Source organism: Pseudonocardia benzenivorans CB1190 (genome assembly GCF_000196675.2).
Lineage (GTDB): Bacteria > Actinomycetota > Actinomycetes > Mycobacteriales > Pseudonocardiaceae > Pseudonocardia > Pseudonocardia benzenivorans.
Genome location: NC_015312.1, coordinates 5782760 through 6013445, shown reverse-complemented (window position 1 = coordinate 6013445; position 230686 = coordinate 5782760). Strand labels below are relative to the sequence as shown.

Genomic DNA, 230686 nt, shown 5'->3' with positions numbered 1-230686 from the left:
TGGCGGTCCCTGCTCGCGACGGTCTCGCTGCTGGAGTCCGCGCTCGACCGGCAGCTGCAGCGCGACGCCGGCATGCCGCACGCCTACTACCAGATCCTGGCGATGCTCTCGGAGACGCCGGGTCGGGCGCTGCGCATGAGCGACCTCGCGGACATCACGCAGAGCTCGCAGAGCCGGCTCTCGCACGCGGTGTCGCGGCTCGAGGCCCGCGGCTGGGTCCGTCGCCGGCCCTGTCCCGACGACCGTCGGTCCACGTTCGCCGAGCTCACCGCGGCGGGCCAGGAGGTACTGGTGGCGGCGGCGCCCGGGCACGTCGAGTGCGTCCGGCAGAACCTGTTCGACCAGCTCACCCGCGACCAGGTGCGCGCGTTGACCGAGGTCTGCACGGCTGCGCTGGGTCGGCTGGCCGCGGCGCCGGGTGCCGGCCCCCTGCGCGGAGCCCTCCAGAGGGCGCAGGGCGTGCCCGACGTCTCGCGTGACGCCGCCCTCGGCCGCTAGGACCATCACGACGGGCTGGCAAGCTGTCCGGCATGGGAACCCTGGTGCTGCTCCGTCACGGGCAGAGCGTGTGGAACGCCGAGAACCTGTTCACCGGCTGGGTCGACGTCCCGCTGTCCCCCCTGGGTGAGGACGAGGCCCGCCGCGGCGGCGAGCTGCTGGCCGAGGCGGGACTGCTCCCGGACGTGCTGCACACGTCGCTGCTGCGACGGGCCATCTCCACGGCCAACCTCGCGCTCGACACCTCGGGCCGCTACTGGATCCCGGTGCGACGCAGCTGGCGGCTCAACGAGCGCCACTACGGCGCCCTTCAGGGCAAGGACAAGAAGGCCACCCTCGCCGAGTTCGGCGAGGCGCAGTTCATGCAGTGGCGCCGCTCCTACGACGTCCCGCCGCCGCCGATCCCGGAGGGCGACGAGTTCGGCCAGGACGGCGACGTCCGCTACGCCGACCTGGGTGCGGACATGCCGCGCACCGAGTGCCTGGCCGACGTCGTCGCGCGCTTCCTGCCGTACTGGGAGGAGGCGATCGTCCCCGATCTGCGCGCGGGGAAGGTCGTGCTGGTCACCGCGCACGGCAACTCGTTGCGCGCGCTCGTCAAGCACCTCGACGGGATCTCCGACGACGACATCGTCGGGCTCAACATCCCGACGGGCATCCCGCTGCGCTACGACCTCGACGACGACCTGCGCCCGACCAACCCCGGCGGTACCTACCTCGACGCCGCCGCGGCCGAGGACGCGATCGCGGCCGTCGCCAACCAGGGGCGCTGAGCCCGGCGGGCGTCACCCGGACGTTCGACCCTCGGAAGGGTGAACGGCCGGTGAACGGCGGCGGAAATGTCGCGCCGTGGAGGGTCGGGAGGGTCACGACGGGCCCTTCGGGCTGGCCCTGAGAGTGTTCTTCCTGCATACGATGCGGCCGTGACTGCGCTGGCGTACGCGCTGCCGGCTGCCGCGGCCCTCCTGCTCGGTGTGGCCGGCGGCTTCTGGTGGGGCCGCCGGTCCGTCGCCCCCGCGCCGGCTCCGCAGCCGGATGCGGGGCCGACGTTGGCCGAGCTGCTCCGCCGCGCCTTCACGTCGAGCGGGACGGGGCTCGCGGTGCTGTCCCGGCACGGCGACGTCGTGATGTCGAACGCCCAGGCCGTGACGTTGGGCGTCGTCGCCGAGGGCCGGGTCGATCCCCGGGCGTGGGTGGTCTGCGAGCGGGTGCTGCGTGACGGGACGGTCCAGGCCGTCGACCTCTCCCCGCTCGATCACCGCGGCCGCCGCCCGGAGGCCGTGCTCGCGACGGTCCGGCCGCTCGCCGACGGGTTCACCCTGGTCGAGGCCGCCGACACCTCGGAGGCCGTCCGTCTGGAGAGCACCCGGCGAGACTTCGTCGCCAACGTCAGCCACGAGCTGAAGACGCCCGTCGGCGCCGTCGCGCTGCTGGCCGAGGCCGTGCTCGACGCGGCGGACGACCCCGTCGAGGTCCGCCGGTTCAGCACCAAGATCCTCAACGAGTCCACCCGGCTCGGGAACCTCGTCACCGAGCTGATCGCGCTGTCGCGGCTCACCGGGGCCGAGCGACTGCCCGAGCTCGCCGAGGTCGACGTCGACGACGTCGTGCGCGAGGCGCTGGCTCGCTGTCGGCTGTCGGCGGAGTCGTCGGACATCGAGATCGTCGTCGACGACGACTCGGGTCTGCAGGTCGACGGCGACCGGACGCTGCTCGTCACGGCCCTGTCCAACCTGGTCGAGAACGCGATCGCCTACTCGCCGCCGCACGCGTCGGTCTCGGTGTCGCGCCGGCTCGCCGGTGGCGTCGTCGAGATCGCGGTGACCGACCGCGGCATCGGTATCGCCCCCGAACACCAGCAGCGCGTCTTCGAGCGGTTCTTCCGGGTCGACCCGGCCCGCTCGCGTGCGACGGGCGGCACCGGCCTCGGCCTGGCGATCGTCAAGCACGTGCTGGCCAACCACGGCGGCGGGGTCTCGCTGTGGTCGAGGCCCGGCACGGGTTCCACCTTCACCATGCGGCTGCCCGCACCCGCGGGCTCGAGCGGCTCCCCGCGGGACAGCGCCGGACCGACGGCAGTCCCGACCGCCGCGACCACCGACCTGCCCGACCCGGCGGAACTCGCCGGGAGAGCTGGAGGATGACATGACCAGGGTGCTCATCGTGGAGGACGAGGAGTCCTTCGCCGACCCGCTGGCCTTCCTGCTCCGCAAGGAGGGGTTCACCGCCGCCGTCGCGACGACGGGGCAGTCCGCGCTCGAGGAGTTCGACCGCAACGGCGCCGACATCGTCCTGCTCGACCTGATGCTGCCCGGCATGAGCGGCACCGACGTCTGCCGCTCGCTGCGTTCCCGTTCCGCCGTGCCCGTGATCATGGTGACCGCGCGCGACAGCGAGATCGACAAGGTCGTCGGCCTGGAGCTGGGCGCCGACGACTACGTCACGAAGCCGTACTCGGCCCGTGAGCTCATCGCCCGGATCCGCGCGGTGCTGCGCCGCGGCGGCGAGGGCGGCGCCGAGGCCGAGGGCGGCGGCGGTGTCCTGGAGGCCGGGCCGGTCCGGATGGACGTCGACCGGCACGTCGTCAGCGTCGGCGGGGCGGACGTCCCGCTCCCGCTCAAGGAGTTCGACCTGCTCGAGTACCTGCTGCGCAACGTCGGCCGGGTGCTGACGCGCGGCCAGCTGATCGACCGGGTGTGGGGCGCGGACTACGTCGGCGACACCAAGACCCTCGACGTCCACGTGAAGCGGCTGCGGTCGAAGGTGGAGGTCGATCCGTCGGTGCCGCGGCACCTCATCACCGTCCGCGGCCTCGGGTACAAGTTCGATGCCTGATTCGTCCCGGTCGGTCCACTGTCGGGTGACCTCACACGGGAGACCGGTCACGATCCGGTTCCCGGCGGGTCTCGAGCCTTAGCCTGCTCGCGTGCGACTGGGAGTGCTCGACGTCGGTTCCAACACCGTCCATCTGCTCGTGGTCGACGCGCACCGCGGCGGCCACCCGACGCCGATGACGTCGGAGAAGAACGCGCTCCGCCTCGCCGAGCACCTGGAGCCGGACGGCTCGCTGGGCGGGCCGGGTGCCGACGCGCTCGTCCGCGTCGTCGAGCAGGCCCGCGCCGCGGCCACCGACGCGAGCTGCGACGACCTGCTCGCGTTCGCGACGTCGGCACTGCGCGACGCCACGAACTCGGCGGCGGTGCTCGCGCGGGTCCGTGAGCAGACGGGCGTCGCGCTCGAGGTGCTCCCCGGCGAGGACGAGGCCCGCTACACGTTCCTCGCGGTCCGGCGGTGGTTCGGCTGGTCGGCGGGGCGGCTGACCGTGCTCGACATCGGTGGCGGGTCGCTGGAGCTCGCGTCGGGTCGCGACGAGCACCCGTCGACGGCGGCGTCGCTGCCGTTGGGTGCGGGGCGGCTCACGCGCGACTTCTTCGAGGCCGACCCGCCCACCCGCGCGGAGATCGCCGTCCTGCGGGAGAAGATCGACGCCGATCTCGCGGCCGTCGCCGACCGCTTCCTCGGCGCCGGTGCGCCGGACCTCGCCGTCGGCACGTCGAAGACGTTCCGCTCGCTCGCGCGGCTCACCGGTGCCGTGCCCTACTCGGCGGGGCCCCGCGCCCACCGGGAGCTGACGCACGCGGCGCTGCGTCAGCTCGTCTCGTTCGTCAGCCGGATGTCGAGCGAGGACATCGCGGAGCTGGAGGGCGTGAGCCCCGGCCGGTCGCGTCAGCTGGCGGCGGGGGCGATCGTCGCCGAGGCCGCGATGCGGGCGCTGAAGATCGACACCCTCCAGATATGTCCGTGGGCGCTGCGTGAGGGGGTCATCCTGCGGAGGCTCGACACGCTCGATGGATCGGCTCAGACAGACCGTTCGGCGCACGACTCGCCACGAGAGCTTGGAGGCTTGACGCCGTTCGGGGCACGGTGTACCGGATGAGCTCAGACACCGATCACCCGCGTCAGCGCACGGTCGCGGAGCTGCTCGCGGAGAACGCAGGCTCCACGACCGGCAGGCGACGCCGTCGTCGCGAGGCGGACGACCCGGGTGACGGCGCCGCTCCCGACGAGCGCGGCGCCCCGCGCACCCCTGCCGCCGAGCGCTACCCGACCGACACCGTCGCACCGCCGGCCGGCCGGTCCGGCGCCCCGCCGTCGCCCGGCGCCGCGCGGCTCGCCGGCTACCGGGGAGCGCAGGGCATCGACCGTCCCGCCCCGGCGGCCGAGCGTGCCGCTCCCGAGCGGCCACCGGTGCGTCGGCCGCCGATCGCGGGCGCCGCGACCGTCCCCGAGGTCCGGCCCGCGTCGCTCACCCCGCCGGCTCCCCCGACCGTCCCCGAGGTCCGGCCCGCCTCGCTCGCCCCGCCTGCCGCCCCGGCGCCTCCCCCGACCGCTCCCGAGGCATGGGGCCCCGAGCCCGGCCGCGCTCCCCAGAGCGGCCCCGCCGGTGCGCCGCCCGCCCGCCCGACCCCGCCGCCCCGCACGGCCGGGGTGGACGCCTACGCCCCCGCCGCGCGCCGTCCCGACGAGCAGCGCACGCCCTGGGTCCCCGACCGTGCGACGCAGCAGATGCCGCGCGTGGACCGCCCGGACCGCCGTGACCCGGACCGCCGTGACCCGGACCGCCGTGACCCGGACCGCCGTGACCCGGACCGCCGCGACCCGGACCGCCGTGACCCCGACCGCCGCCGGCCCGGCCGCCGCGACGAGGACACCGGCCCCATCGACGCCCCCCGCACGGGACCCGGTACCCCCGCCCGCCGCGGCGCGGACGACGGCGGACCGCCGACGGTGCTGGGCGCCCCGCCGATCGACGACACCCGCGCCGACGGGGGTCCGCCGACCCAGGCCGCCGCGTTCGACCCCGACGACCTCGACGACAGCGACCACGACAGCGACCACGACGACGGGCTCGACGGCCTGACGACGGCGCTCCCGGCCGGTGGCCGCCGCGCGGCCGTCGACGCGTCCGCCGACGAGGACGACCCGCCGCAGGCCACGACGGCCCTGCGGGCGCCCGAGCAGCCCACCTCGGCCATGCGGACGCCGCGGCGGCCGGGGCGGGACCGGCCCGCGGGCCTGGACGCCGGCGACGCCGAGGACGAGGAGCTCGACGACGAACCCGTCGAGGCCGCCCCGCAGACCTGGGCGGCGGTCATCGCCCAGTGGATCGGCGGCGCGGTCGTCGGCGCCGGCCTCTGGGTCGGGTTCGCGTTCCTGTGGATGCACCTGCCCGTCGTGGCGCTGGCCGCGGCGGTCCTGGTCACCGTCGGCCTCGTGCTGGCCGTGCGCGCCATGCTGCGCGACGACGACCTGAAGACGACGATCTTCGCGGTCCTCGTCGGCCTGCTGCTGACCGTGTCCCCGGCGATCCTCGTGCTGGCCCGGCAACAGGTGTGATCGAGGTGCAGGGTCCGCCGGTCGCGCTCTCGTCGGCGTCGGTCTACCCGGAGCCCGCCGCGGCGGCCTTCGAGATCGCGGCGACGCTGGGTTACGACGGTATCGAGCTCATGGTGTGGTCCGACCGGGTCAGCCAGGACGTCACGGCCGTGCGGCGGCTCGTCGACCGGCACGGTGTGGGCGTGACCGCGGTGCACGCCCCCTGCCTCGCCGTCAGCCAGCGGGTCTGGGACGCCGACCCGTTCGTCCGGCTCCGCCGCTCCGTTGCCGCGGCGCAGGAGCTGGGGGCGCGCACCGTCGTCGTGCACCCGCCGTTCCGGTGGCAGCGCCGCTACGCCGAGCAGTTCGCCGACGAGGTCGCCCGCGCGGGCGAGACCAGCGGGGTGCGGCTGGCCGTCGAGAACATGTACCCGGTGGTGCGCGGGGGCCTGCGCACCGTGCCGTACGCCCCCGGGTTCGACCCGACCGTCACCGGCCACGCCCACTACACGCTCGACCTCTCGCACACGGCCGCGGCGGGCGCCGACGCGCTCGCGCTGCTCGACCGGATGGGCGCAGGCCTGGTCCACCTGCACCTCGCCGACGGCAGCGGCGCGGCCCGCGACGAGCACCTCGTGCCCGGCCGCGGCGGGCAGCCCTGCGCCGAGGTGTGCGAACGGCTCATGACGGGCGGGTTCGCCGAGGCGGGCGGGACGGTCGTCGTCGAGGTGAGCACCCGGCGCTGCCGCACCCGGCACGACCGCGTCGCGATGCTCGCGGAGTCCCTGCTCTTCGCCCGGCTGCACCTGCAGCCGACGGCACGACGTCCGGACCGGGCCGCCGCCCGGCCGGCCCCCACGGGCGGCTGACACCCGCCCGGCGCTGCGGCACGCCGTCGGGCACCGGGCCTACGGTGACGGCGTGAACCCGTTGCGCTCGGCGATCCTCGCCGCCGCCCGCAGCGATCGGCTGCGTTCGACGATCGCCGCGGCGCCCCCCACCCGCGCCGTCGTCGACCGGTTCGTCGCCGGCGAGACGACGGCCGACGCGCTGCGCGTCGCGCGGGCCCTCGTCGACGCCGGCTGCGCCGTCAGCCTCGACCACCTCGGTGAGGACGTCACCGACGCGGCGGAGGCGGGCCGCGCCGTCGATGCCTACCGCGAGGTCCTCGAGGCCGTCGCCGCCGCCGGGCTGGCCGACCGGGTCGAGGTCAGCGTCAAGCTCAGCGCGCTGGGGCAGGGGCTGGGCGCCGGTGGGGAGGCCGTCGCGTACGAGCACGCCGCCGCGATCTGCGCGGTCGCGGCCGACGCCGGGACCACCGTCACGGTCGACGCCGAGGACCACACGACGACCGACTCGACACTGCGCGTCGTCGCGAAGCTGCGGGAGACGTGGCCGTGGGTCGGCGCGGTCCTGCAGGCCCAGCTGCGGCGGACCGAGGCCGACTGCGGGACCCTCGCCGGCCCGGGGTCGCGGGTGCGGCTGTGCAAGGGCGCCTACGCCGAGCCCGAGTCGGTCGCCTACCGGACCGCGGACTCGGTGCGGGCGAGCTTCGCCCGGTGCGCCGGCACCCTGCTCGACGGCGCCGGCTACCCCATGTTCGCGACGCACGACCCCGTGCTGGTCCGCGTCCTGACCGACCGGCTGCGCGCGACCGGCCGCGACCCCGCGACGGCCGAGTTGCAGCTGCTGTACGGCGTGCGGCCCGACGAGCAGCGCCGCCTGGTGGACGAAGGTCACACCGTGCGCGTGTACGTGCCGTACGGGACGCAGTGGTACGGCTATCTCATGCGACGACTCGCGGAGCGGCCCGCCAACGTGGCCTTCTTCCTGCGCGCACTGGCGGGCAGGCGATGACCGCGGCTGCCGAGACCGGGACGCGACCGTTCTCCGACGCGCTCGTGGTCGAGCCCGCCGGCCGGGACCTCTACCGGGCCGTGCTGGGAACGCTGTGGAACGCGGCGGGCGGCAAGGTGCACGGCGGGCTCATGCTGGCCCTGCTGACGCGGACCGTCCTGCACCGGGTCGACGAGGCCCGTGCCGAGGGCGGTGCCGACGGCCCGCCCGCCGAGCCGCTCGTCGTCGCCGCGGACTTCCTGCGGGCCCCGGACCCGGGGCCCGTCGAGATCCACACCGACGTCGTCAAACTCGGCCGGACCGCCTCGGTGTGCCACGCCCGGCTGCTGCAGGACGGCCGCCCGATGCTGACGGCGTCGGTGACGACGGGCCGGCTCCCCGACGACCCGCCGCGTTGGACCGCGGGCCTGCCCGACATGCCCGCGCTGCCGACCGCCACGGCCGCCGACCCGAGCCGCGACCACCGCGGTCCCGGCCGGACGCTGGCCAAGGCGTGCGAGATGCGCTTCGACCCCGCCGACATGCCCTTCGCCAAGGGCGAGACCGGCGACGCCACGATGCGCGGCTGGGTGCGGCCCCGCGGCGAGGAACCCGACGTCCTGTTCGCCCTGCTCGCCGGGGACATCCTGCCGCCGACCGTGTTCAACCTCGGCGGCACCGTCGGCTGGGCGCCGACCGTGCAGCTCACGGCGTTGCTGCGCGGCCGGCCGTCGCCGGGATGGCTGCGGTGCGCGTCGACGTCGCACACCGTCGCGGGCACCTGGTTCGACGAGGACGCCTCCGTCGTCGACGAGTCCGGCCGGCTGATCTGCCAGGCCCGCCAGCTCGCCCTGGCCCCGCTCCCACGCTGACCCGGGGCCGGCCGCGCCTGTCCGCGGTGTGGTGCCGGCGGCGGCCCGGGGGGAGTGCATTTGCGCCCGACGAGCCCGGGCGCAACCTGAGCGTCGCGTCGCGGGCGCGGGGGAGCGGTGAGGTTGCGGCCGACGGACGGCGCGCAGTCCCGAGGGCCGTGCCATGGGCGTGCGGAGCGCTGAGGGTGCGGCCGACGAACCGGGCGCAACCTGACGGTCGTCGCGGCGGCCCGGGAGAGCGGTGAGGTTGCGCGCGAAGAGCCGGGCGCAGCCTGAGCGTCGCGTCGCGGGCGCGGCGGAGCAGTGAGGTTGCGCTCGGGTGGGGCGGCGGGCTCGGGTGGGCGGCGGTACGGGAATCCGGCGGCGGGCCCGGGCGGGGCCCGGCTACCGTTCCGGCCATGACACGGATCGCTGTGCTCGGGGCCGGGAAGATCGGCGAGGCGTTGCTCTCCGGACTGCTGGCGAGCGGCCGACCGGCGTCGGAGCTGGTGTTCACCGAGCGCCACGCCGAGCGCGCCGCCGAGCTGACGGAGCGGCTGGGCATCGCGTCTGCCGACGTGGCAGGGGCCGCGGCGGCGGCCGACGTCGTCGTCGTGGCGGTGAAGCCACAGGACATCGCGCCGGTCCTCGGTGAGCTCAAGGGTGCCATCCGGCCGGGGACGCTCGTGGTCTCGCTGTGCGCCGGTCTGCCGACGGCCCTGTTCGAGGGCGGTCTGCCCGACGGGACACCGGTCGTGCGCGTCATGCCCAACACCCCGATGCTGGTCGGCGAGGCGATGAGCGCGGTGTCGCCCGGCGCGCACGCGACCGCCGAGCACGTCGGGACCGTCGTCGACATGCTGGCCGCGGTGGGCCGCGTCGTGCAGGTGCCCGAGTCGCAGCAGGACGCCGTCACGGCGCTGTCGGGATCGGGGCCCGCCTACTTCTTCTTCCTGGTCGAGGCGATGATCGACGCCGGCATCCTGCTCGGGCTGCCGCGTGCGGTCGCGGCGGATCTCATCGTGCAGTCCGCCTACGGGGCGGCGTCGATGATGCGTGAGTCCGACGACCACCCGGTGCTGCTGCGCGAGGCCGTGACCTCGCCCGCGGGGACGACGATCGCCGCGATCCGCGAGCTCGAACGCCACGGTGTGCGGGCCGCGCTCATCGCCGCGATCGAGGCCGCCCGCGACCGTTCGGTGGAGCTGGGACGCTCGGTGCAGGCACGTTGACCCGATCGGCGGACGGGGGGTCACCCTGACGTGCCGCCGCGGGCCCACGCCCGGGTGGCATCCCTGTCGGGCCAGTCACAACGGCACCGCTATCCTCACGGGTGAACATCGTCCCCTCCACGGACGGTGCGAGAGCGGAAGGCGGTGTTCGGATGCCGTCCGAGCAGCCCGAGCAGCTCAACCTGGCCCAGGTGCAGTTCCTGACCGTCGCCGAGGTCGCTGCCATGATGCGCGTGTCGAAGATGACCGTGTACCGGCTCGTGCACGGCGGGGAGCTCCCGGCCGCACGGGTGGGCAGGTCGTTCCGCGTGCCCAAGAGGGCCGTCGAGGAGTACCTGCGCAGCGCGTACTTCGACGCGGGCTGAGTCCCGGGGCCGCGCCCGGGCAGGGGGCGGCCCGTGGGCGGCAGGTAGCATGGCGGATCAGCGTCGTCGGGCCCGGTTTCGTCCGGACCGTCACGATGTCGGCGTGCTCCGGTACGCCGCGCCTCGCGGACCCGCGCCGCGCTGTGCACCCCGCACGTCACATCATGGAAGGAACCCGTATGGGCTCGGTCATCAAGAAGCGCCGCAAGCGTATGTCGAAGAAGAAGCACCGCAAGCTGCTGCGCAAGACCCGCGTCCAGCGTCGCAAGCTCGGCAAGTGACCGCCGGCCGGTCGCCCGCACCCGGGCGACCGGCCGCCGGTCCGCCGCACGACCGTCCGCACCCGGCCACGACCACGGCGCGCCGCCGCGCCGATCCTGCGGCCCCGGACGTCACACAGCCTTTTCCTGCACCGGCCCCCGAGCTCGGCCGGGAGGGCTAGCATCGGGGCTCTCCGACGCCCTTCTGTGAGGCCCCGTGGCTCCTTCCGTCGTCCTGGTCACCGGTGTGAGCGGGTTCCTGGGTGGGCATCTGGCCGCCCGGCTCGCCGCCGACTCCTCGATCGACCGCGTGCTGGGCGTGGACACCGTCCCGCCGCCCCGGGATCTGTTGCGCCGCATGGGCCGCGCCGAGTTCGTCCGCGCGGACATCCGCAACCCGTTGATCGCCAAGGTCATCTCCAACGCCTCTGTCGACACCGTCGTGCACGCGTCGGTCTCGGCCGGTCCGGCCCGGTCCGGCGGCCGGACGGCGATGAAGGAGATGAACGTCATCGGGACGATGCAGCTGCTCGCGGCGTGCCAGAAGGCGGCGTCGGTGACCCGTGTCGTCCTCAAGTCGACGACGGCCGTCTACGGCTCCAGCTCCCGCGACCCCGCGTTGTTCGACGAGGCCATGACGCCCAAGGAGATGTCCTCGGGCGGCTACGGCAAGGACGCCGCCGAGATCGAGGGCTACCTGCGCGGGTTCGCCCGCCGCCGTCCCGACGTCGGCGTCACGGTCCTGCGGTTCGCGAACTTCATCGGCCCGCGGATCGACACCGTCCTGACCCGGTACTTCGCCCTGCCGGTCATCCCGACCGTCCTGGGGTACGACGCGCGCGTCCAGCTCCTCCACGAGGAGGACGCGCTGACCGTCCTGCAGCGAGCCGCCACGGAGCAGCTGCCGGGCGTGTTCAACGTCGCCGCCGACGGGGTGCTGCTGCTCTCGCAGGCCATCCGGCGTGCGGGTCGGCTGCCGCTGCCGGTGCCGTCGCCCGCGGTGGGACCGGTGGGCAAGCTGTTCCGGTCGGCGCGCATCGTCGACTTCTCCCCGGAGCAGATGCGCTTCCTGAACTTCGGGCGAGTCGTGGACACCAGCAGGATGCGGACGGAGTTCGGGTTCACCCCACGCTGGACGACCGCACAGGCCTTCGACGACTACGTCCGCGGCCGCGCACTGCACCCGATCGTCGGCGACGGATGGGTCGACACGGTCGAACGCGGCGCGCTGGCCGCAGCACGGGTGCTGCGATGAGCGACGACGACCTCTCCGCCCGGTCCCGCGACGCCCTCGGTGTCGACCGGGGCCGGCCCGCCCCGCCGCCGCGAGCGGGACGCGTCGAGGGACGCCCGCGTGCCGGCGACGCGACGGCGGTCCGCGGGCCCGGCGCCCCCCGGTCGGCGACGGGCCGCGACGACGGTCCCGGCGGTCGCAACGGCCGCCGCCCCGACACCGCGGCGCCGGTGACGTCCGGCACGGGCAGACATCGCACGCGGGCCGGGGACGGCGGTGAGCGGAACGGTTCGGCCCGGAGCCCGTGCACGCCCGCACGGGGCGGAGCCGGGTCGACGCCGGACACCACCGGGTCGGGGGCCGGCGACGCGGACCGGACGAAGGGCACGACGACGGGCACGACTGCGGGGGCGGGTGGCGTGGCGAAGAGCGGCGAGCGCGAGACGGCGACGACCCGCCGCGGGACGCGGCGTCCCGAGGACGGGGACCCCGTGGAGACCTCCGAGCTGCCGCCGGACGGGTCGGGCGCCCGGGTCATCCCGCTGCGCGCCGAGAGCGCCAGGCGGACACGGGGAGAGCGTTCCGAGGCGGGGCCCGCGTCGCCCGAGGCTCCCGGCCCGGAGGCCGCCGAGCCGACCGGACCGAGCGTCCTCGAGGAGTCGATCGAACGGCTCGCCGCCTTCGTGCGCAGGCGTGTCGACGGCGACTACCAGGTCGACGAGTTCGGCTTCGATCCCGACCTCACCGACAACGTGATCATCCCGGCGTTGCGACCGCTGTACCGGTCGTGGTTCCGCGTCGAGACGATCGGGATGCACCACGTGCCCGACGTGGGCGGCGCGCTCGTCGTCGCCAACCACTCGGGCACGTTGCCGCTCGACGCGCTGATGACGGCGGTCGCGCTGCACGACGAGCACCCCGCGCGCCGGCACCTGCGGATGCTGGGCGCCGACCTGGTGTTCCGGCTGCCCGTCCTCGGTGCGCTGACCCGCAAGCAGGGCGCGACCTTGGCGTGCAACCCCGACGCGGAGCGGCTGATGTCCTCCGGTGAGCTCGTCGGCGTGTGGCCGGAGGGCTTCAAGGGCATCGGCAAGCCGTTCAAGGACCGCTACAAACTGCAGCGTTTCGGTCGCGGCGGGTTCGTCTCGGCCGCGTTGCGCACCGGTGTCCCGATCATCCCGTGCTCGATCGTCGGGGCCGAGGAGATCTATCCGAAGATCGGCGACATCAAGCCGCTCGCGCGGCTGTTCGGCGCGCCGTACTTCCCGGTGACGCCGACGTTCCCGCTGCTCGGACCGCTGGGCGCCGTGCCGCTGCCGTCGAAGTGGTACATCGAGTTCGGCGAGCCGATCCGCACCGACGCCCACGAGCCGGCCGACGCCGACGACCCGATGCTCGTGTTCAACCTGACCGACCAGGTCCGGGAGAGCATCCAGCACACCCTGTACCGGCTGCTGTCGCAGCGACGCAACGCCTTCCTCGGCTGACGGCGCGGCCACGCCGACCCCGCCGCGGCCGGAGCGGTCGACGTCCCGCGGGGACGCTCAGCGTCGGCGGTGCGCCACGCCCGCCGCGATCGCGCCCGCGACGACACCCGCGCCCAGCACCGACGGCACGCCGATCTTCGCCGCCTTGCGTCCGGTCCGGAAGTCGCGGATCTGCCAGCCGCGTTCCTTGGCGGTGTCGCGCAGCTCGGAGTCGGGGTTGACGGCGACCGCGGTGCCCACGGCGGACAGCATCGGTACGTCGTTGACCGAGTCGCTGTACGCGCTGCATCGGCGCAGGTCCAACCCCTCGGCGACGGCGAGCGCGCGGATCGCGTGCGCCTTGGCCGTGCCGTGCAGGATCTCGCCGACGAGGCGACCCGTGTAGTGGCCGTCGACGCTCTCCGCGACGGTGCCGAGCGCACCGGTGAGGCCCAGCCTGCGGGCGATGATCAGCGCCAGCTCGACGGGCGTCGCCGTGACGAGCCAGACGCGCTGGCCGGCGTCGAGGTGCATCTGGGCGAGCGCACGCGTGCCCGCCCAGATGCGGTCGGCCATGAGCTCGTCGTAGATCTCCTCGCCGAGCGCGACGACCTCGGCCACGGGACGGCCGGCGACGAACGACAGGGCGGTGTCACGGTGGCCGCTGACGTCGGTCTCCCGGCCCCCGACCCGGAACTTCACCTGCTGCCAGGCGAACCCGAGCAGGTCCGACGTCGTGAAGAACTTGCGGGCGGCGAGGCCGCGGGCGAAGTGGAAGATCGACGCGCCGACCATCATCGTGTTGTCGACGTCGAAGAACGCCGCCGCGGTGAGGTCGGTGGCGGGAGCCTCCGCGGTGGCGTCGGTGCCTGCCGCGACGGCAGCGGCTGCCGACGCCTCGCCCGCCCGCCGGGCCGGGTCGAGCGCGGTGACGCGATCGAGCACGTCGTCCGACTCGGCGATGCCGGCCACCTCGGGACGACCGTCGCCGGGTTCGGCGTCAGGCTGTCCAACCACTCGGGCGCCTCCGGATCGCGTGTGACGGGCAGGCTTCAGCGTAGCGTCGTCGACCGGTCGCGACGGGTGGCCGTTGCCGGGAACGCCGCGAGGCCGTCGCGGTGACGCGACGGCCTCGGCGGCGCGAGGGAGCGGCGTGCGGTGGAGGCTCAGCCGCCCAGGGTGATGCCGGACTGGCCCGGCAGCAGCGGGGGCAGCGTGATGGGCGGCAGGAGCCCCTTCTGCGACGGCGCCGACGTCGTGGTCGTCGGCGGGCTGCTGTCGCCCGCCCCGGAGCCCGTGCCCGTCGCCGGGTTGGGCAGCGGGAGACCGTCGGTGCCGAGGCCGGGCAGGACACCGCCGTTGGTCGTCGTCGCGGACTCGGGGGTGGCGCTCGCGGTGGCTTCCTCGGAGCCGTTGTCCGGCTGGGTCGACGCCCCGGCCCTTGCGGACTGGGACGTCCCCCTGTCGCCCGCGGTCGGCCCGCTCGACGGCCCGGTGCTGCGCGGGGCGCACGCGCCGGTCGCCGGGATGGGCCCGAGGTCGTCGGAGCCGTCGGAGACCTCGGAGCAGTTCATCCGGCTCTGCAGCGCGGCCGAGCGGTCGGCGATGCGGTGCAGCAGCGTGATCGACCTGTCGGCGTCGGCCGGGTCGGGCAGTGACGAGCGCAGCGCGCTCCACCGCGTCGACGCCTGGCCCGCCCAGGTGGACAGGTCGCTCATCCCGGCGCCGCCGGAGCCCTCGGCCCCGTCGAGGACGAGCCTGCTGCCCTCGGTGGTCGCGCTGTCGAAGTCGTCGATCGCGGAGGCGAGGACGACGGGGTCGCCGCCGCCGCGCGCCGCGAGCTGCTCGATCTCGCTGAGCCGGGCCGAGGCCAGCTCGAGCTGACGGCGGGCCTTGGCGTCGGACCCGAAGGTGAACACCGAGCCGAACGACTCCGCGGCGCGCTTGACGCCGTAGAGCGAGTCGCCGGGGAGCGCGTCGCGGCTGGCGAGCATGCCGCCGCCGGTGAGCGCGATCATGACGAGCAGCGCGGCCGCGGCCACGACGGTGATGCGGCGCCTGCCGGACGGGCGCTCGGGACGTCGGGACCCGGGGACATCGTCCGGACGGTCGCGGTAGCCGCGGGGCAGCACGTGGCGGGCCTTGCGGGAGCGGGCGACACCGGGAGCGTGGGCCGCTCCGCCGGAGCGGACGGCGTCGGCGCGAGCGACGACCGTCTCGGCGCCATCGGTCCCGGCAGTGGCGGTCCCAGCAGTGGCGGTCCCGGCAGCGGCGGCCCCGGTGGCGGGACCGGCAGCGGCCGGCTCCCCGTGGGCGGGGACGTCGGCGGTGTGGGCGGGCCCGTCGGCGCTGGGGTCCGCCGACCCGGCCGCCGGCTGTGCGGCCGCGGCGCGCGCCGTGGGCGCGGCCACGGCGCGGACCGGCTCGATCCGCATCGTGCGTTCGGTGTCGCGCTCCGGGAACGCCGTCCCGGGGACGGAGGTCTCCGCGAACAGCGCCTCGGGGAACGCACCGGCCCGCGGGCCGGCGGGGCCCCCTACGGCGAGGCCGGCGAGCATCGCCTCCATGCGGGCGTGCATCCGTGCCGACTCGTCGGCGCTGGGCGACAGCGAGCTCAGGTTGCGGTCGAGCGCGGCGGCCAGTGCCATCTCGTGCTCGAGCTCGTCCTCCGCGGGCGGGCCGAGGGGTGACCCCGGCTCCTCCCACGCGGCGTACCGCTTGGGGTCCTTGCCCTGTCCGGCGGGCATGTTGGCCGTCCTCACTGCATCCCTGCGCTGTCGCACATCGCTGCGCTCTCCCGACGTTGTAGAGCCCAACGACGGAAAGGGCAGGTGGTTACGTCGTCCAGACCGTTCACCGCATCGGGGATGTCACTCGCCGCTCGCGTAACAACTCGCGGCGCCGGGGCGATATGGCCCCGCCCCGCGTTCCGGGGGCTCACGTGGGGCCGTCCGGCTTGAAGCCGTCGGGCATGAGCTGCGCGAGCCGCTTGACGGCCCGGTGCTGCAGTGCCTTGACCGCGCCCTCGTTGCGGTCCATCTTCTCGGCCGTCTCCGCCACCGAGAGGCAGTGCAGGAACCGCAGCGTGATGCATTCCTTCTGATCCGGGTTCAGCATGTCGATGCATCGCAGCAGCGCATCGCGCTGCGCGCTCTCCAGGACCTGTGACTCCGGGCCGCTCGTGGTCGGCGGCGCGAGCTCGACGATGTTGTCCGTCGTCGACTCGAGGCGGTAGCGGCTCGACTTGACCTGGTCGAGCACCAGGTTGCGGGCGATCGTGACGAACCAGGCCCCGATGTCGCGGCCCTGGTAGGTGACGGTGCCGATGCGGCGCAAGGCCCGGACGAACGTCTCGTGCGTGAGGTCCTCGGCGGTGCCACGGTCGCCCATCCGATAGACGATGTATCGGAAGACGACGTCCTGGTACCGCTGGTACAGCCGACCGAACGCGGCCATGTCACCCGCCTGGGCGGCCTTGACGAGTGCCCAGGAACCCTCGCCGTCCTCCTCGGGCTCCGGCACGGGGAGCTCGGCGGCTGCCGTCACGTTCGGTTCCTCCCGCTGCGTGGCCGGGTGGGGTGCCGGCACGGGAGGCCGGGCTGATGCGGGTGGGGCGCCGGCGGCGGGGCGTCCCGGGTCGGCCCCCTGCGGCGCGGGCCCCGCTCCGGGCCGCTGCACCGGCATCGGGGCCGGGCCGCCGGAGGGCCGGGTGTCGGGGCACCCGGCCGGAGCCGGCTCCGTCGGCCGCGGCCGGGGTGTCACGGGGCCCGGGTCCGCCTCGCGGCGGGCGGGGTCCTCGCGGACGAGCCGCGGCGGTCGTATCGAGCGGGTCATGGCTCGCGGCGTGCCTCACCGGCCGCGGCGGCCCCCCAGGCAGAGCACGGCGGCGACGCCGGCGGTGCGCTGGTGACAGGCTGCATGCCACTCCCTCGGGTGAGTTCTCGCGTCGAACCGTCCGGTCCGCCGTTGGGTCGTTTGTAGCGGCGGAGCATACGACCGATCGAGGGGCCCCCAAGGGCGCACCGCCGGTCGTCCTCGGCGGTATCCGGTGAGTGGACGACTACTTACGGTGAACGGTTCTGGCGCCGTCGAGTGGTCGTCGTCACTCTGGGTGGCGCCGGTTGGGCCGTTCCGGGCGAGCCTCCTCGCCGGCTTCTGCCACACTCGCCAGGGCTTGTTCCGACCGTCGCGCGACCGAGGGAGAACCGCCGTGCAGAGCCGACCGGACGAGGCGCCCGGCACGGTCGGGGCCGACGTCCCGACCCATCTCGCCGATCTCGTCCGGCGCGCGGCGCAGCGGGCACCCGACGCCCCTGCGATCGTCGACGTCTCGGCCGCGCTCACGCTGACCTGGGCCGAGTTCGACGCCGCCGTCGACGACGAGGCGGCGCGGCTGCGGGCGGCCGGCGTCGCGCCCGGGGACCGGGTGATCGTCGGCCTCGACAACGGCGCCGCCCTGTGCGTGGCCTTGTTCGGGGCGCTGCGGGCGGACGCGGTCGCGGTGCCCGTCGCGCCCCGTTCGGTCCCGCGAGAGCTCGGCGCCGTGGTGTCGAGCTGTTCACCCAGAGTGGTCGTCGGCGACCCGGACGGCCGCATCCCCGAGTCGATCAACGGCGGCTCGGTGGCGACGTTCCTCGCGCCGCCCGACGTGTCGTCGACGGGAGGTGCGCGCAGCGGTCGCGAACGATCGGTGAGCGGCAGCGGTCCTGAGCGTGTCGCGGACGGCGTGGGCGCGGGTGTCGGCGAGGCGCGCGGCGGCGAGGCGATCGCGTTGCTCGTCTACACCTCCGGGACCACCGGGACGCCGCGCGGCGTGCGGCTCTCGCACCGCGCGCTGCTGGCCAACCGGGCCCAGCAGGCGGCCCTGCGGCCGGCGCCGGTCACGGCCGTCGACCGGGTGCTGCTCTCCCTGCCGCTGTTCCACGTGTTCGGGCTGGCGGCCGGGCTGCTGCAGGTGTGCTGGGCCGGCGCGACCGTCGTGCTGACCGACCGGTTCGACCCGGAGCGGTCGGCGCAGCTGATCCCGGAGCACCGGGTCAGCGTCGTCGCCGGGGTGCCCTCGATGTACCGGGCGCTGCTCGACCTGCCCGCCGAGACGCTGCGCGCCGCGTTCGCCGGCGTGCGGTTGTGCACGTCGGGCGGGGCGCCGCTGCCACGTGAATGGCTCGCCGCCTTCCGGGACGCCACCGGCCTCGACCTCTTCGAGGGCTACGGGCTCAGCGAGTGCGGCCCCGTCCTGACCAGCACCCTCGTCGGCGGCGTGGCCAAGCCGGGCTCGGTCGGGCGGCCGCTGCCCGGCGTCGAGATCCGGCTGGTCGACGCGCAGGGGGTCCCCGTCGACGCCCGCCCGGCCGATGCCGACGAGGACGTGGAGCTGGAGGACGGGAGCGACGACGGCGACACCGGCCTCGTCGCGACCCGCGGCCCGCACCTGTTCTCCGGGTACTGGCCCGACGGCGAGGGCGGCCCCGACGCCGAGGGCTGGTTCCGCACCGCCGACGTCGGCTACCTCGACGCCGACGGCGACCTGCACCTGGTGGACCGGTCGTCGGACCTGGTGATCGTCAACGGCTTCAACGTCTACCCGCGCGAGGTCGAGCGGGTGCTCGCCGAGCTCGACGGCGTCGTGGAGGCCGCGGTCGTCGGTGTGCCCGACGACCGGACGGGCGAGGCCGTCAAGGCGGTCGTCGTCGCGGCGGAGGGGGCGGAGCTCACCGTCGACGCCGTCCGCGACCACTGCCGCGCCCGACTGGCCCGGTTCAAGGTGCCGGCGGTCGTCGAGTTCGTGGCCGCCCTGCCCCGGACGCCGACCGGCAAGGTCGCCAGGCGCACACTCTGAGCCGGACGTGAGTCCGTTCCGTAGTGAGACGTGTGTACGAGAGGTGCAGTGATGACGGACGCCCGGGTGACGGTGCTGACGCGGGTCAACTGCTCGGCGTGCGAGCGGGCCGAGGCGGAGGTCGCGCGGGTCTGCGGCGACCTGGGTGTCAGCTGGTCGGCGGTCGACGTCGACTCCGACCCGGAGCTGCGCGCGGAGTACGGCGACCGGATCCCGGTCGTGCTGGTCGACGGTGCCGAGCACGGCACGTGGAAGGTCGACGAGCAGGAGCTGCGCGCGGCACTCGCACGCTGACCGGGAGCCGCGCGGGCCTGCTCCGGATCGGGCCGTTCCGAACCGCGGGCGGCCCCCGTCCGAAGGATCTCCCATGACGACCACGGCAGCGCGACGCCCGTCCGGCAGCACGGCGACGCCTCCGACGATCCCCGGCGCACTCGCCGCCGGCATCGGCGTGCTGTCCGTCGCGGCGGCCGTCGGCGCGGGTCACCTGGTGGCGGGGTTCGTCTCGCCGGGTTCCTCCCCTTATGTCGCCGTCGGCGACGAGGTCATCCGGCTCTCGCCGCAGCCACTGGTCGAGTTCGCCAAGTCGGCGTTCGGCACGCACGACAAGACGGTCCTGCTCGTGGGGATCGCCGTCGTGATGCTGGTCGTGTCCGCGCTGGCCGGGTTCGCCTCGCGGCGGGTCCCGCGCCCGGGTGTGGTGACCATCAGCGTGCTCGGGCTGCTCGGCCTGGCCGCCGTCGCGGTGGCGCCGACGTTCGCACCGCTCGACGTCATCGCCCCAGCGGCCTCGATCGCCGTCGGCGTGCCGGTGTTCCGGCGGCTGCACCGGCTGGCGCTGGAGGTCGCCGCCGAGCGGGCCGCCACCGAGAGGTCTGCCACGGGCAGGGCCGCGACGGACAGGGCCGCGACGGACCGGACCGCCTCGGAGACGACCGGCACGGACAAGGCAGGCGCCGCGGCGGCCGAGACGAGTGGCACCCGGGAGGACGGCCGCCGGCACGGCGGCGCGGCGGAGGGCAGTTCCGGCGACGGCCGCCTCGGGACGCCGGCCACCGGCACGCCGGGGACCCGGCCGTCCGGCACGGGGAAGGGCGGCGGTCCGGCCGTCTCCCGGCGCGGGATGCTCGTGGGCACCTCGGCGGCCGTCGGGATCGGCGCGCTCCTGGCCGGTGCCGGCGGCGTCGCGCTCGGGCGCGGCGTCGGGCAGTCCAGGGCGGACGTGACGGCCCGGCTGGCCGGGCTGGACGTCGTGCGGCGCGCCCCGGCGATCCCGCCGGGCGCCGACTTCGCGGCCGAGCTGGGCACGACCCCGTTCGTCACGGCGAACAGCGACTTCTACCGGATCGACACGGCGCTGCGGGTGCCTGCGCTGCAGGCGTCGGACTGGAGCCTGCGGATCCACGGCATGGTCGGGACGGAGCGCACGCTGAGCTTCGACGACCTGATGTCGCGGCCGATGATCGAGAAGACCGTCACGATGACGTGCGTGTCCAACGAGGTCGGTGGCTCGCTGATCTCGACGGCGACGTTCGTCGGGACGCCGCTGCGTGACCTGCTGACCGAGCTCGGCGTGCAGGCCGGCGCCGACCAGCTCTTCTGCACCAGCAGCGACGGCTGGACCTGCGGCACCCCGACCGACGTCGTGATGGAGCCCGACCGTGACGCGATGCTCGTCGTCGGCATGAACGGTGAGGCGCTGCCGCCCGAGCACGGCTTCCCGGTGCGGATGGTCGTGCCGGGTCTCTACGGGTACGTGTCGGCCACCAAGTGGATCACCGACATGGAACTGACGACGTTCGCCGCGCAGCAGGGCTACTGGGTCGACAACGGCTGGGCCCAGGAGGCGCCGATCAAGACGGAGGCGCGCATCGACCTCCCCGGCGGCTTCGCGACGGTGCCCGCGGGGCAGGTGACGGTCGCCGGCATCGCGTGGTCGCAGCCGCGCGGGGTGTCGAAGGTCGAGGTGCGCGTGGACGGCGGGCCCTGGCAGCAGGCGGCGCTCGCGGCCGACGTCTCGGGCGCGACATGGCGGATGTGGCGGACGACGTTCGACCTGGGCCCCGGCAGCCACACGGTGCAGTGCAGGGCCACCGACGGGGAGGGGCAGACCCAGGTCGAGCAGCGGGCGGACCCGGTCCCCGACGGTGCGACGGGCTGGCCCGCGACGATCTTCACGGTGCGGTGAGCCGGGCACCCCGTCGACGTTACCAATTCGTTACCAACCAGAATGAACCACCTTTGACGCGAAATCGAACGCCATGACACGAGGCCGGACGGCCCGGCCCCGCTCGAGGAGGAACCCGTGCGCACGCTCTCCAGGATCGCCGCGGTCGGTGTCATGGCAGCCCTGACCGTCGCCGTCGCCGCCTGCTCCAACAACGAGGCCCCGTCCACCCAGGCCGCATCGTCGTCGGCCGTGGCCCCCGCGGCGCCCAGCGCCCCGGCGACCACGCCGGACGACGGCGTCACCACTCAGGCCGACGTCTTCGGTCCGGCCTGCTCGCAGCTGCCGCAGGGCGACGCCCCCGGCTCGCTCAGCGACATGGGCGCGCAGCCCGTCGCGACCGCGGCGTCGAGCAACCCGCTGCTCACCACGCTGACCAAGGCCATCGGCGCGGTGCCGGGCCTCGCGGACACGCTCAACGCCCAGCAGGGCGTCACCGTCTTCGCCCCGGCCGACCCCGCGTTCCAGGCCGTGCAGCAGCAGCTCGGGGACACCGCGTTCAACGCGCTGCTGGCCGACCCCAACAAGCTGGGCGCGCTGCTGCAGTACCACGTCGTCGGCACGCGCTACGACGCCGAGTCGCTCGTCGCCGCCGGCCGGACCACCCAGCTCGCCGGCGGCACCCTCAAGATCGGCGGCACGCCGACCGCGCCGACGATCACCGACGGCAAGGGCGACACGGCCACCGTCCTCTGCGGCAACATCCCGACGAAGAACGCCACCGTCTTCGTCATCGACAAGGTCCTGATGCCGGCGAGCTGACGTTCGCGCACTGCCCTCCGGCTCCCGCCGGCCGCCCTCGCGGCCGGCGGGAGTCGCGCGTGAGCGGGGTGCGAGGCCCGTCACGCCCGGCGTGGAGCACCGCTGTCACACGGCGGTGAGCGGCACGTTCGGCACGCCCACCGGTCGCGGGCGCGCCGCGCGTGGAGGAGCACGTCGCGGACCAAGATCGCAACTTTGTGCGGGCCTTCACAAGCGGCTACCGTGTCGGCATCGCCGCCCGCAGGCCCCGGTTCCCCGGGCGTCCTCCTGCAGGGTGCGGCGAGCCGGAACCGGTCGCGGAAGCATGCGGCCGGGCGAACTCGAGGAGACGCCAGCGTGACGTTGCCGCCGCACGCCGGTCGCCCCGGGACCGGCGCGAACGGCACGGGCAGCATCGACGGCAGGGCCGGTCGGACCGGCACTGCCGCCCCGGTCACGCGCGCGATCCCCGAAGCCACCGTCGCCCGGCTCGCGGTGTACCTGCGCATGCTCGGCGAGCTCGCCGAGCAGGGCGCGGACACCGTCTCGAGCGAGGAACTGGCCACCGTCAGCGGGGTCAACTCCGCGAAGCTGCGCAAGGACCTGTCCTACATCGGGTCGTACGGCATCCGCGGCGTCGGCTACGAGGTGCGCTCGCTGCACCACCAGATCGAGCGCACCCTCGGTCTCGACGAGCAGCAGGCCGTCGCGGTCGTCGGGATCGGCAACCTCGGGCACGCGCTGGCGGGCTACGGCGGCTTCGGCGGCCGCGGGTTCCCCGTCACCGCCCTCTTCGACATCGATCCCGATCTCGTGGGTATCCACATCAACGGAATCCTGGTGGAGCACGTCCGCGACATCCCGCGGGTGTGCGGGGAGCGGGGGGTGACGATCGGTCTGGTCGCCACGCCCGGCCCCGCCGCACAGTCGGTGTGCGACCAGCTGGTCGCGGCCGGTGTGCGGTGCATCCTGAACTTCGCCCCGGTGGTCCTGCAGGTCCCGCCGCAGGTCGAGGTGCGCAAGGTCGACCTGGCCGTCGAGCTGCAGGTCCTGGCCTTCCACGTCGCCCGGCGCCGCGAGGCCGAGGCCGCGGGGGTGCTCGAGGGCTCGGCCGCGCCCGTCGCCGCCCTGCCCACCAACGGCAGCGGGCCCACCGGGGGTCACGAGGCCGTCAACGGAACGGCGGTGTCGTAGCGGTGAGTGTGCTGGTCGTGGGTATGTCCCACCGGACCGCGCCCGTCGCGCTCCTCGAGCGGGCGACGGTCGGGGCCGACGACGTACCCAAGCTGCTCGACGAGATGCTGCGTGCCGAGCACGTCAGCGAGGTCGTGCTGCTCGCCACGTGCAACCGGATCGAGGCCTACGCGGTCGTCGACGCGTTCCACGGCGGGCTGACCGACGTCTCCGGCGTGCTGGCCCGGCACTCGGGCCTCCCGCTCGCCGAGCTGACCGACCATCTCTACGTCCACTACGCGGCGTCGGCGGTACAGCACCTGTTCGCGGTGTCGTCGGGCCTCGACTCGATGGTCGTGGGCGAGTCGCAGATCCTGGGCCAGCTCCGCTCCGCCTACGCGGTGGCCGACGAGGCCGGCACCGTCGGGCGCGTGCTGCACGAGCTCTCGCAGCAGGCGCTGCGCGTCGGCAAGCGGGTGCACGCGAGCACCGGGATCGACGACGCCGGCGCGTCCGTCGTCTCCGAGGCGCTGGCCGACGCCGCCCGCGACCTGGACCGCGAGCCCGGCGACCTGCTCGGGGTCAAGGCGGTCGTCGTCGGTGCCGGCGCGATGGGTGCGCTGGCCGCCGCCCACCTGCGCCGCGCGGGCGCCGCCGAGATCGTCGTGCTCAACCGGTCGCCGGAACGCGCCGAGCGGCTGGCCGGGAAGACCCTGGAGGCGGGCACCCCCGCGAGGGCCGGCGCGCTCGAGGCGCTGCGTGCCGAGCTCGCCGACGCCGACGTGCTCGTCACGTGCACCGGCTCCATCGGGACCGTCGTCGGGGCGGCCGACGTCGCCGCGGCCCGGGCGGGCGCCGACCGCCCGCTCGTCGTGTGCGACCTGGGTCTGCCGCGCGACGTCGACCCGGCGGTCGCCGGTGTCCCCGGGGTCGCCGTCGTCGATCTGGAGACGTTGCAGCGCAGGCTCACCGACCGGATCGACGTCACCGGCGTCGACGCCGTCGCCGCGGCCCGCTCGATCGTCTCCGACGAGGCGCAGGCCTACCTCGCCGCGCAGCGGTCCGCGGAGGTCACGCCGACCGTGACGGCGCTGCGCCGCCGCGCGTCCGAGGTCGTCGACGCCGAGCTGCTGCGGCTGGACTCGCGGCTGCCGCACGTGGAGCCCGCCGTGCGCGCGGAGTTCGCGCGGACTGTGCGCCGCGTCGTCGACAAACTGCTGCACACCCCGACGGTGCAGGTCAAACGTCTCGCCGAGGGCCCCGACGGCGACACCTACGCCCAGGCGCTGCGGATGCTTTTCGAGCTCGACCCGCAGACCACCGCGGCCGTCGCGACCCCCGGCCTGTCCGGGACCACCGCCCGCCCCGGCGACGACGTCGCCGCCGCGCTGGGCGTCGAGTTCCGCGACGCGGGCGACGGGGAGGCGGCCACATGACCCCCGTGCTGCGCATCGGCACCCGGCCGAGCGCGCTCGCGATGGCGCAGTCCGGGCAGATCGCCGACCGGCTGCGGGCGGCGGGCCACACCGTCGAGCTCGTCCCGGTCTCGACGGTGGGCGACCGCTCCGGCGCGCCCGTCGCCGAGCTGGGCGTCGGCGTCTTCGTCTCCGCGGTACGCGATGCCGTCGCCTCCGGTGAGGTCGACGTCGCCATCCACTCGTACAAGGACCTGCCGACCGCGCCCGACCCCCGGCTCACGCTCGTGGCCGTCCCCGGCCGGGAGGACCCGCGCGACGCGCTCGTGGCGCGCGACGGGAAGGTCCTCGGCGAGCTGCCGGCGGGATCGCGCGTCGGCACCGGCTCGGCGCGGCGCACCGCGCAGCTGCAGGCACTCGGCCTGGGGCTGGAGGTCGTGCCCATCCGCGGCAACGTCGACACCCGGATCGGCAAGGTCACCTCGGGCGAGCTCGACGGCGTGATCGTCGCCGCGGCCGGGCTGCGCCGTCTCGGGCGCATCGGCGAGGCCACCGAGCTGCTCGAACCCGTGCAGATGCTGCCCGCGCCCGCCCAGGGCGCGCTGGCCGTGGAGTGCCGGGCCGGTGTGCCCGGCAGCACCGAGCACGGGCTCGCGCTCGCGCTCACCGCGCTGCTCGACGATCCGGCGGCCCGCGCGGCCGTCACCGCCGAGCGCGCCGTCCTCGCATCCCTGGAGGCTGGCTGCACCGCGCCGATCGGCGCGCTCGCCGACGTCGTGTCCGACCTCGACGACGCGGGACGGGTGGTGGACCGGCTGTCGCTGCGCGCGGTGGTCGGCACCGCGGACGGAGCGCTGCTGCGCGCCTCCGTCACAGGAGACATCGACGACGCCGAGAAGCTCGGCGCGGCACTGGCCGCGGAGCTTCTCGACATGGGCGCCGACACGTTGCCGGGAACGGCCGGGCGCCAGGAGAACCGCTGGATCGGGAGTTCCGAATGAACAAGGCAACACCAACGCCCGGCCGGATCGCCTTCGTGGGCAGTGGCCCGGGCGACCCCGGGCTGCTCACCGTGCGCGCGCGTGCCGCGCTCGCCGCGGCGCCGCTGGTCGTCATGGACCCCGACGTGGCGGAGGAGATCACCGCGCTCGTGGCCGAGGGCGCCGAGCTGCGCCCCGCCGTCGGGCAGCCTGCCGACGTCGCGGCCGAGCTGGTCGCCGAGGCCACCGCGGGCCGCGCGGTCACGCGCCTGGTGAGCGGCGACCCGCTGACCACCGACGCCGTCATCGCGGAGGCGCAGGCCGTCGCCAAGGCGGGCGTGCCGTTCGACGTCGTCCCCGGGGTGCCCGCGGGCACCGCGGTCCCCGCGTACGCCGGCGTACCGCTCGGCTCGGGCCACGTCGAGGCCGACGTCCGCGCGGGCGTCGACTGGGCGCGCATCGCGTCGGTGCCCGGCACCCTCGTGCTGCACGCGACCGCCGCGCACCTGGGCGAGGTCGCCGTCGCGCTGACCGACCAGGGCGTCGCCGCCGAGACCCCGGTCGCGATCACGGCGGGCGGCACCCGCAACACGCAGAAGACCGTCGACTCGACCCTCGCCGGGCTGGCCGCCGACGGCGCCGACCTCGAGGGCCCGCTCGTGCTCTCGGTCGGGCGCGACGTCGCCCAGCGCGCCGAGCTGTCCTGGTGGGAGTCGCGCGCGCTCTACGGCTGGCGCGTGCTCGTCCCGCGCACCAAGGACCAGGCGGGCGCGATGAGCGACCGGCTGCGCGTGCACGGCGCGATCCCGGAGGAGGTGCCCACCATCGCGGTGGAGCCGCCCCGGTCGCCCACGCAGATGGAACGCGCGGTCAAGGGCCTGGTCGACGGCCGCTACCAGTGGGTCGTCTTCACCTCGACCAACGCGGTGCGTGCGGTCTGGGAGAAGTTCGCCGAGTTCGGCCTCGACGCCCGCGCGTTCTCCGGCGTGAAGATCGCCTGCGTCGGCGCCGCGACGGCGGAGAAGGTGCGCGCCTTCGGCATCGTCCCGGAGATCGTGCCGGACATCGACGAGGCGCAGCAGTCCACCTCCGAGGGCCTGCTGGAGATCTTCCCGCCCTACGACGACATCCTCGACCCGGTCGACCGGGTGCTGCTCCCGCGGGCCGACATCGCCACCGAGACCCTCGCCGCCGGTCTGCGCGACCGCGGCTGGGAGATCGACGACGTGACCGCCTACCGGACCGTCCGGGCCGCCCCGCCGCCCGCGCCGATCCGCGAGGCCATCAAGACCGGCGGCTTCGACGCGGTGTGCTTCACCTCGTCGTCGACCGTCCGCAACCTGGTGGGCATCGCGGGCAAGCCGCACGCCCGCACGATCGTCGCCTGCATCGGCCCGGCCACCGCCGAGACCGCGCGCGAGTTCGGGCTGCGTGTCGACGTGCAGCCCGAGGAGGCCCGGGTGCCGACGCTCGTCGACGCCCTGGCCGCGCACGCCGCCAAGCTGCGCGCCGAGGGCGCCCTGCCGCCGCCGAAGAAGGCCAAGGCGCGCAGGCGCTGACCCGCGTACGTCCTCGACGGGCGGCGGCTCCCTCGCGGGGTCGCCGCCCGTCGGCGTCCCGGCCCTCCCGACGTTCCTGCTCCTGCGGGAGTCGCTGCTCCCTGCCGGTGCTCCCGCTCCTGCCCGAGTCGCTGCTCCGTGCCGGCGCTCCTGCGGGCCCGCCCACACATCCGCGCGCAACCACAGCGCTGCTCCGCGCGCATTCTGCAGCAGTGAGGTTGCGCGCGGATCTCGTCCGCGCGGGAGCGGGTCGCGGCATTCGGGGGGCGTCGGCGGGCGTCGGCGGGGTGGGTTCCCCACGGTCGTAGGCTCGGGCCATGGCCTTCCCCGCGCAGCGCCCCCGCCGGCTCCGCACCACCCCCGCGATGCGCCGGCTCGTCGCCGAGACCGACCTCGCCCCGCGCCACATGGTGCTGCCGATGTTCGTCCGGGAGGGCGCCACCGAGCCGATCCCGATCAGCTCGATGCCCGGCGTCGTCCAGCACACGCGGGAGTCGCTGCGCAAGGCGGCCGTCGAGGCGGTGGAGGCGGGGATCGGGGGCCTGATGCTCTTCGGCGTCCCGGAGGTCCGCGACGCGCGCGGCACCGGCGGCGTCGACCCGAACGGCGTGCTCAACGTGGCGCTGCGCGACGTCAAGGCCGAGATCGGCGACGCCACCGTGCTGATCGCCGACACCTGTCTCGACGAGTTCACCGACCACGGCCACTGCGGGGTCCTCGACGAGCGCGGGCGGGTCGACAACGACGCGACGCTCGCCGTCTACGCGGAGATGGGTGTCGCCCAGGCGGCAGCGGGCGCCGACCTGCTCGGGCCCAGCGGGATGATGGACGGCCAGGTCGGGGTGCTGCGCGAGGCGCTCGACGGTGCCGGCCACGAGGACACCGGAATCCTCGCCTACACCGCGAAGTACGCCTCGGCGTTCTACGGGCCGTTCCGCGACGCGGTCGAGTCCCAGCTGCAGGGCGATCGGAAGACCTACCAACAGGACAACGCCAACCTCCGCGAGGCGCTGCGTGAGCTCGCGCTCGACCTCGAGGAGGGCGCCGACATGGTGATGGTCAAGCCCGCCATGGCCTACCTCGACGTGCTGCGGTCGGTCGCCGACGTCGCCGACGTGCCCGTCGCCGCCTACCAGGTGTCGGGCGAGTACGCGATGATCGAGGCGGCCGCGGCCAACGGCTGGATCGACCGGGAGCGGGCCGTCGTCGAGACGGTCACCGGGATCCGGCGAGCGGGCGCCGACGTCGTCGTGACGTACTGGGCCGTCGAAATCGCCGCTCGACTGGGTGAACGTTAACGCTCGACGTCACGGTTCGTGCAGGCATCTGGACACGCATCGGACGCCTGCATACCTTTCGGCGCATGACGTCACCCTCCGACCCTCAGTGGCAGGGTCAGCCCGCGCCGGGCTACGGTCCGCCCCCTGGTCAGGGGGCTCCCCAGCAGGGTGGCTATCCGCCGCCGCCCGGCTACGGGCAGCAGCAGCCCGGCTACCCGCCGCCCGGTTACCAGCAGCAGCCCTACCAGCAACAGGGCTACCCGCAGCAGCCCTACGGCCAGCCGGGTTACGGCCAGCAGCCGTACGGACAGCCCGGTTACGGGCAGCAGCCGTACGGCCAACCGGGTTACGGCGTGGCGCCCAAGCCCGTCCCGCCGGGCGCACCGGGTCCGATCCCGGAGTGGTGGGAGCGCTGGGTCGGCCGGATCATCGACGGCGTCCTCTACATGGTCATCTACTGGATTCTGAGCTTCATCCTGGCGGCGATCTTCGTCTCGAGTGTCTCGTTCGACATCGCCAGCGGCACGTACACCAGTGGCAGCGGCTTCATCATCGCCGCCGTGCTGACCTGGGTCATCGGTGGCCTGCTGTACGCCGCCTACGACTTCCTGATGCACTCCCGCAATGGCCAGACCGTCGGGAAGATGGTCATGAAGATGCGGGTGGTCGCGCCGGACGGCAGTAAGCCGGACACCGCGACGCTGCTCAAGCGTTCGCTGATCTATCCGGGTGTGTTCGGGATCGTCGGCCTGCTGGCCTTCGTCAGCGTCTTCGGGTTCGGCCTCATCGGCTTGATCGTCGGCATCTTCAGCCTGATCGACGGCATCTTCGTGATCACCGACCAGCCGCTGCGCCGCGCGCTGCACGACCAGTGGGCCAAGACGATCGTCATCAAGTCCGGCTGATCCCCGGCACGCTCCGCCCGCCGCCCCGGCACCTCTCGACGGTGCCGGGGCGGTCTCGTCGGCGAGGGCGGCGAGCACGCGCCACGACACGATCAGGGTGCAGAACGAGACCGCCGTCACGATTTCCCGGCATGATTCGCCCCGACCGGCACCCTCCGCGATGGGAGCGAGATGAGCCAGGACCCAGGATCGTCCGAGAACCAGGGCGGGCAGCAGCAGCCCGGGGGCGGCTGGCAGGACCAGCCCACCGAGTACAACGCCGGCTGGCAGGCCCAGCAGCCTCCACCCGGCTACGGCCCGCCCGCCGGCGCCCCCGCCGGTCCGCCGCCCGGGTACGGCGCTCCGCCGCCCGGATACGGCGGGCCCGGCGGCGTCGGGGGTGGCCCGAGCGGCCAGATGCCCCCGGGCAAGAACTTCCTCGGCGCGCTGTTCGACGTCGAGTTCAACTACTTCGCGACGCCCGTCGTGGTGAAGGTGCTCTACATCATCGGCATCGTCGTGATCGCGCTCGGCTGGCTGGCGGCGATCGTCAGCGGGTTCCTCAACAGCGCTGTCGCCGGCATCGTGGCGATCGTCGTCGGCGCTGTGGTCGCGCTGTTCTACCTCATCCTCTTCAGGGTGACGCTGGAGTTCTTCTATGCGGTCGTACGCATGTCGGAGGACATCCATCACCGCCGCTGACGTGCGGAGACGTCGATCCTGCCGGATCGACGCCCATGGTCCGCGACGCCCGGGCGACGTCCCGGGCGTCCGGTTCGTGGACAGCCGTTCGCAGGCCGCCCTACGGTGGGCGCCGTGAGCACACCGTCGGGTCCCTCGGACCGCGGGGAGGACAAGCCGACGGGCTACCTCCCGGGCAGCTACCAGCGTCAGCGCGAGCAGCCGGACGGCGGCGGGGACACCGGCGCTCCGGCGTCGGACCAGGGTGCGCACGAGGCGGGGAGCACCCCGCAGTGGCAGCCCCCGGCGGCCGCGGCGAACCCGTACGAGGGCAGCGCGTACCCGCAGCCGCAGCAGGAGCAGCCCCCGCAGCAGCAGTACGGGGGCCAGCAGTACGGAGCCCAGCAGTACGGAGCCCAGCAGTACGGGGCGCAGCAGTACGGGCAGCAGGGGTACGGACAGCAGGGGTACGAGCAGCAGGGCGGTCGGCACGGGCGTGCCGACGACGACCGTCCCGCGCCGGGCCCGACCTACGGCGGCGAGCAGTACGGCGCCCCTTCCGGCCAGCCCCAGTACGGCCAGCCCCAGTACGGCCAGCCTCAGTACGGCCAGCCCCAGTACGGCCAGCCCCAGTACGGCCAGCAGTACGAACAGCCGCAGTACGGGCAGCAGCCCGACCCCTACGGGGCCAACCAGTACGGGGCCAACCAGTACGGGGGCGCGCCCGCCTACAACGTCTACAACCCCTACGCCGACGGTGGCAGCGGACCGAGCGGGGGTGCGGCGGCGCCCGTCGCCCGCCCGGCCGGTGTGTGGGTCGGCATGATCCTGCTGGTCATCAGCGCCCTGCCCTACCTCGCGTACGGGGTCGTCATCGCGCTCGCCAGCAACCAGCTCACGTCCCGGATCTCGACCGACGACCTCGCCAAACTGCAGCAGGCCAACATCAACCTCACCCAGATCGCCCTGATCGCGGGCGTCGTCCTGATCGCGTTCGCCGTCCTGCACATCGCGCTGTCGATCGCGGCGTTCATGGGCCGCAACGGCGGCCGGGTCACGGTGACGGTGTTCGTCGTGCTCTACACGCTGCTGATCGCGGGGGGCGTCGCCGCTCCCTTCATCTTGGCCGGCCAGCGGGACGTCACCCTCGACCTGACCGTCGACCCGCTCGGTCTCGCGATCGGGGTGGGCCCCCTCGTGCTCGCGATCGTCGGCGTCATCCTGCTGTACGCGGGCGGGGCCTCGACCTGGTTCCGCTCCAGGCGGCGCTGAACCGGCGTTCCGTCCGTCCCGGCCGACGCGGGCGGCGCTGAGCGCCACGTCACCACCGGACCCCACCGTCACCTCACCAGGGCGGCTGCCAGACTGGAGGCCGTGAGCTCGCCGTCGACGCGCGTCGTGTCCAAGGTCCCGCAGGTCTCGTCCCGGCTGTTCGAGCGGGCGGGAGCGGCCATCCCCGGTGGGGTCAACTCGCCGGTGCGCGCGTTCAGCGCGGTGGGCGGCACGCCGCGGTTCATGGTCTCCGCGCAGGGGCCGTGGCTGACCGACGCCGACGGCGCCCGCTACGTCGACCTCGTCTGCTCGTGGGGCCCGATGGTCCTGGGGCACGCGCACCCGGCGGTCGTCGAGGCCGTGCAGGCCGCCGCCACGCACGGGCTGTCGTTCGGCGCGCCGACGCCGGGCGAGGTCGAGCTCGCCGAGGAGATCCTGGGCCGCGTCGCGCCCGTCGAGCAGGTCCGGCTGGTCAACTCCGGCACCGAGGCCACGATGAGCGCAATCCGGCTGGCCCGCGGGATCACCGGGCGCAGCGTCGTCGTGAAGTTCGCGGGGTGCTACCACGGCCACGTCGACGCGCTGCTCGCCGAGGCGGGCTCGGGTGTCGCGACGTTCGGCCTGCCGACCAGCCCCGGCGTCACGGGGGCGTCGGCGGCCGACACGATCGTCCTGCCCTACAACGACATCGAGGCCGTCCGGGCGGTGTTCGCCGCCCGCGGGCCCGAGATCGCGTGCGTCATCACCGAGGCCGCGGCGGGCAACATGGGTGCGGTCGCGCCGGTTCCGGGCTTCAACGCCGGGCTGCGCGAGATCACCCGCGAGCACGGCGCCCTGCTCGTCATGGACGAGGTCATGACGGGCTTCCGGGTCAGCGCCGCGGGCTGGTACGGCCTCGACGGTGTCGCGGGCGACCTCTACACGTTCGGCAAGGTGATGTCGGGCGGGCTGCCGGCGGCGGCGTTCGGGGGCTCGCGCGAGCACATGTCGTACCTGGCGCCGGCCGGGCCGGTCTACCAGGCGGGGACGCTGTCGGGGAACCCCGTGGCCGTCGCCGCGGGTCTGGCGACGCTGCGGGCGGCCGACGCCTCGGTGTACGCGGCGCTGGACGCGAACTCGCGCAGGCTCGGTGGGCTGATCGGCGACGCCCTCACCACCGCCGGCGTCGCACATCGCGTGCAGTACGCGGGCAACCTGCTGTCGGTGTTCTTCACCGCCGACGAGGTCGTCGACTACGCGGGCGCGCGCGCCGCCGAGACGTTCCGCTTCCCGGCGTTCTTCCACGCGCTGCTCGACCGCGGTGTCTACGCGCCACCGAGCGCGTTCGAGGCCTGGTTCGTCTCCGCGGCCCTGGACGACGACGCGTTCTCCGTGGTGGCCGACGCCCTGCCCGCGGCCGCCGCGGCCGCCGCGGCGGCGACCCCCGCCTCGTGAGCACCCGGACGCTCGTGCACCTGCTGCGCCACGGCGAGGTGCACAACCCCGACGGCATCCTCTACGGCAGGCTGCCCGGCTTCCACCTCTCCGAGCGCGGTAGGGCGCAGGCCGAGACCGTCGCGAAGTCGTTGGTGGACAACGACGTCGTGGCCGTCGTGGCGTCGCCGCTGCAGCGGGCGCAGGAGACGGCGACGCCGATCGCCGCCGCGCACGGGGTCGACATCGTCACCGAGGACCGGCTCATCGAGGCGGACAACAGGTTCGAAGGCACCCGCTTCGGGGTCGGCGACGGTGCGCTCAGGCGGCCCGCGAACTGGCCGTTGATGCGCGACCCGTTCACGCCGTCGTGGGGTGAGCCGTACCTGCGGATCGCCCATCGGATGCTGGCCGCCGCGCACCGCGCCCGCGAGCTCGCCGCGGGCCACGAGGCCGTGTGCGTGTCCCACCAGCTGCCCATCTGGACGCTGCGCCGCTACCTGCTCGGGCAGCGGCTCTGGCACGACCCGCGGCGCCGCCAGTGCGCCCTCGCCTCGTTGACGACGCTGGAGTTCACCGACCAGGAGCTCACCGGCCTGCGCTACCGCGAACCCGCGGGCGCCGGCGACCCGAGGGTGACCGGGGCATGAGACGGCTGCTCCCGGCGCTCGCCGCGCTCGCCGCGGTGCTGCTGGTCGCCGCCTGCGCGACGACGGGCAAGGACGCCGTCGAGACCGGGCAGGAGTTCCAGTTCGTCGCCCCCGGGGGGAAGACGACGATCCTCTACGACCCGCCGTCCTCACGCGCGAAGCTGCCGGCGCTGACGGGGGACAGCCTGCTGCGGCCCGGCACCGACGTCGGCACGGAGGACTACGCGGGCAAGGTGCTCGTCGTCAACATCTGGGGTTCGTGGTGCGGCCCGTGCCGGGCGGAGGCGTCCGACCTGGAGTTCGTGCTCGACCAGACGCAGGCGCAGGGTGTCGCGCTGCTCGGCATCGACGTGCGCGACGACCGCGCGGCGGCCACGGACTTCGTCAAGGACCGCGGCCTGACGTACGAGTCGATCTTCGACCCGCCGGGCCGGGTGCTCGCCGCGCTGTCGGGCTACCCGCGCAACACGGTGCCGTCGACGATCGTGCTCGACCGCCAGCACCGCGTCGCCGCGGTCTACCTGACGACGATCCGGCCCAGCGACCTGATCTCCCAGGTCCAGCGCGTCGCGGAGGAACCGGCGCCGTGAGCGACGAGCTCGGTGCGCGACGCACTACACGCTGTAGAACCCGGTGCGGGGCCGCCGCACCCGCAGACCTACCCTGATCGGTGATGGACGCGTCGACCACCCTCGCGATATCGGGACCGCTGCTGGTCGCAGCGGTGGTCGCCGTGCTCGCGGGCGCGGTCAGCTTCGCCTCGCCGTGCGTCGTCCCGCTGGTCCCGGGCTATCTCGCGTATCTCGCCGGGCTGGTCGGCGCGGACACCCCCGCGGTCACCGTGGCCGACGCGGGCGCCCGGCGCGGCCGGTTCCGCGTCGCCGGGGCCGCGGCGCTGTTCGTCGCCGGCTTCACCGTGGTGTTCGGGGCGATCCTCGTCGGTGTCGTCTGGCTGTCCGACGCGCTCGTGCGCAACATGGACGTGCTGCAGCGCATCGGCGGGATCGTGCTGATCGTGATGGGGCTGGCGTTCGTCGGCCTGGTGCCGTTCCTGCAGCGCGAGCGCCGCGTGCACTGGGTGCCGCGCGCCGGCATCTGGGGTGCGCCGCTGCTCGGGGCGGTCTTCGGCCTCGGCTGGGTGCCGTGCATCGGCCCGACGCTGGCCGGGGTGGTCGCCGTCGCGGCCGGGACGGGCGGGGGCTCGCTGCGCGGCGTCGTGCTGACGCTGGCCTACTGCGCCGGGCTCGGCCTGCCGTTCGTGCTGATCGCCCTCGGGGCGTCGCGGGCGGTGCGGGCGCTGGGCTGGTTGCGCGCGCACACCCGGCACATCCAGATCGCGGGCGGCGTGCTGCTCGTCGTCGTGGGTGCCCTGTTGCTGAGCGGGGTGTGGAACGGGCTGCTCGTCGGCCTGCAGACCGCCGTCGCCGGATTCACCCCGGCGTTGTGACATGACCTCCCCGCCCACCGCTCCGCCGAAGAGCCCCGTCGTCGCCGAGGGTGCCCCACCGCCGCCCGGGCAGTCGCCGATCCGCCGGGTGCTCGCGTTCCTGCGCAACACCTGGCGCGGCCTCACCAGCATGCGGACGGCGCTGATCCTGCTGTTCCTGCTGGCGCTGGCCGCGCTGCCCGGTGCCCTGCTGCCGCAGAACTCGCTCAACCAGCAGCTCGTCGAGCAGTACAAGACCGACTACCCGGCGATCGCGCCGACGCTCGACCGGCTCGGCTTCTTCGACGTCTTCTCGACGCCGTGGTTCGCGGCCATCTACCTGCTGCTGATGATCTCGCTCGTCGGCTGCCTGCTGCCGCGCAACCTCGACTTCCTGCGGACGCTGCGGGCGGCTCCCGTCGCCACCCCGCGCAACCTCGGCCGGCTGCCGCACCACGCCGCGGTGACCGTCGACGAGGACACCGACGCGGTCCTCGCCCGCGTCCGGACCCTGCTCGGGGGCAACCGGCTCACGGCCTGGCGCACCGTCGAACGCGACGAGACCGGCGGCGTGCGCACCGTCTCGGCCGAGAAGGGGCACCTGCGGGAGGCCGGCAACCTGGTCTTCCACCTCAGCCTCGTCGGACTGCTCGTCGGCATCGCGCTCGGCAAGCTCTTCGGCTACGAGGGCCAGGTCATCGTCCTGACGGGCGGGAACCAGTTCTGCAACTCCTCGATCCTGGGCTACGACTCGTTCCGCGCGGGGCTGCGCGTCGACGGGACGGAGCTCGCGCCGTTCTGCGTGCAGGTGAACGACTTCACCGCCGACTACCTGCCCAACGGCCAGCCCGACACCTACCGCGCGCAGATCGGCTACCAGACCGCCGAGGACGTCGAGGCGGGCGACACGTCGAACTGGAAGCCCTACGAGCTGCAGGTCAACCACCCGCTGCGGCTCGACGGCGCGCGTGTCTACCTGCTCGGCCACGGCTACGCGCCGCAGTTCACCGTCACCTGGCCCGACGGCCAGCAGCGGACGGGCGTCATCCAGTGGCGGCCCGTCGACCAGACGACGTTCCTGTCCGAGGGCGCGACCAAGTTCGAGCGCCCGGGCGTGACCGACCCGGCGCAGCGGCAGGACAGCGGACTGGCGGTCACCGGCCTGTTCGCGCCGACCAGCTCGGGCGGCGACGTCGTCACCTCGATCTACCCCGACCTGCGCAACCCCGAGGTCGCGATCGACGTCATGCGCGGCGACCTCGGGCTCGACGACGGCCGCGGCCAGTCGATCTTCACCGTCGACCAGTCGAAGGTGGACTCCGGCGCGCTCAAGCAGGTCGCACGGGCCAACCTCACCCCCGGCCAGTCGGTCACGCTCGACGACGGCACGCAGGTCCGGTTCGACAGTGTCACCTCCTGGGTGTCGCTGCAGGTCAGCCACGACCCCGGCCAGGAGTCGGTGCTGATCTTCGCCATCCTGCTGCTGCTCGGCCTCGGGACCTCGCTCGCGGTGAAGCGGCGCCGGTTCTGGGTGCGGCTGGTGCCTGCCGGCGACGGGCGCACCGAGGTCAGGCTCGGCGGGCTGGCCCGCACCGACCAGGCGGGCTACGGCGAGGAGTTCGAGCGGCTGCGCGCCGAGCTGCTCGGCACCGCGCCGGACTCAGGCGGGCCGGACTCAGGCGGGCCGGACTCGAGCGGGCCGGACTCGGGCGGGCCCGATTCCGACGCGCCCGACCCCGACGCTCCGGTCACCGATGCCACCGGCCCGGCCGCTCGCGACGCGGCCGTCCCCGACCCGGACGGCCCCGCCCCGGGACCCCCTGAGCCGGACGCTGCCGACCCGGACGCTCCCGACCCCGCCGCCGGCACGGTCCCGCCCGACCGCCGGCCCACGGACACCTCCGACTCCACCGACAGGGGAGAGACCTGATGCCCATCGATCCGGTTCTGGCGGCCTACAGCGACCGCTTCTACCTCGGTGCGGTCGCCGTCTACGTGCTGGCGATGTTCCTCCACGCGTTCGAGTACGTCGGATCGACGCGGCCGGTACGCGCGAAGGCGCTGGTCGGGGCAGGGGCCGAGGCCTCCGCCGTCGACGCGGTCGAGGACACCGACAACGACCCTGCGGGCGCCGACGGTCCGTCGACGCCGAAGCGCCGCAGCCGCGGCGACACGTGCGGCCGGATGGCTGTCGCGGTCACGATCGTCGGGCTGCTCGTGCACCTCGGGGCGATCGTCCTGCGTGGGCTGGCCACCGAGCGCTGGCCGCTGGGCAACATGTACGAGTTCGTCTCGGCGATCTGCTTCGCGGCCGTCGTCTGCTGGCTCGTCGTGCTGAAGAAGTCGCCGTCGCTGCGGCCCGTCGGCGCCTTCGTGCTGCCGCCCGTCTTCATCCTGATGTTCCTCGGCGGGACGGTCCTCTACGCCCAGGCGGCGCCCGTCGTGCCGGCGTTGCAGTCGTACTGGCTGGCCATCCACGTGACCACCGTCACCATCGCCTCGGGGCTGCTCATGGTCGCCGGCGTCGCGAGCATCCTCTACCTCCTCGTGAAGTTCGGGAGGGCGGGGAAGCTCGCCGCCAAGCTCCCCCCGATCGACGCGCTCGACCGACTGGCCTACCGCGTCACCGTCGTCGGGTTCCCGATCTACACGTTCGCGGTCATCGCGGGCGCCATCTGGGCCGAGTCGGCCTGGGGCCGGTTCTGGGGCTGGGACCCCAAGGAGACCGTGGCGTTCGTCGCGTGGGTCGTCTACGCGGCGTACCTGCACGCCCGCGCGACGTCGGGCTGGCGCACGACCGGCGCACCGTGGATCAACGTCCTCGGGTTCGCCACGATCGTGTTCAACCTCTTCTTCATCAACATGGTCGTCGCGGGGCTGCACTCGTACGCCGGGCTCGGCTGACGGTGAGCACGGCGTAGCCGGCGGGTCGCGACGCCGACCGGTGGTGGCGCCGCCCTCGCGGAGTTCACCTCGACCAGCGACGCACGCGCGACTACCGTGGGTGCACGTGAGTAAGGCAGCGTCGGAGTACCCGGACGGTTCCGTGGGCCGCTACGTCCAGGAACGCTGGGGGAAGTCGACCGGTGACGCCGGTCGGCCGTCGCCGCCTGCCGACGAGGACGAACCGGCCGACGATCGTCAGGCACCGCCTGCCGCCGAGGCATCGCGCATGCCGACGAGGTCCGTGCCGGAGACGACGTCCGCGCGGGAGACGACCGCCACGGCACAGACGCCGCCGGCGGTGGAGCCGGCAGAGCTCCGACCCGGCGTCACCGCGCCCGCGCCGACCGAGGCCGAACCGCTGTACCGCCGCCGGGACGCGGCCCGCCCGCCCGCGCGGGAGACCGCAGCGGCGGCGCCCGTCGAGCAGCCCGAGCGCCCCGCCGCACGGGCCGTCGAGCACGAGGAGCCCGTCCGCGGCGCCGGAGCGGTCTGGGGGGCCTCGATCCCCGACCTGCCCGCCGAGGACCTCGAGTCCGAGATCGATCCCATGACCCCCGGCCACGGGATACCGGCCGTCGACGGTCCGGCCGACACGGCGTCCCGCACCCCGGCCGCCCCGCGGCGACCCGACGCGGGCGAGTTCTACCCGTCCCCGCCTCGGACGTCGGCGCCGGGCACGTCCGAACCGGCGGCCGACGCCGACCTCGGTACCGCGCCGACCACGGGCCCCGGTGGCCAGGCGACCGGTGGCCGGACGCCCGGTGACCAGGGGACGGGTGGCGACCGCTCGGTGCCGCACCTGCGCGCCGCGCCGACACACGGCGGCACCGACCGCGACGCCGCCGCCGCCCGCGTCACCGCGGCCCGCCGCGCGGCCGAGGCGGCCCGGGCCGCCGCAACCCGGCGCCCGCCCGCGTCGATGCGCCCGCCGGCGGCGTCCTCGGGCTGGTCGGCCGGTGTCGGCACCGACGCCCGCCGGGGCGACGGCGCCGAGGCCCGCCGTGAGGCAGGAGCAGACCGCGTCGAGGCGGCCGCCCGCGCCGCCCAGGTCGCCCGCCGCGAGGCCGACGAACGCGCCGCGGCCCTCGACGGCGCGCGTGACGGTGCCACTCGTCCGGGCGATGGCCGATCCGGCACCGCGCCCGACACGGGCGGACCGCCCACCCCGCCGACGATCGCGGCGGCGCAGGACGGCGTCGCGCCCGGCTCCGACCGGCCCGGTCGCGAGGCCGGCCGCCGCGGCCCGGACGCGCCCACCGACGCCACCGCCCGTCCCGGGCGAACCGCGACGCCGTCCTCGGCGGCGGTCCGGGCAGCCGCCGCGTGGGCCACCGACGCACCCACGCGATCCGCCGACGGCGGCGGCACCCGACCCGGGCCGGCCGCGGCTGCGGCGTCGCAGGGCGCCCCGACGCCGCCGAACGGCAGCACCATCCGCACGGATGCCGCCGGTGCCCGGCCGAGCTCCACGGCGACACCGCCCCGTGGAGGTGCGCGCGTTCCGGACGCCGGCCCCACTCCCGACGGGGCACCGAACGGTGCCCCGACACCACCGCCTGCCACCCGTGACGTGGCCGGCGCCGCGGCCCCCGACGCGGCGGTCGCCGCGGCCGGGACCGGAGCCCCGACGACGCCTGCCCGGGGGAGTGCTCCCGCGCGGGGCCCCGCGACGCCGGCGCGCGGGACCGGCTCGGTGCCGCCGCCCCGGGAGAACACCCCGGTCACCCCGTCGCGCGGCGGACCGCCCGTGCGCGACGACATGCCCGACGGACCTGCCCGTCGGCACCTGCTCACACCACCCCGTGGCGGCGCGGTCGCCCGGTCGGCGACCGAGGCGGGCGTGCCCGCGCCGCAGGGTCCGGACCCGCAGGCCCCGGCCCGTCCGGCCGTGGACCCGGAGGCCGTGCCGCCGGCGCCGGACCGGCCGGCCCCCGGCCGCTCCGGCGCGGACCGCGCGGCGGCGTACGGCCCGGCCGCGGACCCGCGAGCGGCGGACCCCCGCACGCCGGACCGGGCGGCGGCCGAGCATCCGGCCCCGGCTCCTCGGACGTCCGGGCCGGGCCCCGACGGCGCGGCCACGGAGCCGCCCGGACGGGACGGGCAGGGCGCGGCCGACCAGCCCGGTGGCTCGCGCGTCGAGCAGTCGTGGCCGCCGCCCCCGCCGCCGCCGTCGTGGCCACGGCCACCCAAGCAGGCGCCGCGCCGCCCCGCGGGCTGGACCGATCCCGCTGCCGTGGCCGCGCAGGAGGCCCAGCGCGCGCGGATCGGGCAGGTCGACGTGGGTGGGAGCGCCGACCTGACCTCGGCACGGCTGCTGCGCCCGAGCAAGCGGCCCCCGCAGTCCGGCTGGCGGCGCGCCGTCTACGTGCTGTCCGGCAAGCTGATCAACCCCGGCGAGAGCCCGACCGACATCCGCAGGCGTGAGCTGACCGTGCGGGTCAACCAGCCGCTGCTGGGCTGCTACAAGATCGCGATGCTGAGCCTGAAGGGCGGCGTCGGCAAGACGACGGTGACCGCGACGCTCGGCGCGACGTTCGCCTCGCTGCGAGGTGACCGGGTCGTGGCCGTCGACGCCAACCCCGACCGCGGAACGCTGAGTCAGAAGATCCCGCTGGAGACGACGGCGACCGTCCGCCACCTGCTGCGCGACGCCCAGCGCGTGCGCCGCTACACCGACGTCCGGGCCTACACCTCACAGGGCCCGTCGCGGCTCGAGGTGCTCGCCAGCGAGCAGGACCCGGCCGTGTCGGAGGCGTTCAGCGAGGACGACTACCGGCGCACGGTCAACCTGCTCGAGCACTTCTACAACATCGTCCTGACCGACTGCGGCACCGGACTGATGCACTCCGCGATGTACGGCGTGCTGGGGATGGCCGACCAGCTGATCATCGTGTCGTCGGGTTCGATCGACGGCGCGCGCTCCGCGTCGGCGACGATGGACTGGCTCGACGCGCACGGCCACACCGACCTGGTGTCCAACGCGGTGGCCGTCATCAACTGCGTGCACCGCTCGTCGGGTGGGGTGGATCTGGACCGGGTGGCCGAGCACTTCGCGCTGCGCTGCCGGGCCGTCGTGCGGATCCCGTTCGACGGGCACCTCGAGGAGGGTGCCGAGATCGACCTGGACCGGCTCGAACCGCACACGCGGATGGCGCTGCTGGAGCTCGCGGCGTCGGTCGCGGACGGGTTCCCGTCGTAGGGGGCGTCTGGGTGACTCCCGGTCCCCGGGGATCCGGGGGAGGGCTCAGGCCTGCTGGTCGGTCGGCGGGTCCTCGCGCCGCTTGACGGCCTCGTCGAGCTTGCGCAGGAAGTCGGGATCGTCGTCGGGGCCGGTGGCCCGTCGACCGCTGGGCCGCACGGGTGCGGACCGCGACGGACCCGGCACCCCGGTGCGCTGGGAGGTCCGCTCGGTGTTCATCGCCCGCCACATCAGCAGCGCGATCACAGCGGCGCCGAGGAACGCGACGAGAAAGACCACCACCACTACCACCTCCGCTCACGAGACTAGCGGAGCGCGGGCGAAGCGTCGGTGAAACCGAGGACCGCGCACCGGGTCCCTGGCGGGAGCCCGAAACCGGCGACCGGCCGTGCGAGGCGACGCCGCGTGGGCATCGCCTCGCACGGCCGGTCGGACGGCCTCAGTGCTGGTGCGGAACGGTCGCCTCGCTCGTGAGGTCGGCGAGCATGCCGCGGACCTCGGACTCGCGAAAGCGGCGGTGGCCACCGGGGGTGCGGATCGAGCCGATGCGACCGGCGGACGCCCACCGGGTCACGGTCTTCGGGTCGACGCGGAACAGGGTGGCGACCTCACCGGGGGTGAGGAGCCGCTCGCTCTGGTTCTGGGTCGGGGTGGACATTCGGGCCTCCCACATTCGTCGATTACCGGGCCATCGTGACACCTGGGATACCGGGTACTCGAACGGTTGTCGGAAGGTAAAGGGCTCTTAAAGGACGAATCGGACGGAAAACTCCGGCCGAGTCAAGCCGGCCGCTTGGCCAACGTGCGACTGCCCCGCAAAGTTCCCCAACCGCGTCGTCGCAGGTAGGCGTGGGTGTGCACGGCTGGGGACGGGCCGACGTACGCTCGCGTCATGTCCACGCCAGGGCCCACGCCTCCCGACACCGACCCCACGGGTGACGGTCCGGGCCTCGCCACCACGATCGCCCTTTACGCTGTGGCGAGAATCGCTGTCGTGGCCGTCGTGGCCGCGCTCCTCGTGGCCGCCGGCGTGCCCCTGCTCCTGTCCGTTCTCCTCGGGATCATCGTCGCCCTGCCGCTGTCGATGTTCCTGTTCCGGGGTCTGCGGGCGCGGCTCGACCGCGCGGTCGAGGCGTCGCGGTCGCGGCGGGCGCAGGTCCGTGCCCGGCTGCGCGGCGACGACGGACCCGCGCAGGTGCCCGACCCGTCAGAACCACCCGCTGAGGGCGAGCCCGACCGCCGTCAGGAATGACCAGGTCAGCAGGGCCAGACTGGTCTCCTGCAGCACCTTGATGAGCTTGCGGCCGTCGGCTCCCCGCAGCACACGGCGCACCGGCGCGATCGCCACCGGGGCGGCCAGCAGGGCCAGCAGCAGCGGCCAGCTGCGGGTCCCGGCCCCGATCGTCAGCACGAACGGCACGAGCATCAGGCCGGCGTAGAGCTTGCGGGTGTCGGCGTCGCCGAGCGCGACGGCGAGGGTGCGCTTGCCGGTCATCGCGTCCGTCGGGATGTCGCGCAGGTTGTTGGCGACGAGCACCGCGCACGTGAGAAGCCCCACACCGACGGTGGCGACGATCGCGATCGGGCTCGGCGCCCCGCTCTGGGTGACGACGGTGCCCAGCACGGCGACCGGACCGAAGAACACGAACACCGCGACCTCGCCGAGCCCGGCGTACCCGTAGGGCCGCTTGCCGCCGGTGTAGAACCAGGCTCCCGCGATGCAGACGGCCCCGACGGCGATGAGCCACCACTGACCGCTGAGCGCGACGAGCGCGAGGCCGGCGACCGCTGCGACGCCGAAGCCGATGAACGCGGCCCGTTTGACCTGGGCGGGAGCTGCCGCCCTCGACCCGACGAGCCGCAGCGGGCCGACGCGGTCGTCGTCGGTGCCGCGGATGCCGTCGGAGTAGTCGTTGGCGAAGTTCACCGCGATGACCAGGCTGACGGCGACGACGAGCGCGAGCAGGGCTCGCCCCGGCGCCACGACGCCCGCGCCGATGGCGGCTCCGGTTCCGACGAGGACGGGGGAGATCGCGGTGGGGAGGGTGCGCGGACGGGCTCCCTCGAGCCATTGCGCCGGTGTGGCCACGCAGAAAACCTAACTGGTCGCGGAATCCGGACCCGTACCCCCGCAGGCGCCCACGACGCCGGCTCCCGGGATCGCCGACGCGGGCAGGAACTGGGCGTCGCCGATCTGCAGCCAGCCGTCGGCCGCGGTGCACACCACGGGCACGGCCGCGCCGTTCGCGGCGCCGCCGACGACGGGCGCGTCGGTGCTGGGCGCCGAGCGGATCTGCACCGACCCGGCCTTCGCCTCGACGGCGCCCGCGGCGGCCTCGGTGTCGATCTTGGACGTGCGCACCGACCCGGTCCACAGGTAGGTGACGGTGACGGTCGCGTTGTCCTTGAGCCCCAGGTCGTCCCAGAAGACGCCGTCGGCGAGGTCGATGCCCGCGGGGTTGGAGACCTTGCGGCCGAACTGGTCGTTGCCGCCGTTGTAGCCCGTGCGGTAGGCCGCCTGCGCCTCGGGCGTGCCCTGCGGCAGGTCGCCCCAGTTCTGCCGGACGTTGCCGGGGTTCCAGTAGTCGTCGCGGGTGTTCCACGGGCCGACGTCCCACACCGGCGCGAAGGCGCACCGGCCGTTGGCGGCGCAGACCTTGACGGAGTAGTCGGAGGTGTCGCGGGCCGAGAGCGCCCGGCGCGACGGCAGCGCGACGAAGTGGTCCCGGTCGGTGATGACGTGGCCGTTGGACGTGGTGCCGCCGACGAGACCCTCGCGGGTGGCGAAGACGGAGTAGGTGAGCGGGTCGCTCTCGGTCCGGGCCTGGTCGGGCACGCCCTCGGTCGCGGCGACGGGCCGGGCGTCCTGCTGCAGCCCGGTGACGACGGGCTCCGCGCCGGGTCCGCCCGTGAGAACGAGCCGGCTCTGCACGACGGTCGTCGTCTCGGGGAGCTGCGCGGTGCTGCCGGTCGCCGACGTGGGCGTGCTCGGGATCCACTCGGTCCAGCCGCCGTCGGCACGCCTGCCGCGGACGTCGACGACGACCGAGCTCCCCGCGGGCGTCGTGCCCGCGACGGTGGAGTCGACCTGGTCGGTGGGCCGGGCGAGCGTCCTCGGGTCGAGCGTCAGGTAGCCGGTGGGGGCGAGGTCGGGGCCGCCCTCGGCGCCGCGCGGGGTGGCGGCGTCGCGCGGGGCGGGATGGGCGTCGGCGTTGTCGAGGGTCACCGCGCCGGACGCGGTCCGCACGCCGCTGCCGTCCCCGGCCGCGAGGTCGGCCGACCAGGACCGGTTCGCGGGTACCGCGGCCGCGGCAGCAGGGGTCACCGTGGCCGCGGCGAGCGCCGCCACCACGGAGGCCATGAGCGCGGCGCGTAGTCCCGTTCGCATGCGGCGTCCCCCCGACGGTCGTGCCTGTTCGTGTCAGCCCTGTGACTGCTGTGACGGCCGGTGTGGATGTGCCGCCTGACGCGAAGCAGACCGGATGATGCGGAGCGGGTCAACCGACGGAGAGTGACGATCACCGAACGTGTGGCCCCGATCGTCACCGGATCGGGGGTGTGTGCTCCGAGCTGTTCGTCGCGCTGAGCAGTCGTGCGACGGCGGAACGGTCCGGTTTTCCGATGCCGCGCAACGGGACCGCGTCGACCGCGAGCCACCGTCGGGGCACGGCCGCACGACCGAGTGCGGTGCGCACGGCCGCGCGCAGGGATGCGCGCAGGTCGTCGAGATTCCCGTCGGGCGCGAGCACGACGGCGGCGGCCACCACCGCGCCCCAGTGCTCGTCGGGCACCCCCACGACGCAGGCGTCGGCGATCCCGGGCTGGGCGGCCAGCACCCGCTCGACCGCCGCCGGGGCGACCTTCTCGCCGCCGGTGACCACGACGTCGTCGGCGCGGCCCAGCACGGTCAGCCTGCCGTCGTCGAGCCGCCCGAGGTCGCCGGTCCGGAACCGGCCGCCGCCGAAGGCCGCCGCCGTCGCGGCCGCGTCGCCGAGATAGCCGGCCGCGACCGTCGGCCCGCCCAGCACGATGCGCCCGTCGTCCTCGAGGGTGACGCTCACCCCGTCGAGCGGCAGGCCGTCGTAGACGCAGCCACCCGCGGTCTCGCTCATCCCGTAGGTCGTGACGACGTGCACACCCGCGTCGAGGGCCCTGGCGCGCAGGGCCGGATCGAGCGCGGCGCCGCCGACCAGTACCGCCGCGTACCCGCGCAGCGCCGCCAGCGGCGCGCCCCCGGCGTCGAGGAGGCGCAGCAGCTGGGTCGGGACCAGGCTCGTGTAGCGCCGGTCGCCGTGCGGCAGCCGCTCGGTCGCCCGGGCGAAGCCGTCGGGCCGGAACCCCTCGCGCACGTCCTGCACCTGCGGCGGGGCGCCCGCGAGCAGCGCCCGCACCACGACCTGGATGCCGGCGACGTGCTCGGCGGGCAGGGCGAGCAGCCACCGGCCGGGCCCGCCCAGCCGGTCCTCCGTCGCGCGCGCCGATGCCGTGAGCGCCGCGGCGGTGAGCACGACGTGCTTGGGCTCGCCGGTGGAGCCCGACGTCGAGACGACGACGGCCGCGCCCTCCGGGAGCTCCCCGGCGGGGTCGGGGCCGGGCACGGCGACCGGCCGTACCGCGGGGCCGGTCCCGTCGAGTGCGGCGGCCAGCGCGGCGGCGAGCCCGGCGACGGACCCGGGGGAGCCGTCGACGACAACGGAGCGCAGCATCGTTCCCTTTCCGGTCGAGCAGGGGCCGGACCAGCGTGTCATGCGGCCGGACCCGCCCTGTGGGCCCCGCCCGCTCCGGCAGGGGAGACTCCCCGGTGATGCGCCTGCCCGACCTCCCCGACCTGCCCGTGCGCGGGCACCTCGACGACGTCGTGGCGACGCTCGCCGCGCACGGCACCGCGGTCCTCGTCGCACCCCCGGGCACCGGCAAGACGACGCTCGTCCCGCTCGCGCTGGCCGCCGCCGAACCGGGCCGCGTCCTCGTCGCCGAACCCCGCCGGCTCGCGGCCCGCGCCGCCGCGGCCCGGATGGCGTCACTGCTGGGCGAGCGGGTCGGCGGGACCGTCGGGTACGCGGTGCGCGGCGACCGCAAGGTGTCGGCGGGGACCCGCGTCGAGATGGTGACGTCGGGGCTCCTGCTGCGGCGCCTCGCCGCCGACCCGGAGCTCGCCGGGGTGACGACGGTCGTCCTCGACGAGTGCCACGAGCGGCATCTCGACGCCGACCTGCTGCTCGCGCTGCTGCTCGACGCCCGTGCCGGCCTGCGACCCGACCTGCGGCTGCTCGCGACGTCGGCGACCGTTGCCGCGACCCGGCTCGCCGACGTGCTGGGCGGCGCTCCCGTGCGGGCGATCGAGGCGCGCACGTTCCCGGTCGAGGTCTCCTACGCGCCGCCCGCGCGTGGGGAGAGGATCGAGGCCTGCGTGGCCCGTGCCGTCCGCGCGGTGCTGGACCGGGGTGACGTGCTGGCCTTCCTGCCCGGCGTGGCGGAGATCCGGCGCACCGCCGCCGCGCTCGACGGTGTCGACGCCGACGTCGTGCCCCTGCACGGGCGCCTGCCCGTCGCCGAGCAGGACCGCGCGCTCACCCCCGGGCCACGGCGTCGCGTCGTGCTCGCGACGGCCGTCGCCGAGTCGAGCCTGACCGTCCCGGGGGTGCGGGCCGTCGTCGACGCCGGGCTCGCCCGCGTCCCGCGCGTCGACCACCGCCGCGGCCTCGCGGGGCTGGTCACCACGAGGGTGTCGGCGGCCGTGGCCGAGCAGCGGGCAGGCCGAGCCGGTCGCGAGGCGCCCGGCCGGGCCGTGCGCTGCTGGGCCGCGGGAGAGGTGCTCGCGCGCTTCCCGGAGCCGGAGATCCGCACGGCCGACCTGACCCGGCTCGCGCTCGACCTCGCCGAGTGGGGTACCCCCGACGGGACCGGGCTGACCTGGTGGGACCCGCCGCCCGACGGTCCGCTCGCCGCGGGCCGCGAGGTCCTGCGCTCGCTCGGTGCCGTCGACGCCGGCGGCTCGATCACCCCGCGCGGGCGCGACATGGCCGGCCTCGGCCTGCATCCGCGGCTCGCCCGGGCCCTGCTCGACGGCGCCGCGGCCGTCGGGACGCGGGCCGCGGCCGAGGTCGTCGCGCTGCTCGACGACGACACCCTCGCCACCGGCACCGACGTCGACGACGTGCTGCGCGGGCTGCGGACGGGCTCGGCCCCCGGCGCCGGCCGCTGGCGGGCCGAGGCGCGACGGCTCGAACGGCTGGTGGACCGAGAGGCGGCCGGGCGTTCCGGAGCGCGTTCCGGGGCGGCCGAGGTCGTCGCGCTCGCGCATCCCGAGCGGCTCGCGTGTCGTCGTGCGGGTGGTGGCCCGGTGTTCCTGATGGCCGGCGGGACGGCCGTCGAGGTGCCGCCGGGCCCGCTCGCCGACCACGAGTGGCTCGCCGTCGCCACCGCCGACCGGACGCCCGGCGCCCAGCACGGCCGGGTCCGGCTCGCCGCGGCCGCCGACCGCGAGCTCGCCGAGCGCGTCGCGGCCACGCTGCTCGCCGACACCGACGAGGTCGCGTGGGTCGACGGCGACGTCCGCGCCCGCCGGGTCCGGAGGCTCGGCGCGATCGTCCTGGACGAACGCCCGCTGCCCGCCCCGGACCGGTCGGCGGTCCGCGCGGCGCTGCTCGACGGCCTGCGCACCGAGGGGCTCGGCCTCCTGCACTGGAGCGCGTCCGCCCGAGCGCTGCGCGACCGCGTCGCGACCCTGCACCGGGTGCTCGGCGACCCGTGGCCCGACGTGTCCGACGAGGCCCTGCTCGCCGACCCCGACCGCTGGTGGACCGGCCCGCTCGACCGCGCCCGCCGCCGCGCCGACCTCGGGAAGGTCGAGGCCGGGCAGATCGTCCGGATGCTGCTGGACCCGGCCGTCGCCCACCGGCTCGACGAGCTCGCCCCCGAACGCCTCGAGGTGCCGACGGGCTCGCGCATCGCCCTGGACTGGTCGGGCGACCAGCCCGTCCTCGCCGTGCGGCTGCAGGAGGTGCTGGGCTGGACGGCGACGCCGACCGTCGCGGGCGGGCGGCTCCCCGTGCTGCTGCACCTGCTCTCGCCCGCGGGCCGGCCCGCGGCGGTGACCGCGGATCTCGCCTCGTTCTGGACGGGCGGGTACCCGCAGGTCCGCGCCGAGCTGCGCGGCCGGTACCCCAAGCACGACTGGCCCGTCGACCCGCTGACGGCCACTCCCGGCAGGGGGCCGCGGCGTCGGACCTGATCGTGCGACCCGGGCCGCGCGGCCGTGCTCAGGGACGCGTCGTATCGTCCGGGGTGATCGGGCGGTCGGGGGCGCCGTCCCACCCAGGCATTCCAGGGAGTCCGCACGTGTCAGGTGTCCGGTGAGCGCCACCCCCGCCCCGCCCACGCCCCGGGTTCGCCGTCCCGGTCCGAGCACCGTGCGGCTGCTGCTCGCCGTCGCCGGCCTGCTGGCGGTCTGCGTGCTCGGTGCGACGGTCCCGGTGCCGATCGTCGCCCTCGGCCCCGGCCCGACGTTCAACACCCTCGACACACAGGACGGCAAGCCCGTCGTCGACATCTCCGGGCTGCCCACCTACCCGACGTCCGGGCACCTGAACATGACGACGGTGTCGGTCACCGACGGGCTCACGATGTTCCAGGTCCTCGGGGCCTGGGCGAACCCCGACCAGCAGGTGGTCCCGCGCAGCGCGGTCTTCCCGCCGGGCCAGACCCAGCAGGAGGTCGACGCCAAGAACGACGCCGACTTCGACAGCTCGGAGACCGACGCCGTCTCGGCCGCGCTGACCTTCCTCAACCTGCCCGCGCAGGTGATCGTCGGCCCCGACATCCCCGGGATCCCGGTCAACCCCGTGCTGCGGCCCGGCGACCGGATCGTCTCTGTGCAGGGCAAGCCGATCACGAAGATCGCCGACATCCGCGCCGCGCTCACCGGGACGGCGCCGGGTCAGCAGGTCCCCGTCGACATCGTCCGCGGCGAGGGCGCCCAGCAGACCGTCACCGTCACGTTGATCCAGCTCAGCGGCAGCACCCAGGGCGGGCTGGGCATCGCCCCCGTAGCCCGGCCCGCGGCGCCCGACGACTCGATCACCATCTCGCTCACCGGTGTGGGCGGACCGTCGGCGGGGCTCATGTTCTCCCTCGCCGTCGTCGACCGGCTCACCCCGGGCGAGCTGACCGGCGGGAAGTTCATCGCGGGCACCGGCGAGATCACCGCGACCGGCGACGTCGGCGCGATCGCGGGCATCCCGCTCAAGCTGATCGCGGCCGAGGACGCCGGGGCGCAGGTGTTCCTCGTGCCGTCGGCCAACTGTGCGGAGGCCAAGGCCGCGGCGCCCGCGGGGATGACGTTGGTCAAGGTCGACCGGCTCGACGAGGCCGTCGCCGACCTCGACACGATCCGCGCCGGCGGGACGGCCCCCGCCTGCTGACCCGCTCCGCCGCCTGCGCTGACCCGCCCCGCCCCGAGCGCAACCTGAGCGTCCTGTCGAGCGGCTCCGACGACGATGAGGTTGCGCCCGGGCGTGGGCGTGACGGCGCTCAGTAGTGCCAGGGATAGGGCGCCCAGTCGGGCTCGCGCTTCTCCAGGAACGCGTCGCGCCCCTCGACGGCCTCGTCGGTCATGTACGCCATCCGCGTCGCCTCACCGGCGAACAGCTGCTGGCCGACGAGCCCGTCGTCGGCCAGGTTGAACGCGTACTTCAGCATCCGCTGGGCCTGCGGTGACTTGCCGTTGATGAGCGTGGCCCACTCCAGCGCGACCTTCTCCAGGTCGGCGTGCGGGACGACCCGGTTCACCGCGCCCATCGCGTGCATCTCCTCGGCGGTGTAGGCCTGCCCGAGGAAGAAGATCTCGCGGGCGAACTTCTGTCCGACCTGCCGGGCCAGGTACGCCGAGCCGTAGCCGCCGTCGAAGGAGCCGACGTCGGCGTCGGTCTGCTTGAACCGGGCGTGCTCCGCGCTGGCCAGCGTCAGGTCGGCCACCGCGTGCAGCGAGTGCCCGCCGCCCGCCGCCCAGCCGTTGACGACGGCGATGACGACCTTGGGCATGAACCGGATGAGCCGCTGGCACTCCAGGATGTGCAGTCGGCCGGCCCGGCCGGGCTCGACGGTGTCGGCCGTCTCGCCCGAGGCGTACTGGTAGCCGCTGCGGCCGCGGATCCGCTGGTCGCCGCCCGAGCAGAACGCCCGGCCGCCGTCGCGCGGGGACGGGCCGTTGCCGGTCAGCAGCACGCAGCCGACGTCGGAGCTCTGCCGGGCGTGGTCGAGCGCGGTGTACAGCTCGTCGACCGTGCCCGGACGGAACGCGTTGCGCACCTCCGGGCGGTCGAACGCGATCCGCACCGCGCCCGTGGACACGGCCCGGTGGTAGGTGATGTCGGTGAAGTCGAAGCCCGGGACGGCCGTCCAGGCCTCGGGATCGAACAGCTCGGAGACGGCGTCGCTCACGCAGCGGACCCTACGTCGCGCCCGGGTGCGGGCCCGCGACCGGTCGACGCCGCCGGTGTCCGCACTGTCCGGTGGCACCTGGGGCTAGGGAGCGAAGGCCTGCACAGCGGCGGTGGTGCGGGCTCGGTCACCCGTGGCGAGGAGGTCGAGGAGCGCGCCACGCAAGAGCGCCAGTGCGGCGGTCGCGGCGGGTTCGGTGAGGGTCCGGCGCAGGACGGCGAGCCAGTCCGCCACCGTCGCCTCGGCGAAGCCGGCCCACGGCCCGTCGGGCTCGACGAGCGAGCGGGCGTAGCCCTCGACCCACAACCGCAGGAGACCGCGGTGCTCCGGGGCGGCGAGCCACTCCCAGACGGCCGCCACGGGGACCTCACCCGGCGGGAGCCCGTCGAGCTCGGCCTCGCGAGCCCGCGCGAGCAGGGCCCTGACCAGGCCGTCCTTCGAGCCGAACAGATACAGGAGCACGCGCGGACTGGTCTCGATCGCCTCGGCGAGCGGGCGCAGCGACATGCCGGCGAGGCCGTGCTGCAGGACGTAGGCGTACGCCTTCTCCAGCAGCTCGGCCCGGCGGGCCGACCCTTGCGCATCCCGGGGCACGCGGTCCACCCTACTGAAACGAGTGTTTCAGTGAAAGGGGGAGGTCATGGAGATCCGAGAACTCGGCAGGCCGGGTGACCTCGGCTGGGTCGTCGCCGCGCACGGCGAGCAGTACGCGCGGGAGTTCGGCTGGGACGCGTCGTTCGAGGCGCTCGTCGCACGGATCGTCGCCGACTTCGGCGCCGGCGCGGCGGGGTCCCGTGCGTGGATCGCCGAGCTGGAGGGCCGCCGCGTCGGCTGCGTCTTCTGCGTCCCCGGACGGGACTCGACCGCAGTCCTTCGCCTTCTGCTCGTCGACCCCGCCGCACGCGGCCACGGGCTCGGCACCCGGCTCGTCGCCACCTGCGTCGACTTCGCCCGCACCGAGGGCTACGAGCGCCTCCGGCTCTGGACCAACGACGTGCTCGCCGCCGCCCGGCGGATCTACCTCGACGCCGGCTTCCGACTCGTCGCCGAGAGGCCGCATCACAGCTTCGGAGCCGACCTCGTCGGCCAGGACTACGAACTCGACCTGACCAACCGCGCGTCCCGGGCCGTGCGGCTCGGTGACCGACCGCCGGGGTCGGGGTAGACCGGCAGGAGCGGGTCCGGTGAAGCGGGGCCGCAGTCGAGCGTCCCCCGCCGTCCCAGCCGACACACGTCGTTCCGGACGGTCGTCGGTGTCAGCGGCTCCTGACCGGTCCTGCCCGGCGGGCGCGGACGCCGCGCCGCGGTGCCGGCACCTCGCGCCGGCGCTGCCGGTTCAGTGCCAGGCCTGCCCGTCCCGGTCGCGGCGGCTCGCGGTGTCGCCGTCGCGCCGGGTCGTTCCGAGCTCACTCGAGAGGGCGCGGGCGATGTCGCGGGGCAGCGGGGTTCCCGCGGGGAGCGCACCGACGATCTCGACCGCGACGTCGCGCAGCTTGCGGTTGACCGCCTGCGAGAGCGTGATCAGCAGCCGGAACGCGTCGTCCTCCGAGCATCCCTTCAGCTGCATCAGCATGCCCTTGGCCTGCTCGATCACCGGGCGGCTGCGCAACGCCGTCTCCAACTGGTCGGCGCGTCCGAGCAGCTCGTCGCGCTCGGTGCCCAGGTCGACGACGGTCCCCACGGCCGCGACCACCTCCGCCCCGTCGAGGTCGGGCTCGACGAGGACCAGCAGACTGCGCGCGGGCCCCGAGCCGTCGGCGACCCGGAACATCCCGCAGACGGGCGCGCCCTTCGTGACGGCCTCGGCGATCGTGGCCGCGCCGTCCGCCGTCGACAGGGAGAGCACGTCGCGGGGGTCGAGGTGACGTGCGGGGCCGGCCGGGAGCACCGGCCATGTCCACGCGCCCGTGGCGAGGTCCAGCCTGAACCGGCCGACGTGGTCGGCGGTCGCGGGTCGGCTGAGGGCCTCGATCGTCGGGGACGGATCGAGGTCGTCGTGCATGGGCACCTGTCCAGCGGGCTCGGTCTCGGCGTTCTGACCGCGGGCCACGCTGCTGGACCTGCGCCGGGCGACGTTACCAAGTGCGGGCGACGGGTGGAGCGGCTGCTCCCGCTCGGCGAAGCACCGGGACGGGCTGCGCGGGCGGGAGCCGGCCGGTCGCGCGCCCGCTGTGGCCGCCGGCGGCAGGAGCGGCTCGGCGCACCGCCGCGGTCGGGGTCGGGGCGGCCCGGTGGGCGCGGCACGGCGTCGGGAGCAGAGACTGGGGGACGTGCGCACCGACGGGACCGCCGACCTCGCTGCCGACCTCGCCGCCGACCTCGCTGCCGACCTTGCCGCAGCCGTGTCCGGAGGCGTCCGGTTCGATGCCGCGCACCGCGCGATGTGGTCGGCGGACGCGTCGAACTACCGGCGGGTGCCGATCGGCGTGGTCGCCCCCCGCGACGCCGCAGACGTCGAGGCCGCGCTCGAGGTCTGCCGCCGCCACGACGTCCCGGTCCTGCCGGTGGGGGCGCGCACGTCGATCGCCGGGCAGGCGGTGAACACCGCCGTCGTGCTCGACTTCCGCGCGCACATGAACCGTGTCCTCGACATCGACCCCGAGGCCGGGACCGCCCGCGTCCAGCCAGGGGTCGTGCTCGACACGTTGCGCGACGCCGCCCGACCGCACGGTCTGACCTTCGGCCCGGACCCGTCGACGCACTCGCGCTGCACGCTCGGCGGCATGATCGGGAACAACGCCTGCGGGTCGCACTCGGTCGCGTGGGGCAAGACCGTCGACAACACGGTGTCGCTCGACGTCCTGACCTACCGCGGCGAGCGGCTCACCGCCGGCCCCGCCTCGACCGGCGACATCCCGGACCGGCTGCGCGCCCTGGGGTCCCGGCTGGCGGGTGAGATCCGGTCGTCGGTCCCGGAGCTCACGCGCCGGGTCTCGGGGTACAACCTCGACAGCCTCGTGCCCGGTGCCTTCGACCTGGCGAAGGCGCTCGTCGGGACGGAGGGCACCTGCGCGGTCGTCACCGAGGCCACGGTGCGCCTCGTCGAGTCCCCGCCGGCCCGCGCACTGGCCGTCCTCGGCTTCCCCGACGCCTACGTCGCCGCCGACCACGTCATGGTCGTCCGCGAGCACGCCCCGTTGACGATCGAGGGGATGGACGCCGGGCTGGTCGCCGCCCTGCGTGCGCACGACCCCCTCGAGCGGGCCACCGAGGCCCTGCCGGAGGGCGGTGGCTGGCTCTACGTCGAGACGGGTGGGGCGACGCGGCGGGAGGCCGAGGCCGCCGCGGCAGCCGTGGCGGCGGCGATGCGGTCCTACGGGGCGACGAGCGTCGTCGTCGGCGACCCGGCGGCGCAGAAGGCGTTGTGGCGCATCAGGGAGGACGGCGCGGGCATCCTCACCCGCAGCCCCGACGGCGGCGAGGCGTGGCCCGGCTGGGAGGACGCGGCGGTCCCGCCGGAGAGGTTCGGCGCCTACCTGCGCGAGTTCGACCGGGTGCTGGCCGACCACGGCCGTCGCGGCGTCTACTACGGGCACTTCGGCGACGGCTGTCTGCACGTGCGCATCGACTTCGACCTGCTCTCGCGCAGCGGGATCGCCAACTTCCGGGATTTCATGGAGGCCGCGGCCGACCTCGTCGTCGCGCACGGCGGGTCGCTCTCCGGCGAGCACGGCGACGGCACCGCCCGTGCAGAGCTGCTGCCGCGCATGTACCCGCCGTCGATCATCGAGGGGTTCGAGGAGTTCAAGGCAGTCTGGGATCCCGACGACCGGATGAACCCCGGCTGCCTCGTGCGCCCCGCCAAGCTCGACGACGACCTGCGCGTCTTCGTCGGGATGCCGTCCATCGCCGACACACCGCAGCTCGCGTTCGCGGACGACCGCGGCAGCTTCACCCGCGCCACGCGGCGCTGCCTCGGCGTCGGGCGCTGCGTCACCGGATCCGGCGGGGTCATGTGCCCCAGCTACCGCGCGACCGGCGAGGAGATGCACTCCACCCGCGGCCGGGCGCGACTGCTGTTCGAGATGGCCAACGGGCAGGTCGTCGGTGGTGGGTGGGACTCGCCCGACGTCGCCGAGGCGCTCGATCTCTGCCTGTCCTGCAAGGGCTGCAAGCGCGACTGCCCGGTCGGCGTCGACATGGCCGCGTACAAGGCGGAGTTCCTCGCCCAGCACTGGGCCGGACGCCGCCGACCCGCCTCGCACTACTCGATGGGCGCGCTGCCGCGGTGGCTGGGGATCGTCGGCAGGCTGCCGGCGCGGCTGGTGGACGCCCTCAACGCGGCGGCGCGCGGGCCGCTGGCGGCGCCGGCGAAGCGCCTCGCCGGGATCGACCCCCGACGCGGCATCCCGCCGATCGCCCGGACCTCGTTCGCCCGCAGCGCCGCCCGCCGCCCGTTGCGTGCCGTCCGTCCCGCACGAGCCCGGCGTGGGCGGCTGCTGCTCTGGCCGGACACGTTCACCGACCACTTCGACCCGGCGATCGCGACCGACGCGGTCGCGGTGCTGGAAGCCCTGGGCTACGCCGTCGAGCTCCCGCCGCGGGCGGTGTGCTGCGGGCTGACCTGGAAGTCCACCGGACAGCTGGACACCGCGCGGAAGGTGGTGGCGCGCAGCCTGCGCACGATCCGTCCGTGGCTCACCGCGGGTGTGCCGGTGGTCGGGCTGGAGCCGTCGTGCACGGCCGCGCTGCGCGCCGACGCGGCCGAGCTGCTGCCCGACGACCCCGACGTCGCGCTGCTCGCCGACGGGGTGCGGACGTTCGCCGAGGTCCTTGCCCGGCACGCCGACGAGCTCCCCGGACTGGTCACCGCGCCCGGCGGCCGCGCGCTCGTGCAGGTGCACTGCCACCAGCACGCCGAGCTGGGCGTCGACGCCGACCGGACGGTCATGCGCGCGTTGGGGATCGACGCCGAGGTGCTGGACTCGGGCTGCTGCGGGCTCGCCGGCGACTTCGGGTTCGAGGACGGCCACTACGACGTCTCGATGGCGTGCGCCGAACGCGTCCTGCTGCCGGCCGTCCGGGCGGCCGACGCCGATGTCGCGGTGCTGGCCGACGGCTTCAGCTGCCGGACCCAGCTGCGTCAGGCCGGGACCCGCGAACCCGTCCACCTCGCCCAGCTCGCGGCCCGCGCCCTCGGCCTCCACCGGGGGAGCTCGGGGCCGGTCTCCGATCGTTGACTTCTCAACGGGCGGGCGACGAGGGGAGCCGTGTGCCCAGGGACACCGTGTCGCGGGGGTTGGCCGCGGTCGGCGGGCTCGGCGTCGCGCTGGCGATCGTGCTGGTCGGGGCGCTGCACGTCGTCTCCGCCGGTCGCGTCGACCCCGTCCGCCGCACGATCAGCGAGTACGCGCTCGGCCCCGACGCCTGGCTTTTCGACGTCGGCGTGATCGCGCTCGCCGTCGGGTCGCTGGCCGTGCTGGTGGCGCTGGCGCGCACCCGGGTCCTGGGGCCGCTCTCCGGGGCGACGGTCATGCTCGCGGTGTGGGTCCTCGGCATGGTCACCGTGGTCGTGTTCGAGAAGACGAACTGGGCGGTCGGACCGAGCGTCGGCGGCTACATCCACCGCTACGCGAGCCTCGTCGCCTTCCTCGCGCTGCCGATCGGGGGGCTGCTCGTCGCGCGCGGGCAGCGCGGCAGGTCGGAGTCGTTCGCCGCCCGGGTCTGGACGCGGGTGCTGGCCCTGGCGTCGCTGGGGTGGTTCCTGCCGATCCTGTGGGGCTTCGCGCTCCGCCCGATCACCGGCCGCTCGTGGTGGAACACCATCCCGCTGGGCCTGGTCGAGCGGGGGCTGGCGCTGACCGAGGTGTTGCTCGTCGCGACGCTGGCGGTGTGGGCGGCCCGGGCGGCGGGGTTGCCGGCGAAGGCCGTCGGGCCGGGTGGGACGGTCGTCGAGCCGGCCCGCGCGTGAGGTGTCCCGACGGGCCGTGGCCCCCGTGGTGATCGTCGAGCGAGGGACATGGGCGCATCCTGGTGCGTGCATGTCCCGAGGACGGCGATCAACCGGGGATGTCGCGGACGTCCCGCGGGCGGCGATCGCCAAGTGCGGTCACCCCGACTGCGATCACGCCGGGCGCGGCCGCACCCGGCGAACCAGGAGTGGTCAGCCCGGCGCGCCGGGCACCCCGGTCGCGGCGGTCCAGGGCCACAGAGGGCCCGCGCGCATCGTCGGACGATCGTGCGCAGGCGACAGGGTGTGGCGGCGCCGCATCGGGTAGACCGGTCGTATGAGCTCTGTCCCCAACCTGACGTTGAACAACGGCGTCGCGATACCGCAGTTCGGTTTCGGCGTCTTCCAGGTCGGTCCCGGCGAGACGGTCGAGGCGGTCCGCCAGGCGCTCGACGCCGGCTACCGGCACATCGACACCGCCCAGGCCTACGGTAACGAGGCCGAGGTGGGCCGCGCCCTGGCCGAGTCGGGACTCGCGCGCGACGAGGTCTTCGTCACCACCAAGCTGGCCAACGACCGGCAGGGCCGCGACTCCGCGGTCGCGGCGCTGGGCGAGAGCCTGGAGAAGCTGGGCCTCGACCACGTCGACCTCTACCTGATCCACTGGCCCCGCCCGCAGGCCGACGTCTACGTCGAGACCTGGGAGGGCCTGGAGCGGTGCGCGAAGGACGGCCTCGCCCGCGCGATCGGCGTCTCCAACTTCCAGGTTGCGCACCTCGAGCGCCTCGCCGCCGAGACCGGCACCGTCCCCGCGGTCAACCAGATCGAGCTGCACCCGCTGCTCACCCAGGCCGACCTGCGCGAATACCACGCGGCGCACGGGATCCTCACCGAGGCGTGGGCGCCGATCGCCAAGGGCGGCGAGCTGCTGTCCGACGAGCGGCTGGTCGCGATCGGGCAGGCGCACGGCAAGTCGGCGGCCCAGGTCGTGCTGCGCTGGCACGTCCAGCTGGGCAACATCGTGTTCCCCAAGTCGGTGACGCCGTCGCGGATCCGGGAGAACATCGACGTCTTCGACTTCGCGCTCTCCGACGAGGAGATGGCGACGGTGAGCTCGCTCGACGCGGGCACCCGACTGGGTCCGGACCCCGACCGGTTCGGCTGAATCGACGTGACCGGCGGCTCGGCGGGCGTGCGAGCGGCCGGACACGTGCCTAGTGTGGGGTGAATGTTGGCAATCACCGAGACCGCGGCAGAGGCCATCAAGTCATTGACGGCCGACGCAGAACTCCCCGACGGAGGGGGTCTGCGCATCGCCTCCACCGAGCCCGACCAGGGCCTGGAGCTGTCGCTCGCGGCCCAGCCGGTCGAGAGCGACACGGTGCTCACCGGCGACGGGGTGACCGTGTTCCTGGAGCCCGCGGCCGCGGAGGTCCTCGACGACAAGGTGCTGGACGTGCAGCCGGTCGAGACCTCCGAAGGCCAGGAGCTCCGCTTCGCGATCGGCCCGCAGGCCGAACCCACGCCCGAGTCCTGACCACCCTCGTGAGTGGCAATCGTCGCCATGGCGACGATTGCCACTCACTGTGCTTCGTCGACCTTCCCCGCGTCGACGTGCCAGCGCCGCGTCGCGCGGACGGTGTCGAGCATCCGGCGGTCGTGGGTCACCAGCAGCACGGTCCCGGGGAAGTTCTCGACGGCCTGTTCGAGCTGCTCGATCGCGGGCAGGTCGAGGTGGTTGGTGGGCTCGTCGAGCACCAGGAGGTTGACCTCGCGGGCCTGCAGCAGCGCCAGCGCCGCGCGGGTCCGCTCGCCGGGTGACAGCGACGACGCCGGGCGCGGCACGTGCTCGCGGGTCAGCCCGAACTTCGCGAGCAGCGTGCGGACGTCGGAGTCGTTCCAGTCCGGGACCGCCTCGCCGAACGCGCGGGCCAGCGACGCGTCGCCCATGAACAGCCCGCGCGCCTGGTCGACCTCCCCGACCCGGACCCCGGACCCGAGCCCGGCGGCTCCCGAGTCGACCGGGATGCGGCCCAGCAGGGCGGCGAGCAGCGTCGTCTTGCCCGAGCCGTTGGCCCCGGTGACGACGACCCGGTCCGCCCAGTCGACCTGGACGCTCACGGGGCCGAGGGTGAACGACCCGCGCGTCACGACGGCCGCGTCGGCGTACGCCGCGACGGTTCCCGAGCGCGGGGCCGCGGCGATCGTCATGCGCAGCTCCCACTCCTTGCGGGGCTCCTCGACGACGTCGAGCCGCTCGATCATCCGCTGCGTCTGCCGGGCCTTGGCGGCCTGCTTCTCGCTGGTCTCGGCGCGCTTGTTGCGGCCGATCTTGTCGTTGTCGGTCGACTTGCGACGTGCGTTGCGCACGCCCTGCGCCATCCAGTTGCGCTGCATCTGGGCGCGGTCCTTGAGTCCGCCGAGGGTGTCGGCGTAGTCCTCGTAGGCCTCGCGGGCGTGCCGGCGGGCCACCTCGCGCTCGGCGAGGTAGCTGTCGTAGCCGCCGTCGTACACACCGACCTGCTGCTGGGCGAGGTCGAGCTCGACGACGCGGGTCACCGTGCGCGCCAGGAACTCCCGGTCGTGGGAGACGATCACGGCGGGCGAGCGCAGGCCCGTCACGAAGCGTTCGAGGCGCTCCAGCCCGTCGAGGTCGAGGTCGTTGGTGGGCTCGTCGAGCAGCAGCACGTCGTAGCGCGAGAGCAGCAGCGCGGCGAGCCCCGCCCGCGCGGCCTGCCCGCCGGAGAGCGCCGTCATCGGGGTGTCGAGGTCGACGCCCAGGCCCACCTCGGCGCTCACCGCGCCGGCGCGTTCGTCGAGATCGGCGCCGCCGAGGGAGAGCCAGCGGTCGAGCGCGGTGGCGTACAGGTCGTCGGCGCCCGCGGCACCGTCGGACAGCGCGGCCGCGGCGGCGTCCATCAGCTCCTGCGCGGCAGTGACCCCGGTGCGCCGGGACAGGAACGCGGCGACGGTCTCGCCGGGACGGCGGTCGGGCTCCTGCGGCAGGTGCCCGACGGTCGCGTCGGGCGGGCTGAGGGCGACCGAGCCCTCCTCGGGCCGGTCCTCGCCGGCCAGCAGCCGCAGCAACGTCGACTTGCCGGCGCCGTTGGCGCCGACGAGTCCGACCACGTCGCCGGGCGCGACGACGAGATCGAGCCCGGAGAACAGGACGCGGGCGCCGTGGCCGGCGGCGAGATCGGTGGCCTGCAGGGTCGCGCTCATGACGACCCGAAACTACGTCACCCCGTGGCGACGTTCGTCAGAGCCCGGTCGAGGATGTCCAGCCCGAGGTCGACCTCGGAGTCGGCGACGGTCAGCGGCGGCGCGATGCGGAACACCCCGCCCATGCCCGGCAGCTGCACGACGTTCATGTGCAGCCCGAGCGCCAGGCACTCGGCGGTGACGGCGCGGCCCAGCTTGTCGGCGGGCTCCCTCGTCGTGCGGTCGGTGACGAGCTCGATGCCCTGCAGCAGCCCGCGGCCACGGACGTCGCCGATGCAGTCGTGCCGGGCGGCCAGCTCGCGCAGCCCGGCCCGCAGCCGGGTGCCCAGCTCGGCGGCCCGCGCGACCAGCCCGTCGCGGCGGACCACGTCGAGCACGGTCAGCCCGACGGCGGCGGGCAGCGGGTCGGAGACGTGAGTGGTGAAGAAGAGGAAGCCGCGTTCGTGGCAGCGCTCCTCGATCTCGGCGGACGTGATCGTCGCGGCGAGCGGGAGCCCGGCGCCGAGCGTCTTCGACAACGTCAGGATGTCGGGGACGACGCCGTCGCGCTCGAAGGCGTACATGGTGCCGGTGCGGGCGACACCGGTCTGCGCCTCGTCGAGGACGAGCAGCATCCCGCGTTCGTCGCACTTGCGCCGCAACGCCTCCAGGTATCCGGGCGGCAGCTCGACGACCCCGCCCGACGACAGGATCGGCTCCACCAGGCACGCCGCGAGCGCGCCCGCCGACTGCCGGTCGACCAGGTCCCAGGCGACGTCGAGCTCGGTGCGCCAGTCGTCGCCGAACACGCTGCGGTAGGCGTAGGGCGCCGGGATCGCGAGGTTGCCGGGGATCGGCGGGCCGTAGCCGCGCCTGCCCGCGCTGTAGGTCGCCGACGCGGCGCCGCCGGTCATGCCGTGCCACGACTGCGCGAAGCTCACGACCTCCCAGCCGCCGGTGTAGAGCTTCGCCATCTTGAGCGCCGCCTCGTTCGACTCCGCGCCCGTCGTCAGCAGCAGCGTGCGCTCCAGCGGGTCGGGCAGCGTCGCGGCGAGCTCGCGGGCCAGGTCGACGACCGGGCGCGACAGCATGCCGCTGAAGAGGTGGTCCAGCGTCGCGACCGACTCGCGGACCGTGGCGACGACGTCCGGGTGCGAGTGCCCGAGCACCGCGCTCATCTGGCCCGACGTGAAGTCGAGGATGGCCCGGCCCGTGGAGTCTCGGACGAACGAGCCCGCCGCGCTCTCGATCACGGCCGGGGTGAACGGCCCCCCGTAGCGGACCAGGTGCCGCTCGACGTCGTCCCAGAAACCGTCCTCGCCCATGCACGCCTCCGTCGGGGTGATCCAGCCGACGATATGCGCCGCGCCGCCGTCCGCGGTTCGTCCGTTCGTAGACTCGCGCGGGTGAACCCCTCGACGGCCCAGGCCAGGGTCATCGTCGACGAGCTGGTGCGATGCGGCGTCGGCGACGTCGTGCTCTGCCCGGGGTCGCGCAACGCCCCGTTCGCGATCGCGCTGCACGACGCCGACGCCGCCGGCAGGCTGCGGCTCCACGTCCGAATCGACGAACGCACGGCCGCGTTCCTCGCGCTCGGGCTCGCGCTGCGCTCCGGCCGTCCCGTCCCCGTCTGCACGACCTCGGGCACCGCGGTGGCCAACCTGCACCCGGCCGTGCTGGAGGCGTCGTACGCCGGGGTGCCGCTCGTCGCGCTCACCGCCGACCGGCCGCCCGAGCTGGTCGGCACCGGCGCCAGCCAGACCGTCGTGCAGCCGGGGATCTTCGGCGACGCCGTGCGGCACGCCGCGGTGCTGGCCGTCGCGCGCTCGGAGGCGGGGCAGCAGGGCCGCTGGCGCGCCGCGGTCGACCGGGCGCTGGCCGCCGCCCTCAGGGAACCGGGCCCGGTGCACCTCGACGTCCCGTTCGCCGAGCCCCTCGTGCCCGACGACGACACGTCCTGGCCCGACCCCCTGGACGGCCGTGCCGGCGGCCGCCCGTGGACCGCTGTCGCCCCGGGGATGCCGGCCGCCTCCGAGCCGTTGCCGCTCGACCCGGCCGCGCCGACGGTCGTCGTCGTCGGGCCGGGAGCGCCCGCCGGGCTCGACCTCGCGGGCCTACCGGTCGTCGCCGAGCCGTCGTCGGGGTACTGGGGCGCGGGGTTGCGCGCGGGGCCCTGGCTGCTGGGCGATCCGTCGTTGCGGCCGGCCCAGGTCGTCGTCGCCGGTCGGCCGACGCTGCACCGCCCCGTGCAACGGCTGCTCGCCGACCCCGCCGTCGCCGTCCACGCGATCGGCGACGGCGCCCCCTGGACCGACGTCGCCGCAACCGTCCGCGCCGTCGGGTCGCTGCCGGCGATGCGGCCCGACGCGGGCTGGCTCGCCCGCTGGCAGGCGGCCGACCGGGCCGCGTCCGTCGCCCTCGACGCCGCGCTCGCCGACGACGCGCCCACCGGGCTGCGGCTCGCGCACGCCCTCGCCGCGGCGCTGCCCGACGGTGCCGCGCTGGTCCTGGGCTCGTCGAACCCCGTGCGGGACATGGCGTTGGCCGGGGCGCCGCGGGCCGGGCTGACCGTCGTGTCCAACCGCGGCGTCGCGGGTATCGACGGGACCGTCTCCACCGCCACCGGTGTGGCACTCGCCCACGACGGACCGACCTTCGCCCTCCTCGGCGACCTGACGTTGCTGCACGACACCACCGGGCTCGTGCTCGGCCCCGACGAGCCCGCCCCCGACCTGACGTTCGTGGTGCTCAACGACCGCGGGGGTGGCATCTTCAGCCTGCTCGAACAGGGCGCTCCCGCACACGCGGCGTCCTTCGAGCGGGTCTTCGGGACCCCGCACACCGTCGACGTCGCGGCGCTGTGCGCGGCGGTCGGTGTCGCCCACACGGCCGTCGACGATCCCGCGAAGCTCGCCGAGGTGCTGGGGGTCCCCGCGGGGCGGACGCTCGTCGAGGTCCGCGCCGAGCGTGGCGACCTGCGCGACGGCCACGCCCGGCTGCGCGCCCGGATCGACGCGGCTTTGTCAGGGCTCTGACTCGTCGATGATCGCGGTGCCCGGCGTGCGCCGGCCTGCTGCACCTGTATCGCGGACAATCAGGTGAGATCGTGGAACTGCGCCTCGCCGTTCCCGAACGACCAGTTCTCCGCGGCGGTCTCGACGACCGAAATGAGGACATCCTCGGCGCGGACGCCCGGATTCCTCCCCAGTCGGTCGACGATCTCGCGGTACATCGCCAATTTGGCGTCGGTGGCCTTGCCAGGTGCCCAGAACACCTGGATCTGCACGAGATCGTCGGAGCGGTCGATACCCAGCAAGTCGCCGTAGGAGAATTCCCCGTCACCGTGCTCCGTGAGCGCCGTGAAACGGTCGCCCGGCTCGATCTGCACACTCGTGAGCATCGCTTCGTAGATTTCGTCGAGCAGCGCCTTTTTGTACTCGACGGACTTCCCGCTTCGTATCGCGATTCGCGTGACGGGCATGGGTTTCCTTCCAATAGCAGGCTTGAAGAGGGGCCGACAACCGTCGCCGGGGACGGCAGGGTGCGCAGCTTCGTGGAGGCGGCACGGCTCGGGCCGCGCGCTGCTGGTCAGCGAGGACCTTCTGCGTGCCCGCGCTCCTGCAACACCCAGACGTTGCCGTCGGGATCAACCAGTTCGGCGGTGCTCGCATAGTCCCGATGTTCGGGGTCGACGCCCACGTCCCAGCCTCCTGCCCAGCGGTCGACCGGCGCCTTGTGGCGGACCTCGCCGACCGCGACGCCGCGGTCGAGTAGCTCTCGCCGCGCCTTCTCGACGTCCGGGACGACGAGGTAATGGGTTCGTTCCGCAATGGCCGTCCTGGGGGACGAGAGTTGCAGCTGGACCGAACAGGACGATCCGGGCGGGGTCAACTGCAGGACGCGGAAGTCGTCGGTGGGTCGGTAGTCGACGTCGAGGTCGAAGCCGACCTGCTCGGTGTAGAACGCGAGCGAGCGGTCGACGTCCGCCACGGGGAGGACGACGACCTCGAGTTGGTACTGCACGGTGTGTTCCTCTCGGGTGGTCACATGTCGAGCACGATCTCGCTGCGCGGACGCGCGCAACAGACGAGCACCGTGCCGGGGGGCGGGTCGGTGAGCGGGCTGGGCGCGTAGTCGACCTCGCCGGTGAGGACCGGGGTCTGACAGGTCTGGCAGACCCCGGTGCGGCACTGCCATCGCGTGGGGATGTGGCAGGCTTCGGCGAACTCGAGGATGTTGGCTCTGGACTCGTCGAACGGTGCGCTGATGCCACTCCGCGCGAAGGAGACGGTGGGCCCCGTGCCCGGCGGCCCCGGCGGCACCCGGGGGACGAGGTCAGGTCGTCGCACGACACCGGGGTTGATCGCGGTGAGTGCGCCGAAGGTCTCGGTGTGGATCTTGCGCGGGTCGAGGCCGGTGGCGACCAGCCCCGCCGTCACGTCGGTCATGAACCCCGTGGGCCCGCAGACGTAGGCGACGGCGTCCCGTGGCAGGTCCAGGTCGGCGAGGTGGGTCGCGGTGAGCCGCCCTGGCGTGGCGTCCACGGCGGGGCACGTTCCGTCGGCGGCGCTGTAGTACGTGCGGGTGCGGACGTGGGGAAGCTCGCTGAGCAGGGCCTCGGTCTCCGCTGCGAATGCCTGCTCCTCCGGCTGTCGTGCCGCATGCAGCCACCACACACACCGTGGGCTGTGCTCGGCGGCCAGCCGGTGCAGCATTGCCAGCACCGGGGTGATGCCGATCCCGGCCGAGGCCAGCACGACGGGTGCGGTGCCGTCGTCGAGGACGAATTCCCCGCGCGGGGCGGCGACCTCCAGGGTCGTTCCCGGGTGGACGGTGTCGTGGAGGTAGCCACTGCCGAGACCGCCGGGCTCGCGCTTCACGCTGATCCGGTATGTGCCGTCCGGCCGTGCGGCCGAGAGCGAGTAGCTGCGCACCAGGTCGCCGCACTCGCCCGGCAGGCGGAGCGTGACGTACTGCCCCGGGCCTGCCTCGGGAAGTCGGGCGCCCTCGGGCGAAGCCAGGACGAACGACGAGACGTGGGACGTCTCCCGGACGACGTCGGTCACCTGCAGGTCCCGGAACCCGGTCCAGCCCGCGTCGGGTGCCGGGCCGTGAGCCGCGTCGGGGTGGTCGGCCTCGTCGAGCAGCTGGCGAAGGGAGCCCTGCCAGCCGGGGCTGAGCGCGGGTATCCGGAGGGCGCGGCGGAGCGTGTCGACGTCCGGGTCGGGCAGGTACAGCAGCGCGTCGACAGCGGCGACGGTGACCTGCTCGTGCCCCGTCGCGACCCGGACGACCTCGTCCCCGGCCCGGATCTCGCCTTCCGTGATCACGCGCATGTAGAAGCCCGGACGGTGGTGGGCCACGAGCAGGGCCGCCAGCTCGGGTTCGCCGATCCGGAGGCCGGCCCGGAAGCAGGTGACCCGTGGTTGGCTGACCTCGAACTCGGCCTCCCCGATTCGGTAGCGGTCGCCGATGCACACCTCGGAGTCCCCGAGCCCTTCGACGGTGAGGTTCTCGGCGAAGCAGCCGGGGCGGAGGTCGTCGCGACCGAAATGCCGGCGCCAGTACTCGTACGACTCCACCTGGTAGACCAGGACGGCGCGGTTGGGGCCCCCGTGCCCGTAGGTGTCGCCCTGGCCGTCGCCGTCCAGGCCGAGCCGCCGCACGAGGCGGGGCCCGTCGACCGGGTCCTTCCAGGCACCGGTGTGGATGGTGACGCCGTTCCACGCGATGTCCCGGGGCATGCCTGCGTTGACCGAGACCAGGTTGGGCACGGATGTCCTCTCGCTCGCGGTGCCCTCAGAGAGTGTTGTAGAACCTCGGTGGTCAGTCTTTGAGGTCTTCTGCTAGTCGGCGGGCGGCTTCCTTCTCGATGTCGCTGCGGGGAGCGGGGAGTTCCTCACCGGCGAGGCGGGCGGCCATCAGCCGGATCATCGCGAACTTGATCATCGCCTCGGCGTGGGCGGTCTTGCGTTCGTAGTCCCGGGCCAACCGTCTACACCTCGTCAACCAGCCGAAGGTTCTCTCGACCACCCACCGGCGGGGCAGCACCTGGAACCCTTTCACGTCGGCGTTACGCGGCACCGCAACCACCTCCAGCCCCTCACTGCGCCGGGCCCAACCGACCAGGCCCGCGTCCACCGAGTTGACATAGCCGCCGTCGACCCACACCAACCCGAGCAGCGGGAACCGGGCCCGGGCACCGGTGAGCATCAACCGGGCCCCGGCCCGGTCCTGCACCGACGCCGAGTGCACCACCACGTGCAGCACCAGGCCCAGGGTGTCGACCAGCAGGTGGCGCTTGCGGCCCCGGACGCGTTTACCGGCGTCGTAGCCGATCTGTTCACCGCCCTCGCTGGACCTCGCCGACTGGGAGTCCAGCACCGCCGCCGAGGGCTGCGGGTCACGCCCGTCGGCGATGCGGACCCGCTCACGCAGCACCTCGTGGACCCGGTCCCAGGTGCCGTCGCGGGTCCAGGCCCGAAACCACTGGTAGGCGATGCTCCACGGGGCCAGATCGTGCGGGACCAGCCGCCAAGCGCACCCGCTGACCAGCACATAAGAGATCGTGTCGATGATCAACCGGCGGGAGTGCACGTACGGGCGCCCGCCCAACACCGCCGCCGGGCGGGGCAGCAACGGCTCGATCAACACCCACTGGGCGTCGGTCACCGAGGAGTCATACGCCGGTTTGCAGGTACAGACACACACCCGACCGGATGATCAACAGGTCCGGGCGACTACTACGGCCGCCACGCCGAGTGATCACCAGGTTTCACAACACTCTCTCAGGCGACCGGGTCGGTGACGATCTCGTCGGTGGTCAGTCCGCGGTCCACGCCGTGGGGGGGTGACCTGTTGTCCGGGTTCGAGCCGGAGTGGCGCGCCGTCGAGGGTGACCGCGACCTTGTCCGGCTCGAACGAGACATGGTCACGCACCCGGGCGACCTCGGGCCAGGCGTCCACGTAGGACCAGGCCCCCCGGGCGACGCCGGCGACGTCGTAATAGCTCGCGAGACCCTTGTAGGGGCAGAACGTCTGGCCCTCGACCAGGGTGAGGGCCGCGCCGTCGACGTCGGCTCGGGGCACGTACCAGCGCGGCGCGAAGCCGAACTCGTAGAGGGCCAGGGGGTTCGTGGTGTCGGCGACGACCCGGTCCCCGACGCGGACGACAAGATGGCGCGAGGTGCTGCGGATGTCGTTGCGGTGGTAGGCGTCCGCGGCGTGGCCGACGATGCGCTCGTCCTCCTCGTAGAAGGCGTCCATCGCACGCCAGGCGAACGCGACCCGTCCCTCCAGCTCGCTGGCGTACGGCGGGAGCGAGGTGTGCTGCCAGGCGGCGCGCCGGGTGGCGTGCCCCCCGGCGTGGACGGCGAACCACGCGGTCTTGCCGAGATCGCGGTGGTCGGTCACCGTGTTGAGCGGCTGCAGCGCCCCGGGCACCACCGCGGCGAGCGGGAAGTAGGCGACGGGGTAGCGGCCGGGCTCGTGGAGGAGGACGACGTCGTCGCTGTCGGCGATCCACTCGCCGCCGAACCGCACCCGCATCCGGCGCCGTGACGGCTCTGCGAACAGCAGGCGCTCCGGGAGCGGGTCGGGCACCAGGAAGCGTCCGACCGGTGCCGCGCCGAGTGGACCCTGTTGCCAGGACAGGCCCATGACTGCGTCCTTTCGTGGGGTGTGGTGCCGAGTTGGCGGAGCGTGCCGGACTAACTCGGAATCGGTTCTATGACGGTTAGTATTGAGTCCATGCCCGATCTGGCGACACGTGAGGACGAGGTTCTGCTTCTGGACCTGCTGAACAGCACCCCCGTCCTGAATGGCGTGCCCCAGGACCTCTTGGTCGTCGACGGGGGGCCGGCGCCCTGGGTGCAGGAGCAGGGCGGCCCCGGATCGGCGGCCGAGGTCGCGCACTTGCGGCTGCTTCGCGACACGCTGCAGGCCGTCGTCCGTGGCGACGAACGGCCCGAGGCGTTGCGCCCGTTCCTCACCGGCGTGCACCTGCTTCCCACGATCCACTCGGGTGGCCTCGGCTGGCGCCTCGCCGTGGACGACGACCGACGCCTGGCAGCTCGTGCGCTCGTGGCTTGGGGCCGGGTCCAGGAGACGATGCCTGGCCGGCTCCGGCCCTGTGCCAACGAAGAGTGCCGCCTGTTCCTGCTCGACCGCAGCAAGCCGAACACGGCACGGTGGTGCTCGATGAAGGTCTGCGGCAACCGAATGAAAGCCCGTCGCCATTACGAGCGCGCTCGCCGGATCGACTGAACCGCGGGTGGTCGGCCGCGCCTGGTAGCGGTTCAGGCGATCGCCGTCGCGTAGCCGGCGGCGTCGAGTAGGCCGGCCGTCGACCTCTCGGAGGGGTCGGCGACCCGTAGCTCGAGCAGCCAACCGGCTCCGTAGGGGTCGGAGTTCACCAGCTCGGGGCGTTCCCCGAGCTCGGTGTTCACCCTGACCACCTCACCGCTCAGCGGGGCGACGAGGTCCGAGGTCGACTTGGTCGACTCGACCTCGCCGAACTCTCTGCCGGCTGACACAGGGCTCCCGATCTCGGGGAGCTCGACGAAGACGATGTCGCCCAGTTGGTTCTGCGCGTAGTCGGTGATTCCGACCCGCGCGATGTCGGGAGCCACCATCCGGATCCACTCGTGTTGGTCGGTGTACTGCAGATCGTCGGGGATCATTGCCACCTCTCGGCGCGCGATGACTCCGTGGGAGTCGTCGCGCGTAGTCGCGTCACGAGGCCTCGGAGCCGGGCGACGACGTGACCCGGCGCCGGCGACCCGATGCGCCTCGCGACCTGGACGGATGGAAGCGGCCCGACGGCCGGCGTGACGAGGTCGTCATGCGTCGGTGCCGTCGAACGGGTCTTCGCCGGAACGTTCGCGGTTCGGCCGAGGGCTGCCCGCACGGGTCGAGGTCCGGTGCCGGGACGGGGAGGCCGCGGCATGGTCATCGCAGCGTCACCTCGTCCCCGACCCGCGACACGCCGGGTCGCACGACCTCGACGTAGCACCCGGCGCACGGCACGGCGCCGAACCCGGGAACGTCGACCCGGTTGGACGCGATCAGGGTCCGGACGGCGTGCACGGCACGCGGGAGAGCGCCGTGTTCCAGAGTCGGCACTGCGCAACGCGGTGTCGGCAAGGTGACCCGCAGGACCGGGCCCGCCTGCCCGTCGCCGACGTACAGCTCGCGACCGACCCAGTCGTTCTCCACGTAGGCGGGCGTACCGGACGGGGTTCGCAGCACCAGGTTCGGCCGGTAGCGGAGGTGCTCGGTCCCTACCTCCTCGACCGTCGCGGTGGTGATCAGGTGCACAGGCGCGTAGTCGACGAACGTCGTGCCGGGCGAGCCCTGCCCGATCCGCACGGTCGCTGCAGGCACCCTGGCATCGACTCCCTCAGCGAGTACGTCCTCGGGTGCCGGGCGCTCGACGGAGGCGCCGTCGGGACGTTCCGAGCAGATCCGAACCACGCGCCCAAGTGCCTTCGAGAGCCGCGCGTCGACGTCTCGGGCCGGCGCGTCCAGCGTCCACCCGGAAGGTGAGGTGATCCGTACATGGTCGCCGTCGGATCGCGCCGAGTACGTCAACAGGTCCCGCCAGAGGCGAGGGTGCTTGGCCGTGGCGACCATGCCGGTCGCACTGTCCACCACGGCGAGCGCCCGGTCGCGGGCGAGCCCCTCCGGGGCGACGTGCACCTCGTCGACCTGCTCTCCGAGCATGGACTTCACGGGGTAACGCCACATCGTCGTGATCTGCAACTCGGCTCGTCTCCGGGGCCAGGTCGGCGGCGCCAACCGGATTGGGTGCGTTTGATGGTTAGAGTCAGGCAGGGACGCGTATAACTGGTCAAGCATCGATAAGTGGTTAAACGCGTCACGGCAGGCCGCGGCGCGCGCGGAATCGAGCGTCCACCAGGTCCGACACTGCTCGAATCCCCCGGCGGCTAGGGGCGCTGGGTAGCCGCGTGCCGGCGGATACTGTGACGCGGTGCAGCTGCCCGACCGCGCGGCCACATCGCGGCGTGCCCCGGACCTGGCCGGCCGCCGAATCGAGTGTCAGACGCTCGACCGGCTGGTCCGGATGGTCCGGGCCGGCGGAAGCCGGGCGCTGGTGCTGCACGGTGACGCGGGCGTGGGCAAGACGGCGCTGCTCGAGTACCTGGCCGGGAACGCGGCGGGCTGCCGGGTGGCGCGCGCCGCCGGCGTCGAGTCGGAGATGGAGCTGGCGTTCGCCGGGTTGCATCAGCTGTGCGCGCCGATGCTGGAGCGGTTGGAGGTGTTGCCGGCGCCGCAAGGTGATGCCCTGCGCGCTGCGCTCGGCATGACCGTCGGGTCGACGCCCGACCGGTTCCTGGTCGGTCTGGCCGTGCTGAGCATGCTGTCGGACGTGGCGGAGGAGCAGCCGCTGGTCTGCCTCGTCGACGACCAGCAGTGGCTCGATCAGGCCTCAGCGCAGGTCCTCGGGTTCGTCGCCCGCCGGCTGGGGGCGGAAGCGGTCGGCCTGGTCTTCGCGGCCCGGGTTCGGGGCACGCACCTCGAAGGACTGCCCGAGCTCATGGTCCGGGGCCTGCCGCGGGCCGAAGCCCGCGCCCTGCTGGACTCGGTGCTGACCGGGCCGATCGACGACAGGGTCCGCGACCAGATCGTGGCCGAGACCCGCGGCAACCTGTTGGCTCTACTGGAACTGCCCCGAGGGTTCACCGTGGCGGAGCTGGCGGGCGGGTTCGGACTCCCGGTCACGTCACCGCTCGCCGGAAGCATCGAGGAGAGCTTCCGGCGTCGGGTCGGTGCGCTCCCGCACGAGACACGCCGGCTGCTCTTGCTCGCGGCGGCCGACCCGACCGGCGACCCGGCGCTGGTATGGCGGGCATCGGGACGCCTCGGGATCGGCGCCGACGCGGCGGCGGCCGCAGCCGACGCAGACCTCGCCGACTTCGGCACCCGGGTGCGATTCCGGCACCCGCTGGCCCGCGCGGCGGCCTACTGGTCGGCGCCGGCCCACGACAGACACGAGGCGCACCGGGCCCTGGCCGAGGCCACCGACGCGCAGCTCGATCCCGACCGACGGGCCTGGCACCGCGCCCATGCCGCCCCCGGGCCCGACGAGGACGTCGCCGCCGAGCTGGAGCGTTCGGCCGGCCGGGCGCAGGCGCGTGGCGGCCTCGGCGCGGCCGCGGCGTTCCTGAAGTACGCGGCGACCCTGACCCTCGACCCGGCGCGCCGGGCCGAACGGGCGCTGGCCGCCGCACACGCGAAGATTCAGGCGGGCGCGTTCGACGCGGCCGTCGACCTGCTGGCCATCGCCGAAGCCGGACCGCTCAGCGACCTCGATCACGCGCGCGCCGACATGCTGCGCGCCCAGGTCGCCTACGTCGGCAACCGGGGCAGCGACGCCGCACCACTGCTGGTCAAGGCGGCCGAGCGGCTCGCACTCATCGACGCAGACCTCTCCCGCGCCGCCCACCTCGACGCGCTCGCCGCCGCGATCTTCGCCGGCCGCCTGGCCGGCCCCGGGGGTGACGTCACGACCGTGGCGCGGGCCGCCGCGTCGGCGCCCCCGCCGCAGCGAGCAGCGCGGGCCCCCGATCTGCTGCTCGACGGCCTCGCGGCCGACTACAACCAGGGATACGCGGCGGAGCTGCCGCTGCTCCGCACCGCCCTCGCCACGTTCGGCGCGGACATGTCAACCGAGGAGGAGCTGCACTGGCTGTCCTGGGCCTCGGTCACCGCGATGCGGACGTGGGACGACGAGCACTGGGACGCACTCTCCGCCCGCCACGTCCGGCTCGCCCGCACGACGGGCACGCTCAGCGAGCTTCCTCTCGCCCTGACCCTGCGCACGTACCTGCTCCTCTTCGTGGGCGACCTGGCCGCGGCGTCCTCCCTGGTCGACGAGGCCCACACGGTGAAGGACGTGACCGGGAGCAACCTTGCGCCCTACGGCGCGCTCGGCCTGGCGGCGTTCCACGGCGACGAGGCCCGGGCAGCCGCCCTGCTCGACGCCACGATGCAGGACGTGAACCGCCGCGGGGAGGGCCTCGGCATCACCCTGGCCGAGTGGTCGAACACCGTTCTGCACAACGGGCTCGGTCGGTACGATGCGGCGCTCGCCGCTGCCCGGCGGGCAACGGCGTACGAGCCCGACCTCGGTTCGATGGCCTGGCCTGCGGTCGAGATCGTCGAGGCTGCCGTGCGCGCCGGAGCCGTCGACACGGCGACCGGCGCCTGTCGCCGGCTCTCCGAGATGACCGGCGCCAGCGGCACCCAGTGGGCGCTCGGACTGCACGCACGGTCCCGGGCGTTGCTGAGCGAAGGCGACGAGGCCGAGCGCCACTATCGGGAGGCGATCGCCCGCCTCGGCCGCACCCGGGTCCGCACCGATCTTGCCCGCGCCCACCTGCTGTACGGGGAGTGGCTGCGTCGTGAGCGTCGTCGCGGCGACGCCCGCGAGCAGCTGCGCACTGCTCACACCATGCTGGAGGCGATGGGCCTCGCGGCATTCGCCGAGCGGGCCGGCCGCGAACTACGGGCCACCGGTGCGACCGCGCGCAAGCGCACCCTTACCGACAGCCCCGGGGAGCTGACGGCGCAAGAGGCCCAGATCGCCCGGCTGGCCCGCGACGGACTGTCGAACCCTGAGATCGGCACCCGGCTGTTCCTCAGCGCACACACCGTCCAGTACCACCTGCGCAAGGTGTTCACCAAGCTCGGAATCACCTCACGGGGCGATCTCGATCGCGTCCTGGCCACCGACGCGGCGACGACGGCGAAGCCCGAGCAGAGCTAGGCACCCGGCACCAGCGGGGCAGCAGGAGGATGCGAGTGTTCGCGGCTTCGGGGCGCTCGTCCGACGGCACGCTGTCGCACTGCCGACGACCGGACAAGGGAGACGGCGGCCGGCCGCGGAAACGGCCCGGGCCAGCAGAAGGGTGCCCCGGCCTCGCTGCGTCGAGCGCAACCTGAGCGTCGTGTGCCGGCCTCGGGAGAGCCGTGGGGTTGCGCTCGGCTGTCGGGGCGCAACCTCGCCGTCGCGCCCAGGCCGGTCGACGGCACTGAGGTTGCCGCGGCGCGGCGGGTGCCGGGCTCAGCCTCCGACGAGCGTGCCCTCCAGGGCCTCGCGGACGGCGACGAGCTTCGCCGCGGCCTCGCGGACCTCGGAGTCGGGGTCGGAGTCGGCGACGATGCCGCAACCGGCGAACAGCCGGGCGGTGTTGCCGTCGAGCTGCGCGCACCGCAGCGCGATGCCGAGCTCCCCGTCACCCGCGGCGTCGATCCACCCGACGGGACCGGCGTAGCGGCCGCGGTCCATCCGCTCCAGCTCGGCGATGACCTGCAGCGCCTCGGTCCGCGGGGTGCCGCCGACCGCGGCGGTGGGGTGCACGTCGGCGACGAGGGTCAGCAGGGACGCGCCGTCGCGCAACACGCCGCGCACGTCGGAGGAGAGATGCGAGACGTTGTGCAACGCCAGGATCGACGGCTCGGACGGGACGTCGAGCGTGCGGCAGTGCGGACGCAGCGTCGCGGCGAGGGAGTCGACCGCGAACGCGTGCTCGCGCTGGTCCTTGGCCGACGCGAGAAGGGCGGCGCCGATGTCGGTGCCGGCGCCGGCGGGGTCGTCGCCCGGCCAGATCGTCCCGGCCAGCACCCTCGAGGAGACGACCTCACCCTCGCGGCGCAGCAGCAGCTCGGGCGTGGCGCCGACGAGACCGTCCACGGAGTAGGCCCAACACGTCGGGTAGTGGTGGGCGAGCCCGGCGAGCAGGAACCGCGCGTCGAGCGGCTGGTCGGCGACGGCCAGCAGGTCGTGGGCCAGCACGGCCTTCTGCGGCTGGCCGGCGCGCATCCGGCGGACCGCCTCGGCGACGGCGCCGCGGTAGTCGGCGACGGTCATGTCGCCGTCGTCGTAGCGCAGGGCGCCGCCCACCCGCACCGGCACGGCCTGGCGCATCGCGGTACGCACGCCGTCGCCCGCGAACTCGGTGATCCAGGTGCGTCCGTCACGGCGCCCGACGACGACCCGCGGCACGACCAGCACCGATCCGGGGGACCGATCGGCGAAGGTGAAGCTCGCGAAGGCGACCGCCCCGGTGCCGGGCACGCCGACCTCGTCGCGCACGTCGAGCCGGGCGGTGAACGAGCGCCACCACGCGTCGGCCTCGGCGAACCGGCCGGAACCCGTCCCGGTGAACCGCGCGACCTCGCCCCAGCCGACGAGCCCCTCGCCCTCGCGGACCCAGGACAGGGGACGGTCGTCGGGCAGCAGGTCGAGCAGGCGGCCCGGGTCGTCCACCGTGCGGGTCCGCACGCGAAGCGGAGACGGTGATGGAGCGACGGTCACGTCCACCGAGGGTAGGCCGCTCGGGGCGACCGTGCGCGCCCGCCCCGGAAGGTGCGGGCCACGACACAACGGTTGCGGTGCCTACACTCGGTCGGGTGTCGGGCAGCGGCAGCGAGCTGATCGAGGCGATCGGGACCTCGGGCCGCGCCGCTGTCTCCTGGTTGCGCGGGCGCAAACCGGAGCTGGTCGTGGGGCTCGCGGTGCTGGTCACCGTGCTGGCGGCGCTGGCGTTCGTCGGTGCGATGCTCGACGACCGGGCCATCGCGGCGCACCGCGCCTTCACCACCGCCACCGTGCTCGACGGGTCGAGCTTCAGCCGCACCCTGGTCCGGTTCACCCTTGCGGACGGGCAGGCCGTCGTCCCGGAGCGCGGCGTCATGTACCCGCGTGGCCTGCAGTCGGGCACGACGATCGTCGTCGAGTACGCGACCGACCACCCGTCGCTGGTCCGGGTCGCGGGCCGCACCGCGCTCGACCGGCTGCCGATCCTGCTGGGGGCGGTCGCCGGGACGTGGGCGGTCCTCGGCTCGTGGGCGTGGTGGCTGCGCCGTCGCCGGCAGGCGCGTCAGGCGGCGGAGAGCCGTCCGGTCGAGGTCGCGCGCGTCTGAGAACGCGCGGCCAGCGCCACCCCGACGACGGTCACGGCCATCCCGGCGACGGCGACCCAGCCGGGGCGCTCGCCGAACATGACGAACGCCAGCACGGCGGTGATCGCGGGCACGAGGTAGAAGTACGTCGTCACCTGGGTCGCGGCGCCGCGGCGCAGCATCACGAACAGTAGCGAGATGCCGCCGCCGGTGAGCACGAGCACCGACCACAGCAGCGCCCCGATCACCTCGGGGGTCCAGTCGATCCGCATCGGCTCGAACGCCAGCGCGAACGGCGCGGTCACGACGAGCGCGGCGACGAACTGCACGACCTGCCCGGTGCGCAGGTCGAACTCGGGGCAGAAGCGCTTCTGGTACAGGGTGCCCGCGGTGATCGCGAGCAGCGCGCCACCGGAGAGCAGGAGCGTGAGCGTCGTGACGCCCGACGTCGTGAGCTTCTCGGACACGACGAGCGCCACCCCGACGAACCCCAGGACCAGCCCCGTCGCCCGGCGCGGGCCCATCCGCTCGCCCGCGACCCAGCCGACCAGCGCGGTGAGGACCGGCTGCAGGTTCACCACCAGCGCCGTGACCGACGCCGGCATGCCCTCGGCGACCGCGACCCAGACCCCGCCGAGGTAGCCGGCCTGGATGCCGATGCCCGCGACGGCGATGTGCCCGGCCTGCCGCCACGACGGCCACGGGGCCCGGGCCACCGCCGCCAGCGCCAGCATCAGCACGACGACGCCCGCGTATCGGACCAGCAGGAACGTGAGCGGCTCGGCGTGCGGCGCGGCCAGTCGGGCGACGACGAACCCCGACGACCAGATCAGGACGAACAGGAACGGCGTCGCCCGGACGGCGAGAAAGGCCCCGGACGGTGAGGTCCTGGGCGGCGAGGCTCCGGACGCGGAGGACGAGGTTCCCGACGACGAGGATGCGGAGGAGGTGGCGATGGACCGACACTAGGTCAGCCCCGCCACCAGCCCAGTACCTGGCCGACGACGCCGGGCGCCGCGACGACCATCCCGTCGGCGGGCATGGGGTCCGGCCTGCCGTCGACGTCGACGACGACCGCGCCTGCCGCCAGCGCCAGGGCGAGCGCCCCCGCGACGTCCCACTCCTGGTAGCCCTGGAGCACGGCGGCCACGGCCTGTCCGCCGGCGACCTGCGTGATCGCCAGGGCCGACGAGCCGAGCACCCGGACCCCCGCGTGCCCCGCGCGGGCGGCGCGCAGCAGGGTGTCGGTCGGGGGCTCGGCGCACACCAGGCCGCCCGCGGCGTCGTCGCGGTCGCAGACGCGGACGGCGACGCCGTTGGCGCGCACCCCGCGGCCGCGCGCGGCGGCGTAGAGCCGGGACCGGCCCGGATCGGCGACGACACCGACGACCGGGCCGTCGTGGTCGACCAGCGCCAGGCTGTAGGCGCACCAGGGGAACCCGGCGACGAAGTTGGCCGTGCCGTCGACGGGATCGACGACCCAGCGCAGGGCGGCGTCCGCGGCACCTGCGTCGCGCCCGTACTCCTCGCCGACGACGGGCACGCCCGGGAACTCGGCGGCCAGCACGCGCCGGGTGTGGCGCTCGAGGGTGCGGTCGGTGTCGGTGACCCAGTCGAACGGGTCGGCCTTGCTCGTCGCGCCGGGTGGCAGGCCGCCCGCCACCGACCGGCCGGCCGTCGCGGCGATCACCTCGGCGGCGTCGTTGGCGAGCCGTCCGGCGACCTCCAGCGCGCGGGACAGCAGACCGGGCTCGACCGGTGCGGGCACGGGCATCCGGTGCGCGGCGGCGTCGGGGCGGGGCAGGACCGTCATGGCTGTGAAGGCTCGGCGACCAGGGTGTCCCGGGTGCGACGCGCGGATGACGTGACACGGAGCACTCGACCAACCCCGTCCGCGCGGCCGTGGAGGTCCCCGCGCGGCCAGGACGGTGCGCGCGCGGTTTGGCCGGTCCGCGCGCGGCCGGGAAACCCCTGCGCGACCGGAAAACCCGCGCGCCGCGGGGGATCCCCTGCGTGGCCGGATACCCCTACGCGGCCGGGAAGGGCGCAGCTCGCAGGTGCCGCTCTCACGGGGCGCCCAGGACGGGCACCCGCTGTTGGGCGGGTGTTCCGCGACGTGTCGCGCGGGCGTCGGCCCGCGGGGACCGGGCCGGTGCAGGGTCGGGGCGTGCGTGTCGCGATCGTCTCCGAGAGTTTCCTGCCCGTCGTCAACGGCGTCACGAACTCGGTGCTGCGGGTGCTGGAGCACCTCGGCGAGACCGGGCACGAAGCGCTCGTCGTCGCACCCGGGACCGGTGAGCCCGATCGCTGGGGCGACGTGCCGGTCGTACGGGTGCCGGCCGTGGAGCTGCCCGTCGTCAACTCGATGCCGGTCGGGGTGCCGAGCAGGCGCATCCTCACCGCGCTGCGGGCCTTCGCCCCCGACGTCGTGCACCTGGCGGCGCCGTTCGTCGTCGGCGCGCGCGGGCTGGCCGCCGCCCGCCGCCTCGGCATCCCGACGGTCGCGGTCTACCAGACCGACGTCGCCGGGTTCGCGTCGTCCTACGGGCTCGGGCTGACCGCGCGCGCCGCGTGGCGCTGGACGTGCCGGCTGCACTCGCAGGCCGACCGCACGCTCGCACCGTCGAGCTGGGCGGCCGAGGTGCTGCGCCGGCGCGGCGTGCCGCGGGTGCACCGATGGGCACGCGGGGTCGACACCCGGCGGTTCACCCCGTCGCGGCGTTCGCCGGCCCGGCGCGCGGAGCTGGCACCCGACGCGGAGGTCCTCGTCGGCTACGTCGGCAGGCTCGCGCCGGAGAAGCAGGTCGAACGGCTCGCCGCGCTCGCGGGACTGCCGGGGGTGCGGCTGGTCGTCGTCGGGGCCGGGCCGAGCGAGGAGCGGCTGCGCGCGACCCTGCCGGGCGCCGCGTTCCTCGGCTTCCGCGACGGCGACGACCTCGCCGCGATCTACGCCTCGCTGGACGTCTTCGTGCACACCGGCCCGTCCGAGACGTTCTGCCAGGCCGTGCAGGAGGCGCTGGCGTCGGGGCTGCCCGTCGTCGCCCCTGACGCGGGCGGGCCGCGCGACCTGGTCCTCCCCGGCCGGACGGGCCTGCTCGTCCCACCCCGGCCCGCCGGCACCGACGCGGGCGATCCCGCCGCGGACGCGGCCGACGCGCAGCTGCGGGCGGCCGTCGCGAGCCTGTGCGACCCGCAGCGGCGTGCCGCGTTCGGCGCCGCGGCACGCCGGTCGGTGCTGCGCCGGACGTGGTCGTCGGTGTGCGACGAGCTGCTGGCCCACTACGCCGAGGTCGTCGCCGCACAGGTCGTGAGCGGGAATGGTCGCCATGGCGACCACTCCCGCTCACAGCGGGCCGCGTGAGCCCGTGCGCATCGTCCAGCTCGCCAATTTCTACGGGCCGCGGTCCGGCGGCCTGCGCACCGCACTGACCCACCTCGGCGCGGGCTACGTCGCGCACGGCCACGACGTCGTCCTCGTCGTGCCCGGCCACCGGCGGACCGACGAGCGGCTCGGGTCGGGCGTGCGCCGGATCACGGTCCCGGCGCCCCGGCTGCCGGGGACCGGCGGCTACCGGGCGGTCGACCCGTGGCGGGTCCGGGGGTTGCTCGACCTCCTCGCGCCGGACGCGATCGAGGTCTCCGACCGGCTGACGCTGCGCGGGCTGGGGGAGTGGGCGTCGCGGCGGGGGGTGCCGGGCGTCGTCATCTCCCACGAGCGGCTCGACCGGCTGCTCGCCCAGTTCCTGCTGCCCGCCCGCGCGGCCGTCGTGGTCGCCGACGCGGCCAACGCGCGAATGGCGGCCGCGTACGACACCGTCGTGTGCACGACGGGGTTCGCCCGGGCGGAGTTCGACCGCATCGGCGCGGCGAACGTCGCGCAGGTCCCGCTCGGTGTCGACCTCGCGACGTTCAGCCCCCGCCGCCGCGACGGCGCCCTGCGCCGCGACCTGGCCGGCGGCGCCGAGGCCCTGCTCGTGCACTGCGGCAGGCTCTCCCCGGAGAAGCACCCCGAGCGCAGCGTCGACACCCTGGCCGCGCTGCGCCGCGACGGCGTCGACGCCCGGCTCGTCGTCGTCGGCGATGGCCCGCGACGGGCGGCGATGGCCCGGCGCGCCGCGGGGCTGCCGGTGACGTTCACGGGGTTCGTACCCGACCGGGCCCGGCTCGCGACGCTGCTGGCGTCGGCCGACGTGTCGCTCGCGCCCGGCCCGCACGAGACGTTCGGGCTCTCCGCCCTGGAGGCGCTCGCCAGCGGGACGCGCGTCGTGGTGTCGGCGTCCTCGGCACTGCCGGAGATCGTCGAGGGCCGGGCGGGGGCGGCCGCGCCCGACGACGCGGCCGCGTTCGCGTCGGCGGTGGCCGGCCTGCTCGTCGCCGATCCGGAGGCGGGCCGCGCGGCCGCCCGCACCAGGGCCGAGCAGTTCGGCTGGCCGACCTCGGTCGCCGCGATGCTCGCGGCCCTGGGGAGCCCGCCGGGCACGGCCGCGTAGCGTTCGGTGGGTGACCCGCGCGGACCTGGACAAGCGACCCGACGACGTCGCGGCGATGTTCGACGGGGTCGCGCGCCGCTACGACCTGACCAACACCGTCCTCACCGCCGGCCAGGACCGGCGCTGGCGCTCGCTGACCCGCGCGGCGCTGGATCCGCGCCCGGGGGAGAAGGTCCTCGACCTCGCCGCGGGCACCGCGGTCTCGACGGTGTCGCTGGCCCGTTCCGGCGCCTGGTGCGTCGCGGCGGACTTCTCGCTGGGGATGCTGCGTGCGGGCGCGCGCCGCGACGTGCCGAAGGTGGCCGCCGACGGGCTGCACCTCCCGTTCGCCGACGCCTCGTTCGACGCGGTGACGATCTCCTTCGGGCTGCGCAACATCGTCGACACCCGCGCGGCGCTGCGGGAGATGGCGCGTGTCACGCGGCCCGGCGGGCGGCTGGTCGTCTGCGAGTTCGGCACGCCGACGTTCGCCCCGTTCCGCGTCGCCTACCACGACGTGATGCTCGCGACAGTGCTGCCCGCCGTCGCGCGACGCGTCTCGTCGAACCCCGACGCCTACACCTATCTGGCGGAGTCGATCCGCGACTGGCCGGCGCAGGCCGACCTGGCACGGATCATCGGCGAGGCCGGCTGGACGGGCGTCGCCTGGCGCGACCTGGCACTCGGCGCCGTCGCGCTGCACCGCGCGCGCCGTCCCTGACCCGCGTCGGGCGGGGTCCGCGGCCCGTCCCGTGATGACCTTCCGCGCCCCCTCTCCGGGGGAGGCCGGCGGGGTCGGGAGCAGGCAGTCTTGCCGAACCCCGGGGTCCGCCGACGAAATCACAGACCATCCGCGTCCAGGGCTGGACGTGGAGCCTAGACTGCTGCGGACTTCGTGAAACTGTTCACAAGGAGCCTGATGCGCGCGCCCACCACCACCGGCGCTGCCGCACACCGCGGCAGGCCCGACGCCGATGCGGACGTCATCGTCGTCGGTGCCGGGCCGGCGGGATCGACGGCGGCGACGCATCTCGCCCGCGCCGGGCTCGACGTCCTGCTGCTGGAGAAGGCGACGTTCCCGCGGGAGAAGGTCTGCGGCGACGGGCTCACCCCGCGTGGGATGAAGCAGCTCATCGACCTGGGCGTCGACTGCTCGCGCGCCGCGGGGTGGGTGCACAACCGCGGGCTGCGCGTGGTCGGCGGCGGGGTCGGCGTCGAGCTCGACTGGCCGACCTCCGCGGTGTTCCCCGACTTCGGCGCCGTCCGGCCACGGGCCGACCTCGACGACCTGCTGGCCCGGACCGCCCAGCGCGCGGGCGCGCGGCTGCGCGAGAACACCACCGTCACCGGGGCCGTCACCGACGAGCGGACGGGTCGTGTCGTCGGTGTCGCGGGCCACGAGCGCGCCGGGACCGACCGGCGGCCGGTGTCCTTCCGCGCGCCGCTCACCCTGTCCTGCGACGGTGTCTCCGCCAGGGTCGCGCAGAGCGTCGGCATCACCCGCCGCGACGACCGGCCGATGGGCGTGGCCGTGCGTCGCTACTTCACCAGCCCGCGCAGCGACGACGCGTACCTCGAGACGCACCTCGAGCTGTGGGACCGCGCCGATCCCGCGCACCCCGCCCTGCTCCCCGGCTACGGCTGGGTCTTCGGGATGGGCGACGGGACCGCCAACGTCGGCCTCGGCGTGCTGTCCACCACACGCGCCGCCGGCGGTCGCACCGACTACCGGGGGCTGTTGGCGTCGTGGGTCGCCGGCCTGCCCGGCGAGTGGGGCCTGTCCGAGCAGACCGCGACGGGCCCGGCCGCGGGCGCGGGGCTCCCGATGGGCCTCAACAGGACACCGCAGTACCGGCCCGGCATGTTGCTGGTGGGCGACGCGGCAGGCACGGTCAACCCGCTGAACGGCGAGGGCATCGCCTACGCGATGGAGTCGGCGGTGCTCGCGGCGGGCTGCGCGATCCAGGGGATGGCCCGCGAGGGCGCGTCCCGGGAGGCGGCGCTCGCGTCGTACCCCGTGCGGCTGGCCGAGGCGCTGGGCCGGTACTACCGGCTCGGCACCGCCGTCGCCCGCCTCGTCGGCAACCCGTCGGTGATGCGGGTGGCGCGCCGGCACGGACTGCCGCGCCGGACCGTGATGGCCGTGCTGCTCAAGCTGATGGCCAACCTCTACGACCCGAGTGAAGGAGGGCTGTCGGACCGGGTCCTCGCCACGATGACCCGGTTGTCACCGAGCTTGAACTAAGGCTGTCCTGACTGCCGTGGTGCGGTCGACCAGACATATGGTCCCCCACCAGGCGGTATCGATCCCGAAGACGCTGATCACAAGTCACCGCACGAAGAAACGGCGAGGGTTGCCCCGATGCTCGATCCCTATCTCCCGCTGGTGCTGATGGCCGTGCTGGCCGGTGCGTTCGCCATCGGATCCGTCGCCGCCGCGCCGCTCGTCGGACCGCGCCGCTACAACCGCGCGAAGCTCGACGCGTACGAGTGCGGTATCGAGCCCTCGCCGCAGCCCGTCGTGGGCGGCGGCCGGATGCCGGTCGCCTACTACCTGACGGCGATGCTGTTCATCCTCTTCGACATCGAGATGGTCTTCCTCTACCCGTTCGCGATCAGTGCCGACCTGCTCGGCCTGTTCGGGCTGGTGGAGATCGTGCTGTTCATCGTCACGGTCGGCTTCGCGTACGTGTACGTGTGGCGTCGCGGCGGCCTGGACTGGAACTGAGGCGGAGTAATGGGTCTCGAGGAGAAGCTGCCCAGCGGCGTCCTGCTCACCAACGTCGAGAAGTTGGTGAACTGGACGCGCAAGTCGTCGCTGTGGCCCGCCACCTTCGGGTTGGCGTGCTGCGCGATCGAGATGATGACCACCGGGGCCCCGCGCTACGACCTCGCGCGGTTCGGCATGGAGGTCTTCCGGGCGTCCCCGCGGCAGGCCGACCTGATGATCGTCGCGGGCCGGGTCAGCAACAAGATGGCGCCGGTCCTGCGCCAGATCTACGACCAGATGCCCGAGCCGCGGTGGGTGCTGGCGATGGGTGTCTGCGCGTCCTCGGGCGGGATGTTCAACAACTACGCGATCGTGCAGGGCGTCGACCACGTCGTGCCCGTCGACATGTACCTGCCGGGCTGCCCCCCGCGGCCGGAGATGCTGATCGACGCGATCCTCAAGATCCACGCGAAGATCATGGACGAGCCGCTCGGGCCCAAGCGCGCGGCCGAGCTGGCGGCGAGCGGGCACAAGACCGAGCTCGTCCCGTCGTCGATCAAGTTCGCGAAGAAGAAGTGAGCCTGCGATGACGGAACGCACGGGTCCCGGCGGCACCGCCGGCACCTCCAAGGACAGCGAGGGCGGCGCGGAGCCGACCGGCGGCGAGCAGTCGTCCGCCCAGCGTGGCGGCGCCGCCGACGAGCAGCACGCCGCGAGCGGCGGCACCGCGCCCGAGCCGAGCGAGGTCGAGCTCGCGGGGCTCGGCGACCAGGCGGTCGAGGGCGGTACCCGTCCCGCGCCCGCGGGCCGCGAGCGGCGGGGCATGTTCGGCGTCCACGGCACCGGCGACACGTCGGGCTTCGGCGGCCTCCGGCTGCCCGCCCACGCGCCGGCCCCGGCCGAGCGCCCCTTCGGCGGCTGGTTCGACGAGGTCGCCGACGACCTCGTCGCCGCGCTCGACGAGCGCGGCACCCGCGGCGCGATCCAGCAGGTCACGATCGACCGCGGCGAGATCACCTTCTACATCGCGGCCGAGCGCATCCTCGAGGTCTGCCGGACGCTGCGCGACGACCCGTCGCTGCGCTACGAGCTGTGCTCGGCGGTGTCGGCGGTCGACTACGGCGTCGACGTGCCGCAACGGCTGCACGTCGTCTACCACCTGCTGTCGATGACCTACCGGCGCCGCATCCGGCTGGAGGTCGCCCTCGACTGGGCGGGCGGGGCGGAGAACCCGCACCTGCCCAGCGTCGTCGAGGTGTACCCGACGGCCGACTGGCACGAGCGCGAGACCTGGGACATGTTCGGGATCGTCTTCGACGGCCACCCGGCGCTGACCCGGATCCTCATGCCCGACGACTGGGACGGCCACCCGCAACGCAAGGACTACCCCCTCGGGGGGATCCCCGTGGAGTACAAGGGCGCGGAGATCCCTCCGCCCGATGAGAGGCGGGCCTACTCGTGAGCACCCCTCCCGAGACCGACGCCTACGCCCCGGAACGCGAGACCACCGAGGGCACGGTCTACACCGTCACCGGTGGTGACTGGGACACGATCACCGACGGCGAGCACGACGAGCGCATCGTCATCAACATGGGCCCGCAGCACCCGTCGACGCACGGCGTGCTCCGGCTCGTGCTCGAGCTCGAGGGCGAGACGGTGACGCAGGCCCGCTCGGTGATCGGCTACCTGCACACCGGCATCGAGAAGAACTGCGAGTACCGGACGTGGACGCAGGGCGTCACGTTCGTCACGCGGGCCGACTACCTGGCGCCGCTGTTCAACGAGGCCGCGTACGTCAAGGGCGTCGAGAAGCTGCTCGGCGTCGAGGTCCCGGAGCGGGCGCAGATCATCCGCGTGATGCTCATGGAGGTCAACCGGATCGGCTCGCACCTGGTGTGCCTGGCCACCGGGGGCATGGAGCTCGGCGCGCTCACCGGCATGACGGCCGGTTTCCGTGAGCGCGAGGAGGTGCTCCACCTCCTGGAGTACCTGACCGGGCTGCGGATGAACCACGCGTACTTCCGGCCCGGCGGGCTCGCGCAGGACCTGCCGGTCGACTGGAAGGAGAAGATCGACGAGTTCCTCGCCGTCTTCCACTCCCGGCTGGGCGACTACGACCGCCTGCTGACGGGCCAGCCGATCTGGAAGCAGCGCCTGCAGGGAGTCGGCTACCTCCCGATCGACGGCTGCCTCGCCCTCGGCGCGACCGGGCCGATCCTGCGCTCCGCGGGCCTGGCCTGGGACCAGCGCAAGGTCGAGCCGTACTGGGGCTACGACCAGTACGACTTCGAGGTGCCCACCGAGACGGGCGCGGACTGCTACTCCCGTTACCTGGTCCGGCTGCACGAGATCCACGAGTCGCTGAAGATCATCAAGCAGGCCGCGGAGCGGCTGGAGCCCGGGCCGGTCATGGTCGAGGACCGCAAGATCGCCTGGCCCGCGCAGCTGTCGATCGGCTCGGACGGGATGGGCAACACCCTCGAGCACGTCCGCAAGATCATGGGTCAGTCGATGGAGTCGCTGATCCACCACTTCAAGCTGGTCACCGAGGGCTTCCACGTCCCTGCCGGGCAGGTCTACACGTGCGTCGAGTCGCCCCGCGGCGAGCTCGGCGTGCACCTGGTCTCCGACGGCGGCACCCGCCCGGTGCGCGTGCACATGCGTGAGCCCAGCTTCGTCAACCTGCAGACCATGCCCGCCATGAGCGAGGGCGGCATGGTCGCCGACGTCATCGCCGCGGTCGCGTCGATCGACCCGGTGATGGGAGGTGTGGACCGGTGACACCGGCCACCGAACGCAGCGGAGTGCCGCGATGACACTGCCCGAGGGCAACCCCGAGATGAACAGCCGCGAGGTGACCGGGCCCGTCGAGGTGACGTGGACGCCCGTGGCCGCCGACGGCCCGATCGTCTCCCCGAGTTACGACGAGGTGACCCGGCAGCGCGCGAAGGAGATCATCGCGCGCTACCCGCAGTCACGCTCGGCGCTGCTGCCGATGCTGCACCTGGTGCAGTCGGTCGAGGGCCACGTCAGCCAGGAGGGCATCCGGTTCTGCGCGGAGCTCCTCGACCTGACGACGGCCGAGGTCTCCGCGGTCGCGACGTTCTACACGATGTACAAGCGCACCCCGTGCGGCGAGCACCTCGTGAGCGTCTGCACCAACACCCTCTGCGCCGCACTGGGTGGCGACGACATCTACGCCCGGCTGCAGGCCCGCCTCGGCACCGAGGACCGGCCGCTGGGCCACGAGGAGACCGCGGGCGAGCCCGGCACGCCCGGGTCGATCACCCTCGAGCACGCCGAGTGCCTCGCGGCCTGCGACCTCGCGCCGGTCATCCAGGTCAACTACGAGTACTTCGACAACCAGACGGTCGAGTCGGCCGAGGAGCTGGTCGACGCGCTGCGTCGCGGCGAGAAGCCGCACCCCACGCGCGGCGCGCCGCTCACCGACCTGCGGACCGTCGAGCTCGAGCTGGCCGGTTTCCACCCCGACCTGGCCGCCGTCGCGGAGGGCCCGTCGATCGCGCCGGAGACCGTCCGCGGCGCCGCACTCGCCGACGAGCGCGGCTGGCAGGCCCCGGCCCGGCCCGCCGAGCACCCGGCACTGCCGCCGCTCCCGGAGAAGAAGTCATGACCGAGAACACGGACACCACCGGGACCGAGTCCCGCCCCGACCCGCTCACCCCGGTGCTGACCCGCCGGTGGCAGCTGGACCGCTCGTGGTCGATCGACACCTACGAGCGGACCGACGGGTACACGGCACTGCGCACCGCGCTGGCCGCGCACCCGGACCAGCTGATCAACCTGGTCAAGGACTCGGGGCTGCGCGGACGCGGCGGCGCCGGCTTCCCGACGGGCATGAAGTGGTCGTTCATCCCGCAGGGCCCGACGGGCGCCGGCGCGAAGCCCAAGTACCTCGTCATCAACGCCGACGAGGGCGAGCCGGGCACGTGCAAGGACATCCCGACGATGATGGCCGACCCGCACTCGCTCATCGAGGGCTGCGTCATCACCAGCTACGCGATCCGCGCGAACTTCTGCGCGATCTACGTGCGGGGCGAGGCACTGCACTGCATCCGCAGGCTGCGCCGTGCCGTCGAGGAGGCCTACGCCAAGGGCTACCTGGGCCGCGACATCCTGGGCAGCGGGTTCGACCTGGACATCGTCGTGCACGCGGGGGCCGGCGCCTACATCTGCGGTGAGGAGACGGCGCTCCTCGACTCGCTGGAGGGCAGGCGTGGCCAGCCGCGGCTCAAGCCGCCGTTCCCGGCCACGTCGGGCCTGTACGCGTCTCCCACAGTGGTGAACAACGTCGAGACGATCGCGTCGGTTCCCGACATCGTCGCGGGCGGCAGCGCGTGGTTCCGGACGATGGGCACCGAGCGCAGCCCCGGCCCCAAGATCTACTCGCTGTCCGGGCACGTCGAGCGGCCCGGCCAGTACGAGGCGCCGCTGGGCACGACGTTGCGCGAGCTGCTGGAGCTGGCGGGCGGCATGAAGGACGGCATCCCGCTCAAGTTCTGGACGCCGGGCGGGTCGTCGACCCCGCTGTTCACGGCCGAGCACCTCGACGTCCCCCTGGACTTCGAGGGCGCGGCCGCGGCCGGGTCGATGCTCGGCACGACGGCCGTCCAGATCTTCAACGAGACCGTCTCGGTCCCGTGGGCGGTCATGAAGTGGACCGAGTTCTACAAGCACGAGAGTTGCGGCAAGTGCACCCCGTGCCGCGAGGGCACCTACTGGCTGGTCCAGATCCTCGAACGGATGGTGCACGGCGAGGGCACGCCCGAGGACGTCGACACGATGCTCGACATCTGCGACAACATCCTCGGCCGCTCCTTCTGCGCTCTCGGTGACGGCGCGACGAGCCCGATCACCAGCGCCATCAAGTACTTCCGCCAGGAGTTCCTCGACCTGATCGCCGCGCAGCCGGCGGTGGCCCGTCCGGAGCAGCTGGCCGACCTGACTGGAGCGAGCGCGTGACTCTCTCTCCCGAGAAGAGCGAGACCAGGCCCGTTCCCGAGGGCCACGTCCGGCTGACGATCGACGGGATCGAGGTCGACGCCCCGCAGGGCGAGCTGCTGATCCGCACGTGCGAGCGCCTCGGCATCATCGTCCCGCGGTTCTGCGACCATCCGCTGCTCGAGCCGGCCGGTGCCTGCCGGCAGTGCCTGGTCGAGGTGGAGATGGGCGGCAGGCCGATGCCCAAGCCGCAGGCCAGCTGCACCATGACGGTGGCCGACGGCATGGTGGTGAAGACCCAGCACACGTCGCCGGTGGCCGACAAGGCCCAGCAGGGCGTCATGGAGCTGCTGCTGATCAACCACCCGCTCGACTGCCCGATCTGCGACAAGGGCGGCGAGTGCCCCCTGCAGAACCAGGCGATGTCGACGGGCCGGACCGACTCGCGGTTCGTCGAGACCAAGCGGACGTTCCCCAAGCCGCTGCCGATCTCGACGCAGGTGCTGCTCGACCGCGAGCGCTGCGTCCTGTGCCAGCGCTGCACCCGGTTCTCCGAGCAGATCGCGGGCGACCCGTTCATCGAGCTGCTCGAGCGCGGCGCGCAGCAGCAGATCGGGGTGGCCGCGGACAAGCCGTTCCAGTCCTACTTCTCCGGCAACACCATCCAGATCTGCCCGGTCGGCGCGCTCACCAGCGCCGCGTACCGGTTCCGCTCCCGCCCGTTCGACCTGGTGTCGACGCCGGGGGTGACCGAGCACGACTCCAGCGGCGCGGCGATCCGCACCGACTCCCGGCGGGGCACCGTCATGCGCCGGCTCGCGGGCAACGACCCCGAGGTCAACGAGGAGTGGATCGACGACAAGACCCGCTTCGCGTTCCGCTACCTCACCTCGCCCGCGCGGATCACCCGGCCGCTGGTCCGCGGGGCCGACGGGGTGCTGGCCGAGGCGTCGTGGACCGAGGCGCTGCGCGTCGCGGCCGAGGGCCTGCTGGCCGCGCGGGCCGAGGGCGGGATCGGGGTGCTCCCCGGTGGCCGGCTGACCGTCGAGGACGCCTACGCCTACGCCAAGTTCGCCCGCGCCGCCGCGCACACCAACGACGTCGACTTCCGCGCCCGCCCGCACAGCGCGGAGGAGCTGGAGTTCCTGGCGGCCACCGTCGTCGGGACGACGCCGGAGACCGGCGTGACCTTCTCGGCCCTGGAGGCGGCTCCGGCCGTGCTCACCGTCGGGCTCGACCCGGAGGAGGAGGCGGCGGTCGTCTTCCTCCGGCTGCGCAAGGCCGTCCGCAAGCACGGCCAGCGCGTGTTCCAGCTGGGCCAGTGGAGCACCCCGGGCGTCGAGAAGACCGAGGCGACGCTGATCCCGGCAGTGCCGGGCGGCGAGGCCGCGGTGCTGCGCGAGCTGGCCGCGGGCGGCGGTGAGCTCGTCGACGCGCTGAGCGCGACCGGCGCGGTCGTGCTCGTCGGCGAGCGGGCGGCCGAGGTCTCGGGCCTCTACTCCGCGGTCGCGGAGCTCGCGACGCGCACCGGCGCGAAGATCGCGTGGGTGCCGCGCCGGGCCGGCGACCGCGGCGCGCTCGAGGCCGGCGCCGTGCCGACGCTGCTGCCCGGCGGCCGCGCGGTCACCGACGCGGCCGCGCGCGCCGAGGTCGAGCAGGCCTGGGGCCTGGCGGCCGGGACGATCCCGGCCGAGCCCGGTCGCGACGCCGACGAGATCCTCGCCGCCGCGGCCGACGGCGTGCTGTCGGCCCTGGTCGTCGGCGGGGTCGACCCGCACGACCTGGCCGACCCGGCGGCGGCGCTGGAGGCCGTCGCGGCGGTCGGTTTCGTCGTCAGCCTGGAGATCCAGCGGTCGGCGGTGACCGAGCTCGCCGACGTCGTGCTCCCGGTGGCGCCCGACGTGCAGCGCGCCGGCAGCTACGTCAACTGGGAGGGCCGCCGCCGCGAGTTCGGCGTCACCCTCGACGCGACGGGCGTGCTGCCCGACTGCCGGGTGCTCGACACCCTGGCCGTCGAGATGGACGTCGACCTGTTCACCCAGACCTCGGCCGCCGCGGGCGGCGACATGGCCCGGCTCGGGTCGGTCGCCGCGTCCGGCGCGGTGCCGACGGTCGGTGCGGCCGACGCGGCCGCCCCCGGCTACGGCCAGGCGGTCCTCGCGACGTGGCGCCAGCTCGTCGGCAGCGGCTCGTTGTCGATCGACGAGCCGCACCTGGCCGGCACGGCCCGGCCCGCGGTGGTGCGGGTCAACGGCGCGACGGCCGAGCGGCTCGGCCTCGCCGAGGGTGCGCCCGCCACGGTGCGCACCGCCCGCGGGGCGGTGACCCTGCCCGTCGCCTTCGCGGACCTGCCCGACGGCGTGGTGTGGCTCCCGGCGAACCCGGTGGACGCTCCCGGCGTCCGCTCGGTCCTCGGCGCGGGCCACGGCGACCTGGTCGGCGTCACCGGCGCCGGCAACCTTGACGGAGGTGCGGCGTGACCCCCACCCAGCAGCTGCTGGCCGACGACCCGATCTGGATCATCATCATCAAGGTCGTCGGGCTCTTCGCGCTCGGCGTCGTGCTGACGCTCTTCATGATCAACTGGGAGCGCAAGGTCGTCGGCCGGATGCAGCAGCGTCCCGGTCCGAACCGGGTCGGGCCCGGTGGCTGGCTCCAGTCCCTCGCGGACGGCCTGAAGCTGGCCTTCAAGGAAGACATCATGCCGACGCTCGCCGACAAGCGGGTGTACTTCATCGCCCCGGCGATCTCGTGCATCCCGGCGTTCATCGCCTTCTCGGTGATCCCGTTCGGCGGTGAGGTCTCGATCTTCGGCGAGCGCACGGTGCTGCAGCTGGTCGACCTCCCTGTCGGCGTGCTCGTCGTGCTGGCGTGCTCGTCGATCGGCGTCTACGGCATCGTGCTCGGCGGCTGGGCCTCCGGCTCGCCGTACTCCCTGCTGGGAGCGCTCCGCTCGGCCGCGCAGGTCATCTCCTACGAGATCGCGCTCGGCCTGTCGATCGTCGCCGTCATCCTCTACAGCGGCTCGATGTCGACCGCCGACATCGTCGCCTCGCAGAGCGGCGGCTGGTACGTGTGGCTGCTCATCCCGAGCTTCGTCGTCTTCGTGATCTCGATGGTCGGCGAGACCAACCGGGCGCCGTTCGACCTCCCCGAGGCCGAGTCCGAGCTGGTCGGCGGCTTCCACACCGAGTACACGTCGCTGAAGTTCGCGCTGTTCTTCCTGGCCGAGTACGTCAACATGGTGACCGTCTCGGCGATGGCCACGACGCTGTTCCTCGGCGGCGGCCAGATCCCGTGGCTCGGCCACCTCTGGTCGGGCTTCGACAACGGCTGGTTCCAGTTCCTCGCCTTCATCGTGAAGACGCTGGCGTTCCTGTTCGTCTTCATCTGGCTGCGCGGGACGCTGCCCCGGATGCGCTACGACCAGTTCATGCGCCTGGGCTGGAAGTGCCTGGTGCCGCTGAGCCTGCTGTGGATCCTGCTGATCTTCGCGGTCCGGGCGTGGCGGCAGAGCCCGGCGGGCGACGTCCCGACCCTGCTGGTCGCGGGCGGGATCGTGCTGGCCGTCGTGCTGGTCGTCGCCTTCCTGGTGCCCGACCGCAAGAGCTCCGACCCGGAGCCGATCGAGCTCGGCTCCGACTACCCGGTGCCACCACTGGACCTCTCGGTCCCGACGCCACCACGTGCGCGCACCCGGCCCGTCGCCCCCGCGGCCGGCCGCGAGCCCGCCTCGGTCGCCGCCGGCGAGCACGGGAAGGAGAACGAGTAGATGTCCGAGTTCGTCGACTTCTTCAAGGGCTTCGGCGTCACCTTCTCGACGATGTTCAAGAAGGTCGTCACCGAGGAGTACCCGGAGGACTTCCCGCCGGCGGCCCCGCGCTACCACGGCCGCCACCAGCTCAACCGGCATCCCGACGGCCTCGAGAAGTGCGTCGGCTGCGAGCTGTGCGCCTGGGCCTGCCCGGCTGACGCGATCTTCGTCGAGGGCGGGGACAACACCGAGGAGGCGCGCTACTCCCCGGGTGAGCGCTACGGCGCCGACTACCAGATCAACTACCTGCGCTGCATCGGCTGCGGGCTGTGCATCGAGGCGTGCCCGACGCGCTCGCTGACGATGACCAACTTCTACGAGCTCGCCGACGACAACCGGCAGGACCTGATCTACACCAAGGAGCAGCTGCTCGCGCCGCTGCTGCCCGGCATGGAGCAGCCGCCGCACCCGATGCGCCTGGGTGACGACGAGCAGGACTACTACGTGCAGGGGCCGAAGCTCGCCCGCGCCTCCGCGGCCGGCGAGAAGATCGACAACGACCCTGTCGGGGAGCAGGTCCGATGATCACCACGCTCGCGCAGGCGGCCGCCGACTCCGGCGGGCCGATGACGCTCGGCGAGTCCATCGCCTTCTGGATCCTCGGCATCGTCGCGCTCGGCGGCGCGCTCGGGATGGTGTTCGCGCGCAACGCCGTGCACTCGGCGCTCTTCCTCGTCATGACGATGCTGAGCCTCGGCATCCTCTACATCGTCCAGCAGGCGCCGTTCCTCGGGTTCGTGCAGATCATCGTCTACACGGGCGCCGTGATGATGCTGTTCCTGTTCGTGCTGATGCTGGTCGGCCGCGACAGCTCCGACTCCGTCGTCGAGGTGCTGCGCGGACAGCGGATCGCGGGCCTGCTGCTGGGCCTGGGACTCGCCCTCCTGCTCGTCGCGGCGGTCGCCCGGTCGCTGACCTCGGTCACCCCCGCCGGCCTCGGCGCGAACCTGCAGGGATCGAACAACAACCTGCCCGGCCTGGGCCGGCTGATCTTCACCGACTACCTGCTCCCGTTCGAGCTGACGTCGGCGCTGCTGATCACCGCCGCGCTCGGCGCCATGGTCCTCGCGCACGCGCAGACGAAGTCGCACGAGAAGCGCGGCCAGCGCGCGACGGTGCTGGCCCGGCTGCGCGGCGAGCACGCCCGCGTCTCGCCGCTGCCGGGCCCCGGTGTGTTCGCGACGGCCAACTCCGTCGCGGTGCCCGCCCTGCTCCCCGACGGTTCGGTCGCCCCGGAGTCGCTCTCCGACATCATCGAGTCGACGCCCGTCGAGGAGATCGAGCAGGCGCCCGCCGACCCGCACGCCCTCACCGGCGGTACCCCCTCGCAGGACGGTGACCGATGACCCCGACGTACTACCTGCTGCTCTCGGCGCTGTTGTTCGCCATCGGCGCCGTGGGTGTGCTGGTGCGCCGCAACGCGATCGTCGTGTTCATGTGCATCGAGCTCATGCTCAACGCGGTGAACCTGACGCTCGTGACGTTCTCGCGGATCAACGGCCAGCTCAACGGCCAGGTCATGGCGTTCTTCGTCATGGTCGTCGCCGCGGCCGAGGTCGTCGTCGGGCTCGCGATCATCATGTCGATCTTCCGCACGCGCCGGTCCGCCTCGGTGGACGACGCCAACCTGCTCAAGTACTAGGAGCTCCCCGTGCCCACCCAGCTCCCCGAAGCGGGGCAAGTCGCGGCTGCGAGCGGTGTCGCCTCGCTCGCGTGGCTGCTCGTGGTACTGCCGGCCCTCGGCGCGCTGATCCTGTTCCTCGCCGGACGGCGCGCCGACCGCTGGGGCCACTGGCTCGGCGTCCTGACGGTCGTCGCGGCGTTCGTCGTCGGCCTGCTGATCTTCCTCGACACCACCTCGCTCGACCCGGCGCAGCGCACCCGTGAGGTGTCGGTCTACGAGTGGATGTCGGTCGGCGGCCTGCACGTCGACTTCGGACTGCGGCTCGACCCGCTGTCGCTGACGTTCGTGCTGCTGATCACCGGCGTCGGCGCGCTGATCCACATCTACTCGACCGGCTACATGAGCCACGACCCCGGCCGGCGGCGCTTCTTCGCGCAGTTGAACCTGTTCGTCGCGGCGATGCTCGTGCTGGTCCTCGGCAACAACTTCGTGATGCTCTACCTCGGCTGGGAGGGCGTCGGTCTCGCGTCCTACCTGCTGATCGGCTTCTACCAGGACCGCCCCTCCGCGGCGACGGCCGCCAAGAAGGCGTTCCTGATGAACCGCGTCGGCGACGTCGGGCTGGCGCTGGCGATCTTCCTGATCTGGCAGAACCTCGGCACGACGCAGTACACCGAGGTCTTCGCCCGCATCGGCGAGGTCCCGCCGGGCACGGTCCTGGCGATCACGATCCTGCTGCTCCTGGGTGCCTGCGGTAAGTCCGGCCAGTTCCCGCTGCAGGCCTGGCTCCCGGACGCGATGGAGGGCCCGACCCCGGTCTCGGCGCTCATCCACGCGGCGACGATGGTCACCGCGGGCGTCTACCTCATCGCCCGCGCCAACCCGATCTACGACCTGTCGACGAACGGCAGGCTGGTCGTGGCGCTCATCGGGGTGATCACGCTGCTGATCGGCGCGATCATCGGCTGCGCCTACGACGACATCAAGAAGGTGCTCGCCTACTCTACGGTCAGTCAGATCGGATACATGATCCTGGCCGTCGGGCTCGGGCCGGCCGGCTACGCGCTGGGCATCGCGCACCTGCTGGCGCACGGCTTCTTCAAGGCCGGGCTGTTCCTCGGCGCCGGTTCGGTCATGCACGCCATGAACGACGACGTCGACATGCGCCGCTACGGCGGCCTCGCACGGTTCATGCCGATCACGTTCGTGACGTTCGGGCTGGGCTACCTCGCGCTGATCGGCTTCCCGTTCCTGTCCGGCTACTACACCAAGGACGCGATCATCGAGGCCGCGTTCGGCCAGCCGGGCTGGCAGGGCTGGGTGTTCGGGCTCGTCGCGGCGATCGCCGCGGGTCTGACGGCGTTCTACATGACGCGCCTGATGATCATGACCTTCTTCGGCAAGAAGCGCTGGCAGGACATCAAGTCCCCGGACGGCCACGACTACCACCCGCACGAGGCGGGCCCGGCGATGACCGGCCCGATGATCGTGCTGGCCATCGGCTCGGTGTTCGCGGGCTTCCTGCTCACCCAGGGCGGCCGGCTCGCGACGTGGCTCACGCCGACGCTCGGCCCGCTCGAGGAGTCCCCCGGCGGGGGCATGCCGCACGCCGTCGTCCCGTGGCTGGTACTCGGGCTCTCGGCGCTCGGTGTGCTGCTGGCCTACCTGTTCGTCGGCCGCCGGCCCACCCCGGTCGAACGTCCGGTGCACGTCTCGCTGCCCGTCCAGGCCGCCCGTAGGGACCTCTACGCCAACGCGATCAACGAGGCACTGATCGCGCGGCCGGGCGTCTGGCTCACCCGGGCGCTGGTGTTCCTGGACAACAAGGGTGTCGACGGCATCGTCAACGGCACGGCCGCCACGCTCGGCGGCTCGTCCGGCCGGCTGCGCAGGCTGCAGACCGGTTTCGTCAGGTCCTACGCGCTGAGCATGCTCGGCGGGTCCGTCCTCGTCATCGCGGCGCTGCTGGCGGTGAGGTTCGCATGAGTGGGGGCTCCGTGCTTCTCGTCGTCCTGCTGCTCGTGCCGCTCGTCGGCGCGGCGCTGGTCGGCCCGATCAAGGACCAGGCCACGGCCAAGTGGTCCGCGGTCGTGGTCTCGGTCGTCGAGCTGGTGCTCGTCGTCATCACGTGGTTCGCGTACTCGGTGCCGGCGGCGCAGAACGGCGCCCGGTTCCAGCTCGAGCTCTCCGTCGAGTGGATCCCGGCGTTCGGTACGCGCTTCGCGCTCGGCATCGACGGCTTCGCGCTCGTCATGCTGGCGATCACCGCGGTGCTCGTGCCGATCGTGCTCGCGTTCTCCTGGAACGAGAAGCTCCCGGAGGGGCGCACGCAGGGCGGGTTCTTCTCGCTGATCCTCGCGACCCAGGGCCTGCTGGTCGGGGTCTTCGCGGCGACCGACGTCTTCCTGTTCTACGTGTTCTTCGAGGCAATGCTCATCCCGATGTACTTCCTGATCGGGCGCTTCGGCGGCCCGCGCAGGCAGTACGCCGCGGTGAAGTTCTTCCTGTACTCGCTGCTCGGCGGGTTGATCATGCTCGCCTCGGTGATCGGGCTCTACGTCGTCAGCGGCAACAAGCTGGGCCAGGGCACGTTCACCTGGGTCGAGCTGCAGAAGATGGCGGCGTCGCTGCCGGAGAGCACCCAGATCTGGCTGTTCCTCGGCTTCTTCGTCGCGTTCGCGATCAAGGCGCCGCTGGTGCCGTTCCACACCTGGCTGCCCGACGCCGGTGCCGAGGCACCGGTCGGCGCGGGTGTGCTGCTCGTCGGCGTCCTCGACAAGGTCGGCACGTTCGGCTTCCTGCGCTACTGCCTGCCGCTGTTCCCGCTGGCCTCGCAGAAGCTCGCGCCCCTGGTGCTGACGCTGGCCGTGATCGGCATCCTCTACGGCGGGCTGCTGGCCGTCGGTCAGACGGACATGAAGCGCTTCGTGTCCTACACCTCGATCGCGCACTTCGGCTTCATCGCGCTCGGCATCTTCGCCTTCTCGACGCAGTCGTTCAGCGGCTCGGTGCTCTACATGGTCAACCACGGCATCTCGACGGGCATGCTGTTCATCGTCGTCGGGCTCGTCATCGCCCGCGGCGGGTCGCGGCTCGTCGGGGACTACGGCGGCGTGCACAAGGTGGCGCCGCTGCTGGCCGGGGTGTTCCTCCTCGCCGGGCTGTCGTCGCTGGCGCTGCCGGGCACCAACTCGTTCGTGAGCGAGTTCCTGGTGCTGCTGGGCTCGTTCCCGCGCCAGCCCGTCTACACGATCCTCGCGACGGTGGGCATCATTTTCGCGGCGCTCTACGTGCTCTGGATGTACCAGCGCACGATGCAGGGCCCGCTGCGCGGCAACGCCGTGCTCGCCGCGCTCGGCGGCGGCCGTGGCGACGGCCCCGGCACCATGATCGACCCGGCTGTCGCCGCCGACCGCGGCGCCACCGGCTTCCCCGACCTGTCCAAGCGGGAGATCGGGGTCCTGACGCCGCTCGTCGTGCTGATCCTGGTGCTGGGCTTCCTGCCCGGGCCGGTGCTCGACGTGATCAACCCGACGGCGGCCGCCACGATGTCCGAGGTCGGTCTCGCCGACCCGGTGGGAGGGGTGTCCCGGTGACCCCGGTTCTTCTCGCGCAGGCGCCCGCGCCGATCTCGGCGCCGGCGATCGACTACGCGGCGATCGCGCCGGTGCTGATCGTGCTGGGCGGCGCCTGCGTCGCGGTGCTCGTCGAGGCGTTCCTGCCCCGGCACCAGCGCTGGCCCGTCCAGGTCGCGCTGAGCCTCGTCGTGCTCGCCGCGGCGGGCATCACCCTCGGTGTCTACGCGGGCGGCAGCCCCACCGGCCTGACGACGCTGGGCGACGCGCTCGCCGTCGACCAGCCGACGCTGTTCCTGTGGGGCACGCTGCTGATTCTCGGGCTGGGCAGCATCCTGCTGCTGGCCGACCGCTCGGTGGAGCCCGGCGGGGCGTTCATCGCGTCGTCGGTGGCCAGGGCGGCCGTCGCCGGTGGCGGGACGGGCACCAGCGGCTCGGCCGGGGTCGGCGGCGCCGCGGACGACGACCGCGACTACGGCGAGCCCGGCACCGCGCCGACGATGCAGACCGAGGTCTTCCCGTTCGCCCTGTTCGCGCTCGGCGGCATGATGACCTTCGTCGCGGCCAACGACCTGCTGACGATGTTCATCGGTCTCGAGGTGCTCTCGCTGCCGCTGTACCTGATGTGCGGGCTGGCGCGCAGGCGCCGGCTGCTCTCGCAGGAGGCGGCGGTCAAGTACTTCCTGCTCGGCGCGTTCGCGTCGGCGTTCTTCCTCTACGGCCTGGCACTGCTCTACGGCTACGCGGGCTCGGTGCGGCTCACCGCGATCGCGCAGGCCGCCGCCGGCACCGACCGCTCCGACACGCTGCTGTTCGGCGGACTCGCGCTGCTCGTCGTCGGGCTGCTGTTCAAGGGCTCGGTCGGTCCGTTCCACACCTGGACGCCGGACGTCTACCAGGGCGCCCCGACGCCCGTCACGGCGTTCATGGCCGCCTGCACCAAGGTCGCCGCGTTCGGCGCGATCACCCGCGTGTTCTTCGTCGCGTTCGGCGACACCCGCTGGGAGTGGCGCGGCGTGCTGTGGGCCGTGGCGATCGTCTCCATGGTGATCGGTGCCGTGCTCGGTCTCACACAGACCGACGTCAAGCGGATGATCGCGTACTCGTCGATCGCGCACGCGGGCTTCCTGCTGCTCGGTGCGATGTCGATCACGGAGCAGGGCGTCTCCGGGACGCTGTTCTACCTGCTGGCCTACGGGTTCACCACGCTCGCGGTCTTCGGCGTCATCTCGCTGGTCCGCGACGCCGACGGCGAGGCCACGCACCTGTCCCAGTGGGCAGGGCTGGCGAAGAGATCACCGCTACTCGCGGGGGTGATGTCGTTCCTGCTGCTCGCGCTCGCAGGAATCCCGTTGACCAGCGGTTTCACGGCGAAGTTCGCGGTGTTCTCCGCCGCCCTCCAGGACGGGATGGCCCCGCTGGTGGTCATCGCGCTGGTGGCCAGCGCCGTGGCGGCGTTCTTCTACCTGCGGGTCATCGTGCTCATGTACTTCAACGAGCCGGCGCCCGACGGGCCCACCGTCACCGTCCCCGGAGCCTTCACCACGGCCGCCATCACCCTCGGTGTCATCGTGACGCTGCTGCTGGGCATCGTCCCGTCGCTGGCGCTCGGGATGGCCTCGGGCGGCCCGTTCGTCGGATGACTTCGTAGGCTGAAGGGGTGGAGACGCACATCGTCGCGGGAGTCGAGGTCGGAGACCCCGTACTGGCCGCCGTCACGACCGACGGCCTGAAGCGGGTCGAAGACCTCCTGCACCGCGAGGTGCAGGCCGACTACCACTTCGTCGCGGAGACGTCGCTGCACCTGATCGACGCCGGGGGCAAGCGGTTCCGGCCGCTGTTCACGCTGCTCTCGGCGCAGGTCGGCCCGAATCCGGACAACGACGACGTGATCACCGCGGCGGCCGTCGTCGAGCTGGTGCACCTGGCCACGCTCTACCACGACGACGTGATGGACTCCGCCACGATGCGCCGCGGCGCGGAGAGCGCCAACTCGCGCTGGGACAACACCGTCGCCATCCTCACCGGCGACTTCCTGTTCGCGCACGCGTCGCGGCTCGTGGCCGACCTCGGGCCCGACGCGGTGCGCATCATCGCCGAGACGTTCGCCGAGTTGGTGACGGGTCAGATGCGCGAGACCCGCGGCCCGGCCGAGGGCGACGACCCGGTCGAGCACTACCTGCGCGTCGTCGCCGAGAAGACGGGCTCGCTGATCGCGACCTCCGGGCGCTACGGCGGGATGTTCTCCGGCTGCACGCCGGAGCAGACCGAGTCGCTGCGCCGCTTCGGCGCGACGATCGGTACCGCCTTCCAGATCTCCGACGACGTCATCGACATCGCGTCGCCCTCCGACGACTCGGGCAAGACCCCTGGCACCGACCTGCGCGAGGGTGTCCAGACCCTGCCGATGCTCTACGCGCTGCAGGAGCCGCGGGCCGACCGGCTGCGGCAGCTGCTGGCGCGCCCGATCAGCGACGACGCCGAGGTCGAGGAGGCGCTCGACCTCCTGCGCACGGGCCCCGGGCTCGACCGGTCGCGCGAGACCCTGGCGCGCTACGCCGAGGCCTCCCGTGAGCAGCTCGCGATCCTCCCCGACTGCGCGGCGACCAGCGCACTGGCCACGCTCACGGCCTACGTCGTCGAACGCACGGGCTGATCACGAGCGCCGGAGGCGTGCCGTTTCGGCGCGCGACCGCGGTCGCCGCTGGTCACGCGGCGGTGGCGCGTCGGCGGCGGTCGGTGTGCAGCATGTCGACGCTGAACACCGCGAGAGCCACCCAGACCAGGCCGAACCCGATCCAGCGGCCGGCGGGCATGTCCTCGTGCGCCACGACGACGGCGTAGAGGAACTGCAGGACCGGGTTCACGTACATCAGCAGGCCGGTGACGGTCAACGGCACGCGGCGCGCCCCGATGCCGTAGAGCAGCAGCGGAGCCACCGTCGCGAACCCGGACGCGACCATCAGTGCCGCGTGGCCCGCGCCGTGCGTCGCGAAGGTGCCGTGCCCGGTGACGACGAGGACCACGGCGACGGTGAGTGCGATCGGGCCCAGCACGATGCCCTCGGCGGTGAGCCCCGCGGTGGCGCCGACCGGCACCGTCTTCTTGATCAGCCCGTAGAGGCCGAACGACACCGAGAGCACGATCGCGATCCACGGGATCCGGCCGTTCTCGATCGCGACGACGGCGACGGCCACCGCGCCGACGGCGACCGCCACCCACTGCGCGGGCCGCAGCCGCTCCCGCAGCACGAACACCCCCAGCAGCACACTGACGAGCGGGCTGACGAAGTAGCCGAGCGCGGCGTCGAGCACCCACCCGAGCTGCACGGCGACGATGAACCCGCCCCAGTTCAGGGTGATGAGGAGCGCGCCGGTGGCGATCGCGGACCAGGTGCGGGCGCGCAGGCCGCGCAGCTCGCCCCAGCCGTGCACGAAGGTCAGGACCCCGAACATGATCAGCGTCGTCCACACGATGCGCTGGGCGAGGATCTCCACCGGGCCCGCGGGGGCCATGGCGGCCCAGAACGCCGGGAGCAGCCCCCACAGCGTGTTCGCGACGACCGCCGCGGCGATGCCCCTGCCGTCGAGCCGGGTGGCGACGGCACCGCCGCGGGGACCGGGCGGGGCGTCGGAACTCACCGGTCCATCAGAACATCCGGGTGGGTGCCGCGCCGTCGTGAAGCCGGTCACCGGCCGGACCCGGGCGTGCTCGGGCGGCCTCTCAGCCGGTGCGGCCCACCCCCTCGACCAGCTCGCGGACGCGGGCGGCGCAACCCCAGGAGAGGCTGACGCCGTTGCCACCGTGGCCGTAGTCGTGCACGACGAGCGCGGACCCCAGCCGCTCCGCCTCGACCCGCACCGACGGCCGCTCGGGCCGCAGCCCGACGGGCGTGCCGAGGATCTCGGCGTCGGCGAGCGCGGGGACGGCCCGCACGCAGCGGTCGAGGATGCGCCGGACGGTCGTCGGATCGGGTGTGGTGTCCTCGACACCGGGCCGGCGGATCCCGCCGCAGACGACACGCGTCCCGTGCGGGAAGACGCTCACCCACTCGGGCTCGGTCGTCAGCTCGATGAGCAGCTCCTCGAGACCAGGGTCGGCGAGGACGACGTGCTGGCCGAGCGCCGCGTACACCGTCGGGTCGGCCGCGAGCTCGCGGGCACCCAGGCCCGCGCAGTTCACGACGACGGGCCACTCGCGGGTGGCGGCGGCCGGCGAGCCGACGCGCCCGGGAGAGAACGTGACGCCCGCCGCCCCGGCCCGGCGGACCAGGTACGGCAGGTGCACCGGCATGTCGACGAGCGGCATCGTCGCGCGCGCGGCGCTCGTGAAGCCCGCGGGGACGGCCGCCGGGTCGACGGCGCGCAGGTCGGGGATGATCCGGGCCTGCGGGGGATCTCGTCGAAGCCGGGGACGGCGCTCACCGACAACGAGGGGATCAGCCGGACGCCGGACGCGGGGTCGGTGGCGAGCTCCTGGAAGACGCCGAGCGAGTGCACGGTCCAGGCGTGGGTGTCGGCCATCGGCTCCTCGAACGACGGCCCCCACAGGGCCCCGGCGACCACCGATGTCGTCTCCAGGGGAGGCCGGTCGGCGCGGACGGTGACGTCGTGGCCGGCCTCGGCGAGGGTGACGGCGGCGGTCAGGCCGATCACCCCGGCTCCGACGACGAGAACGCTGCTCATGCGAGCCACCCTGCCCGGCCCGGGGCCGGCCGTCGTGGACGAACGAGAACCGCGGGAGGAACGGAACCGACAGGACGCCGACGACAGCGGAGCGTGATGTCGTCGTAACCCGGACATGGTGGGATGCGCGTGAGCGCCGTCACCCGGACGGCCGGCGGGAGGACTGGGACTCGATGGGCTCGCACGCCGCGCGCTCCGGGCGGTTCCTCGCGGTGTGGTTGCCCGCGGTGGTGCTGGTTCCCGCGGTGCTGGCGGGGGTCGCGCTGCTGTGGCCGGGTCCGCGGATCGGGGAGGACGTCGGCTCCCGCGCGTCGGCGGCGCTGACCGCGGCCGGGCTCGCCGGGGTCCGCGTCGCGGTCTCGGGCCGCGACGTCGCGCTCACCGAGGTCCCCTCGGGTGCCGTCGACCGGGCCCGCGAGATCGTGGCCGGGGTCGCCGGCGTGCGGTCGGTCGAGGCGGCCCCGGGCGTACCGGACGGGCTGCCGGCACCCGCGCCGCCGGGAGCCGCGGCCGAGCTGGCGGCACTGGTCGCGGCCGCGCCGGTGACGTTCGCGGCCGACAGCGCGGTGCTCGACGGCGCGGCCGCGGAGACGGTGGCCGGCGTCGGGCGGTGGCTCGTCGCGCATCCCGACGTACGGGTCCGGCTGACCGGCCACGCCGCCGACACCCCCGGCCCGGCCGAGGTGGCGCTGGCGCTGTCGCAGCAACGGGCGCAGGCGGTCGCGGAGGCGTTGCGCGCCAACGGTGTCGACCCCTCCCGCGTCAGCGCCCGCGGGGTGGGCGACGCCGACCCGTTGCCCACCCCGGCAGCGAGCAGGCGGGTCGAGATCGGCGTCGGGTAGGAGGTCGGGGATGGCGTGGCTGTTCGGTGAGGTCTGGCTCCTGTGCCTGGTGGCGTTCCTGCTGGGTGCGGCGATCACGTGGGTGGCGTTCGTGGTGCCGGCCCGGCGCGCGGTGCGTCGGCGGGCGACGTTCGGTCACGGCTGGACCGCAGCCGCCCCGACGACGCCCTCGCGGGGCCTCGCGCGGCCGGTGACCGCGCGACCCACGCCGACGCCGGAGCCGCCGGGTGGGCCCGGCTCGGCCCTCGCGGCTCTCGACGCCTGGGACGGTCCCGTCGGCGGTCGCCCGGGCAGCGCCGAGGCGGCGCTCGGCGCCCTCGACGAGCTGGGCGTCGGACGGCCCCGGGAGCAGGCCGGCCCCGAGCCCGCGGACGCGCGCCGTCCCGCGGACGACGCCTGACAACGACCGCGGCCCCGCCGCCCCGCACGACGCCTGACGAGGAGCGCGGGCCCACCCCGGACGCACGTCGGGCGCGCCCCCCGAGGAGGACGCGCCCGACGTCGGCAGGAGTGGATCAGCCTGCGACCGTCCAGGTGTCGCGGCCGTTGAGCAGCGACTGCAGGTCGGCCGAGCCCTTCTCCTTGGCGGCGGCCACCTGGCTGCGGGCGGCGTCGTCGTAGGTGCTGCGGTTGACGTCGCGGAAGATGCCGGTGACCGTGTGGTTGAGGTCCTGGTCCGACAGCCGCGACAGCGCGAAGGCCAGCTCGTGGTTGTCCGCGTCGTGCACGAGGATCCGCGACGGGTCGACCGACGCCGCCTCGACGACCTTCAGCGTCAGTCCGTCGGCCACGACGGCGTGCGTGCCCAGCCCGTCCTCGGCCGCGGGGCCGAAGCGGATGGGCTCGCCGTGGGTCAGCGGGATGAGGCGGTTCTCCTTGTCGTCCTTGCGCAGGACGTCGAAGCTGCCGTCGTTGAAGATCGGGCAGTCCTGCAGGATCTCGACCAGTGCGGTGCCGCGGTGCGCGGCGGCCGCGCCCAGGACCGCGGTGAGGTTCTTGCGGTCGGAGTCGATCGCCCGGCCGACGAACGTCGCGTCCGCGCCCAGCGCCACCGAGATCGGGTTGAAGGGGTGGTCGATCGAGCCCATGGGCGTGGACTTGGTGACCTTGCCCTGTTCCGAGGTGGGCGAGTACTGGCCCTTGGTCAGCCCGTAGATCCGGTTGTTGAACAGCAGGATCTTGAGGTTGACGTTGCGGCGCAACGCGTGGATCAGGTGGTTGCCGCCGATGGACAGCGCGTCGCCGTCGCCGGTGACGACCCAGACCGACAGGTCGGGCCGGGTGATGGCCAGGCCCGAGGCGATCGTCGGGGCCCGCCCGTGGATCGAGTGCATCCCGTAGGTGTTGAGGTAGTACGGGAAGCGGCTCGAGCAGCCGATGCCGGAGATGAAGACGGTGTTCTCGCGCTTGATCCCCAGCGTCGGCAGGAACGACCGGACGGCGGCGAGCACGGCGTAGTCGCCGCAGCCGGGACACCACCGGACCTCCTGGTCGGAGGTGAAGTCCTTGGCGGACTGGGGATGCTCGGCCGTGGGCACGTTGTCGAGCCCGCCGATCCCGGGCAGCCCGAGGTCGACGAGCGCGCCGAGCGCCGGCGCGATCTGCTGGTCGGTCATTCGTCCACTCCCTGTGGCGCGGGGCCGCGTTCCCCGGACGACGGATGGCTGCCGTCGAGGTAGCCGAGGAACACGTCCTGCAGCTCCTCGGCCTTGAACGGCAGGCCCGACACCTTGGTGTAGGACTGCGCGTCGACGAGGTAGCGCGCCCGCAGCAGCATGACGAGCTGGCCGAGGTTCATCTCGGGCACCAGCACCGTGCGGTAGCTGCGCAGCAGCTCCCCGAGGTTGGCCGGGAACGGGTTGAGGTTGCGCAGGTGCAACGTCGCGATCTTGTGGCCCATGCCGCGGACCCGGCGGGCCCCCGCGACGATCGGGCCGAACGTCGAGCCCCAGCCGACGACGAGGACGTCCGCGCCGCCGCTCGGGTCGTCGACCTCCGCGTCGGGGACCCGGATGCCGCCGATCTTCTCCGCGCGCAGCCGGACCATGCGGTCGTGGTTGTCGGGCTCGTAGCTGATCGAGCCGCGGCCGTCGGCCTTCTCCAGTCCGCCGATGCGGTGCTCGAGCCCGGGGGTGCCCGGCACGGCCCACGGCCGGGCCAGGGTGTCGGCGTCGCGCAGGTAGGGCCAGAACTCGTCGGACCCGTCCGGGGCGTTCGGCTCGGTCGCGAAGTTCGGGTCGACGGTCCCCAGCGCGGAGGCGTCGGGCACCTTCCACGGCTCCGAGCCGTTGGCCAGCGCCCCGTCGGAGAGCAGGATCACCGGGGTGCGGTAGGTGACCGCGATCCGGGCCGCCTCGATCGCCGCGTCGAAGCAGTCGCCGGGGCTGCGCGGGGCGATGATCGGCAGCGGGGCCTCGCCGTTGCGGCCGAACATGGCCTGCAGCAGGTCGGCCTGCTCGGTCTTGGTCGGCAGCCCCGTCGAGGGACCGCCGCGCTGCACGTCGACGATCAGCAGCGGCAGTTCGAGCGCCACGGCCAGGCCGATCGTCTCGGACTTGAGCGCGACCCCGGGACCCGACGTCGTGGTGACGCCGAGCGACCCGCCGAAGCTCGCCCCCAGGGCGGCGCCGACGCCGGCGATCTCGTCCTCGGCCTGGAACGTCGTGACGTTGAAGGCCTTGTGCTTGGACAGCTCGTGGAGGATGTCCGACGCCGGGGTGATCGGGTAGGAGCCGAGGAACACCGGCAGGCCGGTGACCCGGCCGGCGGCGACGATCCCGTATGCCAGCGCGGTGTTGCCGGTGATCTGGCGGTACGTGCCGGGCTGCAGCTTCGCGGGCGCGACCTCGTAGGTGACCGCGAACGACTCGGTCGTCTCCCCGTAGGCGTGTCCGGCGCGGAATGCGAGGATGTTGGCCTCGGCCAGTTCGGGACGCTTGGCGAACTTCTCGCGCAGGAACCGCTCGGTGCCCTCGCTGGGCCGGTGGTACATCCAGGAGAGCAGGCCGAGGGCGAACATGTTCTTCGCGCGCTCGGCGTCCTTCTTGGAGAGCCCGGTCTCCTCCAGCGCGCCGCGGGTCAGCGTGGCCATCGCGACGGGGTGGACCTGGTAGGGCTCCAGCGAGCCGTCCTCGAGCGGATCGGCGTCGTAGCCGATCTTGGTGAGGTTGCGCTTGGTGAACTCGTCGGTGTTGACGATGAGGATGCCGCCGGCCGGCAGGTCGCCGATGTTGGCCTTGAGCGCGGCCGGGTTCATCGCGACGAGCACGTCCGGCCGGTCGCCGGGGGTGACGATGTCGTAGTTCGCGAAGTGCAGCTGGAACGACGACACCCCCGGCAGGGTCCCGGCAGGGGCCCGGATCTCGGCGGGGAAGTTCGGCAGCGTCGACAGGTCGTTGCCGAACGTCGCGGTCTCGGAGGTGAACCTGTCACCGGTGAGTTGCATCCCGTCGCCCGAGTCGCCGGCGAACCGGATGACGACGCGGTCACGGGTCTGGGGCGCTGGGACGTCGGAAGAATGCGGGATGTCACCGACGTCGATGTCGCCTGTCGTCATGTCGAGGTCAGTCCTCGGGTTCGGGGAATTCCGTCACCCGAGATTAACTCCCCAACCCCCCCGATGTCCCCCTCGCAGAGGGGAGGTCACAGGCGTGTCCGGTGTGCTACCGCGTGCTGATCTTGGACCGCAGCGCCGTGAGCCGTTCGCGGAAATCGTCCGAGTTCACGGTGACGGCCTGCGCGCGGACCTCGACCTCGGTCGCCTGCGCGTGGGTGAGGTCCGCGGTGACCCGCAACGTGGACTTGGTCGTCGTGATCAGGCCCCGGTCGGCCGCGGCGGCGCGGCCGGCCAGTTCGAGCGCGCCCGCGAGCAGGGCCTCGTCGGACTCGTAGCGGCGCCACACCAGCCCGACGCGCTCCGCCTCGGCGGCATCGAGCACGTCGCAGAACAGGGTCATCGCCGCGGCGCCCTGCGCGCCGAGCGCCCGCTGCACCATCCACGTGTAGCCGCCCCCCGGGTGCAGCCCGAGCTGGGCGAAGCGGGTGTCGAACCGCGCCGTGGGGCCGGCCAGCCGGACGTCGCAGGCCAGCGCGAGGTTGAGCCCCGCGCCGACGGCCGCGCCGTTGACCGCGGCGAGCGTCGGCAGCGGCGAGTTGGCCACGGCGAGGAAGCCCGAGTACACCTCACGCAGCACCGCGTGGTCGGCCTCGGCGAGCTCGGCCAGGTCACCGCCCGCGCAGAAGGCGGGCGCCTCGCCCGTGACGACGATCGCACCGACGCCCTGGTCACTCTCGGCGGCGTGGACCGCGTCGACCAGCTTGCGGGAGAGGTCCAGGTTGAGGGCGTTGCGGCGGGACGGGTTGGACAGCGTCAGTACGGCGACGCGGTCGGTGACCTCGGTCCGGATCTCGGCGTGGGCGTCGGTGCTCATGCCGACATCCTGCCCGGCGGGTTACCGTCCGACGGTGCCCGGTTCGACGATCGAGACCTCTGCCACGCCACGCCCCGTCGCGCATCCCGACGCCCCGGCGCCCGGCCGGCACCTCGGGGAGCACCACGTCGACTGCTTCGCCTGCGGCACCGGGGTCGACGGCCTGCACCTGGACATCGTCGCGGGCGAGGACCTCACGCTGACCGCGGTCTTCGAGGTCACGACCGAGCACCAGGGCGCGCCGGGGCTGGTCCACGGCGGCCTCGTGGCGGCGGTGTTCGACGAGGTCATGGGCGCACTGCAGGTCTTCCTCCAGGAGCCGGCGGTGACGGCCTCGCTGACCACGCAGTACCGCAGGCCGATCCCGGTCGGCACCCGGCTGCACGTGACGTCGCGGCTCGACCGGCGTGAGGGGCGCAAGCTCTGGGTCAGCGCCACCGGTCGGCTCGGCGCCGCCGACGGCCCGCTGGCCGCCGAGGCCGAGGCGTTGTTCATCGTCGTGCCGCAGGAGCACTTCGAGGCGGGCCGCCGGGCCGAGGTCGACGCCGCGCGCTCGGAGCCGGGGCTGCGCCCCGTGAACCCCTGACCCGGGCGCCGCGGAACGCCGGCCGGCCCTTGTCCGTTCAACCAGTGGAACCGGATCGCTGAAGGGACGCAAGGGCCGTGCACAGGCACATGAACGGGCTGAAGACCGCGCTGCTGCTGGGCGCGATGAGCGCGATCGTCGTGCTCGTCGGGTCGCTGTTCGGGCGCACGGGCCTGGTCGTCGCGGTCTTCGTCGCGCTCGGCATGAACGCCTACGCGTACTTCAACTCGGCCACGCTCGCGCTGCGGGCGATGCACGCGCGGCCCGTGACCGAGCCCGAGGCGCCGGGGATGTATCGGATCGTCCGGGAGCTCAGCGGCGCCGCGCGCCAGCCGATGCCGCAGCTCTACATCAGCCCGACCAGCGCGCCCAACGCCTTCGCGACGGGTCGCAGCCCCCGGCACGCCGCCGTCTGCGCGACGACGGGCCTGCTCGAGCTGCTCGACGAACGCGAGCTGCGTGCGGTACTGGGCCACGAGCTCAGCCACGTCTACAACCGCGACATCCTGATCTCCTGCGTCGCGGGCGCGCTCGCGTCGATGGTGAGCTTCCTGGCCAACATGGCGATGTTCGCGGGACTCTTCGGCGGCGGCGACGAGGAACGGCCCGGCGTCTTCACGACGCTGCTGCTCGCGCTGCTCGGGCCGATCGCCGCGGCCGTCGTGCAGATGGCCGTGAGCCGCAGCCGCGAGTACCAGGCCGACGCGTCGGGCGCCGAGCTCACCGGCGACCCGCTCGCCCTGGCGTCGGCGCTGCGCAAGCTCCAGCGCGGCACCCAGCTGGCCCCGCTGCCGCCCGACCCGCAGCTGGTCTCGCAGTCGCACCTGATGATCGCCAGCCCCTTCCGCGCGGGCGAGCAGATGGCCCGGCTTTTCTCGACGCACCCGCCGATCGAGGACCGCATCCGGCGCCTCGAGGAGATGGCCCGCCGGAGCTGACGGGCGGTGCGCGTCAGCCCTTCACGTACGCCAGCTTCTCCGCGACCAGGCCGTCCCGGACGGTGAAGACGTCGACGCCACGGACGTGGCCGTCGCCCCACTCGTACCGCCAGCGCGCGACGACGCGGTCGCCCGCGGCGAACACCTCCTCCGTGGTGAACGTGCCCGGGCCGGAGAACAGCTTCTCCCACGCGGCCCGCACGTCCTCCTGCCCAACGTGCCGGGTGCCGTCCGGGGGTGCGGTGTCCTCGAACACACAGTCGACGGTCATCGCGGCCATGACGGCGTCGACGTCGCGGCGGTCGAACGCGTCGTTGAAGCGCGCGACCGCGGCGAGGGCCGCGGCGCCGTCGGGGTGCGGGGTCATGGCGTCCTCCCGAACATCGCCAGCAGCCGGTCCTGCGCGCTCGCGTCGGCGCCGACGGGCGTCTCGGGTCCGATGACGCCGATCTCGCGGTAGAGGCCCTGGGTCGGGCCGAACCAGGCCAGCACCGCGTCGACGGCGCCGGCGTCGAGCTTCTCGTCCTCGCCCAGCGCCCGCGCCAGGTCCCAGGCGTGCACGAGGTGGTCCGCGGCGAGCTGGGTGACGTACTCGCGGGCGGGCCGGTCGCCGAACGAGAGGTGCACCGGCTGCTCGGGGTCGACGGCCTCCACCGCGGCCAGCGCCGCCGCCGCGGCCTCGTCGAACGTCGCGATCGGGTCGGCGCCCAGCAGACCGCCGTCGAACCGGTCGCCGACCTCCTCGATCGTCGCGCCGCCGAGCAGCGGCGGGGTCCAGCGCTCCTCGTTGACCAGATGGTTGACCAGGGCGCGCGTGTCCCACTCGGGGCAGGGGGTCGGTGCGCCCCAACGGCCCTCGGCGAGGTGGACGCGGGCCGCGAAGTCGGCGCTCGCCCGTCGGTAGATCTCGGCTGCCTGCATGTCACTCACCTCGTGCGTAGTCGGATGCTCCCCACCAGTCGACCACCACGACGGGCTCGTCGCCGACCACCCAGGCGTCGTGTCCCGACGGCAGCGCCGTGACCTGGCCCGCGACGGCGTCGAACTCGGTGCCGTCGGCCGTGCGCACCCGCAGCGTCCCGCTGACGTGGTACTGGAAGTGCGGCGCCTCGCACAGCTCGGTGCCCGCGATCGGCCGGACGTCGGTCGACCAGCGCCAGCCGGGTTGCAACGTCAGCCTGCCGATGTCGGCGCCCGCGACCCGCAGCAGGTCGAGCCTGCCGTGGGGGAACTCCCGGGTCTCGGTGGGGGCGGCGAAGTCCTGCTGCTCGTGGCTCATCTCGTCCTCCCTGGTGGTGGCCGCCTCGGTGGTGGCCGGGCGCCGACCCTCGCGTACCGACCTTGCAACCGGATGGCGGCTGATGGCGGTCGCGCGACGCGAGGACGATGTCGGCCGTGACGCCCGGTGTCCGGTTCCAGCTGCTGGGGCGCTTCCAGGTGCATCGCGAGGGCGCGGAGGTGGCGCCCGCGGCGTTCGGCGGCCGCAAGGTCCGGACGATGTTGCGCGTGCTCGCCGTCCACGACGGCGACCTCGTCCCGCACGACGTGCTCGCCGACGCGCTCTGGCCGCAGCGGCTGCCGGCCGACCCGCCCGGGAACCTCGGCGTGCTGGTGAACCGGGCCCGGCGCGCGGTCGGTGACCCGGGCGTCGTGCTCACCGGGGCGGGCGGGTACGCGCTGGGCCGCTGCACCGTCGACGTCACCGAGTTCCTCGGGCACGTCGCCGCGGCCCGCACGACGGGGCCCGGCGAGGCGCTCGACCGCTACCGCGCCGCGCTCGCGCTGTGGGGTGAGCCGCTCCCGGAGGACGCCTACGCCGACTGGGCCGAACGCGTCCGCGACCGGCTGCGGCGCGCACACGTCGAGGCCTGCGAGGGCGCCGCGCGCGCAGCGCTCGCCGTCGGCGCTCCCGGCGACGCGGCCCGGTACGCCGCCGACGCGGTCGCCGCCGATCCGTTGCGCGAGTCGTCGACGCTCCTGCTGGCCGAGGCCCTCGCCGCGGTCGGGGACCGGGCCGGTGCGCTCGCCCGCCTCGACGAGCTGGGCCGGGCGCTGGGCACGGAGCTGGGGGTGGCACCGTCGGACGCGGTGACGTCGCTGCGGGAACGCCTGGCGCGCAAGGGCGTCGGCGTGCCGTCGCCCGGCGGGCGGGGGCGCCCGCGCCCCGCGGGGGAGCCCGTGGGCCGGACCGCCTTCGTCGGGCGCGACGACGAGCTCGGGCGGCTGCGCGCGGCCGTCGGCGCCGGGCGCGTCGTGGGGCTGGCCGGGGGAGCGGGTGCGGGGAAGTCGCGGCTGCTCGCCGAGCTGGCGCGGACGCTCGGGGTCCCCGTCGTCGCCGGGCAGGCCTACCTGGCCGAGCGCACGGAGACGTGGGGTCTCGCGCGGTCGTTGCTGCGCGAGGCGGTGTCGCTGGACGCGGGGATCGTCGACACGCTGCCCGCCCGCGTCCGCGACGCCCTCGCCGAGTTGCTGCCCGAGCTCCTGCCCGTCCCCGAGGGCCCGCCGGTGGTCCTGGACGGCGAGACCCGGCGCGCACTCCTGCTCGCCGGCGGGCTGCGCCTGCTGACGGCGGCCGGCGCGCCGCTGCTCGTCGACGACCTGCAGTGGGCCGATCCGAGCAGCCTGGCCCTGCTCGGCTCCGTGCTCGCCCGCGTCCCGACGCTGCCCGCGGTGCTCGCGTTCCGGCCCGCCGAGATCGACGGCGACGCCCTCGACGGGATCCGGCATGCCCGCGGCCTGCCCGTGATGACGTTGCGCCCGCTCGGCGCGGCAGCGCTGGAACGGCTGGTCGACGACGCCGCGCTGGTCCGCGCGTTGACCGACGGGACCGACGGCACGCCGTTCGCCGTCGTCGAGGTGCTCCGCGGGCTCGCCGCCGCGGGCGACGTCGTGCAGGTGGGCGGGCGCTGGCGGCCGACCGCGCCGGACGCCGCGGGCCGGGCGGGCGAGCTGGCCAGGGCCGGGCAGCGGCGTGGCATCGCCCGCCGCGCGGCCCGGTACCGCGACCGCGACGCCGATCTGCTCGCGCTCGTGGCGATCGCAGGTCGGGAGGTGCCCGCGGGGACCGTCGCCGCGGCGCTGGGTGCCGACGGCCGCGACGTCCTCGACCGGTTGGCCGCCCTGGCCGCGGACGGCCTGCTCCGCCTGGGCGACATGGGCTGGGCCACCGCGCACGACCTCGTCGCCGAGACGGTCGTCGCCGGTCTCGACCGCGCCGACCGCGGCCGGCTGCACGGGCTGCTCGCCCGCGCGCTGGAGGCGGCCGAGGCGGACCCGTCCGACGTCGCGCGGCACCACCGGGAGGCGGGCGACACCGGCGCCGCCGCCCTCGCCTATGCGCGCGCCGCCGCGTCCGCCCTCGACGCGCACGCGACCCGCGAGGCGGCCGCACTCGCCGACGCGGGGCTGCGCCTGCAGCCGCGCGGTGCCGTCGCGGCCGAGCTGCACGAGTACCGGGCGGCCGCGAGAGCAGCCCACGGCGACATCGACGGCGCCGCCGGCGACCTGCGCGCCGCGCTGACGGGTGCGCCCACCGACCGGTCCCGGCGCCGGGCACGGCTGGCCATGCTGTCGTCGGGTGCGCGGGACCCGTGGGCGGCGGCCGACCTCGCAGAGCTGGCCCTCGTCGAGGCCGGTGACGATCCCGCGGCGAGGGCGTTGGCCCTGGAGACGGCCGCGATCCTCGACATGAACCTCGGCCGTGCCGAGCGGGCGGCCGCCCGTTCCGAGCAGGCCCTCGTCCTCTACCAGGAGCTCGGGGACGGACAGGGCGTCGCCCGCATCCTCGACGGCCGGGCGATGGCCACGTTCCTCGACGGCCGGATCGCCGAGGGGGTGGAGCTGTTCGGGCGGGTCGCCGACCTCTTCGCCGGATCGGGCGACCTGCTGCGCGTGGTCACCCCGCGCTCCACCCGCGGCCACGGTCTGGTGTTCCTGGGCCGTCCGGAGGAGGGGCTCGCGGAGACCGACGCCGCGCTGCGGCTCGCGCGCGAGCTCGACTCGCCGGAGGGCGTCGCCTACGCCTGCTGGCACCGGTCCGAGGCGTTGTCGGCGGCGGGCCGCACCGACGAGGCCGAGGCGACCGCGCGGGAGGCGCTCGACGTCGCCCGCGCGCTCGGCCACCGTGGCTGGACGGCCACGGCCCACCGCGCGCTCGGCATCGCCCTGCAGACCCGCGGCGACCTCGACGGCGCCTGCGCCCAGTTCACCGAGTCCGGCCGGGTGGCCGGCGACTCGCTGACCCTCTTCGCGTCGTGGGCCGCCGCCCGGCTCGCGCAGATCGCGGTGGCGCAGGGCCGCGAGGCGTCCGACCTCGTCGCGAGGGCCCGGTCGATCGGCCCGCCGCTCGGTCACCTCGAGATCCCGGAGCTGACGCCGAGCCGGTGAGCCCGCGCCTCCGCAGGAAACCGTCGGTGCGGTGGGCCATGCTGTGCCGGTGGACCCGGCGACCGTCTCGACCACGACCGAGTACGGCGTGCTCGGCGTGCGCGACGTCGACTTCTCACTCGAAAGGTTCCCGCCCGCGCCCGATCTGGCGTCGCTCGTCGAGCGGCACTGGCTGGTCACGTGGGAGCTGCCGGAGGGGCGCAGCGCGTCGGTCACGCTGCTGCCGCACCCCTGCGTCAACCTGGTGCTCGACGGCGGGGTGCTGAGCGTCGCGGGCGTGGGGCTCGACCGGTTCACCTACACCTACCGCGGCGTCGGCCGGGTGTTCGGGACCAAGTTCCGGCCGGGGGCGTTCCTGCCCTTCCTCGGGTCGCCGGTCTCCGCGCTCACCGGCTCCGGGATGCTCGCCGAGCAGCTGTGGGGCCCGCCCGCGGCGGCGCTCGCCGCGTCGATGACCGGCCCGGTCGACGAGCTCGTCGCGCAGGTCGAGGCGTTCCTGCGGGCGCGGTGGCCGGAGCCCGACCCCAACGTCGCGCTCGTCGGGCGGATCGTGGCCGACCTGCTGCACGACCGCACGACCACCCGGGTCGACGACGTCACCACGCGGTTCGCGATCCCGTCTCGACGGCTGCAGCGGCTGTTCGCCCGCTACGTCGGGGTGAGCCCGAAGTGGGTGCTGCGCCGCTACCGGCTGCAGGAGGCCGCCGCCCGGCTGGCCGAGGAACACGATCGGCCGTGGGCCGAGGTCGCCGCCGAGCTGGGCTACTTCGACCAGTCGCACTTCATCCGCGACTTCACCGCCGCGATCGGGATGACGCCCGCCTCCTACGCCCGCGCCTGCCACCGCAGGGAGGCGCCGATCGCGACGTAGCGGCCGATCGGCGCAGCGCGCGACGGCCGGACGGCCCACGACCTGCGCGTTCCGGTTGACCGCCCCGTCCTTCGGACGGACCCTGCGACGATGACGACACCGACCTCCCGACCACGCCGGCCTCGCCCGGCGGCCGTCCGGGGTGTCGGGTGAGCCTCACCGCCTGGCTGGTCATCGCCGCGGTGTGCGTCGTCGCCGGGCTGGTCCTGCTGGTGCTCGACCGGCGTCGGTCGGCGCGGCGGCCCGTGCCCGCGCCGCCCACCCCGCAGCCCCCGGCGGGCGACCCGCCGCAGGTGCCGCGGCAACGCAGCGGGCCCGGCGCGGTCGACGACCCGGAGGAACCCGGCTCGCTGTTCCGGCCCAACACCCCACCCTGATCAGCGGGCGCGGCCCTCGGCGACGTTCGTCGTCGAGCGGTGCGGGGTCACCGCGCCGTGGGCGGGTGCGACGCAGGCCGTGGCGCGACCGTCGCCGCCCGTGCGCAGGGTGCCGAGCGAGGCGGCACAGTCGGCGGGATCGGGTTGTTCGACGGCGACGAGCGTCGCCGGGTCGTGAGCGGGTGTGTGCGTGGCCGAGTGCGAGTGCGGGTGCGCGTGCCGGATGTGGGTGACCATGTGCCCGAACGCCATCGCCTCGTTGCCGACGTACAGCGCGATGCACGCCGCGACCACAACGAACGCCAGCCGCGCGACGATCCAGCGGGCAGTAGTCCCGGTCATGACGTCCCCTTCCCGCGCCGTGCCTCGTACACAGGAAAGGGTCGCCCGGTGAGCGTCCGGATTCGCTGGTGAAGCCCCCCGAATCGGCTCGGCGCCACCCCCCGCGACGGGGGTGGTGCAGGCCCCACCCGCGGCCTGGTGCTCGCCGCCGCGGCACGGATCGGGAGCGTCCCGCGCGGCGCGTCGTCGGGGGTGGCGGAGGACCCGGGCCTGCTGCGCGAGGCCCCTAGACGAGTAAGTCCTAACGGCGTGCCGGCCCGGGACGTGGCAGGAGGGTGTTGAAGATCAGTTTGTGACGACCGACCTCAACACCCTCCTGACCGCACTCTACGTCAAGATCGACGACTGGCTGGGCAAACGCACCCGCCCGGGCAGGCCACCGAAGCTCTCCGACGCCGAGCTGCTCACCCTGGCCGTGGCGCAGGTGCTGCTGGGAGTCCGCTCCGAGGCCCGTTGGCTACGGTTCGTGCCCCGGGCGCTACCAGCCGCGTTCCCGTACCTGCCGGGCCAGTCCGGCTACAACAAGCGGCTGCGCTCGGCGGTGTCACTGATCAAGCGGGTCATCCGCGAGCTGGCCGGCGACACCGACCTGTGGGCCGACCCCGTCTGGGTCGTGGACTCCACCCCGGTCGAGTGCGCCCGTTCCCGGCCCACCGCGAAACGCTCGAACCTGGCCGGGTGGGCCGGCTACAGCTACTGCCCGTCGCACTCGCGGTGGTTCTGGGGGCTGCGCCTGCACCTAGTCTGCACCCCGGCCGGACTGCCAATCACCTGGGCATTGGCCGACCCGAAGCTCGACGAACGCCAGGTCCTGATGGCCGTGCTCGACCACGACCCCACCCTCACCACCGACCGGCCCGGCCTGACCATCATCGCCGACAAGGGCTACGTCTCCCGCGAACTCGACACCTACCTGGCCGAGCGTGGCGTGGTGCTGCTGCGGCCCTCCTACCGCAACCGCACCCCACGCCCGGGCGAACACCTGCTCAAACCGATCCGCCAGCTCATCGAGTCGGTCAACGACACCCTCAAGGGCCAACTCGATCTCGAGCTGCACGGCGGACGCAGCATCGACGGCGTCAGCGCCCGGATCGGGCAGCGCCTGCTCGCCCTGACCGCCGCGATCTGGCACAACCGCGCCACCGGACAGCCCATCACCCGATCCTTGATCGCCTACGACCACTGACCGGGTTCGGACTTACTCGTCTAGGGTCGGAGGTCGCCGGCATCCCCCTGGTGCGCGGCCAGCACCGTGGCGGCCAGCGCCAGCCGATGGTCGTTCGTCCACGGTGGCCCGAGTGTGGCCCGGGGGCCGTGCAGGACGTCGTGGGCGCGGTCGCCGAGGAGCGCCGCCGCCCGCGGCTGCGCGTCCTTCGCGTCGAACAGGTGCACCGCCCAGCCGCGATCGCGTGCCGCGGCATGGAGGACCTGCAGGTACATGACCGAGTCGGCACGGGACTCGTACGGCGCGCGGCGCACGGTCGCGAGGTCGGTCGGGAAGCCGGCCGGCCACGCGCGCAGCGACAGCGAGACCACCGGCTCGTCCAGCGCCGCGGCGATCGCGTCGAGCGCCCGTGCCGTGGCCCTGGCCGCCGATGCCCGGACGACGGCGAGCATCTCGGCGAGCGCGGCGTCGTCGAGGCCGGCGCCGTCGTGGTGCACCGGCGCGACCGGCGTTCCGGGCTCGACCAGCTCGATCCGGCGGCGGTCGGCGACCCGGTGGTCGTCCGAGGCCGCCACCGCGACCGCCCAGCCGAAGTGGTGGGCGATCCCGATGCGCATGCCGCATCCTGGCACCCGGCGCACGGCGACCCGGTGTTGCGGCCCGGTGTCGGCGCCCGGCGGCCTGCGGCCCAGGGTGTTACGGTCCGGACCAGCACGTGGTTGCGCCCAGGGTTCCGCCGCCGCCCGCCTCACGACCGACAACGAGGGCGTTCCGGGTCTGGACCGAGCGGCGCCACGACGGGTCCGCCGCTCGCGCACGGCCCGCCGAGACCTGATGGGACAAAAGCCCGGAGGGCTCCGATCCGACGTGCCCGCCCCGGCGGGACCGACGCCCGGGAGCCCGCATGGCCGCAGCCGCTTCGCCCGCCCTCACCGGCCCGCTCGTCGCCATCACCCTGTTCGCCGCGCTCCTGCACGCGACATGGAACGCGATGGCGCACACCGTGTCCGACCGACTCGTCGGGTTCGGGCTGATCGGCCTCGCGTACACCGTCGTCGGGGGAGCGGCGGCGATGGTCCTCGGGCCGCCGCCTGCGTGGGTGTGGCCGTACGTCCTCGCCTCGGCGGCACTGCACGTCGTCTACAACCTGATGCTGCTCGCGAGCTTCCAGCTCGGCGAGTTCAGCCAGGTGTACCCGATCGCGCGCGGGACGGCGCCGTGGCTGGTCGCGCTCGTGGAGGTCACCCTGCTCGGCCGGAGCCTGCCGACGTGGCAGCTCGTCGGCGTGCTCGTGATCTCGACGGGTCTGGTCAGCCTCGCGCTGGACGGCGGGCGCCCCTCGCGCCGCCAATTGCCCGCGATCGGCGCGGCGGTCGCGACGGGGGTGTGCATCGCGTCGTACACGGTCGTCGACGCGCAGGCCGTGGCGGCGACCGACGTGCTCGGCTACGCAGCCTGGATGTTCCTGCTGCAGGGCCCGTGGCTGCCGCTGGTCGCGGTCGCGGTGCGCAGGCGGGCCGTCGCGACCGCCGGCCTGTCGACGGTGTCGCGCGGCCTGCTCGGTGGCGTCGTGTCCCTCGTGGCCTACGGGCTCGTGCTCTACGCGCAGACCAGCGGTGCGACCGCCGCCGTCGCCGCGCTGCGGGAGAGCAGCATCGTCTTCGGCGCGATCATCGGCAGCCTCGTGCTGGGCGAGGGCTTCGGGAGGTCGCGGATCGCGGCGGCGGCCGTCGTCGTCACCGGGATCGCGCTGATCAACTTCTGACGCGGGCGGGCCGGCCGGCGTGATCGCCGGCCGGCCCGCGCCTCAGCGGTAGTTCGTGAACTGCAGCGCGATGCCGAAGTCCTTGCCCTTCAACAGCGCGATCACGGCCTGCAGGTCGTCCTTCTTCTTGCCGGACACCCGCAGCTGGTCGCCCTGGATCTGGGCCTGCACGCCCTTGAACTTCTCGTCACGGATGGCCTTGCTGATCTCCTTGGCCTTGTCCGACGCGATGCCCTGCAGGATCTTGCCGCTGACCTTGTAGGTCTTCCCGGACACCGCCGGCTCGCCGACCTCGAAGGCCTTCAGCGAGATGTTGCGCTTGACGAGCTTCTCCTTGAAGACCGCGACCGCGGCCTTGAGGCGCTCCTCGGTCTCGGACTCCAGGGTGATGGCCTCCTCACCGGACCAGGCGATCGAGGTGCCGGTCCCACGGAAGTCGAAGCGCTGCGACAGCTCCTTGGCGGCCTGGTTGAGCGCGTTGTCGACCTCCTGCCGGTCGACCTTGCTCACCACGTCGAACGACGGGTCGGCCATGAGCACCTCCTCCTGCGGCCCCCCTGTGCGGGGGCCGATCACGTGCTGTCGTATCCTTCTGACCGCGCCCAGCGCACCCCGGCAGGTTGCCCGAGTGGCCAAAGGGAGCGGACTGTAAATCCGTCGGCTTAGCCTACGAAGGTTCGAATCCTTCACCTGCCACACCCTGTGAGAACGGCCCCTGAACTGCGGAAACGCGGTTCAGGGGCCGTTTTGCTGTTGTCCGGGTGTGTCCGGCTCCGGACCCCTGTTTACGGGTGTTCGTGGTCGCTACGCGGTCGCGATCATGAACGGCCATCGCCGAGCGCTTCCTCGATCCGACGGCGGGCGATGTCGTCCTGGCCCGCGATGCACTTGGCGTAGACGCGGAGCAGGACGTCGACCGAGTGGCCGGCCCAGGCCGCGACCTGAGGCGCAGGGACACCGCCGTTGAGCCATGTGGACACGGCCGCATGTCGGAGGTCGTAGGGTCGGCGCGCGAGCGGCGAGGCGGTGTCCTCGTCGGTCAGTGCTTCGACGCGGGCCTTGGCCCACAGGCGCCCGTACAGGCTCTCCGAGAGAGGGCCGCCGCGGACTCCACGGAACAGCCGGCCGTCGGGCGTGGTGCCGTGCTCGTCCAGGTGGTCGCGCAGGATCGTCGTCAACGCCGGCGGGCACGGCACGATGCGAACCTCTTCGGTGCCACGGTGCTTGAGCTGTCGAGGCTCGCGACGCGTCCCGGTCTCGCTCCACGATCGGCCGGCCGAGGGCGCCGAGGTGCTCAGGTACAGCTCACCCCATCCCGATTTGGGCAGCGACAGCGCGTCCTTGCGCAGGTCCACGGCCTCACCGGGGCGCAGGGCCGCGTAGTACATGACCGCGAAGAACGCTACGAGCGGCGGGCCCGAGCGCAGTTGCCGAACAGCGGCGAGCAGCGCCTGGGCCTGGCCGTGATTGATGACGACGCGCGGGTTCACCGCCTCGGTGATCTTGGGAGCGCGCCACTTGATCGAGGCGATGGGGTTGCCGGTCAGGTGGCCCAGCTCGACGGCGTACTCGACGCAGTTGTAGAAGATCGCGCGCTTGCGGCTGACGGTCGAGGCAGAGGCCGGCTTCCCGTCCATACGCAGGGCGAGAGCGTCGAGGGCCGGCCGCAGGACGGCGGGGTCGGCTAGATCGGAGACCGGCCGGGTGTTGGCCGCTACCCAGCGTTCGGCCCGTCGTAGATGCTCGTCCGGTGGCCCGGCTGCCCGGCGTCGAGCGTTGAACGACCACCCGTAAAGAGCGGCCCGCATCGAGGTAACCGAGGGCCGGCTCTTCGTGGACGTCAGGAGTGCCGGCGTGATGGTCGCGAGGGAGTCGGCGATCCCTTGCCGGCTCTTGCCCGCGGCGTGCGGCCACTTCATGTCGACGTAGGCGCAGGCGTGCTCGTACCAGCTCGTCAGGACCGGCTCTGTGCGCTTCCACGAGAGCGGCTGACCGGTCGTCGTCGAGAATGGTTCGCCTCGGCGGGTGATGCTGATCAGGTCAGATCGGAAGCTGTCGGCCAGCGCGCGTGTCCGGAAGGTCTCGTGCCACTCCTTGCCCGCGACCATCCAGCGCACCCGGTAGGTGGGGCCCTCGCGACGCTGCCGCTTCGTCACCGCCCACACCCGCACGTCGTACGTAGTGGGTTCGCCAGCGGAGTTCATGCGACGTCCGAGAGGCCGGCGAGCCAGGCGTCGAGGTCGTCGCGGCGGACACGGATCGCACCGTTGGGAAGCCGGACGCACCGAGGGGCCTTCCCGACCTGCCGCCACTGGTAGAAGGTCGACCGGGCGATCTGCAGCTCGTCGCAGAGCTGGTCGACGGTGAGCTGCTCGACGACTGTCCGGACGATCCTCGCGGCGCGGGTCATGCTGCCTCGCTCTCGGTTGCCGAACAGTCGGGGTCGGGTTCGGTGGTGGCCAGGACAGCGGCGTCGTAGTCGGCGCGCCAGCGTTGGCGTTGATGGATCGCGTGCAGCAGCAGCACCGGTCGGGGTGGGACGTCGGGATCGCCGGCCTTGGTGGTCTCCCACTCGAACGGCCCGTCATCCACCGCGTAGGCGGGCTGCACCCCGGCACGGGCGAGCAGTTGCCGAACGAACGACGACCGCTCCGCGCGGTGGTCGGCGAGGGACTTGTTGGACCACTTCCGGGAGACCAGGACGCGGCGGCCGGCGATGCCGAGGTGTTCGGGTCGGTGGGCCTTGCCCTTGCAGACGCCAGGGACCATCGAGGACCGGGAGCCCCTGGGCTGCACGCCGAACAGGAGCCAGATCGGGCACCGCGGCGAGCACGGCGTGATGGCGAGTTCGGCGGCCAGGCGGCGGGCGTGGGCGCGCTGGCGGGTGGTGGCGGTGTCGTTGAGCCCGGCGGCCTGGCCCACGCTCTTGGTGAGGTACTTGGTCAGGTAGCCGATGTGGCGTCCGGCTTCTTCGGTGCCGCCGAGGATGCCCTTCACGTGGACCTGCTCGCCGAAGGTCACCGTGTGCGCGGGGGCGTCGAGGGCGTCAGGGTCGGTGGCCTCGTCCCAGGTCGGGAGCGGTTCCCGCGTGTCGGGGTCAACCCAGGCGGTCTTGATGGCGTCCCAGCGGGGGACATGGTCGCCGCTGTAGGTCTGGTGGTCGTGGTTTGGCCACCACACCTGGTGATAGGTCGCGGCGGCGATCATGCGCAGTTCGGCGCGGGAGATCGTGCCCCGGATCGCGGCGTGGAAGTGCGGTGCCCCGCGCTTCTGTGGTTCGACGGTGCCGAAGTACTGGACGTCCCAGCCGACGCAGCGACGGGTGTTCTGCCAGAACCGGTCGAGCAGCTTGGGGAAGTGGATCGCGTCCCGGGCGGCGCGGCGGTAGTCGTAGCGGTCCGGGTCGAGCGCGGCGCCGTGCTTGTCCACCCGCCCGTAGCTGTCCAAGGTCAGTGTGAGGAACGTGGACGGGCGGTAGCGGCCGGCGTAGACGGCTCCCACGGTGCGGTTCTCCACCGGCCGCCGGGGCAGGTTCGGCGCATCCTGGCGGCGGCGGGTCGAGCGCTTCACTGCGAGGCGGTCGGGTGGGTCGAGCGGGGCGAGCCGACCCCGCACCCCGAGCGCGCGTAGCTCCGCGTCGATCTCGGCGACGGCGTCACGGATCTCCTCACATTCCGTCTCGTCGCCCTCCTCCTTGGCCGGGGCGTACGCGGCGTGCATGTCCGCGCGGACGGCCATCAGCTCCTTCTGCCGCTCGGTCGGGTCGGCCGGCTTGGTGACCGGTTCGTGCTCGAGGTGCCAACCCTCCCGGCACTGGACCATCCGCAGCCGCCGGGCCTTGTCCGCGCACGGCCGGCACTTGTCCTCCCGCGTGGACCCGCAGGGGACCGGGACGACGTCGACCCGACCGCTCGTGAGGTCGATGCGCCGCATGGCGAGCGGGCGGACGCAGACGCCGTGGTCCTCGGCGAGCTGGGCCGCCACGTCGTCCGAGAGCGCGAGGAGGGCCTTCTGTGCGCGGGTGAGCTTGTCCTGATCGATCGGCCCATCCGGCAGCGTCACGGCCGGCTGTTCGGTGGTGGTCACGCTGCCTCCCCGAGCACGGGAGCCGGCGCCGACACGGGAGCCGGGGGCAACGGAAGCGGTGTTGGGCGGCCGCTGGTCAGGTAGGCGTTCAGCTCGGCCAGGTGGGCGTCGGTGACGTGGAACGCCCGGGCACGCTCGACCGCACGACGGCCGTCGACAACCGTCCAGGCCACGCCAGGGGTGTCCTCGCTGATCTCGTGCGCGGCCGCACCCCGCTCCCGCGCCCCATCCCCCAACGCGAGGTCAACCTGGTCGGGCTCGTCGAGCCGGAGCGCGACCTTCGTCGGGAACAGATGCCGGAACTCGATCACCGCCTTGCGCGGGTCCTGCACCTGCCCGATCACACACACCCCCGGGGCGCGGCCCTGCGACGTGATGACCTGCAGCGCGTTGGTCGCGCGGGCCTTCAGGGCGCGGTCGGTCTGGTAGGCGACGACGTCGGCGAGCTCGTCGACCACCAGGACCACGAACGGTGCTCCGCTGGTCGGGGTCCAGGCCGCGGACCCGGCCCGGCGGAACTCCTCCGCGCGGGAGCGCATCAACGCGGCGAGGTCCTCCAACAGCTCGACCGCGTCGGCGCCGTTGTCGAACACCAGCCGACGGAACAAGCTCGGAGCGCGGCCCAACTCCATGCCGCCCTTGGGGTCGATGCCGAACACCTGCACGTGGCCGGCGGCGACGGCCGGGGCGAGGTGCCACAGCAGCGACCACATCACCGACGACTTCCCGGCCCCGGTCGATCCGACCACGAGGACGTGGTTGCCGACCAGCCGCAGCAGCCACCGGCGGCCGGTCTCGGTGATCCCCACCGCCACCTTCCGCAAGTCCACGATCTCGGCCAGCTCGGCGAGGGCGGGCGGCGCGACCGGTGCGCGGAGCGGGTCGGCGTGGATCAGGTCGAGCCAGAGCCGGCGCGGCTTGTCCTGGCGGACCCGGCACGACACCGCGCCGAAGGAGTGCGCCAGGGCGTCGGCGCGAGCCCGGAACTCGTCGGGGTCCTGGCCGTGCAGCAGCCACACCGACACCCGATCCCGCCACCCGTCGGCACGGACCCGTCGGACCCGCGGGTAGTAGCAGGAGCGCCCCGCGCGGCGGACCAGGTTCGAGAAGCGCATCGTGCGCCGCCACACCCGGCCGTAGACCCAGGCCCGGCGCCACTCCGAGGCCAACTGCCGGCGTGCGACGCGGTCGAAGGTGTCCGGCCACCGCCACCGCCACACCCCACCGAGGCCGGCCAGCACGGCGGCGGCGAGCAGGACCCACCACCACGAGGTGTCCAACCCCAGCCAGACGAGGGCGAGGGTCCCGAGCAGAACGACGGGGTAGCGGTAGATGCGGCGGGCGAGGAAGTCGACCAGCCGGACGAGCAGGTAGGCGAGGATGAGCGGCGCGAACACCAGCAGGGCCTTGCCGGGCAGCATGACCCACCAGGGCAGCCGCGGGCGTTCGATTTCGAGCGGTGCGGGGGCGGTCCAGTCCTTGCGGCTCATCGCGAACCTGCCTTCCGAGCGGTCCGGCGGCCGGGCACGGCCGAGAGCGGGAACAGCGGTTGTTGGTCGAGGTGATCCGCGCACCGACGCCGCCGCGGGTCCGGGCGCTCGCCCAGGACGACGCGGCAGACCTCGCAGCGGACGGGGGCCGGCTTGGCGCTCATGCCGCCACCTCCGCCGCTCGGGTGGGGATGAGCTGGTCGCGGTGCAGCTCCGTGCGCTCCTCGGGCGTCAGGCCAGCGATGACACCCCAGCGCCGGGCCGGATCCTCCGAGGCCATGACGTCGGCCAGGCACAGCCCGCGGACCGGACAGGCGCCGCAGATACGTCGGGCCGCGGTGACTGCGAGGCCGGCGGGGTCGAGGTCGAGCGGGTAGAACGCCTCCGGGTCGACGCCCGGCCAGGCGCACGCGGCGGCCTCGCGCCAGCGGTCGGGGGCAGTCATGACGCGATCCCGAGGTCGTGGTGGTTGGACATGGCCCCGGCGACCTCGGAGGTCGGGCGCGACTCGGCGCGGGCACGCCAGTCGGCGGCGGTGTCGCGCCAGAACCGGGCATCCGCCCGGGCCCGCTGCGCCGCCTCCACCGCGGCCAGCCAGAACAGGTGCGGCGCGAACCGGTCGGTGCGCAGCCGGCGCACCAGGACCTGCCACCAGCCGGCGCGGCGGGCGCAGATCAGCGCGAGCCGAGCCGAACGGGCCGCCTCCCCCGCGTCGGTGTGGGCCGGGTAGGCGTGGGCGACGAACTCGTCGTCGAGCGCGGTCAGGGCGGTGCGGACCTTGGCGACGGTGGCGGCGCAGTCGCGCGGCAGCCACGTCAGTTCCTCACGGTCGGGGTTCATCTAGGGTCGGTGTCCTTCCGAAATCAGATGCCTGCCAGGGCGAATCGGGTGGAGGAAGATCAAGGGGAGGAACCCGTTGCGAGCGGGTTCCTCCCCGCACACGGCCAGCTCAGGCGGCGTCCTGGTTGGACTGGCGCGGCGACGGCTTGCCGTGAGCGCCGGGGGCACGCATCCCGGAGGCGCGCAGGCTGTAGGCCACCCGCGGCCGCCCGCCGTTCTCCGCCACGTACGGGGTGACGGTCAGCCCGTCGAACTCCACCGGGCGGAACGGCAGCCCGGCCGCAGCCTCCGGCGGAACCGGCTGCACGTGCGCGGCGATCTTCACCACGACGGTCTTGTCCTGCCGGCGGGCCTCCGGGTCCGCGTCGAGCACCGAGACCGACCAGACCGGAAGCCCGGACTCCTTGTCGAGCTGCTGGACCGGACGCCCGGCGCTGGACTTCTCGAAGTCGCGCACCTGCTCCACCTCGGAGACCACGAACGCCCCGTGCGGGAACACGTCGCCCATCGACACCGCGAACCTGCTCTTGATCGCCATCTCTGCCACCTCGTGTTTAGACCCCTAAACTCACCGAGCGGTCTTGCTCGCGAGCCGTATAGGGGGGATAAACATCAAGATAGGGCGAGTCGCGGCGACCTGTCAAGGGCCCCTAAACTCGACGGCGTGTCCGGCCTCGACGACTTCGACGACGTGCGCCGCGACCCGGACCCGATCCGGCGCGGCAAGCGCGCCACCGCGCTCATGTCGATCTACCAGCAGCGCGCGACTGAGCTGGCCCGCCTGCGCCGCGAGGCCATCGAGGAAGCCCACCAGACGGCCGGCCTGACCTACACGGAGATCGCGACAGCCCTGGGTATCACCAAAGGCCGCATCACGCAGATCCGCTCCGGCGCCCCCAGCCGCGAGCGCGCGTTCTTCGGCGTCGGCCCGGTCTCGGTTGGCGTGCCGCTGCGTGTGGGTACCGACGACAGGATGCGCACCTACGTCGACGCCGCCGACCTCGCGACGCAGCAGGACACCGAATCGCTGCTCGCGACGGTCGCCTTGGCTGCCGAGCCGTTCACGATCGCACCGGACGCGACTACCGTCCCCGCTGGCGACGTCGTCATCATCTGCGGCCCCAAGTCCGCACCGATCGGCGCCGAACTGCTCGACTCCGACCCGCGACTCGGGATGGTCCGCGAGAACGGCCGATGGTGGATCGTCGACAAGACCACGGGGGAGCGGTACGGCTCACCGATGGGCGACGAGCCTGCCGGCGCCGGCGACATCGGCTACCTGTCCCGCCGCCGCGACGGCGACCGGGTCATCGTGCACATCGCCGGCATCCACAGCCCGGGCTCGGGCGGCGTCCTCCACTACGTCGCCCACCACCTCCCCGAGCTGTACCGAGACGGGGGAAGCGGCTCGTTCAGCCTCGCCGTCCGATGCCAGCTCGACGGCCTGACCGTCATCGCGAGCGAAGCCCTCGCCGGCCCCTACGAATGGTGACCCGATGGACGTCGTAGTCAGCGCCCTCCCGGGCGACGGAGGGAGCGCCGGCTACGCCGACCTCGCGATCGTCGCCCCGTTCGGCGTCGTCCTGCTCGACGGCGCGAGCGCGTTCGAGCCCGTCGACGTCCACCCCGCTACCTACGCCCGCACCCTCGGCACCTGCATCACCGCGCTCCTGCGCGGACAGCCGGACCGCACCATCGCCGACGCCGTTGCCGAGGCCATCAGCCGGACCACCACGAAGCTTGACCTGACCGCCGGAGCTTCGCCTTCAAGCACCGTCGCGATCCTCCGCGCTCGCGACGATGTCGTAGACCTCTACGTTCTTGGAGACAGCCCGATTCACTACGGTGCCGGCGACCGGTCCCACCAGCTCGTGGACGAGCGCCTCGCCCGGGTCGCCCAACCCGAGCACGACCAGTACGTCGCCCGACTCCGCGCCGGCCACGGCTACAACGACGAGCATCGGCGCGCTCTCATCGATCTGCAGCACGCACAAAAGCGAGCCCGCAACGCCCCCGGTGGCTACTGGATCGCAGAGGCCACCCCTGAGGCGGCCTACCACGGACTGACCGCGACGATCGACCGCGGCGCCTTGGCGTGGGCCGTCCTCGCGACTGACGGAGCTTCCGACTTCCTCGACCACACTGGCAAGAGCTGGTCAGACATCGCCCACTACGACAGGCCGCAGCTCAACGCGCTGCTTGCACGCATACACGAGTGGGAACACGATGTTGACGCCGACGGTCGGCAACTTCCGCGCGCGAAGCGGCACGACGACAAGACACTTGTGACCGTCTCGATTCATGACTCAAGGGACTAGAGTGTCAACAGCCGAGCCCCGTTGCGGTCATCGATCCAGATTTCTCCGTAGGCATTGATCGTAACAGTAATTGTGCCGTGATAACGAGTGGAGAAGACCTTGGCACCGTGGCTGGCATACTCGTCCGAGGCGTCGGTGCTGGGCTTTTTGCCCACCGAGCATATTACTGCACTGGGCGACATCGCAGCCACGGCATCGTAGTCATATCCACTTTCGCGCCCATGATGGGAAGCCTTGAGTACGTCACAAGGCAACGAGTCAGGGAACGAGCTGAGCATCGACTTCCACGCCAACCCCTCGGCGTCGCCGGGAAGAATGATCGAACGGCCCGCGTAGGACAATCTGAGAACGAATGAAATGTTGTTGTAGCTATCAGAAGAATTGCATGTGTCTACGATATCGGGCGTCGGCGAGAGAATCTCGATTCCATCTTGCGCCCAATAGTCCCGCAGATCACCTGCATACGCGTTAATTACGACGTGCGTCGAATCATCCGGCCCGTGACCGAGCCTAAGAAGCTGGTAGGTTGTCCAGTCGAGTGCGTCATACGGCGCGTTGGTGAAGTCAGTCGTATCCAGACTCTTCTGGTTTGAGGTGTCCCAGAAATTGAGAAGCGCCACCTTCTCCTGAGAGAAGAAGCGGTGCAGTCCACTCATGTGATCGAGATCCGGGTGAGTCTGTATATAGCGGAATATCTCCTGCGACCGCAGGTTATCACGGTGATAGTCAACCGGGTCCACGAGAAGTGACTCGTAGTAGTCCTCCCACGACCGTACGCCTGCGGGAGTAGCCGCAAGATTCAGTTCAAACGCAGCCTTCGACAGAAACTTGCTTTCGGCAAGCGCTTCAATGTCCTCTTCCGGCAGGCTCTTGGAATTGTTGATGTCGACCATCATCAGACGACCAGATGGAAGTTCAACAAAGGTACAGTCTCCGTGACCGACGTTCAAGAAATGAACCTTTAGCATTCGGGACTCTCCTCCGAGTACTGGGCAGCTGCGGGCGCAGCCGCACCGTTGGGCGCCCTCCTGTTCGCAGCACGTCGGGCCGCGACCATGAAGAGGCACTCACTGTATGAGACCGCTTGGCGACGCACCCACTCACGATTTACAACCAATATCCAAAACAATCCGACCAGGACCGCAACCGATCCTGTACAGGCCGCCGCTAGGACGCGGACTCCATCCGAATCCGATAGCCAGATCAGTAGCAGCGAAGCGACGATGCACGCCACAGACGTCGCGATACCCCACGAACGCAAGCCAAGGCAATTTCGCCGAAAGCCGTAGCCAGCATTCTCGGACAACAAGAGTGGCTCGTCTTGTCGCGTGGCACTCCGCAGCCTTGCAACGGCCGCTTCATATATGTGGTCGGCACCCAGAGGATCGTTCCGCTCGAATTCGCGAGTCGGAAATTCCAGATCCGAACCTACTAGCGTCTTGAAATCACGGTGGCGATCAGCAGTTAATATCGGATTACGACTCGTGCGCCAACGCAATCCGTCCGTGGTAGGCGGCCCGCCCCAGCTTCGCCAGAGCTCGTCTTGCAGGCGCAGCCCTCGGTCGCGCCCGAGTTCCTGGACGGCGTACGCAACTAGAAGCCACGCGGTGGAAGCGAGCTTGAGCCAGCCAGGGAGCGCTGCGACAGCGGTACCTGCGAGCGGTAGCAACGGAGTAACCACGAGTGCCACGGGCGCCACTCGCGCGCGTCGCACGTAGGAGCTGCCGGCCCAGCGTCCGGGGCTGGAGTCGTCCTCGGCCATCGTTGTGCATCTCTCTCCAGGCGGAGCCTCCGACCTTGAGGAGCGGCGGCCGGGCACGATCGTACCCGAACGGTCGCCCAAACAGCATCAATGTAACTCAACATGTAGTGTTCTGCGGCCGACGACGGCCTACATGTGGTAGGCGGTCGAACAGATGTTCCCGAGAGCCGATAGGCGCCCGGTAGCGAACGACGGACGGCTAGGCCAAACGGACGCGCGTCGCGGGCCACGCGGCCGGTGGACCCTGCCCCTCTGACGGCACGACGCCCCGAAAGCCGTTCCAGCGGCGGGCGGCTGATCCCGACAATGCGGCCGCCTGCATCGGGGACCCGCGCCGGCCATGTCTGGCCTTGTCCAGTCTCAGTAGCTGTTTGACAGTCCTGTCTCAGGACATGGTTGACACTTGGCCTAGGAAACATGGGTCGTGCGGGGTCGGTGGGCCTTGATGCTGCGGACCGGCTGAGTGGTGGTCCGGGTGAAGACTCGTTGGTCGCCGTCGGGCAGCTCGATGGTCAGGGTGTGCTCGGCGACGTGGACGGTGACCACGTGGTGGCGGTGCAGGCGGCCGAGGGCGACGACCTGGCCGGTGACCATGATCGTGCCGCTGTTCGAGGCGCGACGTTGGACGGTGACCGGCTCGACGTTCGGGCGTGGTGGCGGGCCTGCGGGGCGGGTGCCGCGCAGCCGCAGAACTTCTCCCAGGTCATGGGGTTGGGGCGGGTGCGCAGAAGCTGACGGGTGTCGGGGTCGAAGAACGCGAGCATGGTGGGGTCGATCCGGATCGTGACGCGGCGTCCGGAGAGGATCTCGGCGGCCAGGACGAGGTCTTGGCCGAGGGAGACGCAGCCGTTGCGCCCGACGGTTCGGTCGACCTCGAGCGCGGCCCCGTCGGGCTCGACCGGTGGGAGCGGGGCCGGCCCGGCAGCGCGGCCTCCCTGCGCGGCGAGCGCGGCGAGGTCGGTGCTGGACAGGTGCGAGCGCAGCGTCTTGACCCGGGCTCCGGCGATGAGCAGGTGGATCAGGTCGTGATCGGCCCAGAAGGTGACCACGACGCCGGCGCGGGCGGGGCCGAGCCAGAACTGCTTGCCCATCACCCCGAGGTTCCCGCTCGGCGGGACGACCCGGTCGAACTCCACCGGGCCGCTCGTCCACGGCGTCGACACCGGCGCCGGTTCGGGGGTGACGACTGTCGGTTCGGACTCAGCGGTGGGGTGCGGCGCCGGTGCGGGCGGTGTGGGTGCGCTGGTCAGGGCGGGCGGCAGTCGCAGTGGCAGCAGGTTCTCCCCGGCCCGTGCCTCGGGGGTCTGGGAGGGGCCGAATCGGTCGGCGGGGTGGGCCATGTCGATGCCCTGGTGCGGGCGCGAGCAGTTGTACTCGCTGATCCAGGAGTCCACCGCGGCTTGCGCGGCGAGCAGCGAGGGAAAGGGTGGGTGGTCGTTGAGCAGCTCGCGGCGCAGGCTCTGGTGGAAGCGCTCGACCTTGCCGGTCGTGGTCGGTGAGGCGGGCTGGGTCAGCCGGTGGGTGATGGCGTTGTCGCGGCAGATCCGGTCGAAGAGCACCTCTCCGCCGCCGCGGCCGAAGCGGGCGGTGAACTGTTTGCCGTTGTCGGTGAGGACCTCGGTGGGGATGCCGTAGCGGTGCAGCGCCTCGGCGAAGGCCAAACAGACCGCCCGACCAGTCGCCCGCAGCACGACGGCGGCGATCACGGCGAAGCGGGAGTGGTCGTCGACCCCGGTGACGATCTTCGCCTCGACCGTCCGTCCCTGCTCGTCGAGGACCGGGATGCCGCCGACGATGTCGAGCTGCCACAACGCCATCGGCGCTTCGCGTTCCCACCGCAGGTAGGACTCCCGCGGCCGGCGGCGTGGACGGACCTCGACCATGCCGTGGCGGCGCAGGACCCGATGCACCGTGGCCCGTGAGGGAACCGGCGTCAGACCCGCGCGGTCGAGCTCATGAGCGATGCGCCGGGCGCCCCAACGAGGGTGCTCGCGGCGCATCTCGCAGATCATCCGCTCCACCTTCGCCGCGGTCTGTCGGGGGCTGGTGTCGGGACGCCGCGACTGGTCCACCAGCCCGGCCAGGCCGTCGTCGCGGTAGCGGCGCAGCCAGTTCTGCACGCTCTGGCGCGAGACTCCGAACTGCGCGGCCACGACACCGGCGGTCTCACCGGCCTGCACCGCGAGCACGGCTCGGTAGCGCTGCTCGACCACAGACATATCCACCAGGGCCAATCCCGGCCTCCTGCGCACCCGTCGTTGACGAGCACCCAAGCAGGCCGATCACGACCAGGTGTCCAACATGTCCTGCAACCACACCGTCAAGCATGTCCCGCGACTCGACAGCCACCTGCGGGCCTACGCTGCCGAACCTGCCTCTAAGAGATCAAGGCGCCGCCTCCGGCGGCGCGGGGCCGGCCACGCCGGCCCCGCTCGGCTCGCGCGCTCCTGCCTCCGGCCCGCGCGCGGCCGGCGGGTCCGGCTACCCGGCCCAGCCCACCGTCACGCCACCCTGATCCAATCCAGCCACGTCGGCAGCACCAGTGCAGCCAGTCGCTCGTAGCCCTGGGCGCCAGGGTGCGCACCATCGCCGTCGCGCACCCCAGTAGTCCACAGTTCGTCGCCCGCCAGCTCGTGCACGACGTCGACGAACGGGGCTCCAGCGGAGTCGCAGACGTCCCGAAACCGTGCGTTCAGTTCGACGACTCGGCGATTCACCGACGCGTCGGCGATGGGGGGCGGGCCCACGACGATCGTTGCGAGGCCGGCGTGGGATGCGTCGGTGAGGAGGCGTCCCAGGTTGGCGGCGCTCTCGCCTGGCACGACTCGCTGGGCCCCGTTCTCGATGATGCTGTCATTGACCCCGAATGAGACGACCAGGCGCTCGTCGCACCCGGGTGCACGTCGGGCAGCGACCTTCCGGTCCCAGCGAGTCAAGACGTCACGGCTGGTGTCCCGGCGGACGCCGAGGTTGTACGCGGTCGTCGCGATCCCTCGGCGCCCAGCGGCCGACACCAGGCGGCCGAACCAACCGCGACAGTCAGGATCTCCGACACCCGCGACGAACGAGTCCCCGAGGGCGACGACACGAAGGTCTCGCACAGCGCTCACCGGGGGAGCGTCGCACAGAGACAGAACGCCACGGGCTCCGCCCGAACCCGGCACCGCTCAGAGATCAGTTGGGTGCGGCGGGGTGCTGACCTCCTCACGGCGCGCCGAGACGGCTACCGGCCCGTCGGCCGGGGCACAAGGCGGGACTACGTGCCTTGCACCCCGGCCGACGGGCCGGAAGGGTAGAACCCGCGCCGCGAGGAGATCAGCACCAGGACCCAGCGTGTGGGGGCGAAGACGACCTGCGGACTATGCACGGACGCAACGCAGGGGTGCGGGGCATCGTCGCAGGTCAGAGCCCATACGCCAGTGTTCTGTAAATCCGTCGGCTTAGCCTACGAAGGTTCGAATCCTTCACCTGCCACACCCTGTGGGTACGGCCCCTGAACTGCGGAAACGCGGTTCAGGGGCCGTACTCGTGGGTCCCGGGAACCTGGGTGGTCACGGGCGCTTCACGGACTGATCGTGGTCTCTCTCCCGTCGAGACGCCGCCGTCTGCGCCGCCCGGCCGGCGGGCCCGGCTACCGGGCCCGCTGCCGGATGCGGTCGGGGTCGGGCGTGCGGCTCCGACCGGTGGACGGAAGTCAGCGGCGCCGTCGTCGCCCACCGGTCCTGGAGGCCGGCGCGGTGGGCCAGTCGAGCGCCAGGGTGGCGGAGGCGTCCAGCTGTCCGAAGAGGAGCCCGAGCCGTCGCAGCTCGTTGACGGCGGCGGTCCTGCGGTCGGGCGGAAACGGGCACGGTGAGTCGCGGACGCTCGACCACGCACGCCCGATCTCGCGTGCAGCGGCGGCGTCAGCCATCGGTAGGCCGCGGCACACCGCTCCGACCAGGACCTCGACGAGAGCCAGCTCGTCCGCGTTGGCCCGGCGGACCGCCCGTGATCGGGCCGCGTCGTCGTGCCGCCGCTTACCGGCGATGAACTGCACGCTGTCGAACAGCGCCCCGTCGGCGATGCTTCCCCACAACCCCCGCCGCAGGCCGAGGTCTCGTTCGGCGACGAAGTGGGCGAGATCGTGCGGGACGCTGTTCGCCCGGTCGTACGAGGTCAGCAGCAGCCGGACCCCGTCCGGCCGGTCGATCGTGGCCAGAGACCCCCCGTCCTCGCGCCTCGCGAACTCGATGTGCACGCCCCGATCCTCGACCCCGCACCCCGGCGCCCGCACCCGGATAACCCGCCCCCGGCCGGCGCGGCAGTCACCGGAATCGGTGCTGACCGGGCGGATCGCCCGAGCCTCGAAGCGGTCGGGCGCGGCCAGGACCCGGCAACGCACACCGGCGAACGGTGCCGGGTGCTGATCTCCACGCGGCGTGCCGGACCGCTGCCGGCCTTCCGGGGTCGCGGCGCGACGCCCGAGCCGGCGAGGTTCACCGGACGGACGCGACGTCTCCGGCGAGATACGTAGAGTCCGGCTCGTGCGATCTCCGCAGACGTTGAGCGAGGCCGACCGACGCCGTGTCGCGGCGTGGGCCGCCGACTGCGCCGAGCGTGTTCTGGGACTGTTCGAGGCTGCCGCCCCGGCCGACGAGCGTCCGCGCGCCGCCATCGCCCGCGCCCGGGCGTTCGCCCGAGGAGAGCTCGACACCGCCGACGAGATCCGCCGTCGGTTCGTCGGGGGTGTGCCGGCCGGGGAGGTGACGGCGCCCGCGGCGGCTGCCGCCGCCCGGGCCGCCGGTCAGGCGGTGGCCGTCGCCCACATGGGCGCGCACGCGTTCGGCGCCGCCGCGTACGCGGCCAACGCCGTCGGCCTGGCTGCTCCCGACCGGCCGGACGCCGTCGACGAGGAAGTCCGCTGGCAGCTCACCCACATGACCGCGGAGGTCCGGGCCGCGCTGCGGTCCCTGCCGCCCGTCGGCGAGAACCGGTCGGGCCCTCTCGGGCCGGGACTGCTCTCGTCGGGCCGGATCGGCATGATCGTCCGTGATCTCCAGGCCGGTCTCACCCGGTCCGACCCGAGGACGGCGGAACCCGGTCCGTGACCGCCACGGCGGGGCCGGCGGTGAGCGGCCGCTCGCACGGGTGTCGCTCCTGATCCCGAGCAGGTCGGCGACCTGTTCGAGTCGGAGTTGCGTCGTGCGCGGACGCGATCGGGCGGATCTTCGGAGCGATGCCGGGCGCAGGTCCGAAGATGCCAGGTCGTGGCCACTGCGGCGAGGTGACAGGGCGACGTCGCGACGCGCACGATGCCGTCCGTGATCGACTGGCCGACCGCTGCAGGTGCACTCGCGGCAGGGTTCGCCGTGGCGGTCGTGACGACACCGGTCGGTGTGTCCGGGGCGGTCTTCCTGCTCCCGATCCAGCTCGACCTGCTGGGCATCCCGAGCCCGGCCGTGACACCCACGAACCTCATGTACAACGTCGTGTCCACGCCGGGTGCGCTGCTGCGCCACCATCGCACCGGTCGGCTCCGCGGCCCGCTCACGCTCCAACTCCTGACCGGGACGGTGCCGGGGGTGGTCATCGGGGCCGTTGTCCGGGTGCTCGCCGCGCCGGGGGCCGGTGTCTTCCGGGCCCTGGCCGTCGGCCTGCTGCTGCCGTTGGGGCTGTGGCTCCTCGTGAGCCGTCCCCGCCGGGGCGTGTCGCGGCCGCCGCCGCGGCGACGGACGATCACCGGCCTCGGCCTGCTCGTCGGCGTCGTGGGTGGCATCTACGGCATCGGCGGTGGGTCGCTGCTCGGACCGATCCTGGTCGGCCTCGGGTTGCCGGTCGTCGAGGTGGCGCCGGCGGCGCTGGCGAGCACGTTCGTGACGTCCGTCGCCGGTGTCGGCGCGTACGGCGTGCTGTCGCTCGTCTCCGACGGCCCGGTCGCGCCGGTGTGGACCGTCGGGCTCCTCTGTGGGACGGGTGGTCTGCTGGGCGGCTACCTGGGAGCGCGCCTGCAGCCCCACGTGCCGGAGGCCGGGCTGCGGATCGTGCTCGGTCTGCTCGCGGTCGGGCTCGCGACCGCCTACGTCGTGCAGCTGATCCGGTGAGTGCGGTGCGCGGGGCGCGGCCCGGCTGTGTCCGCGCGTCAGGAGCCGTGTCGCCGCACCTGCGGCACCTTGATCCACCGGGCCGGCCGGTGGCGGCCGTCGGCCGGGGTGGGCGACGGCTCGTCCGGCCCGGACGCCCGTCCGGACCCGGTCCCGTCGACGGCCTCGGGCGGCGGTCCGCTCTGCGCGACGGCGCGGTACAGCAGCACCATCCCGACGATCTGCCCGATGTGGTAGGCGGAGTCGGGGTCCAGCGCCACCAGCGCCGCCGCACCCGGGACCAGGCGCAGCATCGCGGCCGCGATGCTCACCCCGATGGCCACCAGCATCGGACGGCCCGCCGGGTGCCCGCGCAGCCACGCCCAGACCCAGAGCCCGATGACACAGGCCATCGTGATGCTCTCGCACATCATGATCGCCGTGATGCTGGAGTTGCCGGTGGCGGCGAAGACGAGGTAGGCAATGACGCCCAGCAGCCGCAGCGGCCAGAACACGACGGCCCGGCTGCGGCCGAGAACCTGGATCACCGACGCCGCCAGCATGAACGACATGACGACGACGACCATCGTGCTCATGACGGCCCAGGTGATCCCGCCGATCCGGGGCAGGTCGACGAGGAAGCCGTGGTAGACGGCGCCCACCAGGGCGGTGATCGCCGCCCAGACGAACGCGGCGCGCCAGTACCGCGCCCCGTCGACGTCTCGGGGCAGCCGGGGCACGAGGTAGAGCGTGAACAGCCCCAGCGCGAGGTCGGTCAGTGAGGCCATCGGCTGGACGAGCACACATCACCGTACGTCCGGGTCGTGCCCGGTGCAGCGGGGTTCGGGTCGAAAGTCCCGGCCGGGCCGGCGTCGGGTGCCATGACGTCGGGTGCCATGACGCCGGGTGCCGTGGCGTCGGCGATCGCGCGCCCTCCGTCATGGGTCCGTGAACGCCTGTGCCGACGCCGGCCCGGATGCCCGGTCGGCCCCGCCATGGGGCCCATCGACCCATTGTCGCTATTGGTGACCTACGTCACTCTTGCCCGATGACCAGCTACGTCCTCGTGCACGGAGGGTTCGTCACCGAGCTCGCCGACCACCCGGACGTCGCCCACAGCGTGTATCTCGCGGCGGCGTGGCCCGCACGCGGACAGTCGATGGTCGACCTGTTCGGCGGCGAGCTGCCCTCGTGTCCAGGAGCAGTGGGCCGCGGCGGCCGACCACGTGGAACGGCTGGCGTCGTCGCACCAGCCGATGGCGTCGATGCCCGACGAGCTGGCGGCGGTACTGGGGCGAATCCGCTGAGTCGCGGGGCACTCGTCCGCGAGGTCCGGTGCGGGCCGTAACCTCAAGGCGCGCAGCGTGATCCTGATGCGTCGGCACTCGTTCGGAGAGAGTTCACCGCAACATTCTTGACTCATTCCAGAATCTAGGCCAGGCTGCCCGTCGTGCCGACGACACCGGACCACGAGCGCATGCTCCGGGGGGCCTCCCTCCGGGTCACGCGTCCCCGGCTGGCCGTGCTCTCCGCGGTGCACCGGCATCCGCACGCCGACACGGCCTCGATCATCGGGGCCGTACGCGAGGACCTGGGGGACGTCTCCCACCAGGCCGTCTACGACGTGCTCCGGGTGCTCACCACATCAGGGCTGCTCCGGTGCATCCAGCCCTCGGGGTCGCTGGCGCGTTACGAGTCGCGGGTCGGGGACAACCATCACCACGTCGTGTGCCGGTCCTGCGGCTCGATCGCGGACGTCGACTGCGCCGTGGGCACGACGCCCTGTCTCACCGCCTCGGACGACCACGGCTTCACGATCGACGAGGCCGAGGTCGTGTACTGGGGGCTGTGCCCCGACTGCTCCACCACCAAGAGTTCGTGAGCGATCTCTGATCTCGGAAGGAAACCCCGTGTCTGACAAGCCCGACGCCGTTGTTGGAGAGATGAACGAGGAGGAGGCCGGTGGGTGCCCGGTCGCGCACGGCCGCTTGTCGCACCCGACCGAGGGTGGCAGCAACCGTGACTGGTGGCCGAACCAGCTGAACCTGCGCATCCTGCGCAAGCACTCCGAGGTCGCCAACCCGATGGGCGGCGAGTTCGACTACCGCGAGGCGTTCAACAGCCTCGACCTCGACGAGCTCACTGCCGACGTCGACGCGGTCATCACCACCTCGCAGGACTGGTGGCCTGCCGACTTCGGCAGCTACGCGGGCCTGTTCATCCGCATGGCGTGGCACAGCGCCGGTACCTACCGGGTCGACGACGGCCGCGGCGGGGCGGGTGCGGGCATGCAGCGCTTCGCGCCGCTCAACAGCTGGCCGGACAACGGCAACCTGGACAAGGCCCGTCGCCTGCTGTGGCCGGTGAAGAAGAAGTACGGCAAGAAGATCTCGTGGGCCGACCTGATGGTCTTCGCGGGCAACCGCGCGCTCGAGGTCTCCGGCTTCACCACGTTCGGCTTCGCCGGCGGGCGCGCCGACGTCTGGGAGCCCGACGAGGACGTCTACTGGGGTCCGGAGCGCACCTGGCTCGGCGACGAGCGCTACCGCGGTGACCGCGAGCTGGAGAAGCCGCTGGGCGCCGTCCAGATGGGCCTGATCTACGTCAACCCGGAGGGCCCCAACGGCAACCCGGACCCGCTGGCCGCCGCCCGCGACATCCGCGAGACGTTCGGCCGGATGGCGATGAACGACGAGGAGACCGTCGCGCTCATCGCCGGTGGCCACACCCTGGGCAAGGCGCACGGCGCCGCCAACCCCGACGTCGACAACAACGTCGGCCCGGAGCCCGAGGGCGCCTCGATCGAGGAGCAGGGCCTGGGCTGGAAGCAGGGCTTCGGCAAGGGCAAGGGCCGCGACGTGATCACCTCGGGCCTCGAGGTCACCTGGACCCAGACGCCCACGCAGTGGAGCAACAAGTTCTTCGAGAACCTTTTCGGCTACGAGTACGAGCTGACCCAGAGCCCCGCCGGGGCCAACCAGTGGGTGGCCAAGGCCGGTTCGGGCGACAACCAGATCCCCGACCCGGAGACCGGCGAGCTCAACCGGCCGATCTCGATGCTGACGACCGACCTCGCGCTGCGCTTCGACCCGATCTACGAGCCGATCTCGCGTCGTTTCCTGGAGAACCCGCAGGAGTTCTACGACGCGTTCGCCCGCGCCTGGTACAAGCTCACCCACCGCGACATGGGCCCGAAGGAGCGCTACCTCGGCCCGCTGGTGCCGCAGGAGGAGCTGCTCTGGCAGGACCCGGTGCCCGCCGCGAACGGCTACACCCTGTCCGACGCCGACGTCGCGGACCTGAAGGCGAAGATCCTCGACTCGGGCCTGTCGGTGTCGCAGCTGGTCAAGGCGGCGTGGGCGGCGGCGTCGTCGTTCCGCATCTCGGACAAGCGCGGTGGCGCCAACGGCGGCCGCATCCGCCTCGAGCCGCAGCGCGGCTGGGAGGTCAACGACCCCGACGAGCTCGCCCTGGTCATCCGGGGCCTCGAGGGCATCCAGTCCTCGTACGGCAAGCAGGTCTCGTTCGCCGACCTCGTCGTCCTCGGCGGCGTCGCGGCGGTCGAGAAGGCGGCCAAGGACGCCGGGTACGACGTCACCGTCCCGTTCACCCCGGGCCGCACGGACGCCACCCAGGAGCAGACCGACGTCGAGTCGTTCGCGCACCTGGAGCCCACCGCCGACGGCTTCCGCAACTTCCGCGGCAAGGGCCACACGCTGCCGGCCGAGTACCTGCTGGTCGACCGGGCCAACCTGCTGAACCTCAGCGCGCCGGAGATGACCGTCCTCGTCGGCGGCCTGCGCGTGCTGGGCGCCAACACGGGCGGCTCGACCGCCGGTGTGCTCACCGACCGGCCCGGCACGCTGACCAACGACTTCTTCACGAACCTCCTCGACATGGAGACCGCGTGGTCGTCGGTGGCCGGTGACGACGACGCCTTCGAGGCGCGCGACGCGTCCGGCCAGGTCAAGTGGACCGGCACCCGTGCCGACCTGGTGTTCGGCTCGAACTCCGAGCTGCGCGCCGTCGCCGAGGTCTACGCCAGCGACGACGCGGGCGAGAAGTTCGTGCAGGACTTCGTCGCCGCGTTCGCCAAGGTCATGGACCTGGACCGGTACGACGTCCGCTGATCCCCCGGCTCGTCCTGACGGCCCCTTCCCGCACCCGCGGGGAGGGGCCGTCGGCCGTCACGCGGTGTGGACGCCGGCCCGCTGGGCGGCGCGGGCCCGCACGTCGGGCTGCAGGTCCTCGACGGCCAGGAGCGCGGCGAGGCGCTCGGGCTCGGTCGTGAACGCCCGGAACGTCGCTCCCACGGTGACGCCGTGCGCGGGGCGGTCCTCCACCACGATCGCGTCGCCCGCCTGGACGGGCCCGGGCACGAGGACACGCAGGTAGGTGCCCGGACGGCCCTCCTGGGTGAACCGCCGGACCCAGCCGCGGCGGTCGAGCCACACGGCGAAGGTGTTGCACGGGATGCGGGGCACCGACACCTCGAGCAGCAGCGTGCCGCCGATGCGCCACCGCTCGCCGACGACCGCGCCGGTCACCTCGACGCCGCGCACCGTCAGGTTCTCGCCGAACATCCCTGCTCGCAGCGGGCCGAGCTCGGGCTCCCAGCGGTCGAGGTCCTCGCGCGCGTAGGCGTAGACCGCCTGCTCGGGACCTCCGTGGTGGCGGACGTCGCAGATGTGGTCGCCCGCCAGCCCGCTGCCGGCGGGCCCGGGGACGTCGACCCGCACGGGCCCGACGACGGGCTGCTTGTCGATGCCCGTCCGTCCGGACTTCGCCGCGATCGCCCGGATCTCACCGACGTTGACCGACTCGACGATCGCCACCCCAGGACCGTATGTCACCCGACGGCGCCCGGTCGACGTGATCGCCGTCGGCCTCGACCTGTCCGCGATCACCGGTCGGCCCGGGTCCGCCGCGCCCGGGGTCGTGCACGAACGGCAGCAGTGTCGCCTCGAGACCGTGCTCGCCCGCGGTGACCAGGTCGGCGGCCCCCGGACGGGCGAGCAGGGCTCGGACGTCGTCGTCGGTGGCGGCGAAGTGGGCGGGGACGTACACGGCGGTCCTCCGGGTGGTCGGTCCCACCAGGCTGCGCGCAGCAGGCCCCGACCGGTACCGCCGGGGCACGCGACCGGCGTCAGTGCCCCGCGCCCTGGCCGCCGTCGACGTGCAGGGTCTCGCCGGTGACGAACGACGCGCCCTCCAGGTAGAGCACCGCGTGCACGATCTCGTCGATCTCGCCCATGCGGCCCATGGGGTGCAGGCCGGCGTAGGCGCCGTGGGCCTCGACGGGATGCATCGGGGTCTTGATGATCCCCGGCGAGACGGCGTTGACCCGCACGCCCCTGCCCGCGCACTCGATGGCCAGCGAGCGCGTCGCGGCGTCGAGGCCGCCCTTGGTCAGCGAGGCGAGCACCGACGGCACCGCGCTGAGCGGATGGTCGACCAGCGACGTCGTGATCGTGACGACGTGCCCCGAGCCCTGCTCGAGCATGGTCGCGACCGCGCGGCGGGTGATGCCGAAGAAGCCGGCGAGGTTCAGCCCCACCATCGCCGCGAAGTCCTCGTCGGTGTAGGCGGTGAACGGCTTGGCCAGGAACACGCCCGCGTTGTTGACCAGCGTGTCGACCCGGCCGAAGCGGTCCAGCGCGGCGTCGACGACGCGGTCCGCGGTGCCCGGTTCGGCGAGGTCGCCCGCGACGGTGTGCACCTGCGGGTCGTCGGACGCGCCGATCGAGCGTGACGTGGCGACGACGGCGTAGCCGAGCTTGCGATACCCCTCGGCGACGCCCGCGCCGATGCCACGCGAGGCACCCGTGACGATCGCGACCTTCTGCGTGCTCGTGGTCATGGTCACTCCTGTCTACAGTGGACTGTGCAGTGCGGGGCCCGCCGGTGGTTCGTCCCGACGGGGCGGCTCAGCCGGTGGCGGGATGGCGCAGCGGCTCGGCGGCGACGAGGTGCGGACGCTCGGGCAACGGGCGGGGACCGCCGCGTTCCCACCGGCCCGACCGCCGGATCTCGCTCGCGGTCATGCCGAACTCGGCCTTCAGCGCACGGCTCAGGTGCCCGGTGTCGGGCAGTCCCCAGCGGGCGGCGATCGCGGCGGCCGTGCGCCCGCGCAGGGACTCGTCGGCGAGGTCGCGCCCGATCCGTTCCAGCCGCTGCCGGCGGATCCACGCCGACAGCGTGATCCCCGTGGGGGCGAGGACCTTGTGCAGGTACCGCACCGACACCCCGAGCGCGCGGGCGACCGACTCGACGGTGAGCCCCGGGTCGGACAGGTGCGACAGGCAGTGGGCGAGCACGCGGTCGACGAGGTCGTCGCCCGCACCCTGCGGGGCGATGTCGACCAGTTCCGCGATGACCAGCGAGACGATCGCGTCGGCCAGGTACTCCTTGCTGCTGTTCGCGTCGCCGGGGGTGCAGTCGTCGATCTTGGCGGCGAGCGCGTCGAGGAGCGTTCCGACGACGTCGCGGGGCCCACGGTCCGTGCCGACGGCGATCGCGGTCCGGCCGGCGAGGGTGTCGGCGTGCGACCCGAGCGCCGCCAGCGGAACCGTGACGACGACGGCCTCGTACGGCTCCCAGAACGTCACCTCGTAGGGCCGCGAGGTGACGTAGTTGACCAGGTCACCGGGGCCGAGCATGCAGTGCCGCCCGTCCTGCGCGACCGCGGCCCGGCCGCTGCGCTGCAGGGAGACGGTGAGGAACGCGGGATCGCCGTCGTGGATCAGCTCCGCGCTGCGGGTCACGACGCACGGGCTGCCGCTCAGCACCGACACCCGCACCTCACCGGCGACCGCGCTGCGCAACGCGCTGTGGAACGTCCCGTCGGCCAGGGGCCGGACCCGCACCGCCGCGAACGTCGGCGCGACCAGCGTCGCGAACCGCTCGCGGTCCCCGGTCTCGGCCGCCGCGACGAGGGGCCGGGCCGGTGGGCCGGCCGACGACGCACGGTGCGCGACCATCTGCCACCTCCCGGCTCACGGACGCCGCGAGCCGGCGTCGGTGCCGACTGTAAGCCGCGACACACCCGCCCGGCCGCCACGGTGCGCACCGGGACCGGCCAGATCGTGCACTCGGGAGCAGCCCGGCGGGCGGCTCAGCCGGTGCCCGTCTCGTCGGCGAGCCGGAACGCTAGCTCGGTGACCCACTCGTCGAGGGGGACGTCGAGCGGGTTCGTGTGGAAGAGCTCGAGCCGGCAGTTCCACTCCTCGCGCTGCCCGCTCGTGCGGCGGTCCCACCACCGTCGGTCCCCGGAGTCATCGCCACTCACCGGGGATCAGGGCGCGCGGGCCGGCACCCGCACGAGCAGCGGGACGAGTCGGACGTAGGCGACCATCCCGAGCACCTCGACGAGCGTCTGGGTCACGACGGCCGCCGCGGCGACACCGGCGCCCGCGGGCAGGGCCAGCGCGAGCGGCAGCACGACGAGCGAGTTGCGGGTCGCACCGCTGAACACGACGGCCCGCGCCTCCGGCACCGCGAGGCGCAGCAGCCACGCCACTCCCAGCCCCAGCACCGGCATCACCAGCAGGAACGCGACGTAGACCGGCACGGCGACGAGGACGGCGGGATCGCCGCCGAGCGTCGGGACCTGCGATGCGACGACGACCAGCAGCGTCGCCACCATCAACGGCACCATGAGGGTCGCGGCGCCCGCGGCGCCCGCGGCGAACGCGGCACCCGAACGCGTCCGCGCGGCCCACAGCTGCACCGACCACGCCAGCACGAGCGGCACGACGATCAGCGTGAGGAACGCCTGGACGAACGGGCCGAGGTCGACCGTCGCCGTGAACCCCGGGCCGAGCAGGAGCCGCAGATAGACCGGCAGCAGCACGATCTGGGAGAGCAGCAGCAGCGGGGTCGCCGCGAGCAGCCGGTCGGCCGCCGCTCCGGCGAGGCGGCTGAACACCACGACGTAGTCGACGCAGGGCGCGAGCAGCACCAGCAGCACCCCGGCGCGGAGCGCGTCGTCGGCGGGCAACAGGAGCGCGAGCAGCGCCACGACCGGCGGGACGACGGCGAAGTTCACCACCAGCACCGCCCCGAGGAACCGGCCCGCGCGCAGCGAGCCCGCCAGCTCCCGCACCGGGACCTGCAGGAACGTCACGAACAGCAGCGCGGCCAGCACCGGGTTGACGGCCGTCGCCAACCCCGGGCCGGCCGCGGGCGCGAGCAGCCCGACGACCACGCCCGCCGCGATCGCGCCGACGTACAGCGGGACCTGCCGACGCTCCAGCGTGTCGGCGACACCGGTCACGCGGGGCCGGGCCGGCGGTTCTGCGGGGTCGTGCACCCGACGAGGCTCTCGCGGCGGGCCGCGGCGCCGGCACCCGGGCCGCGGCGTCGCGTCGTCATCGCGCGGCGCGCCGGGCGACCGACGGTCGTTGCGCCGTCGGCAACGTGCAGGAGTCCGGGGCCCAGTCCATCGGGTGACCTCCCTGTCGGTTCGCCTCTCCCCACGGTAGGCCCGTATCCGGCTACCGCACTGAGCTCTGATCCATGACGGATGTCGTGCCCACGACGCGACCGTCGGCACCGGGGCCTCCGGTCGGCCCGGGCGATGGTCATCTCGGAACGAGGAGGCGACATGGACACGTCCGGGCAAGGGGCCTACAGCGGGCTCGCCTACGCGGTGATGCTGCTGGCGACGTTGCTCGCGATGCAGCCCGCACTGGGCAACCCCGTGCTGTGGCTGCGCAGGCCGCGGGCGGCGGCGGTCGGGCTCTGGCTGGTCGTCGCGGTGCCGTCGTTGGTCGAGCTGGCCTGGCACCCGATCTACGACGCCCTCTCCCGCCGGCCCGACCTGATCAGGGACGGGCAGGTGTACCGGCTGTTCACCTCGGTGACCGTCCAGGACGGCGGCCTCTCCGGCACGATCTCCAACCTCGCCTGGCTCGCCGTGCTCGGGACGCTCGCCGTCCACATCTGGGGTCCGGCCCGCGCGCTCGGCCTGTTCGCCTTCGGCGCCGTGGCGTTCGACGTGATGACGACGTGGGTCTTCCCCTCGCCCGGCGGCGGCAACTCCGCGGCGATGTTCTTCCTGATGGCGGCGACGACCGCGCTGCTCGCCCTCCGACGTCCGCACCCGGTCCCCGTCGCCGTCGCGGTGCTGGTCACGGCGATCGGGATCGTCCTCGTCGTGCGCGACGACGCGCACGGCCTGGTCATGCTGGGCGGGCTGGTGGCAGGCGGGATCGTCGCGGCGGCGTGGCCGCCCCGGCAGGTGCCCGACGCCCGCTCGGCCGCGGCCCTGGCCCCTGCCCGCGCCTGAGTCCCGTGTGGGTCGGTGACCGCGTCCCGTCCCGCGTGCGGGAGGGGCGTGGCCCGGCGGCGTTCGGGTGAATCGACCGACGGCTCCGCTCGCCGAACGCCGGGTGCGAAGAGTGTATCGATCGGTACACTCCGGCTTGTGGGTCGTCCTCGCGAGGTGCTAGGTGTTGTGACCCGCCCCGACCACCAGGCAGGTGAGCAATGCCGCCCACGCATCCGGCGACGCCCCCGATCGAGCTCGTGTCCGGGAGGTCCGCCACCGTGCGGCATTTCCTCGAGGCCGCCGTGGACGAGGCGCCCGACGCACCGTTCCTGGTGCACGGTGCTCGGACCTGGTCTTTTGCGGAGTTCGACGCGTCGTGCAATCGCGTCGCCCACGGCCTGCTCGCCACGGGGGTCCGGCCGGGGGACCGGCTGGCCTACCAGCTCCCGCACGGGTTGTCGCTGCTGCTGCTCGAGCTCGCCGCGCAGAAGATCGGCGCCGTCACCGTCCCGCTGATCCCCGGCTCGACCGCGCCCGAGACCGCGTACGTGATCGGGCATGCGACACCTCGGTACATCGTGACCGACCCGGTCGACGAGGTCCCGGTGCGGGAGGCCGCGGGGACCGCCCACCGGGACGAGCACGTGGAGGCCGAGGTGATCGTCGTCCCGGAGTCGGGGGGCGACCTGGGGCGGCTGGAAGGGTGGGACGAGAGCCGTCCCCCGGAACCCGGACACCGCGAGCGCGCCATGTCCATCCGGTACACCTCGGGCAGCACCGGGCGGCCCAAGGGCGTGGTGCAGCCGGCCACCGGTTTCGCGCAGGCCGGCCACGCCATCGCCCGACGCCTCGGGATGGGTCCGGCCGACCGGATGTTCTGCGCCATGCCGTTGTTCCACACCGCGGCGACGCACATGATGCTCGCGCCCGCGATCGCGGCGCGCTGTCCGTTCGTCCTCGTCCCGCGGTTCTCGCGGACGTCGTTCTGGCCGGAGGTGCGCCGCACGGGCGGCACCGTCGCGCTGCTGATGCCGACGCAGCTGTCGATCCTGATGACCGCCGAGCCGTCGGACGACGACGCCGACAACCCGATGCGGGTGATGTTCTCCCACGTCCGCAACGAGGCCTTCTGTCGCCGGTTCGGCGTCGACATCTGCACGACGTGGGCGATGACCGAGACGTCCGGGATGGGCACGTTGCAGGCGCCGGGAACCTCGGAGCACCCGGCGAAGATCATCGGGAGGCCGATGCCGGACTCCGCCGAGATCCGCATCGTGGCCCCCGACGGGACGCCGCTCGGGGTCGGCCAGCCCGGGGAGCTGTGCTTCCGGCACCCGGACGTCATGCTCGGGTACCACCGCGACCCGGCCAACACGGCCGCGACGCTGCGGGACGGCTGGGTGCACAGCGGAGACCTGTGCTCCATGGACGCCGACGGCAACGCCTACTTCCACGGGCGGATCAAGAACGTCATCAAGCGCGGCGGTGAGAACATCGCGGGCGAGGAGATCGAGTTCACGGTCATGGACCATCCCGCGGTGGAGGAATGCCTGGTCACCGCCGTCGAGGACGAGATCTACACCGAGGAGGTCTGCGCGGTCGTCGTCGTCCGGGCGGGGCAGCGGCTGACCCCCGACGAGATCGTGCGGTGGTGCTCGGACCGGTTGTCGTCGTGGAAGGTGCCGCGCTATCTGGACGTGCGCGCGGAGCCGTTGCCCAAGCTGGCCAACGGCAAGACCGACCGCGCCGCCGTGACCCGCGAGGTCCGGTCCGCGACCGGGCTGTGGGACCGGAAGGTGGGCGGCTGAGGTGCCGAGGCTGGCTGCGTCCCTCGTCCTGTCGACCACCCCACTGGCCACCCAGGTCGAGCTCGTGCGACGACTGGAGGCCGGCGGCTTCGACCGGGTGTTCTTCGGCGAGGCCTGGCGGGAACCCGTCGTGCCCATGACCGCGGCACTGCTCGGCACGTCCACGGTCGGCGTCGGCTCGGCCATCTCGCAGATCTATCCGGTGCACCCGGTGGTGGTCGCGCAGCAGGCGGCGCAGCTCGACGAGCTGGCGCCCGGCCGGTTCAGCCTGGGCCTGGGGCTGGGGGCGTCGTTCGTCGTCGAGCGCTGGTTCGGTGTCCCCTACGACCGGCCGCTGCGCCGGGCCCGGGAGTTCGCGGACGTCGTCCGGGGCGTGCTGGCCTCCCCGGAGGAGGGCCCGTTCACCTACTCCGGCGAGCTCTTCTCCGTCACGCGCTACCGGCTGCCCTTCGCCGAGACCGCCGTGCGGGTGCCCGTCCACCTGGCCGCGGTCGGACCGGCGATGCAGACGCTCGCCGGCGAGGTCGCCGACGGTGTGGTGGTCGGCGCGCTGCACTCGGAACGCACGATGGAGCAGACGGTCGCGCGGCTCGGACGCGGTGCGGCCCGGCGTGGACGCACGCTCGACGACCTGACGATCTGGTACTACCTCGCCTGCTGCGTGTCCACCGACCCGGACCGGGCGCGCGCGATGGCCCGGCGCAGCCTCGTCTATCTCGCCCAGTACCCGCACTACCGGGCGGTGTACGCGGAGGAGGGTTTCGCCGCCGAGGCGGAGACGATCGCGCAGCTCGTGCGGCAGAAGGAGATGGACCGCGCCGAACGCGAGGTCACCGACGAGATGATCGGGCGGTTCGCGATCGCGGGCACCGTCGCCGAATGCCGTGACCAGCTGCGGCGCTACGCCGGCTACCCCGGCGTCCCGGTGCTGCATCTCATCCCCTTCCGGATGGACGAGGCGGAGGTGCAGGAGTCCTTCCGCCTGGCCGCCGAGCTGGCTCGTTGACGGGCGACCGTGACCACGGCGGGTGGCCGACGGCGCCCGTCGCGACATCGACAGGAGAGCGATGAACGCAGGACCGCTGCAGGGGATCCGGGTCGTCGAGCTGGGGGGTATCGGGCCAGGGCCGTTCGCGGCGATGCTGATGGCGGACCTCGGCGCCGAGGTCGTCCGGATCGACCGGCCGCCGCGCGAGCCGCTCGGTGAGCACCAGCAGCACGAACGGGATCTCCTGCTGCGTGGACGTCGCTCCATCGCGCTGGACCTGAAGTCCGCCGACGGCGTGGAGGTCGCGCTGCGGTTGACGGACCGGGCGGACGTGCTACTGGACCCGTTCCGCCCCGGTGTCGCGGAGCGGCTCGGGATCGGACCGGAGACGGCGACGTCGCGCAACCCCGGGCTCGTGTACGCGCGCATGACGGGATGGGGGCAGACCGGGCCGCTCGCATCCGTGGCCGGGCACGATCTCAACTACGTGGCCCTCGCCGGACCGCTGGCGGCGATGGGACGCCGTGGCAGTCCTCCGGCACCGGCGCTCAACCTGATCGGCGACTTCGGTGGCGGGGGGATGCTGCTGGCCTTCGGCGTCACCGCCGCCCTGGTGGAGCGGAACCGGTCCGGGCGGGGCCAGGTGATCGACGTCGCCATGACCGACGGGGTCGCGGCGCTCTCGGCCAGCATCGTCGGCTTCACGAACATGGGTGTCTGGCGGCCGGAGCGGGAGAGCAACTTCCTCGACGGCGGGGCTCCGTACTACGACTCCTACGAGACGTCGGACGGCCGCCACGTCACGATCGGCTCGATCGAGCCGCAGTTCTATGCGTTGCTGCTCGACAAGCTCGGCCTCGACGCCGCCGAGTGGCCCCAGGACGACCGGCGCCGATGGCCGGAGCTGCACGCCCGGCTCGCCGAGATCTTCCGCGGACGCACCCGTGACGAGTGGTGCGAGCTGTTGGAGGGGACCGACGTGTGCTTCGCGCCGGTGCTGGGCTTCGACGAGGCGCCCAAGCACCCGCACCTGGCCGCACGCGGCACCTACGTCGAGGAGCACGGCATGCTGCAACCGGCACCGGTGCCGCGGTTCAGCCGTACCCCCGGCGCGATCCAGACGCCGCCCTGCAGCCCGGGACAGCACACCCGCGAGGTACTGGCCGACTGGGGTTTCACGTCCGAGGAGCAGGCGGCCGCGATCGCGTCCGGTGTCGCGGTGGTGTCGACGACCGCGGGATGACCGCGTGCGAGCCGATCTCGGATGCACCACATCAGGGGTTGTACCGATCGGTCACAACTCGTACAGTCGTGTCGTGCGGCGCACACGGATCGTGCTTACTGCTCGGCTTTTGAACTGCTGAAACAGCGGCAGGAAACGAGCCGAGGAACGCGCGGGGCCCGGTGGCCGAGCGTGTACCGATCGGAACGTGATCGAAAGAAGTGCTGCCGGGGCGTCCGCGGAACACACCGCAACGCCACTGCATCCGCACTCGGCTCCACGGCCCGGCTCGGCTCGTCCGCAGGACGGCGACACCACGAACCGGGTCATGCGTCGAGCAACGTCGCTCGTCACAGCGAAGAGAGAGGAGTTCCGGTGGCGAATTCTGACGCCACGCTGCCGTGGTGGGTCGGGGTCGACGTCGGGGGAACCTTCACCGACGTCATCGCGATGCACCGCCATACCGGCGAAACGCGCGACCACAAGGTCCTCACCACCCGGGGGCGGCTGGAGGACGGCGTCCTCGCGGCGCTCACGGGGCTGGACATCCCGCTCGGCGAGATCGCCGAGATCGTGCACGGTCACACCGCCGGCATCAACGCGGTGCTGAGCCGCCAGGGTTCCTCGGTCGCGCTGCTGGCGACCGAGGGGCATCGGGACCTGCTCGACATCGGGCGGATGGACCGTGAGTTCGGCCCGAACTTCTACGATCCGACCTGGCTGCGCCCGCACCAGGAACGACCCGTCGCCCGGCGGCGGCACCGCTACGGCATCCGGGAACGGATCGGCTGGGACGGGGCCGAGGTCGTCGCGCTCGACGAGGACCAGGTCCGCGAGGTGGCGGGCCGGATCCGCGACGCCGGGATCGAATCGGTCGCCATCTGCTTCCTGAACTCCTACCTCAACCAGAGCCACGAGCAGCGGGCGGCGCGGATCCTGCGCGAGGAGCTCCCGGGGGTCTACATCCAGACCTCGGAGATCTATCCGGTCACCAAGGAGCACGAGCGCACGGTCACCGTCGCGCTGGACGCCTACGTCGGGCCCATCGTCACGACCTACCTCAACCGCCTGGAGGGTGCGCTCGCCGAGGCCGGCTTCGGCGGCACCCTGTGGATGATGACGATGAACGGCGGCGTCGGCTCGGTCGCCGAGACCTCGAAGGCACCCGTGTTCCAGCTGGTCTCGGGCCCGGTGGGCGGCGTCGCGGGCTCGGTCGACCTGGCCCGGGCAGCGGGTGACCGCAACCTGCTGACGATGGACATGGGCGGCACCAGCACCGACGTCGCGGCGATCCGCGACGCGACGACGCCGATGACCGACACGTGGGCCGTCGAGTTCGGGCTGACGATGACGATGCCGGTCGTCGACGTCGGGTCCGTCGGGTCCGGCGCGGGCAGCATCGTGCACATCGACTCGGTCGGGACGCTGCGCGTGGGCCCGGAGTCCGCCGGCTCGGTGCCCGGGCCGGCCTGCTATGGCCGCGACGGGGAGCGACCCACTCTGACCGACGCGTGCGTCGTGCTCGGAATCCTGCAGCCCGACCTGTTCGCGGGCGGCGCGCTGACGCTGGACGTCGAGAAGGCCCGCGCCGCGCTGAAGACCGTCGCGGACCCGCTGGGGATGTCGGTGGAGGAGCTGGCCGACGGTGCCTACCGGCTCGCCTGCTCGGACGTCGCCGGGTCGATCCGCTCCATCTCCACCTATCGGGGGCTGGACCTCCGCGAGTTCGGGCTGCTGGCGTTCGGCTCCGCCGGTCCCATGATCGCCCACCAGGTCGCCCGCGAGCTCGGCGTCGACAAGGTCGTCGTCCCGCAGGCGCCGGGGGAGTTCTCGGCCTTCGGCCTGCTCACGAGCGATCTGCGGGTGTCGACGGCGCGGTCCCCGATGACGGTGCTGTCCACCGACGGCGGGACCGACTGGGAGGGGCTGTTCACCGAGCTCGAGGAGCAGGTCGCGTCGAGCCTCGGCACCCAGGGGGCGGCGAAGGAGGACATCGTCTTCGAGCGCGCGATCTTCGCCATGTACTCCGGCCAGACCTGGGACAACCGGCTCGACATCGGCCCGGGTGAGATCGACGACGTGCGCGTCAAGCAGCTGATCGGGCAGGTGCACGACTTCTACCAGCAGCGCTACGGCTTCAGCGCCGAGGAGCTCCCGATCATCGTGACGACCGTCGAGGTCACCGGGCGGGCCCCGCGGGGCACCCTGCCCCAGCACGTGTCGCACGCGGGGGAGGGCGACCCGGTGCTGCGTCGCGCGGCGGTCCGCCTCGACGGCGTGACCCACGAGAGCGCACCCGTCTACCGGCGGGAGCTGCTGCCGGTCGACGAGCGGGTGCCGGGCCCCGCCCTGATCGTGGAGGACTACGCCACGACGGTCGTGCACGCCGGCTCCACCGCAACACAGGACGCGGCCGGGATCCTCCGGATCGTCACCGACGGAAAGGACGGGCACAGCGCATGACCAGCACGATCGAGTCCGCCGGTGCGCGGAACGCGGCCGAGGGCGACGCGCAGCACCTGATCGACCTGGAGACCGTCCGCTACGGCCTCATCGAGGTCGCGCGCGACATGCACCAGGCGCTCATGCGGTCGGCGTTCTCGCCGATCGTCCGCGACATCAACGACTGCACCGCCGCGATCCACATGCGCACCGAGAACGGGTGGGAGATGGTCGCGAGCTGGGAGGGCTGCATGCAGCACGCCTTCACCTCCCAGCACATCTGCAACTTCACGATGGACGAGTGGGACGAGGAGCACCTCGACGACGGTGACGTCATCCTCGTCAACGACCCGTGGCGCGGCGCGATCCACTGCTCGGACATCAACATCCTGCGACCGGTGCGGATCAACGGGCGGGCCGAGTTCGTGCTGCACTCGACCTCGCACGTGGTCGACCTCGGCGGTCCCATCCCCGGTGGGTTCGCCAACGGCGTGCAGACCGCGTTCGAGGAGCAGCTGCGGTTCCCGCCCACGCTGCTCTACGCAAACGACCGTCCGGTCAAGGCCGCGTTCAACTACCTGCTCGAGAACGTGCGCGTCCCGGCGTCGGTGCTCGGCGACGTCCGGGCGCTCAACGGGTGCCTCGTGATCGGGGAGCGCCGGCTGCGCGAGCTCATCGGCAAGTACGACCACGAGCTGGTCCGCAAGGGCGCCATGTACGGCGTCGAGATGACCGAGGCGGCGATGCGCGCCGGTATCCGCGAGATCCCCGACGGGGACTACACCGCCGAGGACGTCATCGACGAGGATGGCGTCACCGACGAGTCGGTCCCGCTGGTGATGACCCTGAAGAAGCGCGGCGACTCCATCGAGGTCGACTACTCGGGGACGGGTCGGCAGCCGCTGGGCAACGTCGGCACCGCGTGGTGCGAGGCGACCCGCTGCATCGAGGGCATCAAGTTCATCGTCGACCCGACCTCGGCGGTCAACAGCGGCACGCTGCGGCCGATCGAGTCGATCCTGCCGCCCGGCAGCGCCGTCTGCTCGCTGCCGCCGACGTCGGTGTCCAACCACGTCGACATCGGCGGCCGGATCGTCAACCTCGTCGCCCAGGCGATGGGGAAGGCGCTGGGGGACAAGGCGATCGGCTGTGACTCCGGGACGCTGGGCATGCTCACCCTCGGCGGCGTCGACGACCGGCCGGGCCACGTCGGGAACCCGTGGGCGTCGTTCGCGCTCGCCGGCGGTGGCTGGGGGGCCACCTGGAAGGGCGACGGCCTGACGTTCTGCACCCTCGCGATCGGCAACTGCCGCACCTCGGTGCAGGAGCACGTCGAGCGGGAGTCGCCGCTGGTCGTGGTGCAGCACGAGATCATGCCCGACTCGGGCGGGGCGGGGCAGCACCGCGGCGGCAACGGCGCGGTCTACACGATCACCGCACTGTCCGAGACCGCGATCACCGTCACCGGTGACCGCACCCGGCTCGGCACGCCCGGTACCAAGGGCGGCGGCCGCGGCATGCCCTTCTACGGCTGGTTGATCCCGGATTTCGACGCGAAGGACCCGGCGAGCCTGGACGTGTTCGACCTCCGCGCGGCCGAGCCGCTGTTCGGGATGTTCGACGACCAGGGGATCCCGGCGCCCGACGGCGGGACCTTCGGTCTGGGCACGAAGTACGCCAGCGCCAAGGTGTCCGGCATCGTGCTGAAGCCGGGGCAGGCCATCCGCGTGATCATCGGTGGGGGCGGCGGCTGGGGCGACCCGCTCGCCCGTCCCGTGTCCGACGTGCTCGACGACGTGCTCGACGCGATGCACACCCGCCGGTACGCCGAGAAGGCCTACGGCGTGGTCTTCGCCGACGACACGACCATCGACGAACAGGCCACGCAGGCCCGTCGTGCCGAGCTCGCCGCCGCCCGCGACGCCGGGCGCTGGACGGTGCCGACGGCCTGCGCGCTGGACTGGAGGACGGCATGACCCGACCGATCGACCGGCGTGGTGTCACGCCGGCCCTCCCCGCCCAGGAAGGAGCCCGCCATGGGCGTTGAACGGATGCTCTTCGCGCGGCCGACCGAGGAACGCATCTCCGTCACCCGGGTGCCGGTCGACGCGACCTGCCCGGAGTGCGGATCCACCGCGGTGGCCCGTTATCCGGTGGCCAACTACATCGGCCCGCGCATGGTCACCAAGTGCCAGGACTGCTTCCACCACCTCGCCGTCGACGTCCCCGCCGACGACGACCACTGGCCGCCGTGGCGCCCGGCGACCTGGGGCTGGTCGGGCACCCGCGCCGGCTAGCCGGCCCGCCACCCGTGGGCGCTCCGGCCGGGTCATCCGGCCGGAGCGCTCCGTCCCGACCGATCTCACGCAGAAGGCGACCATGAGCACGTGTCATCCGACGAGCGGCACCACGGACGGTCCGCGGTGACGCCGCGACCGGCGGCGGTGGTCACCGGAGGGGCCGGCGACATCGGCCGTGAGGTGGTGCGTCTGCTGGCCGGCCACGGCCTGCACGTCGTCGTCGCCGACATCGACCGCGACCGCGCGCAGGCCACCGCCGAGGAGGTCGGCGGCACGTCGGTGCCCCTCGACGTCGGCGACCCGGACGCCTGGCGCGCCGTCGTCGACCATCTCACCGGCCGCGGCCTCCGGCTGGACGCCGCGGTGTTCAACGCCGGTGTGGCGCTCGGCGAGGCCGAAATCCTCGACCTGGACCTGACGTCCTATCGCCGGGCCTGGTCGGTCAACGTCGACGGCGCCGTGTTCGGGCTGCGCGCGCTCGTGCCGCTCCTGCAGTCCGCGGGCGGGCACGCCGTCGTCACCGCCTCGCTGGCAGGCCTCACCGCGGTCCCGTTCGACCCGGTGTACGCGATGACCAAGCACGCGATCATCGGGCTGGTCCGCGGGTACGCGCCCACGCTCGCCGCGAGGGGCGTCGGACTGCACGCCGTGTGCCCCGGGCTGGTCGACACGGCCATGCTCGGCGCCGCCCGTGAGGAGCTCGACCGCCTGGAGTTCCCGCTGGTGCGCGTCGCCGACGTCGCGGCGGCGCTCGTCGCGTGCGCGCTGGGCGACGATCCCGGCGAGGTCGTGGTCGTACAGCCCGGCCGCGCACCGTTGCCCTACCGGTTCCCGGGGGTGCCGGGGGGACGCACCGGCACGCCGATGCCGGAGCTTCCGTCACGGCTGCCGATCGGCACACACCGCAACGGCTGACCCCGCCCGCTCCCGTGTCCGCAACGCAGGGGCCCGCCGCCCCGGAAAGGCAGGACTGCATGAGCACCCCACGCGACGCCGTCATCGTCGACGTGCTGCGCACCCCCGTCGGCAAGGGCAAGAAGGGCGGTGCGCTCCACCACGTCCATCCGGTGGCGCTTCTCGCGGACGTGCTCGCCGCCCTGGTCGAACGCAACGGGCTCGATCCCGCCCTCGTCGACGACGTCATCGGCGGCTGCGTGACCAAGGCCGGCGAGCAGGCCGTCAACCCGACCCGGACCGCGGTCCTCGCGGCTGGGTTCCCGCTGTCGGTGCCGGCCACCACCGTCGACCGCCAGTGCGGGTCCAGCCAGCAGGCCGTGTCCTTAGCGGCGCACGCCATCCGGGCGGGCGCGGCCGACGTCGTCATCGCCTGCGGGGTCGAGTCGATGTCCCGGGTGCCGATGCACTCCGACGCGCAGGGCGCGGACCATCTCGGTGAGCGCATCGAGCGTCGCTTCCCGGGCGGGCTCGTGGGACAGGGCATCTCCGCGGAGCTGATCTGCGCGCGGTGGCAGCTCGGGCGCGAGGAGCTCGACGCCTACTCGGCCGAGTCCCACAGACGGTCCGCCGCGGCAGCCGAGACGTTCGCCACGGATCTCGTGACGGTGACCGACGCGCCGGACCTGACCGTCGACGAGACCATCCGGGCGACGACGACCGTCGACGGCCTGGCCGGGCTCCGGCCGTCGTTCCGCAGCGAGGCCATGGCCGAGCGGTTCCCCGAGATCGACTGGAGGATCACGCCCGGCAACTCCTCGCCGCTGACCGACGGCGCCGCGGGCGTGCTGATGATGAGCGCCGAGCGGGCGGAACAGCTCGGCCTCACGCCCAGGGCGCGGGTGCACGAGACCGCGGTGGTGGGCGACGACCCGATCGTGATGCTCATGGGGGTCGTGCCCGCGACGCGGAAGGTGCTCGAGCGGGCCGGCCTGACCGTCGACGACATCGACCTCTTCGAGGTGAACGAGGCGTTCGCCTCGGTCCCGCTGGCCTGGATGCAGGACATGAAGGTCGAGCACGACCGGCTCAACGTCCACGGCGGCGCCATCGCCCTCGGGCACCCGCTCGGCGCGAGCGGCGCCCGGATCCTGACCACCCTCGTCGGCGCGCTGGAGCAGCGCCGGGCCCGGTTCGGCCTGCAGACCATGTGCGAGTGGGGCGGGATGGCGAACGCGACGATCATCGAGCGGATCTGAGGACACCCGAGATGGACGCCTACACCCTGCGCGACCTCCTGACCAAGGCCGTCACCGACGCCGGCGCCGGCCCCGGCACGACGGCCCTGACCTTCGACGGCCGGGACATGACCTACGGCGAGCTGGACGCGCGTTCGACGGCGCTGGCCGCCGGACTGGCCGCGGCCGGCTTCCGCAAGGGCGACCGGGTCTCGGTGATCATGTACAACCGGCTCGAATGGGTCGAGCTGTTCTTCGCGCTGGCCAAGCTCGGCGGCGTGCTCGTCCCGGTCAACTACCTGCTGGCCCCGTCGGAGATGCAGTACATCGTCGAGGACTCCGACTCCCGCTGGATCGTGGTCGAGGACGCGCTCGCCCCGGCCGTCGCGCCGATCGCCGACCAGCTCACCGGTCGGACGATCGTCGAGGTGGGGGCGCCGACCGGCATCGGCACGGCCTACGAGGACCTGGTGGCCGAGCCCGGGACCGCCGCGGCCTTCGCCCTGCCAGACGTCCGTGCCGACGACCTGTTCCTGCTGCAGTACACCTCCGGCACCACGGGCTTCCCCAAGGGCGCCATGCACACCCACTCGACGGTGCTGTGGAACTCCTACCACCAGATCGTGGACTTCGACCTGCGTACCGACGACGTCTACTACGTCGTCCCGGCGCTGTGCTGGGCCGCCGGGTTCCACGACTGCGCCCTCGCGACGCTCTGGCGCGGTGGGCGCGTGGTGCTCGGGCGCAGCACCGGGTTCGACGCGGGCGCCTTCCTCGAGCAGGTCGAGAGGCACGGCGTCACCAAGGTGCTGCTGGTACCGACGGTGCTCAAGCGCGTGCTGGACCATCCCGGGTTCGACAGGTACGACACGTCGTCGCTGCGCATGGTGCTCTCGGGCGGGGAGCCGGTGCCGCCGTCGTCGCTGGAGGGCCTCAAGGCGAAGCTGCCCGCGTGTGACGTGCTGCAGGTCTACGGGATGAGCGAGTTCCCGACGCTGATGCTGCTCATGTCCGGCAAGGACGCCGCCGCGCGGCCCGGGTCGACGGGCAGGGCGTGCTCCGCCGCCGTCGTCAGGATCGTCGACGAGAACGACGTCGACGTCCCTCCGAACACGGTCGGCCAGATCATCTGCCGCTCGCCGGCGAGCATGATCGGGTACCACGACAAGCCGGAGGCGACCGCCGAGACCCTCGCCGACGGGTGGCTGCACACCGGCGACCTCGCCCGCTACGACGACGGCTTCGTCCACATGGCGGGCCGCGCCAAGGACATGATCATCACCGGTGGCCTCAACGTCTACCCGGCCGAGATCGAACGGGTGCTCGCCGCGCATCCCGACGTCGTCGAGGCCGCCGTCGTCGGCGAGCCCGACGAGAAGTGGGGTGAGGTCGGGGTCGCCCACGTCGTGCTCCGCGCCGACGCGCACCTCGACAGCGAGTCCGTCCGGGAGTACCTGAGGGGCACGCTGGCGGGTTTCAAGGTGCCGCGGCGCTACCGCCTCACGACGCAGCCGCTGCCGAGGACGACATCCGGGAAGGTGCAGAAGCACCGGCTGGAGAAGGTGGGACCGACCGCATGAGCCAGGACAGTCCCGACCGGACCGCCGCCGACCGGACCGCCGCCGAGCGGACCGCTGCCGATCGGACCTCGCTGGTCACGGGGGCGTCGCGGGGCATCGGGGCGGGCATCGCACGCCATCTCCTCGACCGGGGCGTCCGGGTCGCGGGCGCGTACCGATCGGGCCGCGACGGCGTCGAGAAGCTGGCGACCGCGCATCGGGACCGGGTCCTGCCGGTGCACCTCGACCTCGGCGACCCCGACAGCGCGGTCGACGCGGTCGAGCAGGTGCGCGCGACCTGGGGGCGGCTCGACTCCCTGGTGCTGAACGCGGCCGTGTGGGACGGCGGGCGGCTCACCCGGATGGATCCCGACGCGTGGTGGGCGGTCGTCGAGACCAATCTCCGCGGCACGGCCGCCGTCGTCCGCGCGGCGGTGCCGCTGCTCCAGGAGGGGAACGACGCCAGCATCGTGCTGGTCGGGTCCGTGGTCGGCCACGTGGGCTTCCCCGGCGACACCGCGTACGCGAGCACCAAGGCCGCCCTGGTCGGCTTCGCGCGCTCTCTGGCCAAGGAGCTGGCCGCGACGGGGGTGCGCGTCAACGTCCTGGCGCCGGGCTTCGTGGACACGGACATGACCGCGGCGGTCCCCGAAGGCTCCCGCGCCACGATCGCCGAGGCCACGCTGCTGGGCCGGTTCGGGACCGTGGACGAGATCGCGCGGGCCGCGGTCTTCCTGTCCGAGGACGCGACGTTCTGCACCGGCACCGTGCTGGCCGCCGACGGCGGCTGGTCCCTGTGAACCCGAGGAGGAGTCCCGTGAACGTTGGTCTGCCGGCCGACGAGTACGACAAGCTGCGCGAGTCGGTCTTCACCACGATCTGGAACGAGCTCGATCCCCTCGAGCACCAGATCGAGGACACCGAGTCGATCCCCTACGACGTCGTCCTGCCGGCGCTGCGGGCCTGCGGCGCGTTCGGTCTGATCATCCCCCGCGAGTACGGCGGCGCGGGGTTGTCGATCGCCCAGTACCTGCCGATCCTCGCCGAGTTCGCGAAGATCCAGGGCGGTATCCGCGCCATCGTGCACGTGCACAACTCCTTCGCGCACGCCCTCTCGGAGATCGGGAGCGAGGAGCAGAAGCAGGCGATCCTGCCCGGCGCCGCCGTCGGGGAGAAGTCGCTGGCGTTCGCGCTGACCGAGCCGGGCAACGGCACCGGGATGGACCTGTCGACCCGGGCCCGGCGCGACGGCGACGAGTACGTGCTCGACGGCCGTAAGTGGCTCATCACGAACTCCGACATCGCGTCGCACTTCCTGGTGCTCGCCAAGACCGCCGACCGGGAGGTCTCGGCGATCATCGTTCCGCGTGACGCCCCCGGCTTCACGATCGCGCCGCTGCCGGAGACGATGGGCTGCAAGGGCGCCGAGCACGGCGAGCTCACGTTCACCGACGTGCGCGTCCCCGCCGCGAACCTGGTCGGGGCGGAGGGCGAGGGGATCGCGCACCTCGAGCGCGCTCTCGAGATCAGCCGTGTCTTCATCGCGGCGTCGTCGCTGGGGACCGCGACCCGGGCCCTCGACCTGTCGCTGCGGTTCGCGAAGGAGCGGGTGACCTTCGGCCGGCCGATCGGCGAGCGGCAGGCGATCCAGCGCTATCTCGCCGAGATGGCGACCGACGTGTACGCGCTGCGCGGGATGCTCGCCGACGTCGCCGCCAAGTGGGACCGGGACCAGCGGGTGCCGGCCGAGTCGAGCCTGGTCAAGCAGTTCGGGCTCGAGGCGGTCGGCCGGGTCACCGACCGGGCGCTGCTCGTCCACGGCGGCATCGGCTACACCCGCAAGTACCCGATCGAGCGGCTCTACCGCGACGCGCGGCTGAACTGGTTGGAGGAGGGCCCCCCGACCGTCCAGTACCTGGTGGCGGCGCGCCAGCTGCTCGACGGCTTCACTTTCGACGACGCCTTCGACAGCGCGACCCGCTGACGGCGCCCGCCGGGCGGGCGAGTGGCTCCCGACCGGTCGGCCCGGTCGGGAGCCGGCCCCGCGGTGGACGACCACGTCGACGTCGCACTGCTCGGCGAGCACCGCTCAGCGGCGTGATCGGGATTCGCGGTGTCGGCGTCCGAGAGCGCCGTGGGGAGGACGACTCCCTCATCGGTGGCGGCCCGTGCTGTCGGAGGAGAATGCTCCGGATCAGGTCGGGTCAGGCGTGATGGGTTCACCTGTCCGGTCACGCCGGTGTAGCTCGGCGTTGATGCGCCGGGCTTCCTCGAGCTGGTCCTCGAGAATGACGATCCGGCAGGCCGCGTCCAGCCCCAGGCCTTCGTCGATCAAGGCCCGCACCCGCGCGGCCAGTCTCAGCTGATAGCGGGAGTAGCGGCGGTGTCCCCCGGCCGAGCGCTGTGGCACGAGCAGTTTCACCTCGTCGAGACTGCGCAGGAACCCTGCGGACGTCCCGAGCATTTCCGCGGCGCGGCCCATCGTGTAGGCGGGATAATGCTCGTCGTCGAGCCTGTCGGCCGCGGTTTCAGAATCTGGGGCCATCGCGCCTCCGTAGACGAGGGGCCCCGGTGCAGTCGCACCGGGGCCCCAGGATCAGCTGTTCAACACCATCAACCGGCATCAGATGCCGGTTCCTCGACCCGCAGAACTCGGAAACCGCTCGCGGGCACAGGACCGCTTATACCGATATCCACCTTCCATTCCGACAGGTCGCGATACCCGTCGTGTTCGCCAGGCGAACCCGCGGGTCTGACAGCGTGTGCCTCTCCTTCTCCTCAGTTTTTCCGACTTGCTGGTGTTGCTGACTTGCTGGTGTTGCTGACTTGCTGGTGTTGCTGACTTGCTGGTGTTGCTGACTTGCTGGTGTTGCTGACTTGCTGGTGTTGCTCCGCGAGTAGTTACGTCATCTCCCGCGCCTCTGGACCTCTCATCTCGACGGACGGAAGCCTACCCGCGGCCGGTCGAGAATGTCTACCTCAGCTGAGTGAGATTTTATGGGATCGAGGCGTCCAGGTGTCTCCTGCTCGACGCGCCGAGGGCGGCTATGGCGCTGGACGTCGCCGCCGGCGCCGGCGAGGGGTCGCTGCGGGTGTCGTCGTGTGCGAGCGGTCGGATCCGTTGGCCGGCCTCGCGCCGTGCGGTCGGCCGGCGGCGCAGCCGGTCGACACCGACGTGGCGAGGGGAGGGTGGCGGGCACGGACGAGGACCGCGCGACGAGATCAGGCGAGGCCGCCGTTGACGAACACGGTCTGCCCGTTCGTCCAGCGCGCGGGACCGGCCAGCTGGGCCACCGTCGAGGCGATGTCCTCGGGCCGCCCGAGCCGTTCGAGCGGGGTGGCGTTGGTCAGGGCGGCGACGGTCTGCTCGGTGTTGCTGTCGAAGAACAGCGGCGTTGCGGTCGGTCCGGGCGCGACGGTGTTGACCGTGACGTCACGACCACGCAGCTCACGGGCGAGGATGAGGGTGAGGCCCTCGACCGCCGCCTTGGTCGCCACGTAGGGCCCGTACTTCGGGAGCTGGGTCCGGGTCACCGACGTCGAGAAGTTGATGATCGCGCCGCCGTCGCGGACGTGGCGCGCGGCCAGCTGGGACACGACGAACGTGCCCCGCAGGTTGGTGCGGACGATCCGGTCGAACTGGTCGAGGTCGTAGTCGGCGATCGGCCCGAGGACCATGATGCCGGCGGTGTTGACGACGACGTCGATCCCGCCGAACGCCGACTCGACCGCGTCGAACGCGGCAGCCATGGCGTGCTCGTCGGCGACGTCGCCACCGACCGCGACGGCCCGCCCGCCGGCGGCGGTGATGGTCTCGACGAGGGTGTCCGCCTTGGTCTTGTTGCCCGCGTAGTGCACTGCGACGGCGAACCCGTCGTCGACGAGTGCGTGGACGACGGCTTCACCGATCCCGCCGGTGCCGCCGGTCACGAGTGCCACGCGCGGGGTGCCGTCCCTCATGGGTCTCACCTTTTCGTTTCCGGCCTCGCAGCTGCGAAGCGTCGATATCCTTCGATGGTATCAACGATACGGAACATCGTATCGTTGCCCCGTGTGATGCGTATCATTGATACGCCCCGGTGCGGGTCATCGGTCCGAGCGACGCGTAACGTCGATACGGTGACGGAAGCTCCCACCCTGCGCCTGCGGATGCTGCGAGCCGCCGAGCAGCAGCTGGCCGCGTCGGACGACAACGACGTCTCGACCCGCGCCGTCTGCGAGGCGGTCGGCGTCGGCCAGCCGGCGCTGTACCGGATCTTCGGCGACAAGGCGGGCCTGCTCGCCGCGCTCGTCGACCACGGCTTCGAGCGCTACGTCGAGCGCAAACGCGCGCTGGAGACGACCGAGGACCCGGTCGCCGACCTGCGGGCGGGATGGGACGACCACATCGCCTTCGCGCTCGAGAACCCGGCCGTCTACCGGCTCATGTTCTCGCCGACGCTCACGCGGCGACCGGAGGCGCCGGAGACGATCTTCGGGCTGCTGTCCGCGACGCTCGAACGCTGTGCCCGCGCCGGTGTCCTGCGGCTGCCGGCGCCGCTCGCGGCGCAGCGCATCCTGTCCGCCAACGTCGGGGTGGCGCTCGCGGTCCTGGTCCGTCCCGACCTGTACTCCGACCCGCAGCTGTCCACGAGCGTGCGCGACGCCGTCTTCGCCGCGTGCCTCGACGAGCCGGGTAGCCCCGACGAGCCGGCCGGCCTCGACGAGCCGGGCAGTCCCGGCGAGCAGGGCCGCCTCGACGGGCAGGGCCGTTTCCGCGAGCAGGGGCGCTCGGGGCCCGAGACGGCCGGCGCCGACATCGGCCCGGTCGCGATCCGGCTCGCGGCCCAGCTGCGCGCCGAGCCGTCGTCGCCGCTCGGCGACGAGGAGCAGCAGCTCCTGCTCAAGTGGCTCGACCTGCTCGGCGCCGGCGCCTGACGGGCACGGGCGGCGGCTCGCCCCGGCCCGTCCCGCTCGTACCGGGGCGCTCCGACCGTCAGCTGTGGATGCCGTCGATGAGCGCGTCGAGGAAGAGATCGGCCAGCTCCTCGGGCGTCAGCTCGCCGTCGGGGGTGAACCACAGGTAGGTGTAGTTGAGCATCCCGAGGATGCCCTTGACGAGCAGCCGGGGCGTCGGGCGCAGCGTCCCCTCGCGCACGCCGCGGTCGAGCGCCTGGCGCCAGTAGCCCTCGTAGCGTTCCCGGGCGGCGATGACCTCGTCGCGGCGCTCGCCGGTGAGCGCGTTGTACTCGCGGAAGAACACCGCCCACTCCGCGCGATGGTCGGCGATGTTGCGCAGGAGGCCGCGGGCCATCTCACGCAGCACCTCGCGGGGCTCGAGGCCGCGGTCGAGCACCTCCTCGGCGTAGCGGTTCATCTTGTCGACCTGGTCCTTGCTGATCGCGTAGAGGACCGCTTCCTTGCTGCCGATGTACCGGTACAGGGCGCCGCGGCCGAGCTCGACGGCGCGGCCCAGCTCGGCCATGCCGGTCCCGTGGTAGCCGTTGCGCGCGAACAGCTCCGCCGCCGCGGCGATGACCCGCTCCCGGTTGACCTCGTAGTAGGTCGTGCCCGTCATCGTCCGATACCGTCCGTCCCACCCGCGGTCGCCCAGGTCGGCGACAGGCTACCGGCGCGTTCTCCGGCCGCAGCGGCCGCAACGGTCGGCCGCGGGAACCGGGGTCCGTCGCCGCGCACCGGCCGGGCCGGGTGGCCCGGACGACGGCCGGCCACGGGCTGTCGGGGGCGGTGGTCGGGTCGCGTCGGCGCCGTCGAACGCGCGCACGTCGATCCTCGGTCGGGTGCCACGCCCCGAGTGTATCGATCGGTCCACTCCGCGGCAGCCCCTCGCTGTGTGACAGCCCGACGCTCCCGGCTCAGGGCGCCGGACCGATCGATCCAGCAGGCGTGGGCCACGTCGCCACCGATGCGGCCCCGGTCAACCCCGACGGCCGTCGAGCACGCCTCGCACCGCGGTGGCGCCGATCTCGTCGTCGGACTCGACGCTCGCGGCAAAACCGTTGCGGGCGAACACGTCCCGCAGGACGGGCGCCTGCTCGTCGCTGGTCTCGACGAGCAGTACGCCGCCCGCGACCAGCCACTGCGGTGCGCCGGCGACGACCCGGCGCGCGATGTCGAGACCGTCGCCGCCGCCGTCGAGGGCGACCATCGGCTCGTGCAACCGGGCCTCCGGCGGCATCAGCGCGACCGCGGCGGTCGGCACGTAGGGCGCGTTGGCGACGACGACGTCCACGCGTCCGCGCAGGTCGGGAGGCAGCGCCGCGTAGAGGTCGCCCTGGTGCACCGTCGCGGGGGGCAGGTTGCGCCGGGCGCAGGCCACCGCCGCGGGATCGACGTCGGCCGCGTGCACCTGCGCGGCGCCCGACTCGACCCGCACCGCCAGCGCGACGGCACCGGCCCCGCAGCACATGTCGACGACCGTCGCACCGTCGCGGGTCGCCGCTACCGCGAGCCCCGCGAGGAACGACGTGCGCTGCCGCGGCACGAAGACCCCGGGCGCGACGACCACGCGCAGTCCGCGGAAGCCGGCCCAGCCGACGATCTGCTCGAGCGGGTCGCCCGCGGCGCGCCGCGCGACCATCGCCGCCAGCGCGTCCGGCGAGGGCGCCTCGGCCAGCAGCACCGCGGCCTCGTCCTCGGCGAACACACAGCCTGCCGCGCGCAGGACCGCGACGATGTCGGGCGCGTCGGGCACATCGCGGACGCTACAGCGGCCGGCCGGCGGGCCCGTCCCGTCCCGCCGGATCCCGGCCGGGAGAATCGCGCGGTGGACGTCGACGGCGGGGCGAGATTGACGGGGGCGACGACCCTGCCCGACGGCACGCCGGTGCGTGGCCGCGGGCGCCGTGAGCCGCTGCCCGGCGGCCCCGACCCGCAGTTCGGGCTCTACCTCGGATCGCCGCGCAGGCGGTTCACCCGCGCCCCGGTGTGGACGCCGCCGTGGCCCGCCGAGTGGATCGACTGGCCCGACTTCCGCACCCCGCGCGACGACGCCCGTGCCGCCGCGATGGTCGTCGCCGCCTACGAGCGGGCGCGGGCGGGCGAACGGGTCGAGGTCGCGTGCGGCGGCGGCACGGGGCGCACCGGGACGGTGCTGGCGTGCATGGCGATCCTGGCCGGCCACCCCGCCGACGACGCGCTCGCCTGGGTCCGCGGGCACTACCGGCCGCGCGCGGTCGAGACGCCGGGGCAGAAGCGCTGGATCCGGCGGTTCCCGACGCTCGTCGGGTGACGTCGCCGGTCAGAACTCGATCTCGTCGGCCTCGCCGAGCCCGGCCGCGGCCAGCGCGGCGTCGAGCCCGTCGTCGTGGCGGACGATGCGGCTGATCCGGCCGTCGCGCGCGGTGAACTCGGTGGCGACGCTGCGGGTGCTGTCGTCGTCGATCCAGCGTGCGTCCTGCAGCGCGACGGCGACGTCGCCGCGGCCGAAGAACCGCACCGTCGACAACGAGATGCCCGAACCGGCCACCCAGCTGCGCAGGACCTCGACGCCGCGGGCGGCCCCGCGGGGGCCGCCCACCTCGACGTCGTCGGTGACGAGCGCGGCGGCCGCGTCGACGTCCACCGCGTTGACCGCGCTCTCGAAGGCGCGCACGAGATCGGGGGTCATTCCCCGATCCTGCCGCGTCCGGCGGGCGTCGGCACCCGCCGATCGGCCCGCCGTCGCGAGCCGGCCCTACTCGGCGCCGGTCACGGGCACGAGCCCGGCCGCGCGGATGCCGGCCACGGCGGCGGCCTCGTCGTTGAGCGAGGCGTCGCCGGTGACCCCGACGGCCCCGAGCAGCCGGCCGTCGCCGTCGCGCACGAACACGCCGCCGGGGACCGACAGGATCCGGCCGCCGGCCAGCGTCGCGACGGAGGTGAAGAACTCGGGGGAGTCGGCCGCCCGGGCGGCGATGGCGCGGTTGGTCATGCCCAGCGCGAGCACGCCGTAGGCCTTGGCGACGGCGAGATCGGGCCGCAGGTTGCCGGACCCGTCCTGGCGGGCCAGTGCGACGAGCGCGCCGCCCGGGTCGAGGACGGCGACGGTCAGCGGGTTGAAACCCTGCTCGGTGCCGTGGGCGAGTGCTGCGGTGACGACGGTCTGGGCCTGTTCGAGGGTGATGCTCACGGGTGGGAGCCTGCCACGCCGGCCCCCGTGAGTGACGTCGGTGCGAGGGCCGCGCGCGCCTCCTCCGCGACGAGATCCGCGTTGACCATCGCACCCGCCTTCGCCCCGGCCGCCGCCGACGCGCCGACCTGCGCGAACGGGTCGGTCAGGTTGCCGGCGGCCCAGACGCCGGGCGTGGCGGTCGCTCCCGTCGGGTCGGCCTCGACCGCGGCGCCCGTCCCGCCCGGCAGCTCGCGCAGGCCCAGGCCGAGATCGGCGAGCAGGTCGCGCCGGGCGACGGGCCGCGACCCCACGGCGACCGCCTCCGCGGGCACGACCTCACCCGACCGCAGCTGCACGCCGGTGAGCACGTCGTTCTCGACGACGACCCGCGCCACCGCGCCGTCGACGACCCGCACACCGACGGCCGCCAGCTCCGCGGCCTGCTCGTCGACGAGTGCCGGCTGTTCGTGCAGCAGGAGCGTGACGTCGGCCGAGAGCTGGTGGAACAGCAGGGCCTGGTGCACGGCCATCGGGCCGGTCGCGAGTACGACGATCGCCCGATCCCGGACCTCCCAGCCGTGGCAGTACGGGCAGTGCAGCACGTCGCGGCCCCAGCGCGCGGCGAGACCGTCGACGGCGGGCAGCTCGTCGACGACGCCCGTCGCCAGGACGATGCGTCGGGCGTGCACGGCACCGCCGCCGTCGAGGGTGACCGTGAAGCCGCTCTCGTCGCGCGTCGCCGCGACCGCCCGCGCCCGGCGGACGACGACCCCGTACCGCCCGACCTCCTCCCGGCCGCGGCGCAGCAGCTCGGCCGGCGGGGTGCCCTCGTGCCCGAGCAGGCCGTGGATCCCTGCGGCGGGGGCGTTGCGCGGCTCGCCGGCGTCGAGCACCAGCACCGACCGCCGGGACCGGCCGAGCATCAGTGCGGCCGACAGCCCCGCGGCGCCACCGCCGACCACCAGGACGTCGTGGTTCTCCGAGTTCGTCATGCGCTCACCGTCCCTCGCCGCCGTGCTGTTGCGCCAACATCCTTGCCGGAGTAGCAAAGACGCATGACCGCCGACCCGACCGATCAGGGTGCCGTGCTGGCTCGCGTCGGCCCGCGCCTCGCGGAGCTGCGCCGCGAGCGCGACCTCACCCTCGCGGCCCTCTCCCGCACCACCGGGATCTCGACGAGCACGCTGTCGCGCCTGGAGTCCGGACACCGCCGGGCGACGCTCGAGCTGTTGCTGCCGATCGCCCGCGCGTACGGCGTCGGCCTCGACGACCTCGTCGGCGCCGAGCCGTCCGTCCCCGATCCGCGGGTCCGCGGCCTCGAGCCGATCCGCACCGGAAGTGCCGTCGCCTATCCGCTGACCCGCGGGCCGGTGCAGCCGCGGCCCTACCGCCTCGTCTACGGGCCCGGCCTGGAGTGCACCGAGCTGCGCACCCACGAGGGCTTCGAGTGGGTGTACGTCCTGAGCGGCCGGCTCACGCTCCTGCTGGGCGACAAGGAGATCCAGCTCGGCGTCGGCGAGGCGGCCGAGTTCGACTGCCACGTCCCGCACGGCTTCGCCACCGGGGACCGTCCGGTCGAGGCGCTGAGCCTGTTCGGCAAGCAGGGGGAGCGCGCCCACCTGCGGGCGAGCGGGCGTCGGGCGTAGCGGTCGAGCCCGGCGCCCGTCAGACGCCGGCGATGAACCGCACGGCACGGTCGAAGGCGTCGATCGCGGCGTCGGTGTTCGCCTGCGACCTCCCGCCGGCCGCGGCCACCCGGGCCGCGACGCCGGGTGCCTGCACCCCCTGCAGGTGCAGCCCGACGAACGTGTGCCCCGCCGCCGGATAGTCGAGCTCGGTCACGCGCGGCGACCGGGCCGCGATGGCGTCGGCGAAGGAACAGGAGGGCCAGAGCGCGTCGGCGCCGCCGCAGATGGTGAGGATCGGGCCGGCGACGGCGTCGTCGTCGATCGTCGCGCCCGGCGCCCGGGGGTCGTCCTGGTGCGCGACCGACGCCCAGGGCACCGGCCGTCCGGCCAGCGTCCATGCCGCCACGTGCGGCGACGGGCTGGACGCATGCACGACGCTGCTGGGGGAGTCGGCGACGACGCCACGCACGAGCGCCGGGAAGTCGACGGCGAGCAGCTGCGCGACCTCGCTGCCGCGGGAGGCCCCCCAGACCACGATCCGCGCCGGGTCGACCCCCGGCTGCGCGGCCAGCACCCGCAGCGCCGTCGCGAAGTACTCGAGCGGGATCTCCCGGAGTGTCGGGGGCAGCCCCGGGAGCCCGAAGTAGCCGACGGCGAGCGATACGAATCCCTTGCGCGCCAACGCCGCCGCGAGCGGATCGAGCGCGAGGCCGCCCTCCGCCCCGCCGACGACGAGCACCGCCGGTCGCCGGATCGGGTCGTCGGTGGCGCCGGGTGGACGGTGGAGCTCGCCGTAGAAGCCCGCTGTCGCAGGGCGCTCGTCGATCGCGAAGGGGTCCGACGGCGGGGCGGGTGTTCCCGCCGAGCATCCGGCGAGCAGCAACATCCCGGCCAGCACCACCAGGCCCCACCTGCGCACGGGGCCCGTTCTACCTGCGTTCCCCGTGGGCGGGCTGTGGCCTCCGCCGCGATTCGGTTGCGTCACGAAACCGTCAGTCTCTACTGTCGGCCAGGACGCACGCACACCCGTCGAGGAGTCCGGCCATGTCCGTCGAGTCCCTGCCCCGCGAGCCCGAGGGGGCCGTCCGGTCCCGCACCCACCGGTGGGAGGACCCGCGGATCGCCGCGTCGGCAGCCCGCGTCGAGGACGGGTTGACCTTCCTGCGCCGGCTCGCGGCCGGGGAGCTGCCGCCGCCGCCCATCGTCGAGACGCTGGGGTTGACGCTCGTCTCGGTCGAGGCCGGCCGGGTGGAGTTCGCCCTCGAGCCCGCGGAGTACCACTACAACCCGATCGGCTCGGTGCACGGTGGCGTCTACGCGACGCTGCTCGACTCCGCGACGGGCTGCGCCGTGCAGTCCACCCTCCCGGCGGGCGTGCACTACACGAGCCTCGACCTCACGGTGAAGTTCCTCCGGCCCATCACGGTCTCGACGGGACCGGTGCGCTGCGTCGGCGAGGTGCTGCAGGCCGGCAACCGGACCGCGCTGGCCGAGGCACGGATCCTCGACTCCGCCGACCGGCTGGTCGCGCATGCGACGAGCAGCTGCATGATCTTCCGTCCCGGCTCCTGACGGCGCCGCCCGGCCGCCGTGGTGACGCCCGTCAGGACGCAGACACGTCGCCTTCGGTCGTCCTACGGTCGGGGTACCGGTCTCGACGAGGAGATCCGCGCACCCCTCGAGGGACCGGCCGGTCCGGCACACGCCGGGCTGGTTCCGGGCGACCAGGGGAGCGACACATGGCCCGACGTGATATCGAGTTCGACGCCGAGGGCGTCGTCCTTCGCGGCTGGTTCTACGAGGCCGAGGGCGCCGACGGCCGGGCGCCGACCGTCGTGATGGCCCACGGGTTCTCCGCCGTGAAGGAGATGTACCTCGACTCGTTCGCCGAGGTCTTCGCCGCCGCGGGGCTCAACGCGCTCGTCTTCGACAACCGCAACTTCGGCGCGAGCGACGGCGAGCCGCGCCAGGAGATCGACCCGTGGGCGCAGGTCCGCGACTACCGGCATGCGATCACCTACGCCACGACCCGCGACGACGTCGACGCGACGCGGATCGGCATCTGGGGCAGCAGCTACTCGGGCGGGCACGTGCTGGTCGTCGGCGCGATCGACCGCCGGGTCAAGGCCGTCGTCGCCCAGGTCCCCCTGGTCAGTGGGTCGGCGAACATCGGCGAGCTGGTCAGGGCCGACTTCCGGGCCGGCTTCCGTGAGATGTTCGACGCCGACCGCGTCGCCCGGTTCGCAGGCGACCCGCCCGCGATGGTGCCGGTGGTCGCCGAGGACCCGCTCGCGCCCTCCGCCCTGCCGACACCCGACTCCTGGACGTGGTTCACCGAGACCGGCAAGCTGCGCGCCCCGTCCTGGCGCAACGAGGTGACGCTGCGGACCGTGGAGATGCTCGGCGAGTACGAGCCGGGCGGCTACCTGCCACGGATCAGCCCGACGCCGCTGCTGATGGTCGTCGCGCGCGAGGACCATCTCACCCCGTCCCACCTCGCGATCGACGCCTTCGAGAGCGCCCGCGAACCGAAGAAGCTGGTCATCCTGCCGGGCGGGCACTTCGACGCGTACGTCGACGGCTTCGACCAGGCGTCGGCCCCGGCGCGCGACTGGTTCGTCGAGCACCTGGGCGCCTGAACCGCGGGCGTCCGGACGTCACCACGGACCGGGCCGCGGGCCGCCGATCCCGACCTCGCGGCACCGCGGTCCCGGCTCCGGGTGGACGATCTGAGCGCCGCACACGCCGTCGCCCACCGGTGCCTCGCAGGTCCAGCTGTGGTGGCCGCGGCACGGGCAGGGCACCCAGCCGATGAGCACGCGGCGGGGTCCGAAGGGGTGGCCGTGCGGGCAGCGGGCGGGGCCGATCTGCTGCCACCGCCCGTCGTCACGACGGACGAGGGTGCCGATCCGCTCCGCGCGCTCGAGGTCGACGCGCTGCCACCAGACCGCGAGGTATGCCGAGCGGCGCTCGCCCGGCTCGTCGCCGACGCCGTCCCACGGATGTGTCTCGTCGACCCACGCGAGGGCCTCGTGCTCGATGTCGGCCACGAGGTCGGGGCCGCCGTAGTCGCGGGCGTCACGGAGCAGGTCGCCGTGGATCTTGTCGTCGTCGAGGAGGCCGCGGATCACGACCCAGGTTCGCCTCGCCACGGGGGCGGGGTCAACGCGGCTATCGGGTGGTTCGCGCTGCGCAGTGCCCGGTCCACAGGATGTGACCAACCTGTGGATCGACAGGGGACGTGTGGGTGAATTACACGGCTGTCACCTACCGTGGCGAGGTCCCCGGACCACGGACGACGGCGCGTGACGGCGCGCCCGACGCAACCTGACCGTCGGCCTGCGGGCGCGGGACGACCGTGGGGTTGCGCTCGAGCGTCTTCGTGCAACCTCACTGTCGGCCCGGGGCGGTGGATTCAAGGGTTCGTCGCAACACCCTGTCGAGCTGGGGTGATGAGTGTGATCGGTCCGCCGAGGGTGCCGCGGGAACGGGTCCGCCGGTTCTGGAGGGCCCGGTTGGCGGGGGCCACGATCGCGCAGGCCGCCGCGGAGGTGGGGGTGTCGGCCTCGGCCGGGCGGGGGTGGGTCGTCGAGTCTGGTGGGATGATCCCGGACCTGACCGAGCCCGGCGGGCGTTATCTGTCCCTGGCCGAACGTGAAGAGATCGCCGTGGGCTGGGCGGCCGGGCACAGCCGGGCCGAGATCGCCCGGCGGCTGGGCCGCCACCGCGCCACCATCGGCCGGGAACTGGCCCGTAACCGCACCGTGCGCTATCCACGCCGGCCCCCGCTGCCTGACGGGCGCCCGCACCGCCTGGGGCCAGACCCGGGCACGCACGGCGGCCGGGACCGGCCCCAGCACGAACGGCTGCGGTACCGGGCGGTGGTGGCCCAGGCCAAAGCCGAGGCCCGCGCCCGCCGCCGCACACCCGCCAAACTCCTCACCCACCCCGAGCTGGCCGCCCACGTACACACCAGGCTGGTCGAGCAGCAGTGGAGCCCGGAGCAGATCAGTCAGACTCTGCGCCGAGACTTCCCCGACCGGCCGGAGATGTGGGTGTCCCACGAAACCATCTACCAGGGCGTCTACCAGGCCCTCTACGTCCAAGGCCGCGGGCAGCTGCGCCGCGAGCTCGCGGGGTGTCTCCGGACCGGGCGGGCGTTGCGCCGCCCGAACCGGCTGCCCGACCAACGCCAACACCGCAACCAGACCCGGATCCGGGACAAGGTCATGATCTCCCAGCGGCCCGCGGAGGTCACCGACCGGGCCGTGCCCGGGCACTGGGAAGGCGATCTCATCCTCGGCACCGGCAACGAGACCGCGATCGGCACGCTGGTCGAGCGGACCACCCGGTTCGTGTTGCTGCTGCACCTGCCCGGGGGCCACGGCGCAGTCCAGGTCCGGGACGCGATGATCGCCGCGATGCGGGTGCTGCCCGCGATGGTGCGCCGGTCGTTGACCTGGGACCAGGGCATCGAGCTGGCCCGCCACGCCGAGATCACCATGGCGCTGGAGTTGCCGGTCTATTTCTGCGACCCACACAGCCCCTGGCAGCGGGGCAGCAACGAGAACACCAACGGGCTGTTGCGCCAGTACTTCCCGAAAAGCACCGATCTGTCCGTGCACACCCACGCCGATCTGGACCGGGTCGCGGACAAGCTCAACTCCCGCCCCCGCAAAACCCTGGACTGGGACACCCCCGGGGAAAGACTGACCCGACTACTGTCGCGGCCAGTAACCACCGGTGTTGCGACCACCCCCTGAACCCGAGGGCTCCCGAGAGCCGTGAGGTTGCGCTCGACGGGGGCCGAGCGGCGGGCGGGGCCGGGCGGCGGGGCGGGACGGCAGGGCGGGGCGGATCGGCTCAGCCCCGGGACACGGCGCGCAACGCCGACGCGACGGCCTCCCGGCCCAGTACGACGGCCTGCTCGATGCGGGGCACGTCGATCGTCAGCCCGCGCACCCCGGCCGAGCGGGCCGGGGTGATCGCCATGAGGTGCGCGCCGTCGCGGTCGGGGTGGGCGGCGTCGGAGAGCAGGGCGAGCGAGTCGGCGTGCCGGCGGACGTCCTGGGTCATCGCCCCCAGCCCGGGGACGACGACGTCGATCGACCGCGCCCAGAGCGGTGGGCGGGTCCCGGGCTCGGAGCGGCGCAGTTCGGGGACGGTGCGGGTGAGCAGCGCGAGCACGTGGGTGGCGCCGTCGCGCAGCGCGCGCAGCACGGGCATCGGGTCCGAGATCGAGCCGTCGATGTAGCGGCGGTCGCCGATCCGCACCGGCGGCCCGGCGAGCCACGGGATGGTCGCGGTCGCCCGCATGGCCCGCCGCCAGTCCTCACGGGTGGGGAGCCGCTCCAGCACGTGCGAGGTCATGTCGGCGGCATCGGTGACCAGCACGCGCAGCGGCACGGGATGGTCGCGCAGGGCCTCCCAGTCCGCGGGCTTGACGTGCACCAGGATGTCGTCGATCAGGTGGTCCAGCGACACCATGGGCCGCCGGGTCCCGAGCCGGCGCGGGTCGATGAACTCCTTGCACGCCATGTCGTCGGGGAAGATGCGGGCGGAGTCGTAGCCGTGCCCCAGCACCAGCGCGGTGCCGACGAACGCCCCCGCCGAGACCCCGTAGACGACGTCGAAGGCGTCGGCGAGGCCGGTCGTCTCCAGCGCGTGGACCATCCCTCCGGCGTAGGCGCCGCGCATCCCGCCCCCGCCGATGACACACGCGATCCGGTGCCCGTCGGTGCGGGCGCCGGGCACGCTGCCGGCCTCCCGGCGACGCAGCAGCGCGCGGATCACCTCGTCGTCGCCCGACAGCGTCGAGGCCGACACGGACGGGAGCACGGGTCCGTCGCCGGGGAACCCGTTCGGCACAGCCGGGTGCATGCTCCCGATTGTGACTCGATCGCGGGTCCGACGGGGACCGCGCGACCCCGGCCGCCCGGCATCGTGGCGGACATGGCGTGGCTCTGGCTGCTCGGCGCGATCGCGACGGAGGTCGTCGCGACGACGAGCCTCAAGCTCTCCGACGGCTTCTCCCGGCTCGTCCCGTCGGTCGTCGTGGTCCTTGGCTATGTCGGTGCCTTCGTGCTGCTCGCACAGGCGCTCAAGCGGTTCGAGGTCGGCACGGCGTACGCGCTGTGGTCCGGCATCGGGACGGCGGCGGTCGTGCTGATCGGGGTGCTGTTCCTCGGCGAGGGGCTGAGCCTCGTCAAGGCGGGCGGCGTGCTCCTGATCATCGGCGGCGTCGTCCTGCTGAACCTCTCCGGCGGCCACTGAGGACGGCCGGACGGGGACTGCCGCGGCGATCACCCGCCGGTAGGGTCGGCGACGTGGGTGAGCTCGCAGTGGAGGTGGACCCGGCCGCGGTCGGTGTCGACGAGGACAGGCTCGCGCGGATCGACGCGCACTTCCGGCGCTACGTCGACGACGGGAGGCTCCCCGGCTGGTCGGTCGCGGTGGCCAGACGCGGGAAGCTCGTGCACGTGTCCCACTACGGGCGGCGCGACGTCGAGGCCGGGCTGCCCGTCGAACCGGACACGGTGTGGCGGATCTACTCGATGACCAAGCCGATCACCTCGGTCGCCGCCCTGATGCTCCACGAGGAGGGCGCGTTCGCGCTCACCGATCCGATCTCGAACTTCATCCCGTCGTTCGCCGACGTGCGGGTGTACCGGTCCGGTTCGGCGCTGGCCCCGGCGACGGTGCCGACGTCCGAGCCGATCCGGGTGTGGCACCTGCTCACACACATGTCCGGACTGACCTACGGCTTCCACCACGCCCACCCGGTCGACGAGATGTACCGGCTGCGCGGCCACGAGCTGACCACGCCGCCCGACGTCGACCTGGCCGCGGCCTGCGACGAGTTCGCCGCGCTGCCGCTGCTGTTCCAGCCGGGCACCGAGTGGAACTACGGGGTGTCGACCGACGTGCTGGGCCGCGTCGTCGAGGTCGCGTCGGGCCGGACGCTCGACGAGTTCTTCGCCGAGCGCATCCTCGGCCCGCTCGGCATGTCCGACACCGGGTTCCAGGTGGCGGACTCCGCCGTCGACCGGCTCGCGGCGCTGTACCTGCCCCGCCCGGGCGGCGGGCTCGCGCGCAGCCCGCTCGGCGAGCTGATCACCAAGCCGCCGACCCTGCTCTCCGGCGGTGGCGGGCTCGCGTCGACGCTGCACGACTACCACCGCTTCACCCAGATGCTGGCCCGCGGCGGCGAGCTCGACGGGGTGCGGCTGCTGTCCAACCGCACCGTCGACCTGGCGACGCGCAACCACCTGCCGGGCGGAGCCGACCTCGACGCGGTCGGCCGCCCGATCTTCGCCGAGTCGCCGTACGCGGGCGTCGGGTTCGGGCTGGGCTTCTCCGTCGTCATCGATCCGGTGGTCGGCAAGAGCCTGACCAGCCCGGGCGAGTTCGCCTGGGGCGGCCTGGCCAGCACGGCGTTCTACGTCGACCCGGTCGAGGAGGTCACGGCGGTCTTCATGACGCAGCTGATGCCCTCGAGCACGTACCCGATCCGGCCGCAGCTGCGCACGCTCGTGAAGCAGGCCCTGGTCGACTGAGCCGACCGGGGACCCGGGAGGATGCGCCCGGAACTTCACGCGAGAGAGAGAAGAGTCACCGATGAGCAACGCCCTCGCCATCACGATCCGGGTGATCGTCGTCGCGATCGCCCTCTGGGTCGCGACGTTGCTCGTCGGCGGCATCCGGCTCGGCACCGAGGTCAGCCCGAACTCGACGACGGCCTCGACCATCGGCACGCTGCTCGTCGTCGCCGTCATCTTCGGCCTCATCAACGCGGTGCTGAAGCCGATCATCAAGGTGATCGGCTGCCCGCTCTACATCCTGACGCTCGGCCTGATCAGCCTGGTCGTCAACGGCCTGCTGCTGTGGCTGGCCGGCTACATCGCCGAGAGGGTCGGCCTGCCGTTCGCCGTCGACGGGTTCTGGGCGGCGTTCTGGGGCGCGATCATCGTCGCGGTCGTGTCGTTCCTGCTCCACGTGCTGATCCCGGACCGCTTCGACCAGCGCTGACCGCCGCCTGCCCGGTCCGGGACGCACGGCGGACCGGTCAGACGGGCCAGGCCTCCCGGCGCCACGCGCCGTCCCAGAACATCCACTCGTAGCGCGACGTCGTGTGGAAGTGCCTGCGCATCCGCTCGATCTCGGCCGGCCCGGCGGTCTCGCCGATCCGGTCGGTGACGGCGAGCACGGCGTCGACGACCGTCTGGAAGTCCTCGTCGCCGTACATCGCGATCCAGCGCGCGTAGAGCGGATCGGGCGAGCTGCGCTCGAGGAGCTCGGCACCGACCTTCGCGTAGATCCAGTAGCAGGGCAGGACCGTCGCGACGGCCTCGGCGTAGGAGCCTCCGTGCGCGACGGCCAGCAGGTAGCTCAGGTAGGCCTGCGTCGTCGGGGCGACCGGCTCCTTCGCCGCGGCCTCGGGCGTCGTACCCAGTGCGTCGACCAGCGCGGCGTGCATCCCCTGCTCGGCGGCGACGGCGCTGGTGGCGCTCGTCGCGAACATGACGGTCTCCTCGTCGGTCGGCGCCTTCGCCGCGCACGCGGCCAGCGCCTTCGCGTAGCCCCGCAGGTAGTGCGAGTCCTGGACGATGTAGTGCCGGAACGACTCGTGGGGCAGCGACCCGTCGGTCAGGCCGGTGACGAAGGGGTGTGCGAGGACCTGCGCGTAGATGTCCTCGACGTCTGACCACAGCTGCTGGGTGAGGCTCACGGGCACGAATGTAGATCGTCGGGATGCACGCCCGGGGCGGGCGGAGATCATCTGCGCAGGTCGTGGCGGTGCAACCCCGCTCCGTGCGCACAGGGTGAGATACTCGTCACTCCATGGGATCGGTCATGTCGCGCCGTGAACCGGGTAGGCGACGATGTGCCCAACAGGGTGCGTTTCAGTGTCGAGGCGCTCGTCCGTACGTGTCAGGCTGACGGCGAGGAGAGCGAGTGAGCCCGATGGACCACCACGAGAAGATGCGGCTGCGCGCAGCAGCGTTCCGTGCCACGCGACTGTACCCCGGCCCGGTCGGGGAGCTGATCTCCAAGGAGATTCTGACCTGGGAGGAGTTCGGGTACCGGCTGGGCGGGACCCAGCTGATCATGCGGCTGGTCGACCACGTGCTGCAGAGCCCGCTGACGTCCTCGGGCGAAGCGGCCGCCTGACCACCGCCCGGCCCTGGCGGGTCGGGCCGCTCGAACCGACCGTGCGACGGGCCGTTGCGACAGGCCCGTTGCGACCGACCGCGCGTCCGGCCGGGTCGCCGTGCCCGGGGTGTTACGGCGCGCCGAGCGTCATGCCCGCGTTCGCGGCGTCGCCCGAGTCGGCGTTGGAGCCCGCCGAGGCCCCGACCGCGGCCGAGACGATGACCACGGCCGCGAACGTCACGATCGTCCCCACGCGACCGGCGACGTCGATGATGGTGCCCAGCCGGCTCCGGGTCCGCGCGGCCCCGACCGCGTGGACACTCTCGACGCCGCTCCCCAGAGACGTCGGGGTAGCCTGAGCCGGCTGGTTCCGCGCATCCACCGCGAGGTGGGCAGGCGGCACGAGGCGTTGGGTGGGCAGGTCCATGAACGAGCGCGACATCGGGACCGCGGGCGTGACGCGCGTCGCCGTCATGGCGGACCACCCTTCATCGGGGAGCGGAACGTTCGGCCGAACGGTCGGCCGTGTGCGGCCCCGCGGGGTAGCTCGGGTGTCCGTACATGGAGCATGTCGTCGCCGGTCCGGCGACCGTTAGCGACGATCACCCTATCGGGGCCGTTGGTCCCGGGGCGGACCGGGCCCTCCCGCACGGCACCGTTCCCGCGCAGGTCAGACGGACGTCACGACACCTGCAGCCGCTCCCGGAGCGCACGCTTGAGCACCTTGCCCGCCGCCGACACCGGAATCTCGTCGACGAGCACCACCTCGCGCACCCGCTTGTACGGCGTGACCTGGGCGTTCACCCTGTCGATCACCTCCTGGACCCCGGCCTCGTCGAGCCCCGGCGCGACGACGAACGCCACCGGCAGCTCGCCGACGTCGGACTGCGGCCTGCCCACGACCGCCGCCCCGACCACTCCCGGCTCGGCGTGCAGCAGCTCCTCGAGCTCGCGGGGATACACGTTGTACCCCTTGTAGATCAACATGTCCTTCTTGCGATCGACGATCCGCAGGTAGCCGTCCTCGTCGAGGACGCCGACGTCGCCGGAGTGCAGCCACCCGTCGACGAGTGTCGCGGCCGTCTCCTCCGGCCGGTTGCGGTAGCCGGCCATGACCTGTGGTCCGCGGATGCAGACCTCGCCCTCCTCACCGACGGGCACCTCCACGCCGTCGGGGTCGAGGATCGCGATCTCGGTGTCCGGGACGGGCAGGCCGACGGTCCCGGGCTTACGGACGGCCGAGCGGGCCGACGGCCCGATCGTCGCGCCCATCGTCACCTCGGTGAGGCCGTAGCCCTCCGCGATGACGACGTCCTCGCCGAGCCGGCGGCGCAGGCCCTGGATCACCTCCAGCGGCAGCGGCGCCGCGCCGGAGCTCAGGCCGCGCACGCTCGACAGATCGCGCGTCGCGAGGTCCGGGTGACGCAGCAGGGCCGCGTAGAGCGGCGGGGCGCCCGAGAGCGTCGTCGCGCCGAAACGCTCCACGTCGGCGAGGTAGGCGGCCGGCTCGAACCGCTCGTGCAGCACCATCGTCGTCCCCGAGAGGACGGGGACGTTGAGGCCACCGATCGTGCCCATCGCGTGGAACCACGGCGCCAGACAGATGGACACCCCGGTGCCCAGCCGCGTCGGGTGCTCCTCCGGTGGGCTGATCTGCTCGATCCACAGGCCGCCGGCGTCGTCGACCCTGCTGACCGCCCCGGCGCCGCCGCAGGCGTACTGCAGCACGTTCGCGACGACGTTGCGGTGCGTCAGCTGGACCGCCTTCGACCGGCCGGTCGTCCCGCCGGTGTAGGCGAGGTGCGCGAGGTCGGCGGCGGGCTCGGTGACGGGATCGGGCGGGGTGACCGGGGCGTCGGCGTGAAAGGCCTCGAAGTCGACCGCGGGGTCGAGCGCGAGCCGCCGCGCCGGGTCGACGCCCTGGTCGCGGTCGGTCACCAGCACCAGCCGCACCGCCGTCCGGTCCTGCACGGACGCGAGCGCCGGCAGTACCGATGCCCAGGTCAGGGCGACCGTCGCACCGGAGTCGGCGAGCTGGGCGGCGAGCTCGGCGGGCGGCAGCAGCGGGTTGGCCGGGGTGAACGTCGCCCCGGCCAGCAGGATGCCGTAGTAGGCGATCGCGTACTGCGCGCAGTTGGGCAGGTGCACGGCGACGACGTCGCCGCGGCCGGTCCCGTGCGCGCGCAACGCGTGCGCGAACGCACAGGCACGCTCGTACAGCCCGGCGTACGACAGCTCCCGGCCCTGGTAGTGCAGCGCGACCCGGTCGCCGAAACGGCGGGCCGAGCCGGCGAGGATCGCGCCGACGGCGACGTCCGGGTACTCCAGGTGCTCCCGCGACGTCGAGCTCATCGGCTGCCCCCGGCCGTGAACGCGACCGGGAGGTGCTTGACGCCGTTGATGAACATCGACCGCAGCCGGTGCGGGGGCGCGGTCGCGTGGATGTCCGGCAAACGCGTGAGCAGCTCGCGGAACATCACCGACATCTCCCGGCGAGCCAGGTGCGCGCCGAGGCAGAAGTGCGGGCCCGGCCCGCCGAAGCCCACGTGGGGATTGGGGTCGCGCCGCACGTCGAACCGCTCGGGGTCGACGAAATGCGCGGGATCGCGGTTGGCCGACCAGTAGAACAGCGCGAGCTTGTCGCCCTCGCGCAGTGGCGTGCCGTTCAGCTCGGTGTCGCGGGTGCACGTCCGCCGCATGAAGATCACCGGCGACGCGACGCGCACGATCTCGTCGACCGCGGTGGGGGTGACGCCGTCGATGTCGTCGAGCCAGGCCGCGCGCTGGTCGGGGTGCTCGGTGAGCAGCTGCAGCCCCCACGAGATCGCGTTGCGCGTGGTCTCGTTGCCGGCCACGACGAGCAGGATGAAGAAGCTCGCCAGCTCGTCGGGGGTGAGGCGCTCGCCGTCGATCTCCGCGTTGACCAGCGCGGACGTCACGTCGTCGGTGAGGTTCGCGGCCCGCGCCGCGCCGAGGTCGCGCATCAGCTCGGCCAGCCCGCCCGCCGCGGTCAGGATCGCGGTGACGGTGTCGGTGCCCTCCGGCACGTACTCCGGGTCGCCCGCGCCGAGCACGACGTTCGACGCGTCGAACACGAAGTCGTGCTGGCTCGCGGGCACCCCCATCAGCTCGCAGACGATCGTCATCGGCAGCCGGGCGGCGATCTCGGTGACGGCGTCGCACTCGCCGCGGTCGATCACGTCGTCGACGATGCGCCGGGCCGTCGTGGCGACGTCGTCGGTCAGCTGGGCGAGCCGGCGCGGGGTGAACCCGCGGGAGACGATGCGGCGCATCCGGGCGTGCCGCGGGTCGTCCATCCCGATCATCGAGCCGAAGAACTCGACGAACTCGGCGGGCATGTCGGGGATCGACGTGGAGCCCTTGCCCGAGCAGAAGACCTGCGGGTGCCGGCTGACCTCGTGGATGTCGTCGAGCCGGGTGACGGCGTAGAACCCGCCGTCGGGGTCGCGGAACGGGGACTCGGGCTCCGGGTGGTACGACACCGGATCGCGCTCCCGCAGGGCCGCGAACCCCGCGGCCCGTTCGGGGAGCGGCGCGGCCCAGAACCCGTCGAGGTCCGACAGGTCGATGCCGGTCACGCCCCGGCCGGAACTCGTCACGTCGGTCGGCGCCATCGCCGTTCCCCCCGTACTCGTCGAGCAGCACCCCACTGCGCGGCCCTCGTGTGAGCGACCGCTCACCGAGCATAGTTACCCGCGGGTATGTACGGGAGGGTCACGACCCCGTCGTGTCGAGCAGCCCGCGCGACCACGCCAGCGACACCGCCTCGGTGCGGCTGCCCGCGCCGAGCTTGGCCATCACCCGCGACAGGTGGACGCTCACCGTCTTCTCGCTGATGAACAGCTCGGCGCCGACCTGCCGGTTGGTCAGCCCACCGGCGACGAGCCCGAGCACCGAGCGCTCGCGGGGCGTGAGGACGGCGCCGCCGGCCCGCGGGCGGACCGCGTCGTCGAGCGCGAGACCCGCCCGCCCGGCCAGGTCGCGGACGGCTTCGGCGAGTGGGCGGGCACCGAGCTCGACCGCCGTCGCGAGGGCGCAGCGCAGCTCGGCGGCGGCCTCGCCCCTGGTCTCGCCCCTGGTCTCGCCCCTGGTCTCGGCCCTGGTCCCGGCCCGGCCGGCGGCGGGTCCGGCGGCGTCTGCGTCGCGCACCAGCGCCTCTGCCTCGTGCAACAGCGCCTCTGCCTCGTGCAACAGCGCCTCCGCGCGGCGGCGGCGGGCCAGCGCCTGGCGGTAGGTGTCGCCGTAGCCGAAGGCGGCGACGACGTCGGCCCACATCCGCGGCGCGTCGGCGTCGCCGCGGGCCCGGGCGAGCTCGGCCTCCAGCCGGGACAGCCACGCGAGCCCCTCGACACCCAGGTGGGCCCCCCGAGGGATGCCCTTCTCGGCGGTCGTGCGGCCCTGCGCCGCCAGCTCCTCGGCGGCGGCCACCGCCTGCGCGCGCGGGACGCGGCCCGTCTCGGCGAGATCGGCGTGCGCCGCGACCCCGATCGCGCACAACATGATCCCGGCCAGGTGGTGCGGGTCCCAGGCCAGCAGCCCCTCGCGGGCGGCGGCGATCCGCTGCAGCGCGAGCCCGGGGTCGCCACGCCACAGTGCCGACTCGGCGCCCGCCTGCCCGAGCAGGAGCAGCACCTGGTCGTCGGTGGGACGGGCCGCGGTCAGGACCGCGATGCGGCGCTCGGCCTCGTCGAGCCGGCCGCGTCCGACGTCGGTGAGCAGTGCCGCGGCCGCCACCCGCGTCGCGACCGTCTCCGACACCGCCGCCGCCCCGATCCGGGCCGACGACTCGGCGTCGTCCCAGTCCCCGCGCATGTGGGCGGCCAGCACGTGCGCGACGCGCAGCTCCAGGCCGTACCCGCTCCACGTGGTACCCGTCGCGACGGCGCGCTCCTCGCCCGCGGCGAACTCGGCGACGGCCGCGTCGAGGCGCCCGGCGTCGAGCAGCGAGATGCCGGTGTTGAAGAACGTCCGCAACTCGACGCCCAGGTTGCCGGCCTTGTGGGCCAGCTCCTTGGCCTCGGCCAGCCGGGTGCGGGCCGCCTCGTCGCGGCCGAGGGCCTCTTCGCAGACCGACAGCGTGACCAGCGCGTCGGCCTGAGCGGCCAGCGCGTCGTCGTAGCCGTCGAGCCCCTGCTCGACGACGGTGCGCGCCACCTGGAGCGCGAGGTAGGCCTCGCGACCGGCGTCGGTGACGTCGTCGAGCCGGGCGGCGGCCCGGGCCGCGACGGCGTGCGCCCACGCCAGATCGCCCGACGGGGCGGCGCCCTCGAACAGCGCCAGCGCCTCGGCGACGACCTGCCGCGGCTCCTCGCCCTCGCCCAGCTCCAGAAGCCGGGTGGCGTAGCGGGTGCGCAGGTCGGCGGCCTGCAGCGGATCGGGCTCACGGTCGGCCAGCTCGACGGCGCGCCGGGCCAGCGCCACTCCGCGGTCGGGATCGCCGGTCGCCGCGGCGGCCCAGGCCGCCCAGCGCGTCACGTTGATCTCGGAGACCCCGGTGACGGACTCCGCGTCGGGCACGGCGGGCCACAGGCTCAGCGCGCGTTCGGCGTGCAGCAGGACCTCGGCGGGGCCGCCACGCCGGTCGGCCTCGTCGGCCGCGCGCACCGACGCCGACAGCGCGAGCGGCAGGTCGTGCGCGGCGAGGGCGTGGTGGGCGAGCTCGGCGACCGCACCGGGCTCGCCGAGGTCGCCGGCGCCGCCGGGGGAGAGCAGCGCCGCGAACGCCGCGTGCAGCCGGCTGCGCTCACCGGGCAGCAGGTCCTGGTAGATCGCCTCGTGCAGCAGCGCGTGCCGGAAGACGTACGTGTCGCCTGCCGTGACGGACCGGCCGGCCGGGTCGGCCACCAGGATGTGGTGGGCCACCGCCGAACGCAGCGCCGCCTCCAGCTCGTCGACGTCGAGGCCGACGACCGCCGCGAGCCGCTCGTGCCGGACGCGGCGCCCCGCGACGGCCGCCGCGCGCAGCACCCGGCGGGCACCGGGCGTGAGCCGGTCGAGCCGGGCGAGCAGGACCTCGGCCAGCCCGTCCGGGACACCCTCGTCGGATGCCGAGACCAGTTCCTCGGCGAAGAACGCGTTGCCCTCGCTGCGCCGCGCGATGCGGGCGACGGACGCGTCGGACAGGGTGCCGTCGGCGAGCACCCGGACGAGCTGCTCGGCGTCGGCGGCGCCGAGCGCGGCGAGGTCGATCCGGGTGACCGCGGGCAGCCGGACCAGCTCGGCCAGCAGCGGGCGCAGGGGGTGCCGGCGATGCAGGTCGTCGCCGCGGTAGCTGGCCAGTACGAGCATCCGCTGCCCGCCCAGCCGGGACACGAGGAAGAACAGGAGGTCGCGGCTGGACGTGTCGGCCCAGTGCACGTCCTCGAGCACCAGCAGCAACGGGTCCTGCGCGGACCGCTCCGAGAGGACCGACAGCACCGCGTCGAACACCCGCAGCTGGCCGAGGTCGCGCTCACCCGCCGTGACTTCCTCGCGGGGGCGCGAGCCGGGGAGCAGCCGGTGCAGCGTCGGGTGCGCGTCGACGAGCTCGGGCCGGTCGGCGGCCAGCCCGCGGAGGGCCTCGGTGAACGGCAGGTACGGCAGCGTCGCCTCGCCGGTGTCCAGGCAGCGGCCGGTGAGCACGACGAACCCCGCGGCCTGCGCGCGGCCGACCGCCTCGGCGATCAGGCGGGTCTTGCCCACGCCCGCCTCACCGGCGAGCAGCACGGCACCGGCCGAGCCGGCCGCGGCCGCGTCGAGCGCTGCCGACAGCGACCGCAGCTCGTCGCGGCGGCCGACCAGCGGGGTCCCCGTTCCCAGCCGCGCCACGCCGGTCATGCTCGCACGGCACTCCGACGATCCGCGTCCTCGTTTCGCGCTGGGCGAGCGCCGTCGGTCCGATCCGTGACGTGTGCGCGGTCTGCGTCGTGCACGGCGCCTGCGTCGATCGCGTCCGGTGCGCTGCGCGGCGCGGCGGGGGCACCGCCGTGTGCCGGGGCCGGGCGGGTGCCGGGCGCGGGTGGCGGGCCGGGGCCGACCCGGGTACCCGGTGTCGCCGGGGCCGCGACGGCCGCGGTCGGACCGGCAGCCGGGGCGGGCTCGGTGGCCGGGCCGATGTCCGCGGCCGGGGCGAGCGCGGCGGCAGGGGCGGGGTCCGTGGTCGCCGCCCGCCGCCGTCTCCTGCGGGCGGCCCGGGCGAGCCGGGCGAGCCGGAACTCCTCGGCGTCGGCGAGGAGCCGGTCACGGTGGAGGAAGATCTCCGCGTCGAGGTGATGGCTCACGAACATGTCTCGACGATCGTGCTGAGGTGGGGCCCGCGGCATCGGGCAGCGACGTCGACGACCGGCGTCCGGGGCCCTTACCCGCGGCCTGCGACCCCCTTACCCGGGCGCCGCTCGCCACGATCGTGGCTGAGCACACCCGTTCGGGTGCAGCGCCGGAACGCGACGTGACGGGGTCGTCACGATATGTCCGGATGCGACACCAATACGTCATTGCCGGGAAACCCGGTGAACCGTGCGGGAACGCAGCATCGGTCGGCGAGCCGGAAAGATCCGGCAGTCCGACGATCGGGGGGCCCGCGTTGACCCAGGAGATCACCGAGACGACCGGGACCGGGCCGGAGCCCGTCGAACCCGCCGGCGCCGCACGCGAGACGCTCGAGGACTACACGCTCCGCTTCGCCCCGCGCAGCTACCGCAGGTGGTCGACGGGCGTCGTCGCGGTCTCGGCCCTGGGCGGCATCGCCTACCTGGCGGACTTCGCGATCGGCGCCAACATCGGCATCTCCTACGGCACGACCAACGCCCTGTGGGGCATCCTCGTGTTCGCCGTCGTGATCTTCGCGACGGGTTTCCCGCTGGCCTACTACGCCGCGCGCTACAACCTCGACCTCGACCTGATCACCCGGGGCAGCGGCTTCGGTTACTACGGCTCGGTCGTCACGAACGTCATCTTCGCGACGTTCACCTTCATCTTCTTCGCGCTCGAGGGTTCGATCATGGCCCAGGGGCTGCAGCTCGGCCTCGGGCTGCCGCTCTGGCTCGGCTACGCGCTCAGCACGTTGATCATCTTCCCGCTCGTCGTCTACGGGATGTCGCTGCTGTCCAAGCTCCAGCTGTGGACGACGCCGCTGTGGCTGGTCCTGATGGTCGCGCCCTTCGTCTACCTGCTCGTGAGCCACCCCGACTCGGTGGCCACCTTCTTCGCCTACCAGGGGGAGGACGGCAACGGCGCACCGAGCCTCGGCGCGGTGATGCTGGCTGCGGGCGTCTGCCTGTCGCTGATCGCCCAGATCGCCGAGCAGATCGACTACCTGCGCTTCATGCCGCCCCGCACGCCCGAGAACCGGCGGCGCTGGTGGACGGCGATGGTGCTGGCCGGTCCGGGCTGGGTGCTCTTCGGCGCGGTCAAGCAGGTCGTCGGGCTGTTCCTGGCCGTCTACATCATCGCCAACGTGACGGGCGGGGCTGCCGTCGCGAACCAGCCCGTCCACCAGTTCCTGGAGATCTACCGCGACATCATGCCGCCGTGGGCGGCCATGACGCTGGCGGTCGTCCTCGTCGTCATCAGCCAGATCAAGATCAACGTGACGAACGCCTACTCGGGCTCGCTGGCCTGGACGAACTCGTTCACCCGGGTGACCAGGCGCTACCCGGGGCGGCTCGTGTTCCTCGGTGTCAACCTGGCGATCGCGCTCGTGCTGATGGAAGCGAACATGTTCGACTTCCTCAACACCATCCTCGGCTTCTACGCCAACTGCGGGATGTCGTGGGTCGTGGTCGTCGCGTCCGACATCGCGATCAACAAGTACCTGCTCAAGCTCTCGCCGAAGGAGCCCGAGTTCCGCCGCGGCATGCTCTACGCGGTCAACCCAGTCGGCTTCGGGTCGATGATCGTCTCGGCCGGGGTGTCGATCGTCGCGTTCTTCGGCGGCCTCGGCGCCGCGGTGCAGCCGTTCTCCCCGCTCGTGGCCATCGGGCTGGCGCTGGTCCTGCCGCCCGTCATCGCCGTCGCCACGCGTGGGCGCTACTACCTCCGGCGCACCGACGACGGGATCGAGCTGCCGATGTACGACGAGCACGGCAACCCGTCGGGGGAGACGCTGCACTGTCACGTGTGCCGGCAGGACTTCGAGCGTCCCGACGTCGCGGCCTGTCACACCCATGACGCGTACGTGTGCTCGCTGTGCCTGAGCACCGACCGCGTCGGTGACCACGTGCTCCCCGCCACCGACCCGGTGCGTCCGCGCAGCTAGGTGTGCATGCCGACCCCGCGTGCGGGGCGCCGGGGCGGGGTTGTGTAGAGTTCTGCAGGTCCACCGGGGCAGTGCTCGATCCGCCCCGGGAGACCGTGCCGCCCCTTTAGCTCAGTCGGCAGAGCGTCTCCATGGTAAGGAGAAGGTCTACGGTTCGATTCCGTAAAGGGGCTCGAGCAAGGCTGCGTCGAGAGTATGATCAGCCTCGCGAAGCGGTGTAGCTCAGTCGGTAGAGCAAGCGGCTCATAATCGCTGTGTCGCCGGTTCAAGTCCGGCCACCGCTACCAGACAGACCATCTCAGATTCACTAGCAGGAGGCACCCGCGATGGCCAAGGCCACGGACGTACGGCCGAAGATCACGCTGGCCTGCGAAGAGTGCAAGCACCGGAACTACATCACCAAGAAGAACCGGCGCAACGACCCCGACCGGCTCGCCATCAAGAAGTTCTGCCCGAACTGCGGGACGCACCGGGAGCACCGCGAGACCCGCTGAGCGTGCCCGACGAGAGCTGGGTCGGCCGGTCGCTCGAGCCGAGCGAGCCGTACCACGTCAGCCGCGAGAAGATCCGCGAGTTCGCCACCGCTGTCGGTGAGCACTCGCGGATCTGTCATGAGGTGGCCGCCGCGCGCGCCGCGGGCCACCCCGACGTCGTCGCACCGCCGACGTTCGCCGCGACGATCACCATGCCGCTCATGGAGTCCTTCCTGCGCGATCCCGCCTTCGGCTGGGACTACTCGCGCATGGTGCACGGTGACCAGTCGATCGTCCTGCACCGCCCGATCCGGGGTGGCGACGAGCTGGTCACCGTCGTCCACGTCGACGACCTCACGACCCGCGCCGGCAGCCACATGCTGACGTTGCGTTGCGAGATCGCCGACGTCGACGGGGGCGCGGTCGCGACGACGAAGGCCATGCTCGTCACGCAGGCCGCGTCGTGACCGACTTCTCCGCCGTCGCCAAGGGCGACGAGCTGCCTCCGCTGATCCTGCAGGTCACCCGGGCCGATCTGGTCCGGTACGCGGGCGCGTCGGGCGACTTCAACCCCATCCACTGGAACGACCGCACGGCCGCCGCGGTCGGTCTGCCGGGCGTCATCGCGCACGGCATGCTGACGATGGCGCTCGCCGGCCGGCTCGTCACCGGCTGGGTCGGCGATCCCGCGGCGCTGCGCTCGTACGGTGTGCGGTTCACCCGCCCGGTCGTCGTCCCCGACGACGACGAGGGCGCCACGCTCGAGCTCTCCGGCAAGGTCCGCGACGTCGTCGAGGGCGAGGACGGTTCCCGGATCGCGAAGGTCGACGTCACGGCGAAGTTCGACGGCCGCACCGTGCTCGGCCGCGCGGCCGCCGAGGTCGCCCTACCTGGTTGACATCGGCCGGTCGGCTTGCCCTGACCCTCCCGTGGGTCGATGCTGCGCAGGTCAACGGATCTCCGGATCCGTGTCCGAGCAGTGACCGCCCCAGCGGAGGGAGCACGACCGTGAAGTTCGGCAAGCTCGTGGACAAGGCCTGGGAGGAGAAGTCGGCCGCGGAGATCCTCGCCGCTCCGCCGTCGGCACTCGAGGGCCTCACCGAGAAGCACGACGAACAGCTCGCCGCCCTCGGCATCAAGACGATCCAGGACCTCGCGAACTGGAAGTACGCGAAGCGCGCGGCGGCACTCGCCGCGCTGGCCGACACCGACAAGTAGCCCACCGACGACGAGGGGCGGACGCCGCACGGCGTCCGCCCCTCGTCGCGTGTGCGGTGGTTACCTGGCCTCGGCCAGCAGCTCGCCCATCCGGGTCACGCCGGTGCGCAGGTCCTCGTCGCCGAGCGCGTAGGACAGCCGGAAGAAGCCCGGCGTGCCGAACGCCTCGCCCGGGACGACGGCGACCTCCGCGTGCTCGAGGATCGCCGCGGCGAGGTCGACGCTGGTGTGCGCGACCGTCCCGCGGATCTCCTTGCCGAGCAGCTCGCCCACGGCCGGGTACGCGTAGAAGGCGCCGCGCGGGGTCGGGCACTGCACCCCCGGGATCGCCGAGAGCAGCTCGACGATGGTGCGCCGCCTGCGGTCGAACGCCGCGCGCATCTCGGCGACCGCGTCGAGCGGGCCGGAGACGGCCTCGAGGGCCGCGCGCTGCGACACGTTGGCGACGTTGGACGACAGGTGGGACTGCAGGTTGCCCGCGGCCTTGATGACGTCGGCCGGGCCGATCATCCAGCCGACCCGCCAGCCGGTCATCGCGTAGGTCTTGGCGACGCCGTTGAGCACGATCGTGCGGTCGGCGATCTCGGGCACCACGACCGGCACCGACGCGGCTTCGGCGCCGTCGTAGACGAGGTGCTCGTAGATCTCGTCGGTGATGACCCAGACGTCGTTCTCCGCGGCCCAGCGGCCGACGGCCTCGGTGAGCTCGCGGGAGGCGACCGCGCCCGTCGGGTTCGACGGCGAGCACCACAGCAGCGCCTTGGTCCTCGGCGTGCGTGCGGCCTCGAGCTGCTCGACCGACGGCAGGTAGTCGGCATCGGGGCCCGTCACGACCTCGACCGGGACCCCGCCCGCGAGCGCGATCGCCTCGGGGTAGGTCGTCCAGTAGGGCGCGGGCAGGATGACCTCGTCGCCCGGGTCGATGATCGTCGCGAACGCCTGGTAGACGGCCTGCTTCCCGCCGTTGGTGACGAGCACCTGGCTCGCGGCGACGTCGAAGCCGCTGTCGCGCTTGGTCTTGACCGCGATCGCCTCGCGCAGCTCGGGGAGCCCGGCGGCGGGGGTGTAGCGGTGGTTCTTCGGGTCGAGGCACGCCGCCTGGGCCGCGGCGACGATCGCGGGCGGCGTCGGGAAGTCCGGCTCGCCCGCGCCGAAGCCGATGACCGGCCGGCCGGCCGCCTTGAGCGCCTTGGCCTTGGCGTCGACGGCAAGCGTGGCGGACTCGGCGATGCCGCCGATCCGTGCGGAGATGCGGTTGCGTGACGTGGTCGAAGCGGTGGCCATGCCGCCATACTCCCCCACGTCGCCCGGCCTGCCGCGCCCGGGTTTCGGAGCCGTGGAGGTGTGCGGTTTCGGGCCGCTCTGGAGGGTGCCGTACACTCGTCTGGCCGGGTACGTCGTGCCGGTGGATCGTGCGTGGAGATCACCTCCGGGTGGTTGCCATGGTGCGTCCGCCGTGGCGACATCGCCAGCCCCGTGGTGGTCCGCCGCCCGCCGGGGCAGGCTTAGGGGTGTAGCTCAACTGGCAGAGCAGCGGTCTCCAAAACCGCAGGTTGCAGGTTCAAGTCCTGTCACCCCTGCCATCGCGACATGCACGGAGTCCAGTACGTACGGTTGTGACAGCGCCGGGCGCTCCGCCCGGTACGGGTGGAGGAAGCGGGCGTGAGCGAGGAGCAGCAGCGGTCCGGGCGCGAGCGTCCGAGCACCGCGGCCGACCGTCGTGGTCGGCGTGCCGCCGCGTCGTCCGCGGGGTCCACCGGGACGCCGGGCAAGGGGCGCGCCACCCCGGTGCGTGACGGCCGGCAGACCAAGGTCTCCGCCCCGAACCGGCTCGCCCGGTTCCTCCGCGAGGTCGTCGCGGAGCTCCGCAAGGTCATCTGGCCGACGCGGAACCAGATGGTCACCTACACGATCGTCGTGCTCGTCTTCGTGTCGTTCATGGTCGCGCTGGTGGCCGGGCTCGACTTCGTGTTCGGGCAGGCGATCGGGGCGGTCTTCGGACCGTGACCGCAGCGGTCGACCACACCGGCCCGCGGACCACCACATCCCCGCGGGCCACGCAGACCAAGGAAGCGAGACGTACGTGACCTCCCCAGACGGCAGCCCGGGCGCGGCCGACACCGACCTCACCGCCGACGAGATCGCGGCGGACGAGGCGGTGATCGACGCCGTGTCCGACGAGACCGACGTGGACGTCGAGGCCGAGTCGGCGAGCGTCCAGGAGGTCGACGCCGAGCTCGCCGACACCGACGAGGCCGACGCCGACGCTGACGACGAGTCCGACGACGACGCTGACGACGAGTCCGATGCCGACGACGACGCTGACGACGCCGACGACGAGTCGGTCGCCGACGAGGCCGACGTCGACGAGCTCGCCGCCGACGCAGCCCGCTCCGACGAGGACGAGACGGTCCCCGACGAGGACGGCGCCGTCGTGGCCGAGGGCGGTGACGAGGACACCGACCCCGCCGAGGAGCTGCGCGAGGCACTGCGCCGCGCCCCCGGCGACTGGTACGTCGTGCACTCCTACGCCGGCTACGAGAACAAGGTGAAGTCGAACCTCGAGACGCGGGTGCAGACCCTCGACGTCGAGGACTTCATCTACCAGGTCGAGGTGCCCACCGAAGAGGTCACCGAGATCAAGAACGGGCAGCGCAAGCAGGTGCAGCGCAAGGTGCTGCCCGGCTACATCCTGGTCCGCATGGAGCTCAACGACCAGTCGTGGGGCGCCGTGCGCAACACGCCGGGCGTCACCGGGTTCGTCGGCGCGACGTCGCGGCCCTCGCCGCTGTCGATCGACGACGTGCTGAAGTTCCTGCTGCCCAAGACCGAGCCCGCGAAGAAGGACGCCGCCAAGCCCGGCGCCGCCGCGACGCCCGGCAAGGCCGCGGTCGAGGTCGACTTCGAGGTCGGCGAGTCGGTCACCGTCATGGACGGGCCGTTCGCGACGCTGCCGGCGACGATCAACGAGGTCAACGTCGACGCCCAGAAGCTGAAGGTGCTCGTCTCGATCTTCGGTCGCGAGACGCCCGTCGAGCTGGGCTTCGGCCAGGTCTCGAAGATCTGAGGCAGGCCCGGCACCCACTGAACTCGCGCCCCGGCAGGCAGGTCCGCGGCGCACCCCGAGCAGGGATCGAAGAGGAAAAGAAGAAATGCCTCCCAAGAAGCGGAAGCTCTCCGCGATCATCAAGTTGCAGATCCAGGCCGGCGCGGCCACGCCCGCGCCGCCGGTCGGCCCCGCGCTGGGTCAGCACGGCGTCAACATCATGGAGTTCTGCAAGGCGTACAACGCCGCCACCGAGTCGCAGCGCGGCAACGTGGTGCCCGTCGAGATCTCGGTCTACGAGGACCGGTCGTTCTCGTTCGAGCTGAAGACCCCGCCGGCGGCGAAGCTGCTGCTCAAGGCCGCGGGCGTCGAGAAGGGCTCGGGCGAGCCGCACACCAAGAAGGTCGCCTCGGTGACCATGGACCAGGTGCGGGAGATCGCGCAGACCAAGATGCGCGACCTCAACGCCAACGACATCGACGCCGCCGCCAAGATCATCGCCGGCACCGCGCGCTCGATGGGCATCACCGTCAACGGCTGAGACGGCCGCCTCCGCAGTTGTGGGAGAGCCTGCGCGGCTCGCACCACGATCTGACCAGAACCGAAGGACAGACATGAAGCGCAGCAAGAACTACCGCAAGGCCGCCGAGCTGATCGACCGCGACCGGCTCTACAGCCCGCTCGAGGCGGCGAACCTGGCCAAGGAGACCTCCGCAGAGTCCAAGCAGGACCCCACCGTGGAGGTCGCGATGCGCCTGGGCGTCGACCCCCGCAAGGCCGACCAGATGGTCCGTGGCACCGTGAACCTGCCGCACGGTACGGGCAAGACCGCCCGGGTCATCGTCTTCGCCTCCGGCGACAAGGCCGCCGAGGCCGAGGCCGCGGGTGCCGACGTCGTCGGCGCCGAGGACCTGATCGAGCGCATCCAGGGCGGGTGGCTCGACTTCGACGCCGCCATCGCCGCGCCCGACCAGATGGCCAAGGTCGGCCGCATCGCGCGCATCCTCGGCCCGCGCGGCCTGATGCCCAACCCGAAGACCGGCACCGTCACCCCGGACGTCGCCAAGGCCGTCAACGACATCAAGGGCGGCAAGATCAACTTCCGGGTCGACAAGCAGGCCAACCTGCACCTGGTCATCGGCAAGGCGTCGTTCGACGCCGCCAAGCTGGTGGAGAACTACGGCGCCGCGCTCGACGAGATCCTGCGCGCCAAGCCGTCGGCCGCCAAGGGCCGGTACATCAAGAAGATCACCGTCTCCACCACCTCGGGCCCGGGCATCCCGGTCGACCCGAACCGCACCCGCAACCTCCTCGTGGACGAGGCGCCCAGCGCCTGACGCGAACCTGCTCGCCGACGCCCCCGCCGCCTCCCGCGGCGGGGGCGTCGCCGTGTTCGAGCCCCGTCGCGGCGGGGGCGTCGCCGTGCCCGCGTCGAGCGCAACCTCACGGTCGTGCCGCGGCCGGATTTCGACGGTGAGGTTGCGCGGGGGTGGGCGGCCGCAACCTGACTGCTCCCGGCCGCGGAATCGGCAGCAGTGGGGTTGCGCGCGGCACCGGGGCACGGCGCCGGGCGGGGTCAGGCCCAGTCGGCGAGCACCGCGTCGACATCGACGGTCGCGCCGCCCGTCGCACCTGCCTCGCCCGGGGTCCGGGAGAACCGCGGGGCCGCCGCGGCCTGCGGGACACCGTTGCGCTCGATGATCGTCTCCCGCGCGGTGACGTGCGGGTGCTGCGCGGCCTCGGCGAAGGTCAGCACCGGGGTGACGCAGGCGTCGGTGGCGGCGAAGACGTCGGCCCACTCGTCGCGGGTGCGGGTCGCGAAGATCTCGGCGAAGCGGGCGTGCACCGCGGGCCAGCTGTCGCGGTCGAGCTGCGGGGGCAGCTCGTCGGCGGTGAGACCGAGGCCGTCGAGCAGCGCGGCGTAGAACTGCGGCTCGATCGCCCCGACGGCCACGTGGCGACCGTCGGCACAGGTGTAGGTGTCGTAGAACGGAGCGTGCCCGTCGAGCATGTTCGAGGAGGGCCGGTCGAGCCAGAGCCGCTGACCCAGCAGCGACCACACCATCTGCACGAGGATGCTCGCGCCGTCGACCATCGCTGCGTCGACGACCTGCCCCTTCCCAGAGCCCTTCGCCTCCCACAGCGCCGCGAGCACGCCGACGAGCAGCAGCATCGAGCCGCCGCCGAAGTCGCCCACGAGGTTGAGCGGGGGAACGGGACGCTCACCCTCGCGGCCGATCGCGTGCAGGGCACCCGTCAGCGAGATGTAGTTGATGTCGTGGCCGGCCCGGTCGGCCAGCGGGCCCTCCTGGCCCCAGCCCGTCACCCGGCCGTACACCAGCCGCGGGTTGCGCTGCAGGCAGACGTCGGGGCCGACGCCGAGCCGCTCCGTCACCCCGGGCCGGTAGCCCTCGATGAGCAGGTCGGCGTGCTCGACCAGACGCAACACCGTCTCGCGGCCCGCCGGGTCCTTGAGGTCGGCGACGACGCGACGCCGCCCGCGCTGCACGACGTCGGCGTCGCTGTCGCCGATCTGCAGGCCGCCGGGGCGGTCGATGCGCACGACGTCGGCGCCGAGGTCGGCGAGGATCATCGCGGCGTGCGGCCCGGGTCCGATCCCGGCCAGCTCGACGACCCGCAGCCCTGCCAGTGGCCCGTTCCCCACGCCCGACTCCCTCGTCTCCGTCGACACCGCCGGCCCTGACCCTAGATCAGCTCACGGCCCGGCACCGGCGGGTGTGGACGGGACCACGTCACGCGACGGCGATCGGGTCGGCGTCGCCGACGACGGGGATGCCGTCGAGGCCCTGCCAAGCGTGCGCGAGGCCGTCGAGCGCGGCGTCCATCCGGTCCCGGCGCAGCGTGAAGGGCAGCCGCAGGTTCCGCTCGAAGGCGCCGTCCACGCCGAAGCGGGGACCGGCGGCGAGGAGCACCCCGTGCCGGCGGGCCGCCGAGGCGAGCCTGCTCGACGCGGGGGTGCCCAGGTCGATCCACAGGCTGAGGCCGCCGCCGGGGCGTGTCGCGGTCCAGGTGGGGAACAGCTCGGCGAGGCGGCCCCGGAGATGGTCGCGGGCGGCGAGCAGTTCGGTGCGCCGGGTCGCGGCGACCGCGGCGATGTCGTCGATCAGCCGGGCCGCGAGCAGGTGGCTGATGACGGAGCCGCCCAGGTCGATCGCCGGGCGGACCGAGGCGAGCCTGCGGATCGTCGTGGCCGACGCCCGGATCCAGCCGACCCGCAGCCCACCCCAGAAGATCTTGCTCGCCGAGCCGATACTGATGACCAGCGACGACTCCGCCGCACCGCCGTGGACGGCGAAGGGCAGCGGCTGCGGGACCGACAGTGGCAGCTCGCTGAGCGTCTCGTCGACGACGAGCGTCGTACCCGTCCGGCGGGCGAGCGCGATCACGGCCTCGCGGTCGTCGCCGGACAAGAGGTGACCCGTCGGGTTCTGGAAGTCGGGGATCAGGTAGGCCAGCCGGGGCGCGGCGTCGCGGACCCCGGCGGTGAGCTGGTCGAGGTCCCAGCCGTCGGCGGCGAGCTGGACGGGCACCGGCCGGCCGCCGCGTACGCGGATCGCATCGAGCGCGTTGGGGTACGTCGGGTGCTCGACGAGTACCCGGTCGCCCGCGTTGACCAGTGCGTTGAGGACGAGCGCGATCGCGTTCTGGGCGCCGGAGGTCACGAGGATCTGGTCGGCGGTGGTCGGCAGGCCGCGCTCGGTGTACCGGCGGGCGATGGCGTCGCGCAGCACGGGCAGCCCGGTGACCTCGTAGCCGTGGCTGGTCAGGTGGACGTCGAGGTCGTTGACGGCGGCGGCCGCAGCGGCCCGCACGACGTCGAGGGGCGCGGGCAGCGCGGCGAAGGCCAGGTCGTGGATCGAGTCGTCGTTGATCGGGGTGAACGCGCCGAGCGCCGACGGCTGGCCCGCCCGGGCGTCGGGGAGCCGCGTCCAGCTCCCGGAACCGCGACGGCTGTGCAGGAACCCGTTCTCGCGCAACGACTCGTACGCATGCGCGACGGTCGTGCGACTCACGTCGAGAGCGGCGGCGAGCTCGCGCTCCGCGGGGACGCGGGTGCCCAGGGCGAGGCGACCGTCGAGGACGAGGAGCCGGACCTGGTCGGCGAGCGCGGCGGCCAGGGCCCGGCCGTCGGGCGGGCGCCACTGGCCGAGCAACCGCGCGAAGCTGTGCGCGCCGATGCGCCGTTCGAGGTCGTCTGCGGGCATGAAGGCCACTCTCTGGTAATTGGCTTTACTAGACCAGGCCAATTCTACGCACCATGGTGGCATGACGACACTACTGGTCCTTGTTCTGGTCATGGCGGTACTGAGCGCGGCGGCCACCCGCTACGGCGCGGACAGCCGCGACGGCGACGGCCGGACGCCGAGCCTCACGGGTGAACGAATACCTCGACGGCGGCACTTCCTCCGCGACGACCTGGCCGCGATCGGCGCGCGCATCGCCCGGGCCGCGACCCGGCCCCAGCGCACCCCCGACGAGCGGGCGCTCGGCCGGGGCGCCCGGCACGACGTCGACAGGAGTCAGGGCGTCCAGTCCCAGTACCCGCGGGCGAAGACCTCGACGGCGTGACCGGCGCGGTCACGGCGCTCGGCGGTGAAGTGGTAGCGACCCGGCTGCCAACGGTCGTGCACCGCGACGGCCGCCAGGTGGTCGTGCGCCCACTGCTCCCACACCAGGGTCTGTGCGGGCAACGGGTCGGGCACGTCGCACTCGATGTCGGTGAAGGGGTGCAGGTGGCCGCGCAACGGTGTCCACATCTGCACGTCCAGCCAGACCACGTCCATGATCGCCTCCGCCGCCGAGTATCGGCACGGCGGAGGCGATCGCGCGCTGGATCACCGGAACGGGTGGCGCGCGTCCCCCGGCGGGGACCGATCCGTCAGGCGTCGAGCAGGTCCGCCCGGCCCGCCTCCTGCAGGCTCTGGCGGTAGGGCCCGAACAGGCCCTTGGCCAGCGGCAGAACCGTGAGCAGCTTCGCGACTGGCCCCTTCGCCCGCACCTGCCCCTTGGCCAGCGCGACCGGCAGCACGACCTTGCCCAGCCAGAAGCGGTTGCCGGTGTCGGCCGACATGAACAGCTCGACGTTGGGATCCGGCCCCTGGCCCGCGCCGGTGTACAGCTCGGCGTTCGGCATGTCGACGGTGATCACCGCGTCCGGATCGGTGTAGGTCACCCGCAGCACGACGCCCGACGGCTTCAGCTTGGCGACGAGGTCCGGATCCTGCATGCCGATCCTGAACACCCCACCCAGGAAGCGGTAGACCTCGTCCTCGTTCTCGAAGGCCGCCACGACGCGACTCCTCCCCGTCGACTGCCGGGCAGTGTGGCCGACGAGGTGCCCGCGGCACGACTCCTCGATCGGGCCACGGTTGGCCCGCCCGGGCCTGTGAGTGGCGATGGTCGCCCTGACAGTCGCCATGGCGACCTTCGGCACTCACGACGCCTCCGTGCGCCCGCCGGTGCTCTGCCGGAGCCGCGTGCCCGCCTTCCGGCGGCGCCGTGCAGGCGTCGCGCGCCCGCCGCCCGGCGGCGCTGGGTAAGGTCCGCCCCCCGGCGGCGCTCGGTCAGAGCGCGCCCGACGTCGCTACGAGGGCGGGGGGCCGTCCAGCAGCCCGGCCCGTCCGGCGAGCGCCGCGGCCTCGATCCGGTTCGCCGCACCCAGCTTGTGCAGCAGCGACGCGATCATCCGCTTGGCCGTGCGCTCGCTCACCAGCAGCGGCCGGGCGATCTCGCTGGTCTCCAGGCCCCGAGCGAGCATCGTCCACAGCTCGACGTCGCGGTCCCCGAGCCGGTCGAGCAGCCCGTCGGCGGGGCGGTCCGCGGCCGCGAGCAGGGCGTCGAGCAGCTCGGGGCGCAGCACCCGGACCCCGGCGACCATCGCGAGCAGCGGGGCGACGAGCACCTGCGGATCGGCAGACTTGCCCAGATACCCGTCGGCCCCGGCGCGCAGCGCGGCCGCGGCCAGCTCGAGGTCCTCGGTGCCCGACAGGGCGAGCACCCGTGTCGCCGGGTAGGCGGCCTTGACGCGCCGGATCGTCTCCACCCCGCCCAGCGGCGGCAGCGCGAGATCGACGATCGCGATGTCGGCCCCGTGCCTGCCGACGAGCGCCACCGCCTCCTCGCCCGCCGTCGTCGATCCCGCGACCAGGAAGTCGGCGCCCGCGCGCGACTCGAGCAGCAACGCCAGACCCTCGGCGAAGAGGGCGTGATCGTCGACGATGACGACGACGTGCCGACGGTCCTGCACGGCGCGACCCTACTGTCGGCCCGTGCACCTTCGGCAGGAACTCGCCGGTCCGGCGGTCGGCGAGCGCGACCGCGCGGTCGACGAGCAGTGGACGACGTCGGTACTGCGGCTGCTCGTCGTCCTCGCGGTGGGGTTGGCGCTGGCGATCGGGCCGCAGCTCGCCCGCGGCATGCTCCCCGCGGCGTGGGCGCTCGTCGCGACGACGAGCTGCTACGCCGTCGCCCAGGTCGCCGCCGCCCGGCGTGGCCGGGTCCTGTTGCCGCCCTGGCTGGTGACCGTCGTCGACGGCGCGCTGGTCGTCGTCGGCTGTGCGTGGACGGGTGGGGCCGAGAGCGTGCTGGTCGCCGCGTTGCCACTGGTGGCGATCGCGGCGGCGCTGCGCGGCGGGGCCGTCGCGGGCCGGCTGGGGGCGCTCGCGCTCGGTGCCGGGTTCACCGCCGCCGCGGTCCTCGGTTCCGACGCCACCGTCCCGCTCGGCCACCGGTTGCTCGCCGGGGCCTGGTGGTCGGGCTTCCTCGTCACGTTCGCCGTGCTCGTCGGGGTGCTCGTGCGGATGTTCGAACGCCAGGTCCGGACCGCCGAGGAGGAGCGGGCGCTGCGGGCGCGGCTCGTCGCGACGCAGCGGGCCCGCATCGACGGCGTCCGGGTCGTCCTGCACGAGTTCCGCACCCCCGTCGCGTCGCTGTCCGCGCTGGCGGGCGACCTCGCCGCGGGCCGGCTCGACGGGCCGGCGCGCGACCGCGCCGTCGCCCTGCTCGCCGACCACGCCACGCACCTCGGCGACATGCTCGACGGGCTCGCCGACCTCGCCGTCGCCGACGGCAGCCCGCTCGGGCGGGTCCGGGAGCGGACCGTCGTGCTCGCGGAGCTGGCGGACGCCGTGCTCGACGCCGCGGGGGTCGCACCCGCTCGGCGGCTCGCGACGGTCGAGCCTCCCGGCGCCGCGGTGCGAGCCGATCCGCAACGGCTGCGCCGGCTGCTGACCAACCTCGTGGAGAACGCCGCCCGGCACGGTGGCGACGCGCCCGTCGAGCTCGCGCTGGCCTGGTCGGACGGACTGCTGACCGCCGAGGTCCGTGACCGGGGGCCCGGCCTGCCTGCGGGGCAGGAGGGACTGGTCACCGCCAAGGGCGTCGCGCTGGGGGAGCGGCGCGGGACGGCGGGGCTGGGGCTGTGGATCGTCGAGGCGCTCGTCGCGGCGATGGACGGCGAGCTCGCGCTCGTCCCTCGCGACGGCGGCGGCCTCGTCGCGCGCCTGGCCCTGCCGCTGCCGCCGGCCTGACGCAGCGCGCCCGACGGTGGCCGCACACCGCCGCACGGTCCTCCCGCAGCGCCCCGACGACAGTGAGGGTGCGCGCGGGCGGTGACGCGCAACCTCACGGTCGTCGCGAGGCGGCGACGCGACCGTGAGGTTGCGGTCGGGGTCGGGGTCGGGGGCGGGTGGGCGGACCTCGGCCCTGCCGGACCCGCGGGCGGGCTCCGGCTGTGCCGGGACACGATCGTCGGGGCGGCGGGCTGTGCGCGGGGCATCACGCGGACGGGTGGTGGCACCTGCGGGCCAGGTGAGGCGCGGCCGAACCGGTGCGCGCCGACGTGATCGCGGTCATGCTGGGCGCCATGCGGACGACAGCAGCGGTGCTGTGGGAGGTCGGGGGCAAGTGGGAGGTCGGCGAGGTCGATCTCGACCCACCTGGGCCCGGTGAGGTCCTCGTCGAGCTGGCGGCGAGTGGGCTCTGCCACTCCGACGAGCACCTGGTGACGGGTCAGCTCCCGGTCGGGCTGCCGATCGTCGGCGGCCACGAGGGCGCGGGCCGGATCGCCGCGCTGGGCGAGGGGGTCACCGAGGTCGCGGTCGGCGACCCGGTGGTGCTCGCGTTCCTGCCCTCGTGCGGGCGGTGCACCTGGTGCGTCCGCGGCATCACGAACCTCTGCGACGACGGTGCGGGTGCCACCCTCGGCCCGCAGCTCGACGGCACCTACCGCTTCCACGCCGGCGGCGAGGACATCGGCCAGATGTGCCTGCTCGGGACGTTCGCCAAGCACACCGTCGTCCCCGTCAAGTCGGTGGTGCCCGTCGACGAGGGATTCCCGCTGCACCTGGCCGCGCTCGTCGGCTGCGGCGTCACGACGGGCTACGGGTCCGCGACCAAGACGGCCGACCTGCGCGCGGGCGACACGGCCGTGGTGATCGGGTGCGGCGGCGTCGGGGCCAACGCGATCCAGGGCGCGCGCATCGCCGGCTGCCGCTACATCGTCGCGGTGGACCCGGTGGAGTTCAAGCGGGACAAGGCGATCGAGTTCGGCGCGACGCACGTGGCGGAGAGCATGGACGCGGCGTGGAACGTCGTGTCCGAGCTGACCCGCGGGCGGCTGGCCGACGCCGCGATCCTGACCGTCGGGGTCGCGCTGGGCGAGATGATCCAGCCGGCGCTGGAGCTCGTGGGCAAGCGTGGCCGGGTCGTGGTGACGGCACTGGCACCGCGCGGCGACGAGACCGCCGCGTTGTCGCTGCTCGACGTCACCGTCTACGAGAAGCAGATCCGCGGCGCGATGTTCGGCAGCGCCAACAGCCAGCACGACATCCCGCGGCTGCTCGAGCTGCACAACACCGGGCAGCTCAAGCTCGACGAGCTGATCACGCAGGAGTACGCGCTCGAGGACGTCAACCGCGGCTACGAGGACATGCGGGCGGGCCGCAACATCCGCGGGCTCATCCGGTACTGAGGGGGAGCGATGACCAGGAGCATCGAGCACGGGAAGCGGACCGGTTTCGCGAGTCTGGCGAACAAGGGGCTCAACCGGGACTCGTTCCCGATGCGGCTGTTCGCCAAGGGCAACGCCCGGCACTGGAACCCCGCCGACATCGACTTCAGCCAGGACGCCCGCGACATCGCCGCGATGACCGACGACGAGCGCTGGTGGACCTTCGCGCTGGCCGCGCAGTTCATGGCGGGGGAGGAGTCGGTGACGCAGGACCTGCAGCCGTTCGTCGCCGCGATGGCCGCGGAGGGCCGGCTGGCCGACGAGATGTACCTGACGCAGTTCGTCTTCGAGGAGGCCAAGCACACCGACGCGTTCCGCCGCTGGTTCGACGCCGTCGGCATGACCGAGGACCTGCATCCGTTCATCGAGTTCAACGAGCACTACATGCAGATCTTCACCCAGGAGCTGCCCGCCAGCCTGTACGCGCTGGCCGCCGACCCCTCACCGCGCAACCAGGTCCGGGCGTCGGTGACCTACAACCACATCGTGGAGGGCACGCTCGCGCTCACCGGCTACTTCACGTGGGCGAAGATCTGCACGAGCCGCGGCATCCTGCCGGGCATGCAGCAGGTCATCAAGCACATCGGTGACGACGAGCGCCGCCACATGGCGTGGGGGACGTTCACCTGCCGCCGCCACGTCGCCGCCGACGACGCGATGTTCGACGTGGTCGACGAGCGGATGCAGGAGCTGATGGTGCCCTCGATGGGGGTGGTCACCGGCACCTTCGAGAAGGTCGAGGCCGACGGCGGGCAGGTCCCGTTCGACGTCGACATGAACGAGCTGGCCGAGTACGCGATGGACAAGCTGGGCCGCCGGCTCGGAGCGATCGAGTCCGCCCGCGGCGCCGATCTGGCGGTGATCGACGTCGACGCCTCACCCGAGGCGTTGGAGGAGCGGTTCCACGCGGAGGACTCCCGTGAACTGGCTGCCGCGGCGCGTTAGGACCCGGTTCGCCCGCCGCGACGCGCTGGCCGAGCTCGACCCGGAGACCGACTTCCACGAGATCTACCGGCAGCTCGCGCTGTACGAGTTCCCGTGGGACATCAACCAGGCGTTGAGCTTCGCGCTGTTCCGGACCTACGCCGTCCCGTCGATCGGCCGGCTGCTGCACCGGACGGGGGAGTTCACCCGCCGCGTCCAGAAGCGCTACGACGACACCGGCCTGCTGCTGGAGGCGGTGCTCGAACACGGCTTCGACGCCGAGGAGGGGCGGGCCGCGATCCGCCGGGTCAACCGGATGCACCGCGGCTACGACATCTCCGACGACGACATGCGCTACGTGCTGTCGACCTTCGTGGTGACGCCGATCCGCTGGCTCGACGCGTACGGCTGGCGCAGGCTCACCGAGGACGAGAAGACGGCGTCGGCCAACTACTACCGCGAGCTGGGCAGGCACATGGGCATTCCCGACGTGCCCGCGACGTGGCGCGAGTTCACCACCCTGCTCGACGGCTACGAGGCCGCGCACTTCCGCTACGACCCCGGGTCGCGCACGGTCGCCGACTCCACGCTCGCCCTGCTGGCGACGTTCCCGCCGAACCACCTGGCCCCGCGTCCGGCGGTCGACGCGTTCGCCCGCTCGTTGATGGACGAGCCGCTGCGCCGGGCGCTGGCGTACCGGTCGCCGCCGCGGGCCGTGGAGGTCCTGTCACGGAAGGCCCTGCGGCTGCGCGGGCGGGTCGTCCGGTTCATGCCGGTGCGGACGGAACCCAGCATGTTCCGCGACCTCCCGGGCGTGCGCAGCTACCCGCAGGGGTTCACCGTCGAGGGACTCGGGACGTTCCCGACGGGGTGCCCCGTGACGCAGGGCAGCGACGGTTCGGACACCCGGCCGCAACACGCCCTCCGTTCGGACCAACTTGGGGGCGGGACCACAACTCGCCAGTAACCCACCCCGACCAGCCTCGTTGACCGGTTGTCGGTAGCCGCCTGCGCGCTCCCCAAGCACCCGCGGCGGCGTTCCGCGTTCACGGTCGAATGGAGGCGCGCCGCGTGCCGGGTGTCGAGGTGAAGGTCGAAGGACTGTCGAAGTCCTTCGGTCGCGCGAACATCTGGTCCGACGTGACGCTCACGCTCCCGCCCGGCGAGGTCAGCGTGCTGCTCGGCCCCTCGGGCACCGGCAAGTCCGTCTTCCTCAAGACCCTGATCGGGCTGCTCAAGCCGGAGCGGGGCTCGATCGTCATCCACGACACCGATCTCGTGCGCTGTTCGGAGTCGCGGCTCTACGAGCTGCGCAAGCTCTTCGGGGTGCTGTTCCAGGACGGCGCGCTGTTCGGGTCGATGAACCTCTACGACAACATCGCGTTCCCGCTGCGCGAGCACACGAAGTTCTCCGAGGCGAAGATCGCCGACATCGTCGCCGAGAAGATGGAGATGGTCGGCCTCACCGGCGACGAGAAGAAGCTGCCGGGGGAGATCTCCGGCGGCATGCGCAAGCGGGCCGGCCTCGCCCGCGCTCTCGTGCTCGACCCCGAGATCATCCTGTTCGACGAGCCCGACTCCGGCCTCGACCCCGTGCGCACCGCGTACCTGAACCAGCTGATCATCGACCTCAACGCGCAGACCGACGCGACGTTCCTGATCGTCACCCACGACATCAACACCGCGCAGACCGTGCCGGACAACATCGGGATGCTCTACCGCAAGCACCTGGCGATGTTCGGGCCGCGTGAGGTGCTGCTGACCAGCGAGGAGCCGGTCGTCGCGCAGTTCCTCAACGGGCGACGGCAGGGTCCGATCGGAATGAGCGAGGAGAAGGACACCGCGCAGGCCGAGCGGGAGCTGGCCGAGGCCGGTGAGCTCGCCGGGCTGCCGCCGTTGAAGCCGCAGCTGGAACCGTCGGCGGGGCTGCCCGAGCGGCGGGCCGTCGCCCGCCGCCGCGAGCGCGTCGAGTCGATGCTGCACACCCTCCCGCACGCCGCCCGGGACGCGATCCGGGAGTCGTATGCGGACGAGGCGCCGACGGGGTGGATGCCGACCGTCGACGACGACCCGACCACGCAGCTCCCGGTCGTGCGCGAGGACTCCGTCGACCCCGAGGGGCGGCACCGCCTGTCATGACCGCGCCCAGCCCCGTCACCCGCGCGCTGACCCCGGTCGGCCAGCTCTTCGCGCTGGGTGTCGACATCGTCCGGATGACGTTTCGGCGGCCCTTCCAGCTCGGCGAGTACATCGAGCAGACGTGGTTCGTCACCAAGGTCTCGGCACTGCCGACGGCCCTGTTCACCATCCCCTTCGGCGCGACGATCGCACTGCTGCTCGCCGAGCTCACCCGCCAGTTCGGTGCCCAGAGCCAGACGGGCGCGGGCAGCGTGCTCGCGATCGTCCAACAGGCGGCGCCGATCGTCACCGCCCTGCTGATCTCCGGCGCCGGTGGCAGCGCGGTGTGCGCCGACCTGGGCGCCCGCACCATCCGCGAGGAGATCGCGGCGATGGAGGTGCTCGGCATCTCGCCGATCCAGCGCCTGGTCGTGCCGCGGGTCCTCGCCATGGCGACGACCGCGCTGGTGCTCAACGGGCTGGCCACCGTCGTGGGCGTCGCGGGCGGCTACTTCTTCAACGTCGTCGTGCAGGGCGGCACGCCCGGTGCCTACATCGCCAGCTTCTCCGCGATCGCGCAGGTCAGCGACATCGTCGTGTCGGAGGTCAAGGCGGCGCTGTTCGGCTTCACCGCGGGCGTCGTCGCCGCCTACCGCGGGCTCAACCCGCCGCCCGGTGCCAAGGGGGTCGGCGACGCGGTGAACCAGGCCGTCGTCATCTCGTTCGTGCTGGTGTTCCTGATCAACCTCATCCTCACGGCCCTGTACCTGCAGATCGTCCCGCCGAAGGGGGTCTGAGGTGAGCACCGCGTTCGGCACCAGGACCCGCCGCGCGCTGCGCGGGCCGCTCGACCAGCTGGCGGAGCTCGGTGACCAGCTGTCGCTCTACGCGCGGGCGATCGCGTGGATCCCGCGGACCGTCCGGCGCTACCGCGGGGAGATCGCGCGGCTGCTGGCCGAGGTCAGCTTCGGGTCCGGAGCGCTGATCGTCATCCTCGGCACCGCGGGCGTGATGGCGGCGCTGTCGCTGTTCGTCGGCTCGCTCGTCGGGCTCCAGGGCTTCCGCGCGCTCGACTCGCTCGGCGTCGAGGCGCTCACCGGCTTCATCACGGCCTACTTCAACACCCGCGACATCGCGCCGCTGGTGGCGGCGTCGGCGTTGACCGCGACGCTCGGCGCCGGGTTCACCGCACAGCTCGGCGCGATGCGCATCTCCGAGGAGGTCGACGCGCTCGAGGTCATGGCCGTGCCGAGCGTGCCGTTCCTCGTCACGACGCGGGTGATCGCCGGGATGATCGCCGTGATCCCGATGTACACGATCGGCCTGCTGGCCAGCTTCGTCGCGTCCCGGCTCAACGTGACGGTGGTCAACGGGCTGCCCGGCGGCACCTACGACCACTACTTCGACCTGTTCCTCCCGGTCAGCGACGTGCTGTTCTCCTATCTCAAGGTGATCGTCTTCTCCGTGGTGATCATCCTGATCCACTGCCACTACGGGTACCGGGCCAAGGGTGGTCCGGCGGGCGTCGGGGTCGCGGTGGGCCGGGCGGTGCGGCTGTCGATCGTCTCGACGGCCGTGCTCGACTTCTTCCTGACGCTGGTCATCTACGGGACGTCGACCTCGGTGCAGGTGGCCGGATGAGGTCCACCCGCCGGGTCCTGCAGGGCGTCGCGTTCATCGCGGTGATCGCCCTGATGGTCGGGCTCGCCGTCGCGAAGTACGCCGGCGCGTTCGACTCCGGCGTCCCGGTGACCCTCGACGTCGACCACGTCGGCGCCCAGCTCAACACGCGGGCCGACGTGAAGGTCCGCGGCATGGTCGTCGGCCGGGTCGAGGACATCACCACCAACGGGGCGCGCGCCGTCGTCACGATGGAGATCGACCCCGACAAGATCGACGCGATCCCGGCGGACGTGTCGGCCCGGCTGCTGCCCAAGACGCTGTTCGGCGAGAAGTACGTGTCTCTGGTCCCGCCCGCGACGCCGGCGGGCGGGCACCTGCGGGCGGGCGACGTCATCCCGGAGGACCGCAGCCGGGCCGCCGTCGAGCTCGAGCGGGTCCTCGACGGGCTGCTGCCCCTGCTGCGCGACGTCGAGCCGCAGCAGCTGGCCACGACGCTCGGCGCGCTGTCCCAGGCGCTGTCCGGGCGCGGCGAGGAGCTCGGCCACACGCTCGTGCAGCTCGACACGCTGCTCGAGGGCCTCAACCCGAGCCTGCCGGACCTGAACGCCGACATCACCCAGCTCGCCGACTACGCCGACAACCTCGACGGTGCGGCACCCGACCTGCTGAACGCGCTCGACGACCTGCGCACCACCAGCACGACGATCGTCGACGAGAGCGCGAACCTGCGGGCGTTCGAGGCCTCGGTCACCGGCGCGTCCGACGACCTGACCGGTTTCCTGCGGGCCAACGGCGACAACATCGTGGCGCTCTCGGCGTCGAGCCGCCCGACGCTGGAGTCGCTGGCCCGCTACGCCCCCGAGTTCCCCTGCTTCTTCCAGCAGATGGCCGGGCTGGTCCCGTTCGCCGACAACGCGTTCGGGAAGGGCACCGACAAGCCTGGCATCCACATCACCCTGGAGATCGTCAACAACAAGGGCAAGTACAGCCCCGGCGAGGAGCCCCGCTACCTCGACGACCGCGGCCCGCGCTGCTACCCGATCACCTATCCGGGCGCGCAGAGCCCGCCCGACGGCCCGTTCCGCGACGGGTCGAAGCCCTCCCCGCCGCCCGCGGGCAACCCGGTCGGCAACCCGTCGGCGTTCGGCGTCGACACCTACGGCACCTACGACGGGTCGTCGACGTGGGGCGGGGTCCGCGGCGGCAGCCCGGCGACCAACGAGCCGGCGTCGTGGCGCACCGGCATGGGTCTGGCCAACTCCCCGGGCGACCGGCAGATGATCTCCGAGCTGGTGGCGGTTCAGCAGGGCACCTCGCCCGCGCAGGTCCCGAACTGGAGCAGCATGCTCGTCGGCCCCCTCTACCGCGGCAGCGAGGTGACGCTGACGTGAGCCGCGTCCCCGTCGCACCGCTGGTCAAGTTTCTGGTGTTCGCGCTGGTCACGGCACTGGCGACGACCGTGCTCGCGCTGACGATCGCCAACGCGCAGGGTGGTGACCGGACGGCGTACAGCGCCCGGTTCACCGACGCGTCGGGCCTGCTCCCGGGCGACGACGTGCGGATCGCGGGCGTCGTCGTCGGCAGCGTCGACGACGTGAAGATCGTCGACCGCCGGTTCGCCCAGGTCGACTTCAGCGTCGACTCCGCGCAGAAGCTGCCGGGCTCGGTCACCGCGGCGGTGCTCTACAAGAACCTGATCGGGCAGCGCTTCCTCTCCCTGGCGCAGGGCCAGGGCGGCAACCCGGTGCCGCTGCCGCCGGGCGGGGAGATCCCGGTCGACCGCACGACGCCGCCGCTCGACCTCACGACGCTGTTCAACGGCTTCAAGCCGCTGTTCGCCGCGCTCGATCCCGACCAGGTCAACACGCTGTCGATGGAGATCGTCGAGGTCCTGCAGGGCCAGGGCGGGACGGTCGAGAGCCTGCTGGCGAGCACGGCGTCGCTGACCAACACGATCGCCGACCGCGACCAGGTGATCGGGCAGGTCATCGACAACCTCGACACGGTCCTGCAGACGATCTCCGACCACGACGACCAGCTGAACGACCTCCTCGTGTCGCTGCGCCGGCTCGTGTCGGGGCTCGCCGAGGACCGCAGGCCCATCGGCGACGCGATCTCCTCGCTCGGCGACCTGACGACGACGACCGCGGGCCTGCTCGAGGAGGGCCGGCCCGCGTTGAAGCAGGACATCGCGTCGCTGGGGAACCTCACCGACCAGCTCAACCAGGGCGAGCCGACGATCGAGCACTTCCTGCAGTTCGCCCCGACGAAGCTCAACACGCTGTCGCGGGCGTCGAGCTACGGCAGCTGGTTCCAGTTCTACCTGTGCGGGTTCAGCGGGTCGGTCGGGGTCGGTGGCCTCGTCCCGGCGCAGGAGCTGCCCGTCTTCACCTCCGACGCACCGCGCTGCGGCGCCGACCCGGGCGGCTCCGGCGGGCAGGACCCGCCGCTGCTGCCCGCGCCGTCCAACCTGCCGCTCCCGACGGGCGTGCCGGCCCTGCCGGTGCCGTCGAACCTCCCCCTCGTCGGCGGTGGCTCGTGACAGTCCTGAAGCGTCCCGTCCCGCTGGCCGTGCTGGGCATCGTCGTGCTGCTCGTCGGCGGGCTGCTGGCGTTCAACGGGCCGTCGCTGTTCGGCGGGACGACCTACTCCGCGGAGTTCACCGAGGCCGCGGGCCTGCAGCCGGGGGACAAGGTCACGGTCGCGGGCGTGGAGACCGGCCGGGTCCGCAGCGTCACGCTCGACGGCGACCACGTGCTGGTGACGTTCCAGGTCGACGACGCCTGGATCGGCGACCGGACGACGGCCCTGATCGGGATCCGCACCCTGCTCGGCGCCAAGTACCTCGCGCTCGACCCGCAGGGCACCGCCGACCTGGACCCGGACACGGTCATCCCGCGCTCGCGGACCGCGTCGCCGTTCGACGTCGTCGAGGCGTTCAACGGGCTGTCCGGCACCCTCGACCAGCTCGACACGACCCAGCTCGCGAAGAGCCTGACGACGCTGGCCGACACCTTCCGCGGCTCGGCGCCCGACGTCCGCGGCGCGCTCGACGGCCTCTCCCGGCTCTCGACGACGATCGCGAGCCGCGACGACCAGCTGCGCAGCCTGCTCAAGGGCACGAACACGCTGGCGACGACGCTGGCCGACCGGCGCGGCGACATCGACTCCCTGCTGTCGGACGGCAACCTCCTGCTCGGCGAGCTGCAGCAGCGGCGCGACGCCATCGCGACGCTGCTCACGGGGACCCGCGCGCTGGCCACGCAGCTGCGCGGGCTCGTCGCCGACAACACCGACCGGCTCCGCCCGACGCTGGAGTCGCTCGACAAGGTCGCGGACGTGCTGCAGCGCAACCAGGACAACCTGTCGCAGGTGCTGCAGAAGGAGGCCGTCTTCGTGCGGCTGTTCACCAACGCCGTCGGCAACGGGCACTGGTTCGACAACTACATCTGCGGCCTGCTGCCCACGCCGAGCATCGGCCCGCTCAACCCGGGGGGATGCTGAGATGCCCGGCTGGGCCCGCGACCGCGCGCGGATGCAGATCCTCGCGCTGGTCTCGGTCGTCGCGGTGCTGCTGGCGGCGGGGATCTGGCTGGCGACCGGGGGCACCGGCCGCCGGGTCACCGCGTACTTCACCAACGCGTCGGCGCTGTTCGACGACAACGCCGTGACCGTGCTCGGGGTGAACGTCGGCACGATCGACAAGATCACCCCGCAGGGCACGCAGGTACGCGTCGACATGACGATCACCGACCCCGACGTGCAGCTGCCCGCCGACGTCAAGGCCGTCGTGGTGTCGCCGAGCCTGGTGACGGGCCGCTACGTCGAGCTGGCCCCGGTGTGGACGGGCGGCCCCCGGCTCGCCGACGGCGCCGTGATCCCGCTGGAGCGCACGGCCGTCCCGCTGGGTGTGGACGACCTCAGCCGCACCGCCACCCAGCTCGCCGACGCGCTCGGCCCGAACGGGGCGAACAAGACCGGAGCGCTGTCCGACGTCCTCGGCGTCGCCGCCGCCAACCTGGACGGCAACGGCCAGGCGCTCAACGACACCATCCACAACCTCGGACAGCTGTCGACGACGCTGTCCGGGTCGAGCGACGACCTCTTCGGCACCATCACCCAGCTGCAGAAGGTCACCGAGACGCTGAAGAACGACGACGGCACCGTCCGCGAGTTCACCGACCGCCTCGACTCGGTCACCCGAACCCTGGCCGACCAGCGCGAGGACCTGGGCGGGGCGCTGCAGGAGCTGTCGCTGGCCCTCGGCGAGGTGCAGGCGTTCATCGCCGACAACCGCGCGGCGCTGAAGTCCGACGTCGACAAGCTGACCGACGTCACCGGCACCCTCGCCGACGAGCAGCGCGCCCTCGCCGAGATCCTCGACGTCGCGCCCGCCGCCGTCGGCAACCTCTCCAACACCTACAACGGTGCCTCGGGGACGCTCGACACCCGGGCCAACATCAACGAGCTGTCGTTCCCGCCCGTGCTGTTCCTGTGCACGATGCTGCAGCGCTCGGGGACCGTCCCCGCGCCCCTCGGCGACACCTGCAGGTCGCTGGAGCCGGTGATCTCCGGTGCGGTGCCGCTGCCCAGCGCGGCGGCCGTCATCACGTCGTTGCAGCAGGGGCAGGTACCGGCGTTCCCGGCGATGGCCGTGCCGGTCGACCCGCCGATCGGGCTGACCGCGCCCGCGCTCACCCCGCCCACGACGGGCGCGCCGGCTGCGCCGTCGCACTCCGCCGCGACGTCGTCGGCGACGGCACCGTCCCCGTCGACGACGCCGGCCACGAGTGCCCCGCCCGGACTGCTCCCGGGGCTGCTGGGAGGTGGCCGATGAGGCGCGCGCTGCGGCTCGCGGTCTCGACGGCGCTCGTCGGAGCGCTGTTGTCGGGCTGCGGGGTGTTCTCCGGCGGGCTACGCGGCGTCGACCTGCCCGGGGGCGCCGACCTCGGTGACGACCCGTACAGCGTCACGATCCAGTTCGCCGACGTCGCCGACCTCGTGCCGCAGTCGCTGGTGAAGGTGGCCGACGTGTCCGTCGGCACCGTCTCCGACATCCGCGTCGACCCCGCGACCTGGAACGCCGTCGTCACCGTGAAGGTCAACCACGACGTGACCCTGCCCGCGAACGCGGTCGCCAGGGTCCGCGACACCAGCCTGCTGGGGGAGAAGTTCGTCGAGCTCGCCCCACCCGACCAGGGCGCCACCGGCACGCTGAGGAACGGCGCGACCATCCCGATCTCGGCGACGAGCCGGGCGGCCGAGGTCGAGGAGGTGCTCGGCGCGCTGTCGATGCTGCTCAACGGCGGCGGCGTCGGCCAGATCCGGACGATCACCACCGAGTTGAACAAGGCCCTGGCGGGCAACGAGCCACAGATCCGGTCGCTGCTGGCCGATCTCGACACCCTCGTCGGCACGCTCGACGCGCACAAGTCGGAGATCACCCGCGCGCTGGACTCGATCAACCGCCTCTCGGCGACGCTCGCGGCCCGCAAGGACCAGATCGCCGGCGCGCTGCAGGACCTCGGGCCGGGCATCCAGGAGTTGGCCGACCAGCGCGCCCAGCTCGTCGACATGCTCCAGGCGCTCGACCGGCTCTCCCAGGTGGGCACGGACGTCGTCGACCGCTCCCGTGACGACCTGCTCGCCGACCTGAGGTCGCTGCAGCCGACCCTGTCGAAGCTCGCCGAGGCCGGGCAGAACCTGCCGAACTCGCTGCAGATGCTCGGCACGTTCCCGTTCACCGACGCCGCGGTCCCCGGCTTCGCCGGCGACTACGCCAACCTCTACGTCCGCGCCGACCTCGACCTCAAGGACCTGCTCGACAACCTCGCCCGCTCCCCGGAGCCCCCGATCGGGCCCGACGCCCCGTTGCTCAGCGGGCTCCCGGCCACGGCGCAGCTGCTCGCACCGCTGCTCGGCGGTGACCCGAACCGGCCGGCGTTCCCGCTGCTCGGCCAGGTCCCGACGCCGCTGACGACGCAGGACCCGCAGACGGCGCCGCCCCCACCGCCCGCGCCCGACGCGACGACGCCCGCCCCACCCCCGGCACCGGGCGCCCCGGCCGCGACCACGACCACGCCGCCACCCCGCGACGGCGGGCTCGTCGGCGGGCTGCTCGGAGGGGGCCGATGATCACCCGTACGGTCCGCAGGCAGCTGTTCGCGCTGCTCGTGATCACCCTCGTCGGCGTCGGCTACGTCGGCATCCGGTACGCGGGGCTCGGAACCGTCTTCGGGGCGACGACCTACCCGGTGACGATGCAGCTCGCCGACTCCGGCGGCATCTTCTCCGGCGCCGACGTCACCTACCGGGGGGTGAGCGTCGGACGGGTCGGCGACCTGACCGTCACCCCCACCGGCGTCGACGTGCGCCTCGACATCGACCGGACCGCCCCCGCCATCCCCGCGGACCTGCACGCCGCCGTCCGCGACCTCTCGGCGATCGGGGAGCAGTACGTCGACCTGTCCCCGGACTCGACGGGCGGGCCGATGCTCGGCGCAGGCTCGGTCATCCCGGCGGCGCGCACGTCGGTGCCGGTGCCGGTCGAGGACCTCGTCTCCAGCCTGGACGGCTTCGTCCGCTCGGTGCCGCTCGACTCGCTGCGCACCGTCGTCGACCAGCTGGGGACGGCGTTCGCGGGCACCGCCCAGCCACTGCAGCAGCTGCTCGACACCAGCAAATCGTTCACCGCGGCCGCCGTCGCCGCGCTGCCGCAGACGACCTCGCTGCTCAGCGACGGGCGGACCGTCCTCACCACGCAGAACGACGTCGCCGGGCAGTTCACCGACTTCAGCCGGAACCTCGCGCTGCTCGCCGCGCAGCTCAAGACGTCCGACCCCGACCTGCGCCGGCTCATCGAGGCCGGACCCGGCGCGGCCGACGAGGTCAGCGGCCTGCTCGCCGAGAGCGGCAGCGGGCTGGGACAGATCATCGCCGACACGCTGACGGTCAGCCGGGTCGCCGAGCCGCGCCAGGCCGGGCTGCGCCAGCTGCTCGTCACCTATCCCGGTGTCGTCGCCAGCGGTTACACGACCGTCCCCGGCGACGGCACCGCGCACCTCGGGCTCGTCGTGAACCTCTTCGACCCGATCGTCTGCGAGCAGGGCTACGGCGGCACGCCGCGGCGGCCCGGCAACGACGTCGCCGAGACCCCGGTCAACGCCGGCGCCTACTGTGCCGAGCCGCCCGGCAGCCCCACCGACGTCCGTGGCGCGCAGAACGTCCCGCGCGCGGCGACACCGAAGCCGCCTCCGGGTACGACGAGCGCAGGGAGCGGCCAGGTCCTGCCGGCGGGGTCGGCGCCCGACCCCTGGCGCGTCCCACTCGGCACCCCCGCGCAGATCCTCGAGCCCTGAGCAGCGATGACCCGACACCTCGACCGGACGACCCCGTACCTGACCGCAGTCCCCGATGGCAGGCTCCCCGCCTCCGGATGGAGTGCCCGATGACGACACACGCCCCGGAACGACCCGTCCCCGAGGCCGGCACGCCCGGCGCCGACGCCGCGCCCACCGGCGGGCAGGGCGCCACCCGGTTCCGCCGTGGCCTCTCGATCGCCGTGGTCGTCGGTGTGGTGCTGGTGCTCGTCACCGGGATCCTGTGGCTCGTCACGGCGACCAGCGGCTCGACGCGGCTGGCCCAGGACCGTGACGCCGTGCTCGTCGCGGCCCGGCAGGCGGGCGAGACGGTGACGGCCGTCGACAAGTCCGACGCCGCCGGGACCGTCGCCCGCTGGGAGGCCGTCGCCACGGGTTCGCAGCTCGACGAGCTGCAGACCAGCCACGACCAGTACGTGCAGATGATCGGCAAGCTGCCGGCGAGCGCGCACGGCACGGTCACCGACGCGGCCGTCGCCGAGCTCGACGACCGGGCCGGCACCGCACGGGTGCTCGTCGGCATGGACGTCACGCTCGACGACGGCGGCAAGACCCCGCCGACGCGCCAGCGCGTCCAGATGGAGATGACGCGCACCGACGACGGCTGGAAGGTCGCCAAGATCGACCCGGTCGGCGGCGCGGCGGGCTGATCCCGCCCCGCACCCGTCCGGAACCCCGAGGTCGACCGACTCCCAGGAGGTCACCGACATGCCCCCGACCCACCGCCGCCGCCCGTCGGGCGTCCGCACCCCCCGCGTCGCCGGCCGCGTCCCCGCCGGCACCCGGCCCGACCCGGCCGGCGCCGACCCCCGCGAGCCGGCCAGGGGACCGGAGACCCGGCCCGACGTCGCGGCCGACACCGAGGCCCGGCCCGCGCGGCGCCGCTCCCGGCCCCGGGGCGTCCCGGTGGCGCCGTCCCGGGCGGCTGCCGCCGTGCGGACGGCGCCGGAGCCGGCCGACGTCGACGCCCGGGACACGCCCGCGACGGCCGATCCCGCCGACGCAGTCGCGACAGCCGCGGTCCCCACCGACGCGGCCGGCACCGACGGGGATCCGGCCGACGCGCCCACGACCGACGCGCCCACGACCGACGTGCCCGCGGTGGTCGCGCCCCGTCGGCGCGGCCGCGGGTTCCGCACGCGTCGCGCGGCGACCGCCGCCGGCGGCGAGCCCGGCGCGACCGACGACCTCGACGACCTCGACGACCTCGACGACCTCGACGACCTCGACGACCTCGACGACCTCGACGACACCGAGGACACCGAGGACACCGAGGACCCCGAGGCCGGCGCGGCACCACAGCGGGCCCGCCGCCTGCGGGCCCTGCCCCGCCGTCTCCCCGTCGCGACCACCCCGCGCTCGACGGCCGCCGTCGCCGCCGTCGCCGCGGTGCTGCTGCTGGCCGCCGCGTTCATGGGCGTGTCGTGGTGGCGCACCGCGCACTCCGCCGCGGTGGAAAACACCGCGCTGGTCGACGTCGGGGCGACCGCGCAGGTCTCCCAGCAGCTCGGCGACGCGGTGAGGAAGATCTACTCGTTCGACTACACGCGCCTCGACCAGAACCAGCAGGCCGCCCGGGCCGTCATCACGCCGGACTTCCAGGCCGAGTACGACAAGCTCTTCGACCAGGTCCGCACGCTCGGCACGCAGCAGCAGGCCGTCGTCACCGCGACGATCTCGCAGATCGCCGTCCGCGAGATCCACGGCGACACCGCCGTCGCGGTCGTGTTCGTCGACCAGCAGGCCACCAAGGCCGCGGCGGCCGACGGGCAGACCCAGGCCGCGTCGGCGGGCCGGCTGACCGTCACGGGCAAGCTGGTCGACGGCGTCTGGAAGGTCGCCGACGTGCAGGTCCGCTGAGCCCGCTCACGAGGGCCGTGGCGGCCCCGCGCGCAGGTACCCGCGGCCGGGCGCGTACTCTCGACGTCGGTTCCACCGAAGACCGCAGGTCTGCGGCGCCGGGGTGAGTGTCCCGGCCCGTACGAAGGTCCCGTGCACACGGGCGGCCCGCGCAGGAGGACGAGGTTCCGGGCCGATCGTGCCTGTACGCCCCGTGCGCTCCTGCGCCGGGGCGTTCGTCGTTCCTCGGGGGTCGGAGGCGGTGGATCGCACCGACACCGAGAGGAGGCACAGGGATGGCCCGACCCGACAAGGTCGAGGCGGTCGACGAGATCGCCAACCGGTTCCGGGGCGCGACCGCCTCGGTGGTCACCGAGTACCGCGGCCTCACCACGGCCCAGCTCACCGAGCTGCGCCGCTCGCTCGGCCCGGACGCCACGTACCGCGTCGCCAAGAACACCCTGGTGAAGCGGGCGGCTGCGGATGCGGGCGTCGAGGGTCTCGACGCACTGCTGACCGGCCCGACGGCCATCGCCTTCGTCCAGGGCGAGCCCGTCGACGCGGCCAAGGCGCTGCGCGACTTCGCCAAGGCGCACCAGGGCCTGGTGATCAAGGGCGGCTTCATGGACGGTCGCCCGCTGACCGTCACCGAGGTCAACCAGCTCGCCGACCTGGAGTCCCGCGAGGTCCTGCTGGCCAAGCTGGCCGGCGCGATGAAGGGCAACCTGGCCAAGGCGGCCGGCCTCTTCGCGGCGCCCGCGTCGCAGGTCGCGCGTCTCGCGCAGGCGCTGGCCGACAAGCGTGCCGCCGAGGGTGGGGAAGCCCCCGCCGCCGAGGCCGCGAGCGAGTCCGCCGCCGAGGCGTCCGAGTAACTCGGTGACCGGCGAGAGCCGATCACCCCACCCACCGCTGTACTTCGAGAAAGAGAGCCGATCATGGCGAAGCTGTCCACCGACGAGCTGCTCGACGCGTTCAAGGACCTGACGCTCATCGAGCTGTCCGAGTTCGTCAAGAAGTTCGAGGAGACCTTCGAGGTCACCGCCGCCGCCCCCGTCGCCGTGGCCGCTGCCGGCCCCGCCGCCGGTGGTGCCCCCGCCGAGGCCGAGGCCGAGAAGGACGAGTTCAACGTCGTCCTCGACGCCGCCGGCGACAAGAAGATCCAGGTCATCAAGGTCGTGCGCGAGCTCGTCTCGGGCCTGGGCCTGAAGGAGGCCAAGGACCTCGTCGAGTCGGCCCCGAAGCCGATCCTCGAGGGTGTCGCCAAGGACGCGGCCGAGGCCGCCAAGGCGAAGCTCGAGGAGGCCGGCGCGAAGGTCAGCCTGAGCTGACGTCGCACCAGCACCACGTCCGAAGGGCGGCACCGGAGCTCCGGTGCCGCCCTTCGGCGTCGCAGGGGCGGGTCGGGCCGCGCTCAGGCCTTCGCGGCGCGGTCGCGCAGCTCGCGGCGCAGCAGCTTGCCCGAGGCCGTCTTCGGGATCTCGTCGAGGATCTCCACCAGGCGCGGGTACTTGTAGGCCGCCATTCGGCCCTTCGCGAAGGCGATGAGCTCCTCCGGGGTCACCTCGTGCCCGGGACGCAGGCTCACGAACGCCTTGACCGTCTCGCCCCGGTAGGTGTCGGGGACGCCGACGACGGCCGCCTCCCGGACCGCCTCGTGCTCGTACAGGACGTCCTCGACCTCACGGGGCCACACCTTGTAGCCCCCGGCGTTGATCTGGTCCTTCTTGCGGTCGACGATGTAGAACCAGCCCTGGGCGTCCATGTAGCCGACGTCGCCGGTGTGCAGCTCCCCGCCCGGGAACGCCGTGGCCGTCTCCTCCGGCTTGCCCCAGTAGCCCGCGACGACCTGCGGCCCGCTGATCGCGATCTCGCCGATCTCGCCGACGGGCAGCTCCTGCCCGTCGTCGCCGACGATGCGCGCGACCGTGTCGAACCACGGCAGCCCGACCGACAGGGCGCCCGAGGCCTCGTCGACAGGTGCGGCGGCCCCCCTGGGCACGGCGTGGGTGGGGGAGGTGGTCTCGGTGAGGCCGTAGATGTTGTGCACGTACCGGCCGAACTGCCGCTCGAACGCCTCGACCGTCGACGGCGGGATCGGGGCCCCGCCCGACCACAGCTTCGTCATCGACGAGAAGTCCTCGGCGGTGGCGCCCTCGGTGTTCATCAGCGCGATGAACACCGTGATCGACGCGACGGTGAACGTCGGGCGGTGCTCCCGGATGGCGTCGAGCGCGACGCCGGGCTCGAAGCGGTGGAACAGCACCAGCGGGGCCCGGGTGAGCATCGCGAGCGCGATGTCGGCGACGAGGCCGGTGATGTGGAACAGCGGGGCGACGCCGTAGATGACGTCGTCCGGGCCGATCGAGCACCACTGCCGGAACGCGTCGGCGTTGAAGGCCATGTTCCCGTGGCCGTTCATGGCGCCCTTCGGCGGACCGGTCGTGCCGGAGGTGTAGGTGAGCATCGCGGTGTCACCCGGGGCGGGGGTGACCGGCGGGGGAGTGGCGCCGCGGAAGCGGTCGAGGAGCTCGGCCATGTCCACGACGGTCACCCCGTCGGGCGCCGTCTGCTCCTTGGCGGGGATGCGCTCGACGCCCGCGAAGAGCCGGGGATCGTTGCGGGACTGGTACTCCAGCTCCGACGTCGTGACGACGGTGTGCACCGGCGTGCCGCCGACGACCGACGCGGCCACGTCGCGGTAGAGCGACTCCAGCGTCAGCAGCACGGTCGACCCGGAGTCGTTGAGCAGCAGCTCGACCTCGCGTTCGCGGTTCATCGGGTTGACCGAGACCGCGATGCCGCCGGCCTTCCAGACGGCGACGAGCCCGATGACGAACTGCGGCACGTTCTGCAGGTACAGCGCGACGCGGCCGCCGGGCTCCAGGCCGGCGTCGAGCAGGGCGGCCGCGAGGGCGTCGGACAGGCCGTCGACGTCGCGGCGGGTGAGGGAGCCGTCGAAGTAGTGGATGGCGACGCCGTCGGGGTCCTCGTCGACGCCCGCGCGGAACATCGAGAGTGCGTCGGTGAACCGCGGGCTGATCGTCGCCGGCTGCCCCGCCTCGTAGTTCGACGTCCACGGTCTGTCGGCGTACGCGCCCATCGGTCTCCTTCGCGCTGTGCGGCGACCTCCGTGTCGCCGTCCGGGACGCCGTGATGCAGGTGCATCGAGCCGGCGCGGCCCGATCGTCAGCCGCCCCACGGACGGTGTCAAGCCGCCCGGGACCATGCAGGAGCGCACGTCGGTGCCGCCCTCTCCCGGGTGCAACCCCACGGCTGCCGACGCGCACCGCGACGACCACGAGGTTGCCGACGACAGGCTGTGCGCAACCCTGTGGTCCTGTGCGCGGCCGGGGGCGACCATGAGGTTGCGGACGACGGGCAGGGCCGGTGCGGATGCACGGAGCAGCGCCCGGTGCCTGTGCCGCCGGTGCCCTGCGGCTGCGCTGTGCCGCCGGTGCCTGTGCCGCCGCGCCCCTTACCCGGCCGATGGCCCGGCGGCCGTCGCGGAGCGTGACGACAGCGGCAACCGCACCGCCCGTCGCATCGACGAACGCCCGCCGGGGGTCCGCGACGGCTCCGCCGGGCGGTCGACGGGCCACCGCGAGGGGTTGTCCAGCGGGTATCGGTGCGCTTCGGCCTACCGCTCGACCGGGCGAAATACCGGTCGTCCGGCGAAAGGGACCACTTACCGACGGGTAGAGCCTTGACTCGGTGCGCCTGCCAGGTCACTCTTAGGTCTCGATGGTTCCCTAGCTGCGAAGCTCGGATACCCATCTCGACAGCGGCTGCATTTGCAGCTAGACTGCCTCTTTGCGCTGCCTCCGCCCAGGTGACGTGTGCGCGCTGTCGAGAGCTCCCCATCAGGGACGGTTCCGGCCGCGGACTCGGAACCTGGTCAGAGGTGTCGCGTCGACAACAGACGGCGTCCATCGATCCTCGACCAAGCCCGACGATCGCCTGCCCGGAGCGGGACGACCAGACGGTAGCGCCTGAGGGCCGGTGTACGCCAGACGAGAGCGTAGTTCTCGGAAGGACGCATCTTGGCTGTCTCCCGCGCCACCGTGACCACTGCGACCCCCGGCTCCGCCGTCTCGGCCAACCCGAGCTTCCCGGGAGCGCCGACCCGGGTGTCGTTCGCGAAGATCCGCGAACCGCTCGAGGTGCCCGACCTCCTCGATCTCCAGATCCAGTCCTTCGAGTGGCTGGTCGGCAGCGAGGCCTGGTTCCAGCGTCGCATCGACGCCGGTGACGACAACCCCGTCGGTGGTCTCGAAGAGATCCTGGCGGAGATCTCCCCCATCGAGGACTTCTCCGGGTCCATGTCCCTGTCCTTCTCGGACCCGCGCTTCGACGAGGTCAAGGCCTCCGTCGAGGAGTGCCGGGACAAGGACATGACCTACGGCGCCCCGCTGTTCGTCACGGCGGAGTTCACCAACAACACCACCGGCGAGATCAAGAGCCAGACGGTGTTCATGGGCGACTTCCCCGTGATGACCGACAAGGGCACGTTCATCATCAACGGCACCGAGCGCGTCGTCGTGTCGCAGCTCGTCCGTTCGCCCGGCGTGTACTTCGACCACGCGATCGACAAGACGACCGAGAAGGACGTCTACTCGGTCAAGATCATCCCCAGCCGCGGCGCGTGGCTGGAGTTCGACGTCGACAAGCGCGACACCGTCGGCGTGCGCATCGACCGCAAGCGCCGGCAGCCGGTCACGGTGCTGCTCAAGGCGCTCGGCTGGACCAACGAGCAGATCTCGGAGCGCTTCGGCTTCTCCGAGACGATCATGGCCACGCTGGAGAAGGACCACACCGCGGGTCAGGACGAGGCGCTGCTCGACATCTACCGCAAGCTGCGCCCGGGCGAGCCGCCCACCCGGGAGAGCGCGCAGACGCTGCTGGAGAACCTGTTCTTCAAGGACAAGCGCTACGACCTCGCCAAGGTCGGCCGCTACAAGGCCAACAAGAAGCTGGGCCTGGCCATCGACAACTCGGTCGGCACGCTGACCGAGGAGGACATCGCCACCACCATCGAGTACCTCGTCCGGCTGCACGCCGGTGAGACGTCGATGGCGGGCGGCGGCAACGGCACGGCCGGCATCCCCGGCGAGGTCGTCCCCGTCGAGACCGACGACATCGACCACTTCGGCAACCGGCGCCTGCGCACCGTCGGCGAGCTCATCCAGAACCAGGTCCGCGTGGGCCTGTCCCGGATGGAGCGCGTCGTCCGCGAGCGGATGACGACGCAGGACGTCGAAGCCATCACGCCGCAGACCCTGATCAACATTCGGCCCGTCGTGGCCGCGATCAAGGAGTTCTTCGGCACGTCGCAGCTGTCGCAGTTCATGGACCAGCACAACCCGCTGGCCGGTCTGACCCACAAGCGGCGGCTGTCCGCGCTGGGCCCGGGCGGTCTGTCGCGTGAGCGCGCGGGCTTCGAGGTCCGCGACGTGCACCCGTCGCACTACGGCCGCATGTGCCCGATCGAGACCCCTGAGGGCCCGAACATCGGCCTGATCGGCTCGCTGTCGACGTTCGCGCAGGTCAACCCGTTCGGCTTCATCCAGACGCCGTACCGCAAGGTCGTCGACGGCGTCGTCACGGAGCAGATCGACTACCTGACCGCCGACGAGGAGGACCGCTTCGTCATCGCGCAGGCCAACGCGCCGCTGAACGACGACGGCTCCTTCACCGAGGACCGCGTCCTGGTGCGCCGCAAGGGCGGCGAGGTCGACCTCATCCCGCCGACGGGCGTCGAGTACATCGACGTCTCGCCGCGGCAGATGGTGTCGGTCGCGACGGCCCTGATCCCGTTCCTCGAGCACGACGACGCGAACCGCGCCCTCATGGGCGCGAACATGCAGCGTCAGTCGGTCCCGCTGCTGCGCAGCGAGGCCCCGCTCGTGGGCACGGGCATGGAGCTGCGCGCCGCGGTCGACGCGGGCGACGTCCTGGTGGCCGAGAAGGCCGGTGTGGTCGAGGAGCTGTGCGCCGACTACATCACCGTCATGGCCGACGAGGGCACCCGCCAGACCTACCGGCTCAACAAGTTCCGCCGCTCGAACCAGGGCACCTGCAACAACCAGAAGCCCATCGTCGACGAGGGGCAGCGGGTCGAGGTCGGCCAGGTGCTGGCCGACGGGCCGTGCACCGAGAACGGCGAGATGGCGCTCGGCAAGAACCTGCTCGTGGCGATCATGCCGTGGGAGGGCCACAACTACGAGGACGCGATCATCCTCTCGCAGCGCCTGGTGCAGGACGACGTGCTGACGTCGATCCACATCGAGGAGCACGAGATCGACGCCCGCGACACCAAGCTGGGCGCCGAGGAGATCACCCGGGACATCCCGAACGTCTCCGAGGAGGTCCTGGCCGACCTCGACGAGCGCGGCATCATCCGGATCGGCGCCGAGGTCCAGCCCGGCGACATCCTGGTCGGCAAGGTCACGCCCAAGGGCGAGACGGAGCTGACCCCGGAGGAGCGCCTGCTCCGCGCGATCTTCGGCGAGAAGGCGCGCGAGGTGCGCGACACCTCGCTGAAGGTCCCGCACGGCGAGAACGGCAAGGTCATCGGCATCCGGGTCTTCTCCCGCGACGACGAGGACGAGCTGGCGCCCGGCGTCAACGAGCTGGTCCGCGTCTACGTGGCGCAGAAGCGCAAGATCCAGGACGGCGACAAGCTCGCCGGCCGGCACGGCAACAAGGGCGTCATCGGCAAGATCCTGCCCGCCGAGGACATGCCCTTCCTGCCTGACGGCACGCCGGTCGACATCATCCTCAACACCCACGGTGTCCCGCGTCGTATGAACATCGGCCAGGTCCTGGAGACCCACCTCGGGTGGATCGCCAAGTCCGGCTGGGAGATCGAGGGCACACCCGAGTGGGCGTCGAAGATGCCCGAGGAGCTCTACTCCGTCGCGCCGAACACGAACACGGCCACGCCCGTGTTCGACGGTGCCAAGGAGCACGAGATCACCGGTCTGCTGGCCTCGACGCGCCCCAACCGCGACGGCGACCGCATGGTCGGTCCCGACGGCAAGGCCCAGCTGTTCGACGGGCGTTCCGGCGAGCCGTACCCGTTCCCGGTCGCGGTGGGCTACATGTACATCCTGAAGCTCGCGCACCTGGTCGACGACAAGATCCACGCGCGCTCGACGGGCCCGTACTCGATGATCACCCAGCAGCCGCTCGGCGGTAAGGCCCAGTTCGGTGGCCAGCGCTTCGGTGAGATGGAGTGCTGGGCGATGCAGGCGTACGGCGCTGCCTACACCCTGCAGGAGCTGCTCACCATCAAGTCCGACGACGTGGTGGGCCGGGTCAAGGTCTACGAGGCGATCGTCAAGGGGGAGAACATCCCCGAGCCGGGCATTCCGGAGTCGTTCAAGGTGCTCCTCAAGGAGCTCCAGTCGCTGTGCCTGAACGTCGAGGTGCTCTCCAGCGACGGTGCGGCGATCGAGATGCGCGACTCCGACGACGAGGACCTGGAGCGGGCCGCGGCGAACCTGGGCATCAACCTGTCCAGCCGCCCGGGGTCGGACTCCATCACCGTCGACGACGTCGTCAACTGACCTGCCCAGAGCCGAGTAACGAAGGAACAGAGGACTCACATAGTGCTCGACGTCAACTTCTTCGACGAGCTGCGCATCGGCCTGGCCACCGCCGAGGACATCCGCCAGTGGTCGCACGGCGAGGTCAAGAAGCCGGAGACCATCAACTACCGCACCCTGAAGCCGGAGAAGGACGGGCTCTTCTGCGAGAAGATCTTCGGTCCGACCCGCGACTGGGAGTGCTACTGCGGCAAGTACAAGCGCGTCCGCTTCAAGGGCATCATCTGTGAGCGTTGCGGCGTCGAGGTCACTCGCGCCAAGGTGCGTCGTGAGCGGATGGGCCACATCGAGCTGGCCGCGCCGGTCACGCACATCTGGTACTTCAAGGGCGTCCCGAGCCGGCTGGGCTACCTGCTCGACCTGGCTCCCAAGGACCTCGAGAAGATCATCTACTTCGCCGCGTACGTGATCACCTCGGTGAACACGGAGCTGCGCCACCAGGACCTCTCGACGCTCGAGAACGAGATGACCGTCGAGCGCAAGAAGGTCGAGCAGCGCCGCGACACCGACCTGGAGGCCCGCGCCCAGAAGCTCGAGGCCGATCTGGCCGAGCTCGAGGCCGAGGGCGCCAAGAGCGACGTCCGCCGCAAGGTCAAGGAGGGTGGCGAGCGCGAGATGCGCCAGCTCCGCGACCGGGCGCAGCGCGAGCTCGACCGGCTCGACGAGATCTGGACGACGTTCACCAAGCTCGACGTCCAGCAGCTGATCGCGGACGAGGGGCTCTACCGCGAGCTCTACGACCGCTACGGCGACTACTTCACCGGCTCCATGGGTGCCGAGGCGATCCAGAAGCTGCTGGAGACCTTCGACATCGAGGCCGAGGCCGAGAACCTGCGCGAGACGATCCGCTCGGGCAAGGGGCAGAAGAAGCTGCGCGCCCTCAAGCGGCTCAAGGTCGTCGCCGCGTTCCAGTCCACCGGCAACTCGCCGATGGGCATGGTGCTCGACTGCGTCCCGGTCATCCCGCCGGACCTGCGCCCGATGGTGCAGCTCGACGGTGGCCGCTTCGCCACGTCCGACCTGAACGACCTGTACCGCCGCGTCATCAACCGCAACAACCGCCTCAAGCGACTGATCGACCTCGGCGCGCCCGAGATCATCGTCAACAACGAGAAGCGGATGCTGCAGGAGGCCGTCGACGCGCTGTTCGACAACGGCCGTCGCGGCCGGCCGGTGACCGGTCCGGGCAACCGCCCGCTCAAGTCGCTGTCCGACCTGCTCAAGGGCAAGCAGGGCCGGTTCCGCCAGAACCTGCTCGGCAAGCGCGTCGACTACTCGGGCCGTTCGGTCATCGTCGTCGGCCCGCAGCTGAAGCTGCACCAGTGCGGCCTGCCCAAGCAGATGGCGCTGGAGCTGTTCAAGCCGTTCGTGATGAAGCGCCTGGTCGACCTCAACCACGCGCAGAACATCAAGTCCGCCAAGCGGATGGTCGAGCGCGGCCGCTCGCAGGTGTGGGACGTGCTCGAGGAGGTCATCTCCGAGCACCCCGTGCTGCTCAACCGCGCACCGACGCTGCACCGCCTCGGCATCCAGGCCTTCGAGCCGCAGCTGGTGGAGGGCAAGGCCATCCAGCTGCACCCGCTGGTCTGCGAGGCGTTCAACGCGGACTTCGACGGTGACCAGATGGCGGTGCACCTGCCGCTGTCGGCCGAGGCGCAGTCCGAGGCCCGGGTGCTGATGCTCTCGAGCAACAACATCCTCTCGCCCGCGTCGGGCCGGCCGCTGGCCATGCCGCGTCTGGACATGGTCACGGGGCTGTTCCACCTGACCCGCGAGCGCCCCGGCGCGACCGGCGACGGCAACATCTACGGCTCGGTCGCCGAGGCGATCATGGCCTACGACCGCAAGGTCCTCCACCTGCAGGCGCCGATCAAGATCCGGCTCCCCGGGGTGACGCCGGTCGCCGGCGTCGAGCTCGAGGACGGCGAGGTCTGGCTGGCGGAGACGACGCTGGGCCGTGTGCTGTTCAACGAGCTTCTCCCGGCCGGGTACCCGTTCGTCAACGAGCCGCTGCCCAAGAAGCGTCAGGCCGCGATCATCAACGACCTGGCCGAGCGGTACTCGATGACCGAGGTCGCGCAGTGCCTCGACCGCCTCAAGGACGCCGGCTTCTACTGGGCCACCCGGTCCGGCGTCACGATGGCGATCGACGACGTCGTGGTCCCGCCGAACAAGCAGGAGATCCTCGACGGCTACGAGGCCAAGGCCGACCAGGTCAACAAGCGCTACCAGCGTGGTGCACTCAGCCACCAGGAGCGCAACGACGAGATGGTCAAGATCTGGACCCAGGCGTCCGAAGAGGTCGCCAAGGCCATGGAGGACAACTTCCCCGAGGACAACCCGATCCCCACGATCGTGAAGTCCGGGGCGGCGGGCAACATGACCCAGGTCCGGCAGCTCGCCGGTATGCGTGGTCTGGTCGCCAACCCCAAGGGTGAGTACATCCCCCGCCCGATCAAGGCCAACTTCCGTGAGGGCCTGTCGGTGCTGGAGTACTTCATCTCCACCCACGGCACCCGCAAGGGTCTGGCGGACACCGCGCTGCGGACCGCCGACTCCGGCTACCTGACCCGTCGTCTGGTCGACGTGTCGCAGGACGTCATCGTCCGCGAGATCGACTGCGGCACCTCGCGCTCGGTCGCCATGGCCGTCACCGAGGAGACCAGCGACGGCCGCCTCATCCCGCACCGCTACATCCGCACGTCGGTGTACGCGCGCTGCTCGGCGGAGGAGGTCGTCGGTCCCGACGGCGAGGTCATCGTCGCCAAGGGTGGCGACCTGGGCGACCCGGCGCTCGACGCCCTCGTGGCGGCAGGTGTCCGGCAGATCAAGGTGCGCAGCGCCCTGACCTGCGAGTCCGCCACGGGCATCTGCGCGATGTGCTACGGCCGCTCGATGGCCACCGGCAAGCTGGTCGACGTCGGCGAGGCCGTCGGCATCGTCGCCGCGCAGTCGATCGGTGAGCCCGGTACGCAGCTGACGATGCGTACGTTCCACCAGGGTGGCGTCGCGGGCGACGACATCACGACCGGTCTGCCCCGTGTCACCGAGCTCTTCGAGGCCCGGGTCCCCAAGGGCAAGGCGCCGATCGCCGACGTCGACGGCCGCATCCGCATCGAGGACGGCGACCGCTTCTGGAAGATCACCCTCACCCCGGACGACGGCGGCGAGGAGATCGTCTACGAGAAGCTGTCCAAGCGGCAGTGGCTGGCGATGACCACGGTCGACGGCCAGGAGCGTCCGCTGGCCGACGGCGACCACGTCCAGGTGGGCCAGCTGCTCCTCGAGGGCACGGCCGACCCGCACGAGGTGCTGCGTGTCATGGGCCCGCGCGAGGTGCAGCTGCACCTGGTGCGTGAGGTGCAGAAGGTGTACCGCACGCAGAGCGTGGACATCCACGACAAGCACATCGAGGTCATCGTCCGGCAGATGCTGCGCCGGGTGACGATCATCGACTCGGGTGCCACGGAGTTCCTGCCGGGTGCGCTCGCCGAGCGCGGCGAGTTCGAGTCGGAGAACCGTCGGGTGGTCGCCGAGGGCAACGAGCCGGCCTCCGGCCGCCCGGTGCTCATGGGGATCACCAAGGCCTCGCTGGCGACGGAGTCGTGGCTGTCCGCGGCCTCGTTCCAGGAGACCACCCGCATCCTCACCGATGCCGCGATCAACGGAAAGCGCGACAAGCTCGTCGGGCTCAAGGAGAACGTGATCATCGGCAAGCTGATCCCGGCCGGTACGGGCATCGGCCGGTACCGCAACATCCAGGTCCAGCCGACGGAGGAGGCCCGCGCGGCCGCCTACGCGCTGCCGAACTACGACGACGGCTACTACAGCCCCGACGTGTTCGGCACGGGGACCGGTGCCGCGGTGCCGCTGGACGACTACGACTTCGGGCGCGACTACCGGTAGGTGTCGCGACGGGGCCCGCGACGGCGGGCCCCGGCCGAGGACGGTCCCGGACGGGGCCGGGCACTGCTCTCCCGTGGCGGTGTCCGGCCCCGTTCGGCGTTCCACGGCCCGGATCCGAGGGCCGGCAGGCACGTCGTTCAGTGCCGACGCGGACGGGCAGTGGCCGCTCTCACGTCCGGGAGCCGGGACGACGGTGCCGGACCCGGCGCCGGCAGGCGCGGGACGAGGCGGGGAATTCTCGCGGAACGGCGCGCGTTGATCCTGCTGGAGCAGGGTGAGAAGTGCGACGAGCGGGCGGTCGCGAGCGGCGAGCGGGTGAGTCGGCTTGCGGGTACGACGCCGTTCGGGCACGCTGCGGGGACCGACCGTCGCCGACAGCGGACCCGTTTTGACCCTCTCGACAAGGGCCGGGTACTCTGTTGTCTTGCGCTCGACCATGGTCGGGTAGCTCCGTGTGTCCGTCGTTCCGGCGCGCCGGCCCCCAGAGGTACGTCTCAGGGTCTGGCAGTGCAGGTCGGCCAAGACCACGGCCGCTCGGACTCCCGTCAGGGTTTCCCCGCCCTGGAGCGGGGCTCGCCGAGCGCGACACGCCCGACCTCGGGATACAGGAACCTCAGGGTCCCTCGTGCCCCGAACAGCACGAGCAAGTTCAGCCGAGCACGCCGACGGGAAGAAGCACACGGTCCATGCCCACGATCCAGCAGCTGGTCCGCAAGGGCCGCCAGGACAAGGTCGCCAAGACCAAGACCGCCGCGCTCAAGGGCAGCCCCCAGCGCCGCGGGGTCTGCACGCGCGTGTACACGACGACCCCCAAGAAGCCGAACTCCGCGCTGCGCAAGGTCGCCCGCGTCCGCCTGTCCAGCCTGATCGAGGTCACGGCCTACATCCCGGGTGAGGGCCACAACCTTCAGGAGCACAGCATCGTGCTCGTGCGTGGCGGCCGTGTGAAGGACCTGCCCGGCGTCCGCTACAAGATCGTCCGCGGTTCGCTCGACACGCAGGGCGTCAAGAACCGCAAGCAGGCCCGCAGCCGCTACGGCGCGAAGAAGGAGAAGAGCTGATGCCCCGCAAGGGCCCCGCACCGAAGCGGCCGTTGGTCTCCGACCCCGTGTACAGCTCGCCGCTGGTCACCCAGCTGGTGAACAAGGTCCTCAAGGACGGCAAGCGTTCCCTCGCCGAGCGCATCGTCTACGCCGCGCTCGAGGGCACCCGGGAGAAGACCGGCACCGATCCCGTCGTCACGCTGAAGCGGGCGCTGGACAACGTGAAGCCGGCCCTCGAGGTCCGCAGCCGCCGTGTCGGTGGCGCGACCTACCAGGTCCCGGTCGAGGTCCGCGCCACCCGGCAGACGACGCTGGGCCTGCGCTGGCTGGTGTCCTACGCCGGGCAGCGCCGCGAGAAGACCATGGTCGAGCGACTCATGAACGAGCTCCTCGACGCGAGCAACGGCCTCGGCGCCAGCGTCAAGCGGCGCGAGGACATGCACAAGATGGCGGAGTCCAACAAGGCCTTCGCCCACTACCGCTGGTGACGGGCCCGATCGTCCGCGCCAACCGCTGAGGGAGAGAGCTGACAGTGGCACGGGACGTGCTGACGGACCTGGGCAAGGTCCGAAACATCGGCATCATGGCGCACATCGATGCCGGCAAGACCACCACCACCGAGCGGATCCTGTTCTACACCGGGATCAACTACAAGATCGGTGAGGTCCACGACGGCGCGGCCACGATGGACTGGATGGAGGAGGAGCAGAAGCGCGGCATCACGATCACGTCCGCCGCGACGACCTGCTTCTGGAAGGACCACCAGATCAACCTGATCGACACCCCCGGGCACGTCGACTTCACCGTCGAGGTGGAGCGCAACCTGCGGGTGCTCGACGGGGCCGTGGCGGTCTTCGACGGCAAGGAGGGGGTCGAGCCGCAGTCCGAGCAGGTCTGGCGGCAGGCCACCAAGTACGACGTCCCCCGCATCTGCTTCGTCAACAAGATGGACAAGCTGGGCGCGGACTTCTACTTCACCGTCGGCACGATCCAGGACCGGCTCGGCGCCAAGCCGCTGCCGATCCAGCTGCCCATCGGCTCGGAGAACGACTTCATCGGCGTCATCGACCTTGTCGAGATGCGTGCCCTCACCTGGCGCGGCGAGGTCCAGAAGGGCGAGGACTACGCGGTCGAGGAGATCCCGGCCGACCTGCAGGAGCGCGCGGAGGAGTACCGCACCGCGCTCGTCGAGGCCGTCGCCGAGACCGACGACGACCTGATGGAGGCCTACCTCGGCGGCGAGGAGTTCACCACCGAGCAGATCAAGCACGGCATCCGCCGGATCGTCAACCAGCGCAGCGCCTACCCGGTGCTGTGCGGGTCGGCGTTCAAGAACAAGGGTGTCCAGCCCCTGCTCGACGCGGTGATCGACTACCTGCCGTCCCCGATCGACCTCCCGCCGGTCGAGGGCACGCTGCCCGACGGCGAGACCGCGGCCAGCCGCAAGCCGGAGAAGGACGAGCCGTTCTCGGCGCTGGCCTTCAAGATCGCCGCGCACCCGTTCTTCGGCAAGCTGACCTACATCCGGGTCTACTCGGGTCGGGTCGCCGCGGGCGCCCAGGTCGTGAACTCGACCAAGGACCGCAAGGAGCGCATCGGGAAGATCTTCCAGATGCACGCCAACAAGGAGAACCCGGTCGACGAGGCCCTTGTCGGCCACATCTACGCGGTCATCGGGCTCAAGGACACCACCACCGGTGACACCCTGAGCGACCCGCAGGCCCCGATCGTGCTCGAGTCGATGACGTTCCCGGACCCGGTCATCCAGGTCGCCGTGGAGCCGAAGACGAAGGCCGACCAGGAGAAGCTGTCGACGGCGATCCAGAAGCTCGCCGAGGAGGACCCGACGTTCCAGGTCTCCCTCGACGACGAGACGGGTCAGACCATCCTCGCCGGCATGGGTGAGCTGCACCTCGAGGTGCTGGTCAACCGCATGAAGAGCGAGTTCAAGGTCGAGGCCAACATCGGCAAGCCGCAGGTCGCCTACCGCGAGACGATCCGCCGGACGGTCGACAAGTACGAGTACACGCACAAGAAGCAGACCGGTGGCTCGGGCCAGTTCGCCCGCGTCATCATCAAGCTCGAGCCGCTCGACACGGCCGACGGTGCGCTGTACGAGTTCGAGAACAAGGTCACCGGTGGTCGCGTGCCGCGGGAGTACATCCCGTCCGTGGACGCCGGCGCCCAGGACGCCATGCAGTACGGCGTGCTGGCGGGCTACCCGCTGACCGGCATCAAGGTGACGCTGCTCGACGGTCAGTACCACGAGGTCGACTCGTCCGAGATGGCGTTCAAGGTGGCAGGCTCGATGGCGCTCAAGGAGGCGGCCCGCAAGGCCGACCCGGCCATTCTCGAGCCGATGATGGCCGTCGAGGTCACGACGCCCGAGGACTACATGGGCGACGTGATCGGCGACCTGAACTCCCGCCGTGGCCAGATCCAGGCCATGGAGGAGCGGGCGGGCGCCCGGATCGTCAAGGCGCTGGTCCCGCTGTCGGAGATGTTCGGCTACGTCGGCGACCTGCGGTCGCGGACCCAGGGCCGGGCCAACTACACGATGGTCTTCGACTCCTACGCGGAGGTTCCGACCAACGTGGCCAAGGAGATCATCGCGAAGGCGACGGGCGAGTAAGAGGCATCGGCCGCGGACCTGTAAGGTCCGCGGCCCGGTGGCTCGTCACCCGTCACCACCCGGCGCCGGACCCCGGCTCCACCACCCAAGACCTGCCGTCAGCACGGCGGACACAAGGAACTCAGTCCAGGAGGACACTGCAGTGGCGAAGGCGAAGTTCGAGCGGACCAAGCCGCACGTCAACATCGGCACGATCGGTCACATCGACCACGGCAAGACCACGCTGACGGCGGCCATCACCAAGGTTCTGCACGACAAGTACCCGGACCTCAACGAGGCCTCGGCGTTCGAGAACATCGACAAGGCTCCCGAGGAGCGTCAGCGCGGCATCACGATCTCGATCGCGCACGTCGAGTACCAGACCGAGAAGCGGCACTACGCGCACGTCGACTGCCCCGGTCACGCCGACTACATCAAGAACATGATCACGGGTGCGGCGCAGATGGACGGCGCCATCCTCGTGGTCGCGGCGACCGACGGCCCGATGCCGCAGACGCGTGAGCACGTGCTGCTCGCCCGCCAGGTCGGCGTGCCCTACATCGTGGTCGCGCTGAACAAGGCCGACATGGTCGACGACGAGGAGATCCTCGAGCTCGTCGAGCTGGAGGTCCGCGAGCTGCTGTCGTCGCAGGAGTACCCGGGCGACGACCTGCCGATCGTGCGCGTCTCGGCCCTCAAGGCCCTCGAGGGCGACGCCGAGTGGGGCGCCAAGCTCCTCGAGCTGATGGACGCCGTCGACGAGGCCATCCCGGAGCCCGAGCGCGACACCGACAAGCCGTTCCTCATGCCGATCGAGGACGTCTTCACGATCACCGGTCGCGGCACGGTCGTCACCGGCCGTATCGAGCGCGGCATCGTCAAGGTCAACGAGACCGTCGAGATCGTCGGCATCCGCGAGAAGTCGACCTCGACCACCGTCACCGGTGTCGAGATGTTCCGCAAACTGCTCGACGAGGGCCGCGCGGGTGAGAACGTCGGTCTGCTGCTCCGCGGCATCAAGCGCGAGGACGTCGAGCGCGGCCAGGTCGTCGTGAAGCCCGGCTCGATCACCCCGCACACCGAGTTCGAGGGCCAGGTCTACATCCTGTCCAAGGACGAGGGCGGCCGGCACACGCCGTTCTTCAACAACTACCGCCCGCAGTTCTACTTCCGTACCACGGACGTGACGGGCGTCGTGACCCTGCCGTCGGGCACCGAGATGGTCATGCCCGGCGACAACACCACCATGAGCGTCGCGCTGATCCAGCCGATCGCCATGGAGGAGGGCCTGCAGTTCGCCATCCGCGAGGGTGGTCGGACCGTCGGTGCCGGCCAGGTCACCAAGATCAACAAGTAAGTACCCCCGGTCGAGGGCGCCGCACCGCGGTGTGGCATCCTTGACGGGTTGCGCGTCGACCGCGGCGCGCGGGACTCATCTCCCGCGCGCCGCGTTCAATGCCAGCCCCCGAGCAGCACTTCGAGCATCCCCCGGTGGGGTGCACGTGACCCGGGGACCAGTCTGCAGGACGAGCGCGACACGCCCGACCTCGTGGACCGGAGCCCACGGAGTGAGACCTGAACAGAGCGCGAGCCCGAGGAACGAGCGGTGGCCCATGGCCGCCGGAGGGCGAGAGCGGGTGAGGGGCTCCTCGCGGGCGCGACCCGGTGAACCGTGAAGCAGCGGTAGGAAGAAGAGGACGACCGAGGACATGGCGGGACAGAAGATCCGCATCAGGCTCAAGGCCTACGACCACGAGGCCATCGACGCGTCCGCTCGAAAGATCGTCGAGACGGTGACGCGCACCGGTGCCCGGGTCGTCGGGCCGGTGCCGCTGCCGACCGAGAAGAACGTGTACTGCGTCATCCGCTCGCCGCACAAGTACAAGGACTCGCGCGAGCACTTCGAGATGCGCACCCACAAGCGGCTGATCGACATCCTCGACCCGACGCCGAAGACGGTCGACGCGCTCATGCGCATCGACCTGCCGGCGAGCGTCGACGTGAACATCCAGTAGGGCTGACCAGGCGATGACTGACAGGCAGATCACCGGGATCCTGGGCAAGAAGCTCGGGATGACCCAGGTATTCGACGAGAACAACCGGGTCGTCCCGGTCACCGTGGTCCAGGCCGGACCCAATGTCGTGACCCAGATCCGGTCCCAGGAGACCGACGGCTACGTCGCCGTCCAGCTGGCCTTCGGCGCGGTCGACCCGCGCCGGGTGAACAAGCCCGAGACGGGCCACTTCGCCAAGGCCGGCGTCACGCCGCGGCGCTACACCGTCGAGCTGCGCACCACCGACGCGGGCGAGTACTCCCTCGGTCAGGAGATCACCGCCGAGGTGTTCGAGCCCGGTGCCGTTGTCGACGTCGTCGGCACCAGCAAGGGCAAGGGCTACGCCGGTGTCATGAAGCGGCACAACTTCAAGGGCCTCGGCGCCAGCCACGGCACCCAGCGCAAGCACCGCTCGCCGGGTTCCATCGGCGGCTGCGCGACCCCGGGCCGCGTCTTCAAGGGCCTGCGCATGGCCGGTCGCATGGGTTCGGTGCGGGTCACCACGCAGAACCTCACCGTCCACCGCGTCGACGCCGAGCGCGGCCTGCTGCTGATCAAGGGCGCCGTGCCCGGTCCGCGCGGCGCCCTGGTCGTCGTCAAGACGGCCGCGAAGGGTGGTGCGAAGTAATGAGCTCCGTCGACGTCAAGAACGCCGCGGGCGAGAAGGACGGCAGCGTCGAGCTGCCCGGCCACGTCTTCGACGTGACCGCGAACATCCCGCTGATGCACCAGGTCGTCGTGGCCCAGCAGGCCGCGGCCCGCCAGGGCACGCACGACACCAAGACCCGCGGCGAGGTCCGCGGCGGTGGCCGCAAGCCCTACCGCCAGAAGGGCACCGGCCGCGCCCGCCAGGGCTCGGTCCGCGCGCCGCAGTTCACCGGTGGTGGCGTCGTGCACGGCCCCACGCCGCGCGACTACTCGCAGCGCACCCCGAAGAAGATGAAGGCCGCCGCCCTGCGTGGCGCCCTCTCCGACCGAGCCCGTGGCGGTCGCGTGCACGTCGTGTCGACCATCGTCACCGGCGACACCCCCTCGACGAAGGCCGCGCGCCAGGCGCTCGAGGCCGTCGTCGGCGCCGAGGCGCGGGTGCTCGCGGTCGTCGACCGCGACGACTCGGTGAACCTGCTGAGCCTGCGCAACCTGCCGCAGGTGCACCTGATCGCGCCCGACCAGCTCAACACCTACGACGTGCTGGTCAACGACGACGTGCTGTTCACGTCGGCGGCGCTCGAGGCCTTCCTCGCCGGCCCCGTCGCGGCCGCGCCGTCGAAGCGCCGCGCCGCGAAGGTCGGCCTGCTCAAGGCCGACGCCGCGGGCAGCGCCCCGGCACCGCACGGTCCCGGCAGCCACGCGCCGCTCGACGACGTGTCGGTCGCCCCCGAGGGCTTCCCGATCAAGGGCAACGAGGACTCGAAGCTGTACCACGTGCCGGGCTCCGCCTTCTACGACCGCACGGTCGCCGAGGTGTGGTTCGCCACGGAGGCGGACGCGGAGGCCGCGGGCTTCGCCCTGCCGGCGTCGCAGCGCAAGGTCGCTGAGGAGGAGAGCAAGTGATCGCGGATCCGCGCGACATCCTGCTCGCGCCGGTGGTGTCGGAGAAGAGCTACGGGCTGCTCGACGAGCGCCAGTACACCTTCGTCGTCCGCCCGGACGCGAACAAGACCCAGATCAAGATCGCCGTGGAGAAGGTGTTCGGGGTCAAGGTGCTCAGCGTCAACACGCTGAACCGCCCGGGCAAGCGCAAGCGCTCCCGCACCGGCTACGGCAAGCGCAAGGACACCAAGCGCGCGATCGTCACGCTGTCCGAGGACAGCAAGGCGATCGACGTGTTCGGCGGCCGGGCGAGCTGAGGGAGCGAGCAGACCCATGGGTATCCGCAAGTACAAGCCGACCACTCCCGGGCGCCGCGGCTCGAGTGTCTCCGACTTCGCCGAGATCACGCGTTCCACACCGGAGAAGTCGCTGCTGCGTCCGCTGCACAACAAGGGCGGCCGCAACGCACACGGCAAGGTGACCACGCGCCACCAGGGTGGCGGTCACAAGCGTGCGTACCGGCTGATCGACTTCCGGCGCAACGACAAGGACGGCATCCCGGCCAAGGTCGCGCACATCGAGTACGACCCGAACCGCACGTCGCGCATCGCGCTGCTGCACTACGCCGACGGCGAGAAGCGCTACATCATCGCGCCGGCGCGGCTCAAGCAGGGCGACAAGGTCGAGGCCGGTCCGAAGGCCGACATCAAGGTCGGCAACAACCTGCCGCTGCGCAACATCCCGACCGGCACCGTGGTGCACGCGATCGAGCTCCGCCCCGGCGGCGGCGCGAAGATCGCCCGCTCCGCGGGGTCGAGCGTCCAGCTGGTCGCGAAGGACGGGCCCTACGCGCAGCTGCGCATGCCGTCCGGCGAGATCCGCAACGTCGACGTCCGCTGCCGCGCGACGATCGGCGAGGTGGGCAACAGCGAGCACGCCAACATCAACTGGGGCAAGGCAGGCCGCATGCGGTGGAAGGGCAAGCGCCCGACCGTCCGCGGTGTCGCCATGAACCCGGTCGACCACCCGCACGGTGGTGGTGAGGGCAAGACCTCCGGTGGTCGCCACCCGGTCAACCCCAACGGCAAGCCCGAGGGGCGTACCCGCCGCACCAAGCCGTCCGACAAGTTGATCGTCCGCCGGCGTCGTACCGGCAAGAAGCGCTGAGCAGGGAGGTAAAGACATGCCGCGCAGCCTGAAGAAGGGCCCGTTCGTGGACGACCACCTGCTCAAGAAGGTGGACGCGCTCAACGAGTCGGGCAAGAAGACCGTCATCCGGACCTGGTCCCGCCGGTCCACCATCATCCCCGACATGATCGGCCACACGATCGCGGTGCACGACGGCCGCAAGCACGTGCCGGTGTTCGTGTCGGACGCGATGGTCGGCCACAAGCTGGGGGAGTTCGCGCCCACGCGGACCTTCCGGGGCCACATCAAGGACGACCGCAAGGCGCGCAGGCGCTGAGCGGACACGAGTAGCAGCCAGGAGAGGGTGGAAACACATGGCTGACACCAGCCAGGACACCGCCGGCGCCGCGCTCGAGCCCGCTCGCGCGTTCGCCAGGGCACGGTTCGTCCGCATGTCGCCGACCAAGGTGCGGCGCGTGGTCGAGCTCATCAAGGGGCGTCCGGTCGCCGAGGCTCTCAGCGTCCTGCGGTTCTCGCCGCAGGCCGCCGCGGAGCCGGTGGCCAAGGTCGTGGCGAGCGCCGCGGCGAACGCCGAGAACAACTTCGACATGGACCCCGACACCCTCGTGGTGGCCGTGGCCTACGTCGACGAGGGCCCGACGCTCAAGCGCATCCGGCCGCGCGCGCAGGGTCGCGCCTACCGGATCCGCAAGCGCACGAGCCACATCACCATCGAGGTCGAGTCCCGGCCGGTCGCCAAGGCCGGCGGACGCGGCGGTCGTGGTGCGAAGGGGAGGGCCCGCTGATGGGGCAGAAGATCAACCCGCACGGGTTCCGGCTCGGTATCACCACTGACTGGAAGTCCCGCTGGTACGCGGACAAGCAGTACGCCGAGTACGTCAAGGAGGACGTCGAGATCCGCCGCATGCTCTCCAAGGGCATG

Annotated in this window: 216 protein-coding genes, 4 tRNA genes and 3 pseudogenes (2 of these 223 cut by a window edge); 147 read left to right on the top strand and 76 right to left on the bottom strand. The window is 72.9% G+C overall.

Annotated features, from left to right (window positions below; translation table 11 throughout):
- The 14 genes from PSED_RS28350 to PSED_RS28285 form a co-directional block, all read left to right on the top strand.
- Window positions 1-498, top strand: the 3' portion of a protein-coding gene (locus tag PSED_RS28350; protein WP_013677668.1) for a MarR family winged helix-turn-helix transcriptional regulator. The gene continues 51 nt to the left of window position 1, outside the view; 498 of the gene's 549 nt are visible here — the last part of the coding sequence; its start codon lies beyond the left edge, outside the window; its stop codon occupies window positions 496-498.
- Between the two features lie 23 nt (window positions 499-521).
- Window positions 522-1271, top strand: a complete 750-nt coding sequence (locus PSED_RS28345; protein WP_041760081.1) for a phosphoglyceromutase — start codon at window positions 522-524, stop codon at window positions 1269-1271.
- Between the two features lie 150 nt (window positions 1272-1421).
- A complete protein-coding gene (locus PSED_RS28340) occupies window positions 1422-2642 on the top strand; it encodes a sensor histidine kinase (protein ID WP_013677666.1) in 1221 nt (406 codons plus the stop codon).
- Window position 2643: 1 nt separating this feature from the next.
- Window positions 2644-3333 carry a response regulator transcription factor gene (locus PSED_RS28335; RefSeq protein ID WP_013677665.1) on the top strand — a complete coding sequence of 230 codons (690 nt, stop codon included), beginning with the start codon at window positions 2644-2646 and terminating at the stop codon, window positions 3331-3333.
- Window positions 3334-3424: 91 nt separating this feature from the next.
- On the top strand, window positions 3425-4435 hold the full coding sequence (locus tag PSED_RS28330; protein ID WP_083845312.1) for a Ppx/GppA family phosphatase: 1011 nt from the start codon (window positions 3425-3427) through the stop codon (window positions 4433-4435).
- Window positions 4432-5895, top strand: coding sequence for a hypothetical protein (locus PSED_RS28325; protein ID WP_013677663.1), 1464 nt, complete (start codon window positions 4432-4434; stop codon window positions 5893-5895). Before PSED_RS28330 ends, PSED_RS28325 begins: the two co-directional genes overlap by 4 nt.
- On the top strand, window positions 5892-6743 hold the full coding sequence (locus PSED_RS28320; protein WP_143770656.1) for a sugar phosphate isomerase/epimerase family protein: 852 nt from the start codon (window positions 5892-5894) through the stop codon (window positions 6741-6743). Before PSED_RS28325 ends, PSED_RS28320 begins: the two co-directional genes overlap by 4 nt.
- A gap of 52 nt (window positions 6744-6795) precedes the next feature.
- On the top strand, window positions 6796-7731 hold the full coding sequence (locus PSED_RS28315) for a proline dehydrogenase family protein (RefSeq protein ID WP_013677661.1): 936 nt from the start codon (window positions 6796-6798) through the stop codon (window positions 7729-7731).
- A complete protein-coding gene (locus PSED_RS28310) occupies window positions 7728-8582 on the top strand; it encodes an acyl-CoA thioesterase (RefSeq protein ID WP_013677660.1) in 855 nt (284 codons plus the stop codon). The genes PSED_RS28315 and PSED_RS28310 overlap by 4 nt, the downstream gene beginning before the upstream one ends.
- Window positions 8583-8980: 398 nt before the next feature.
- Window positions 8981-9793, top strand: a complete 813-nt coding sequence (gene proC / locus PSED_RS28305; protein ID WP_013677659.1) for a pyrroline-5-carboxylate reductase — start codon at window positions 8981-8983, stop codon at window positions 9791-9793.
- Window positions 9794-9945: 152 nt separating this feature from the next.
- Window positions 9946-10158: a helix-turn-helix domain-containing protein gene (locus PSED_RS28300; RefSeq protein ID WP_013677658.1), complete on the top strand. Its 213-nt coding sequence runs from the start codon at window positions 9946-9948 to the stop codon at window positions 10156-10158.
- A gap of 179 nt (window positions 10159-10337) precedes the next feature.
- The gene (locus PSED_RS28295; RefSeq protein WP_010241351.1) at window positions 10338-10439 is read left to right on the top strand and encodes a 30S ribosomal protein bS22; all 102 of its coding nucleotides are present in this window, start codon (window positions 10338-10340) and stop codon (window positions 10437-10439) included.
- 196 nt (window positions 10440-10635) lie between these two features.
- Complete coding sequence (locus PSED_RS28290; RefSeq protein ID WP_013677657.1) at window positions 10636-11673, top strand: NAD-dependent epimerase/dehydratase family protein; 1038 nt, start codon at window positions 10636-10638, stop codon at window positions 11671-11673.
- A gap of 470 nt (window positions 11674-12143) precedes the next feature.
- Window positions 12144-13139, top strand: a complete 996-nt coding sequence (locus tag PSED_RS28285; protein ID WP_407692851.1) for a lysophospholipid acyltransferase family protein — start codon at window positions 12144-12146, stop codon at window positions 13137-13139.
- A gap of 57 nt (window positions 13140-13196) precedes the next feature.
- Here the strand turns inward: PSED_RS28285 and PSED_RS28280 are convergent, their stop codons facing one another.
- The 3 genes from PSED_RS28280 to PSED_RS28270 form a co-directional block, all read right to left on the bottom strand.
- Window positions 13197-14090 carry an HAD family hydrolase gene (locus PSED_RS28280; protein WP_041760079.1) on the bottom strand — a complete coding sequence of 298 codons (894 nt, stop codon included), beginning with the start codon at window positions 14088-14090 and terminating at the stop codon, window positions 13197-13199.
- A gap of 194 nt (window positions 14091-14284) precedes the next feature.
- Window positions 14285-15865, bottom strand: a complete 1581-nt coding sequence (locus PSED_RS28275) for a DUF5667 domain-containing protein (protein ID WP_013677654.1) — start codon at window positions 15863-15865, stop codon at window positions 14285-14287.
- 190 nt (window positions 15866-16055) lie between these two features.
- The gene (locus PSED_RS28270; protein WP_013677653.1) at window positions 16056-16664 is read right to left on the bottom strand and encodes a sigma-70 family RNA polymerase sigma factor; all 609 of its coding nucleotides are present in this window, start codon (window positions 16662-16664) and stop codon (window positions 16056-16058) included.
- Between the two features lie 664 nt (window positions 16665-17328).
- Between PSED_RS28270 and PSED_RS28265 the strand changes: the two genes are divergently transcribed.
- From PSED_RS28265 to PSED_RS28175, 19 genes are all read left to right on the top strand, one after another.
- The gene (locus PSED_RS28265) at window positions 17329-18957 is read left to right on the top strand and encodes a class I adenylate-forming enzyme family protein (protein WP_013677652.1); all 1629 of its coding nucleotides are present in this window, start codon (window positions 17329-17331) and stop codon (window positions 18955-18957) included.
- A 51-nt stretch (window positions 18958-19008) separates the two neighbouring features.
- Window positions 19009-19251, top strand: a complete 243-nt coding sequence (locus PSED_RS28260) for a glutaredoxin family protein (protein WP_013677651.1) — start codon at window positions 19009-19011, stop codon at window positions 19249-19251.
- Between the two features lie 73 nt (window positions 19252-19324).
- Window positions 19325-21145, top strand: a complete 1821-nt coding sequence (locus PSED_RS28255; protein ID WP_013677650.1) for a molybdopterin-dependent oxidoreductase — start codon at window positions 19325-19327, stop codon at window positions 21143-21145.
- A gap of 117 nt (window positions 21146-21262) precedes the next feature.
- Window positions 21263-21946 (top strand): fasciclin domain-containing protein, encoded by a 684-nt coding sequence (locus tag PSED_RS28250; protein WP_013677649.1) that lies wholly within the window; start codon window positions 21263-21265, stop codon window positions 21944-21946.
- 336 nt (window positions 21947-22282) lie between these two features.
- Window positions 22283-23119, top strand: coding sequence for a redox-sensing transcriptional repressor Rex (locus tag PSED_RS28245; RefSeq protein WP_013677648.1), 837 nt, complete (start codon window positions 22283-22285; stop codon window positions 23117-23119).
- Between the two features lie 2 nt (window positions 23120-23121).
- Window positions 23122-24534, top strand: coding sequence for a glutamyl-tRNA reductase (locus PSED_RS28240; protein ID WP_013677647.1), 1413 nt, complete (start codon window positions 23122-23124; stop codon window positions 24532-24534).
- Window positions 24531-25514 (top strand): hydroxymethylbilane synthase, encoded by a 984-nt coding sequence (gene hemC / locus PSED_RS28235; RefSeq protein WP_013677646.1) that lies wholly within the window; start codon window positions 24531-24533, stop codon window positions 25512-25514. Before PSED_RS28240 ends, hemC begins: the two co-directional genes overlap by 4 nt.
- A complete protein-coding gene (locus tag PSED_RS28230) occupies window positions 25511-27052 on the top strand; it encodes a bifunctional uroporphyrinogen-III C-methyltransferase/uroporphyrinogen-III synthase (protein ID WP_013677645.1) in 1542 nt (513 codons plus the stop codon). The genes hemC and PSED_RS28230 overlap by 4 nt, the downstream gene beginning before the upstream one ends.
- A gap of 317 nt (window positions 27053-27369) precedes the next feature.
- Window positions 27370-28350: a porphobilinogen synthase gene (gene hemB / locus PSED_RS28225; protein WP_013677644.1), complete on the top strand. Its 981-nt coding sequence runs from the start codon at window positions 27370-27372 to the stop codon at window positions 28348-28350.
- 65 nt (window positions 28351-28415) lie between these two features.
- Entirely contained in the window at window positions 28416-29237 is an 822-nt protein-coding gene (locus PSED_RS28220) for an RDD family protein (protein ID WP_013677643.1), read from the top strand.
- A 171-nt stretch (window positions 29238-29408) separates the two neighbouring features.
- Entirely contained in the window at window positions 29409-29918 is a 510-nt protein-coding gene (locus PSED_RS28215) for a DUF4282 domain-containing protein (RefSeq protein WP_013677642.1), read from the top strand.
- Window positions 29919-30032: 114 nt separating this feature from the next.
- Window positions 30033-31169: a LapA family protein gene (locus tag PSED_RS28210; RefSeq protein WP_013677641.1), complete on the top strand. Its 1137-nt coding sequence runs from the start codon at window positions 30033-30035 to the stop codon at window positions 31167-31169.
- A gap of 102 nt (window positions 31170-31271) precedes the next feature.
- Entirely contained in the window at window positions 31272-32603 is a 1332-nt protein-coding gene (gene hemL / locus PSED_RS28205; RefSeq protein ID WP_013677640.1) for a glutamate-1-semialdehyde 2,1-aminomutase, read from the top strand.
- A complete protein-coding gene (locus PSED_RS28200) occupies window positions 32600-33232 on the top strand; it encodes a histidine phosphatase family protein (RefSeq protein WP_013677639.1) in 633 nt (210 codons plus the stop codon). Before hemL ends, PSED_RS28200 begins: the two co-directional genes overlap by 4 nt.
- Window positions 33229-33822, top strand: coding sequence for a TlpA family protein disulfide reductase (locus PSED_RS28195; RefSeq protein ID WP_013677638.1), 594 nt, complete (start codon window positions 33229-33231; stop codon window positions 33820-33822). The genes PSED_RS28200 and PSED_RS28195 overlap by 4 nt, the downstream gene beginning before the upstream one ends.
- Window positions 33823-33905: 83 nt before the next feature.
- Window positions 33906-34679: a cytochrome c biogenesis CcdA family protein gene (locus PSED_RS28190; RefSeq protein ID WP_013677637.1), complete on the top strand. Its 774-nt coding sequence runs from the start codon at window positions 33906-33908 to the stop codon at window positions 34677-34679.
- Between the two features lies 1 nt (window position 34680).
- Entirely contained in the window at window positions 34681-36588 is a 1908-nt protein-coding gene (gene resB / locus PSED_RS28185) for a cytochrome c biogenesis protein ResB (protein WP_013677636.1), read from the top strand.
- Entirely contained in the window at window positions 36588-37562 is a 975-nt protein-coding gene (gene ccsB / locus PSED_RS28180) for a c-type cytochrome biogenesis protein CcsB (protein WP_013677635.1), read from the top strand. Before resB ends, ccsB begins: the two co-directional genes overlap by 1 nt.
- Window positions 37563-39363: 1801 nt before the next feature.
- The gene (locus PSED_RS28175; protein ID WP_083845492.1) at window positions 39364-40803 is read left to right on the top strand and encodes a MinD/ParA family ATP-binding protein; all 1440 of its coding nucleotides are present in this window, start codon (window positions 39364-39366) and stop codon (window positions 40801-40803) included.
- A 45-nt stretch (window positions 40804-40848) separates the two neighbouring features.
- Here PSED_RS28175 and PSED_RS28170 read toward each other — a convergent pair whose 3' ends face one another.
- Complete coding sequence (locus PSED_RS28170) at window positions 40849-41085, bottom strand: hypothetical protein (protein WP_049803528.1); 237 nt, start codon at window positions 41083-41085, stop codon at window positions 40849-40851.
- Between the two features lie 157 nt (window positions 41086-41242).
- Window positions 41243-41461, bottom strand: a complete 219-nt coding sequence (locus PSED_RS28165; protein WP_013677632.1) for a BldC family transcriptional regulator — start codon at window positions 41459-41461, stop codon at window positions 41243-41245.
- Window positions 41462-41695: 234 nt separating this feature from the next.
- Between PSED_RS28165 and PSED_RS28160 the strand changes: the two genes are divergently transcribed.
- The gene (locus PSED_RS28160; protein WP_013677631.1) at window positions 41696-42055 is read left to right on the top strand and encodes a DUF4229 domain-containing protein; all 360 of its coding nucleotides are present in this window, start codon (window positions 41696-41698) and stop codon (window positions 42053-42055) included.
- Here the strand turns inward: PSED_RS28160 and PSED_RS28155 are convergent.
- The 3 genes from PSED_RS28155 to menE form a co-directional block, all read right to left on the bottom strand.
- Window positions 42011-42892: a 1,4-dihydroxy-2-naphthoate polyprenyltransferase gene (locus PSED_RS28155; protein ID WP_013677630.1), complete on the bottom strand. Its 882-nt coding sequence runs from the start codon at window positions 42890-42892 to the stop codon at window positions 42011-42013. The genes PSED_RS28160 and PSED_RS28155 overlap by 45 nt on opposite strands.
- A 9-nt stretch (window positions 42893-42901) precedes the next feature.
- Complete coding sequence (locus tag PSED_RS28150) at window positions 42902-44191, bottom strand: SH3 domain-containing protein (protein WP_013677629.1); 1290 nt, start codon at window positions 44189-44191, stop codon at window positions 42902-42904.
- A gap of 154 nt (window positions 44192-44345) precedes the next feature.
- Window positions 44346-45509 (bottom strand): o-succinylbenzoate--CoA ligase, encoded by a 1164-nt coding sequence (gene menE / locus PSED_RS28145; RefSeq protein WP_013677628.1) that lies wholly within the window; start codon window positions 45507-45509, stop codon window positions 44346-44348.
- Between the two features lie 98 nt (window positions 45510-45607).
- Here menE and hrpB point away from each other — a divergent pair, with 98 nt between their 5' ends.
- On the top strand, window positions 45608-48037 hold the full coding sequence (gene hrpB, locus PSED_RS28140; protein WP_041760073.1) for an ATP-dependent helicase HrpB: 2430 nt from the start codon (window positions 45608-45610) through the stop codon (window positions 48035-48037).
- A gap of 121 nt (window positions 48038-48158) precedes the next feature.
- Entirely contained in the window at window positions 48159-49226 is a 1068-nt protein-coding gene (locus PSED_RS28135) for a YlbL family protein (protein ID WP_013677626.1), read from the top strand.
- A gap of 109 nt (window positions 49227-49335) precedes the next feature.
- On the opposite strand, the gene PSED_RS28130 is transcribed toward PSED_RS28135, so the two are convergent.
- Window positions 49336-50244, bottom strand: a complete 909-nt coding sequence (locus tag PSED_RS28130; RefSeq protein ID WP_013677625.1) for a 1,4-dihydroxy-2-naphthoyl-CoA synthase — start codon at window positions 50242-50244, stop codon at window positions 49336-49338.
- Window positions 50245-50328: 84 nt separating this feature from the next.
- Entirely contained in the window at window positions 50329-50838 is a 510-nt protein-coding gene (locus tag PSED_RS28125) for a TetR/AcrR family transcriptional regulator (RefSeq protein ID WP_013677624.1), read from the bottom strand.
- A gap of 46 nt (window positions 50839-50884) precedes the next feature.
- Here PSED_RS28125 and PSED_RS28120 point away from each other — a divergent pair, with 46 nt between their 5' ends.
- Entirely contained in the window at window positions 50885-51409 is a 525-nt protein-coding gene (locus tag PSED_RS28120) for a GNAT family N-acetyltransferase (RefSeq protein ID WP_013677623.1), read from the top strand.
- A gap of 171 nt (window positions 51410-51580) precedes the next feature.
- Here the strand turns inward: PSED_RS28120 and PSED_RS28115 are convergent, their stop codons facing one another.
- Window positions 51581-52294, bottom strand: a complete 714-nt coding sequence (locus PSED_RS28115; RefSeq protein WP_049803525.1) for an ANTAR domain-containing response regulator — start codon at window positions 52292-52294, stop codon at window positions 51581-51583.
- Between the two features lie 220 nt (window positions 52295-52514).
- On the opposite strand from PSED_RS28115, the gene PSED_RS28110 reads away from it, so the two are divergent.
- From PSED_RS28110 to PSED_RS28095, 4 genes are all read left to right on the top strand, one after another.
- A complete protein-coding gene (locus PSED_RS28110; protein WP_049803524.1) occupies window positions 52515-55424 on the top strand; it encodes an FAD-binding and (Fe-S)-binding domain-containing protein in 2910 nt (969 codons plus the stop codon).
- A 32-nt stretch (window positions 55425-55456) separates the two neighbouring features.
- A complete protein-coding gene (locus PSED_RS28105) occupies window positions 55457-56155 on the top strand; it encodes a DUF998 domain-containing protein (RefSeq protein WP_013677620.1) in 699 nt (232 codons plus the stop codon).
- Window positions 56156-56471: 316 nt separating this feature from the next.
- Window positions 56472-57299, top strand: a complete 828-nt coding sequence (locus tag PSED_RS28100; RefSeq protein ID WP_013677619.1) for an aldo/keto reductase — start codon at window positions 56472-56474, stop codon at window positions 57297-57299.
- A gap of 63 nt (window positions 57300-57362) precedes the next feature.
- Window positions 57363-57671 (top strand): adhesin, encoded by a 309-nt coding sequence (locus tag PSED_RS28095; protein WP_013677618.1) that lies wholly within the window; start codon window positions 57363-57365, stop codon window positions 57669-57671.
- A 44-nt stretch (window positions 57672-57715) separates the two neighbouring features.
- Here PSED_RS28095 and PSED_RS28090 read toward each other — a convergent pair whose 3' ends face one another.
- A complete protein-coding gene (locus tag PSED_RS28090) occupies window positions 57716-59356 on the bottom strand; it encodes an ABC-F family ATP-binding cassette domain-containing protein (protein ID WP_013677617.1) in 1641 nt (546 codons plus the stop codon).
- Between the two features lie 17 nt (window positions 59357-59373).
- Window positions 59374-60660, bottom strand: coding sequence for an aspartate aminotransferase family protein (locus tag PSED_RS28085; protein WP_013677616.1), 1287 nt, complete (start codon window positions 60658-60660; stop codon window positions 59374-59376).
- An 81-nt stretch (window positions 60661-60741) separates the two neighbouring features.
- On the opposite strand from PSED_RS28085, the gene menD reads away from it, so the two are divergent.
- Complete coding sequence (menD, locus tag PSED_RS28080; protein WP_041760069.1) at window positions 60742-62370, top strand: 2-succinyl-5-enolpyruvyl-6-hydroxy-3-cyclohexene-1-carboxylic-acid synthase; 1629 nt, start codon at window positions 60742-60744, stop codon at window positions 62368-62370.
- Window positions 62371-62429: 59 nt separating this feature from the next.
- On the opposite strand, the gene PSED_RS28075 is transcribed toward menD, so the two are convergent.
- The 5 genes from PSED_RS28075 to PSED_RS28055 all read right to left on the bottom strand — a co-directional run bounded on the left by PSED_RS28075 (window position 62430) and on the right by PSED_RS28055 (window position 66994).
- Window positions 62430-62816 (bottom strand): tautomerase family protein, encoded by a 387-nt coding sequence (locus PSED_RS28075; protein WP_013677614.1) that lies wholly within the window; start codon window positions 62814-62816, stop codon window positions 62430-62432.
- A gap of 107 nt (window positions 62817-62923) precedes the next feature.
- On the bottom strand, window positions 62924-63358 hold the full coding sequence (locus PSED_RS28070) for a VOC family protein (protein ID WP_013677613.1): 435 nt from the start codon (window positions 63356-63358) through the stop codon (window positions 62924-62926).
- Between the two features lie 20 nt (window positions 63359-63378).
- Complete coding sequence (locus tag PSED_RS28065; RefSeq protein WP_013677612.1) at window positions 63379-65109, bottom strand: MOSC and FAD-binding oxidoreductase domain-containing protein; 1731 nt, start codon at window positions 65107-65109, stop codon at window positions 63379-63381.
- A 52-nt stretch (window positions 65110-65161) separates the two neighbouring features.
- Window positions 65162-66046 (bottom strand): IS5 family transposase, encoded by an 885-nt coding sequence (locus PSED_RS28060; RefSeq protein ID WP_013677611.1) that lies wholly within the window; start codon window positions 66044-66046, stop codon window positions 65162-65164.
- 54 nt (window positions 66047-66100) lie between these two features.
- Complete coding sequence (locus PSED_RS28055) at window positions 66101-66994, bottom strand: DUF427 domain-containing protein (protein WP_013677610.1); 894 nt, start codon at window positions 66992-66994, stop codon at window positions 66101-66103.
- 90 nt (window positions 66995-67084) lie between these two features.
- Between PSED_RS28055 and PSED_RS28050 the strand changes: the two genes are divergently transcribed.
- Window positions 67085-67600, top strand: a complete 516-nt coding sequence (locus PSED_RS28050; protein WP_049803776.1) for a CGNR zinc finger domain-containing protein — start codon at window positions 67085-67087, stop codon at window positions 67598-67600.
- Between the two features lie 32 nt (window positions 67601-67632).
- Here the strand turns inward: PSED_RS28050 and gcvH are convergent, their stop codons facing one another.
- Window positions 67633-68016, bottom strand: coding sequence for a glycine cleavage system protein GcvH (gcvH, locus tag PSED_RS28045; RefSeq protein WP_013677608.1), 384 nt, complete (start codon window positions 68014-68016; stop codon window positions 67633-67635).
- A 268-nt stretch (window positions 68017-68284) separates the two neighbouring features.
- Window positions 68285-69082: an MOSC domain-containing protein gene (locus PSED_RS28040; protein ID WP_049803775.1), complete on the bottom strand. Its 798-nt coding sequence runs from the start codon at window positions 69080-69082 to the stop codon at window positions 68285-68287.
- Window positions 69083-69326: 244 nt separating this feature from the next.
- Here PSED_RS28040 and PSED_RS28035 point away from each other — a divergent pair, with 244 nt between their 5' ends.
- Window positions 69327-72125 carry an AAA family ATPase gene (locus PSED_RS28035; RefSeq protein WP_013677606.1) on the top strand — a complete coding sequence of 933 codons (2799 nt, stop codon included), beginning with the start codon at window positions 69327-69329 and terminating at the stop codon, window positions 72123-72125.
- 297 nt (window positions 72126-72422) lie between these two features.
- On the opposite strand, the gene PSED_RS28030 is transcribed toward PSED_RS28035, so the two are convergent.
- Entirely contained in the window at window positions 72423-73628 is a 1206-nt protein-coding gene (locus tag PSED_RS28030) for an isochorismate synthase (protein ID WP_013677605.1), read from the bottom strand.
- Between the two features lie 143 nt (window positions 73629-73771).
- Between PSED_RS28030 and PSED_RS28025 the strand changes: the two genes are divergently transcribed.
- Window positions 73772-74284, top strand: coding sequence for a DUF3592 domain-containing protein (locus PSED_RS28025; protein ID WP_013677604.1), 513 nt, complete (start codon window positions 73772-73774; stop codon window positions 74282-74284).
- On the opposite strand, the gene PSED_RS28020 is transcribed toward PSED_RS28025, so the two are convergent.
- On the bottom strand, window positions 74242-75063 hold the full coding sequence (locus PSED_RS28020; RefSeq protein ID WP_233899488.1) for a DMT family transporter: 822 nt from the start codon (window positions 75061-75063) through the stop codon (window positions 74242-74244). The genes PSED_RS28025 and PSED_RS28020 overlap by 43 nt on opposite strands.
- Here PSED_RS28020 and PSED_RS28015 point away from each other — a divergent pair.
- On the top strand, window positions 75035-75232 hold the full coding sequence (locus PSED_RS28015) for a hypothetical protein (RefSeq protein ID WP_041760064.1): 198 nt from the start codon (window positions 75035-75037) through the stop codon (window positions 75230-75232). The two genes, PSED_RS28020 and PSED_RS28015, sit on opposite strands and share 29 nt — an antisense overlap.
- A gap of 1 nt (window position 75233) precedes the next feature.
- Here the strand turns inward: PSED_RS28015 and PSED_RS28010 are convergent, their stop codons facing one another.
- Window positions 75234-76076 carry an inositol monophosphatase family protein gene (locus PSED_RS28010; RefSeq protein ID WP_013677603.1) on the bottom strand — a complete coding sequence of 281 codons (843 nt, stop codon included), beginning with the start codon at window positions 76074-76076 and terminating at the stop codon, window positions 75234-75236.
- A 354-nt stretch (window positions 76077-76430) separates the two neighbouring features.
- Here PSED_RS28010 and PSED_RS28005 point away from each other — a divergent pair, with 354 nt between their 5' ends.
- The 19 genes from PSED_RS28005 (at window position 76431) to PSED_RS27915 (ending at window position 98073) form a co-directional block, all read left to right on the top strand.
- Window positions 76431-77624: a glycosyltransferase family 4 protein gene (locus PSED_RS28005; protein WP_013677602.1), complete on the top strand. Its 1194-nt coding sequence runs from the start codon at window positions 76431-76433 to the stop codon at window positions 77622-77624.
- Between the two features lie 4 nt (window positions 77625-77628).
- Window positions 77629-78753 (top strand): glycosyltransferase, encoded by a 1125-nt coding sequence (locus PSED_RS28000; protein ID WP_041762603.1) that lies wholly within the window; start codon window positions 77629-77631, stop codon window positions 78751-78753.
- Between the two features lie 10 nt (window positions 78754-78763).
- Window positions 78764-79453 (top strand): demethylmenaquinone methyltransferase, encoded by a 690-nt coding sequence (locus PSED_RS27995; protein WP_013677600.1) that lies wholly within the window; start codon window positions 78764-78766, stop codon window positions 79451-79453.
- 198 nt (window positions 79454-79651) lie between these two features.
- Complete coding sequence (locus PSED_RS27990; RefSeq protein ID WP_013677599.1) at window positions 79652-80977, top strand: geranylgeranyl reductase family protein; 1326 nt, start codon at window positions 79652-79654, stop codon at window positions 80975-80977.
- A 117-nt stretch (window positions 80978-81094) separates the two neighbouring features.
- A complete protein-coding gene (locus PSED_RS27985; protein ID WP_013677598.1) occupies window positions 81095-81460 on the top strand; it encodes an NADH-quinone oxidoreductase subunit A in 366 nt (121 codons plus the stop codon).
- 9 nt (window positions 81461-81469) lie between these two features.
- Entirely contained in the window at window positions 81470-82021 is a 552-nt protein-coding gene (locus PSED_RS27980; RefSeq protein WP_013677597.1) for a NuoB/complex I 20 kDa subunit family protein, read from the top strand.
- Window positions 82022-82028: 7 nt separating this feature from the next.
- A complete protein-coding gene (locus PSED_RS27975; RefSeq protein ID WP_013677596.1) occupies window positions 82029-82904 on the top strand; it encodes an NADH-quinone oxidoreductase subunit C in 876 nt (291 codons plus the stop codon).
- Window positions 82901-84223: an NADH-quinone oxidoreductase subunit D gene (locus tag PSED_RS27970; RefSeq protein ID WP_013677595.1), complete on the top strand. Its 1323-nt coding sequence runs from the start codon at window positions 82901-82903 to the stop codon at window positions 84221-84223. The genes PSED_RS27975 and PSED_RS27970 overlap by 4 nt, the downstream gene beginning before the upstream one ends.
- 31 nt (window positions 84224-84254) lie before the next feature.
- Window positions 84255-85076, top strand: a complete 822-nt coding sequence (gene nuoE / locus PSED_RS27965; protein ID WP_013677594.1) for an NADH-quinone oxidoreductase subunit NuoE — start codon at window positions 84255-84257, stop codon at window positions 85074-85076.
- On the top strand, window positions 85073-86425 hold the full coding sequence (gene nuoF, locus PSED_RS27960; RefSeq protein WP_013677593.1) for an NADH-quinone oxidoreductase subunit NuoF: 1353 nt from the start codon (window positions 85073-85075) through the stop codon (window positions 86423-86425). The genes nuoE and nuoF overlap by 4 nt, the downstream gene beginning before the upstream one ends.
- A complete protein-coding gene (locus tag PSED_RS27955) occupies window positions 86422-88884 on the top strand; it encodes an NADH-quinone oxidoreductase subunit G (protein ID WP_013677592.1) in 2463 nt (820 codons plus the stop codon). Before nuoF ends, PSED_RS27955 begins: the two co-directional genes overlap by 4 nt.
- Entirely contained in the window at window positions 88881-90176 is a 1296-nt protein-coding gene (gene nuoH / locus PSED_RS27950; protein WP_013677591.1) for an NADH-quinone oxidoreductase subunit NuoH, read from the top strand. Before PSED_RS27955 ends, nuoH begins: the two co-directional genes overlap by 4 nt.
- Window positions 90177-90743 (top strand): NADH-quinone oxidoreductase subunit NuoI, encoded by a 567-nt coding sequence (nuoI, locus tag PSED_RS27945; protein WP_013677590.1) that lies wholly within the window; start codon window positions 90177-90179, stop codon window positions 90741-90743.
- Window positions 90740-91564, top strand: coding sequence for an NADH-quinone oxidoreductase subunit J (locus PSED_RS27940; RefSeq protein ID WP_013677589.1), 825 nt, complete (start codon window positions 90740-90742; stop codon window positions 91562-91564). Before nuoI ends, PSED_RS27940 begins: the two co-directional genes overlap by 4 nt.
- Complete coding sequence (gene nuoK / locus PSED_RS27935; RefSeq protein WP_013677588.1) at window positions 91561-91860, top strand: NADH-quinone oxidoreductase subunit NuoK; 300 nt, start codon at window positions 91561-91563, stop codon at window positions 91858-91860. Before PSED_RS27940 ends, nuoK begins: the two co-directional genes overlap by 4 nt.
- A gap of 9 nt (window positions 91861-91869) precedes the next feature.
- The gene (gene nuoL, locus PSED_RS27930; RefSeq protein WP_013677587.1) at window positions 91870-93828 is read left to right on the top strand and encodes an NADH-quinone oxidoreductase subunit L; all 1959 of its coding nucleotides are present in this window, start codon (window positions 91870-91872) and stop codon (window positions 93826-93828) included.
- Window positions 93825-95438 carry an NADH-quinone oxidoreductase subunit M gene (locus PSED_RS27925; RefSeq protein WP_013677586.1) on the top strand — a complete coding sequence of 538 codons (1614 nt, stop codon included), beginning with the start codon at window positions 93825-93827 and terminating at the stop codon, window positions 95436-95438. Before nuoL ends, PSED_RS27925 begins: the two co-directional genes overlap by 4 nt.
- Window positions 95435-97060 (top strand): NADH-quinone oxidoreductase subunit NuoN, encoded by a 1626-nt coding sequence (nuoN, locus tag PSED_RS27920; RefSeq protein ID WP_013677585.1) that lies wholly within the window; start codon window positions 95435-95437, stop codon window positions 97058-97060. Before PSED_RS27925 ends, nuoN begins: the two co-directional genes overlap by 4 nt.
- A 17-nt stretch (window positions 97061-97077) precedes the next feature.
- The gene (locus tag PSED_RS27915; RefSeq protein WP_013677584.1) at window positions 97078-98073 is read left to right on the top strand and encodes a polyprenyl synthetase family protein; all 996 of its coding nucleotides are present in this window, start codon (window positions 97078-97080) and stop codon (window positions 98071-98073) included.
- Window positions 98074-98125: 52 nt separating this feature from the next.
- Here the strand turns inward: PSED_RS27915 and rarD are convergent, their stop codons facing one another.
- The 3 genes and pseudogenes from rarD to PSED_RS35395 form a co-directional block, all read right to left on the bottom strand.
- Window positions 98126-99058, bottom strand: a complete 933-nt coding sequence (rarD, locus tag PSED_RS27910; RefSeq protein ID WP_013677583.1) for an EamA family transporter RarD — start codon at window positions 99056-99058, stop codon at window positions 98126-98128.
- Between the two features lie 82 nt (window positions 99059-99140).
- The gene (locus PSED_RS27905) at window positions 99141-99965 is read right to left on the bottom strand and encodes an FAD-dependent oxidoreductase (RefSeq protein WP_202946315.1); all 825 of its coding nucleotides are present in this window, start codon (window positions 99963-99965) and stop codon (window positions 99141-99143) included.
- A pseudogene (locus tag PSED_RS35395) lies at window positions 99851-100102 on the bottom strand (FAD-dependent oxidoreductase); the annotation flags it as partial. The gene PSED_RS27905 and the pseudogene PSED_RS35395, both read right to left, overlap by 115 nt.
- 173 nt (window positions 100103-100275) lie before the next feature.
- Here PSED_RS35395 and PSED_RS27900 point away from each other — a divergent pair.
- Window positions 100276-100944 (top strand): OmpA family protein, encoded by a 669-nt coding sequence (locus PSED_RS27900; protein WP_013677582.1) that lies wholly within the window; start codon window positions 100276-100278, stop codon window positions 100942-100944.
- A gap of 10 nt (window positions 100945-100954) precedes the next feature.
- A complete protein-coding gene (locus tag PSED_RS27895) occupies window positions 100955-101344 on the top strand; it encodes a hypothetical protein (protein ID WP_013677581.1) in 390 nt (129 codons plus the stop codon).
- A 115-nt stretch (window positions 101345-101459) separates the two neighbouring features.
- Here PSED_RS27895 and PSED_RS27890 read toward each other — a convergent pair whose 3' ends face one another.
- From PSED_RS27890 to PSED_RS27880, 3 genes are all read right to left on the bottom strand, one after another.
- Window positions 101460-102560 carry a 2-oxoacid:ferredoxin oxidoreductase subunit beta gene (locus tag PSED_RS27890; protein WP_013677580.1) on the bottom strand — a complete coding sequence of 367 codons (1101 nt, stop codon included), beginning with the start codon at window positions 102558-102560 and terminating at the stop codon, window positions 101460-101462.
- A complete protein-coding gene (locus PSED_RS27885) occupies window positions 102557-104500 on the bottom strand; it encodes a 2-oxoacid:acceptor oxidoreductase subunit alpha (protein WP_013677579.1) in 1944 nt (647 codons plus the stop codon). The genes PSED_RS27890 and PSED_RS27885 overlap by 4 nt, the downstream gene beginning before the upstream one ends.
- Before the next feature lie 106 nt (window positions 104501-104606).
- Entirely contained in the window at window positions 104607-105374 is a 768-nt protein-coding gene (locus tag PSED_RS27880; protein WP_013677578.1) for an enoyl-CoA hydratase, read from the bottom strand.
- 34 nt (window positions 105375-105408) lie between these two features.
- On the opposite strand from PSED_RS27880, the gene PSED_RS27875 reads away from it, so the two are divergent.
- Both PSED_RS27875 and htpX read left to right on the top strand, forming a co-directional pair.
- Window positions 105409-105960: a PaaI family thioesterase gene (locus PSED_RS27875; protein WP_013677577.1), complete on the top strand. Its 552-nt coding sequence runs from the start codon at window positions 105409-105411 to the stop codon at window positions 105958-105960.
- A gap of 77 nt (window positions 105961-106037) precedes the next feature.
- Entirely contained in the window at window positions 106038-106898 is an 861-nt protein-coding gene (htpX, locus tag PSED_RS27870; RefSeq protein WP_041760061.1) for a zinc metalloprotease HtpX, read from the top strand.
- Window positions 106899-106911: 13 nt separating this feature from the next.
- Here htpX and PSED_RS27865 read toward each other — a convergent pair whose 3' ends face one another.
- Genes PSED_RS27865 through PSED_RS27855 form a run of 3 tightly spaced genes read right to left on the bottom strand, consistent with a single transcriptional unit; the run spans window position 106912 to window position 108177 of the window.
- Complete coding sequence (locus PSED_RS27865) at window positions 106912-107265, bottom strand: nuclear transport factor 2 family protein (RefSeq protein WP_013677575.1); 354 nt, start codon at window positions 107263-107265, stop codon at window positions 106912-106914.
- Window positions 107262-107819, bottom strand: a complete 558-nt coding sequence (locus PSED_RS27860; RefSeq protein WP_013677574.1) for a TIGR03086 family metal-binding protein — start codon at window positions 107817-107819, stop codon at window positions 107262-107264. Before PSED_RS27860 ends, PSED_RS27865 begins: the two co-directional genes overlap by 4 nt.
- A gap of 1 nt (window position 107820) precedes the next feature.
- Window positions 107821-108177, bottom strand: coding sequence for a cupin domain-containing protein (locus PSED_RS27855; RefSeq protein WP_013677573.1), 357 nt, complete (start codon window positions 108175-108177; stop codon window positions 107821-107823).
- Between the two features lie 116 nt (window positions 108178-108293).
- On the opposite strand from PSED_RS27855, the gene PSED_RS27845 reads away from it, so the two are divergent.
- The 3 genes from PSED_RS27845 to PSED_RS27835 all read left to right on the top strand — a co-directional run bounded on the left by PSED_RS27845 (window position 108294) and on the right by PSED_RS27835 (window position 112532).
- The gene (locus PSED_RS27845; RefSeq protein ID WP_158511343.1) at window positions 108294-111284 is read left to right on the top strand and encodes an ATP-binding protein; all 2991 of its coding nucleotides are present in this window, start codon (window positions 108294-108296) and stop codon (window positions 111282-111284) included.
- Window positions 111285-111333: 49 nt separating this feature from the next.
- Window positions 111334-112155, top strand: coding sequence for an AraC family transcriptional regulator (locus tag PSED_RS27840; RefSeq protein WP_041760059.1), 822 nt, complete (start codon window positions 111334-111336; stop codon window positions 112153-112155).
- A 149-nt stretch (window positions 112156-112304) separates the two neighbouring features.
- Window positions 112305-112532, top strand: coding sequence for a hypothetical protein (locus tag PSED_RS27835; protein WP_013677570.1), 228 nt, complete (start codon window positions 112305-112307; stop codon window positions 112530-112532).
- On the opposite strand, the gene PSED_RS27830 is transcribed toward PSED_RS27835, so the two are convergent.
- The gene (locus PSED_RS27830; protein WP_013677569.1) at window positions 112533-112874 is read right to left on the bottom strand and encodes a hypothetical protein; all 342 of its coding nucleotides are present in this window, start codon (window positions 112872-112874) and stop codon (window positions 112533-112535) included.
- 292 nt (window positions 112875-113166) lie between these two features.
- Between PSED_RS27830 and PSED_RS27825 the strand changes: the two genes are divergently transcribed.
- Complete coding sequence (locus PSED_RS27825) at window positions 113167-114060, top strand: IS982 family transposase (RefSeq protein ID WP_013672241.1); 894 nt, start codon at window positions 113167-113169, stop codon at window positions 114058-114060.
- A gap of 20 nt (window positions 114061-114080) precedes the next feature.
- On the opposite strand, the gene PSED_RS27820 is transcribed toward PSED_RS27825, so the two are convergent.
- Complete coding sequence (locus tag PSED_RS27820; RefSeq protein WP_013677568.1) at window positions 114081-114656, bottom strand: hypothetical protein; 576 nt, start codon at window positions 114654-114656, stop codon at window positions 114081-114083.
- A 287-nt stretch (window positions 114657-114943) separates the two neighbouring features.
- Between PSED_RS27820 and PSED_RS27815 the strand changes: the two genes are divergently transcribed.
- Window positions 114944-115804 carry a DMT family transporter gene (locus PSED_RS27815; protein WP_013677567.1) on the top strand — a complete coding sequence of 287 codons (861 nt, stop codon included), beginning with the start codon at window positions 114944-114946 and terminating at the stop codon, window positions 115802-115804.
- A 42-nt stretch (window positions 115805-115846) separates the two neighbouring features.
- Here the strand turns inward: PSED_RS27815 and PSED_RS27810 are convergent, their stop codons facing one another.
- Entirely contained in the window at window positions 115847-116338 is a 492-nt protein-coding gene (locus PSED_RS27810) for a YajQ family cyclic di-GMP-binding protein (RefSeq protein WP_013677566.1), read from the bottom strand.
- Window positions 116339-116418: 80 nt separating this feature from the next.
- On the opposite strand from PSED_RS27810, the gene PSED_RS27805 reads away from it, so the two are divergent.
- Window positions 116419-116500 (top strand) — tRNA-Tyr (locus PSED_RS27805).
- 122 nt (window positions 116501-116622) lie between these two features.
- On the opposite strand, the gene PSED_RS27800 is transcribed toward PSED_RS27805, so the two are convergent.
- The 7 genes from PSED_RS27800 to PSED_RS27770 form a co-directional block, all read right to left on the bottom strand.
- Window positions 116623-118008, bottom strand: coding sequence for a tyrosine-type recombinase/integrase (locus PSED_RS27800; protein ID WP_013677565.1), 1386 nt, complete (start codon window positions 118006-118008; stop codon window positions 116623-116625).
- Window positions 118005-118214, bottom strand: coding sequence for a helix-turn-helix transcriptional regulator (locus PSED_RS27795; RefSeq protein ID WP_013677564.1), 210 nt, complete (start codon window positions 118212-118214; stop codon window positions 118005-118007). The genes PSED_RS27800 and PSED_RS27795 overlap by 4 nt, the downstream gene beginning before the upstream one ends.
- Window positions 118211-119890: a replication initiator gene (locus PSED_RS27790; RefSeq protein WP_013677563.1), complete on the bottom strand. Its 1680-nt coding sequence runs from the start codon at window positions 119888-119890 to the stop codon at window positions 118211-118213. The genes PSED_RS27795 and PSED_RS27790 overlap by 4 nt, the downstream gene beginning before the upstream one ends.
- A complete protein-coding gene (locus tag PSED_RS27785) occupies window positions 119887-121380 on the bottom strand; it encodes an FtsK/SpoIIIE domain-containing protein (RefSeq protein ID WP_013677562.1) in 1494 nt (497 codons plus the stop codon). The genes PSED_RS27790 and PSED_RS27785 overlap by 4 nt, the downstream gene beginning before the upstream one ends.
- 160 nt (window positions 121381-121540) lie before the next feature.
- Window positions 121541-121825, bottom strand: a complete 285-nt coding sequence (locus PSED_RS27780) for a WhiB family transcriptional regulator (RefSeq protein ID WP_013677560.1) — start codon at window positions 121823-121825, stop codon at window positions 121541-121543.
- Complete coding sequence (locus PSED_RS27775) at window positions 121822-122220, bottom strand: hypothetical protein (RefSeq protein WP_013677559.1); 399 nt, start codon at window positions 122218-122220, stop codon at window positions 121822-121824. Before PSED_RS27775 ends, PSED_RS27780 begins: the two co-directional genes overlap by 4 nt.
- A 109-nt stretch (window positions 122221-122329) precedes the next feature.
- The gene (locus PSED_RS27770) at window positions 122330-122758 is read right to left on the bottom strand and encodes a hypothetical protein (RefSeq protein ID WP_013677558.1); all 429 of its coding nucleotides are present in this window, start codon (window positions 122756-122758) and stop codon (window positions 122330-122332) included.
- A gap of 126 nt (window positions 122759-122884) precedes the next feature.
- Between PSED_RS27770 and PSED_RS27765 the strand changes: the two genes are divergently transcribed.
- On the top strand, window positions 122885-123712 hold the full coding sequence (locus PSED_RS27765) for a hypothetical protein (protein WP_013677557.1): 828 nt from the start codon (window positions 122885-122887) through the stop codon (window positions 123710-123712).
- A 4-nt stretch (window positions 123713-123716) separates the two neighbouring features.
- Window positions 123717-124538: a hypothetical protein gene (locus tag PSED_RS27760; RefSeq protein WP_013677556.1), complete on the top strand. Its 822-nt coding sequence runs from the start codon at window positions 123717-123719 to the stop codon at window positions 124536-124538.
- Here PSED_RS27760 and PSED_RS27755 read toward each other — a convergent pair.
- From PSED_RS27755 to PSED_RS27740, 4 genes and pseudogenes are all read right to left on the bottom strand, one after another.
- A complete protein-coding gene (locus PSED_RS27755; protein WP_049803521.1) occupies window positions 124535-125434 on the bottom strand; it encodes a ComEC/Rec2 family competence protein in 900 nt (299 codons plus the stop codon). The two genes, PSED_RS27760 and PSED_RS27755, sit on opposite strands and share 4 nt — an antisense overlap.
- 1963 nt (window positions 125435-127397) lie before the next feature.
- A pseudogene (locus PSED_RS27750) lies at window positions 127398-128519 on the bottom strand (IS481 family transposase); the annotation flags it as partial.
- Between the two features lie 282 nt (window positions 128520-128801).
- Window positions 128802-129410 (bottom strand): DUF459 domain-containing protein, encoded by a 609-nt coding sequence (locus tag PSED_RS27745; protein ID WP_013677554.1) that lies wholly within the window; start codon window positions 129408-129410, stop codon window positions 128802-128804.
- Window positions 129411-129994: 584 nt separating this feature from the next.
- Window positions 129995-130537, bottom strand: a complete 543-nt coding sequence (locus PSED_RS27740) for a hypothetical protein (RefSeq protein ID WP_013677553.1) — start codon at window positions 130535-130537, stop codon at window positions 129995-129997.
- Window positions 130538-130823: 286 nt separating this feature from the next.
- Between PSED_RS27740 and PSED_RS27735 the strand changes: the two genes are divergently transcribed.
- On the top strand, window positions 130824-131387 hold the full coding sequence (locus tag PSED_RS27735) for a putative immunity protein (protein ID WP_013677552.1): 564 nt from the start codon (window positions 130824-130826) through the stop codon (window positions 131385-131387).
- Between the two features lie 204 nt (window positions 131388-131591).
- Window positions 131592-132380 carry a TSUP family transporter gene (locus PSED_RS27730; protein WP_049803519.1) on the top strand — a complete coding sequence of 263 codons (789 nt, stop codon included), beginning with the start codon at window positions 131592-131594 and terminating at the stop codon, window positions 132378-132380.
- A gap of 38 nt (window positions 132381-132418) precedes the next feature.
- On the opposite strand, the gene PSED_RS27725 is transcribed toward PSED_RS27730, so the two are convergent.
- Window positions 132419-133147 carry a DUF6962 family protein gene (locus tag PSED_RS27725; protein WP_013677550.1) on the bottom strand — a complete coding sequence of 243 codons (729 nt, stop codon included), beginning with the start codon at window positions 133145-133147 and terminating at the stop codon, window positions 132419-132421.
- 662 nt (window positions 133148-133809) lie between these two features.
- Here PSED_RS27725 and PSED_RS27720 point away from each other — a divergent pair.
- Window positions 133810-134241: a Fur family transcriptional regulator gene (locus PSED_RS27720; RefSeq protein ID WP_013677549.1), complete on the top strand. Its 432-nt coding sequence runs from the start codon at window positions 133810-133812 to the stop codon at window positions 134239-134241.
- Between the two features lie 28 nt (window positions 134242-134269).
- Window positions 134270-136489: a catalase/peroxidase HPI gene (katG, locus tag PSED_RS27715; protein ID WP_013677548.1), complete on the top strand. Its 2220-nt coding sequence runs from the start codon at window positions 134270-134272 to the stop codon at window positions 136487-136489.
- A 57-nt stretch (window positions 136490-136546) separates the two neighbouring features.
- Here katG and PSED_RS27710 read toward each other — a convergent pair whose 3' ends face one another.
- The 6 genes from PSED_RS27710 to PSED_RS27685 all read right to left on the bottom strand — a co-directional run bounded on the left by PSED_RS27710 (window position 136547) and on the right by PSED_RS27685 (window position 140670).
- The gene (locus PSED_RS27710; RefSeq protein WP_013677547.1) at window positions 136547-137194 is read right to left on the bottom strand and encodes an MOSC domain-containing protein; all 648 of its coding nucleotides are present in this window, start codon (window positions 137192-137194) and stop codon (window positions 136547-136549) included.
- Window positions 137163-137426 (bottom strand): FMN-binding negative transcriptional regulator, encoded by a 264-nt coding sequence (locus PSED_RS27705; RefSeq protein ID WP_013677546.1) that lies wholly within the window; start codon window positions 137424-137426, stop codon window positions 137163-137165. Before PSED_RS27705 ends, PSED_RS27710 begins: the two co-directional genes overlap by 32 nt.
- 79 nt (window positions 137427-137505) lie before the next feature.
- Window positions 137506-138219: an SDR family NAD(P)-dependent oxidoreductase gene (locus PSED_RS27700; RefSeq protein ID WP_013677545.1), complete on the bottom strand. Its 714-nt coding sequence runs from the start codon at window positions 138217-138219 to the stop codon at window positions 137506-137508.
- Between the two features lie 67 nt (window positions 138220-138286).
- Window positions 138287-139339: an AraC-like ligand-binding domain-containing protein gene (locus tag PSED_RS27695; RefSeq protein WP_013677544.1), complete on the bottom strand. Its 1053-nt coding sequence runs from the start codon at window positions 139337-139339 to the stop codon at window positions 138287-138289.
- A 134-nt stretch (window positions 139340-139473) separates the two neighbouring features.
- Window positions 139474-139647, bottom strand: a complete 174-nt coding sequence (locus PSED_RS27690) for a hypothetical protein (protein WP_158511342.1) — start codon at window positions 139645-139647, stop codon at window positions 139474-139476.
- A gap of 6 nt (window positions 139648-139653) precedes the next feature.
- A complete protein-coding gene (locus PSED_RS27685) occupies window positions 139654-140670 on the bottom strand; it encodes an arsenic resistance protein (RefSeq protein ID WP_013677543.1) in 1017 nt (338 codons plus the stop codon).
- A 294-nt stretch (window positions 140671-140964) separates the two neighbouring features.
- On the opposite strand from PSED_RS27685, the gene PSED_RS27680 reads away from it, so the two are divergent.
- The 12 genes from PSED_RS27680 to PSED_RS27625 all read left to right on the top strand — a co-directional run bounded on the left by PSED_RS27680 (window position 140965) and on the right by PSED_RS27625 (window position 156065).
- Window positions 140965-141648: a rhomboid family intramembrane serine protease gene (locus PSED_RS27680; protein WP_013677542.1), complete on the top strand. Its 684-nt coding sequence runs from the start codon at window positions 140965-140967 to the stop codon at window positions 141646-141648.
- A gap of 200 nt (window positions 141649-141848) precedes the next feature.
- Window positions 141849-143438 carry a class I adenylate-forming enzyme family protein gene (locus PSED_RS27675; RefSeq protein ID WP_013677541.1) on the top strand — a complete coding sequence of 530 codons (1590 nt, stop codon included), beginning with the start codon at window positions 141849-141851 and terminating at the stop codon, window positions 143436-143438.
- Between the two features lies 1 nt (window position 143439).
- Window positions 143440-144444 (top strand): LLM class flavin-dependent oxidoreductase, encoded by a 1005-nt coding sequence (locus PSED_RS27670; protein WP_013677540.1) that lies wholly within the window; start codon window positions 143440-143442, stop codon window positions 144442-144444.
- Between the two features lie 61 nt (window positions 144445-144505).
- Window positions 144506-145669, top strand: a complete 1164-nt coding sequence (locus tag PSED_RS27665) for a CaiB/BaiF CoA transferase family protein (protein ID WP_013677539.1) — start codon at window positions 144506-144508, stop codon at window positions 145667-145669.
- Between the two features lie 354 nt (window positions 145670-146023).
- Window positions 146024-148111 (top strand): hydantoinase/oxoprolinase family protein, encoded by a 2088-nt coding sequence (locus PSED_RS27660; RefSeq protein WP_013677538.1) that lies wholly within the window; start codon window positions 146024-146026, stop codon window positions 148109-148111.
- Window positions 148108-150066 carry a hydantoinase B/oxoprolinase family protein gene (locus tag PSED_RS27655; RefSeq protein ID WP_013677537.1) on the top strand — a complete coding sequence of 653 codons (1959 nt, stop codon included), beginning with the start codon at window positions 148108-148110 and terminating at the stop codon, window positions 150064-150066. Before PSED_RS27660 ends, PSED_RS27655 begins: the two co-directional genes overlap by 4 nt.
- Before the next feature lie 60 nt (window positions 150067-150126).
- The gene (locus PSED_RS27650) at window positions 150127-150387 is read left to right on the top strand and encodes a hypothetical protein (RefSeq protein WP_013677536.1); all 261 of its coding nucleotides are present in this window, start codon (window positions 150127-150129) and stop codon (window positions 150385-150387) included.
- A 90-nt stretch (window positions 150388-150477) separates the two neighbouring features.
- Window positions 150478-151305 carry an SDR family oxidoreductase gene (locus tag PSED_RS27645; RefSeq protein WP_233899177.1) on the top strand — a complete coding sequence of 276 codons (828 nt, stop codon included), beginning with the start codon at window positions 150478-150480 and terminating at the stop codon, window positions 151303-151305.
- 59 nt (window positions 151306-151364) lie between these two features.
- Window positions 151365-152543, top strand: coding sequence for a thiolase family protein (locus tag PSED_RS27640; protein ID WP_013677534.1), 1179 nt, complete (start codon window positions 151365-151367; stop codon window positions 152541-152543).
- Between the two features lie 11 nt (window positions 152544-152554).
- Window positions 152555-154102, top strand: a complete 1548-nt coding sequence (locus PSED_RS27635) for an AMP-binding protein (protein WP_013677533.1) — start codon at window positions 152555-152557, stop codon at window positions 154100-154102.
- Entirely contained in the window at window positions 154099-154881 is a 783-nt protein-coding gene (locus PSED_RS27630; RefSeq protein ID WP_013677532.1) for an SDR family NAD(P)-dependent oxidoreductase, read from the top strand. Before PSED_RS27635 ends, PSED_RS27630 begins: the two co-directional genes overlap by 4 nt.
- Window positions 154882-154898: 17 nt before the next feature.
- Window positions 154899-156065, top strand: coding sequence for an acyl-CoA dehydrogenase family protein (locus PSED_RS27625; RefSeq protein ID WP_013677531.1), 1167 nt, complete (start codon window positions 154899-154901; stop codon window positions 156063-156065).
- Window positions 156066-156275: 210 nt separating this feature from the next.
- On the opposite strand, the gene PSED_RS27620 is transcribed toward PSED_RS27625, so the two are convergent.
- Entirely contained in the window at window positions 156276-156626 is a 351-nt protein-coding gene (locus PSED_RS27620) for a MerR family transcriptional regulator (protein ID WP_013677530.1), read from the bottom strand.
- Between the two features lie 677 nt (window positions 156627-157303).
- Window positions 157304-158041 (bottom strand): SDR family oxidoreductase, encoded by a 738-nt coding sequence (locus tag PSED_RS27615; RefSeq protein WP_013677529.1) that lies wholly within the window; start codon window positions 158039-158041, stop codon window positions 157304-157306.
- 159 nt (window positions 158042-158200) lie between these two features.
- On the opposite strand from PSED_RS27615, the gene PSED_RS27610 reads away from it, so the two are divergent.
- The gene (locus PSED_RS27610) at window positions 158201-158998 is read left to right on the top strand and encodes a TetR/AcrR family transcriptional regulator (protein WP_013677528.1); all 798 of its coding nucleotides are present in this window, start codon (window positions 158201-158203) and stop codon (window positions 158996-158998) included.
- Between the two features lie 58 nt (window positions 158999-159056).
- Here PSED_RS27610 and PSED_RS27605 read toward each other — a convergent pair whose 3' ends face one another.
- Together PSED_RS27605 and PSED_RS27600 are read right to left on the bottom strand one after the other, a co-directional pair.
- Window positions 159057-159638 (bottom strand): TetR/AcrR family transcriptional regulator, encoded by a 582-nt coding sequence (locus tag PSED_RS27605; protein ID WP_013677527.1) that lies wholly within the window; start codon window positions 159636-159638, stop codon window positions 159057-159059.
- A gap of 360 nt (window positions 159639-159998) precedes the next feature.
- Entirely contained in the window at window positions 159999-160775 is a 777-nt protein-coding gene (locus PSED_RS27600; RefSeq protein ID WP_013677526.1) for a putative protein N(5)-glutamine methyltransferase, read from the bottom strand.
- Between the two features lie 72 nt (window positions 160776-160847).
- Between PSED_RS27600 and PSED_RS27595 the strand changes: the two genes are divergently transcribed.
- The gene (locus PSED_RS27595) at window positions 160848-161312 is read left to right on the top strand and encodes a phosphatase domain-containing protein (protein ID WP_013677525.1); all 465 of its coding nucleotides are present in this window, start codon (window positions 160848-160850) and stop codon (window positions 161310-161312) included.
- A 9-nt stretch (window positions 161313-161321) separates the two neighbouring features.
- Here the strand turns inward: PSED_RS27595 and PSED_RS27590 are convergent, their stop codons facing one another.
- The 3 genes from PSED_RS27590 to PSED_RS27580 form a co-directional block, all read right to left on the bottom strand.
- Complete coding sequence (locus PSED_RS27590) at window positions 161322-161690, bottom strand: nuclear transport factor 2 family protein (RefSeq protein WP_013677524.1); 369 nt, start codon at window positions 161688-161690, stop codon at window positions 161322-161324.
- Between the two features lie 66 nt (window positions 161691-161756).
- On the bottom strand, window positions 161757-162191 hold the full coding sequence (locus PSED_RS27585) for a GlcG/HbpS family heme-binding protein (RefSeq protein WP_013677523.1): 435 nt from the start codon (window positions 162189-162191) through the stop codon (window positions 161757-161759).
- Entirely contained in the window at window positions 162188-163165 is a 978-nt protein-coding gene (locus PSED_RS27580; protein ID WP_013677522.1) for an NAD(P)/FAD-dependent oxidoreductase, read from the bottom strand. The genes PSED_RS27585 and PSED_RS27580 overlap by 4 nt, the downstream gene beginning before the upstream one ends.
- 63 nt (window positions 163166-163228) lie before the next feature.
- Here PSED_RS27580 and PSED_RS27575 point away from each other — a divergent pair, with 63 nt between their 5' ends.
- Complete coding sequence (locus PSED_RS27575; RefSeq protein ID WP_013677521.1) at window positions 163229-163819, top strand: helix-turn-helix domain-containing protein; 591 nt, start codon at window positions 163229-163231, stop codon at window positions 163817-163819.
- 19 nt (window positions 163820-163838) lie between these two features.
- Here the strand turns inward: PSED_RS27575 and PSED_RS27570 are convergent, their stop codons facing one another.
- Complete coding sequence (locus PSED_RS27570; protein ID WP_143770649.1) at window positions 163839-164720, bottom strand: acyl-CoA thioester hydrolase/BAAT C-terminal domain-containing protein; 882 nt, start codon at window positions 164718-164720, stop codon at window positions 163839-163841.
- Window positions 164721-164845: 125 nt separating this feature from the next.
- On the opposite strand from PSED_RS27570, the gene PSED_RS27565 reads away from it, so the two are divergent.
- Window positions 164846-165373 (top strand): PaaI family thioesterase, encoded by a 528-nt coding sequence (locus PSED_RS27565; RefSeq protein WP_013677519.1) that lies wholly within the window; start codon window positions 164846-164848, stop codon window positions 165371-165373.
- Window positions 165346-166440, top strand: coding sequence for an alpha/beta hydrolase (locus PSED_RS27560; protein WP_325176147.1), 1095 nt, complete (start codon window positions 165346-165348; stop codon window positions 166438-166440). The genes PSED_RS27565 and PSED_RS27560 overlap by 28 nt, the downstream gene beginning before the upstream one ends.
- An 18-nt stretch (window positions 166441-166458) precedes the next feature.
- On the opposite strand, the gene PSED_RS27555 is transcribed toward PSED_RS27560, so the two are convergent.
- Complete coding sequence (locus PSED_RS27555) at window positions 166459-166953, bottom strand: hypothetical protein (protein WP_143770647.1); 495 nt, start codon at window positions 166951-166953, stop codon at window positions 166459-166461.
- Window positions 166954-167253: 300 nt separating this feature from the next.
- On the opposite strand from PSED_RS27555, the gene PSED_RS27550 reads away from it, so the two are divergent.
- The gene (locus PSED_RS27550) at window positions 167254-168564 is read left to right on the top strand and encodes an IS30 family transposase (RefSeq protein ID WP_013673246.1); all 1311 of its coding nucleotides are present in this window, start codon (window positions 167254-167256) and stop codon (window positions 168562-168564) included.
- A gap of 100 nt (window positions 168565-168664) precedes the next feature.
- On the opposite strand, the gene PSED_RS27545 is transcribed toward PSED_RS27550, so the two are convergent.
- Complete coding sequence (locus PSED_RS27545) at window positions 168665-169681, bottom strand: patatin-like phospholipase family protein (protein ID WP_013677516.1); 1017 nt, start codon at window positions 169679-169681, stop codon at window positions 168665-168667.
- A 72-nt stretch (window positions 169682-169753) separates the two neighbouring features.
- Between PSED_RS27545 and PSED_RS27540 the strand changes: the two genes are divergently transcribed.
- The 3 genes from PSED_RS27540 (at window position 169754) to PSED_RS27530 (ending at window position 171829) form a co-directional block, all read left to right on the top strand.
- A complete protein-coding gene (locus PSED_RS27540) occupies window positions 169754-170074 on the top strand; it encodes a DMT family transporter (RefSeq protein ID WP_013677515.1) in 321 nt (106 codons plus the stop codon).
- 53 nt (window positions 170075-170127) lie between these two features.
- Window positions 170128-171357 carry a serine hydrolase domain-containing protein gene (locus PSED_RS27535; RefSeq protein WP_013677514.1) on the top strand — a complete coding sequence of 410 codons (1230 nt, stop codon included), beginning with the start codon at window positions 170128-170130 and terminating at the stop codon, window positions 171355-171357.
- A gap of 61 nt (window positions 171358-171418) precedes the next feature.
- The gene (locus PSED_RS27530) at window positions 171419-171829 is read left to right on the top strand and encodes a phage holin family protein (protein ID WP_013677513.1); all 411 of its coding nucleotides are present in this window, start codon (window positions 171419-171421) and stop codon (window positions 171827-171829) included.
- 37 nt (window positions 171830-171866) lie between these two features.
- Here the strand turns inward: PSED_RS27530 and tenA are convergent, their stop codons facing one another.
- The gene (gene tenA / locus PSED_RS27525) at window positions 171867-172529 is read right to left on the bottom strand and encodes a thiaminase II (protein ID WP_013677512.1); all 663 of its coding nucleotides are present in this window, start codon (window positions 172527-172529) and stop codon (window positions 171867-171869) included.
- A 236-nt stretch (window positions 172530-172765) separates the two neighbouring features.
- Between tenA and PSED_RS27520 the strand changes: the two genes are divergently transcribed.
- Window positions 172766-172972, top strand: a complete 207-nt coding sequence (locus tag PSED_RS27520) for a hypothetical protein (protein WP_041760050.1) — start codon at window positions 172766-172768, stop codon at window positions 172970-172972.
- 112 nt (window positions 172973-173084) lie between these two features.
- On the opposite strand, the gene PSED_RS27515 is transcribed toward PSED_RS27520, so the two are convergent.
- From PSED_RS27515 to PSED_RS27495, 5 genes are all read right to left on the bottom strand, one after another.
- Window positions 173085-173429 carry a hypothetical protein gene (locus PSED_RS27515; RefSeq protein WP_013677510.1) on the bottom strand — a complete coding sequence of 115 codons (345 nt, stop codon included), beginning with the start codon at window positions 173427-173429 and terminating at the stop codon, window positions 173085-173087.
- A 206-nt stretch (window positions 173430-173635) separates the two neighbouring features.
- The gene (locus tag PSED_RS27510) at window positions 173636-175306 is read right to left on the bottom strand and encodes a class I adenylate-forming enzyme family protein (protein ID WP_013677509.1); all 1671 of its coding nucleotides are present in this window, start codon (window positions 175304-175306) and stop codon (window positions 173636-173638) included.
- A complete protein-coding gene (locus tag PSED_RS27505; RefSeq protein WP_013677508.1) occupies window positions 175303-176589 on the bottom strand; it encodes a cytochrome P450 in 1287 nt (428 codons plus the stop codon). The genes PSED_RS27510 and PSED_RS27505 overlap by 4 nt, the downstream gene beginning before the upstream one ends.
- Before the next feature lie 100 nt (window positions 176590-176689).
- On the bottom strand, window positions 176690-179791 hold the full coding sequence (locus tag PSED_RS27500) for a helix-turn-helix transcriptional regulator (protein ID WP_013677507.1): 3102 nt from the start codon (window positions 179789-179791) through the stop codon (window positions 176690-176692).
- Entirely contained in the window at window positions 179788-180240 is a 453-nt protein-coding gene (locus PSED_RS27495; RefSeq protein ID WP_013677506.1) for a hypothetical protein, read from the bottom strand. The genes PSED_RS27500 and PSED_RS27495 overlap by 4 nt, the downstream gene beginning before the upstream one ends.
- 296 nt (window positions 180241-180536) lie before the next feature.
- On the opposite strand from PSED_RS27495, the gene PSED_RS27490 reads away from it, so the two are divergent.
- From PSED_RS27490 to PSED_RS27460, 7 genes are all read left to right on the top strand, one after another.
- Window positions 180537-182210, top strand: coding sequence for a purine-cytosine permease family protein (locus PSED_RS27490; protein ID WP_013677505.1), 1674 nt, complete (start codon window positions 180537-180539; stop codon window positions 182208-182210).
- Between the two features lie 100 nt (window positions 182211-182310).
- A tRNA-Thr gene (locus tag PSED_RS27485) sits at window positions 182311-182383 on the top strand.
- 38 nt (window positions 182384-182421) lie between these two features.
- Window positions 182422-182497: transfer RNA gene (locus PSED_RS27480), tRNA-Met, on the top strand.
- Window positions 182498-182536: 39 nt separating this feature from the next.
- Window positions 182537-182704 carry a 50S ribosomal protein L33 gene (gene rpmG / locus PSED_RS27475; protein ID WP_013677504.1) on the top strand — a complete coding sequence of 56 codons (168 nt, stop codon included), beginning with the start codon at window positions 182537-182539 and terminating at the stop codon, window positions 182702-182704.
- Window positions 182705-182706: 2 nt separating this feature from the next.
- The gene (locus tag PSED_RS27470; RefSeq protein WP_013677503.1) at window positions 182707-183150 is read left to right on the top strand and encodes an FAS1-like dehydratase domain-containing protein; all 444 of its coding nucleotides are present in this window, start codon (window positions 182707-182709) and stop codon (window positions 183148-183150) included.
- Window positions 183147-183581, top strand: coding sequence for a MaoC family dehydratase (locus PSED_RS27465; RefSeq protein ID WP_013677502.1), 435 nt, complete (start codon window positions 183147-183149; stop codon window positions 183579-183581). The genes PSED_RS27470 and PSED_RS27465 overlap by 4 nt, the downstream gene beginning before the upstream one ends.
- A 110-nt stretch (window positions 183582-183691) precedes the next feature.
- Complete coding sequence (locus tag PSED_RS27460) at window positions 183692-183901, top strand: hypothetical protein (protein WP_013677501.1); 210 nt, start codon at window positions 183692-183694, stop codon at window positions 183899-183901.
- Window positions 183902-183961: 60 nt separating this feature from the next.
- Here the strand turns inward: PSED_RS27460 and PSED_RS27455 are convergent, their stop codons facing one another.
- Window positions 183962-185185 carry a pyridoxal phosphate-dependent aminotransferase gene (locus PSED_RS27455; protein ID WP_013677500.1) on the bottom strand — a complete coding sequence of 408 codons (1224 nt, stop codon included), beginning with the start codon at window positions 185183-185185 and terminating at the stop codon, window positions 183962-183964.
- A 223-nt stretch (window positions 185186-185408) separates the two neighbouring features.
- Between PSED_RS27455 and PSED_RS27450 the strand changes: the two genes are divergently transcribed.
- The 5 genes from PSED_RS27450 to rplA all read left to right on the top strand — a co-directional run bounded on the left by PSED_RS27450 (window position 185409) and on the right by rplA (window position 188284).
- Window positions 185409-185484, top strand: a tRNA-Trp gene (locus PSED_RS27450).
- A gap of 79 nt (window positions 185485-185563) precedes the next feature.
- Window positions 185564-185908 carry a preprotein translocase subunit SecE gene (gene secE, locus PSED_RS27445; RefSeq protein WP_013677499.1) on the top strand — a complete coding sequence of 115 codons (345 nt, stop codon included), beginning with the start codon at window positions 185564-185566 and terminating at the stop codon, window positions 185906-185908.
- A 76-nt stretch (window positions 185909-185984) separates the two neighbouring features.
- On the top strand, window positions 185985-186968 hold the full coding sequence (gene nusG, locus PSED_RS27440; RefSeq protein ID WP_013677498.1) for a transcription termination/antitermination protein NusG: 984 nt from the start codon (window positions 185985-185987) through the stop codon (window positions 186966-186968).
- A gap of 85 nt (window positions 186969-187053) precedes the next feature.
- Complete coding sequence (rplK, locus tag PSED_RS27435; protein WP_013677497.1) at window positions 187054-187488, top strand: 50S ribosomal protein L11; 435 nt, start codon at window positions 187054-187056, stop codon at window positions 187486-187488.
- 73 nt (window positions 187489-187561) lie between these two features.
- Window positions 187562-188284: a 50S ribosomal protein L1 gene (gene rplA / locus PSED_RS27430; protein ID WP_013677496.1), complete on the top strand. Its 723-nt coding sequence runs from the start codon at window positions 187562-187564 to the stop codon at window positions 188282-188284.
- A gap of 239 nt (window positions 188285-188523) precedes the next feature.
- On the opposite strand, the gene PSED_RS27425 is transcribed toward rplA, so the two are convergent.
- Together PSED_RS27425 and yczR are read right to left on the bottom strand one after the other, a co-directional pair.
- Entirely contained in the window at window positions 188524-189612 is a 1089-nt protein-coding gene (locus PSED_RS27425; protein ID WP_013677495.1) for a CaiB/BaiF CoA transferase family protein, read from the bottom strand.
- A gap of 88 nt (window positions 189613-189700) precedes the next feature.
- Window positions 189701-191173, bottom strand: a complete 1473-nt coding sequence (gene yczR / locus PSED_RS27420) for a MocR-like transcription factor YczR (protein WP_013677494.1) — start codon at window positions 191171-191173, stop codon at window positions 189701-189703.
- Window positions 191174-191234: 61 nt separating this feature from the next.
- Here yczR and PSED_RS27415 point away from each other — a divergent pair, with 61 nt between their 5' ends.
- Window positions 191235-191537, top strand: a complete 303-nt coding sequence (locus PSED_RS27415; protein ID WP_013677493.1) for a hypothetical protein — start codon at window positions 191235-191237, stop codon at window positions 191535-191537.
- Here the strand turns inward: PSED_RS27415 and PSED_RS27410 are convergent.
- From PSED_RS27410 to PSED_RS27400, 3 genes are all read right to left on the bottom strand, one after another.
- Window positions 191489-191752: a hypothetical protein gene (locus PSED_RS27410; protein WP_013677492.1), complete on the bottom strand. Its 264-nt coding sequence runs from the start codon at window positions 191750-191752 to the stop codon at window positions 191489-191491. The genes PSED_RS27415 and PSED_RS27410 overlap by 49 nt on opposite strands.
- A gap of 95 nt (window positions 191753-191847) precedes the next feature.
- Window positions 191848-192258, bottom strand: coding sequence for a sterol carrier protein (locus PSED_RS27405; protein ID WP_041760046.1), 411 nt, complete (start codon window positions 192256-192258; stop codon window positions 191848-191850).
- Window positions 192259-192552: 294 nt separating this feature from the next.
- Window positions 192553-193215 (bottom strand): response regulator transcription factor, encoded by a 663-nt coding sequence (locus tag PSED_RS27400; protein ID WP_013677490.1) that lies wholly within the window; start codon window positions 193213-193215, stop codon window positions 192553-192555.
- A gap of 22 nt (window positions 193216-193237) precedes the next feature.
- Here PSED_RS27400 and PSED_RS27395 point away from each other — a divergent pair, with 22 nt between their 5' ends.
- The 17 genes from PSED_RS27395 (at window position 193238) to rplL (ending at window position 211189) form a co-directional block, all read left to right on the top strand.
- A complete protein-coding gene (locus PSED_RS27395; RefSeq protein WP_013677489.1) occupies window positions 193238-194497 on the top strand; it encodes a sensor histidine kinase in 1260 nt (419 codons plus the stop codon).
- A gap of 335 nt (window positions 194498-194832) precedes the next feature.
- Window positions 194833-195939, top strand: coding sequence for an NDMA-dependent alcohol dehydrogenase (locus PSED_RS27390; protein ID WP_041762554.1), 1107 nt, complete (start codon window positions 194833-194835; stop codon window positions 195937-195939).
- Window positions 195940-195948: 9 nt separating this feature from the next.
- Window positions 195949-196923 carry a R2-like ligand-binding oxidase gene (locus PSED_RS27385; protein ID WP_013677487.1) on the top strand — a complete coding sequence of 325 codons (975 nt, stop codon included), beginning with the start codon at window positions 195949-195951 and terminating at the stop codon, window positions 196921-196923.
- The gene (locus tag PSED_RS27380; RefSeq protein ID WP_013677486.1) at window positions 196898-197869 is read left to right on the top strand and encodes an oxygenase MpaB family protein; all 972 of its coding nucleotides are present in this window, start codon (window positions 196898-196900) and stop codon (window positions 197867-197869) included. The genes PSED_RS27385 and PSED_RS27380 overlap by 26 nt, the downstream gene beginning before the upstream one ends.
- A 104-nt stretch (window positions 197870-197973) precedes the next feature.
- Window positions 197974-199041: an ABC transporter ATP-binding protein gene (locus tag PSED_RS27375; RefSeq protein WP_013677485.1), complete on the top strand. Its 1068-nt coding sequence runs from the start codon at window positions 197974-197976 to the stop codon at window positions 199039-199041.
- On the top strand, window positions 199038-199817 hold the full coding sequence (locus PSED_RS27370; protein WP_013677484.1) for an MlaE family ABC transporter permease: 780 nt from the start codon (window positions 199038-199040) through the stop codon (window positions 199815-199817). The genes PSED_RS27375 and PSED_RS27370 overlap by 4 nt, the downstream gene beginning before the upstream one ends.
- Window position 199818: 1 nt before the next feature.
- A complete protein-coding gene (locus PSED_RS27365; RefSeq protein ID WP_013677483.1) occupies window positions 199819-200661 on the top strand; it encodes an MlaE family ABC transporter permease in 843 nt (280 codons plus the stop codon).
- Window positions 200658-202034, top strand: coding sequence for an MCE family protein (locus PSED_RS27360; protein ID WP_013677482.1), 1377 nt, complete (start codon window positions 200658-200660; stop codon window positions 202032-202034). The genes PSED_RS27365 and PSED_RS27360 overlap by 4 nt, the downstream gene beginning before the upstream one ends.
- Window positions 202031-203185 carry an MCE family protein gene (locus PSED_RS27355; protein WP_013677481.1) on the top strand — a complete coding sequence of 385 codons (1155 nt, stop codon included), beginning with the start codon at window positions 202031-202033 and terminating at the stop codon, window positions 203183-203185. Before PSED_RS27360 ends, PSED_RS27355 begins: the two co-directional genes overlap by 4 nt.
- Complete coding sequence (locus PSED_RS27350; protein ID WP_013677480.1) at window positions 203182-204147, top strand: MCE family protein; 966 nt, start codon at window positions 203182-203184, stop codon at window positions 204145-204147. The genes PSED_RS27355 and PSED_RS27350 overlap by 4 nt, the downstream gene beginning before the upstream one ends.
- Before the next feature lies 1 nt (window position 204148).
- Window positions 204149-205480 carry an MCE family protein gene (locus PSED_RS27345; protein WP_013677479.1) on the top strand — a complete coding sequence of 444 codons (1332 nt, stop codon included), beginning with the start codon at window positions 204149-204151 and terminating at the stop codon, window positions 205478-205480.
- Complete coding sequence (locus PSED_RS27340; RefSeq protein ID WP_013677478.1) at window positions 205477-206778, top strand: MCE family protein; 1302 nt, start codon at window positions 205477-205479, stop codon at window positions 206776-206778. The genes PSED_RS27345 and PSED_RS27340 overlap by 4 nt, the downstream gene beginning before the upstream one ends.
- Window positions 206775-208001, top strand: coding sequence for an MCE family protein (locus tag PSED_RS27335; protein WP_013677477.1), 1227 nt, complete (start codon window positions 206775-206777; stop codon window positions 207999-208001). Before PSED_RS27340 ends, PSED_RS27335 begins: the two co-directional genes overlap by 4 nt.
- Before the next feature lie 89 nt (window positions 208002-208090).
- Window positions 208091-208672 carry a hypothetical protein gene (locus PSED_RS27330; RefSeq protein WP_013677476.1) on the top strand — a complete coding sequence of 194 codons (582 nt, stop codon included), beginning with the start codon at window positions 208091-208093 and terminating at the stop codon, window positions 208670-208672.
- 58 nt (window positions 208673-208730) lie between these two features.
- Window positions 208731-209882, top strand: a complete 1152-nt coding sequence (locus tag PSED_RS27325; RefSeq protein ID WP_013677475.1) for a hypothetical protein — start codon at window positions 208731-208733, stop codon at window positions 209880-209882.
- Window positions 209883-210157: 275 nt separating this feature from the next.
- Window positions 210158-210733, top strand: coding sequence for a 50S ribosomal protein L10 (gene rplJ / locus PSED_RS27320; protein WP_013677474.1), 576 nt, complete (start codon window positions 210158-210160; stop codon window positions 210731-210733).
- A gap of 63 nt (window positions 210734-210796) precedes the next feature.
- Window positions 210797-211189: a 50S ribosomal protein L7/L12 gene (gene rplL, locus PSED_RS27315; protein ID WP_013677473.1), complete on the top strand. Its 393-nt coding sequence runs from the start codon at window positions 210797-210799 to the stop codon at window positions 211187-211189.
- Between the two features lie 83 nt (window positions 211190-211272).
- Here the strand turns inward: rplL and PSED_RS27310 are convergent, their stop codons facing one another.
- Window positions 211273-212961 carry a class I adenylate-forming enzyme family protein gene (locus PSED_RS27310; RefSeq protein ID WP_013677472.1) on the bottom strand — a complete coding sequence of 563 codons (1689 nt, stop codon included), beginning with the start codon at window positions 212959-212961 and terminating at the stop codon, window positions 211273-211275.
- A 940-nt stretch (window positions 212962-213901) separates the two neighbouring features.
- On the opposite strand from PSED_RS27310, the gene rpoB reads away from it, so the two are divergent.
- The 14 genes and pseudogenes from rpoB to rpsC all read left to right on the top strand — a co-directional run.
- Window positions 213902-217429, top strand: a complete 3528-nt coding sequence (gene rpoB, locus PSED_RS27305; protein WP_013677471.1) for a DNA-directed RNA polymerase subunit beta — start codon at window positions 213902-213904, stop codon at window positions 217427-217429.
- Between the two features lie 42 nt (window positions 217430-217471).
- Entirely contained in the window at window positions 217472-221374 is a 3903-nt protein-coding gene (locus PSED_RS27300; RefSeq protein WP_013677470.1) for a DNA-directed RNA polymerase subunit beta', read from the top strand.
- A 686-nt stretch (window positions 221375-222060) separates the two neighbouring features.
- Complete coding sequence (rpsL, locus tag PSED_RS27295) at window positions 222061-222435, top strand: 30S ribosomal protein S12 (protein ID WP_013677469.1); 375 nt, start codon at window positions 222061-222063, stop codon at window positions 222433-222435.
- Window positions 222435-222905 (top strand): 30S ribosomal protein S7, encoded by a 471-nt coding sequence (gene rpsG, locus PSED_RS27290; protein WP_013677468.1) that lies wholly within the window; start codon window positions 222435-222437, stop codon window positions 222903-222905. Before rpsL ends, rpsG begins: the two co-directional genes overlap by 1 nt.
- A gap of 44 nt (window positions 222906-222949) precedes the next feature.
- Window positions 222950-225049, top strand: a complete 2100-nt coding sequence (gene fusA, locus PSED_RS27285) for an elongation factor G (protein ID WP_013677467.1) — start codon at window positions 222950-222952, stop codon at window positions 225047-225049.
- A 142-nt stretch (window positions 225050-225191) separates the two neighbouring features.
- Window positions 225192-226385 (top strand): elongation factor Tu, encoded by a 1194-nt coding sequence (gene tuf / locus PSED_RS27280; protein ID WP_013677466.1) that lies wholly within the window; start codon window positions 225192-225194, stop codon window positions 226383-226385.
- Window positions 226386-226737: 352 nt separating this feature from the next.
- A complete protein-coding gene (gene rpsJ / locus PSED_RS27275) occupies window positions 226738-227043 on the top strand; it encodes a 30S ribosomal protein S10 (protein ID WP_003938093.1) in 306 nt (101 codons plus the stop codon).
- Between the two features lie 13 nt (window positions 227044-227056).
- Entirely contained in the window at window positions 227057-227710 is a 654-nt protein-coding gene (gene rplC / locus PSED_RS27270) for a 50S ribosomal protein L3 (protein WP_013677465.1), read from the top strand.
- Complete coding sequence (rplD, locus tag PSED_RS27265) at window positions 227710-228636, top strand: 50S ribosomal protein L4, sunset domain variant (protein ID WP_013677464.1); 927 nt, start codon at window positions 227710-227712, stop codon at window positions 228634-228636. The genes rplC and rplD overlap by 1 nt, the downstream gene beginning before the upstream one ends.
- Window positions 228633-228932 carry a 50S ribosomal protein L23 gene (gene rplW, locus PSED_RS27260; RefSeq protein WP_013677463.1) on the top strand — a complete coding sequence of 100 codons (300 nt, stop codon included), beginning with the start codon at window positions 228633-228635 and terminating at the stop codon, window positions 228930-228932. Before rplD ends, rplW begins: the two co-directional genes overlap by 4 nt.
- Window positions 228933-228948: 16 nt before the next feature.
- Complete coding sequence (rplB, locus tag PSED_RS27255) at window positions 228949-229782, top strand: 50S ribosomal protein L2 (RefSeq protein WP_013677462.1); 834 nt, start codon at window positions 228949-228951, stop codon at window positions 229780-229782.
- A 16-nt stretch (window positions 229783-229798) separates the two neighbouring features.
- Window positions 229799-230080, top strand: coding sequence for a 30S ribosomal protein S19 (gene rpsS / locus PSED_RS27250; protein ID WP_013677461.1), 282 nt, complete (start codon window positions 229799-229801; stop codon window positions 230078-230080).
- A 37-nt stretch (window positions 230081-230117) separates the two neighbouring features.
- Window positions 230118-230549 (top strand): 50S ribosomal protein L22, encoded by a 432-nt coding sequence (rplV, locus tag PSED_RS27245; protein ID WP_013677460.1) that lies wholly within the window; start codon window positions 230118-230120, stop codon window positions 230547-230549.
- Window positions 230549-230686 (top strand): annotated as a pseudogene (gene rpsC, locus PSED_RS27240) (30S ribosomal protein S3) (it continues 773 nt past the right edge of the window). Before rplV ends, rpsC begins: the two are co-directional and overlap by 1 nt.

What these genes read in the sequence shown, in the direction of transcription:
- PSED_RS28335 (WP_013677665.1), top strand. Translation starts at nt 2,644, where the DNA reads ATGACCAGGGTGCTCATCGTGGAGGACGAGGAGTCCTTCGCCGACCCG.
- PSED_RS28325 (WP_013677663.1), top strand. Translation starts at nt 4,432, where the DNA reads ATGAGCTCAGACACCGATCACCCGCGTCAGCGCACGGTCGCGGAGCTG.
- PSED_RS28310 (WP_013677660.1), top strand. Translation starts at nt 7,728, where the DNA reads ATGACCGCGGCTGCCGAGACCGGGACGCGACCGTTCTCCGACGCGCTC.
- proC (WP_013677659.1), top strand. Translation starts at nt 8,981, where the DNA reads ATGACACGGATCGCTGTGCTCGGGGCCGGGAAGATCGGCGAGGCGTTG.
- PSED_RS28300 (WP_013677658.1), top strand. Translation starts at nt 9,946, where the DNA reads ATGCCGTCCGAGCAGCCCGAGCAGCTCAACCTGGCCCAGGTGCAGTTC.
- PSED_RS28295 (WP_010241351.1), top strand. Translation starts at nt 10,338, where the DNA reads ATGGGCTCGGTCATCAAGAAGCGCCGCAAGCGTATGTCGAAGAAGAAG.
- PSED_RS28275 (WP_013677654.1), bottom strand. Translation starts at nt 15,865, where the DNA reads ATGCCCGCCGGACAGGGCAAGGACCCCAAGCGGTACGCCGCGTGGGAG.
- PSED_RS28260 (WP_013677651.1), top strand. Translation starts at nt 19,009, where the DNA reads ATGACGGACGCCCGGGTGACGGTGCTGACGCGGGTCAACTGCTCGGCG.
- PSED_RS28255 (WP_013677650.1), top strand. Translation starts at nt 19,325, where the DNA reads ATGACGACCACGGCAGCGCGACGCCCGTCCGGCAGCACGGCGACGCCT.
- hemC (WP_013677646.1), top strand. Translation starts at nt 24,531, where the DNA reads ATGACCCCCGTGCTGCGCATCGGCACCCGGCCGAGCGCGCTCGCGATG.
- PSED_RS28230 (WP_013677645.1), top strand. Translation starts at nt 25,511, where the DNA reads ATGAACAAGGCAACACCAACGCCCGGCCGGATCGCCTTCGTGGGCAGT.
- hemB (WP_013677644.1), top strand. Translation starts at nt 27,370, where the DNA reads ATGGCCTTCCCCGCGCAGCGCCCCCGCCGGCTCCGCACCACCCCCGCG.
- PSED_RS28220 (WP_013677643.1), top strand. Translation starts at nt 28,416, where the DNA reads ATGACGTCACCCTCCGACCCTCAGTGGCAGGGTCAGCCCGCGCCGGGC.
- PSED_RS28215 (WP_013677642.1), top strand. Translation starts at nt 29,409, where the DNA reads ATGAGCCAGGACCCAGGATCGTCCGAGAACCAGGGCGGGCAGCAGCAG.
- PSED_RS28195 (WP_013677638.1), top strand. Translation starts at nt 33,229, where the DNA reads ATGAGACGGCTGCTCCCGGCGCTCGCCGCGCTCGCCGCGGTGCTGCTG.
- PSED_RS28190 (WP_013677637.1), top strand. Translation starts at nt 33,906, where the DNA reads ATGGACGCGTCGACCACCCTCGCGATATCGGGACCGCTGCTGGTCGCA.
- resB (WP_013677636.1), top strand. Translation starts at nt 34,681, where the DNA reads ATGACCTCCCCGCCCACCGCTCCGCCGAAGAGCCCCGTCGTCGCCGAG.
- ccsB (WP_013677635.1), top strand. Translation starts at nt 36,588, where the DNA reads ATGCCCATCGATCCGGTTCTGGCGGCCTACAGCGACCGCTTCTACCTC.
- PSED_RS28175 (WP_083845492.1), top strand. Translation starts at nt 39,364, where the DNA reads ATGCCCGACGGACCTGCCCGTCGGCACCTGCTCACACCACCCCGTGGC.
- PSED_RS28165 (WP_013677632.1), bottom strand. Translation starts at nt 41,461, where the DNA reads ATGTCCACCCCGACCCAGAACCAGAGCGAGCGGCTCCTCACCCCCGGT.
- PSED_RS28160 (WP_013677631.1), top strand. Translation starts at nt 41,696, where the DNA reads ATGTCCACGCCAGGGCCCACGCCTCCCGACACCGACCCCACGGGTGAC.
- PSED_RS28150 (WP_013677629.1), bottom strand. Translation starts at nt 44,191, where the DNA reads ATGCGAACGGGACTACGCGCCGCGCTCATGGCCTCCGTGGTGGCGGCG.
- menE (WP_013677628.1), bottom strand. Translation starts at nt 45,509, where the DNA reads ATGCTGCGCTCCGTTGTCGTCGACGGCTCCCCCGGGTCCGTCGCCGGG.
- hrpB (WP_041760073.1), top strand. Translation starts at nt 45,608, where the DNA reads ATGCGCCTGCCCGACCTCCCCGACCTGCCCGTGCGCGGGCACCTCGAC.
- PSED_RS28120 (WP_013677623.1), top strand. Translation starts at nt 50,885, where the DNA reads ATGGAGATCCGAGAACTCGGCAGGCCGGGTGACCTCGGCTGGGTCGTC.
- PSED_RS28100 (WP_013677619.1), top strand. Translation starts at nt 56,472, where the DNA reads ATGAGCTCTGTCCCCAACCTGACGTTGAACAACGGCGTCGCGATACCG.
- PSED_RS28095 (WP_013677618.1), top strand. Translation starts at nt 57,363, where the DNA reads ATGTTGGCAATCACCGAGACCGCGGCAGAGGCCATCAAGTCATTGACG.
- PSED_RS28090 (WP_013677617.1), bottom strand. Translation starts at nt 59,356, where the DNA reads ATGAGCGCGACCCTGCAGGCCACCGATCTCGCCGCCGGCCACGGCGCC.
- PSED_RS28085 (WP_013677616.1), bottom strand. Translation starts at nt 60,660, where the DNA reads ATGGGCGAGGACGGTTTCTGGGACGACGTCGAGCGGCACCTGGTCCGC.
- PSED_RS28075 (WP_013677614.1), bottom strand. Translation starts at nt 62,816, where the DNA reads ATGCCCGTCACGCGAATCGCGATACGAAGCGGGAAGTCCGTCGAGTAC.
- PSED_RS28055 (WP_013677610.1), bottom strand. Translation starts at nt 66,994, where the DNA reads ATGGGCCTGTCCTGGCAACAGGGTCCACTCGGCGCGGCACCGGTCGGA.
- PSED_RS28050 (WP_049803776.1), top strand. Translation starts at nt 67,085, where the DNA reads ATGCCCGATCTGGCGACACGTGAGGACGAGGTTCTGCTTCTGGACCTG.
- gcvH (WP_013677608.1), bottom strand. Translation starts at nt 68,016, where the DNA reads ATGATCCCCGACGATCTGCAGTACACCGACCAACACGAGTGGATCCGG.
- PSED_RS28040 (WP_049803775.1), bottom strand. Translation starts at nt 69,082, where the DNA reads ATGTGGCGTTACCCCGTGAAGTCCATGCTCGGAGAGCAGGTCGACGAG.
- PSED_RS28010 (WP_013677603.1), bottom strand. Translation starts at nt 76,076, where the DNA reads ATGACGGTCCTGCCCCGCCCCGACGCCGCCGCGCACCGGATGCCCGTG.
- PSED_RS27990 (WP_013677599.1), top strand. Translation starts at nt 79,652, where the DNA reads ATGCGCGCGCCCACCACCACCGGCGCTGCCGCACACCGCGGCAGGCCC.
- PSED_RS27985 (WP_013677598.1), top strand. Translation starts at nt 81,095, where the DNA reads ATGCTCGATCCCTATCTCCCGCTGGTGCTGATGGCCGTGCTGGCCGGT.
- PSED_RS27980 (WP_013677597.1), top strand. Translation starts at nt 81,470, where the DNA reads ATGGGTCTCGAGGAGAAGCTGCCCAGCGGCGTCCTGCTCACCAACGTC.
- PSED_RS27975 (WP_013677596.1), top strand. Translation starts at nt 82,029, where the DNA reads ATGACGGAACGCACGGGTCCCGGCGGCACCGCCGGCACCTCCAAGGAC.
- nuoE (WP_013677594.1), top strand. Translation starts at nt 84,255, where the DNA reads ATGACACTGCCCGAGGGCAACCCCGAGATGAACAGCCGCGAGGTGACC.
- nuoF (WP_013677593.1), top strand. Translation starts at nt 85,073, where the DNA reads ATGACCGAGAACACGGACACCACCGGGACCGAGTCCCGCCCCGACCCG.
- nuoI (WP_013677590.1), top strand. Translation starts at nt 90,177, where the DNA reads ATGTCCGAGTTCGTCGACTTCTTCAAGGGCTTCGGCGTCACCTTCTCG.
- PSED_RS27940 (WP_013677589.1), top strand. Translation starts at nt 90,740, where the DNA reads ATGATCACCACGCTCGCGCAGGCGGCCGCCGACTCCGGCGGGCCGATG.
- nuoK (WP_013677588.1), top strand. Translation starts at nt 91,561, where the DNA reads ATGACCCCGACGTACTACCTGCTGCTCTCGGCGCTGTTGTTCGCCATC.
- PSED_RS27925 (WP_013677586.1), top strand. Translation starts at nt 93,825, where the DNA reads ATGAGTGGGGGCTCCGTGCTTCTCGTCGTCCTGCTGCTCGTGCCGCTC.
- PSED_RS27900 (WP_013677582.1), top strand. Translation starts at nt 100,276, where the DNA reads ATGGGCTCGCACGCCGCGCGCTCCGGGCGGTTCCTCGCGGTGTGGTTG.
- PSED_RS27895 (WP_013677581.1), top strand. Translation starts at nt 100,955, where the DNA reads ATGGCGTGGCTGTTCGGTGAGGTCTGGCTCCTGTGCCTGGTGGCGTTC.
- PSED_RS27890 (WP_013677580.1), bottom strand. Translation starts at nt 102,560, where the DNA reads ATGACCGACCAGCAGATCGCGCCGGCGCTCGGCGCGCTCGTCGACCTC.
- PSED_RS27885 (WP_013677579.1), bottom strand. Translation starts at nt 104,500, where the DNA reads ATGACGACAGGCGACATCGACGTCGGTGACATCCCGCATTCTTCCGAC.
- PSED_RS27880 (WP_013677578.1), bottom strand. Translation starts at nt 105,374, where the DNA reads ATGAGCACCGACGCCCACGCCGAGATCCGGACCGAGGTCACCGACCGC.
- PSED_RS27865 (WP_013677575.1), bottom strand. Translation starts at nt 107,265, where the DNA reads ATGACCCCGCACCCCGACGGCGCCGCGGCCCTCGCCGCGGTCGCGCGC.
- PSED_RS27860 (WP_013677574.1), bottom strand. Translation starts at nt 107,819, where the DNA reads ATGCAGGCAGCCGAGATCTACCGACGGGCGAGCGCCGACTTCGCGGCC.
- PSED_RS27855 (WP_013677573.1), bottom strand. Translation starts at nt 108,177, where the DNA reads ATGAGCCACGAGCAGCAGGACTTCGCCGCCCCCACCGAGACCCGGGAG.
- PSED_RS27830 (WP_013677569.1), bottom strand. Translation starts at nt 112,874, where the DNA reads ATGACCGGGACTACTGCCCGCTGGATCGTCGCGCGGCTGGCGTTCGTT.
- PSED_RS27820 (WP_013677568.1), bottom strand. Translation starts at nt 114,656, where the DNA reads ATGCGCATCGGGATCGCCCACCACTTCGGCTGGGCGGTCGCGGTGGCG.
- PSED_RS27815 (WP_013677567.1), top strand. Translation starts at nt 114,944, where the DNA reads ATGGCCGCAGCCGCTTCGCCCGCCCTCACCGGCCCGCTCGTCGCCATC.
- PSED_RS27810 (WP_013677566.1), bottom strand. Translation starts at nt 116,338, where the DNA reads ATGGCCGACCCGTCGTTCGACGTGGTGAGCAAGGTCGACCGGCAGGAG.
- PSED_RS27800 (WP_013677565.1), bottom strand. Translation starts at nt 118,008, where the DNA reads ATGAACTCCGCTGGCGAACCCACTACGTACGACGTGCGGGTGTGGGCG.
- PSED_RS27795 (WP_013677564.1), bottom strand. Translation starts at nt 118,214, where the DNA reads ATGACCCGCGCCGCGAGGATCGTCCGGACAGTCGTCGAGCAGCTCACC.
- PSED_RS27785 (WP_013677562.1), bottom strand. Translation starts at nt 121,380, where the DNA reads ATGAGCCGCAAGGACTGGACCGCCCCCGCACCGCTCGAAATCGAACGC.
- PSED_RS27780 (WP_013677560.1), bottom strand. Translation starts at nt 121,825, where the DNA reads ATGACTGCCCCCGACCGCTGGCGCGAGGCCGCCGCGTGCGCCTGGCCG.
- PSED_RS27775 (WP_013677559.1), bottom strand. Translation starts at nt 122,220, where the DNA reads ATGAACCCCGACCGTGAGGAACTGACGTGGCTGCCGCGCGACTGCGCC.
- PSED_RS27770 (WP_013677558.1), bottom strand. Translation starts at nt 122,758, where the DNA reads ATGGCGATCAAGAGCAGGTTCGCGGTGTCGATGGGCGACGTGTTCCCG.
- PSED_RS27760 (WP_013677556.1), top strand. Translation starts at nt 123,717, where the DNA reads ATGGACGTCGTAGTCAGCGCCCTCCCGGGCGACGGAGGGAGCGCCGGC.
- PSED_RS27755 (WP_049803521.1), bottom strand. Translation starts at nt 125,434, where the DNA reads ATGATGGTCGACATCAACAATTCCAAGAGCCTGCCGGAAGAGGACATT.
- PSED_RS27730 (WP_049803519.1), top strand. Translation starts at nt 131,592, where the DNA reads ATGCCGTCCGTGATCGACTGGCCGACCGCTGCAGGTGCACTCGCGGCA.
- PSED_RS27725 (WP_013677550.1), bottom strand. Translation starts at nt 133,147, where the DNA reads ATGGCCTCACTGACCGACCTCGCGCTGGGGCTGTTCACGCTCTACCTC.
- PSED_RS27700 (WP_013677545.1), bottom strand. Translation starts at nt 138,219, where the DNA reads ATGACCACGAGCACGCAGAAGGTCGCGATCGTCACGGGTGCCTCGCGT.
- PSED_RS27695 (WP_013677544.1), bottom strand. Translation starts at nt 139,339, where the DNA reads ATGGTCGCGCACCGTGCGTCGTCGGCCGGCCCACCGGCCCGGCCCCTC.
- PSED_RS27680 (WP_013677542.1), top strand. Translation starts at nt 140,965, where the DNA reads ATGGACACGTCCGGGCAAGGGGCCTACAGCGGGCTCGCCTACGCGGTG.
- PSED_RS27675 (WP_013677541.1), top strand. Translation starts at nt 141,849, where the DNA reads ATGCCGCCCACGCATCCGGCGACGCCCCCGATCGAGCTCGTGTCCGGG.
- PSED_RS27665 (WP_013677539.1), top strand. Translation starts at nt 144,506, where the DNA reads ATGAACGCAGGACCGCTGCAGGGGATCCGGGTCGTCGAGCTGGGGGGT.
- PSED_RS27655 (WP_013677537.1), top strand. Translation starts at nt 148,108, where the DNA reads ATGACCAGCACGATCGAGTCCGCCGGTGCGCGGAACGCGGCCGAGGGC.
- PSED_RS27650 (WP_013677536.1), top strand. Translation starts at nt 150,127, where the DNA reads ATGGGCGTTGAACGGATGCTCTTCGCGCGGCCGACCGAGGAACGCATC.
- PSED_RS27640 (WP_013677534.1), top strand. Translation starts at nt 151,365, where the DNA reads ATGAGCACCCCACGCGACGCCGTCATCGTCGACGTGCTGCGCACCCCC.
- PSED_RS27635 (WP_013677533.1), top strand. Translation starts at nt 152,555, where the DNA reads ATGGACGCCTACACCCTGCGCGACCTCCTGACCAAGGCCGTCACCGAC.
- PSED_RS27630 (WP_013677532.1), top strand. Translation starts at nt 154,099, where the DNA reads ATGAGCCAGGACAGTCCCGACCGGACCGCCGCCGACCGGACCGCCGCC.
- PSED_RS27620 (WP_013677530.1), bottom strand. Translation starts at nt 156,626, where the DNA reads ATGGCCCCAGATTCTGAAACCGCGGCCGACAGGCTCGACGACGAGCAT.
- PSED_RS27615 (WP_013677529.1), bottom strand. Translation starts at nt 158,041, where the DNA reads ATGAGGGACGGCACCCCGCGCGTGGCACTCGTGACCGGCGGCACCGGC.
- PSED_RS27605 (WP_013677527.1), bottom strand. Translation starts at nt 159,638, where the DNA reads ATGACGGGCACGACCTACTACGAGGTCAACCGGGAGCGGGTCATCGCC.
- PSED_RS27590 (WP_013677524.1), bottom strand. Translation starts at nt 161,690, where the DNA reads ATGACCCCCGATCTCGTGCGCGCCTTCGAGAGCGCGGTCAACGCGGTG.
- PSED_RS27580 (WP_013677522.1), bottom strand. Translation starts at nt 163,165, where the DNA reads ATGACGAACTCGGAGAACCACGACGTCCTGGTGGTCGGCGGTGGCGCC.
- PSED_RS27575 (WP_013677521.1), top strand. Translation starts at nt 163,229, where the DNA reads ATGACCGCCGACCCGACCGATCAGGGTGCCGTGCTGGCTCGCGTCGGC.
- PSED_RS27565 (WP_013677519.1), top strand. Translation starts at nt 164,846, where the DNA reads ATGTCCGTCGAGTCCCTGCCCCGCGAGCCCGAGGGGGCCGTCCGGTCC.
- PSED_RS27550 (WP_013673246.1), top strand. Translation starts at nt 167,254, where the DNA reads ATGAGTGTGATCGGTCCGCCGAGGGTGCCGCGGGAACGGGTCCGCCGG.
- PSED_RS27545 (WP_013677516.1), bottom strand. Translation starts at nt 169,681, where the DNA reads ATGCACCCGGCTGTGCCGAACGGGTTCCCCGGCGACGGACCCGTGCTC.
- PSED_RS27540 (WP_013677515.1), top strand. Translation starts at nt 169,754, where the DNA reads ATGGCGTGGCTCTGGCTGCTCGGCGCGATCGCGACGGAGGTCGTCGCG.
- PSED_RS27530 (WP_013677513.1), top strand. Translation starts at nt 171,419, where the DNA reads ATGAGCAACGCCCTCGCCATCACGATCCGGGTGATCGTCGTCGCGATC.
- PSED_RS27520 (WP_041760050.1), top strand. Translation starts at nt 172,766, where the DNA reads ATGGACCACCACGAGAAGATGCGGCTGCGCGCAGCAGCGTTCCGTGCC.
- PSED_RS27515 (WP_013677510.1), bottom strand. Translation starts at nt 173,429, where the DNA reads ATGACGGCGACGCGCGTCACGCCCGCGGTCCCGATGTCGCGCTCGTTC.
- PSED_RS27510 (WP_013677509.1), bottom strand. Translation starts at nt 175,306, where the DNA reads ATGAGCTCGACGTCGCGGGAGCACCTGGAGTACCCGGACGTCGCCGTC.
- PSED_RS27505 (WP_013677508.1), bottom strand. Translation starts at nt 176,589, where the DNA reads ATGGCGCCGACCGACGTGACGAGTTCCGGCCGGGGCGTGACCGGCATC.
- PSED_RS27500 (WP_013677507.1), bottom strand. Translation starts at nt 179,791, where the DNA reads ATGACCGGCGTGGCGCGGCTGGGAACGGGGACCCCGCTGGTCGGCCGC.
- PSED_RS27495 (WP_013677506.1), bottom strand. Translation starts at nt 180,240, where the DNA reads ATGTTCGTGAGCCATCACCTCGACGCGGAGATCTTCCTCCACCGTGAC.
- rpmG (WP_013677504.1), top strand. Translation starts at nt 182,537, where the DNA reads ATGGCCAAGGCCACGGACGTACGGCCGAAGATCACGCTGGCCTGCGAA.
- PSED_RS27455 (WP_013677500.1), bottom strand. Translation starts at nt 185,185, where the DNA reads ATGGCCACCGCTTCGACCACGTCACGCAACCGCATCTCCGCACGGATC.
- rplK (WP_013677497.1), top strand. Translation starts at nt 187,054, where the DNA reads ATGCCTCCCAAGAAGCGGAAGCTCTCCGCGATCATCAAGTTGCAGATC.
- rplA (WP_013677496.1), top strand. Translation starts at nt 187,562, where the DNA reads ATGAAGCGCAGCAAGAACTACCGCAAGGCCGCCGAGCTGATCGACCGC.
- yczR (WP_013677494.1), bottom strand. Translation starts at nt 191,173, where the DNA reads ATGCCCGCAGACGACCTCGAACGGCGCATCGGCGCGCACAGCTTCGCG.
- PSED_RS27415 (WP_013677493.1), top strand. Translation starts at nt 191,235, where the DNA reads ATGACGACACTACTGGTCCTTGTTCTGGTCATGGCGGTACTGAGCGCG.
- PSED_RS27410 (WP_013677492.1), bottom strand. Translation starts at nt 191,752, where the DNA reads ATGGACGTGGTCTGGCTGGACGTGCAGATGTGGACACCGTTGCGCGGC.
- PSED_RS27390 (WP_041762554.1), top strand. Translation starts at nt 194,833, where the DNA reads ATGCGGACGACAGCAGCGGTGCTGTGGGAGGTCGGGGGCAAGTGGGAG.
- PSED_RS27385 (WP_013677487.1), top strand. Translation starts at nt 195,949, where the DNA reads ATGACCAGGAGCATCGAGCACGGGAAGCGGACCGGTTTCGCGAGTCTG.
- PSED_RS27370 (WP_013677484.1), top strand. Translation starts at nt 199,038, where the DNA reads ATGACCGCGCCCAGCCCCGTCACCCGCGCGCTGACCCCGGTCGGCCAG.
- PSED_RS27360 (WP_013677482.1), top strand. Translation starts at nt 200,658, where the DNA reads ATGAGGTCCACCCGCCGGGTCCTGCAGGGCGTCGCGTTCATCGCGGTG.
- PSED_RS27345 (WP_013677479.1), top strand. Translation starts at nt 204,149, where the DNA reads ATGCCCGGCTGGGCCCGCGACCGCGCGCGGATGCAGATCCTCGCGCTG.
- PSED_RS27340 (WP_013677478.1), top strand. Translation starts at nt 205,477, where the DNA reads ATGAGGCGCGCGCTGCGGCTCGCGGTCTCGACGGCGCTCGTCGGAGCG.
- PSED_RS27335 (WP_013677477.1), top strand. Translation starts at nt 206,775, where the DNA reads ATGATCACCCGTACGGTCCGCAGGCAGCTGTTCGCGCTGCTCGTGATC.
- PSED_RS27330 (WP_013677476.1), top strand. Translation starts at nt 208,091, where the DNA reads ATGACGACACACGCCCCGGAACGACCCGTCCCCGAGGCCGGCACGCCC.
- PSED_RS27325 (WP_013677475.1), top strand. Translation starts at nt 208,731, where the DNA reads ATGCCCCCGACCCACCGCCGCCGCCCGTCGGGCGTCCGCACCCCCCGC.
- rplJ (WP_013677474.1), top strand. Translation starts at nt 210,158, where the DNA reads ATGGCCCGACCCGACAAGGTCGAGGCGGTCGACGAGATCGCCAACCGG.
- rplL (WP_013677473.1), top strand. Translation starts at nt 210,797, where the DNA reads ATGGCGAAGCTGTCCACCGACGAGCTGCTCGACGCGTTCAAGGACCTG.
- PSED_RS27310 (WP_013677472.1), bottom strand. Translation starts at nt 212,961, where the DNA reads ATGGGCGCGTACGCCGACAGACCGTGGACGTCGAACTACGAGGCGGGG.
- rpsL (WP_013677469.1), top strand. Translation starts at nt 222,061, where the DNA reads ATGCCCACGATCCAGCAGCTGGTCCGCAAGGGCCGCCAGGACAAGGTC.
- rpsG (WP_013677468.1), top strand. Translation starts at nt 222,435, where the DNA reads ATGCCCCGCAAGGGCCCCGCACCGAAGCGGCCGTTGGTCTCCGACCCC.
- rpsJ (WP_003938093.1), top strand. Translation starts at nt 226,738, where the DNA reads ATGGCGGGACAGAAGATCCGCATCAGGCTCAAGGCCTACGACCACGAG.
- rplC (WP_013677465.1), top strand. Translation starts at nt 227,057, where the DNA reads ATGACTGACAGGCAGATCACCGGGATCCTGGGCAAGAAGCTCGGGATG.
- rplD (WP_013677464.1), top strand. Translation starts at nt 227,710, where the DNA reads ATGAGCTCCGTCGACGTCAAGAACGCCGCGGGCGAGAAGGACGGCAGC.
- rplB (WP_013677462.1), top strand. Translation starts at nt 228,949, where the DNA reads ATGGGTATCCGCAAGTACAAGCCGACCACTCCCGGGCGCCGCGGCTCG.
- rpsS (WP_013677461.1), top strand. Translation starts at nt 229,799, where the DNA reads ATGCCGCGCAGCCTGAAGAAGGGCCCGTTCGTGGACGACCACCTGCTC.
- rplV (WP_013677460.1), top strand. Translation starts at nt 230,118, where the DNA reads ATGGCTGACACCAGCCAGGACACCGCCGGCGCCGCGCTCGAGCCCGCT.